Origin of the sequence: Streptomyces sp. NPDC087215, from assembly GCF_044744885.1 — a bacterium.
In the GTDB taxonomy this organism is placed as follows: Bacteria; Actinomycetota; Actinomycetes; order Streptomycetales; family Streptomycetaceae; genus Streptomyces.
On the sequence record NZ_JBIUZD010000001.1, the window covers coordinates 227766 to 458451 of the forward strand.

A 230686-nucleotide genomic window follows, 5' to 3' on the forward strand; every position below is an offset into this window, starting at 1 on the left:
AACGAGCCCTGGTGCACGGCTTTCCTGGGGTACGGCTCCGGGGTGCACGCCCCGGGCCGCACCGACCCGGTGGCCTCGCTGCGGGCCGCGCACCACCTCAACCTGGGGCACGGGCTGGCCGTCCAGGCCCTGCGGTCGGCGCTGCCCGCCGACCGGCAGCTCGCCGTCTCGCTCAATCTGCACGAGGTGCGTCCGCTGACCGGTTCCGCCGGTGACCTGGACGCGGCCCGCCGGATCGACGCGGTCGGCAACCGCGTCTGGCTGGGGCCGATGCTGGCGGGCGCCTATCCGGAGGACCTGCTGGCCGACACGGCCCGGGTGACCGACTGGTCCTTCGTCCGCGACGGCGACACCGCTGTCGTACGGCAGCCGCTGGATCTCCTCGCGGTCAACTACTACACGCCGACGGTGGTTTCGGAGGTCCCCGAGGGGGCCGAGAAGCCCCGGGACGACGGGCACGGCGACAGCGCTCACTCGCCGTGGCCGGGCGCGGACCGGGTCGCCTTCCACCGGGCGCCGGGCGGGCGGACCGCGATGGGCTGGCCGGTCGACGCGAGCGGGCTGTACGACCTGCTGGTGCGGCTCTCGGTCGCGTACCCCGGACTTCCGCTGGTGGTCAGCGAGAACGGGGCGGCCTACGAGGACGTGGTGGCCCCCGACGGTTCGGTGCACGATCCGGAGCGGGCCGCCTACGTCCACGCGCATCTGACGGCGGTGCACCGGGCGATCGAGGACGGGGCCGATGTGCGCGGCTACTTCCTCTGGTCGCTCCTGGACAACTTCGAGTGGGCGTACGGCTACGCGAAGCGGTTCGGCGCGGTGCGGGTGGACTACGACACGCTGGAGCGGACGCCGAAGTCCAGTGCCCGCTGGTACGGGCGGGTGGCGCGGTCGGGCGAGCTGGTCGCCCCCGGCGCGGACTGACCGGGAGCGGGCGGAGGGGCCGTGCCGGTCGCCCGGCACGGCCCCCTTCCCTCCCCCGTCCGCCGGGCGCCCCCGGCGGCTCCGGCCGGATGCCTCAGATGTCGATGACGCGGTAGCCGATCACGTAGACGCCCCCGGAGCCCTCGACGGTGCGCCACTGGGTCTCGGCGCCGACTTCGGTGCCGGTGACGAGGGTGGCGCCGAGCTTGTCGTCGCCGCCGAAGGAGTCGTAGTCCCAGAGGGTCAGGGTGCGGGCCTGCTGCTTGCCGAGGATGAGCGCCGCGCCGCTGTTGCCGTCGGCCATGGAGCGGACGTAACCGGTGCCCATGGTCTGGTACTTGACGCCGTTGCCGGGCCAGACCTTGACGGCGTTGCCGTTGGCGTCGGTGATCTTCAGATAGGCCTCGTCGTGGTCGCCCTCGCTGTTCTGCTGGCAGTGCAGTTCGACGAGTTCGATCCGCACGTAGTCGATCGGCTCGGCCTGGGCGGTCCCCGCGAAGGCGGCGACGCTGCCGAGCCCGAGAAGGGCGGTGGCGGCGGCTCGGGCGAATCGGTTCTCGCGCATGTGGTCCCCCCACATTTCGGGTCACTGGTGTGACCGTGGTTCCGGAACCGCCCGTCCGGGCGGTTCCGGTGTGCCGTTTCCCCCGGCACGACCACCACTGTGCCCGTCGCCCGCGTCGTGTTCTACGCGCGTTCCACTGGGCGGAACAAGGCCGCTCGCCCGCTCCCGCGCACGTCCCTCAGAGCACGGGCGCGCCGGCCGGGACGGTGCGCAGGGGGCCGCCCCGGCCGAGCGCGCGGGTGATCGCGGCGCCCGCCTCGGCGACGGCCCGGCCGAGCGCGTCGAGCGGCCGTCCCGCCGGGACCATGGCGGCGAGCGCGGCGACCGTGCGCCCGTCGGGGGTGCGGACCGGGAGCGCGGCGCAGCACACTCCGGCCAGCACGTCCTCGCGGTCGAGGACGGGTCCGCCGCGCAGGGGTCCCGTGAGTGCCTTCCCGGCGGCGGTGTCCAGGCGGAACGCGAGGCCGTCCCGGACGGGCAGGACCGGTTCGAGGTCGCCCGGCACCGAACCGACCGTGATCGCCATCTCCTCGCGCAGCACGGCGAGGACCAGGCTGGCTCCGGTGGCGGCGCGGAGCCGCTGGAGCGGGAGCCGGGCGGCGGGCCGCAGTCCGGGGTGCGGCTCCCACGCCTGGCCCAGGCGGTAGAGCTGCGGGCCGACCCGGTAGCGGTTGCCCCGGCGTTCGACTGCGCCGAGTTCGACGAGCTGGTCGAGCAGCCGGTGGACGCTTCCCTTGGGAACTCCGCAGCTCAGCGCGAGTTCGGTCACTCCGGCCTCGTCGCCGCTCCGCCGCAGGGCGTCGAGCAGCGCGAACGCGCCTTCGAGGACGCCTCGGCCGCGCGTCCGGACGACCGGCCCGCCGGGCTCCGGCGCGGTACCCGCGGTCCTTCCGGGCGTCCGCCGGGCATCCGTACGGCCGGGGGCCGGGCCGGTGCCGCTCCCGGGGCCGCCGTCTCCGACAGGTCCGTTTCCCGCCACTGTGTCCATGGGTCCCCCTGACTCCCCGCACCCGGCCGAGGTCCCCCGATGGCACGGCTCCGGGCACGTCCTCACCATGCCGCAGGGGGGACGATTCCGGCGAAGGGCTCGTGCCGCCCGCCGTGTCGCGGCCAGGACCCCTCTAGGCTGTCCGGACATGAGAGACCCTCAGCCGCCCGCCGCCCGGTCCCGTCGACGCGCGGCGGTCACCCTCGCCGTCCTGGCCGCCGTCGTGGGGATCGCGACCGCCGTCGAGGCCACCGCCCCGCTGCCGCCCCCGGCGGCCCTGCCCGTGGCGGGTGCCGCCGCCAGAGTGCTCCTCGTCGGTCCGCCCGGACCGGGGAGCGGGGTCGGGGTCCTGGCGCCCCGGCCGCAGGGCGGCGGCGGGAGGCACGAGACGCCGAGGGACGACGCCAAGGCCGGGGGTCTGACCGCGGGCTCGCAGCAGCCCGCCCGGTCGGCCGGTCGTCTCCCGCCGCGTGCCGCCGGGGCGTCTCCGACGGTGATCGCCCACCGGGGCGCTTCCTCCGCCGCGCCCGAGAACACCCTGGTGTCGGACGAGGTGGCCCGCAGGGGCAGGGCCGGGTGGATCGAGAACGACGTCCAGCCGAGCAAGGACGGGGTGCCGTACGTGCTCCACGACACGACCGTGGACCGGACCACCGACGGCACGGGCCCGATCCGTTCGCTGACGGCCGCCCAGATCGACGCCCTGGACGCCGGTTCCTGGTTCGCCCCCGTCTACGCGGGCACCCGGGTGCCGACCCTGGCCGCCCAGCTCAAGGACCTCAGGGAGCGCGGTGGAAAGATGCTCCTGGAGATCAAGGGGCCGCACAGCCGCGACGAGGTGGCCCGGATCGTCCGGGAGGTGCGGGACCAGGAGATGACCGGCCGGGTCTTCGTCCAGAGCTTCGACCCGGCGTCCCTGCGGTACGCCCGCGAGCTGGCGCCGGAGCTGCCGCTGGGGCTGCTGCGCGACACCCTCGACGCCGATCCGGTGGCGGTGGCCGGGGAGCTGGGGCTGGCCGCGTACAACGTCTCGGACGGTGCGCTCCGCACCCGCCCCGAACTGGTCGGACAACTGCACGCGGCGGGCGTGGCGGTCAATGTGTGGACCGTGGACACCCCGGCGCGCTGGAAGGCCCTGGACGCGCTCGGGGTGGACGGGATCATCACCAACCGCCCTGCGGAGCTGGGTGGCTGGGCCTCGGGCCGGACCGACTGAGCCTGCTGCGGGCGCCGTCGGTCCGGCCGTACGGTCAGGGCGACCGCTACGGAGTGACCTTCATGTCGCCGACGAAGGTGCGGACCATGACCGCGTTGGTGTGGGTGACGGTGCCGGGCTTGATCAGCGCGTCCACGCCGGTCCCGGGGTTCACCTGCACGCTCCGCGCGCCGAGGAAGGTGAGGGTCTTCCGGTCGAAGATCCACTCGGCGCGCTGGCCGCCGACGGTGTCGAGCCCGGCGACCGCGATGCCCTGGCGTCCCGCCGCGTCGGTGGCGCTGTCGACGGTGACGACACCGGGGATCTTCGCCGCGGCCTTGTAGAGCGCGGAGGTGAGCCTCGGCGAGGGCCAGCTCTCGCCGAGCAGGTCGCCGATGGTGGAGAACGCCTGCTGGTCCTTGCCGTTGCCCTGCCCCTCGGTCTCCTTGTAGATCTTCCGCAGCAGGGCGTCGGGCTGGGTGGGCAGGGTGGCGAGGTAGCCGTGCGAGGGTGCGCCGAGGTGGGGCTTGGGCACGTTGCCCCGCTCGTCGCGCCCTTCGAGGGTCATGCCTTCGGGTCCGGTGTGGCCGGGCTCGATCAGCCAGCCCTTGAGGCCGTCCGGGGACTTCCAGGTGCGGCGGGTGTGGAGGGGGTCGCTGACCACGCTGCTGACGCCGTCGACGGTCTTGACGTGGGTGCCCGCGACCCGGGACTCGATGTAGAGGTACTGGCCGGTGCGGCTCTCGGGGGCCTCGGCGCCCGCGGCGGCGAGCGAGATGCGGTCGAGGAGCCGGGGTGCCCCCCGGCTGTCGACGGTCCCGATCGAGGTGGTGAGGACGGGACCCGTGGCGCGGTCGTCCGGGCCCTGCGGGTCTCCGGTGAGGAGGAGGACGCCGACGCCGACGGCGAGGGCTCCGGCGAGGGCGGTCGCCGTCGGAAGGAGGATCGCCTTCCGCAGGAACGGGTTGCGCGGGGCGGGTCGTGCGGCGGCGGTGAGGCGGTCGTCGTGGATCTGGTTCATCAGGCGCTCCTTGTGGAACAGGTTGCGGCCCGGGGGGAGTTCACGCTCCTCGATGGCGGGGAGTTCTCCGGCGGTGTTCCGGTGTGCCGTGGTCGGCTTGTTCGGTTCGGGGTTCATCGGATTCCTTCCTGCGCGGGCCGGACCGCGATCCGGCGCCGGTCGTCGAGGCGTCCGGCGACCTCGGCGGCGTGGTCGGGCACGGACGCCTCCGGCGGGCCCGCCGTGGCGTACGCGAGGGCGGCGGCCCGGAAGCGGCGGTTGCTCCGGCAGTGGTTGCGGGCGACGTTGGTGGCGACGCCCAGGAGCCAGGGGCGGACCGAACCCCCCTCGGGGTCCACCTTCTTCCGCGGCCGCCAGGCTTCGAGGAAGGTCGCCGCCATGACGTCCTCGGCGACCGACCAGTCTCCGGTCAGCCGGAAGGCGTGGTTGTAGACGCTCCGGGCGTAGGCGTCGAAGAGTTCGGCGAAGGCCGAAGGGTCCCCGTCCCTGATGCGTGCGCGCAGGTCGATGTTCACGTCCCTTGTCTGTCCGGCCCCCGGGCGGGGTTCCGGTGACCCGCGTCACAGCGGGAGGTGAACTCGGCCAGGAGCTCGGGGTTGACGACGCGCAGGATCGTCTCGACGTCCCGGGGGTCGGCCGCCGCCCACAGCGGCTCGCGGGCGGCCCGGTACTTGGCGGCGAGCCGTTCGCGCCGGACGGGGTCGAGGGCGGCGGCCCGGTCGGAGCGGCTGTTGTGCGCGTTGTCGGCGATCTTCAGGAGGGTGGCCCCGGGGTTCTCCGCGATGCGGCGGATCTTCTCCTCGTAGGGCGTGCCGGGCCGGTGGGTGACGGCTTCGACGAGGGCGACGACGTCGTCGGGGACGCCCTCGGCGCGCAGCAGCTCCGGTGTCCAGGGGGTGTCCTCGACGATGTCGTGGAGGAGTCCGGCCATGGCCAGGTGCGGCCCGAGCGGGGCGAGTCCGGCGGCGACCGCGCGGACGTGGTCGATGTAGGGGCGCCCGCCTTGTCGGTCTGCCCGGCATGTGCCCGTGCGGCGAGCGCGTCCACCTCGGAGAGGGTCGTCATCGCCCCATCATCGCGGGGTGTCCTCGTCGTCGCGCCGGGGCCCGTCGGTTCCCCCTGACCGCCTTGCGTCCGGCGCGCAACACAGTGTTCACACCTGGCGGGAATTCCCTTCCCCGACAGTCGGGTTGGCCCGTTCATGACTCTGGGAGTGACACTCGCATCGACCTCCGTCCAGCACACGATCGACGACACGGTGGCGCTCGCGCGCGAGGCCCGCGACGCGGGGCTGCGTTCGGCGTGGTTCGGCCAGGCCTTCGGGTACGACTCGCCGTCGCTCGCGGCGATCGTCGGACGGGAGGTGCCGGGCCTGCACGTGGGGACCTCCGCGATCCCGGTCTTCGGCAGGCATCCGCTGATCGTCTCCAGCCAGGCGCAGACGGCCCAGGCGGCGACCGGAGGCCGCTACCACCTGGGGCTCGCGCTCGGCACCAGGCATTTGACCGAGGACGGTTTCGGCATCCCGTACCGGCGGCCCGTCGGTCTGCTCAGGGAGTTCCTGACGGCTCTGCGTCCGCTGCTCGAAACGGGCGAGGCGGATTTCCACGGGGAGCTGCTGACCGCGACGACGCCGTACTCGGCGGCGGTGCCGGGCGCCCGCCCGGCCGTGCCGGTGCTGGTGGCCGCGATGGGGCCGCAGGCGCTGCGGGTCTCCGGTGAACTGGCCGACGGCATCCTGCCGTTCCTCGCGGGGCCTCGGGCGCTCGCCGAGCACATCGTCCCGGCGGTGACGGCGGCGGCGAGCGCGGCGGGCCGTCCCGCGCCCCGGATCGTGGCGCTCGTCCCGGGCGTCGTCACCTCGGACGTCGAGGCGGTACGGCGGGCCGCCGCCGGGGCGCTGGCGCTGTACGAGTCGATCCCCTCGTACCGGCGCGTCCTCGACCTGTCCGGGGTCTCGGGGGCGGCGGAGCTGGCGGCGATCGGCGACGAGGAGACCGTGGCGGCGGAGGTGCGGCGCTACCGCGAAGCGGGTGCGACGGAGGTGGTGTTCACGGCGACGGACCTGGGCGGCGAGGAGGACCGCCGCCGCACCTGGAAACTGCTCGGGGAACTGGCCCGGGACTGAGGCCGGACGCCCCGACCGGGAGGGGCGGTGCCTCGCGGGGAGGGGAGGGGCGGGGCTGTCCGGGGGCGGCGGGCACGGGACGGGGCCGATCCGACGAACACGTGCCGCCTCGGTTTCGGCGGCGGTCCACGTGACGGCTCCGACGACCAGGCCCGCCCCTCCCGGTCCTCCCGGTCCTCCTGCCCCTCCCGCTCCCGTGCTCCCGCCCCGTTCGTCCGGCGTTCCGCTCAGGCGGCGGCGCGGTCCGTCGCGAGGGACCAGGCCGTCCAGCCGCCGAGGAGGTCGGAGACGTCCTCGAAGCCGTGGTGGCGCAGCAGGCTGGCGGCGACGGAGGAGCGGTGTCCGCCCGCGCAGTGCACGACGAGGGGCCGGTCGGCGGGGAGTCCGGCCGCGCGGGCGGACAGCTCGCTCAGCGGGATGTGCAGGGCGCCGTCGATGAAGCCCTCGGCCTCGCGCTCGTCGCGGGTGCGCACGTCGACGACGAGCGGCGGCCGGTCCCCGGCGAGGGCGGTCCGCAGCCGGGCGGCGGTGAGGCGGCCGGCCGGGGCGACCTCGTCGGCCAGTTCGCGCAGGGCGTCCCCGGGGTTTCGGAGGTAGCCCGCGACCCGGTCGAAGCCGATGCGGGCGAGCCGGGTGACGACCTCGTCCGTACGGTTCTCCGGGGCGATCACCAGGAGGTCCGTGTCGGGGGTGAGGACGGTTCCGGCCTGTTCGGCGAAGCGTCCGTCCGCGGGTACGTTGACCGCGCCGCGCAGGTGTCCGGCGGCGAACTCCTGCGGGTCCCGGGTGTCGACGACGACCGCGCCCGCCCGGCGGAGCCCGGTGAAGTCCTCGGGGGACAGCGGGCGGGGGGCCGTGGCGCCGTCGTGGAGGGGGCGTTCCCTGCGGTTGAGGTCGGCGTCGTAGGCGAAGTAGCCGGGGGCGGCGGGCTGGCCCTCGGTGACGAGGGCGACGAACTTCTCCCGGTCCATGGGCGCGCAGGCGTAGTTGGTGGCGCGCTGCTCGCCGATGGTGGACGACTTCTCGGCGGACAGGTTCTTGCCGCAGGCCGATCCGGCGCCGTGGGCGGGAAAGACCCGGACCTCGTCGGGCAGGGCCATCAGCTTGCGCTGCACGCTGTCGTGGAGCATCGCGCCGAGTTCCTCGGCGGTGACGCCGACGGAGGCGAGCAGGTCGGGGCGCCCGACGTCGCCGATGAAGAGGGCGTCGCCGGTCAGCACCCCGTACGGGACGGTGTCGTCGGCGTGTTCGTACACCAGGACGCTGATCGACTCGGGCGTGTGGCCGGGGGTCTCCATGATGCCGAGGGTGACGTCGCCGAGGGAGATCCGCTCGCCCTCGGCGAGGTGGCGGACGGGGTACTCGGTCTCGGCGCGCGAGCCGTAGCCGATCCAGGCTCCGGTGCGGTCGGCCATCTCCAGGTGTCCGGCGACGAAGTCGGCGTGGAAGTGGGTGTTGACGACCCCGACGACGGTGAGGCCCCGGGCCTCGGCGTCGGCGAGGTACTCCGAGACGTCCCGTCGCGGGTCGACGACCACCGCCCGGCCGGTCCCCTCGTCGGCGATCATGTACGAGGCCTGGGAGAGGCAGTCGAGGTAGTACTGCGCGAAGAACACGGCGGACCCTCCGTCCGGAACGGGTGCACCCGGGAGTGTCCGGCCCGCCCGGATACCCCCATGGGTATGAATGCACTCGACCGTAAGCAGCCCGACGGTCGAAGTCAAATACCCCCCTAGGTATCCAGAAGGCTCCGGGCGCCGACGGCGGGGGTCACCGCCGGGGCGGGGCGGCCGGGGGCGGGGCGGGCCGCTCCGGTTCCCCCTCGCCCTCGGTGTCCAGGTGGGGCAGGACGCGGTCCAGCACACGGGGGGTCCACCAGGCGTGCCCACCCAGCAGGGTCATCGCCGCGGGCACCAGGAGCAGCCGGACCACGGTGGCGTCGATGAGGACGCTGGCCGCGAGGCCGAGGCCGAGCATCTTCACCACGATGTCGTCCGAGACGATGAAGGCGGCGAAGACGCTCACCATGATCAGCGCCGCGCAGGTGATCACCCGGGCGGTGATCTCCAGGGCGTGGGCCACGGCGGCCTTGGCGTCGCCGGTGCGCAGCCAGGCCTCGCGGACCCGGGACAGCAGGAAGATCTCGTAGTCCATGCTGAGCCCGAAGACGATGGCGAACATCATCATCGGCACATAGCTCTCGACGGGCACCTTGCCGGAGACGCCGAGCGCGGGTCCGCCCCAGCCCCACTGGAAGACGGCCACGACGACTCCGTACGAGGCCGCGATGGAGAGCACGTTGAGCACGGCGGCCTTCACCGCGACGAGCAGGCCCCGGAAGACGACGAGGATGACGAGGAAGGCGAGGGCGACGACGACGGAGATGATGAGCGGGAGCCTGCTGGAGACGATGTCGAGGAAGTCGACCTGGGCGGCGGTGGTGCCGGTGACGTACGTCTTCGCGTCGGTGCCCGCCACCGCCTGCGGCAGGACGTCGTCGACGAGGTGGCGGGTGAGGTGGGTGGTCCGCTCGTCCTGGGGGGAGGCGACGGAATAGGCGGTGCCGAGGAGGACGTCGCCGTCGGGGGTGGCCTTGAGCGGGGTGACGGCGGCGGCGTCCGGCACTCCGGTGAGCGCCTGCTGGAGCTTTCCGGCGAGGGCGGCGCGGTCGGCGGCGGGTACGGCCGTCTGGTCGACGACGAGGGTGAGGGGGCCGTTCGCGCCGGGTCCGAAGGCGGTGGAGACGAGGTCGTACGCCCTCCGGTCGGTGAACGACCTCGGGTCGGCGCCGTCGCCGATGTGGCCGAGCTGGATGAAGAACAGGGGGATCGCCAGGACGACGAGGGCGACGACTCCGCCGGTCAGGAACCACCAGGGGCGTCGCTCGACCCGGCGGGCGTACCGGTGCCAGGTGCCGTGGGCGGTCGCTCCGGGCCCGGCGTCGGTCTCGGCGACGGGTGGGCGTACGTGGTAGCGGTCGATCCGGCGGCCGACGAGGCCCAGCACGGCGGGGACGAGGGTGAGCGCGGCGAGGACGGCGGTGACGACCGTGAAGGCGGCGGCCAGGCCCAGTTTTCCGATGAAGGTGACGCCGGAGACCCAGAGGCCCGAGAGGGCGATGACGACCGTGCAGCCGGAGACGAGGACGGCCCGGCCGCTGGTGGTGGTCGCCAGGGCGGCGGCTTCGGCGGGATCGTGCCCGTTCATGAGGTTCTGGCGATGGCGGGTGACGAGGAACAGGGCGTAGTCGATGCCGACGCCGAGGCCGATCATGGTGGCCAGGGTGGGCGAGACGGTGCCGAAGGTGAACGCGGCGGCGGCCAGGCCCAGGAGCGCGAGGCCGCAGACCGCCCCGAGGAGTGCCGTGATCAGGGGGAGGACGGCGGCGACGGCGCTGCCGAAGCCGATGAGCAGGACGAGGACGGCGACGGCGAAGCCGATGGCCTCGCTGGTGCGGTCGTCGGCCCCCGGCCGGGCGAGTTCACCGAGCGGTCCGCCGTACTCGACGGTGACTCCGGCGTCGCGCAGCGGCTGGACGGCGGCGTCGACGCCGGGCAGGTAGCCGGTGCCGAGGGTGGAGGGCGGGACGCCGAAGCGGACGGTGATGTAGCCGGTCCTGCCGTCGGTGGAGAGCGGACCGGTGTCGGGGGTGCCGGTGGGCGGCGGGGGCGGAGTGGCGCCCTGGGGCGGCAGTGGGTTCTGCGCGCTGAGGACGTCGGGCAGTTTCTGCAGGGAGGCGACGGCCGAGGCGACGGCGGCGGACTCGTCGGCGAGCGGCCCCGAGGGGCGGTCGAGGACGATCTGGGTGCCGTAGCCCCCGGCTGCGGGGTCATGCGCCGTGAGGACGTCGAGGCCCTGTGCGGACTGCACTCCGGGGAGGGAGAAGTCGTCGGAGAACTGTCCGCCGACGGTCCGGTCGACGATCTGGAGTCCGGCGACCGCCGCCAGCCACAGGGCGATGACGACGAGGAAGTGGCGGGCGCACCAGTGGCCGAGCCGGTGGAGCGCGCCCTTGGGCGGTGACGGTCGGCCTGCGGCCGGGCTTCCAGCGTTCATGGCGGTGGCGTGTCCGGTTGGGGTCCCCGAGCGGTCCCGGCGCCGACTGCGCGCGCCTACCCGGTCCATTGTTCGCCCGCCGGGACGCTCCGGCATCCCGGCGGGTGCCGGGGGTCCGCCGGGTCAGGTCAGGAGGCGGTTGGGGTGGGAGGCGCGGCGGGCGGCGGCGAACAGGGCGTGGATGCGGGCCCCGGCCTGGTCGACGTCGGTGACGGGGGTGGGGAAGGGCAGCCGGACGTCCTGGTCGCCGGTGGGGTGTTCGAGGCGGAGGGTGATGCCGTAGCGGTCGAGGGCGAGGGGGAGGGCGCGGACCATGTCGCGCTCGGGGCGCGGCCGGACGAGTCGCAGGAGGAGGGGGACGAGTTCGGCGTGGCGGTCGACGAGGTGGGTGAGCATGGACGCCTCGCAGGTGGCGAGGGGGTCGATGTCGGTGTCGTGGAGCTCTTCGAGGGTGATGAAGCTGCGGCCGGTGGCGTCCTCGACGAGTGCCTGCCCGAACTCCATGCAGATGCTGGTGTCCGCGTCGGTGCTGTACGGGGTGGCGAGGAGGCCGGTCAGGGTGACGCGGGCCCGCAGCCGGTCGCGTACGGGGGTGGGGGCGATGTCCGTGAACTCCAGGCGGACGGGGATACGGGCGGCGGAGGCCGCGTGGGTCTCCTCGGTGGGGTCGTGGAGGTGGATGTGGCCCATGGGGCCGCCGCCGTCGAGCCGGTGGACCTCCTGCTGGTGCCCGTCGGACACGACCGTCATCGAGTGGGCGGCGGCGAGTACGGACCGGACGCGTTCGGCGGGGGTGGGGCGTGGGGCGCGGGGGCTGAAGGGGTGCATCCGAGTTCTCCCGGGCAGGTGACGGAGCCAGCGTTACTTAGGTAAGCCTAAGCTAACTCAGGGTGTGGGTGTCAAGGAACCCCGCGACACGCCCGGACGCTCCGTCAGGGCGCGTCACCCGACCAGTCGAAGCGGGCCGCGTCACCCGGGCGCGGATCGTAGAAGGACCGGCCCGCCGTCCCGTGTCTGCCCAGCTCCGTCTCCAGGGCCACACCCGAGCCCCGCTCGTCCGCCGTCCGGTCCGTGACGTCGAGCAGCAACCCGTCCAGCGGACCCCCCACCAGCTCCGCGTAGACCCGGCCGGGTCTCGGGCCCGGCCGGGGGTCGTCGTGCTCCTGGCCGTACACCCGGCCCCGCAACAGCTCCTCGTCCCTGTCCATGGATCCCAGCGTCCCAGCCGCCACTGACAACCGCCCCACGGGAACGGGCCGCTCACGGCCCGTCGGCCCCGCGCGCCTCGCCCCGCACCCCCTCCCCGGAGCCGGGCCCCGAAGAGAAGAAGGTCACAGTCGTACGCCCTCCTGCTCCTTTGACGATCTCCCCTAGCATCCGAGCATGACGGTCCTGCCTGACGACGGGCTCTCCCTGGCGTCCGAATTCCCTGACGCGCCACACGAACAGTGGCAACACCTCGTGGCAGGCGTGCTGCGCAAGTCCGGCAAGGACGTGTCCGGCGACGCCGCCGAGGACGCCCTCTCCACCCTCGTCGAGGAGGGCATCGGCACCCGCCCGCTCTACACCGCGCGCGACTCCGCCCCCGAATCCGGTCTCCCCGGCTTCGCCCCCTTCGTCCGCGGCGGACGCGCCGAGGGGAACGCCCTCGGGGGCTGGGACGTGCGCCAGCAGCACCTCACGGCCGACCGTGACGCCGTCCTCACCGACCTGGAGAACGGCGTCACCTCCCTCTGGCTCGGCGTCGGCGCCACCGGCATCCCCGTCCCCGCCCTCGCCGACGTCCTCGACGGCGTCTACCTCGACCTCGCCCCGGTCGTCCTCGACGCGGGCGAGGAGACGGCCGCCGCCGCCGACGCACTCCTGCGGCTGTACGAGGAGCGCGGCGTCGCCGCCGACACCGCCCGGGGCAACCTGGGCGCCGACCCCCTCGGACACGAGGCCCGCACCGGCCGCCCCGCCCACGACCCTGACTCCGCCGCCGCCCTCGCCCGCCGCTGCGCCGACCGGTACCCGGGCCTGCGCGCCCTGACCGTGGACGCGCTGCCGTACCACGAGGCGGGCGGCTCGGCCGCCCAGGAACTGGGCTGCTCGCTCGCCACCGGCGTCGCCTACCTGCGCGCCCTGACCGACGCGGGACTGGACGTCGCCCCGGCGCTCGGACAACTGGAGTTCCGCTACGCGGCCACCGCCGACCAGTTCCTCACCGTCGCCAAGCTCCGCGCGGCCCGCAGGCTCTGGGCCAGGGTCGCCGAGGCCTGCGGCGCCCCGGGGGCCGGTGCGCAGCGCCAGCACGCGGTGACCTCCTCGGTGATGATGACCCGCCGCGACCCGTGGGTGAACATGCTGCGGACCACCGTGGCCGCGCTCGCCGCCGGAGTCGGCGGCGCCGACAGCGTCACCGTGCTCCCCTTCGACGAGGCCCTCGGCCTGCCCGACGCGTTCGCCCGGCGCATCGCCCGCAACACCTCCACCGTCCTCATCGAGGAGTCCCATCTGTCCCGGGTCACCGACCCGGCGGGCGGCTCCTGGTACGTGGAACGGCTCACCGACGAACTGGCCCACGCGGCCTGGGCGTTCTTCCAGGACATCGAGCGGTCCGGCGGACAGGCCGCCGCGCTGCGGTCCGGCGCCGTCGGCGAGCGGATCGCGGAGACCTGGGCCGTTCGCGGCGCCCGGCTCGCCACCCGCCGCGAACCCGTCACCGGGGTCAGCGAGTTCCCGCACCTCGCGGAACAGCCCGTGCGGCGGAAGCCCGCGCCCGAGCGGCCCTCCGGCGGGCTCCCCCGCGTCCGGCGCGACGAGGGCTACGAAGCCCTGCGGGCCCGCTCGGACGCGCACCTCGCGGCCACCGGCTCCCGCCCCCGGGTCTATCTGGCGGCGCTCGGCCCCGCCGCCGCCCACTCGGCCCGTCTCGCCTTCGCCGCCAACCTCTTCCAGGCGGGTGGCATCGAGCCCGTCACCGAGGGCACCTTCGAGGAGAGCGGGGCCCGCGAGGCCTGCCTCTGCTCCAGCGACGCGGTGTACGAGGAGTCGGCCGCGACCGCCGCCGCCGGGCTGCGGGCGGCGGGCGCCGGACACGTCCTGCTCGCCGGACGCCCGGCCGCCCACCCGGGCGTCGACACCTATCTCTTCGCGGGCTGTGACGCCGTCGCCCTGCTCTCCACCGCCCTCGACCGCATGGGAGTGTCCCGATGACCGTCCCCGACTTCACCGGGATCGACCTCGGGACCCCCGCCCCCGGCGGCACGCCCGACGCGTGGCAGACGGCCCTCAAGAAGGCCACCGGCGGTGACGACCTGCTCTGGGAGACCCCGGAGGGCATCGGCGTCAAGCCGCTCTACACCGGACGGGACCTGGAGGGCCTGGACTTCCTGGGCACCTACCCCGGCATCGCCCCGTACCTGCGGGGCCCGTACCCCACCATGTACGTCAACCAGCCGTGGACGATCCGGCAGTACGCGGGCTTCTCCACCGCCGAGGAGTCCAACGCCTTCTACCGGCGCAACCTCGCCGCGGGCCAGAAGGGCCTGTCCGTCGCCTTCGACCTGCCGACCCACCGCGGCTACGACAGCGACCACCCGCGCGTCACCGGCGACGTCGGCATGGCGGGCGTCGCCATCGACTCGATCCTGGACATGCGGCAGCTGTTCGACGGCATCCCGCTGGACCGGATGACCGTGTCGATGACGATGAACGGCGCCGTCCTGCCGGTCCTCGCGCTCTACATCGTGGCCGCCGAGGAACAGGGCGTACCGGCCGAGAAGCTGGCCGGGACCATCCAGAACGACATCCTCAAGGAGTTCATGGTCCGCAACACGTACATCTATCCGCCGGGGCCCTCGATGCGGATCATCTCCGACATCTTCGCCTACACCTCGCGGCGGATGCCGCGCTACAACTCCATCTCCATCTCCGGCTACCACATCCAGGAGGCGGGTGCGACCGCCGACCTGGAGCTGGCGTACACGCTCGCCGACGGCGTCGAGTACCTGCGCGCGGGCCGCGCCGCCGGACTCGACGTGGACGCCTTCGCCCCCCGGCTGTCGTTCTTCTGGGCGATCGGCATGAACTTCTTCATGGAGATCGCCAAACTGCGGGCCGCCCGGCTCCTCTGGGCCAAGCTCGTCAAGCAGTTCGACCCGAAGAACGCCAAGTCCCTCTCGCTCCGCACCCATTCGCAGACCTCCGGCTGGTCCCTCACCGCGCAGGACGTCTTCAACAACGTCACGCGCACCTGCGTCGAGGCGATGGCCGCCACCCAGGGCCACACCCAGTCGCTGCACACCAACGCCCTCGACGAGGCGCTCGCCCTGCCCACCGACTTCTCCGCCCGCATCGCCCGCAACACCCAGCTGCTCATCCAGCAGGAGTCCGGCACCTGCCGCGTCATCGACCCCTGGGGCGGCAGCGCGTACGTCGAGCGGCTCACCCACGACCTGGCCCGGCGCGCCTGGCAGCACATCCAGGAGGTCGAGCGGGCCGGCGGCATGGCCCAGGCCATCGACGCGGGCATCCCCAAACTGCGCGTCGAGGAGGCCGCGGCCCGCACCCAGGCCCGGATCGACTCCGGACGGCAGCCGGTCGTCGGCGTCAACAAGTACCGGGTGGCCGCCGACGAACAGATCGAGGTCCTCAAGGTCGACAACTCCTCCGTGCGCGCCCGGCAGATCGCCAAGCTGCGGCGACTGCGCGAGGAACGCGACGAGACCGCCTGCCGGGACGCCCTCGACGCCCTCACCCGGGCGGCCGGCGGCGACGGCAACCTCCTCGAACTCGCGGTGCGCGCGGCCCGCGCCATGGCCACCGTCGGCGAGATCTCCGACGCCCTGGAGAAGGTCTACGGGCGGCACGCGGGCCAGATCCGTACGATCTCCGGCGTGTACCGCAACGAAGCAGGCGAGTCCCCGTCCGTGGCGCGCACCCGCGCCCTGGTCGACACCTTCGCCGAGGCCGAGGGCCGCAGGCCCCGCATCCTGGTCGCCAAGATGGGCCAGGACGGCCACGACCGGGGCCAGAAGGTGATCGCCACCGCCTTCGCCGACCTGGGCTTCGACGTCGACGTCGGCCCGCTGTTCCAGACCCCCGCCGAGGTGGCGCGGCAGGCCGTCGAGGCCGATGTGCACATCGTCGGGGTCTCCTCGCTGGCCGCCGGGCACCTCACCCTCGTACCGGCGCTGCGGGAGGAGCTGGCGGCCGAGGGGCGCGAGGACATCATGGTCGTGGTCGGCGGGGTGATCCCGCCGCAGGACGTGGCGATCCTCCTGGAGATGGGCGCGGCGGCCGTGTTCCCGCCGGGGACGGTGATCCCCGACGCGGCCCACGACCTGGTCACACGGCTGGCGGCCGACCTCGGGCACGAGCGGTGATCGACCTCGACACGTACGTACGGGGGGTGCTCGAGGGGAGACGGGCGCTCGTGGCCCGCGCGATCACCCTGGTCGAGTCGACCCGCCCCCAGCACCGGGCGCTCGCCCAGGAGCTCCTCACCGCGCTGCTGCCGCACAGCGGGAACGCCGTGCGGATCGGCATCAGCGGAGTGCCCGGGGTCGGCAAGTCGACCTTCATCGACGCGTTCGGATCGATGCTGACCGGCCTCGGGCACCGGGTCGCGGTGCTCGCCGTCGACCCCTCGTCGAGCCGCACCGGCGGCTCCATCCTCGGCGACAAGACCCGGATGGAGCGGCTCGCCGTCGATCCGGCGGCCTTCGTCCGCCCCTCCCCCACCGCCGGGACGCTCGGCGGGGTCGCCAAGGCGACCCGCGAGTCGATCGTCGTGATGGAGGCCGCGGGACACGACGTGGTCCTCGTCGAGACCGTCGGCGTCGGCCAGTCCGAGACCGCCGTCGCCGACATGGTCGACTCCTTCCTGCTGCTCACCCTGGCCCGCACCGGCGACCAGCTCCAGGGCATCAAGAAGGGCGTCCTGGAACTCGCGGACGTCGTCGCCGTCAACAAGGCGGACGGCCCCCACGAGCGGGACGCGCGCGTCGCCGCCCGCGAACTCGCGGGCGCACTGCGCCTGATGCACGGCGCCGACGCCTTCTGGACGCCGCCGGTGCTGAGTTGCAGCGCCCGCGAGTCCACCGGGCTCGACGAGGTGTGGGAGCGCCTCACCCACCACCGGGCCCTGCTCGACGGCACCGGCCGTCTCACGGCCAAACGGCAGGAGCAGCAGGTCGACTGGACCTGGTCGATGGTCCGCGAGGAACTGCTGCGCCGTCTGCGCACGGACCCTGCGGTCAAGGACCTCGCGCCCGTCCTGGAGAAGCGGGTCAGGGCCGGTGAGCTGACGGCGACGCTGGCCGCCGAACGCCTCCTGGAGGTCTTCGGGGAGCGGCTCGACCGGCGCCCCTGAGCGGCCGGAAGAAGCGGGAAGGAGAAGGGGGCCTCCCGGACGGGAGGTCCCCTTCTCCCCGTCCCCGAGCACCCACTTTTTTGTGGGTACTTGTCGGGGAGGCGTCCTCCGGGCGAAGCTGGAAGCGGCCCGGAGGAAGGAGCGCAAGGGCCTCAGGCCCCGGCCGGAACGGCCGTCAGACGGTCGATCCGACGGTGTCCCCAGTCTGCCAACGGGCCTAACGCCACGGAGAGTTCGAGCCCGAATCCGGTCAGCGAGTAGACGGTCTTCGGCGGCAGGACGTCGTACACCTCACGGTGCACGAGACCGTCCTCCTCCATCTCCCGCAGGGCCTGGGTCAGCACCTTCTCGCTGATCTCGGGCAGCTTCCGGCGCAGTTCGCCGGGGCGGTGCGGGCCGGATTCGAGCAGCCACAGCAGATGGGTCTTCCATTTTCCCTCGATGACGACGATCGCGGCACTCACTCCGCACATGTTCGTCTCCTGGGCTCGGGCGCGTGACATCCGCGTCCTTCTCCTTCCTCCGGGATCTTCTTTTCTCTTCGTCCGTATACAAGGGAGTTCACCCATGTCTTCTTCCCCCTCCCCCGCTTCCGCCTCCTCCGGGAGGGACGGCACCGCCGTCACCGTCCTCGGGCTCGGTCCGATGGGCCGGGCGCTGGCCGGGGCCTTCCTGGACGCCGGGGTACGGACCACGGTGTGGAACCGTACGCCCGGCCGGGACGGGGAACTGGTCGCTCGGGGCGCGCTCACCGCCCCGAGCGCCGAGGAGGCGGTCGCGGCGAGCCCGCTGACCGTGGTCTGCCTGGTCAACTACGACGCCACCGACTCCGTCCTGCGTGCCGCCGCGGTGGCCGGGGCCCTCAAGGGGCGGGCGCTGGTGAACCTGAGCGCCGACACCCCCGCGCGGGCCAGGGACACCGGGCGCTGGGCCGAGGAGCACGGCATCGACTACCTCGACGGCGCGATCATGACCCCGACCCCGACCATCGGCACGCCCTCGGGGGTGTTCCTCTACAGCGGGCCCGTACCGCTGCACACCGCGCACGCGCCGGTCCTCGGCGCGCTGGGCGGCAGCCACACCCATCTCGGGGAGGAGATCGGCCGGGCGGCGGCGTACGACATCGCGCTGCTCGACATCTTCTGGACGTCGATGACCGGCTATGTGCACGCGCTGGCGCTGGCGCGGGCCGAGGGCGTCTCGCCGACCGAACTGGCGCCGTTCGCCGAGGGCATCGGGGCGATCCTGCCGCCGCTGTTCCGCGAGTGGGCCGAGGACGTGGAGAGCGGTGGATTCTCCGGCGAGGGCAACCCGGTGACCTCGGGCCTTTCGACGATGGAACACATCGTGCGCGCCTCGGAGGCGCACGGCATCGAGGCGGGCGCGATGCGCGCCGCCGAGTCCCTGGCCCGGCGCGCGGTGGCCCTCGGGCACGGGACGGACGGTTTCAGCCGTGTCGTCGAGATCCTGGGGCGCGGCTGAGGCAGGCGGGGGTACGGGCCCGGCGGGGGCGGACCTCGCCACCGCCGGGCCCGTACCGCCCCCGTTCAGCCCCGGGCCAGGAAGGCGGGGCGGAGGGAGGGGTCCACCGGGTCGTAGTAGCGGTGGAAGACCGGGGTGGCCGAGCCGGAGACCGGGGGGACGATCCAGCTCCAGTCGGCGGGGGTCCGTCTGCCGTGCCTGCTCTCCTGGTCGATGTGCCGGAGGAAGCGCCGTGACTCGGTGTGGTGGTCGGCCATCGTCACGCCCGCCCGCTGGAAGGAGTGGAGCACGGCCACGTTGAGCTCCACGAGGGCCCGGTCGCGCCAGAGGGTCCGCTCGGCGGAGCGGTCCAGACCGAGCCGGTCGGCGACCACCGGGAGCAGGTCGTAGCGCTCCGGGTCGGCGAGGTTCCTGGCGCCTATCTCCGTGCCCATGTACCAGCCGTTGAAGGGCGCCGCCGGATAGCGCACCCCGCCGATCTCCAGGGTCATGTCACTGATCGCGGGCACCGCGTACCAGCGCAGCCCGAGGGAGGCGAACCACGGGTGGTCGGGGTGGACGAGCGGCACTTCGAGGACGGTGTCGTCGGGCAGCTCGTACCACTCGGGGCGGGCGTCGGGCCGTTCCCGCACCATCAGCGGCAGGACCTGGAAGGGTTCGCGGTCCCGTTTCCAGCCGAGGGCGACGGCGCGCTCGGTGAGGGGGCCGCCGCGCGGGTCGCCGTTCCAGCCCCCTTCGGGGGTGCGGTGTCCGGCGTAGCGCACCAGTTGGTCGTTGACGATCCGGGGTCCGGGGCGGCCGGGCCGGTCGGGGGCGAAGACGGAGATCACGGGTCTGATCCGGCCGCCGTTGCCCGCGAGCCGCAGATGCTCGAAGCAGTGGGCGGCGAGGTCGTCGGCTCCGGTGACGTGCCGCAGGTCGCGGACGACGAGGCTGCGCCAGTAGAGCCGTCCGATGCACCGGGCGGAGTTGCGCCAGGCGACCCGGGCGCCGAAGGCCAGCTCCTCCGGGGTGTGGGTGTAGGTGCCGGTGCGCCCGATCTCGGCGAGGACTTCGCGGACCCGGCCCCCGGGGCTTCCCGCGGTGGGCTGCTCGCTGTGGTACTGGCGGATGAATCGTTCCGCCTCGGCCCGGTCCACCAGGTCCGCGCGCGGGGCGCGGGCACCGGGGGCGGGCGCGGTGGGTGTCGGGTGCCCGTGCGCGTAGGGGCAGGTGCCCGTGGCTGCGGGGGCGGAGTTCCGGCGGCTGCGACTGAAGATCAAAGTGTTCCCTCCCGTCGCCATGATTACCGTACGAACATGCGCGGGCGCGGAGGGTACGTGAATCCCCGGTCATGACGGGTTCCCACTGATATCCTGCGCGGCTCCGTCCGGGCAGGACCCCCGCACGCCGCCGGTCCCGCGCGGCTCCGTCCGGGCAGAACCCCGCACGCCGCCGCGCTGTTCCCTCTCACCCCACCCGCCACTCCACAGCACACGAGTCGACGCACGCCTCATGTCGCGGGCTCACATCTACGACTCCTGAACATATGGCCGACTCCTTCAGCTGGCGGGAACCAGCCAGGACACGCGTCGCCGCACACTCGCGCGGCCATGGGCTCCACGCTCTCCACCTGGGACTCCCCTCTCCGGAGACGTACGGCCCGGTCGGAGATGACATGAGATTCAGTCAACTGTCCGTCCATATGCCTCTAGTCGTCGAGTCGCCCCCATCTCACCTGTTGGAGTGAACGCCCGATGCGAGCCGGGTCGAAATGGATCTCCTTCCCTAGGCTCACGTCGCCAGCCATCGATCCGGGTCGATCATCGCCACGGACAGCTGCGCGGTTCATCGCTCAAAGGACACACACATGACCATCGCCCCGCAGAACGATCTTCTCGACCACAAGTTCGACATGTGCTTCGGACACGCCGACCAGAACAAGGACGGCGTGGTGGACGCCGCCGACATCCTCACCTTCGCCGCCCGGGTCATCGCGGCCGTGGGTGAGCCCTTCGACTCCCCGAAGTCCGTCGAGATGCTGCGCGTCAGTGAGAACTGGTGGAAGGGGATGCTGGCGGAGCTCGACACCGACAAGGACGGCAAGATCGACCCGGAGGAGTACCGGGTCGGGATGCGCCGGCTCGTCGGTTCCGCGTCCTCCTTCGAGGCGGCCAGCCGCCCCGTGGCCACGGCCATCTGGGCGCTCTGCGACCGCGACGACGACGGCGAGGTGACGGCGGCCGAGTTCAGCGCCGTCCAGCTCGCCTTCGGCACCACCCCGGAGAACGCCCGCCTCGGCTTCGAGAAGCTCGACCTGGACAGCGACGGCTCGCTGTCGGTGGACGAACTCACCAGCGCCTTCCGCGACTTCTACACCAGCACCGACGTCGAGACCAACGGCAACTGGCTCTTCGGCGCGGACTTCCAGACCGCCTGATCAGCCCGATCGACAAGCGACGGGCGGCAGCACATGGCCGTGCCCGCCCGTCGGCCCAGCCACCGTCCCGCCACGGCGTGGTGGGGTCACCTCCCACCACGCCGTGGCGGGCCAGGGGAGAGCCCGAATGAACTTGGCGGCACTCGACGTCGACGGCACCCTCTACGAGGGGACCCTCGGCTTCTCCCTCCTCGACGAACTGAGCGTGTCCGGACTGGTGGGCGCCCATGCCGTCCAGCACGTCCGCGACGCCATGCGCGAACACCGCGACGCGGGCGACCGGTTCCGCGACACCACGGACCTGACGAGCGACGCGTACGCCCACGCCGTGCGGGGCGTACGGCACGAGGACGCCGTGCGGGCCTCCCACACGGCCTGGCGGCGGGTCCGTCACCGGTTGCTGGCGAGCAGCGCCCCCCTGGTCGAGAACCTGCGGCGGAACGGCTTCACACCGGTCCTGCTGTCCGGCAGTCCCCAGGAGATGATCGACCGGATCGCCGACGAACTGGGCGTCGCCCACCGCATCGGGATGCGTCTCGCGACCGGGGCGGACAGCGCCTACACCCACCGGTTCCTGGCCCTTCCGGCCGTCCCCGAGGTCAAGGCCGCCCTGTTCCGGGCGCTGGCGGCCCGGCTCGGCGCCGATGTGCGGGCCGCCCTGGCCGTCGGCAACAGCGCCTCGGACCACGCCCTGCTCGACGCGGTCGGGCACCCGGTGGCCTTCGAGCCGGACGACACCCTGCGGGCCCTGGCCCGGGACGGCGGCTGGGCCATCGCGGACCGGCACAGCCTCCTGCCCCTGGTGGACGCGCTCACCGGCCCCCGCCGCCTGCCGCCCGTCCCCCGGCAGGACGTCCGCCTCCCCTCCTCCTCATCAGAACCCTCTGAAAGAAACCTTCATGCGCACTCCTCATGACATCGGCTCCCGTTTGATCGAGCGCAAGGTCGACGTGTGCTTCGCACACGCCGACCGGGACCAGGACGCCCTGATCGAACTCGCCGACGTGTCGGTCCTGTTCACCCGCATCCTGGCCTATGTCGGCGAACCGCTCGGCAGTCCCAGAGCCCTCGCCGTACACACCGCCTCGCAGGGATTCTGCGACCACATGGCGTCCGTCACCGGCTGGGCGCCCGACCGCCGGATCACCCCGGAGGAATGGCGCGAGGCCATGGCGAAGGCCCTGGCCGGGGGGACGGCCGACTACGACGCGTACTTCCGGCCCGTCGGCGAATCCGTCTGGGCGGCCGTGGACCGGGACGGCGACGGCATCGTACGGCTCCCCGAGTTCGTCGCGTTCCAGCGGGGCATGGGCACGCCCGACGCGAACATCCGGCTCGCGGCCGACCGCATGGGCCTGCCCGACGCCGACGCGGGCCTGCCGATGGCGGACGTCCTCCGGGCCCACCGCGAGTTCTACACCAGCGCCGACGCCGGTTCCCCGGGGAACTGGCTGTACGGGGACGTGTGGGCGGACGCCTTCTGGGACGGCACGAGGGCGAAGCTGTGACGGCCGACGGCGGCCCGGTGAAGGCCAGGGCGGCGGTGCTCCGCTCCCGTACCCTCCCCTTCCGGGTCGAGGACGTGACCCTGGAAGGACCGGGCCCGGGAGAGGCCCTCGTCCGGGTGGCGGGCACCGGCTTCTGCCACACCGATCTCCTGCCGCGCACCGACCGGCTCGGCGTCGCCCTGCCCCTCGTCGGAGGGCACGAAGGGGCCGGGACGGTGCTCGCGACCGGGACGGGGGTCCATGAGGTGTCCGTGGGCGACCACGTCGTCATGTCCTTCGACTCCTGCGGCGGCTGCCGCTCCTGTCTGGCCGGCCGCCCCGCCACCTGCGCGGCCTTCTTCACCCGCAACCTGACCGGCCGCCACCCCGGAGGGACGGGCGGCGTGGCCCGGGACGCGGAAGGCCGCGAGGTGGCCGCGTACTGGTTCGGGCAGTCCTCCTTCGCCACGCACTGCGTGGTCCCGGTCCGCTCCCTCGTCCCGGTTCCCCGGTCGCTGCCGCTCGAACTGCTCGGGCCGCTCGGCTGCGGGTTCCAGACGGGGGCGGGCGCGGTCCTCAACTCCCTCGGCGTGCGCACCGGTTCCAGCGTGGTGGTGGCGGGGACCGGCGCGGTCGGTCTGGCGGCGGTGATGGCCGCGCGGGCCGCGGGCGCGACCGTCGTCGTCGCCGTCGACGTCCTGCCCGTCCGGCGCGAACTGGCGGCGGAACTGGGCGCGACCCATACGCTCGACGGGAGCTCCGACGCGCTCGCCGAGGAGATCCTGCGGATCACCGGAGGAGCCGACCACGCGGTGGACACCACGGGACTGCCCCCCGTCATCACCGCGCTCGTCCGCTCCCTCCACAGCGCCGGGAGCTGCGGTCTGGTCGGGGTGCAGCACGGCGACCTGATCGTGGACCCGCTGCTCATCGCGGCCGGGCGCACGATCAAGGGGATCATCGAGGGCGACGCGGAGCCCCGGCTGTTCATACCCCGGCTCATCGACCTCTGGCAGCGGGGCCTGTTCCCCTTCGACCGGCTGATCCGCCGGTATCCGCTCGCCGAGATCGACCGGGCCGAGCGGGACGTGGCGAGCGGTGCGGTGGTCAAGGCCGTACTGATCCCGTGACGGGTCCTCGTCCGCCGGGCCGGGCCCGCGTTCCCGGCGTCGCCCCGGTCCCGGACCACCCGTTCCCGGCCTCGTCCCCTTCCCCGTAGGCCCTCGTCCTCGCCCCAGGAGGTACCCGTCGTGCGCCCCGTCGAGTCGGACCGCGTCACCCTCGATCCCCACCAGGACCTCCAGGAACAGGCGCGTCTCCTGCGCGCCCACGGCGGTGTCGTCCCGGCCCGCTGGCCGGGAGGCGTGGACTGCTGGGCGGTCGTCGGGTACGCCGAACTGGAGGCGGTCCTCACCCAGCCGCTGTTCGCCCGCTCGCCCGCGCACTGGCGGGCGCTCCGGGAGGGCGAGATCCCCGCCGACTGGCCGATGACCGACCACCTCAGCCGCCAGTGGATGCTGACCTCGGACGGCGCGGACCACACCCGGCTGCGGCGGGTGGCGGCCGGTGCGTTCGCGCCGCGCCGGGTGAGGGCGCTGGCCCCGGCCGTCACCGATGCCGTCGAGCGGCTGCTCGACGGCATGGACCCGGCCGCACGACCGGTCGACATCCGCACCGAGTTCGCGCTGCCGCTCGCCCTCGACGTGCTGTGCTCACTGCTCGCCGTACCCGCCGAAGAACGGGACCGGGCCACCTCCCTCGTCTTCCGCGCCTTGTCCCGGGCCGCCCTCACCCCACGGGAGTCCAAGCTGCTCAGCGCGGAGATCCGGGCCTACCTCGACCACCTGCTGGCCCGAGCGCCCGCCCCCGGTGAGGAGGAGGGCCTGGTCGCGGCCCTCAGGGAGTCGGCCGCCCCCGGCGGCGTACTCAGCCACCAGGAGGCCCGGGACACCCTCTGGCTCTTCCTCGCGGCCGGTTTCGACACGACGGTGGCCGCCCTCGTCAACGCGGTCCGCGCGCTCCTCGCTCACCCGCGCGAGCTGGAGCGCGTCCTCGGCGGGGCCGTCGCCTGGGACGACGTGGTCGAGGAGTCCCTGCGCTACGACGCGAGCGTCTTCGCGCTGCCCTTCGCCTTCCCCCGTGAGGACGTCACCCTGGGAGGGCGGCGGATCAGCGCGGGTGACGCCCTGCTGCTGTGCTACGCGGCGGCCAACCGCGACCCCTCCCAGGAGGGCGGCGGCGACGTCTTCACGTCCACGGAACCGGGCACCCGGCACCTGGCCTTCGGCCGGGGGCCGCACTTCTGCCTGGGCGCGCCCCTGGCCCGCCTCCAGCTCCGCACGGCCCTGTCGGCGCTCTTCACCCGCTTCCCGGCCCTCCGCCCGGCCGCCGCCCCGGGCGCGCCCGTGTCGTCGCTGACGATCAACACGGTCGCCTCGCTCCTGGTCTCCGCCTGACCGCGTGCCCGGCTGCCCGCTCGACCGCCCGACCGCGCGGCTGCGCGGCCGCCCCGGCTAGATGACGCCCTGGGCCGCCATCGCCCGTGCCACCCGCAGGAAGCCGGACACGTTGGCGCCCGTCACGTAGTCGTCGGCCTTGCCGCCGTACTCCTCGGCGGTGTTCCGGCACTGGCTGTGGACGTCGCGCATGACCTCGGCGAGCCGGGCCTCGGTCTGTTCGAAGGACCAGCTGTCGCGGGAGGCGTTCTGCTGCATCTCCAGGGCTGAGGTGGCCACGCCTCCGGCGTTGGCCGCCTTGCCGGGACCGAAGAGGATCCCGGCCTCCTGGAAGACCCGGACCGCCTCGGGCGTGCAGGGCATGTTGGCGCCCTCGGCGACGGCCCTGACCCCGTGCTTGACCAGGGCGACGGCGTCGTCACGGCTCAGCTCGTTCTGGGTCGCGCAGGGCAGGGCGATGTCACAGGGCACGTCGTAGACCGTGCCACGGGCCGAGAAGCGGGCGGTCGGCTTCGCGTCCGCGTAGGCGGAGATCCGCTCGCGGCGCACCTCCTTGACGTCCTTGAGCAGGTCGAGGTCGATGCCGTCCTCGTCGACGAGGTATCCGGAGGAGTCGCTGCACGCGACGACCCGGCCGCCGAGGGCGTGGACCTTCTCCACCGCGTACACGGCCACGTTCCCGGAGCCCGAGACCACCACGCGGCGCCCGTCGAAGCCCTCGCCGCGCGTGGCGAGCATCTCCTCGGCGAAGAACACGGCACCGTAGCCGGTGGCCTCGGTGCGGACCTGGGAGCCGCCCCAGCCAATGGCCTTGCCGGTGAGGACACCGGACTCGTACCGGTTGGTGATCCGCTTGTACTGGCCGAAGAGGTAGCCGATCTCCCGGGCGCCGACGCCGATGTCACCGGCGGGCACGTCGGTGTGCTCGCCGAGGTGGCGGTAGAGCTCGGTCATGAAGGACTGGCAGAAGCGCATGACCTCGGCGTCCGAGCGGCCCTTGGGGTCGAAGTCGGAACCGCCCTTGCCGCCGCCGATCGCCATTCCCGTCAGCGCGTTCTTGAAGATCTGCTCGAAGCCGAGGAACTTCACGATGCCGAGGTTGACGCTCGGGTGGAACCGCAGTCCGCCCTTGTACGGGCCGAGGGCGCTGTTGAACTCCACCCGGAATCCCCGGTTCACCCGCACGGCGCCCTGGTCGTCGACCCACGGGACGCGGAATATCAGCTGCCGCTCGGGTTCGCACAGCCGCTCCACGATGCCCGCCGCGAGATAGTCGGGGTGGCGCTCCAGGGCCGGGGCGAGCGAGTCGAGGACCTCGGCGGCGGCCTGGTGGAACTCCGCTTCACCGGGGTTGCGCCGACGGACCTCCGCGTAGACGGCTTCCATGTGTGCGCTGACGTTCATGCGTGTCTCTCGCCTTCTCGTCTTCCGAAAGTTCCGCCGCGTGCGGGCGACGTTCCCCGCCATTCTCTCCGGTGGCCGGGACCGGACCGCCCCCGAGGGTCATGGACGCCTCGACCAGGCACCGCCCCGGATCACGACGAGGCTCGCGCCCGGCGCCCTGAACGGGGCCGCGGTGCTCGTCCTCGGCAGCGGGCCGTGGCCGGCCCATGGGCACCGGGCGGGACGGGGGGCTGTTTCGGTCGGTGACCGCGCTGTCCCCGTGGGACGCGGCCCGGGAGGGCGTCGACGCGCGGTCCGCCCTCGGGCTCCAGCTCCCGGACGTGCGATACACACGGCACGAGGACCCCGGCGTGGAAGACGTGGCGACCCGGCTCCGGGTCGACACGACCGGCGCCACGTCACGGGCCGGCGTGGACTTCGACGGGAAGCCCGAGGACCGGTTCGCGGTCCGGCGGCACGGACCCCGCCGGAGCACGCCCACGGGTACGCGGGTGCCGGACGCCGGAGCCACCGGTGTCCGGCGTCAGGCGTCAGGCGGCGGCCGGGGTGAGGGTCACGAAGTCCGCGTTCGACGGGTCGAGGCAGACCGCGAGCCGTCCCACGCCCGGCATGTCCTGCGGTCCCATCTGGATGTTGCCGCCGTTCGCGGTGACCCGGGCGACCGTCTCGTCGCAGTCGGCGACGGCGAAGACCGGATGCCAGTAGGGCCGCCCGTGCGCGAGGGCGAGATCCGCCTCGGCGAGGGTCATGAGGCCGCCGTGCATCCGCTCGTCGGGGAGCCCCGCCGGGGTGATGAGGGTGTACGTGCCCGAGTCGCCCGGCAGTTCCATGTCACCGAACCGCCAGCCGAGGACCCCGCCGTAGAACTCCTTCGCGGCGGTCGCGTCGGTGGTGTACAGCTCGGTCCAGCACAGCGAGCCGGGCTGGTCGGTCAGCTCGACGCCCTGGTGGGCGCCCGGCTGCCAGACGGCGAACTGTCCGCCCAGCGGATCGCTGTACTGGGCGATCCTGCCCCACTCGCCGGGCTCCGTGGGGGCGCGCCGGACGGTGCCGCCCCGGTCCTCGACCGCCCGGGTGGTGGCCTCCGCGTCGGGGACGCTGTAGTAGATCATCCAGGCGGACCGGGCGCCCTCCTCGGTGAGCCTGCCGAGTCCCGCGACGACCTTCCCGTCCTTGCGGAACACGCCGCCCTCATGGCCCTCGCCCATGGGCGCGTACTCCCAGCCGAGGACGGCGCCGTAGAAGGCGGCGGCCGCCGGGACGTCGGGGGCGCCCAGGTCGAGCCAGCAGGGGGAGCCGGGTGCGAAGTCGGTGGTGATCATGGCGAGGGCCTCCACGTCTCCGGACGGACCGGTCCGGGTACGTCCTCAGCCTCGCACCACGGGCGGCCCCCCGCCCGTCGGGGCGCCCCCGCCGGTCGCCCGGAGGATCGCCGTCTCGACGTCCGCGACGCGGTCGGCGAGCAGCGTGAGGGCGGCGACCGCGCGGGTCGACGGGTCGTCGGCGGAGCCGCCCAGGAGCCGCTCGCGGGTGTGCGCCGCCACGATCTCGGCCCAGCGCGCGGCCCGGTCCCCGTCGAGGGTGCCGCGGAGCTGGTCGAGCTTGAGCAGATTGGTCTCGGTCTCGGCGGTGAGGGTGCCCGCCTCGGCCGTGTAGTGGTCGTCCACGACGGCGGCCAGTTCGGCGGCGTTCATCGCGGGGGTGATCCGGGCCACGATCCTGTTCATGTTCCGGTACGAGCCCTGGAGCCGGAACGGCGGTTCGGTGCGGGTCGCGTCCGTGCGGGCGGCGGAGGCGATGTAGGCGGTGTTGACCGCGAGGACGGTCTCGCGGGCGGTCAGCAGATGGCGCAGGACGGCGAGGAGCGGGTCCAGCTCGGCCGGGGTGTAGGGGTGGACGAGCCGGTCGGCCCGTGCGGTGGGGTCACCGGCGGCGAGCCGGGCCAGCAGGCTCAGGTCGGCGCGGTCGCGTCCGGCCAGCGGGGCGAGCACCGGGTGGGAGGTGAGGGCGTTCTCGACGAAGCTGAGGGCGAAGGCGTCCTCCTTGCCGGTGAGGACGTCGCCGAGGTTCCAGACGTCGGCGCGGTTGGCGAGCATGTCGGGGACCTGGAAGCGCTGCCCGGACTCGGTGTAGGGGTTGCCCGCCATGCAGAGGGCGAAGCGCTTGCCGCGCAGGTCGTGTCCGCCGAGGGTGCGGGTGGCGTCGCAGAGCGGGATGAACTTCTGGAGCAGTTCCGGTGAGCAGTGCTGGATGTCGTCCAGGTAGAGGAGGACGTTGTTCGCCGCGGCCAGCGCGAAAGCGATCTTCTCCAGTTCCCGGCGGGCCGCCGCGTCGGGTGCCTCGGCCGGGTCGAGCGAGGTGGTGGTCCGGCCGAGGGCCGGTCCGTCGATCTTGACGAGGAGCAGGCCGAGGCGGTCGGCGACGTACTCGATCAGGGTGGTCTTGCCGTAGCCGGGCGGGGAGAGGAGAAGGAGCAGTCCGTGGGAGTCGGTGCGCTTGGCGTCCCCGGCGGCGCCGAGCTGTTTGGCGAGGTTGTCGCCGATCAGGGGGAGGTAGACCTCGTCCACGAGCCGGTTGCGGACGAAGGAGGACATGACGCGGGGCCGGTACTCGTCCAGGCGGAGCCGGGCGCGTTCGGCGGTGACGAGCGCGGTGCGGGCGCGCTGGTAGGCGCGGAAGGCGGGGACGGCCTCGGCGGCGAACCGCGCGGTCCTGTGGAGGAATTCGTCGAGGCGCAGGTCGAGGCTGCCGCCCCGGACGCGGGGGTGGCTGCCCAGGAGGCCGGTGACCGTGGTCGTGGTGGGGGCGTCGATCGCGTACCGGAGGAGACCGGGGGCGAGCTCGACGGCGGCGGCTTCGGCGAGGACGCTCTCGTCGGGCCGTTCGCCGCAGGCGTGCGCGTAGGCGCCGAGCCAGCTCTCGACCAGGTGGCCCCGGGCGGCCGGGTCGGTGAGCGCGGCGAGGTCGTCGTCGTATCCGGAGCGTCCGGCGGCCTTGTGGAAGGCCTCCAGGAAGGTGCGGGCTGCGGCGGAGAGGGCGAAGCCGGCGGGTTCGGCGGCGAGTTCCTCCACGAGGTACGCGGCGGCGGCCGGGTCGCCGGTCGCCGTCGTCAGTTCGGCGTGGAGCCCGTCGAGGCAGGAGCCGCTGCCGAAGAGGTCACGGGCCCGGCTGAGGGAGACGGCCCGGCGGGTCCACTGCTCCCGTGCGTCGGGGGTGGCGGCGGTCGCCCAGAAGAGCTGGGCGGCGGCGCGGGCGCGGGCCGGGTGGGCGAGGGGGCCGGCGTGTTCGCGCAGGCGGAGCACGGCCGCGAGGAGGAGGGCCGCGTCGTGGTCGTGGACGCCGCGCTCGTAGCCCTCGTCGTAGGCGTCGGCCGCCGCCTTCCGTACGAGTGCGGGGAGGTCGGGGTCGTCGGGGTCGTGGGGGTCCCCTGGCCCTCGGGCGGCGAGGAGGCGGGCCGCGAGGTGTTCGGCGCGGTACACCTCGGGCGATTCGGAGGGCAGGACGCGGGTCCAGCAGGCCCGGGTGGCGGCGAACTCCGGGTCGGTGACGGGGGCGCGGTAGTCGGTGCCGGTGACCGCGAGGGCGAGGGTGTCGCCGTGCGGGACGAGGGTGAGTTCGGTGGAGCGCCGGTTGACGGCGAAGCGGTGTCCGCCGAGCCGTACGGTGTCGCCGCCGTCGGAGAACAGGTCGGTGCGGTCGCGCAGGGCGCGGCCCGCTTCCTGGCGGGCGGCGGCGAGGCGGCCCTCCAGCTCCTCGGCCCTGACCCGGTCGTCGAGTTCGCGCAGTTCGGCGGCGGTGCGGCGGACCCGGGCGACCATGGGGTCGGAGGCGAAGTAGGTGTGGATCGCGTCGAGGTCGGCGAGGGCGGCGGCGCGGCGGGTGATCGCCTCCAGGACCCGTCCGGTGGAGTCGGCGAGGCGTTCGGCGCGGCGGGCGCGGGCGTCCTGGAGTGCTTGTCCCCGGGCGGCGAAGGCCTCGTGGACCTCGGTGCGGCGCTCGTCGATGTCCGCGAGGTGTCCGTCGTGCCCGGAGAACCGGGATTCCAGGTTCTCCAGCTGGAGCAGGAGGCGGGCGAGGTGTTCGTCGCAGAGTTCGGGGGTGTCGGCGGCGCCGAGGGCGCCGGTGACGGCCTGGGCGAACAGGGCGGTCTCGGCGGCGAACTCGGCGCGGCTCTCGGTGTCGAGGAGGGCGGCGTGGCGGGCGGTGAGGACGGCGCGGGCGCGGTTGACGGCGCCGAGGACCCCGGCGATCCGCTCCAGGACGGAGGTGCGGACGGTGGTGTCGCCGATGTCGAGGCCCGCGACGACCTCGCTGAGGGTGCGCAGTCCGGCGGTGTGTTCGTCGAGGCGGGCGCGGAGGGGTCCGGTCTCGGCGACGGTGGTGAGGGCGGCGGCCTCGGCCTCGGTCCTGGCGGCCTCCGCGTGGTGGGGGGTGAAGGCGTCGTCGCCGCGGAGGAAGGCGACGGCCCTGCGGCCCGCCGCCGCGATGTCGTCCTCGACCTCGTGGGCCAGGGCGTCGACGCGTGCGGTGTCCGCGTACCGCATCTCCTTGACGGTGATCAGCCGTCCCTGGGCGCGGCGGAGTTCGGTGATGCGGCCGATCCAGTCGGCGGCGGTGGCGGGGGATTCGCTGCGGACGAGGCGGACGAGCCGGGCGACCTCCCGGGCGGCTTCCTCGGTGGCGTCGGTGGCCTGCCGGGTCAGGGCGGTGACGGTGGCGAACTCGCGCAGGACCTGTTCGGCGGTGGCGCGCAGTTCGTCGAGGGCGGTGCGGAGGTCGCCGGTCCCGGGGTCGCCGAGCCAGTGGTGGGTGTCGGCGGCGCGGACGCAGTCGGCGACGAGCGCCTCGTACACCTCGCCGGTCGGTTCGGGGCTCTCCGCCCGCCGGGCGACGGCGAGGCAGTCGGAGACGCCCCGGACGAGGTCGGGGTTCCCGATGCGGGCGAGCGGGCCTTCGGCGGTGGCGGTGGGGTGGGTGTCGGCGCGGTAGGGGGTGTGCCAGCGCTGTACGGGGTGGACGCGGCCGGGTTCTCCCTCGGCCGCGCGCAGGACGAGGAGGGTGCCGTCGTCGAAGAGGGCGTGGCCCGCGCCGGTGACGGGGGGCGCGATCTCCTTGCGGATGAGGTTGTACGGCAGGAGATGGCAGCGGCCCTCGTGGCGGTCGTGGAAGACGTAGAGGAGGTCCTCTCCGTTGGGTGAGCGGACGACTCTTTCGAAGTCGGGGCCTCCGGGTCCGTCCGGTCCTTCCCGTGGGGTGTCGGTGCCGAAGGTCCGTACGGCGCCGGAGCCGAGGACGTAGCCGCCGGGGAAGACGATGCCCTCGTCGCCCGGGAGGCGGAGGCAGGCCTGGCCGATGCCGTCGAGGCGGACCACCGTGCCGGTGAGGGTGTGCAGGACGAGGTGGCGGTGGGTCCGTTCCTTGTAGGGGCGGACGCGGATCAGCAGGAGGTGGCCGACGACGGCGTGGGCGACGTCGGCGTCGGCGAGGGCCTGGAGGGGTTCGTCGACGGGCTCGGAGTGGACGCCGTCGCCGGTGGTGGTGTCGTCGGTGGTCTTGACGGTGAGGGTGCCGCCGGCGGTGGAGAGGAAGGCGTGGCCGCCGAGCGAGAGGTGGGGGTGGCGGCCGGGCACGTGGTCGTCGCGGGTCGCCGGAATCCAGGTGACGTCGTGCGAGGGGGGCAGGACGTGGTCGCGTTCGCCCCGGGCGTCGAGGAAGGAGGTCTCGCCGGTGGGGCCGCACGACCAGCGCAGGACCCGCAGGTCGTCGGCCTTGTCCCCGGTCCGGAAGACGGCGAGGAGGCGGCCCTCGACGCGGCGCAGGCGTTCCAGGCGGGCGCCCCGGAAGTAGCGGTGCAGGGCGGTGAACTCGCGGACGAAGTCCGGGTCGTCGAGCAGTCCGGGCAGGGCGTCCGGGGGCAGGGGGTTCAGGTCCTGGTCGTACAGCGTGAAGACGTCGGCGACGGACCGTTCGGCGTCGCCGCCGGTGGCGGTGTGGACGCCGAGGAGCAGGAGGCCGTCGCCGACGGCGACGACGTCCCGCGCGACCGCGTGGTGTCCGGTGCGCAGGTGTCCGGTTCCGGCGAGGTCCAGCTCGCCGGAGCCGAAGGCGGCGGTGCGGGCCCGGTTCAGCTCTCCGGCGCGCCGGGCCAGTTCGGTGCCCTGCGCGGCCAGCCGGTCCCGCAGCACGGCGTACGTGTCCTGGTCGATTGAGGCGCTCATCCCGTTCGGCTCCCCTGTGGTGTGGTGAAGGGGCCCGGTGCCGTGCTCCCCCGCGCACGGCACCGGGCCGGTGGTGACCGCTGCCCGTGGCGGTCAGTTCGTGGCGGTGCCGCGCGGTGCGGTGCCGCGGGGCTTGCTGCCGTTGGCGCCTGCCGGGGCGGGCTTCGCGGTCGCGGGCTTCGCGGTCGCGGTCGGCGCGGTGGTGGTCGGCGCGGCTGCTTCGAGGGCCGCGGTGAGGGCCGGGGCGGCCCCGTCGAGGACGCCCGAGCCCATGATCTTCGCGAGGAGCGCGGAGACGCTGAGGTTCTGGACGTCGGAGGTGCTCAGCGAGCCCAGGACCTTGGTGAGGTCCTGGGTGAAGGAGCCCTCTCCGTCCAGCCAGGGTCCGGCGAGGGCCTGGGCGGTCTTCGAGTGGTCCACGAAGCCGTCGAAGGACCTGCCGAGGGAGACCGACTGGACGATCCGGTCGAGGAAGACGGAGTCGCCGCCGACGATGTTGATGTCGGCCCGCTCCAGTCCGGTGGCCAGGACGGTGGCCTGGGCCTCGGCGACCTGTCGCTGCACGTCGAGCCCCGCGAGCCGGACCTCCTTCTCCGCCGCCAGGCGCAGGCGGTACTCCTCGTGGGTCCGCGACGCCTCGTCGAGCGCTGCCATGGCGGCGGCCTTCTCGGTCAGTCCCTCGGCCTCGGCCTTCAGCTTCTCGCCGATCGCGGTGGCCTCGGCGAGGGCCCTGGCCCGCAGGCCCTCGGCCTCGGCCCGCAGCCGGGCCCCGGTGGCCTCGGCCTCGGCGCGGCCCGCCTTCTCGATGACGTCGGCCTCCTTGTCGCGGACCTCGACGGCGGCCAGGCCCTCCGCGGCGGCCTGCGCCTTGACGCCCTCGGCGAGGCGGATCTTGGAGCGGGCCTCCATGTCGGCGGCCTTGTTGCGGGCCTCGGCGAGGGTGAGTTCCTCGGCGGCGCGGTGCACGGCGGCCTGTTCGGCGGCCTCCGCCGCCTTGATGTCCTTGACGAGCCGCTCCTGGGCCTCCGCCTCGGCGGCGATGACGAGCACCTGCCGGTCCCGCTCGGCCTCCTCGACGGAACGGAGCCTCTTGATGGACTCCTCCTGCTCGGCGACCGTGCGGTCGACCGCGATCCGCTCCCGGATGACCTCGGCGATGTCCCGGCGCTCGGACTCGACCTCCTTCTCGGCGGCGATGCGGGTGAGCTGCGTCTCCCGGTCCCGTGCGATGACCTCCAGGAGGCGGTCCTTCTCGATCCGCTCGTTCTCGACGGCGATCACCCGCTCGCGGTTCTTCTGGGCGACGGCCACCTCGCGGGCCTGGTTCTCGCGCTGGACGCCGAGCTGCTCCTCGGTCCTGAGGAAGGCGCTCTGTGCCCGCAGCCGCTCCTCCTCGACCACCCGGGCGGTCTCCGCCTCCTCGCGGGCCCGTACGGTGTCGATCTCGCGCTTCTGCTTGATCTCGGCGTCCGCCTGGCGGCGTTCGAGTTCGAGGATGGCCTCGCGGGCGTCGACGTTCTGCCGGGTGATCTCCTTCTGCTCGTTCTGCCGGAACTCGTTGGTGCGGACGTTCTCGAGGGCGGTCAGTTCGGTGATCTTGCGGATGCCCTGGGCGTCGAGGATGTTGCCGGGGTCGAGCTGGCCGAGCGGGGTCTGCTCCAGGTAGTCGATCGCCGCGTCCTCCAGGCTGTAGCCGTTGAGGTCGATGCCGATGATCTCGATGATGCGGAAGCGGAGTTCCTCGCGCTTGGTGTAGAGGTCGGTGAAGTCGAGCTGCTTGCCGACGGTCTTCAGCGCCTCGGAGAACTTGGCGTTGAAGAGTTCCTGGAGGGTGGCCTTGTCGCTGGCCCGTTCGGTGCCGATCGCCTGGGCGACCTTGATGACGTCCTCGACGGTCTTGTTGACCCGGACGAAGAACGAGATGCGTATGTCGGCGCGGATGTTGTCCTGGCAGATCAGCCCGTCGCGGCCGGTGCGGGAGATCTCGAAGCTCTTCACCGAGATGTCCATGACCTCGGCCTTGTGCAGGACCGGCAGCACGATCTGTCCGGTGAAGCTCACGTCGACGGTACGGGTCTTGGAGACGATCAGTGCCTTGCCCTGCTCCACCTTGCGGAACAGCCGGCTCACCAGGAGGAGCATGACGACGGCGACGAGCAGGACGACGGCGATGGCGACGCCGACACCCACGGTCAGGAAATCCATGGAGAACCCCGTATCGATGGAGGACGAGCACAGGCAGGGGGAAGGACGCGCGGTGGGGGCGCGCGGTTCGGGCGGAACGGAGACGGACGGACGGCCGCGGGGGCCCACGGCGGGACGGGCGGGCGCCGTCCAGGAGGCCGACCGCTCCGGAAGCGCCGGGTCCTTTTCCGTGTCCCGGCATCGGGGCCCCGCCCTCGTCCTGCCGCAGGGGCATTCTGACGCTCCTCCCGCTCCGGCGTCACTGCCGTGATCAGGCAGTCTTCGGCGTCTTCCCGGTGCCGGTCACGAGCACGTGGAGGGCACATGACACCCTGGGCCTCCGCGTCAAGAACGCGTCAAGAACGAACGGGGAGGGGTCGTGACGGACCAGGACACGGCGGTGGACCAGTTGGCGGGGTACGCGGCGATCCTGACGGCGGTCTGCGCGACGGGCCGGGGGCTCACCCGCGAGGAGCGGGAGTCGCTGCGGTCGCACGGGGAGCGGGCGGCCGAGTCGGGGACGGGGCTGCGGACCCTCGTACGGGCGCTGCTGTCCTGCGCGCGCGAGGAGGTCGGGCCGGAGCTGCCGCCCGCCTCGGCCGAGCATCTGCTGGGCGCGGTCGAGCAGGCCGTGGACGCCTTCGCCGAGGGCCACGAACGGGCCCAGCGGCTCGCGGTGCGCCAGGAGGAGGCGGCGCGGCGCGAGTTCATCGACGATCTGCTGCACGGCGGCAGCGACCTCGGGCGGATAGCCGAGCGCGCGGGGCACTTCGGGCTGCTGCTCTCGCACGCGCACGCGGTGGCGGTCGCGCAGGGGCGGGAGTCGTACGGCGACGGCTACGAGGTCGCGCGGAGCGTCGAGTCGTCCCTGCTGGCACGGTTCGGCACCCGGCGCATCCTGCTGACGACGAAGGACGGGCGGCTGATCTGTGTGGCGCCCGCCGACGAGCCGGAGGTGCTCGCGCACTTCGCCAAGCAGGCGTACGCGGCGACGGACGGCGGCCAGGTGGGGGTGGGCCGTCCGCATCCGGGTCCCGGAGGTGTCGTCCACTCGTACCAGGAGGCCCTGAACGCGCTGGACCTGGCCGTCCGCATGGACCTGGACGATCCCGTCCTGTACGCGGCCGATCTCCTCGTCTATCCGGTCCTGACCCGGGACCGGCAGGCCATGGCGGATCTGGTGCGGACGGTGCTCGGCCCCCTCCAGGGGGCGCGCGGCGGCGCTCGGCCGCTCCTGGAGACGCTCACCGCCTATTTCGACACGGGGTGCGTCAGCGCCCAGGCCGCGCGGCGACTCAGTCTGAGCGTACGGGCCATGACGTACCGTCTCGACCGCATCCACCGGCTGACCGGGGCGGACCCGACCGATCCGGTGCAGCGGTACACCCTGCAGACGGCCGCCATCGGGGCCCGTCTGCTGAACTGGCCCGACCGGCCCCTGTGAGCGGGGCGCGGTTCAGCGGGCGGCGAGTTCGGCGTTCGCCCGCGCGGTGACATGGGCGAGGGCGCGGGCGGTGACCTCGCGGTCGGCGTCCGGGAGGTCGCCGTAGAGACGCTCGGCCAGGGCGGTCACGGCGTCCGTGAAGCTCCGCTGGAGGGTGGCGCCCCGCTCGGTGACGGCGCCGTCGAACAGTCCGGCGGAGGTGATCTCGTCGAGGAGGGCGTTCGCCTCGGGCTCCTCGATCTTGAGCGTGGCGGTCAGCCGCTCGGCCGCTCCGGCCCGGTCGAGGCCCTCGGCGACGGCCTTGAGCGCTACGGACCGGTGGAAGGTCAGACCGGAGTCGGCGAGCATCCGGTCCCGGACGGCGGCGACGGCGTGGTAGGTGATGCCGATGAGCTGCCCGTCGAGCAGGGGGGCGGTGGCGGCGGGAGCGGTCATGGCGTTCTCTCCTCGGGCGGGCTGCGGAAGCGTCGGACCGCCAAGCGGAAACCTCTCCGCTTGACGTGCCCTCACAGCAAACGGAGACTGCTCCGCTTCTCAAGGGCTAAACGGAGAGTTCTCCGTTCCGTCCGCTACGCTGCCGTCCATGAACGCCCCCGCCGAGCGTGCCGACGCCGCCCGCAACCGCCTCCGCATCCTCGGCGCCGCCCGGCGCCGACTCGCCGCGGACGGCTTCGCCGCCCTCTCCCTGGACGCCGTGGCCAAGGAGGCGGGGGTCGGCGTCGGCACGGTCTACCGCCGCTTCCAGAACCGGGCCGGACTCGTCTACGCCCTCGTCGAGGAGAACGAGAGCCGCTTCCAGCGCGAGTTCGCCCGCCACTGCGCGGACGGCTCCCCCGCCGCGCCCGACCGGCTGCGCGCCTTCCTGCACGGCATGGCGGACCTCGTCGAGGAGAACCGCGAACTGCTGCTCCTGGCGGAGTCGAGCGCCCCGGCGGGGCGCTACCGCAGCGGCCCGTTCCGCCGCCACCACGAGCAGATCACCGACATGGTCGCGGAGCTGGCCCCGGCGGCGGACCCCGCCTACCTCGCCGATCTGCTCCTGATGGCGTTCACCCCGGGCCTCTTCGACTTCCAGCGCGCCGAACGCGGCTGGGACGTGGACCGCATCAAACGCGGCCTCGACGCGCTGGTCGGCGGGATCGGGGCCGCCGGGTCTCAACCACCCAGGTAGTAGGGCCGGTTGTGGGCGGCGACGGGCGGCGACTGATACGTCCAGGCACCCACGGCCGGAGCCCCGCCGAGCAGCAGTTCCAGGTCCCGCCCGACGTCGGACGTCCGGTCGAGGACCGTGAGTCCCGCCCGCGCGGAAGCCCCGTCCGGCGCGCCGTCCAGAGGGCGCCAGACACAGGGGGCGTAGATGTCCATCGGTCCCGCGAGGGCCCGGCCCTCCTCGTCCGTCCCGTACCCCGTGACGGGCGTGTTGTTCGCCGGTCGCCCCGGGAGCGAGGTGAGATCGGCGGCCAGGGAGAACAACGCCCTCTCCCCGCGCCGCAGTTCACCCTCCGGCCCCAGTTCCGCGCTCCGGCAGGTCACCTCCCAGTCCTCGGCCTCCGGGCCGTTCGGGGACGGCATCGTCGCCTCGAACCAGGCCGGGTACTTGGGTTCCGCGTAGAGCCTGCGGCCCGCGTCGATGGCGAGCGGGTTGTCGCACAGCACGTGGATGCGGCCGATGCCGAGCAGCTTGGTCTGGTCGTGGCCCCGCGCGTACTCCCCGTAGGACACCTCGGGCAGCCGCTCCTGCGCTCCTGCGGGGAAGGCGACGATGTTGACCTCGATCTCCTGGGTGACGCCCGCGCCGGAACGGTACTGGGCGAAGTACAGCTGGAAGTTGACCGAGAGCAGCGCCCGGCCGCCGAAGTCGGCGGGGAGCAGCGCCGGATGGTGCCGGGCGAGGACCTCACGGGCGGGTCCCGGGTCCACCAGGAAGTCCAGGCCCAGCTGGTGCAGGGCCCCGTAGTGGAAGGGCAGTCGGTACGGGGCCGCCACCGGCGGCAGGGGAAGCGGGCTCACGATACGGCTCCAGAGGGGTCGGCGGGCCGGGCCTCGCGGCCGACGGCTGCCCGCCGGTCGCGCGCGGTCAGGTCGGACTCGACGCGCTCGGCACTGCGCAGCGCCAGGGCGGCCATGGTCAGGGTCGGGTTGGAGGTGGCGAGCGAGGGCATACTGCCGCAGCCGACCGCGTAGAGCCCCGGGTGGTCCCAGCAGCGCTGCCAGTGGTCCACCACGGAGGTGGCCGGGTCGTCGCCCATGATGTGGGTGCCGCCCCCGTGGCCCGCGCCCCGGAACGCGTACGTACGGCCCCGGTGGGTGAAGGTCCCCGGCCGTCCCGGATCCGGGTCGTGGTCGCTGTGGTCCTCCGCGCCGAGCAGCCCGAAGAGCCGGTCGGAGACCGCCCGCGCCGCCGCGAAACCCTCCCGGACGTGCTCGGAGAGGTCGTACGAGACGACCGGGCGCGGCAGCCCCAGGGCGTCGCGGCGCTCCGGGTCGAGCGTGACGCGGTTCGCCGGGTCCGCCTCCTGCTCGATCTCGAACTGCAGGGCGAACTGGCGGCCGACGCGGTCGCGCAGCGCGGTGCGGAGCGCGGGCCCGAAGAGCCTGCGGCCGTCCGGTCCTCCCCCACCGACCAGGGCCGCCACGTCCGCCCCGGTGCCACCGGTCGCCCACGTCCAGCCCCAGTTGCCGATCTCGACGCGGAAGGGGGCGTGGCGGGCGCGGGCCGGGCCGAAGCGGAAGCCTTCGAGACCCGAGGTGGAGCCGGGCCCCCGGTAGGGGCCGACCTGTTCGGGCAGGAGTCCCCAGGTCAGCAGGACGGGATGGTCCATCAGGTTGCGGCCGACCTGGTCGCTGCGGTTGGCGAGGCCGGAGAGCAGCAGCAGCCGGGCGTTCTCGACGGCGTGGGCGGCGAGGACCACGACGTCCGCGCGGACCCGGTGCCGGGTGACGGCTCCGTCCGCGCGCCCGTCCCCGTACGAGAGGTACTCGACGCCCGTGGCGCGTCCGGCGCCGTCGACCAGCACCCGGCCGACGACGGCCCGGTCGACCAGGGTGACCGAGGGGGCCCAGCGGGCCTGGGTGCGCAGCGGGGTGTACTTGGCCCGGGAGGGGCAGACGGGGATGCAGCTGGCGTGCCCCTCACAGCGGCGCCCGCCGGGGCTCGGGGCCGGTCCGCCGGGGCCCGAGGCGTGGCCGTCGGGGCCCGGGGGCCGCAGGTCGGGGGCCGAGGTCCGGCCGCCGGGCGCCGGGGCCGGTGAGCCGGAGCCCGAGGCGTGACCGTCGGGCCCCGGGGGCCGCAGGTCGAGGGCCGGAGCCGGTACGGCGGGCGCGGCGGCCCGCGCTTCGGGGCCCGGGGCCCGTACGTCGGGGGCGTCCTCGCCGTACGCGATGCCGTACGCGGGGTTCGGGACGCCGTCGCGGCCGTGGGGCGTGCCCACGACCCGGAGCGGGACCGGCTCGCCGGTCGCCGGGTGGGGGACCGAGCGGCCGTCCAGCCGCCCGGCCACGACGGTGTCGAGGTGGCTGGGCGGCAGGGCGTGCGCGGGGAAGACGTAGTCGTCGGGGAACGGCAGCCCCACGTGGGCGCGTTGCTCGGTGACGTCGGCCGCCACGCCGATCTCCCGTTCGGCGGCCCGGTAGTACGGTTCCAGATCGGCGTAGCCGAGCGGCCAGGCGCGGCCGTAGCCGAAGAGGTCGGTGCGGAAGTCCTCGGGGTGCATCCGGGGAGTGAGCCCCGTCCAGACGTTGCCGGTGCCGCCGTTCACCCTGACGTACGTGCTGGAGTACGGCAGCGGTCCGCGCTGGACCAGGTGCCCGTCCGCTCCGGGCGCGAGGTCGGTGACCTCCGGCCAGGGGGCGGCGGGGTGCGGCACGTAGGGCGAGCCCGGCACCTTCACCGTCGCCGCGAGGAAGGTGTCCACGGCCTCGCGGTGGCCGCGTTCGGCGTCCCCCGCGCGCGCCCCCGCCTCCAGGACCAGGACGCGCCGCCCGGCCGCGCCGAGGCGGTGGGCCATCAGCGTTCCGGCGAAGCCGCCGCCGACGACGACCACGTCGTACACGGGTCCCGCCGCCTCGGCGCGCGGTCCGTGGGGTCCGGCGGGGCTCATCGGGGCGTCCCCGGTCCCGCCGGGCCCGCCTGCGCGGCCGGTCGCGCCGCCCAGCTGCCGAAGCCCTGCGGGGAGGTGCCGGGTGCCCGGCCGCCGAAGGTCCGCCAGACCAGGCCCTCGGCGTAGGCGCGCGCCGAGACGAGGAAGGGCCCGGTCCCGTCGAGACCCGGCCAGACGCCCGTGTACCAGAGCCGGGTGACGGCCTCGGCGAGCCCGGCCACGTCCTCAGGGGCTTCGAAGCCGGTCGCGGTGGGCGGGGCCTCGTCCGCCGCCGTGACGAGCCGCGCGTAGTGGTCGGGCTTGGTGTGCGCCTGTACGACGTCCCGGTAGGCGTCCGTCATGCCGGTGGCGGCGAGTTCGTCGGCGTCGAAGCCGGTCAGCCGGACGGACAGGGCGACGAACGCGTCCCCCATCTCACCGGTTCGGGTTATCTCAGGCACCTCGGTCTCCCCCCATCGGCCTCTGAACGGGCATCGAAGCAGGCGACGGCCGAAGCGCACGGGGATGCCCGGCGAGATCACCCGGACGGGTGGCGACCCGTACGGCAAACCTTCCCGGCGTGGTTTGGCCACTTTCCGACTGCCCGGCGGGGCGGGACGTTTCGGGCCGGAAAACGCTTGGACCGCGCGGAGGGCGTCGGGGGACACCCGGCTGCTCCGCGACCGGCCCGACACCTCGGGGTCAGGTAGGGAACATCCAGAATCATCCGCGTCACCGGAATCATCCGCGCAACGAAAACCCTCCCCCTCGCACGAGGGGCTGCCCGGCGAGGGCTCGTGCCGCTCGCCCTCCGCTGCTACGGGCGGGAACCGCTCCGGCTGCGCCTGCTCACCGCACCCGCGACGCTGCTGCCCGCGCCGGGAAACATCGGCATCGGCTACATCGCGCCGCTGATCGTCGCCGAACTCGTCGGCCGGGGCCGGATCGTCGAACAGGGCGCCCACCAGGAACTCCTGACGGCCTGGGGTTCGTACGCCGAGCTCTGGCGGCACCGGTCGGGCGGCTTCCTCGACGACAGCGCGGGCCCGCTGGCCCCGCCGCGCGCCCGGCTCGGCCGACCCCGGCGGCGCCCGCCGAGGTCGTGAACGGCTCCGGCGGGCCGCCGTCGAGAGCGCGGGGAAACGGCTCCGGCGGGCGTCCGCCCGGGACGGTGGGGACCGTACCGGGGCGGACGCCCGCCGGGAGTGGGACGCGGTTGTCGTGAGGCGGACGTCCGCCCCGGGAACGGCCGGACCGTCCTGGGGCGGGCGTCCGCCGGAGAACCGGCCGGGTCGGCCCGGCCGGGCCTTTCGCGGGCTCCCTACCGGACGGCGGTCAGGCCCGTCCGGTGGGGGCCGCCCGGCCGGGGGCGCCGGTCAGGCCGCCGGGCAGTCGCCGTAGCCCTGATCGCCGTACCCCTCGTCGCCGTAGCCGGTGGGCTCGCACGGCTTCTCGCCGCGCTTGTTGGAGACCCGGGCGACCACGACCTCGTGCGCGGCGGAGACCACGTACGGACCCGTGACCGGGTCGGCGGGCAGGACGTAGCCGTCGGGAACGGCGGTCTCCCGCAGGTAGTACGTGCCGTGTTCGAGGTCACCGAAGGAGCACTGGCCCGCCGAGCTGGTCGTGCACGGGGTGCCGATCTTCGTGTCGGGGGTCGCGCCGCCGGTCTGGAGACCGGTCACGCCGTTGGTCTCCTCCCACAGCTCGAACGTCGCGCCCGGCAGCGGCGCGTGGCTGTCGGCGTCGGTCTTCACGAGCTTGACCTTGCCCTTGCCCGGCGGGACGGGGGTGCGGCTGTTGGAGGCGGTCACGGAGACGCCGTCCGAGGCGTTGGCCTCGGTCAGCACCAGGGGACCGAACACGGCGGGCGACGGCAGGTCGTAACCCGTCGGCGCGGCCGTCTCCTGCCAGTAGTACGTACCCGTCTCCACGGTCCGCGAGCAGACACCGCTGAGGCCGGTCACGCACGGCGCGCCGATCGTGGTGTCCGGGTCGGCGCCGCCGGTCTGGAGGCCGGGCACATCATTGGTCTCCTCCCACAGCTGGAAGGTCGCGCCCGACAGCGGCGCGCCCGTGAGCGCGTCCGTCTTGACCACCTTGACGGCGCCGGTCGTCGGGAGGGAGGTCGCGGTGTTCACGGCGGTCACCGACACACCGCTCGAAGCGTTCTCCGCGGTCAGCACCAGAGGACCGAACACGGCGGGCGACGGCAGGTCATAACCTGCCGGAGCCGCCGTCTCCTGCCAGTAGTACGTACCCGTCTCCAGAGTCCGCGAGCAGACACCGTCAGAACCGGTCACACACGACGCACCCACCGTCGTGTCGGGATTCGCGCCGCTCGTCTGAAGGCCGCTCACCCCGTTGGTCTCCTCCCACAACTGGAAGGTGGCGCCCGCCAGCGGGTCACCACTCTCCGAATCCGTCTTCACGACCTTGACGGCGCCGGTCGTCGGGAGGGAGGTCGCGGTGTTCACGGCGGTCACCGACACACCGCTCGAAGCGTTCGCCGCGGTCAGCACCAGAGGACCGAACACAGCGGGCGACGGCAGGTCATAACCCGCCGGAGCCGCCGTCTCCTGCCAGTAGTACGTACCCGTCTCCAGAGTCCGCGAGCAGACACCGTCAGAACCGGTCACACACGACGCACCCACCGTCGTGTCGGGATTCGCGCCGCTCGTCTGAAGGCCGCTCACCCCGTTGGTCTCCTCCCACAGCTGGAAGGTGGCGCCCGCCAGCGGGTCACCGGTCGCGGAGTCCGTCTTCACGACCTTGACGGCGCCGGTCGTCGGGAGGGGGGTCGCGGTGTTCGCCGCGGTCACGGAGACGCCGTCCGAGGCGTTCGCCGCGGTCAGCACCAGAGGACCGAACACGGCGGGCGACGGCAGGTCGTAACCCGTCGGCGCGGCCGTCTCCTGCCAGTAGTAGGTGCCCGTCTCCACGATCCGTCCGCAGACGCCGTCGGCACCCGTCACACAGGGCGTACCGACCTTGGTGTCCGGGGTCGCGCCGGTGGTCTGCAGACCGCTGACGCCGTTGGTCTCGTGCCACAGCTGGAAGGTGGCGCCCGCCAGCGGGTCACCGGTCGCGGAGTCCGTCTTCACGACCTTCACGTCACCGGACTTCGGGACGGGGGTGCCGCAGTCGGGCAGGTCGCCGTTGAAGGGGTAGGCGTGGAACTCCTGGCCGCCGCCGCCCGTGGCGGAGCTGGTGTGGGTGAGCGAACCGGTCGTGAAGAAGCGCCCGTTGAGGCCGGGCAGCGTGACCGTCGCCATCGACGACTGGTCACCGACGAGGACGCTGCCCTGGAACTGTCCGGTGCCCTCAAGGCGTACGGAGGTGGCGTCGGGGAAGTTCCACAGCAGGCGCTCGCGGTAGGCGTTCAGCGGGTCGGAGGCGTCGTCGATGCCTCCGCTGTACGTGCTGACCGTACGGTTGGCACCGAGCACGTTGACGAGGATCGTCGCCCCGGCGGGAATGCCCGCGAAGACCAGGCCCTGCTGGCCGCCGGTCGGTCCGGTGAGGTTGAAGTCGGCGTTGAAGACCTGGAGCGGCGAGGTCCCGTCGCCCGTGAACAGCGTCTGGCCGCCCTGGTTCACGGCGGTGCCCGTGGGGGTCCTGGGCGCGCCGTCGACGCGGGCGTAGCAGCTGCTGGCCGCGGTGAGGCTGTCGCGCAGTCCGGCGTACGGGGCGGTGGCGTCCCCGTCCTGGACGAGGGTGCCGACCACGGTGCCGGTGACGGTGCCCTCGTGGCGTACGGTCCCCTTCTCGCCGGGGACGCCGCCGGTGGTCTCCAGGCGCTGGCCCGCGGCGATGGTGACGTTGCCACCGGTGGTGAGGAAGTCCGCGTCCGTGGGCGGCGGGACCCGGGAGCCGACACCGACGATGCCGAGGTTGTAGAGGGCGGAGGCTCCGGCGTCCTTGCTCTGGTCGAAGGAGTCGAGGACGACGACCCGGCCCTCGGCCTCGGCCGCCCGGCCCCGGACGAGGAAGTCGTTCCCCACGAAGATGTTGACGGCGTTGTCACGGCCGGCGATGGGGCCGTTGTTGATGCCGGGGAAGTCCGCTGGGCAGGACCCGGGGACGCAGGGCCCGAGCCCGCCGGGCAGCGGGGCCGCGCTCGCGGCCGTGGCGCCGGGGCCGAGGAGGAGCGCGGGGAGGGCGGCGAGGACGACGGCACAGGAGAGCCCGGCCGAACCGATCCTTCGACGGCGGCGCCCGGGGCGCCCTGGGGAGTGCTGAGTCATGGCGCGAGTCTCGGTTCCCCCCGTACGGGGGGCCACGCACGGTGACGAGTATTGATCCGCCCGTGGCGCGGTGTCACCGCCAGGTATGACGGGAGACGGCCGGATGGCGGAGGCGGGACCGGTCATCCGCCGTAGGGCCCCGCCTCACCGGTGCTTCCGCCGCACGGGCCCACCCGCACCCCGCCTTCTGGCGTACGGGCCCGCCGCGCGGCCCCTTCCGCCGTACGGGTCTCACCGCGCCACGCCCTCTGCCCTCCCGGGCCCGTCAGTGGTGCGACGGGGCTGGACAAGCGGTGGGGCAGGCCCGGTGTTCCGCAGCGCCGCCTCCGCCCGCACCGGCCACGGGTGCTCGGGACCAGTGCCCTCCGCCGCACGGAGCCGCCGCGCCCCGCGGCTCCTGCCGGACCGGGCGCGGCGGCGCACCGGGCCGGGCTTGGAGCGGGGCCGGGTGCCCCGGCTCAGAGACGGACGCGGCGGACGGGGGCCACCGTCCTGGCCAGAAGGTCCACGGAGAGGGTCCGGCGATCGTCGACGCCGGAGACGGGAGGCCGGAGCCCCCCACGGGCCCGGCACCGGCAGCGCGCGCCCTGTTTACGCCCGGCCCTCGGTGTGTGCCCGCTCACTGCTGTCCCAGGTGGAGGTCGCGGCCCGCCTGGTAGACGCGGGCCCGGTCGGAGGCGGTCGCTTGCTGGGTGACGGTCGGGGGGTGTGGTGCGGCGGGCTCCAATCGGGCCAGGAGGCCGCGTAGTTCCTCGGCGACTTCGGGGTGTTCGGCCAGCAGTCGCCGGACCCTGCCCCGCCACTCGCCCCGGAGGTCGGCCTCGGTCTCCTGGTCGCCTTCGGTGCGCGCCCTGATCAACTCCTCGCGCGTGGAGTCGAGTTCTGCGGAGATGTCGGCGGCGCGCTCGGGCCGGGCCCGGCGCCACATGTCCACCACACCGTCCCGCACCGTGTTCCAGGCGTCGGTCGCGAGCAGGGTCACGAAGGCCGTCCCGGCCGTCCCCGCCAGGGCCATGATCTCTGCTTCCAACGAAGCTTCCCTCCTCGTACTCGTCCGGGGGCTCACCCTAGGCGAGCCCCCGGACGGACGACAGCGGCCGACCGGCCGCCCCGGGAGGGGGCATCCGGGCGGCCACCGGGCCCACGAGGCGGGCTCCGGTGACCCGCCGGGTGGGTCAGGCCCAGCCCGTGCACTTCTTCCACGGGTCGTTGGTGTTGTCGTGGTAGAGGCAGGCGCGGACCTTGCGGTCGGACGGGTCGTAGTACATCGGGGTGCGCGTCTGGCTGTAGTTGGTGCCGCCGGACGCCGTCCAGCCGCTGGCGCCGAGCGTCTTGCCCGGGAGGATCTCGCAGATCGTGCCGTCGAGACGGCAGCGCTCGACGTACGTGCCGTACTCGAATCCGTTGCTGCCGTTGGGGTAGCGGGCGCGGCCCCAGGCGAACACGTCGCCGTCCGTGGTGCCCTTGCGCAGCTCGACGGTGAAGCCGCTGCCGTAGTCGTGGGGGCCGGACGCCGTGGCGGGGCCGCTCTGCCAGGTCTGGACGTTGGGGTCGTGCCCGTCGCACCCGTAGTTGTAACAGGCGGTGGCGCGGGCGGAGGCCGGGGCGGGGGCGGCCAGGACGGCCGCGAGAGCGGAGAGCAGGGCGGCGGCGGAGACACCGGCCCGGGAGACGGTCCGGCGGAGAGGAGTCGTACGTGACATCGGTGGTGCGGGTCCTTTCGTACGGTGCGATCGTGTCCGCCCGGCGGAACGGGTGGGGCCGGCGCGGCCCCACCGGCTCCGCCGGGCGGCGGACGGGGTGCGCCCCCGGTCCGTCGGCAGAAGCGTCGCGCGACGGTCCAACCCTTTTCCAACCATCGGCCAACCACCCCTCAGCCGAAGCCGGTTCCGGCAGATCGGCGGGCGCCCGGCGGGCCGTACGGACCGACGGACCGCCCTCGCTCCCGGTCCGCCCTCACACGTCTCCCCCACCGCACACCGCACACCGCACACCGCACACCGTCCGGAGGGTCCGCGCGTTCTCCGCGGTCCGGAAGGCCGAGACCGGCCTCAGCCCTTCTCCCGCGCGGGAGACGGTTCCCCCGGGCGCTCCCCTGGGTCCAGCGGTGTGCCCTTTCCGCCGGGGTGGCGCAGGGCGGCCAGGAAGCCCAGGCCGAGGGCGATGGCCATGCCGTAGAACACCCACTGGTTGGCCTGCGCGAAGTCCACGCGGATCGCCGACACCGCGTCCCGCGTCGCCGTGGCGACCGGGCCCGTCCCGGTGGGCGGCGCCGAACCGCCGTGCCCGGACACGGAGTCGCTGACACCGCGCGCCACCCGTTCCGCCAGATCCGAGGGGACGCCCCGCGCCCGCAACGTGTCCGTGACGTTCTCCGTCGTCGCCCGGCTCAGGAGCGTGCCGAAGACCGCCAGGCCCACGCTGGCCGCGTAGTTGCGGACCGTCTGGGTGATGCCGGTGACCTCGCCGTACGAGGCGCCGATGGCCCGGTTGACCGCGTCCGTGGAGGCCGGGGCGAGGACGAAGCCGATGCCCGCGCCCGCGAGGACGACGTACGGCCACTGGTCGTGCATGGACAGACGGGTCAGCCGGTGCGCCCACAGGGCGAAGCCGACCGCGCCGAGGACCGTCCCCACCAGGAGCGAGGGGCGCGGACCGCGCTTGTCGAGGATCCGGCCGCCCCACTGGGACGCGAGGGCGAAGCCGACGAAGAAGTACAGCAGGAACAGGGCCGCCTGGTTCGGCGAGGCGCCGAGGGAGACCTGCGCGTACACCGAGGAGAAGAAGAACACCGGGACGAAGGCGAGCATCGCGAAGAACAGCACGACCGTGTCGACCGTGAACGCCTTGTCGCGGAAGACCCGGAGGTCGATCAGGGGATGCCGGACCCCGCGCTCGTACCGGACGAAGACGTACAGGACGGCGAGGCCGCCGACGACGCACAGCCAGGTCGCCCAGCTGCCCCAGCCCCACGACCACGCCTGCTGGAAGCCCAGCACGCTCAGGCCCATGCCCACGGCGACGAGGACCGCGCCGGGGACGTCGAGGGTGCCGGTGCGCGGCCGGTCCTGGATGTGCGCGCGGGCGGTGAGGACCAGGGCCACCAGGGCCACCGGGACGTTCACCCAGAAGACGGCCCGCCAGGTCCAGGAGGCGGTGAGCCAGCCGCCGAGCAGCGGTCCGAGGGCGGTCAGCGCGCCGGAGATCCCGAAGAACAGGGCGAGGGCCCGGCCGCGCCGCTCCACCGGGAAGACCGCCACCACGACCGCGAGCGCGGCGGGGAAGAGCAGGGCCGCGCCGAGTCCCTGGACGGCCCGGAAGACGATGAGCCAGGTCTGCGCGTGGGCGCCGGAGGGCACGCAGCCGCACAGGACCGAGGCGATCACGAAGACGAGCGTTCCCGCGACGACGACCCGCCGGGGGCCGTACAGGTCGGCGAGACGGCCGCCCAGGGCGAAGAACGCGGCCAGGGCGAGCAGGTAAGCGTTGACGACCCACTGCATCCCGGAGCTGGTGAGGCCCAGTTCGCGCACGATCTCGGGGGCGGCGATGGAGACGATCGTCTGGTCGATGAACGTCATCGCCACCGCGAACATCATCGCCGCGAGGGCCACGGTCCTGCGGGGGCTCCGCGCCTCCGCCCCGTGCGCGGCGCGCGTTCCCGGTCCCGTCCCCGGCCCGTTGCTCACCCTGCCCAGTGTGGCCCCGTCCGGGGGCTTCCGCACCAGCTGGGCCCGGCGGCGCCCACGGGCCGACGGGCCGGTACGGTGGCGCCACGCCGCCGGAGGGGAAGCAGATGTCCGAGCACGTGATCGAAGACCTGGTGGCGGACTCGGTCCGCCTCCTCGACCGGTACGCGGCGGCCGAGGATCCGCGCCCCCGCGACTGGTTCCGCGCGCTGTACCGCTTCCAGGACGGCCACGACTGCTCGTTCACCCACTTCCGCGTGATGGACGCGCTGCTGCGCCGCCGCCACACGTACCGCTTCCCCCTCGACCGTCACCCCGACCACGCGGAGCGCTCGGGGTGGTTCACCTCGCTCGACGGCTTCACCGCGCTGCGCGAGCACGACGAGCACGACGCCCGCGACGAGGACGGTCCGGGGTTCGAGGGGTACGGAGACTGGCTGGAGGACGGCTACGCCGATCCGCCGTTCCTGTACTGCGACGCCGGGAGCGCCCTGTGGGGGCGGCTGGTGGACGCCGGTGAGCTGCGGGGCGCGGACGCGGTTCCGCCCGGCCGGGTCCCGCTGATCGAGGTGGTCCGGGAGATCGCGGTCGCCGCCGAGCGGGACGGCGACCGGGAACTCGTCGGCTGGTGGTACGGGTTCGGGTGCGAGGTCCTGCTGGGCGGTCCCGGGGGCTGCCCGTTCGGCGTCGAGGAGCTCGCCGTGATGCCCGCGGTGCGCGAGCTGCGGGCGGTGGTGGAGCGCACCGGCGTTCTGGCCTTCGCCCGCGAGTCGCCCTACGCGGTTCCGGCGGAGTTCGCGGACGCCCATGAGCTCGAACGGTGGTGGTGGCGCCCGTAGCGCCCCGGATCACGCCCCGGAGGAGCGGGCCGGAGGGGTGACCACCGGGGCGTCCGGTGGGGCGAGGTGCATCCGTGTCCGCCGTCGGGCGGGAAGCACCGGTGTCCGGGAGTCGTCCGGCGCCCGGACGCGATGAAGGAGGACCGTGTGGTGATCCGTGTGGAGCGTACGTTCGTGGTGCGTCGCCCCCTGCCCGAACTGGTCGCGTATCTGGAGGACTTCGCCCACGCGGAGGAGTGGGACCCCGGCACCGTCCGCTGTGCGCGGCTGGACGAGGGGCCGGTGGCGCCCGGCGCCCGGTGGCACAACACCTCGCGCTTCCGGGACCGTACGACCGAGCTGGAGTACCGGCTCGCCGTCCGCGAGCCCGCGCGGCTCGTGTTCGTCGGGGAGAACCGGACGGTGACCGCCGTCGACGACCTCCGGTTCCTGGACGAGGGGACGGACACCCGGCTGACGTACCGGGCGTCCCTCGGGTTCAAGGGTCTCGCCCGGTTCGCCGCCCCCTTCCTGCGGGCGGAGTTCGAGCGGCTGGCCGACGGGGTGTCCGCGCGTCTTCCGGCCGCCGCCGAGGCTCGGTCGTCCTGAGGACGGCCGAGCCCGGGGCCGCTCCGGGGCCCGCGATCCGCATCGTTCGCGCATCGTTCCGTGCGGTCGGCCGGGTCCGTACCGTCCGCCGGGGCCCTGCGGTCAGCCGTCGCGGGCGGGCGGCCGGGGGAAGAAGCCGCTGGTACGGGCCCGGTAGTCGGCGTACCCGGGGCGGTCGGCCATGTGCGCCTCCAGGAGCCGCTTGCCGCTGCCCCAGATGAGCAGACCGCTCATCACTAGCGGCGAGACCAGGGCGAGGAGGGCGGTCTGCCAGGTGGCGCAGGCCGTCAGGTAGAGGCCCCACCAGACGAGGAAGTCCCCGAAGTAGTTGGGGTGCCGGGTCCAGCTCCACAGTCCCCGGTCCATCACCCGGCCCCGGTGCGCCGGATCGGCCTTGAAGCGGGCGAGCTGGTGGTCCCCCACCGCCTCGAAGGCGAGACCCACCGCCCAGACGCCGAGGCCCAGCATCCCCGTGGCTCCCAGGGGGCCGGGGAGCAGGACCGCGACCTGGACGGGCAGGGAGACGAGCCAGACGAGGGCGCCCTGGAGCAGATAGACCGTGCGCAGGGCGTGGAGCGTGGGGTTGCCCCGGGCACGGGCGAGCATCCGCGCGTACCGGGGGTCCTCCCCGTGGCCGCGCCCGCGCCGGGCGATGTGGAGGGCGAGCCGCAGTCCCCAGACGACGGTGGCCAGGGCGACGGCGGTGCGGCGCGCGTCGTCGCCGTGACCGGCCGCGAGGGCCCAGGACACGGCGGCGACGGCGGCGAAGGCGAGGCCCCAGGCGACGTCCACGTACCGGTGCAGGCCCCGCGCGGTCCCGAAGGCGAAGGCCACCAGCATGACGGCGAGGGCCGTGACCGCCGAGGCGGCCAGTACGGTGCCGAGGGCCCCGGCGTCGACGGCGGTCATGACGCGTCCCCGGCCGGGCTTCGCGTGTCCCGGGCAGGGCTTCGCCTGTCCCGGGCAGGGCTTCGCGTGTCCCCGGGCGGGCGGGGGTCCGGCGTGCGCCGGGCGGTGGCCGGGCTCATCGGGTGTCCTCCGGGGTGTCGGCGGTGAGCAGGAGCTGGCGGACGTCGAGGTAGTGGGACCGGAACCCGGCCTCGGAGTAGGCGAGGTAGAACTCCCAGAGGCGCCGGAAGACCCGGTCGAAGCCGAGGGCGTCGACGGCGTCCGCCTCGCGGAGGAAGCGGGCCCGCCACTGCCGGAGGGTCTCGGCGTAGTGGTCGCCGTAGCCGGTGTCGTGGGTGACGCGCAGTCCGGCGGCGGCGCTCTCGCGGGCGAGGGCCTCCGGCGAGGGGATGAGGCCGCCGGGGAACACGTACTTGCTGATCCAGGTGTGGGTACGGGCGGTGGCGAGCATCCGCTCGTGCGGCATGGTGATGGCCTGGAGCCCGATCCGGCCGCCGGGGGCGAGGAGGCGCCGGAGGGCGGTGAAGTAGTCGGGCCAGTACTCGGCGCCGACGGCTTCGATCATCTCGACGCTGACGACGGCGTCGTACCGGCCCCGGACGTCGCGGTAGTCGAGGAGTTCGACGGTGACGCGGTCGGCGACCCCGGCGCGCACCGCGCGCTGCCGGGCGAGGGCGAGCTGTTCCGCGGAGAGGGTGACGGTACGGACCCGGGCGCCGCGCAGCGCGGCGCGGACGGCGAGTTCGCCCCAGCCGGTGCCGATCTCCAGGAGCCGGGTGCCGGGGCCGGTGCCGGTCAGGTCGAGGAGCCGGTCGATCTTGCGGTGCTGGGCGGCGGTGAACTCCGCGTCGGGGAGGATCCCGGGCGTGTCGGGGAGGGGGTCGAAGACGGCGGAGGAGTAGCTGAGGCCTGGGTCGAGGAAGAGGGCGAAGAGGTCGTTGGACAGGTCGTAGTGGCGGTGGATGTTCTCGCGGGCCCCGTCGGGGGTGTTGCGGTCGGCGGTGGGCCTGCGGCTGACCCAGGCTCCGCGCAGTCGGCGCAGGGGGGCGGGCACGAGGTCGTCGACGTGCCGGGCGAGCACGGTGAGGACACCGACGAGGTCGTCGGCGTCCCATTCCCCGGCCATGTACGACTCCCCGAAGCCGATGAGACCGTCGGCGCCGATGCGGCGGTGGAACGCGTCGGGGTCGTGGAGCACGAGGCTCGGTACGGCGGGCGCGCGCCGCCCGGGGACGGGGCTCGGCGCGGCGTCCCCGGGCGCGCGCCGCCCGGGGACGAGGGGCGCGGGGCCGTGGGCCCCCCGGGCCGGAACGGTGCCCGGGGTTTCGCGCCGCCCGGGGACGGGGGGCGTGTCGGTGGCGGTCCGGATCCGCAGCGGCAGCCGGGCGAAGGCCCGGCCGACGAGGTGGCGGGCGACGGCGGTCCGCGCGGCGGACACCCGGGGCGGCCGGGCGACGTCGGGCCAGCGGTCGGGGTCGACCCGGACGGGGCCCGTGGGCGCGACGGGCGTGGCCGGGGGGAGCGACAGGGTCACGGGGTGCCCTCCTCGGGCGAGTGGGTGGGACGGGGGCGGACGGGGAGCCCCTTGAGGTACAGGCGGATGCCGTGGCGGCGGATGCCGGCCGAGACCCCGAGGGTCGGCCAGGGGTGCCGCAGGGCGGCGGCGAGCAGGTTCCGGGTCCCGGCGGGCCGGTGGACGCCCCGGACGGTGGCGGTCAGGGGGCGGGTGCCGTCCGGGTGGCGGAGCTGGACGGTGAGGTCGAGGCGGTCGCCGGGGAGCGGGAGCCGCATCCGGTAGACGCCCTCGACGTCGAGGAACGGCGAGACGTAGAACTGTTTGGCGGTCTCGGCTCGGCCCCGCGCGTCGGGGCGCAGGAGGTAGCAGTGGCGTCCGCCGTACGTGTTGTGGACCTCCGCGACGACGCAGACGGGACGTCCGGCGCGGTCGTGGCACCAGTACAGGGTGAGCGGGTTGAAGACGTGCCCGAGCACGCGCGCGTGGGTGAGCATCAGGACGTGTCCGTCGGCGTCGTGGACCCCGTGGGCGGCGAGCTCCGCGTCGAGACCGGCGCGCAGGGTGGGGGCGTCGCCGTCGAAGTGGTCGCGCGGGTCGAAGCGGGCGAGGGGCCGCAGCGGGACGGGGAGCACGGGCAGGTCGTCGAGGTCGACCAGCCACATGTAGGTGCGGTGGCGCAGGGCGTACCGGAAGGGGGTGACGCGGGTGTGGGCGATCTCGGTCTCGTACAGGGCGGGGACGGACGGCGCGGCGGCGACGGCGTCCGGGGCGCGGGGCGCGGGCGTGGCGGTGGTCACCAGTCCACCCCCAGGCGCCGGGCTGCCGTGACGCCCGAGCGGCAGCCGTCCTCGTGGAAGCCCCAGCCGTGGTAGGCGCCCGCGTAGGCGGTGACGGGGCTGTCGAGGGTGGGCAGGAGCCGCTGGGCGGCGACGGACTCGGGGGTGTAGACGGGGTGTTCGTAGGTCATGCGGGCGAGGACCGTGGACTCGTCGACGCGGTCGCCGGGGTTGAGCGTGACGATGTGGGGTTCGTGGGTGGGCAGCCGCTGGAGCCGGTTCATGTCGTAGCTGACCTGTACGGCGTCGGGGCGGGCGGTGCACGAGGGGAGCCAGTAGTTCCAGGAGGCGCGGGCGTGGGGCGAGCGCGGCAGCAGTGAGGTGTCGCGGTGCAGGACGGTCGGGTTGCGGGAGTACGTGAAGGCGCCGAGGACGCGCCGCTCCTGTTCGGTGGGGTCGGCGAGGAGGCGCAGGGCCTGGTCGGGGTGGACGGCGAGGACGACGGCCGTGTGTTCGGCGGACTCCCCGTCGGCGGTGACGACGGTCGCCCGGTCGGCGCCGCGCACCACGGCGTGCACCGGGGTCGCGGTGCGGACCGAGGCGAGGGACTTGGCGACGCGTTCGACGTACGCGGCGGAACCGCCGGTGACGGTTCTCCACCGTGGCGAGCCGGTGACCGAGAGGAGTCCGTGGTGGTCGAGGAAGCGGAACAGGTACACGGCCGGGTAGCGGAGCGCCGTGTCGGGGGCGCAGGACCAGACGGCGGCGACGAGCGGGACCGCGAAGTGGCTGACGAAGTGCGGGGAGAACCGGTGGTCGCGGAGGAAGTCGCCGAGGGTGCGGGTGGTGTCGTCGGCGGCGAGCAGCCGACGCGCGGCGCGGTGGAAGCGCGGGACGTCGGCGAGCGTCAGGAGGTGACGGCCCCGGAGGGCGTTGCCGCCGCCGAGGAGACCGCGGAGCCCGCGCGCGCCCGCGTACTCCAGTCCGCATCCGTCGCAGCGGACGGACATGCTCATCTCGGAGTCCTGGGTGGTGACGTCCAGCTCGCGGAAGAGGCGCAGGAGGTGCGGGTAGGTGCGGTCGTTGTGGACGATGAAGCCGGTGTCCACATGGAGGGTGCCGCCCTCGGGGGCGGGCAGTTCATGGGTGTGCGCGTGTCCGCCGAGCCGGTTCTCCGACTCGTAGAGGACCACGTCGTACGCGCGGGACAGGACGTGGGCGGCGGTGAGTCCCGCCACCCCCGACCCCACCACGGCGACGCTTCGTCGGTTCATCGTCTCCACCCCTCGTGTGACGGCTGCCGTCCGTTCCCGGCGGCGGCCCGTGCTTCTGCTGATGGTTCGGAGCCCGCGCGCCGCCGGACGGGCCGCACGGGGCGGGCGGGGCGGGCGGCCCCTCGCTCGTGCGCGGGGCGGCGGGCGCGGCGGGCCGGTCGGCCGTCCGCGCGGGGGCTCACCCGGCGGTGGCGGCGGGGGCCAGGCTGTGGCGCAGGCGCAGGAGGCCCCGGCGGGCGTGGCTCTTGACCGTGCCGAGCGGCAGGCCGGTGCGGTCGGCGATCTGGATCTGGGTCAGATCGGCGAAGTAGGCCAGGGCCAGTACGTCGCGCTGGACGCGGGGCAGCCGGGCCAGTTCCTCGGTGACGAGCATCCGGTCGAGGACCCGCTCGGGTTCCCCGGTGGTCCCGGTCTCGTGCCGGAGGGCGGAGCCGAGGACCGAGGCGAGTTCGGTGCGGCGGGTGCGGGCGGTCAGGGCGTCGGCGGTCTTGCGGCGGGTGATGCCGACGAGCCAGGCGGGGAGACTGCCCAGGTCGGGGCGGAAGTTGGCCCGGCCGCGCCAGGCGGCGACGAACACCTGCTGGGTGACGTCCTCCGCCTCGCGCGCATCGCCGAGGGCCCGTGCGGCAAGGGTGTGCACGAGGCCGCCCCAGCGGTGGTAGGCGGCGTCCAGACAGCGTTCGTCGCCCCGGACCAGGCCCCGCGCGATCGTGTCGGCGGCTTCGCCCTCGCCCGGGGTGCGGAGGGGGAGGGGCTCCGTCGCGGTACCGGGGCCGCCGGTCGTCCGGTGTGCGGTCATGACGGTTCCTCCTCCGGGCGGTGGCGCGGACGTCCACCGGGGCGGTCGGCGGGACCTGACCGGCCCCGTGTCCTCTCACCGTCCGGCCCACGGGTCACCCGACTCAAATCGCACCGTTTCCGCATCGATATCGAGGGCGGCGGTACGGGGTGGGGTGACGGGCGCCGCACGTCCGGTGCGGCCGGGCACGGTCCACGACCGGGCGGACGGTCCAGGGGCGGAGCAGACGGTTCAGGGCGGAGCAGACGGACCACGTACGGGGTCGGCGGTCCAGGGGTGGAGCAGACGGACCACGTGCGGGGTCGGCGGTCCGGGGACGGAGCGGACGACCGTCCACGGGGCGGGGTGGTCCACCCGCGGAGCTGACGGTCCACCCGAAAGAGGCATCCGAAAGCGCCGTCCCGCCGACGGAGGTACGCCGAACCCGCCGCCATCCGCAGGCGCGTCGGCTACGAAGAGTCCACGGAGACCGAACCCGAGACGCCGCCGGGCCGCCCGTACGGCGGTCCCGGACCGCCCCACCCACCGAGGACCACCATGCGATGGACACACCGCCTCCTAACGGCCGCCCCGGACGGCCGCCCTCCGCACCGTCACCGCCCGCACCGCACCGGACGCCCGGAGTGCGGCCGGTGACGCGTGCCCTGCCCTCCGGCTCCCGCGGCACGGGCGCGCGGAGCGACCTGTCCGACGTCGTGCGGCAGGTGGCCCAGGGCGACAAGGCCGCCTTCGCCACCCTCTACGACGCCGTCGCCCCGCTCGTCTTCGGCATCGTGCTCAAGGTCGTGCGCGACCGGGCCCAGTCCGAGGAGGTCACCCAGGAGGTCATGATCGAGCTGTGGCGGCAGGCCGCGCGGTACCGGCCCGAGGCGGGCCGCGTCACCACTTGGGCGGCGACGATCGCCCACCGGCGGGCCGTGGACCGGGTCCGCTCCGCGCAGGCCGCGACCGACCGGGAGCACGCCCGCGCCGCGCGCGAGCACACCACCGCCTTCGACGAGGTCGCCGAGCAGGTCGAGACCCGGCTGGAGAGCGAACAGGTCCGCCGCTGCCTGCGCGGACTCACCGAGCTCCAGCGCCAGGCCGTGACCCTCGCCTACTACGGGGGCCTCACCTACCGTGAGGTCGCCCAGACCCTGAGCACACCGCTTCCCACCATCAAGACACGTATGCGCGACGGTCTGATCCGCCTCCGCGACTGCATGGGGGTGACCACGTGAAACAGCAGCGCTCCGACGTCCACGCCTTCGCCGCCGCCTACGCCCTCCACGCCCTCGAACCGACCGAGCACCACGACTTCGGCATCCATCTGCCGCACTGCGAGGACTGCCGCAGGGACCTGGCCGAGTTCGAGGCGACCGCGGCCCGGCTCGCCGCCGCCGTGGGCCGGACGCCGCCGGACGGCCTCAAGCAGCGGACCCTGGCCGCCGTGGACGGCGTACGGCAGCTGCCGCCGCCGGTGGACGTGACCCGCCCGACGGTCGGCCTCGCACGGCGGCTGCGCGGGAAGGCCGTGCCGCTCGCCCTCGCCGCCGGTGTCGCCGCCGCCGTCTCCTTCGCGGGCGTCGCCGCCTGGCAGCACCAGCGGGGCGAGCAGGCCCGGGAGCGGGCCCAGCGGGCGGAACAGCGGCTCGACACGGCGGGTTCCGTCCTCGCCGCGCCCGACGCGCGTACCGTGCGCGGGCGGACCGCCGGGGGAGCCCTCACCACCGTCGTGTCCTCGGACAGCCGACGGGGAGCGGTCTTCACCGTCACCGGCCTCCCCGCCCCGGCGGCGGGCCGCACCTACCAGTTGTGGCTCGCCCGGGGAGGCACCATGCACCCGGCCGGGCTCGTGCACGGCGACGGCACCGTCGTCCTCGACGGCGACCCCTCGGGAGTCACGGCGGTCGGCCTCACGGTCGAACCCGCCGGAGGGTCCGCACGGCCCACCACACAGCCGCTGCTCCTCCTCGCGCTCCCCTCCTGACACCCCGTGTACGCGAACGGCCGGGCACCCCGCACGAAGGTGCCCGGCCCCGATGCGGACCGGACGGGCCCGGCCCCCGACCCGGTCCCGTCAGCCCCGGCCACCGGTCCCGGCCCCGGCCCCCGCGCCCCGGGGGCGTGTCATCGGTCTCGCGGTCGGCTCGCCACCCGATCCGGTCCCACCCGCGCGACGGCGCGGACGGCGTCTGTCGGCCAGCGTCGCCGGAGCCCGGACGGCCGTGCCGCACAGGCTCCTGACCTGACCGCCGCCCGCTCCCCTCCGATCCCCGAGGAGCCGCGACGCCGAGACACCGTGGCTCCGGCGCCGCTGAGCCGTAGCGCCGTCGAACCATGGGGCCGTCGAGCCATGGGGCCGTCGAACCGTGCGCGACGGACCGTGCGCGACGGACCGGAAAAGGCGGGGCTCCGGGAGCACCGGATGAACCGACCGCACCGGAGAAACCCCTGGTCAGACGCGTCCGGTGACCGTCACGGTGACGTGGGCACGGGCCGCTCCGCCCGGCAGCAGCGATTCCAGACGGTCCTCGACGGCCCGTCGCGCCGCGCGGGCGACTTCGAGGGTGCGGTCGTTGCTGAGGGCCACCAGGCGCACCCCGACGTCCCAGGACCCGCCGCCCTCGGCCTCGCGCACCGAGATGCCCGCGCTCGTTCCCGGGCTGGCCCCGTCGGTCCCGGGAGCGCCCGCCGAGGGCCTCAGCAGCCCGGAGAGCCGGGGCCTGAGGAAGGCGACGCCCGGCACCTCCAGTACGGCGCGGGCGATCTCCTCGGAGAGCGTGACGCGGGTGGTGTCGGTCATCGGAACGTCCCTTCGGGTTCGGCGGACTTGCTCGCGGTGCCGGAGATCACGACCTCGGGCACCACTGCCTCGCGGGCCGTGGTGCCGGAGATCACGACTTCCGGCACCACCGCCCCGGAAGCCACAGTGGCGGAGATCGTGGCCTCGGGCACCGTGGCCCCGGAAGCCACAGTGGCGGAAATCGTGTTGCCGGGGCTCACCCCGTCCCGGGGGCCGCGATGTCGGAGATCACGATGTCCACGGCCCCGACCGGCATCCCCAGCGCACGGTCGGCCGCCCTTCGTACGGCGAGGCGGATGGTTTCGGCGACGGTGGGGAGGTGCCGGTCGGCGGGGGCGTGCACCTCCATGCGGACGGTCGGCGCCGCGTCCGCCGCCGCGCCGTGGAAGCGACACGATCCGGCCCTGACGCCCGGGACGGTCTCCGCCGCCGCCCGCAGCGCCCGCGCGGCCACCGCTTCCATGATCCACAGGTCTTCGGCGGCCCGCCCCAGCGGAAGCGGCCTTCCCGGACGCAGTTCGAGCCGTACGACCTCCATGATCCGGCGCGTCAGCGACGCGGTGCCCCCCACGGGGAGGTCCGGCTCGTCCCGCAGTCCCCGTACGGCCGATCCGAGCCGTTCGAGGTCTTCGGCGGCCCGGCGGCAGGCGTCGCAGGCGGACGGGTGCGGATCGGGCTCGCGGGGATCGGGCAGGCGAGGATCGGACACCCGGGGTCCGGACGCGTGGGGTTCGGATGCGCGGTGCTCGGACGCGCGGTGCTCGGCGAGGGCCCAGACGTCGGCGAGCCGCCGCCCGCAGGCCAGGCGTTCGTCCTCACCGTCGAACCCGTCCCCGTGGTCGGGCGGCGTGGTGTGCGTGGTCATCGCCAGTCCCCCATCACTCGTGTCAGACAGCGTCGTGCGCGGAAGACCCGGGCGCGCACCGCCTCCTGGCTGATCCCGACCGCTTCCGCGATGAACTCGTACGAACATCCGTCGAGTTCGCGCAGGACCCAGCAGGCCCGCTGCTCGGCGGAGAGGAGGCCGAGCGCCTCGCGCAGTTCGCGGACCGCGTCGCGCGCCTCGGCGATGCGCGGCGGGGACACCGCGTGCTCGGGCGCCTGGACGTCACCGGCGGCCTCCAGGGGAGCCGTGGTGCCGCTGCGGCGGAGCACGTTCAGACAGCGGTTGGTGACGATCCGGTACATCCAGGTGGCGAAGGAGGAACGGCCCTGGAACTGGGGAAGTCTGCGCCAGGCGCTGATGAACGCGTCCTGGACGGCGTCCTCCGCCTCGGTACGGGCCCCGAGGAGCCGGGTGGCGAGCCGGATCAGCGTCGGCGCGTGCCGCTGCACGAGCACGGCGAACGCCTCCTCGTCGCCCTCGGCCGAACGGGCCACCAGCAGGGGCTCGTCGCTCCTGTCGTCCGGGGCGTCGGAGGCATCCGGGTCGGGCGGGACGGACGGGTCGTCGGCCCAGGACGGCCGCCGGGGCTCCGGCGAGCCGTCGAGGGTGTCCGGCGGGACGTGGTCGGTACGGGCACCCGCCATCGGGCGGCTCCTCTCCCCGGCCTCCTGTCCGTGGGACACGCCGGAGGCCGCGCTGTCACGCGCCCTTCGGAGCCGAGGGGGTGTCCGGATGCCCCACAGGGGTGCCCGACAGATGTTCGTACGGTCACTGGCGTCGTCCTTATGGGGCACGGGCACGGCTCTTCCCTGGTGCGCGGCCCCTGACGTGCCGCCGTCTTCCCGACACCCGGCCCCTCCTCATCCCCCTGGGGCCCTGCCCCGGCATCCGGCTCCTTCTCGATTTCCGGCCTTTCTCAACGCCCGCACTTTTCTCGGCTTCCGGCGTCACAGCGACGGACGGCCGGTGTCTGTAGGGGTGCGGGCAGCTCACCACCCCACCGAAACGGGTGCGGGCAGCTCATCGCCCCACCGAGAACGAATGCGGGCAGCTCACCACCCACCCAGAACAGGTGCGGGCGGTCCACCGCCCCACCGAGGAGGAAAGCCATGACCCCCCAGACCGCTTCCGCCACCCAGCACGTACCGGCGCCGTCCGTACCGGCTCCGGCGGCTCCGGCCGACGGGGCGGACCGTCCCGTGCACGAGCGGGGGAGGACGTCGATCGCCGAGGTGGTCGTCGTGAAGGTGGCCGGCATGGCGGCGCGCGAGATCCACGGCGTCCACGACATGGGCGGCGGGATCGCCCGGACGATCGGCGTCGTCCGCGACCGGGTCCCGGGCGGGCGCCCCCATGTGGGCCGGGGCGTGAAGGTCGAGGTCGGCGAGCGCCAGGCGGCCGTCGACCTCGATCTGATCGTCACGTACGGCGTCCCGATCACCGAGGTCGCGCGGGACGTCCGGGAGAACGTCGTCGAGGCCGTGGAACGCATCACCGGTCTGGAGGTCGTCGAGGTCAACATCGCCGTCAACGACGTGCACCTGCCGGACGACGACCGGGAGTCCCCGGCCGACACCCGCGTGGAGTGAACCCGTCACGGCGGCCGTGTCCGGAAGACGGCACCTGGCCGCCCGTCCAGTCGGTCCTGCCGCCACCACGGCGGCCCGGAGAAGGGAAGAAACGGATGACGGCGTCGTTCACGGGCACGGTGGCCGGGATGACAGTGGGTTTCGCGGGGTGGTCCGGAGGGCTTCCGCCCTTCCTCCTCGCGGCCGCCCCGGGCACGGCGGGACGGGCCGCCGGACACCGGCTGGAGGGCGGCGGCCGGGTCGAGGACCTGTACGACGCGGTCGGACGGGGCCGCCGATGACCCGCGCGACCACGTCCACGACCGCGCCGGTGCCGGTGCCGGTGCCGGTGCCCGGCGCCGTCGCTCCGGCCGCCCGTACCTCGCCCTCCGGCACCCTCAGAGTCTCGGAGAAGGCCGTCCGCAGGATCGTCGAACGCACCGCGAGCGAGGCCCTGCCACCGGGAAGCACGGTGACCCGCGCGACCGCCCGCGTCCGGGGAGGCCGGGCGCGTACGGGGGTACGGATCGCGTTGACCGTCACGCCGGGCCCCACCAAGCTGACGACGGTCGGCGAGCCGGACCCGACGCCCCCTCCTGGCCACGCCCCGGCGACCGGCCCCGTACGGGCGACCGGCTCCGTCACCGCCGCCGTCCGAGCCGTACAGGACCGCGTCTCCTCCCGTACGGAACTCCTGACCGGCCTGCGCGTACCCCGCCCCGGCGTCGAGGTCACGGCCCTGCGGCTGCCGGGGCGGACGCCACCGACGGTCCGGGCCCCCGCGCCGACCGTGCCCGCGCCCCGCCCGGCCCTGAGCGAACGGCCGACCCCGGCGGGCCGGCGAGGGCCGCGCGTCCCCCGCCGCTGGTGGTCCCCCCGCCGGGTCCCGTCGGCCGTGCTCGCCCTCGCGGTGGCGCTGGCCTCGGGAGCCACGGCCGCCGACGAGCTGGGGGTACGGATGGCCGGAGGGCGCCCGGCGGCCTGGCGCACGGGCCTCCTGGACCGGTTCGCCGGATACGGTCCAGGCGACCCCGAACTCGTCCTTCCGGCCTTGCTGACCGCCGGGACCGGTCTCCTCCTGATCGCCCTGGCGGTCCTCCCCGGCCGACGTCGGCTGTGGCCCGTCTCCGCCGCGCCGGGTCTGGTGTCGGCGGTCGACCGGAACCTCGTCGCGGCACTCGTACGGGAGGCGGTGGCGGCGACGCCCGGCGTCACCCGGGTACGGGTCCGCGCCCGGCGGCGGCGCGTCACCGTCCGCGCCCGTCTGCTCCACGGCGACCCGTCCGCGACGACGCTCGCGGCGGAAGCGGCGGCGGCCACCGCGATCACCGCCTGCTGCCCGCACCGCCCGCCACGCTCGCGCGTCCGGCTGCGCCCCGACGACCTGTGGGTACCGGACGGCCCGTACGGCCCGGAGCATACGAACCGCCCGAACCGCCCTGTCCCTACGGTCCGTACGGACACCGGGGAGACCGCCCGGCCCCGGGGAGCAGTCCGATGAGCGACGGAACCTCGACGGCCGCGCGTCGCCTCGCGCTCGGCCTCTCGGGCCTCGGACTGCTGGCCCTGAGCGGATCCACGGCGCTGGCGGCGGGCCCCTGGCCCGTACGGCTCCCGTCGTGGTGGCCGCTCGCCGGGCGGGGCGCGCCCCTCCCCGGCGCGCACGGCCCGGTGGTGCTCACCGCCCCCGGATGGTGGCCGTACGCGCTGGCCGCCGTCTGCGGGGTGGCCGCCGCCCTGCTCGCCGGGACACGGCCGCGCGGCCCGTCCCGGCTGCCGCTCGCCGCCCCGGACACGGCACTGCGGACCCGGGCCCTGCGGGACGCGGTCAAGGCCAGGACGCGGGCCGTCCCCGGGGTGGCGCGCTGCCGCACCCGGGTGACCGGACGGCGCCTGCGGCTCCTCGTCCACCTGGACGTGGCTCTGCACCCCGGCGCGACCCCGGAGGAAGTGTTGCCTGAACTCTCCGCTCTCCAAAGCAACTTGGAGAAGGCACTGGCTCCCCGGACCGTCCTCCTGCAGGTCCGGTTCCGCCGGGCACGCCTCCCCCTCCCGCGCGGCGGGCGCACATGACGGACTCTGGCCGGAAGACGACACCCCGCCGGATGCCCCGGCCCTTCTGGCGGAGAATGAGGACATGCACAGTTGGAGTCCGCCGCAGAGCGGGCCGTTCGTGGGGCGCAAGCAGGACATCGACGAGTTGGTCTCCCTGGTGCGGGACCGGCGGCTGGTCACCCTCGTGGGGATGGGCGGGATCGGCAAGTCCCGTCTCGCCGCGCGGGTCGCGGTGGAGGTCGAGGGCGACCCGTTCACCGCCGGACACTGGGCGCCCCTCTGGTCACTCACCAACGCCAGCCTGCTGACCCCGCTGGTCGCGGACGCCTGCGGTCTGTCGGACCACTCCCCCAACGATCCGGTCGACGCCCTCGCCGCCCGGATCGGCCCGCGCCGCGTCCTGCTGGTCCTGGACTCCTGCGAACACCTCGTCGGCGCATGTGCCGCGCTGGTCGAGGCACTTCTCGCGCGGTGCCCCGCGCTCGTGGTCCTGGCGACCAGCCGGGAACCGCTGGGGACGGACGGCGAGACGGTCTTCCACGTCGGCCCGCTCCCCCTCGACACCGAAGCCCTGGAACTCTTCTCGGCACGCGCCGCCGCCACGGGCGTACGGTTGACCAGCCCCGAGGAACGCGTCGCCGCCGCCGAGGTGTGCCACTGGCTGGAGGGCGTCCCGCTGGCCCTCGAACTGGCCGCCGCCCAGCTCCCGGAGCGCCCCGCACCGGCGATGGCCCGACTGCTGCGCGGCAGAATGGCGCTCGCCGAAGGCCCGGACAGCCAGGTCCTGCCCTTACGGCACCGGGCACTGCGGACCAGCATCGGCTGGAGCCACGAACTGTGCGAGCCGCATGAACGGCTGCTCTGGGCGCGGCTGTCGGTGTTCCGTTCGGGTGCCACCGTGAGCGACGTGAAGTGGGTTTGCCGGGGCGGGCCGTTGACCGATGCCCGGCTGGAAGCGGCGGTTGAGGGCCTGGTCCGCAAGAGCGTGCTGACCCGCTCCGGCAACCGGCTGCACATCTTCGACGCGGTGCGCGAGTACGGGGCGTTGTGGCTGGCGGAGCTCGGCGAGACGCGGGCGACGGCCGACCGTCACGCGCGCCACTTCCAACGGCTCGCCCTGGCAGCCGAACACGCGTGGTGGGGGCCGCAGCAGTCGTCCTCGTACGCCACGCTGGCCGCCTGCTACGGCGATCTGTGCGACGCGCTCGAACACCTCCTCGCGACGAACCCCGCCGGAGCCTCCGAACTGGCCGGTGCCATCGGCTTCTTCTGGGCCTGTTCGGGCCATCTGCACGAGGCCGCGCACTACTTGGAGGAGTGCATTCAGACACCCGTCACGGACCCGGGCGTCCTGGCCCGGATCTGCTGGGCGCTCGGCGTGGTGCGGTGCCTCCGGGGCGAGTACGAGGCGGCGGAGCGGCTGGCCGACAGGACGCAGGAGGAGGCGGTGCGGGAGGCGGACGGCACGCTGCTCGCGGACGCCGCCTATCTGCGGGGCCTCGTGATGCTGATGCGCGGCGAGCCGCTGAGCGCGCTCGCCGTCTCGGACCTGGCGCTCGCGGGCCCTGGCATCGGCGCCCCGGCGACGGCACGGTGCCGCCTGGTACGGGTCTTCGCCCTGACGGCGTCGGGCGACCTCGGAAAGGCCCGCGCCGAAGCCGAGGCCCTGCGCGCGGACGCGGTCTCGGTGGGCGAGCACTGGACGCGTTCCTACACGGAGTACCAGTTGGCGGTGATGGCTCTCCTGGAGCAGAGATCCGCCGACGCCGCCGTGCACGCCAGAGCCATGCTGCGGGACAAGCGGCTCATCGGCGACGCCTTCGGCCTGGGCCTGGGCCTGGACCTGCTGGCAGCGGCGCTGACGGCACTGGACCGCGCGGAGGAGTCAGCCGCGGCCTCGGGCACCGGCCAGGTCTTCTGGGAACTGGTGGGCCACCCCCAACGGGGCACCCCCGAACTGGAACCGATGCGTCGGCACGCGGAGCGGACAGCCCGCCAGAAAATCGGAGACACGGCCTACGACAACACCTACTTCCTGGCCACCCTGTCGGACCCGTACGCAACACTGGAAACAATCCTCACCACCAACTGACACCCAACTCCCCTCTGCCAGAATGAAGCCATGCCAAACACCCCCCACAAAAGCAAAGAAAAGACAAAGCCCACCTGAAACCCCAGGTCAGAAAGGGTGGTCCCCGCGAAGGCGGGGGTGTTCCGACGATTGCCCGCTACGGACGGGTCGATCTTCTGTGGTCCCCGCGAAGGCGGGGGTGTTCCCGGGAAATGTTCGTTGCAGGTGGCTGGACCATCGTGGTCCCCGCGAAGGCGGGGGTGTTCCGGCGAGCGCCTCCGGGTTGGTGGCCGCGCGACGGTGGTCCCCGCGAAGGCGGGGGTGTTCCGGGGTCGGTGCGGGCGGCGATCGAGGTCGGGCCGTGGTCCCCGCGAAGGCGGGGGTGTTCCGAGAAGCATGTTCCGCAGCGCCGCGCGGACCAGGTGGTCCCCGCGAAGGCGGGGGTGTTCCGACCAGGAGAGCGGACATCTTGGCGGTGTCCTGGTGGTCCCCGCGAAGGCGGGGGTGTTCCGACAGGCCATGGTGCCGAGGGTGGTCAGGGACCGTGGTCCCCGCGAAGGCGGGGGTGTTCCGGAACCACACTCGCACCGCCTCGGCTTCCGATCGTGGTCCCCGCGAAGGCGGGGGTGTTCCGGGCCGGTTGTCTGGGCGCACGGGAACCGAATCGTGGTCCCCGCGAAGGCGGGGGTGTTCCTGGGCCAGGCGCAGGAAAGGCTGGGCCAAGATCGTGGTCCCCGCGAAGGCGGGGGTGTTCCATGGGCGTGCTGCGGCTGGGCGTGGTGATGAGCGTGGTCCCCGCGAAGGCGGGGGTGTTCCGGAGTCGATGGAACCGGGGCGGTTTGTTGGTGCGTGGTCCCCGCGCAGGCGGGGGTGTTCCGGGGCCGGGCGGGTTCCCGAAGTACGCCTCGGGGTGGTCCCCGCGCAGGCGGGGGTGTTCCGTCCGTGAGGGCCTTCGCCGCGGTGCCCATGTCGTGGTCCCCGCGCAGGCGGGGGTGTTCCGGCGCTCGGGATCGCCTCGCCGTCGAAGGTCACGTGGTCCCCGCGCAGGCGGGGGTGTTCCGAACGATGTCCCGGTCGGCGAAGCCGACGAGCAGTGGTCCCCGCGCAGGCGGGGGTGTTCCGCTCCGACGCCGTAGTCCGGGAAAACCTGTCGGGTGGTCCCCGCGCAGGCGGGGGTGTTCCGTAGCCGTCCGGGGCGGGCCGGGCGCCGAACATGTGGTCCCCGCGCAGGCGGGGGTGTTCCAGTTGGGGGGTGGGTTGGCAAGGGGACAGCTGTGGTGGTCCCCGCGCAGGCGGGGGTGTTCCGGGGCCGACGACCCACCGGTGCCGCCACCACGCGTGGTCCCCGCGCAGGCGGGGGTGTTCCCCCAGCGCGCCGCCGACACCAGCGCCCTGATGCGTGGTCCCCGCGCAGGCGGGGGTGTTCCGGTGGACTTGCCCGCGCCCGCGACGCCGATGACGTGGTCCCCGCGCAGGCGGGGGTGTTCCGAGGGTCCGGCGCACCCCGAACCGCCCCTGACCGTGGTCCCCGCGCAGGCGGGGGTGTTCCGGTCTGCTGCCGAGTGTAAAGCAGGGGCCCGGAGTGGTCCCCGCGCAGGCGGGGGTGTTCCGGTCACCTTCTGCGGACCGCCGCCCTCGGGCTGGTGGTCCCCGCGCAGGCGGGGGTGTTCCGGAGCGCCACGGCGCTTCGGCCACGGCCATGGGGTGGTCCCCGCGCAGGCGGGGGTGTTCCGTCGCCGGAGGATTCCGCGAGCGCCACGGCCACGTGGTCCCCGCGCAGGCGGGGGTGTTACGCAGCGGCCTCCCGGGCGGCGGTGAGCGCGGTCGTGGTCCCCGCGCAGGCGGGGGTGTTCCCGGAACGCGCGCGCCGTCGGCGCGGGCTGGGTCGTGGTCCCCGCGCAGGCGGGGGTGTTCCGGTCGCGCGGGTAGGGCTGGGTGGTGCTGATGGGTGGTCCCCGCGCAGGCGGGGGTGTTCCGCCGGGGATGGGCGTCTGGGCCAGCTCCTCCATGTGGTCCCCGCGCAGGCGGGGGTGTTCCGCGCCTATCGAAGTCGAAGCAGTGGTTCAGCCAGTGGTCCCCGCGCAGGCGGGGGTGTTCCGCCACCAGCAGGTACTTCATGGCCGTCCGCAAGGTGGTCCCCGCGCAGGCGGGGGTGTTCCGCATCAAGGTCATGACGGGCTCGCCCGTATCACGTGGTCCCCGCGCAGGCGGGGGTGTTCCGTCGCCATGCTCGGTGGGCAGCGGGACGTCGAGGTGGTCCCCGCGAAGGCGGGGGTGTTCCGCGCTTGCGTCTGGGACGGGGCCGGGATGCTCTGTGGTCCCCGCGCAGGCGGGGATGTTCCGCAACTGGGTCTGGATGCCGCACAGTTGGAGGGGTGGCCCCCGCGCAGGCGGGGGTGTTCCGGACGTGCATCCGGCGCTGCTGCTGATGCTCGGGGGGGCCCGCGCAGGCGGGGGTGTTCCGATGGCCGGGTCCGGGGTGCGGATGCAGTCGGCGTGGTCCCCGCGCAAGCGGGGGTCCGGGCTCAGGGTTGTCGGAGGGCGGTGCGGTGCGTGGCGCTGGGCGAGCACAGGGGCCGTACCGCCTTGGGTGGTTACCCCCAGCCCTCCTCTGCCGTGTCGTCGGGCAGTAGTTCCTCCGGGCGGAGGGCGATGAGGGTGAGGCCGTCGAAGTCGACTGGGATTCGGCGTCGTTCGCCTGCTGTCAGGAGGGTGTAGCCCTGTTCGTTCGCGTCGGGGTAGGCCAGGACCGCCGCCCCCGTGCCGATGGATGCGCTGACCGTGGTCCAGAGTTCGTCGCGGACCCGGGCGGACAGCGTGCCGATGTAGAGGCCCGGCGCGGGTTCCATCATCCAGCGGGTGAGGGCGCCCCGGACGTGGTCGGGAACGGCCGTCGTGTTGAGGACGGTCATGGAAGGCACGGCTCACCCCCGCCCACCTCGTCGTCGGCCTTTCCCGTCTCCTCGGCCACGGCGAAGTCCGCTGCCGCCCCGGCGTAGTTGACCCCTGCGGGCACCGATCCCTGCTTCGGGTCCCAGAGGTTGACCAGTTCGACGGCGTGACCGTCAGGGAGGGGCGTGGTGTCGTCCGGGGAGAGCAGGGTCTGGATGTCGTTGACGATGCGCGGCAGGAGCTTGTACAGGCGCAGCCCCTCCCGGAAGCCGCGCCGTGCCATGGCTTCGGGCTGGGGCGCGTCATGGAGTGAGAAGGCGAGCGGGATCGTGAGTTCCGCTTTGTACAGGTCGGCGATGTCGTAGACGAGGGCGTGCTGTTTCCCCTGGTGGACGAAGCCGAGGGCGGGTGAGCAGCCGAGGGCGACGATGGCCGCGTGGGTGATGCCGTACAGACAGGTGTTGGCGGAGGAGAGGGCCAGGTTGACGGGGTCCTGCTGGTCCCAGGCGGCGGGGTCGTAGGAGCGGCGGAAGCGGCCGATGCGGTGTTGCTGGGCGAGGAGCTTGTAGAGGGCTTTGACCCGCTGGCCTTCGAGTCCCCGGAGGGCGTTGAGGGGTGTGGTGGGTGGGACGGCGATGTCGAAGCGCTTGTGGTACATGCGCTGGGCGACGGCGAGCCGCCGGTCGGGGTCGCTCCACTGGTGGACCTGCGCTTCGAGCCAGCGGGTGGTGAGGGCGTCGGACGTGGTGGCGGAGTAGCAGCGGACTCCCCCGGAGCCCGCGCAGACGACGGTGGTGCCGTGGCGCGCGAAGGTGGCGAGGGCGGGCTGGGTGATGGAGGTACCGGGGCCGAGGAGGACGCAGCCGAGGGCCGCGGTGGGGAGGTACACGCGGGTGGTGCGGCCGTCCTCGGTGGTGGTCTCGGCGCTGACGCCGGTGTCGTCCTGGACGATGCGGACGACGTCGGCGTACAGGAAGGAGAGGGAGTCGCCGATGCGCGGCAGCATCGCGAGGGTGGGCGCGGCGATGCGGCGGCGGGCGGTGGTCTCGCGGCGCGGGGCGGGAGAACTGGTCATGGTCCTGGTCAGTGGTGGGGCTTGGCGGGGGCGAGGCTGAGGAGTCCGCAGCCGTAGGACTTGGCCCGGCCGATGCCGTGGAGGAGGGCGTGGCGCAGTACTTCGGGGTCCTGGATGGTGGCGGTGCCGTCGAAGCGGGTGCCCTTGTGGTGGACGGCGGTCCTCTCGGCGCGGAGGGTCCGTGCGGGGCCGTGCCAGGCGGTGAGCGAGTCGGGGGTGTCGGCCTGGAGGGTGTGCAGGGCGAGGCCCGCTCTGGTGGCCTGGTTGGCCCACCACTGTTCGGCATCGGGTCCGTGCAGGGCGATGGCCTGCTTCCAGCGGCCTTCGGTGCTGCGGGGGCCGCAGCGTTTGACGGCGTTGCCGAGCAGTCGGTAGTGGACGGTGAGGCCGGGGCGGAGGGCGTCGAGGAGCGGTGTGAGGTCGCGGCTCTGCGCCTGCGCGTATCCGGTGGGGAGGCGCCTGAGGTCGGGGGCGGTGCGGCTCTGGACGAGGAGGGTGGGTGCTCCGGGTGCGTCGTGGTCGAGGCGGAAGAGGAGGCCGCTGCGGGCTCGGGGGCTGTCGCCGAGACCGTCGGGTACGAGGGTCATGACCCGCCGGTGCAGGGCGGCTGCGTCCTTGAGGTCGTGCTGGACGGCTCGCGCGGCGGGGTTGAGGCGGAGCCGGGTCAGCCAGGCGGTGGTGGTCCCCGGAGCCGGGGAGGCTTCTTCCGCCGCCGGGGCGGCTGCGGTACGGGTCCTGGCGTCGGGGATGCTCGCGGTCGCGCTGTGGATCATGCGGGTTCGTCCTGGGGTGTGGATGGCCGGAGGTAGGCGAGGAGTGCGTCGAGGTAGGCGGGGCCGTACCCCGCGCACAGGCCGGCGGGGAGGCTGTGACTGGTGGTGTACGAGGGGCGGGTGCGGTAAGCCCGGTTCTGGGGGGTGAACCGCACGGGGTCGTCGTTCAGCGAGGTGACCGCGTCTCGCGCGGAGGGGACGGCTCCGGCGGTGTCACCGGAGAGCGTTTCCCCGGAGGTCGTTTCGCCGGAGAGCGTTTCCCCAGAGGTCGTTTCGTCGAAGGGGGTGTCGGAGGTGAACCGCACCCGGACGGCGTGTCCGGTGGGGCGCGGCCGGGCGAGGGGGAGATTCGTCCGCAGGTCCGCGGCGGGGTCGTCCCGTCGGGCCGCCAGCAGGAAGACCGTGCCGGGCGGGCAGGAGCGCCGCCCCAGGTAGGGGGGCCAGTGGGGTGCGGCGAGGGCGGACGCGCACTGGTGGAGGAGGTGGTCGGGGTCGGGCGCGGAGGGGGCTGTGACCGCGACGGAGAACACGGCGTCGGCCAGATAGTGGCGGTCGGAGACGATCGTGGCCTGCCCCGTACCGCGTCGGCCGCCCTTGGCGGTGGGTACGGTGCGGTGGGTGGGCAGCCCGCCGCCGACGGTGTGGAAGTCCCTCAGTCGGGTGCCGGGCCGGTCGTGCCGGACGGTGAAACGCAGATGACCGAGGCTTTCGAAGAGGGTCGGCGGGCCGTCGCCGGAGGTGGCCTCGTGCCGGGGAATGCCGAGGGCGGAGGCGATCAGGCCGATGAGTCCGGAGCGGGTGGGGTGTGCGACGGTGTCGCGGTCGTTGAAGGAGCTGTGCTCGCCCCAGGACTGGAGCGGTCCGCCGACCTGGAGGAGGAACCCGGTCACGCCTGGGCACTTCCCTCGCCGGAGAACGCGGCGGCGAGGGCGTCGGTGACCAGCTCGGGGTAGGAGGTGGCCCGGGTGCCGAGCGCTTCACGGGCGGTGTCGTCGACACCGGCGTAGGCGCTGTGGACGCGGCCCTGGTCGCCGAGGAGGAGGGCCGCCTTGGCGGCGTAGGTGTTCAGTGCGGTGCGGGAGGGCTCGGCCCAGCCGTTACGGGTGGCCTGCACGGGCTGTTCGAACGCCGCGGCAAGGGAGACGGGACGGTCGGACCGGACGACGACATGGACGAGGTCGGGGATGCTGTGCGGCGCGGTGGAGTTCTTCTTCGCCGACGGCACGCTCTGGATGAACTCGGTGAGGAACGCTCCCGCCAATTCCCCGGCGGTGTCCCGGTCCCCGGTGTTGCGGGTCAGATCGTGCAGGTCGAGGGTGGCGTAGCGGTAGAAGACGCCGGAGCTGTACTCGGCGGTGTTCATATGGGCGCTGCCCGCGTCGGAGGCCCACTGGTCGATGTCGTCGACGGCGGTGAAGAAGTCCGCCTGGACGGAGGTGGCATGGGTGGTGAAGGCGTGGGCGACCTGCACCGAGCCGTCCACTCCGGCGCCGGGGATCTCGGCGAGCATCCGTCCGAAGAGGGCGATCGATCCGTTGCGGGAGCGCAGTACCTCGTGGATCTCGTCCTTGGGCAGCTGGGGCTTGGCCGCCGCTTTGGTCCCGAGGACCTTCTCCAGCGCGTCACGGTTCCTCTCGGCGATGTCGGCGAGCAGACCTGCCGCCTCGTCGGGGAGGAACAGGAGGGACGCGGTGGTGGCGTTGTCGTCGAGGTCGAGCTTGGACTCGGTGGACTTGACGATCTGGACACCGGCGAGTTCGGCGAGGTCCTCGGGCCACTTGCGTTCCTCGGCAAGGATCTTGGCGACCTGGAGGGGGATACGGCGGGTGCGGCGGGCCTTCTGCCCGATCCTGGTCTCGACGGCATGGCGGGTGGGGCGCTTCCACGCCTGGCTGGAGACACGCGTGCGGGTGGTGCCGCCGTAGGTCACGGTCTTGGGCGAGCCGAGATCGTCCCGGTTGACGTTGCTGTAGGGCAGGGTCTGCAGGATGTGCAGGTCGATGTAGCGCGCGGGGCGGGACGGGGTGCTGACGGTGGTGCGCGGTGTCGTCATGGCGCGGTTCCTGGTTCCTCGGTCTGGTCGTCGGGAGGTGGCGGGGAGGGCGTGCCGTGTGGGCGGCGGTGGTTCAGGAGGGGCGTTCGGATCGGCGGAGCGTGCGGTAGTAGTCCTCCAGCCAGCGCGTGGTCACCTCGCCGTGCCGGTGGGGCCAGCGCAGGAGGTCTCTCAGGAGGCGTCCGTAGTCCACGGCGATGCCCGCGGATCCGAGCTGCCGGACGAGCGGGGGCAACATGCGGTGGACGCCGTCGATGTCCTGGCGGACGAGGAGATGGAGCCGCTGCTCCACTCCGCCGACCTTGTCCGGCTGGGTGGCCGGGGACGTCCCCGCGCCGTCGGAGGAACGGGCCCGCCGGGTGGTGAGACCCGCCAGACTCGCGCCGAGGCTGGTCCCCCAGGTGGGCGTGGGTGGCTCGGCGTCGACCACCGTGCCGGATGCGGGCGGGGAGGAGGCTTCGGCGCCGGCCGACCGACCGGCGGCACCCGGGTGCGTTGCGGTGTCCGGGTCTGCTGCGGTGTCTGGGGGTGCTGCGGTGTCCGCCGGGGCCGCGATGTCCGCCGGGTCGGTGGTGTCCGGCTGCGCGGCGGCATCGAGGCGGTCCCTGTCGTCCCTGTCGTCCGTGCGTCGTTCCGCGCGGGGGCGGGCGGCGATCAGTGCGGCGACGGCGTAGTAGGCGCGTTTCCTGTCCGAGCCACCGGGTCCGTCGGGGACGAGCCCGTTCCGCAGCAGGGCCGCGTGCGTACGGCCCGGCATGTCGTCCATGGACCTGCCGAGGCCCGCCCGCAGGGCCTGCTGCGCTCCGGGTCGTACGCACAGTTCGCGCACGCGGTCGGCGAAGGTGTCGTAGGGGGCGAGGTTCTCGTGGCGGGGCGGTGTCGGTGCGGTGTCGCCGGTGGGCAGGGTCATCGGTCCTTCTCGACGGGGAGGGTATCGGGGCATGGGGGAGGCGGGGCTGCGGGCGTGCGCCGGGACGTCCGCCTCATGGATCGGCGTGACGGTTCAGGTGCGGTCGGCGTCGAGCAGGCTGCGGACCAGGCCGCGTGCGCCTTCTCTGGCCTTCGCGCCTCGCGGTTGCGCGGCGATGGCGGCGGTCAGGCCGTCGAAGACGTCCAGGGCGATCGCTCCGAACGCGGGCAGGGCTCCGGAGAAGTCCTCCTGGTCGAGCAACTGCCAGAACCGCTCCTCCGCGGCGGGCCAGTAGGCGGCCAGCGCGGCCTCGGGCCACGGGCCTCCGTTCCTCTCCTTCTTCGTCCGTCCGGCGGGCTTGCCCTCCTCGAAGGGCAGGGTGTACGCACGCCACACGTCACGCAGTGCTTTCTCCAGCCTCCAGGCCGCGTGCTCGGCGGCTTCCCTGCCGTCCTTGAGATGGCGCGCGAGTTCTCTGTCCTCCTTGTCGTCGGATGAGGACAGGAGCGTGCACAGTACGGGGGTCACGGCGGTGAAGTGACTGCGGTCCCGGGTCTGCCCGTCCTGGTCGAATCCATGGGCGACGACGCGCAGATGCCGGAACACGTCTTCGGGTACGTTCCCGCCGGTCAGGCCGTCGAAGATGCGCGGCCTGCGGTTCTGTCCGCCGCGGTGCTGCAGGATCAGTCCGTCCAGGTCACGCCACATGGCGCGGTTCGCGTCGGCACGGCGGGGGTAGGGGGTGCCGTCCTTGCTCTCGTCCCAGATGAGGTACGGGTCGGGGAACGGCGGCCGGTTCGCGCGCAGGGCCCAGGTGATCGTGGCGTCGACCGCGTGCGTGCCGTCCGGGGACGGGTGGAGCAGCACGGCATGCTGGTGACGGCTGGTCAGCAGGTGCATCGGGCCCGCCGACTGGCCGGGCGGTTCGAGTGCGGGGAGGGGCCGGGGGTCCTCCCAGGGGCACAGGTCGTCGTGGCCGGGTTTCGTGTCGGGCCAGGTTTCCGGTTGGGGAATGCCCAGGAGCAGGCTTTCACGGAGGTCGCGTCCGAGCGGGTGGCAGGACAGGACCCGTCGCAGTGGTCCGGCCATGGTGTTGCCGTATTTCTGTCCGTCCGCCGTGCGCGGGGTGCACTGACCGGAAGGCCCGTAGGCGAGTTGGGCGAGGAGGTGCGGGACCGCCTCCGCGGAGGGCAGGGATACGGGTTCGTCGTCCCTGAAGTGCCCGAAGAACACCTGGTTGTTGCCTGAGGGGCGGCCCAGCACCAGCTTGTTGATGCCCGATGTCGAGGTGCACTCGTCGGCGAGCCGGGCGTCCTGCATGAACGGCCGGTCCGGGTCGTAGAGCCGAAGCCCGTCGGCATGGGTGTCGAAGTACTGGTGCACCGCGTCCGGGTCGAAGGGGTCGCCCGCCGCGAGCAGTCCATAGCGCGTGTCCAGCCAGGCACCGGGATCGCCGTCACAGCGGTCGAGACGGGTCAGCCGGGCCGCGATCGCGCTCAGGATCCGCAGCAGCGCGGACGCGGCAGGCGGAGAGGCGACGGCGAGTCCGGTGAACTCACCCGCCCGGATGAAGAGTTGCCGCAGCCCCAGGTGCTGGGTGGTGCCGTCCTTCGCGAGGACGGGCACCCACGGCATCGAGTCGAGCGGGTAGCGACTGTCGGCGGAGGCGGGTTCAGGCATGAACGGTGGAACCTCGAGTTCGAGAGGGGCGGTACCGGGCAGCGGAAACACGGGAGGGAAAGCACGGGAACGGAGGCCGTACGCCGAGACGGGTCTCGGACCGGATGCCTTCGTGTGAGGGTGAAGGCGGGTCGGCGAGCGCCCGTGACGACGAGCGGCTTTCGACCACGCCCTCCCCTCGAAGGCAGGAGGCTTCCAGGGAAGTCGGCTCGACCGGCTACGAGCCAACTCCGTTGATTCACAAACCTGTTGGCGTTTCCAACGTAGCGCGTGTCACGCGGGGCGACACACCAGTTCTCCAAGATGGAACTTTTCGGCTTATATTCGCCCTATTCGATTCGCTCGGTTATCAGCCCCAGCACTCGGTCGGAGGTGATGCGGACCTCTCCGACGACAGGGCCTTCCACGTTCCCGTCGCCGTCTCTGCGGTGCGGCAACAGGACCAGGCGGGCCAGACGCGACTCTTTGCGCCATGCCTCGGGCGGTTGGTGCGCGGGGCCACACGCCGTCCGCCAGGGTCCGTAGGCCAGTGGGGCCACATGGGCGAGCAGTTCGCGGACCTCGCGGCGGGTGAAACGTCCTTTCCACCCACTGCCGACTACAGGGAGCGGACGTGTGCACTCCTCGTCAAGCCAGCGACCCCGGTCGTCCTCGTGGACGGGCAGCACTTGGACGGACTCGACGCCGAGGCGGGTGCGCACCAGGTCCTCGTCCGCGTCACTGCTGGTGAGACGGTGCAGCGAGGTCACCGTACGGGGTGAGGGAATCGCCACCATCCCGGCCATGCCCACACCTGCCATGTCATGGGCGAGCCGCTCGAAGTCGCGTTCCATGAGCTTCTCCGGTGCGACCGAGGAGAACTCGGGGGCGTAGACCTGGTCGACCAGACGCTGGACGTCCCCGGGTACGGCGATGGGGGCGTCCCGCAGCCCGACGAGGAGTTCGAGCGTCCGGTGCAGGAGGGAGTGCGGGTAGACCTCGCCCCACGACTGTGGGGGTTCCGCGACGGTACTGCTGGTGTCCTTGCCCACGGGCGCGAGGACGACGAGACGTGGGCCGGTGGACCAGGCGGGACGTGGCGGTGCGGGGGTGAGATGGCGCCAGACCCGGCCGGCGCGCTGGAGCAGCATGGCGAGCGGGGCCAGGTCGGTCACGACGAGGTCGAAGTCGAGGTCGAGCGACTGCTCGATGACTTGGGTGGCGACGATGACCGCGCCCCGCCCGGCAGCCGGTCGCGCGGAACCCGGCTTGTCGGTCCGTCCGAACCAGGACTCCGCCTCCGCGGTGAGTTCCGCTCGCCTGCGAGCGGGAAACCGCGCGTGCAGCAGCCTCAGGCGCGGACCGGCTCCGAGGTCCTGGCGCTCCAGGTCGTCCGTCGCCCGGTCGTCCCATCCGCGATAGCCGTCGCCGAACCTGTCGCGGTAGTGGGCGCGTAGGGCCTCATGGGTTTTCTGGGCCTCGCCGACCGTGGTGCAGACGACGGCGGCGCATCCGCCGTGGGCGGCGATGTCGTCCAGGGCCCCCAGCAGGACCGCCAACCGGCCCTCGCGGTCGGTGGGATCGTAGGTGTGGACGACCCGGCGGACCTCGACGCGCAGGTCGCGCTCCTGCTCGCTGGCGAGCGGTTCGACGGGCTCGATCACCCGACCGCCGTCCGCCGGGGCGTAGAGCCAGCCGGGATAGGCGGGCGTCGGCACCTCGGGCAGGAGGCCGGAAGGGGACGCTCCGGACAGATAGGCGCGGACCATACCCCGGGCGATGTCACCGGTCAGGGTCGCCGACAGCAGCACCACCGGGATGCGCAGGGCCCCCAGCCACTCCAGCAGCCGCAGCATCAGGGCGTGGGTGTAGGCGTCGTAGGCATGGGCCTCATCGATGATCACGGTCTTGCCGGAGAGTCCGAAGTGGCGCAGGGCGTTCCTCTTGAGCGGCAGGACTCCCATCAGTGCCTGGTCGATCGTGCCGACGGCGAGGGGGGCGAGGATGCCTCGTCCGTGGTCGCGGAGCCAGCTCCCCGCCACGACCGACACCCGCTCGTCGTCTCCGGCGCACTCGTGGTCGGACAGGACCCGGGGCTCCGCCTCGTCCGCGTCCGGCTCGGCGCGATCCGTGTCGGCGTAGGGGGCGTAGAGGTCGGCGGCTCCGTGGAGCAGTGTCAGCTGGGACGTGGCCAGCAGGTTGGTCCGTGCGAAGTCGACCAGCCTGCCATACATCTGATTGGCCGTGGCCTGGGTGGGGAGCGCGAAGAAGAGCCCTTCCGCACCGCACGCTCTCCCCATCCGCGCGGCCGCGTACAGGGCGGTCTCCGTCTTCCCCTCACCGGTCGGCGCGGTGACGAGGAGGATCCCGGGCCCGTCGAGCCGGGCCTGCTCCAGGCCCGCTTCCACGCTCAGTTGCAGCGGTCGTGGCCGCTCTATGCCGGGGAACAGATCGCGGAATCCGCCGTCCTTGAACTCCGCACGTCCCACACCGGCGTCCTCCAACAGGCCTGGAGCCAGACGCTCCATCCGCCGGGCGTGCGCTTCCAGTCCGGCTCGGGTGCGCAGTCCCGGGCCTGAACGCCCCGCGTCCTGCTGACCCGCGACCACGTGCTGCTGGCTGGCGATCCAGTCGGAGACGATCACCATCCCTGCGAGCACGACCGCGAGCGGGACCGGAAGCGCCGGAGCCTGCGGAACCGGCGGGCTCCCCAGTAACTCGTAGAGCGCTCGTACGTGTTCCTCGCGCTGGCGCGCCCACTCCCCCGCGCCGAGTTCGGGAAGGTCCTCCAGGGGGTCGTGGAGGTGGGCGGGGTCGTTGTCCTGGGGATAGCGACCGTGATGTCCGCCGAGTACCTGGGCGATCTGTGTCAGCAGCAGTCCCGCGGGGCGGCCCTCGCGGGGATACCCGAGAGTGATCAGCAAGGACGGCAGAGCCGCGTGCGTGGCGTACTCGTGACGGACGCGCGCGACTTTCTTGTCGCGCCCACGGTCGTGCGCGTACCCCGACTCCGCGAGGAAGGACCTGTGTTGGGGGCGTTCCTTGAGGAGCATGTCCTGGAACTGCGGAATGATCTTGCCGAGGTCATGCAGTCCGGCCCAGAACATCACCGTCCTCCGTGCCTCCGCCACCCCCGACCCCAGCGCCGAGGCCATGCGCCCACGCTGCGCCGGGCTCAAACAGTGGTCCCATACGGCCCCGCACACCACGGCGGTGTCCACGAGATGCCCGATCACCGCGTACGGCTCGTCGAGCCCCTCGGACTTCCCACCCATCCGGGCATCGACCATGACGCCACCTCCTCGTGACCGTGATCCTGCAAGCAGTCCACCACACACCACTGACAACGCCCCTCGGACCGCCACCGCTTGAGGCGATCAGCAGCCAAAAACGCCCTCAAGGGCCATGAGATCTGCCAGGATGACCTGGTGCGCGCCGAGCCCCAGCAGAGCAAAGAAAAAGCAAAGGGCTCCTGACAACGCAGGTCAGGAAGGGTGGTCCCCGCGCGAGCGGGGGTGTTCCGGAACGGTGGGCCGCCGGGCGGACGATCAAGAGGTGGTCCCCGCGCGAGCGGGGGTGTTCCGGCCATCACGGCGGCCAAGACGCCCCGCCAACGGTGGTCCCCGCGCGAGCGGGGGTGTTCCGGTGTGGGGCGACGTGGTCGCCCAGGAGCAGGGGTGGTCCCCGCGCGAGCGGGGGTGTTCCGGGGTGGCCGGGCCCGGCCGGTGCCGGGCCCCGGTGGTCCCCGCGCGAGCGGGGGTGTTCCGTCGGCGGGCAGCGCGCCGTTCAGCACCGCGAGGTGGTCCCCGCGCGAGCGGGGGTGTTCCGGCCCGGGGCGACGTCCTGGCGCGGGAGGGCCTGTGGTCCCCGCGCGAGCGGGGGTGTTCCGCAGATCAGGAAGGCCGCCTGATGCGCACCCCGGTGGTCCCCGCGCGAGCGGGGGTGTTCCAGGACGGAGCAGGGCCCCCCGAGAGGGGGGCCCGTGGTCCCCGCGCGAGCGGGGGTGTTCCTTCTGAGCCGGGCTGGCCTCGGTCGCCGCAGGCGTGGTCCCCGCGCGAGCGGGGGTGTTCCGACGCTCGTCCTCGGCCTGGCCCTCTTCGGCCTGTGGTCCCCGCGCGAGCGGGGGTGTTCCGTCCGCGTCCAGCAGCCCGAGTCGCGGGTCGACGTGGTCCCCGCGCGAGCGGGGGTGTTCCGTGGAAGACCATGCTCTGGCCCTCGGTGCTCGGGTGGTCCCCGCGCGAGCGGGGGTGTTCCGGTGGCGGCCCCCCCGAAGCGGAGCACGCCGAAGTGGTCCCCGCGCGAGCGGGGGTGTTCCGTAGACCTGCATCGGGTCGGGCCAGTCGAGGTCGTGGTCCCCGCGCGAGCGGGGGTGTTCCGCAGCTCGACGGCGGCACCGTCACCCTCCTCGAGTGGTCCCCGCGCGAGCGGGGGTGTTCCGCTCGACGCTCCTCTCGAACGTCTCACCGCACGGTGGTCCCCGCGCGAGCGGGGGTGTTCCGTTCTCGCGCATCTCCGGGCCGCCGACGGCGCGGTGGTCCCCGCGCGAGCGGGGGTGTTCCGGTCCAGCGGGGCGTCTATCAGCTCAACCCGGCGTGGTCCCCGCGCGAGCGGGGGTGTTCCGAAGCGGGCCGAGGAACGCGCTGCACGCCGACTGTGGTCCCCGCGCGAGCGGGGGTGTTCCTGAAGTCGATCGCCTACCCCGACTGCCGCACCTGTGGTCCCCGCGCGAGCGGGGGTGTTCCGACTCCGGGTGGTCTTCCGAACGGCGGGCTGCAGTGGTCCCGCGCGAGCGGGGGTGTTCCGTTCGTCGGTGAGGCCGGGGATGCCGGTGGCCCGTGGTCCCCGCGCGAGCGGGGGTGTTCCGTTCGTCGGTGAGGCCGGGGATGCCGGTGGCCCGTGGTCCCCGCGCGAGCGGGGGTGTTCCGGAGCCCATGAGTTCGAGGCGGGTGGACTGGACGTGGTCCCCGCGCGAGCGGGGGTGTTCCGCTGACGTCCCTGTACTGCTTCGTTCGCCCGCCGTGGTCCCCGCGCGAGCGGGGGTGTTCCGCAGTCCCTCGTTCTGAAGAAGACCACGGCTCAGTGGTCCCCGCGCGAGCGGGGGTGTTCCGTGCTGCGGAGAGCTCCCGCGCCGGCCCATCGTGTGGTCCCCGCGCGAGCGGGGGTGTTCCGATCCACACGATCGTCTACGCCGGGTCGGCGCAGTGGTCCCCGCGCGAGCAGGGGTGTTCCGGATCCAGTAGTAGGCGCGGTGGCCGGTGGCCGTGGTCCCCGCGCGAGCGGGGGTGTTCCGTCTCCAAGGTGCTCGGTGCGGCCGACCTGGCGGTGGTCCCCGCGCGAGCGGGGGTGTTCCCATGCCTCCGAGCAGTAGATCCTGGGGCGACCCGTGGTCCCCGCGCGAGCGGGGGTGTTCCGCTGCTGGTCGAGTCGGCGCCCAGTGTCGTCGCGTGGTCCCCGCGCGAGCGGAGGTGTTCCGTTCTTCAGTTCCAGGCGGGCAGCTTCTTCGATCGATGGGGCGGCTCCCACGCGCGGGTGCGGCGGGCGATGTCGGGGGCGAGACGGTGATGCTCGCCGCCCTGGTGCACGTATCGCACCTGCCCGACGTCCATCCCGCCTGTGGGTGTTCGCCGTGTGCGAGCGCATCGCCTCGCCCGTCCGGCCTGTGGTCCGGGGCCGTCGTGGTGGTCCCGGCGTACGCCCCTGGTGGCGACCTCCGTGAGTTCGGCGCCCTGGCAGCGCCGTGACCAGGGGCCAGGCCTGGCGGGGTATCGGGTTGATGCCACGGCGATACTCCGCCACGCGCCCGAACCGGGCCGCGGGCCGTTCCGGTACGGCCGCCTGCCCCCGTCTGCCTGGCCGCTCGGGCATGACCGTCGGCGAGGTCGCGGAGGCCGGGCTGCGGTCCAGGTGGTGGTCTGGCCAGGAGCAGCACCTGGGCCAGGTCAAGGCCATCGGCGGGGCCACAGCCAGGACCAGAGGCAGCGTCCGGACCGAGCGGCAGGGCCCGGCGCAGGTGAGCACCCGGCGCGGGAGGTCGGTCGGTGTTCTGTCCGTACGAAGGGTGCCGTCGGGTCACGGGATCCCGTGGCCCGGCCGTCCGTCGCGGCGGTCAGCGGGGGCAGAGCGGCTCGGTGCGTACGTAGCCGCCCTGGTTCTCGTCGTCCGTGCCGAGCACCCCGGCGCCGGGGTCCTGCGGGCATCCCAGGGCCTCGATCTTGTGTCCGGGGTAGCGGGCGAGTTCCCTCGGAGCCGTACGCAGTTCGAGGACGGATCCCGCACCGGGCCACCACGGCGGTGCCGGTCGTACCGTGCCCGCGTCGTAGACGGCGGAGTCGAACGGCCCGTCGTCCCCCGCGTCCGACGCGGAGGTCACCGTGATCCGCCCGGTGCCGGAGACGGCGAGGTCGCTGACGTGCCGCACCCCCTCCACCGGATAGGGGACCCGCAAGGGTGCGGTGTCGGCGGGGCCGAAGGCGAGCGTGGGCCAGTCGAGCCGGGCCGCGCGGACGACCGCCGGGTCCTGGTCCTGACCGCGATGCGCCCACACCGCCGTCAGCCCGCCCCGGAGAGCGACCAGCGCGAAGCCTTCGTAGTTGTCCCCGGACACGACGCCCGGAACGGTGAACTCGCGCAGTACGCGTGCCGTGCCGCCGGACACCGCGAAGTGGTAGCCGTGGCCGGAACTCTCCAGCGCCGCGTACTCCCCTGCCCTGCCGGGGACCGCGCTGAGGGACTCCAGGTCCACCGGCAGCGGGCCCTCCCAGGTCAGGACGTCGGCCCGGGGTCCCTCCCCGGTCCACCGCACGGCCGAGACGCGCTTCTCGCCGCCACGCTTGTTGTCGTGCACGACGAGCAGATCGCCACCGGGCAGGAAGGACGCGCCACTGATCCCCGAGACGATGCCCTCGCCGACCCGCGCCCACTCCTCGGCGGCGCCAGCACTCACCGGAGTCCGGCCCAGCACAGCCGCCACCACCGCACCCGCCACCGCGTACCGCCGCCATGTCACCATGGGCCCCACTGTGCTGCGCGGCCCCGGCCCCGGCCCACGGCGACACACGTGCTCTCACCCGATGGCCCCAACGAGCCGCCCCGGCCGGTCGGGGGTTCCCCCGAGTACGGGCCGACGCGGCGGGGCCCCGGCCTCCGCAGGGAGGTCGGGGCCCGGTGGGGACCAGCCGGAGGGCCGCTCTACCAGAGCGTCCACTCGAAGTCGTCGCCGCCGTGGCACGGCTGGATGTCCAGGGGGGCGTCCACGGGCTGGATGCCCGCGCCGCTCACCACCTCGAGGCACTGGTTGTCGCTGGCGTAGTTGCGGATCCAGAACGTCTTGCCGCCGCGCGAGTCCAGCCACCACAGCTGATTGTCGTCGGTGGTGCCGTTGCAGTAGAACTCCGCGATCCGCGTGCCGGGAGGGCGGCCGTCGAACTCCCCCAGGTCCATGCAGAGCCCGTCCTTGCGGTTCCTGATCTGGAAGAGGTCCGTGGAACCGGGGCCCTTGCCCTTGTACCTCACCTCGAAGTCCCAGAGCTGGTTGTCCTGGTCCGTGCCGTTGCAGTACCACTGGTTGACGGGACCCTTGGCCTGGCCCTTGCCGTTGTACGGCACGTCCGCGCACATCTTCGTCGAAAGGTTCCTGAGCAGCACGCGCTTCATGTTGGAGTAGTTGGGCGGAGGCGGGGGCTTCGGCTTGTCTCCCTTCACGGGCGCCTTGGGCTCCGTCTTCTTCTCCTCCTCCTGAGAGGGCTGTTCCTTCCGCTTCTCGCCCTTCGCCGGGGCCGGCGACGACGGGGGCGCGGTCGGGCCCGGCGCTTCCTTCGTCCGCGTGGGCTCCGCCGTCTTCGGGCTCGGGACCACGGTCTCCGGCGACTTGGGGGCGTAGTTCCCCGGCCGTACCGTCTCCGTGTCCTTCTGCAGGGTCTGCGCCGACGCCTGCCCGGCCATCCCCGCGGGCTCGGTCTTGTCGTCGTCGTAGTCGCCGCCCATGACGAGGAACGGCACCGCTATCAGCAGGGCGCCCCCGATGCCCGCGGCGGCCAGCAGGGCCTTGGTGGGGCGCCCCGAGGGGGGTTCGTCCTCGGCGGAGCCGGTGTCCCCCTCCGATACCCCGGGCGGGCTCCCGTCCTCGGCGGTCGCCGCCGCGAGCGCCCCCGCGCCGCCGTCCGTCCTTCCCTCCGCAGAGGACGACTCCCCGGAGGACGACTCCCCGGAGGAGGTCTCCTCGGCCGAGGGCGGCTCCGCGCCGGAGGCGGTGGAACCGCCCTCGACGGAGGACGGTTCCGATATGTCCCTGGATGGCTCCACCCCGGTGGGTGGCTGGGCGCCGCCCTTCGCACCGCCGTCCGGGGAGGAGTCCGGCTCCTCCCCGGGTACGGCGGTCACGGCGTCGGCCGAGCGGGGCCGCAGCGCCTGGGCATCCGGCTCGGTGTTCGTCCCGCGCATGGTGACGGCACGGCGTACGACGGGCCCGGTCAGCCCGTTCTCTTCCTGTGCTGGCATCGAGTCTCCGCTTTCTGTTCGGCCAGGTCGGTCAGTCGGTCAGTCGGTCAGTCGGTCGATCAGTCGGTCAGTCGGACGGTGTACGGGCCGTGGCCCGTCGCAGCGGGCCCGCGCACGGCCAGGGCCATGCGGGCGGGCCGGGCGTCACGGGACGGTCGCGCAGCGCCTCGTCCAGGCGGGCGAGCGCCGCGAGGTCCTCCGCGTCGAGTTCCGCACCGCCGTGAGGGGCCGGGAGGTCCGGGCGGGTGAGGGGCACCTCGCGCAGCAGGGTGAGCGGCGAACCGCCCTCGTCCCGGACGTCGAGCACCCGCAGGAGAGTGCCCGGCGGCAGCACCACCTCGTGCCGGGCCGGGCCGGACCCGGGCCGGTCGGCGAGCTGACGCACCCGGCGCGCCGTCACCGACCACACCGCGTACCGCGCTCCTCCCGGCATCGGTACGTCCGCCCCGGCGGGCAGCGCGCACACGGGTGCGGGGTCGCGGAGCAGCGCACCGGGCTCCAGGACATCGCCGTCCGGCTCGTCGGCATCGCCTGCGCCTCGGAACGCGAGACCCCGGTACGAGGGCATCCGACGCAGTCCGGAGGTCACGCAGGCGGCGTACGGCAGCAGCCGCCGATCGCCGTCGCGCAGTCCCCGGGCCAGCGCCTCGGGGCTCAACGGGCCCTCGGGGGTGTGCAGATAGAGGTGGAGGGCGATCAGGTCGGCGCGGACCGCTTCCTGCTCCTGGCCGCGCAGTGCGGGCAGGCGGGTCAGCGTACGGCTCACGGCGGTGCCGTGCCGGTCCCATTCGGCCCCCGCCGACGCCCGGAAGGCCACCCGTTCGGCCTGGGTACTGACATGGCCGGGCATGAACGGCACCGGAAGCAGCGGGCCGAGCACAACAGGCCTATTTGTCGGTGGTGTTGGGGGTTTCGGAGTTGTTGGCGTTGCTGGAGTTGTTGCATCCGCTGGGTGGATCGAGGCTGTGGGGCTGAACGGGGCAGCCTGGCCGGTCGGAACGGTCGGGGTGGTCAGTACCACCGGATCGGCAGGGTCAGTCGGGGCCGTTGAGGTGGTGGGGACTGTCGGGGCCACCGGGGCAGCAGGGGGCGCGGAGACGGCAGGCATTCCAGGGTTCACGGAGGCCGCCGGGAAGCCCGGCTCGGCCGGAATGCCACCTCCACGGGGAACGTCAGGGGCTGCCCGGACTCCCGCGACAGCCGGAACCGTCGACGTAGGCGGGGTGGCCGGGACCGTTGGGATGGACGGGGTCTCCGGGACCGCCGACACGGAAGGGACCGACGGATCGTTCGGGAGCACGGCGGCGGGTGGTTCGGCCGTGGTCGTCTCCGTCAGGGCGACCGTGGACCCGGTGGGCATCCCCGTGGCGGTGGGTACGGCGCGCGGCGGTGGCACCGGGTCACCGCGATCTGCCACGTCCGGGGCGGGGCCGCCCTCAGTCACGTCCCGCCGTCCGGCCGGCCGCTTCCCCGTCTCGTCCGGGGCCGCACCGGTCCGGGGTGGTTCCGGGGCCGCCGTCTCCGGCGGGTTCCCGGGTCCCTCGCCGATGTCCGGCACCGGGCCTCGCCCCCGCTCCGGTACGGAGACCGGGGGCCTCGCGCGGTCGGCGGTCGTGGTCGGCGCGCTGTCCGAAGCCTGGGCGGGGCCCACCGGTGTTCCGCCACCCGCACCCGGCGGGGTGTCCCGGCAGGTGTCGCCATCGGGCCCCGCCGGAACAGCGCGTACGCCGGTCTTGGGCGCCGGTGTGTCACGCCCCGCGGCCCGCTCGGGCCCTGACGTCCCTCGCCCTGCGGACGGTACGGTCCCGTGGGCGCCCGGCTCCGGGGCGAGGCCCGTCATCGGCGGGCGGACGGGAGAGGTACCCACGGGCGCCCCGGCCGATGCCGGGGCCGGTGACAGGGGCGGGGCCAGCGACGGGGCCTGTGACGATGACGGGGCCTGTGACGGTGTCAGGGCATCCGGCTTCGCCCCTGACCCGCCCGTCACGGCGGACCCGCCCGAAGGCACGGGCCGTCCCGAAGACGTCGGTCGCCCCGCCGAGGGAGCCGACGACGCCGGGCCCGCGACCGCATCGGGGGTCACGTGGTGCGTGCCGGACGTCGGGGCTGTCCGCGTCCCGGGGGCGGGAGCCGGTCGGCCCGGCTGTACCGCCCCGCCCGCTACGACGCCTCCGGGCTGCGGCGGGCGGGCCTCGGCGCCGGTCGGCGGGGGGATGACGGGGCCGTCCGTGCCCTCCACCGCCGGGCGTCCGGGACCATGACCGCGCGGGCCGGTCTCCGGGGACGTCGGCCGCGCGCCCGGTGCCGGGAGCGTGCCGACGGACGGCAGAGGGGCCGGGGCGGAGCCGGGGGCGCGCGCGGGGCGGGGGGTGAAGCGCAGGGTGCGGACACCGTGCCGGGCCGCCAGGGTCCGCAGTGCCTGTCCGCCGTCCGTGGCCGTGCCGTGGACGTACAGCCGGGCCCGGCGCGACAGATCGGCGCCGAGACCGGAGAGCAGCCGGGCCAGTTCGGGCCAGAGGGAGGCGTCGAGTTCCTCGGCGGGGCGTCCCACTTCGATGGCGGGTCCCTCGGGGTCCACCTCACGGGTCACGGGGGCGGGGGCCTCGGCGTCCGGTCCGGCCTCCCCGGTGATCCAGAGTCCGGCGCGGGTCACCGTGACCTGCCACCGGTCGGAGAGCCGCACCGTGCCCTGTTCGGCGTTGCCGCGCCCGGGGACGGGCGATCTCCACCGGAGCAGGCGGGGGGCGGGCGCGGGCGCGCCGTCGACGGCGGGCGCGCACACCACCGCGTCCACGAACGGCCGCCACCGGGCGGCCCCGTCGGCACCGATGACCACGGACTGCGCGAGGGCGCCTCCGCCCGGGGTTTCGGGGCCGAGCAGCGGCATCCCGGTGCTCACCACCAGTTCCGTCCCGAGCAGTTCGGCCGTCTTCTGGCCGGTGCGGAGGATGTCCCGGGGGCTGCCGGGGGCGAGCCGCACCCGGGGGCGGAGGTCGGCGGGCAGGGCGGTGAGCACCTGACCGAGGTCGGACGCCGAGACGTCCGCGCCCTCCGGGACGCCGACGAGGACGGTCGGCCCCCGGGGGTCCACCGGCACCGAGTAGCACAGGTCCCCGCGCTCCGGCTCGGCCGCGTACGGCGAGCGCGCCAGCAGTCCTGCCGGGATCTGGTGGATCACACATCCGCTGTCCGTGCGCCCGGGGACCCGTTCGACCCCTTCCTGCCAGGCGGGGGGCGGCTGGCGGGTGCCCAGGGCCATCGGCCGCACCCCGGGCGAGAAGCTCCACCAGCCCCGGACGTGGGGCGGGTCGGGGCGGACGAAGAGGGAGCCGCCGGGGACGATCTGGACCTCGCCGTCGGGGGCGATGACCTCGATCTCCCAGGCGTCGGCCACGCGCCTTGCCACGGAGGGCCGTTGGGGCCGTTCGTCCCCGGCGCCGGACATGACGAGCCGGACGGTTCGTGTTCCCGTCTCACGGAGGGTGTCGAGCAGTGTGCTGAGGGTTCGCCAGAATTCCTGCTCCGATGCACCGTTCGGGCCCATCGTGCCGGTGACGACGGTGGTGACGCCCGGCTCCGCGCCGAGCAGGTCGGCCAGTTCGCGCGTGGCGGTCCCGCCGATGGTGGTGTCGTGCGCGGTGCGGAGCAGCACCAGCGTGCCGTACTCCTCGACGAGCGGGGCCCGGCCGTCGTCCGGGGCGGCGGGGCCGGTCTCCTCCGGCGGGGAGGCGGACGCGCGGGCTCGTCCGGACTCCCGTCCCGCTCGGGCCCGGCCACCGAACCACCACGACCGGTCACCGCCGGAACGGCTCACGTCGCCTCTCCTTCCCGCTCGGCTCGACCCGGCTGATGCGGCGCATCCGCTCGGGTTCCCTGTTCGTCACGCGGCCACCCTTCCGGCTTCCTTCTGGGCATCGAGTGACCTCGCACGACGCATGACCTGGATCTCATGGGGCACTGTGCGCGGTCGTGTCGCGGAGCCTTGCCGACTGCGACGGGACCGGGGCGTCGACGACCGTCCGTTCCCCGCCCTCGTCCGTGCCTCCGGTGCCGCCCCCGGGGAGTTCGGCCGTGGCCGCCATGACGTCGGCCAGCCCGTCGGTGGTCAGCACCATGCTGACCGGGGCGGAGCTGTTGATGCTCAGGCTGTGGCCCTCGGGCAGCCGTTCCAGCAGGTCGGGTACCCGTATCCGCTCGAATCCCAGGCGTCCGGCCGCGTGCAGGTACGCGGGCGAGGTGTAGACCGGGACGACCGCGGTGCCGTCGGGCGCCGAGGCGCTGACCGGTTCGCCGTTCGCCGTGACCAGCACCGCCACCTCGGCCCGCGCCAGGGCGGCGGCGACGTCCTCGGCCGGGCCGTAGCCGGTGGTGGCGAGCTGGATCGCGGCGTCCACGTCGTCCTCGGGCTCGGGCCAGCCGAGGGCTTCCGGGGAGGGCCGGTAGGTCGCGTTGTCCTGCCATTCGACGATCGCTCCGTCGCCGTCGGAGCGCCACTGGCCCACGACGGCCCAGTCCGGCGGCACGCCCTCGCCCTGCCAGGCGGGGTCGGTCAGATAGAGCCAGTGGTCCGGCGAGAGCCTGGCAGCCCTGATGAACTCCTCCGGCGGCTGCGGGATGCCGTCGCCCACGGACGGGGCGGTGTCCGTCCCGTCCGTGGTGGCGGGAGCGGACCCGGCGGAGAGGTGCGCTCCGGTGTCCGGCGCCCCGGCCGACCGCTCGGCCGTACCGGCGGGGGAGGGCACGGCGGGGGATCCGTGGTCGTTCATCATGTCCTCGCTCACTGGGCCGACTGGTGTCACTGCGGTGCGGGTTCGGCACGGCCGGTGCGGCGCCCTCGGGGGTCCGGCGCTCCCCCACGGGCCGGTGCTTCCCGACCGTGGCGGTCCGGGCCACCCGGGTCCGTACGAATACGCGGACCAGGTCGGCTCCCGCGTCGACTCCCTTGACGCGGGGAGCCGATGGCGCAGATCGTGTGGATCAGGGAGACCGCTTGGAACTCGGAGCTCTCGGAGCCCGACCAGATCTCGGAGATCAGGAAGATCGGGAAGCTCCATCATCACATGTGGGGATGGCGCAACGCCCGTCACCTGAGGTGTTCTTGAGGTAGCGCCGACGGGGCGGACCAGTGACCTCCGTGCGGACCGACGCGTTCTCGGCGCGTCCACGCGGGCAGACGCCACGCCACGGAGAGAGCCCTCCCTACGGAGGGAGTGCTCAGCGTGGAGGGAGTGCTCGGCGTCGAGGCTCGGGCCCACGCCCGCAGGGGGTGTCATTCCTGGACCATCGTTCTGCGCAGCGCGGCGATCCTTCGCGCCTCCGCCGCCCTGTCCGCGACCGCGATCGTGCCCATGTGTTCCGCCAGCCCCTCCGGTGTCTGGATGCTCAGGAGGAACTCGGCCAGCTCCTCCCGTCTGACGACGTCACGGAACTGCTCGTCGGTGAGCACGGTCGCCCCTCCCGGTCCCGTCGTGTCGATCTCCTCGACCGCGACGATCTCGTAGGGCGCGTTCTGGTGGGCGATCCAGCCCTTCTCCGACCCGGAAGCGCCCTTGCGGAGGTACTTCCTCCTGATCCGGACGGTGACCACGTAGCCGAACCGGGCCTCCGAGGCGAAGGTGCGGGCCGTGACGGAGTCCGTGGAGAACTCGACCAGTTGTGCCGTGTCCGCGTTGCGCTGCTGGCCGATGTACTCCTGGACGGAGCGGGCATCGGGCCTGGCGGTGCTCTCGTCGGCCTCGCGCAGCATCCGGGGGAAGCCGACGAAGGAGTTCCGTCTGATCTCCCTCTCCAGATACGCGCTCTGCGTGGGGGTCACACCGCGTTTCAGATGTACTTCCATGTCGCTGTCCTCGGGCAGTCCGGCGACCAGTTCTTCGGTGCTCGGCGGCGGTGGCAGGTCCCTCAGCGCGAGTCGGCCTCCGGGTGGATCCGCGACGGTGGGCCGCCCGGTGGGGACCACGGCCCCTGCCAGGTACCGGCCGCCGTCCCGTACCAGCAGGACGGGCGGTCCGGCCTCGACGCCGTACTCCGTCACCCCGCCCTCCGCTCCGACGAGAGCGAAGGTGACGCCCAACTCCCTTGCCACGACAGCGAGAACGACCGGTTCGACCGCACGTGCCACGGCTTCCGGAACGGGTGCGCGTCCCAGGGAGGCGGCCAGCAGGGTGAACCGCTGGAGCGGGGTGAGGGCGCGGTGGGGCAGGGTGCCGCCCCGCATCACGGCCTCCGCCTCCTGGCCGCCCTCCAGCGTGACCCCGGCCGCGTGCAGCGCGGCCACCTCGATCGCGCCGCCGTCGTCCGGGCGCCACGACTCGACGGAGTCCGGAAGGTCCTCCGGGGCCGTCCGCCGGGCCGCCCAGCCGAGCAACTCGGCTGCGGGGACGGGCGGTTCCACCCGGGCGGCCCGCAGGGCATGGGCCAGTACCCCGGCGAGGCCGCCGGAGGAGGTCTCACCGGCGCTCAGCGCGTAGGAGGTTCCCCTCAGCCGGGCGGTGGCCGGTCCGGTGCGCTCATAGGGACGGTGGACGTCACGGGCCGCCTCGCCGCCCACGCTCCCGGCACGGACCGTCCCGTCCGTCACGGCGCCCGGCTCGTTCCCGGCGAACGTGGGCGCGGCGGGCAGCGGGACGGGGGCGCTGCCCACGGGGGCGGCCGGGACGCCCGTGCCGGGCACGAACAGGGCGGCCGACAGCGGCGCGTATCCGGCGGGTGCCGGGCGGACGTCCTCCACCTTCACGAGACCGAAGTCGGCCGCGCTCAGCGGGTTTCCGTCCGCGTCCGGTTCCAGGGCGACCGTGGTCCGTCCCGTCCCCGGGTCGGTGTGGAGCGTCGGTGTGCCGTACGCGGCCCACATCGGACGACCCGTCAGCAGGGCGCCTCGGCCCGGCAGACTGTCCACGGCCGGGGTTCCGGGACGGGGCCGGGAGCCGGGGACCAGGAGGACGCCGGGGTCGGTCAGCGGCAGGTTGCCCGTGCCCCCGTCGCGGTAGAGGAGTTCGGCGATCTCGTCGTGCGGCGCCGCGAGCCCGCGCACGTCGACGTTGCCGGGGTCACGGCGGGCCGCCCGGTACAGCCAGGGCTGTGCGGAGGCGGATCCGGTGGTGCCACCGGCGTGCCAGGGCGCGGGCACGGTGGAGTCGGCCACGAGCGTCCCGTCGGGCGCCCGCCGCAGCAGGGTCAGCCGCGTCGGGTCGAAGTCGACGGTCCCGGCCGGACGTCCGGTGTGGTCCCGGCCGATGACCGTGCCGTCCGGGCGGCGGATCAGCGTGGTGTCCGCGAACGCGCCGCTCGCTTCGAGGAACGCCTCGCCGAGTTCCCTCGGCTGGAGGGGGTCGCGTCCGGCGGCGGTGGTCATGCGGACGAACTGGAGGAAGGCGTTGCGGTATTGGGGATCGGGGGCGTTCACATGGAGGACCCGGGCCGCGACCCGGTCGACCTCGTCGTCCCCGCCCCTGGCCCGGAGGGTGCGCAGGGTCTCCCCCGTCCTGATGTCGGCCCACAGCAGCCGGGACCGTTCGGCGGGGCCCACCGGGGCGGTCGGCGGCAGCCGCAGGACCTGGGCGGCGAGGGCGTCGGTCTCGGGGCGGCCCATGAGCCGGCGTACGGCGTCGGTGACGGTCGGGACGGGGACGTGGGCGGAGAGCGGGGTGCGGGGGTTCCGCGCGAGCCGGTCGGCGGCCCGGCCCAGCACCGCCGCCCTGGCCTCCCGGTCGAGCGGGGTGCCGGGGGCGTGGCGCTCGTGGTCGGCCGCCGCGACACGGTCGAAGAGGTCAAGGGTGAACAGCGGGAGCCGTTCGAGCGCGGGGTCGTCGCGCGCCATCAGCTCCAGCGCCCCGGCGCCCCGCAGCAGGTCCGCGTGGACGTCCGCCCGCCACTCGATCTCGGCACCGAACAGCAGACGCACCAGCCGGACCAGCCGGAGCGTCCGTTCGCGGACGTCGTCCGGGGCGGGGCCGGGGCCGTCGTGCAGTCCGGCCGTACGGGCGCGCTCGTCGAGTGCGGCTCCCTTCGGCTCGGGCAGGACCCGCTCCAGACCGTACTCGCCGCCCCGTACGTCGTTGTCGACGGCGATGTACTCGCCCCGGGGGCCGAAGGTTCCGGCGAGCAGCTGGCGCCGGGCCGCGTACACCACGACGCCCTCGTCGTCGGCGTACCGCTGGGCCTCGTGGTCGACGGCCAAGGGGTCGGGGACGTAGGGGGCGGGGCCGTAGGGGCCGGTGAACGCGCTCCCCTCGGCCTGGCCGCCGAAGCAGACGATCTTCACCAGGCGCTTCTTTCCCCGGGTGCTCGGGCGCCGTGAAAGGGCGCCGGAGGAGCGCGCTCCGCTGGTGGAGACGCTCTTCCCGCCGGTCAGGGTCCATCCGGACCGGCCCGGCAGCCCGTGCTTGGCCTCGAAGTACACGTCGGTGCCCGGCCCGTCCTCCCGCCAGGCGAGTTCGACCGGCGCGCTGAAGGTCCCGGTCGCGTGGTCGTAGTGCACGAGGTGGGTCGCCCTCGCCAGGGTCACCGCCATCACGGCCCTGCGGCGCAGTGTCGCGGGGGTCTCGGTCAGCGGTACGGAGATGTGCCCGGTGGAGCGGTGGTCGCGGCCGATGACGGGCAGCGAGACCACCTGGTGCTCCCAGTCCTCGGCGCCCGGCGCGGGCGCGGGCGGCAGCGTGGGATCGCTCAGCAGCCAGCCGCCGACGATGCCGAGTCCGGGGGACACGTCGAGACCGGCTCCCGTCCAGCCGGGCCTGCCCGGCAGGGGGCCGAGGGCGACGCCTCCGCTGGGGGACCAGACGTCCCGGCCGAGCGTGACGGCGGTGCCGCGCGGCAGCAGGGTGCTGCCGACCGCCGCGTACGAGGTCAGCATCAGGAGCGGTACGTCGGCGGGGAGGCCGTTCAACACCTGGTCGAGGCTGAGGAGTTCGACCACGATCTCCTTCGCCACCCGGCGCTCGAATCCGCCCGCGCCCCGGACGACGACGGTGCTGTCGTCCCCGTCCGCCACCAGCGCGTAGGGGGTGGTCCCGCCCTTCCAGGGGGCGGGCGCGGGCGCCCCGAGGACGAACGTGCCGTCCGGCTGCCGGACGCCGTCGTGGACGGTGTCCAGGTCGAGGGGCGTGGTCAGCGGCTGAGCCGTCCAGTTGAGGCCGCTCACCCCGTTCGGGGTGGTGAAGCGGACAGCGGGGCCCAGCGTGCCCCGCTGCTGGAGGAGGAGCGCGGCAAGTCGGGTGAGACGGGTGACGCCCGCCATGTTCGGGTCCGCCACCGCCCGGACCAGTTCGATGTGCTCGCGGGCGGCGACGGGCGCCTCCCGGCCCAGGCCGAACACGTACCGCGCGAGCACGTCCAGGTCCAGCGGACCACCGCGCAGGGCGGGCACACCGGCGCGCATCGCGTTGAGACGCCGCAGCGCGTCCCGCGCGCCGGGCACCTCCCGCCGCCCGAACAGCGAGGCCATGATCGTGTCGTAGTGCGTCTCCGGGTCGTACGGGGAGGGGGGTCGGGCGGGGCCGCCGGGAGCGGCGTGAGCGGCGTCGGCGAAGGTCGCCGGGGTGTCGCTCGCGGTGGTGGGTGGGGGCGCGTCGGTGGCCGTGTCCGCGCCCGCACCCACCTCCGCCCCTGTGCGCGCGGGCGTGTTCGCGCCCGTGTTCGTGTTCGTGTTCGTCACGGGGACGGTGAACACCCCTGCGGTGCGTGGGGTACGGGGTGTGTCCGCGCCCGCAGGGGGGACGGGGGGCGCGTCCTGACCGACCGGTGGGGCGGGCGGGGGCGGGGAGTCGGAGGTATCCGTTTCCAGCGGCGCGGCGGCGGCCCCGCCCGGTCCCGCCAGTGGGGCGGGAACCTCGCCCGTGTCCGCGCGCGGGGCCGGAGTCCCGTCCCCGTCCGCCAGTGGGGCGGAAGCCTCGTCCCCGCCCGTCGGCAGGACGGACTCCTCGGCCCCGTTCGTCGGCGCGGCGGAAGGCTCCTCGGCGTCCATCCGTGCGGCGGCGGTCTCGTCCGTGTCCTCCGGCCGGGACGCGGGAGTCATGCCCGTGTCCACGGGCGGGAGCAGGGCCGTGTCCCTGTCCGCGTCCGCCTGCTGCCGGGCGGTCCGCCGCTCGGTGGCCGGGGGGAGCGCGGCCGGTGTCCTCGCGGTCGGGGTGGTGGGCGCGGACGGGTCCGCCCCGGTCCACCGGGGGTGCAGTCCCCGCTCCTGCCGCAGGGCGTCGGCCAGTCGCACGGCCGCGTGGGTGTCGTGGGTGTCGTGGCCGCCGGAGAGCAGCAGTGCGGCGACCTCGCGGACCGCCGTAAGGAACTCCTCGGTGACGTACCGGTGGTCACCACGGGCGGTGTCAGGTCCGGTCGGCAGTACGAGGAAGGCTGCGAGGTCCCAGGCCCGTTCGGCCTCCGCCCCGCCGACCCGGCGGATCGGCCGGGTGCCGTCCCGAGGAGCCGTGGCGTCCTGGAGGGCCGTACCGCTCCGGGGGCTCGTACCGTGGCGCGGAACCTCCCCGTCCCGTCCGGCCGTACCGCCCCGCGGTGCCGCCGCTTCCTGTCCGGCCGTACGGTCCTGCGGCGCCTGGTCGCCGCGCGGGGCCGCAACGCCCTGCCGTGGGGCGTCGCCTTCGTGGGGCGTGCCGTCGCCCCGTGTGAAGTCCGCCGCGAACGTCTCGAACGCGGACCGCCACAGCCGTCGGGCCACCGTGACCGCGACCGCCTCGATCCCGTCCGGCCCTGGGCCGGACCGGGACAGCAGCAGCCGTACCCGCGCCGACGGGGTCAGACGGCGCACCGGGAGGACATCGCCGCCCAGCACGGCCTCCATCTCCTGCCCCTGGTCCAGTCCGATGCGCGCGTCGCGCAACTCGGCCGTTCCGACGGTCGCGCCGGGGGCGAACCACGGCACGTCCGGGGGCAGATCGGCGTCCGTCACCGACTGCGCGAGCCACGACCGCCGGTCGCCGTCCAGGGCCGGTACCGGGGACCCGGTGACCGCACGGGGTACGCGCGCGGCCAGCTCGGCGAGCGGAACGCCCGAGGCGTACAGCAGGGCCGTGGCCTCCTCCAGCCGCCGTACGGCAGCGTGCGTGTCCGGCGCGGCGTCCGTGCCGGGCTCCTCGGCCCGAGCGGCCCCGCTGACCTGCTCCACGGCCCGGGTGTGCGCCTCCCAGGCGCGCGCGAGCGCCTCGGCGTCCCGGTCCCGTACGACCGCCGGGTCCTCGTCGGGGCGGGGCACCACGACGACCGTCGATCCGGCGGGCGCGAGAAGGGGCGGCCGGACGGGACCCCGCCGGAACACGGACGCCGGAAGCCCCGGCCCGGCGGGCGCCGGTTCCAGGGCGCCCGGAGCGCCGTACCGCGGGCTGAAGGCCGAACCTCCGTCCGTCCAGGGCTGGTTCCGCTGTTCACCGGAGCCGCCGGGGCGCGTTCCGGGGAAGGAGGAGACGTACGAGATCGCCCCCGCGCGCGGCCCGGAACCGGCCGCCCGGCGGCTCCCCTCGCCCTCCCGGTCGATGTCCGGATCGACCGATGCGGAGCCGGTCACCCCGCCGTCCTTCCTCGTGACGAGGTGGAGGTCGGCGTCCCGCTCCCACTCCCCCGGCGCGGTGGGCGGCACGGCGGCGACCCTGCCCGGGGCGGGAGAAGCCGTGGCACGGGCGGTCCGGGAGGCTGCGGCAGCGGGAGAAGCGGCGGCATTCCCGGCTCGACCGACCGAAGGTTCCGCCCGGACGGGCTGAGGCTCCGCCCGTACCGCCCGGGGCGCGGCGACGGCCGGGGACGGCGCGACCGCGACGAACCGGGGGCGGGCGTCACCACCCTCGTAGTGCTCCGTGCCTCCCGCTCCCGCTCCCGGCACCATCGCGCTGCGGAACAGTTCGATCTCCCAGGCGGCGCCCTGCGGGCCGATCCCCCGGAGCAGCCCCCGCTGTTGCGTCCGGCCGTCCGGGCGGTACCGGGACCAGGCGATGTCCGTCCGGACGCCGAGGGCGTGGGCCAGCAGGTGCGGGAAGACATCGCCGACGTCGGAGTTCCACCGGTTGCTCCAGTCCAGGACCGCGGACCGCAGGACGCCCAGTTCCGAACGGGTCAGCGGGGTGTGCCTGAGGACCAGGTCCCGCAGCTCACCGAGGAACTCCGCCCGTCCACCGAACCCTTCGGGGTCCGGCACGGGCACTCCGAGGCCGGTCAGCCGGGTCGCCAGTTCCGCCGTGCCCATGGTGGCGACGGTCGCGGCCGTTCCTCCGGGCACGGAGGCGCGGTACTGGACGACGATCTCCACGGGCAGCCGTCCCCCGCTGGACTCCAGGTACTCCGCGACGAAGTGCCGCAGGGCGCCCAGGACATGGAGATCGTCCGGTCCCGGCGCACCGGCGGCCAGGTCCGTACGGACTCCGTCGGTGTCGGAGAGCCAGGCGTGCGCGGACCGGTCGGCGGCGGAGCGGTTCCGCCCGGCGGGACCGAACAGGCGGTCCCGTACCAGCCTCGGAGCGCTCGCCACGAACGCGTGCGGGAGGCAGTCGCCGTCCCGCGCGACCGGCAGCGCCCGCCCCCGGGCCCAGCCCGGGGTGGTGCCCACCGGGGCCGTGACGACCGGCGCTCCGGACGGCACCTCCGCAGGCGCCGTCGTCGGCTCGACGGACCGGGCGGTACGGTCGCCGGGCTCCGTGCGGAGGGGCGATCGCCCGCCCGTCGTGCCCCGGGTCGGTGCGGTGCTCGCGGCCCGGGGCGTTCCGGCCGCGGCCACCGTCCCGACCCGGGGCACGACGGGCGCCGTCGTTGCCGCCGCCGTCGTCTCGGCGGGAGTCGCCCCGGGCGTAGAACCGGGCGCCGTCCCGGCCGGAGCAGCCCCGCTCGCCGTCGTACCGCTCGGGGTCGTACCGGTCATCGCCGTACCGGTCCCTGCCGTACGGGTCCCGCTCGGCACACCCGGGGACTTGAGGGCCCCGGACACCTCGGGCGTCCCGGACAGCCCGGCCCCCTCGGGCATCGCGCCCGGCCCCACCCGCCGCAGTCTCTTCACGATCCGGTCCGCGCCGGTCGGACGGGCCGGGCGCTTGGCACCCGTACGGACGCGGGCGCGCGGGCCGTCCGTGAACGGGCGGGAGGAACGGTCGGTGCCCGGTCGTACGGTGAGGAAGTCCGCGACGGTACGGCGGCGGCCGTGGGCGTCCGGGGCGAGGGCCACGGTGGTCCGGCCGTCCGTGTCGGTGAAGAACTCCGCCCTGCCGTACGCGGTGTGCGCCGCGACCCCGGTGGCGCGGACCACCGCGCCCAGGATTGCCTCGACGGCCGGTGCGGCCGTGGCCCGGTCGGTGTCCGGAAGCAGCAGGACGACGTCGCTGTCGGGCGGGCGCTCCGGGTCGTCGCGCAGCAGCAGCGCGATGTCCTCCGCCGGGATCCGGCCGGACAGCAGCCCCTCGCCCAGCGGTCCGGCGAGCCTGGCCATCCAGGCGGGAGGACCCTCGGGGCGGTGCCAGGGCGCCGCGTGGACGGCGTCGAAGTCGAACGTCCCGCCGGGTCCGGGCCCGATCAGTGTGACCTCGCCCGGGTCGAGGTCGAGAACGCCGGGGGGCTGGTCGAGGTCGCGCCCGACCCGTGTGCCGTCGCCGCGCCGGACGACCCGGTCCGGGGCGAGCGGGCCCCCGGTCGCCAGGTGGAAGGCGCCGAGCGCCGCGCCCCGGTCCAGCTCCACTCCGACGGTCGCCGCCAGTTCCACCAGGCGCGCGAGGTCCGGGCGCCGGGCCGGGTCGGCGGCGGGCAGGTGCAGGACGCGGGCGGCGAAGGCGTCCACGTCGTGGCCGACCTCCCGCACGGCCGTCACCCCGCGCCGGTCGAGGACGAACCCGGCGAGGGCCGCCAGGCTGGGCACGGTGGCCGCCTCCGGGGCCCGCGCGGCGCCCAGCAGTTCGGCGCGGTGGGCCCCGGTGACGATCGTGTCGGGCGCGAGGAGCAGGACGTGACGGGCGAGCCGGTCGAGGTCCAGGGGACCGTCCGCGAGTGCGGGTACGGCCTTCCGGAGGGCGTCGAGGCGTGCCAGGGCGTCCGGCAGGTCCGTCCGCCCCGGGGCCGTGTCCTCCGCCGGGCGGGACGGGGGCCGGGCGTGCCGCTTCGGCGGCAGGAGCCGGTTGACGGGCGCGGTGCGGCCCTCCGGCGGCAGGGGCTTGGGCGCGCCCTTGCCGCCGGGGGGTCCGGCCGGTTCGACCACGGTCGCGGGCGGCAGCGGGGGCGGGGACGGCGGGGTGGTGCGCGCGGTCCAGGGGCCGCGCGGGTTGCGGGGGGCGCGGGGCACGGCCGCGAGGAAGTCGCCGCCGCGCTCGTACAGGACGATGTCCCGGCCGCCGTCGGCGGACGCGGTGCCGAAGGTGTCCACGGTGCCGTTCTCGTGCACGAACGTCATGTGCAGGTCCATGCCGTCCGCGACCAGGGCGGCGGCGAGCAGCGCCGTCTCCTTGTTCCAGCGGCGCCCGGCCCGCAGGTGGGCGCGGATCAGCCCCTCGCGCACGGGCCCGGTCAGCGGTGGGAGGGACGCGGGCAGTCGGCCGCCCCCGCGCTCGAAGTCCCGGCGCGGCCCGTCCGCCAGGGGGCGCGTCAGCCCGGCGGCGTACAGCTCCTCCTCGGTGAAGACCGCCCGTGGGTCGAGCCGGGCCCCTGTCGGCAGTTGTGCGGTGTCCAGTACGCGGGCCAGTTCGGCGGCCACGCCGGATCCGGTCCGTACTGCCGGGCGCGAATCCACGTCCGGGACCGTGCCCGTGCCTGTGCCCGTGCCCCTATCTGTACCTGTGTCCGTGTCCGGGACCGTGCCCGTGCCCCGGAGCGCGTCCGGGCTCAGCGCGAGGGCGACGGCGGCGTGGAATCCGTTGCCGCCGCCGGTCCCGGGCTCCCTCAGGTCGAGGACGAAGCCGTCGGGGTCGGTCAGCGTGCGCGGATCGGACGCGGCGTCGAACCGGGTCCCGTCCGTGCCGTCCAGACCGTCCCAGGTCCAGGGGCGGGTGAGGTGGGCGGTCAGGAGCGAGCCGTCCACGGGGACCGGGGGCTTCGACGGGGGCGGGGGGCCCTCGGCCACGGCGTCCGCCCCGACGGCCCGGAAGCGCCGCTCGGCCAGGCGGAGGACGACCCGCGCGGCGGTGTCGGACAGGGAGGTGCCCGGGTCGGGAGCGAAGTCCTGGTGGGTGCCGTCCTCTTGGACGATCCGTACGCCGATCCCGTACCGCCGGGCCGCGAGCGCGGGCAGCACGTCGGCGGCGGCGTGGTCCCAGCCGGTGTCGTCCGCCGCGTCGGCGGAGCGCCTCAGCTGCGCGGCGGCGAGCCCCCGGCGCTGGGCGGGGCTCAGGGGCCGGTGGCGGCGGTCGGGCATCGGGGCGCCCGTCGAGTGCGGGACGACTCCGAGGGCGTCGAACTCCCGGCGCTGCGGGGTGCCGACGCCCAGATCGAGGGCGGCGGCGGCCAGCTCGGCGGAGGTGAAGGTGTCCGCCTCGTCGGGAGTGAAGTGGTCCAACAGTGCTGAATCGAGGGGAAGTTCCTCCACCACGTCGGCGAACTCGGCTCGCAGGACAGCGGGGTCCAGGTCCGTGCCGTCGGCGGCGGTGCGGGCGGCGGGCAGTGCCTCCTGGAGCGCCCGGAAGAAGGAGTTCTCGGCGGCGACGGCACCCAGCCGATGGGTGGTCCCCGCCGGGGACCGCAGCGCGGGCGCGCCGTCGTCGAGGGCGGTGACGAGGGTGTAGCGGGGCGGATCGGCGGGGCTCTCGGGAGCCCGGGACGTGCTGCCCACCGCGTCGTCCTGGGGCGACGCGTCAATGCCCCCGGTGTCTGCGGTGTCCCCGGTGTCTGCGGTGTCCGCAGCGACGGCGGCGACAACGGCGGCAGCGTCCTCCTCGCCCTCCTCCCTGATCACGGTCAGCGCGCGCGGCGGTGCCGGTTCCGGGTCGGTCAGGGTGGGCTCGGGGAGTCCGCCCCGGGTCGGGGCGGCGCCCTCGGCACCGTTCGGCGGGTCCTCGGGAAGCCGGTGCCAGTGGGTCAGCCGGTCGGTGCGGGCCCGGAGGTCGTGGAGGGTGTCCGCCGCGCCCTCGGCCTTCCGCTGCTGGGCCGCCACCTTCTCCAGCAGTCCTTCCAGGGCGAGTCGTTCCTTCCGGTGCGCCTGGGCGGCGGCCTCCGCCGCCTCGCGCGCGACCGCCACGGCCTCCAGGGCCGCCTCCGTCCGGCGGTCGAAGGCGGCCAGTGCCGCCGCCTCCGCCCGGTCCCGCTCCCGGCGGCGGACGGCGCCGACCTGGGCCTCCGCCTCGGCCACCGCGCGCCGGGCGGACTCGACCCGTGCCTCGTGGGCGTCCCGGTGCGGCGCCGGGGCGTCCTGCGCCAGGGGTTCGGCCTGGGCGTCCCGCAGGTCCCGCCGGGTCCGCGCGGCGAGGTCGACGGCGGAGCCGAGCGTGCCGCTCAGGGGTTCCGGAAGGTCGGCGGGATCCTGGACGAGTACGGCGCGGGCGGCGGCGGACGCCGTGTCGAACTCCGCGCGGGCGGAAGCCCGTTCGGCCCCTGCGGTCCTCTCCGCGTCCTGGAGTGCCCGGTCGGCGACGGCCGAGGCCACCCGGGCGGCTTCGGCCGTCGCGTGCAGATCGGGCAGGTCGCGGCGGAGCTCCCAGTAGGCGGCGTCCTCGTCGGCCCAGGTCGTGGCCGCGTCCTTGACCCCGTCCCAGGCTCCGGCGACCTTCGGGGGGAAGGACTCGTCGGTGACGAGGCCGAGTCCACGGGCCACGTCCTCACGGACCCAGGCCAGTACGAAGGTGCGCGTCCGGACGGCCCGCGGGCCCGGATCGGCGCCGCCGAAGGGGCCGAGGACGTGCTCGCGGACCCATCGGCTCGACGACAGGTCCTTGAACTGCCGGTGGACCTCGGCGACGCTCAGCCAGTCCGTGGGGACGGCGAACGCGAAGACCCGGCCGGTGCTGGGCTTGACGTAGACCTGGCGGGCCACGTCGTCGGCGATCACGCGCCCGTCGCTGTCGGCGGTGTCGGCTCCGGTGCCGGTGGCCCCCGGGTTCGCCGCGCCGACGCTGTCGGACTTGAGGGCGGGGGCCGCGCCGATCGCGGTGTTGTGGTCGCCTCCCTGGACGGCGGTCGCGTTGTCGCTCTCGGTGATCCTGGTGGAGGACTCCATCCGGGCGCCGTCGGCCACCGCGAGGAGCACCGCACCCGTCAGGTCGGGCCGGGCGAAGAGGCGGAGGGCGCCCTCGGAGTGGTCCGAGAGGGCGTTCTCGACGAGGCCGCTGGTCTCGTACCCCGTACTGCCCACGGCCTGTTCGAAGAAGACGGTGAGCGCCCCCGGTCCGTGGGCGTCTTCGAGGACCTGGGCGGAGCCGGTGCCCTCGGCGGTCAGCGGGGTGATCCGGGCGGTGCGCAGTGCCCGGATCAGTGCCTCGCCTGCCAGCGGGCCCGAGACTCCGGCCAGCCGGTTGTCGTAGGCCCTGCCGAGCGCGAGGGTGCTCGCCGCCAGGACGTTCTCCGCGCCGATGATGTTGCGGACGTGGAATCCGCTGTCGGGCGGGGTGAACGGGCCGCGCGTCCCGTCGGGCAGGGTGACGGAGCGCCAGGCGTCGAGTCCGCCCGTGGGGCCGCCGGGGTGCAGCGGGCTGTCGGTCCCGGTGAGGACGTCGACGGCGAGCGGCGGGGTGTCGAGCTCCGGCGGGGCCGTGGGAGCGGGGTGGTCCGGCGCGGTGTCCGGGTGCGTCAGGCTGAGCGGGACGATCTCTCGCTGGCTTCCGACGTGGCCGCTCTCCTCGATGCGGCGGGCACCCCGGCCCCAGCCCTCGTCGCCGCGCGTACGGCCCAGTTCCATGGTGATGCGGAGCCGGTAGCGGGTGGTGTACTCGGCGTGCGGCTCGCTGGTGTACGTGGTCCACACCCGGCCCCGGGACCAGGTGTCGGTGGCGGAGATGGTCTGCCGGTTGGAGCCGGTCTCGGCCAGGGACGGGCCCGCCATGGGCACATGGGGGTCGCCGGTGTGGACGCCCTCGGTGATCGTCGTACCTGCGTCGCTGCCCCGGCCGGTGAGGAAGGCGTCGCTGAAGGTCTCGGTCGCCCAGCGGTGGTCCTCCAGTTCGGTGCGCGGCCAGAGCCGTACGAACTCGGGCTCGCCCACCGGTTCGAGCTGGACGCGCACGCGGACGTCCCGTCCGCCGATCCGGACGCGTTTCCAGGCGAAGGAGCTGATCCGGGCCGTCACCGACGATCCCGCGCCGGACATCTCGCGGCGCAGCGCGCGGGTGACGCGGGCCGAGGTCAGGCGGCGGATCGCCTCCCGGCTGTCCTCGTCGAGGCCGAGCGCGTCGAGGTGCCGCTCGAAGTCCTCCACGACCGGTCCTGTGTCGAGGGAGTTCACCGGGTACGTGGCGAACGGGGCCGTACGGAACCAGTGGGGCTGGCGCCAGCGGCGGCGGTCGTAGAGGGGGCCGCCGCCCAGGCCGTCGCCCTTGATGAGGCGGAGCTGGTGGGCGATGCGTTCGGGGAGGTGTCCCAGCCAGCCGCCCCGGACGACCTGGCGTTCGCCTGCCCAGTCGTGCAGCCTGCGGACCACCTTGCCGAGCGGGGAGAGCAGGCCGGAGGAGCGGGTCTCGGCGGCCACCTCGTGCTCGGCGTCGCCGACGGCCAGCACCTGGTGGCCCTGGTCGACCCGGTTGATGTCGGAGGTGACGGTACGGACGACGGTGCCGCCGGTGCCCCGGCTGCGCCACCACGGCTGCCAGGTCGCCCCGTAGCCGCCGGTGGCTCCGGGGCCGACCGGGTGGGAGTGGCCGTAGACGACGGTGAGTCCGGCGTGCTGGACGAAGGTCCTGCTCTGTCCTCCGGAGGCCTTGGTGGAGCCGCCGAGGGTCAGTTCGGTCTCCATCGGCTGGGGCCGGGTCAGGGCCCTCAGCTCGGTGACCCTCATCCGGTGGACGACGGTGGCCAGCCAGTCGAGGTAGGGCCCCTTGCCGAAGAGTCCGGTGGTGCGCGATCCGGTGGCGGACGCGTTCTGGTCGGCGTTGGCGGTGAGGAACTGCGGCTGCTCCGGGCGGACGGCCGCGTCGTGCGCGGGGGCGCCCTCGCGGGTCAGCTGCCACCTTCCGTGGGAGGCGCGTTCCAGGGCCCGGTCCACGATGCCCCGTTCGTCGCGGGGCTGTTTCGGGGCGAGCACGGACAGCGTCTGGTGGGGCAGTCCGTCGAGCGGTCCGGGGTCGCGGCCGTCCTCGGGGGACGCGTCGAGCAGCCGCCGGGCGTCGTGACGGCTCATCGGGGTGCGGCGGACGGGGTCCGGGTCCAGATAGGGGTTGTCGGCGCCGGGGGCGTGCGGGTCGGTGTCCGGGCAGTGGTCGGCGGGGACGCTGAGCAGCACCCGGCCCCGGACGGCCGGGACGTCGGCGTCGCCGCCGATGATGTCGCCACGGCCCTTGGGGCCCCGGACGAAGAAGTGGGTGCCGAGGAAGCCGAAGCTGACGAGACCGCGCAGGAGGCTGCGCGGTCGCCAGTAGCCGCCGGTGCTCACGGTGAGGGACAGGTCGTACGTGTAGAGGTGGCCGGGCCGGGTGCTGATCGCCATCGGGTCGAAGGTGGCGACGGAGCCGTAGCCGGATTCGTCGCGGGTCTGCCATCCGGCGGTGTATCCGGCCTGGCCGGTGAGGGCGTGGGCGGCGAAGCCGATGTCGTCGGTGGCGGTGTCCCGCAGCGCGGCGACGCCGACGATCCCCGCCTCGGCGCCCTGGACGGCGTGCCGGGTCTCGTCGAGGTGGGTGGCGCCGGGGGCGCTGTGGCGCAGGATGGTGTCGGTGGGCGACACATGGGCGCGGCCGGTGAGTTCGGCGTCGAGCCAGATGTAGTAGTGGCCCCGGGTGAAGCGGCCGGGGTCGATCAGGCCGATGCGCAGGCCGGTGCGGCTCATCGCCTCCAGGTTCCCGGCCATGCTGTGGTGCGAGAGCGCGTGGACGACGGTCAGGGTGTTGTGCAGGACCATCTGGTAGTGGCCGTGGTTGCGCCACCGCTTGTCGTCGGGGTCGCCGAGCTCGTCCAGGCGGGCGACCATGGTGGGGTAGCGGGTGGCGACGGCCGTCAGGACCTGGCGGGTGAAGGAGTCGAGCCGGTTGCGTTCGGCGAAGGTGACCCGCGGGCTGTCCTCGGCGGACGCTGTGGTCCGCTCCGGCGTGGGCAGGTCCTCGCGGTCGGTGCTCTCGGCGAACCTGTGGGTGTAGCGGCCGTCGGCGTGGAGGAACTGCACGGGCCGGGACATGCCGAGGGTCGGCGGGTGGTCGGCGAGGAGGTAGGCCGGGGCGAAGGGTTCGGTGCTCCCGGGGAGGTCGTCGTCCGCCATCCCGGCCAGGCGGCGCGCCTCGGTGCGCGTCATCCGGTCCAGGCTCCAGGTGGTGAAGGGCGTCGGCCGGGCGTCGCCGGTCTTGCGGACCCAGACGGTCTTCTCGACCCGGTACAGGTCGGTGGTGACGTTCTTGGCCCTGCCGACGGAGCGGACCGCTCCCGAGCCGCCGGTGACCGCCGAGCGGCCCCGGACGTGCCCGACGCGCCCGCTGAGGCCGAACTGGATCCGGGGCCTGACCTGCGCCATCCAGCCGGAGATGAATCCGAAGGACGGCAGGGTGAAGGTGGGGCCGACGAAGAGGGCGAAGTCCTTGGAGTGCGCCCTGGTCTGCTTGCGGGTGTTCTGGAGCGTCAGGAAGGCGGACTCCCGCAGTTCCGCCTTGTCGGTCTCCGAGGCCAGTACGGCCCGGCCGGGGACGATCCGTTCGACGACGAAGGCGCCGAGCGGGGTGTTCTTCCGGTCGTCCGCGAACAGCGGTCTGCCGGGCACGGAGGACTTGGCGAGCCGCCCGGAGATCTGGTGGAAGTTCCGCGAGGAGAAGAAGCGGTCCAGTTCGCGGTGGGCGGAGGAGCCGGGTACGGCTCCGATCCGGGCGACCGCCCAGTCCCGGACGGCGGCGACCGGGCCGAAGTCCTCGGTGACGACGAGCCGGTAGTCGGAGCCGGGGCCGAGGTCGAGGGTCCGGGGGGTGCGGCCGGGGGCGGCCCGCCGGGTCACGGCCTCCGGCAGCCGGGCCAGCAGCCCGTGGCGCACGCCGAAGGCGAACTCCACGTCCGGGACGGCCTCACGGGCCGGCCGGGCGCGCCACCGGGTGCCGAGGGTCCCGGACACGGCGGGGCGCGGCGGCTCGACGTCGGTGACGCGGATCTCGACGTGGGCGTCGTCGAGGTGCGGGTGGGAGGTGTCGTGGCCCCGGGTCTCCCCCACGTTGAGGACGCGGTCCTGGGTGGAGTAGGTGACCTCGCGGACCCGGCCGATGCGCAGCCCCGCCCGGCCCCAGACGGAGACGGGCCCCGGCTGCGGGCCCAGGGGCGCGGTGGGGGCGAACAGGCGGGTCTGGCCGATCGTCTTGGACGCGCCGACGGTGGCCTGGGACCGGTAGTTGTTGTCGACCTTGGTCGGTGCGGCGCCGTCGGTGAACCTGGTCCACTCGCCGTGGTTGCGGACGGTGACGCGTATCTTGCGCGGTCGCCCGGACGCGGTGCGGTAGACGAACTCGCGGCCGTCCCCCGCGAAGGTCCGGGGGTGCTCCCGCATGGCCCGCCCGATGCGGCGGAGGACGGGTTCGGCCGGGGCGCCGCGTGCCCGTCGGCGCCGGGCGGGCGTGTCGGCCGGGGCGGTCCCGGGGCCGTGGGCGGTCAGTCCGGCGCCGATGTGCTCCATGATCTGCTCGATGCCGCGCAGCCGTACGTCGCTCTGTCCGAAGGCCATGGGCAGGGGGTCGCCGGAGGTGTCGCCGGGGAACGCGAGGAAGCCGTCGACGTAGCCGGGCAGTCGGCTGTCGTCGGTGAACACGCTGGCCCGGTGGACTCGTGGCGGTGGCGGCATCCCGGTGTCCACGCGGGCGGGACGCCGTACGTCGAGTTCCTCGTCGATCCGTACTCCGGCGGGGCGCGGCCGGGGCGTCCGGCCGGGGGCCGGGGTGTCGCCGGACGAGACGGGCGGCGCGGACGGCGGCGGGCCGGTGACGGGCGTGGTCTGCGGGGCGGGCGGGGGTACGTCGGGGAGCGGCGGGCGTCCACGGGGGGCCGGGGGCGCGGTCTCGGGGGGCGCGGTGGTGGTCCGTAAGGCGGGGGCTTCGGCGTCGCTCGCCAGGGGCGCGGGGGGAGTGAGCCCCGGTGCGGGTGCGTCGGCCTCCGCAGGCGCGGTGGTGGTCCGTACGGCGGGGGCTTCGGCATCGGTGCCGGTCTTCGGGGGTGCCGGGGCCGTGGCCCGTGGCGCGGGTGCGTCGGCGTCGATCGGCGGGGGCGGTGCGGACGCGGGCGTGCCGCTGTCGTCCAGCGCGCGGGCGGTGGACAGGCGCAGGGCGGAGGCCGTGGGGACCTCTCCGGTGACGGGCGAGGGGTGCAGGGCGAACACCGCGCGCCCCGTCGTCCCTTCGGTGTGCTCCCCGAGGGGGAACTCGGTGGAGTACACGCCCCGGCCGAGGCGCTGGGCCAGGTCCTGGGCCAGGCCGGGGGCGAAGCGGTCGAGTTCGGAGACGGCGAGGAGGACGGGCACCCGCTCGTCGTGGGCCAGGAGTTCCGGGTCGGCGGCGAGGAGTTCGACGAACTCGGCGACCGGTGTCCGCCGGGTCGTCCCGCCGTACGTGACGAGGATCCGGCCCGGGTCGGTGCGGTCGGGCGCGGCGCGCACCACGTAGGGCGGTGGCCGGTCCCGTCCCTCGGCGGTGCGGCCGTGCCAGGGCGCGTCCACGGTACCGCCGGGGGTGCGGATCTTCGACGGGTCGGGGGCGGTGCCGCCCGTGGGGCCCAGCAGGTCGCGTCCGCCCGCCGGGCGGTCGTCCGTGGCGGGCGGCACGGCCGTGGCGTCGGAGACGGCCCCGTCGTTCTCCAGGTGGCGGGCGGCCACCGCGTCGGCGGCGGCCCCGTCGCGTCCGACGGCGTAGGCGTGGGCGGTGAGGGTCCGTGCCTCCTCCCGGCGGGCGTCGTCCACGGCGGACGGGTCCAGGTGCAGCACGCGCGCGGTGTACGCGTCGAGCCCGGTGCCGACGCCCTCCAGCGTCTCGTACGCCTTGACCCGTGCCCAGAACATCCATGAGCGTTCGTCCTCGCCGACCCGGTCCGGCGCGGGGAGCTGGAGGACGTCCGCGATCTCCTCGGCGACGTCCGCGCCGTCCAGCCAGGCGGCGGCCCGGTCCAGGGCGGGCGGAAGCGCCGCGAACGCGCGCAGCGCCGTCCCTCCGGGGGCGTCGGCCGCCGCCAGCAGCACGGCACGGTGGTCGGCCGGGCCCGGCTCGGCGGGTCCGGTGCCGAGCCGGGCGGTGACGACCCGCCGGAAGAAGTCCAGGGTGAACGGGCCCGCCGTCCCGAACCGGGGGTCCTCCCGCCACATCCGTTCCAGCGCTCCGGCCCCGCGCAGGAGTTTCGCGTAGCCGGGGTCCCGCGCGACGCGGACGCCGTCGTCGGTCTCGTTGCCGAGGGTCCGTTTCAGCGCGCGCACCAGGTCCAGGGTCCGGGGCAGCCGGTCGGGGCCGTGCAGCCCGAGGAGGTCGGCCCGCCGACCGAGCTCCTCGGCCTCGGGCTCGGGGAAGAACTCGGCGTACGTGCCCCGGAGTCCCTGGGGGGTCGTCACCAGGGCGCGGACGTAGGTCCCGTCCCGCTTGGCCACTCCGGAGCGGACCGTGGCGGCGCTCACCTTGTGGCGCATCACGTTGGCGTAGTGCTGGCCCTGGGGGACGTCCCGGAGTGCGTTGGGCACGAAGGAGTTCCGCCCGTGGGCGGGCCGGGGCGGCAGGGCCCGGTCGCGTGCCGAGCCCGACAGGCAGGTCACGAGGCCGAGCCAGTCGTCCTCGGTGCGCAGGAGTGCGCCGAAGCTCCTGCGCCTCCTGAGCCACTTGGCGCCCTCGTCGCCGCGTGCCGTGCGGGATCCTCCGTCGAGGGTGGCGAAGGTCGTGGAGTCCAGCCCGCCGTGGGCCGCGAAGAAGGCCTTGAGCTGCCCCCGGACGGCCGGTCCCAGCGGGAACGCCCGGGAGTAGGTACCGGCGGCGAAGTCGTGGTGCAGATAGGCCGTCGCCTGGTCGAGGTGGCGGTACGCGGTCTCCCGTACGGCCATCTCGTGGGGCTGGAAGGAGGCGCGGCCGATCTGCCGGGCCGTCCTCTCGCTGCCCAGCGGGAAGGACAGCACCTGGTCGTACCAGTCCTCCGCCGTGTCGGCGGAGGAGTCGGAGTCCGCGTCGGAGCCGGTGTCGGGGAGCAGTCCCGGCGGTACGGGGAACCAGTCGCCGACCGGACGGCCGGACCGCCGGAACACGGCGAGGGCCAGTCGGTCGCCGTCTAAGCCGACGACGAGGCGCAGGTCACCGCTGTGCGCCCAGACGGTGCGGCCGGTCCGCTCGGCCAGCAGCCGCGCCAGGTACTGGTCGTCGGCGCCCGCGTAGGGGACGGCCAGCACGATCGGCGCGTCCGGCGGGAGCGCGGCGAACTCCGGGTCGTCCAGGACGCGCCGGACGAACCGCTCCGCGTCGACCTCCCGTGTCGTGCCGTCCGCCCAGGGGACGGCCGTCAGGCCGCCCCGCGTCCCGGCGGCGAGCAGGTACGGTGCCGGGCCCCCGGCCCAGCCGGGCGTCCGGGAGTCATGGATCACCGGCGGTCGGCCGGGCCGCTCCTCCAGGACGCCGAAGGTGTCCGTGTAGAGGGGCCCGGGGGTGAGCCCCGTCCAGTTGAGTCCGGGGGCCGGGGTTCCGTCGGCCGTGGTGAAGCGGTGGTCGCCGTAGACGGCCGCCTGCTTCTCCCGGTAGTACGCGGCCAGCTCCGCGAGGGTGCCCGCCCGGCCGTCCCGGATCGCCAGGCCGGTCATCGTGTACAGGTCCGTGGCCCGGGACGCCGTCAGCCGTCTGGCGCCGAGCGGGCCCATCACCCGCCGGGCCACCCGCTCCGGGCGGAACGGGCCGGGCTTCGCGCCGGACTCGGCCCGTGCCAGTTCCTCCAGGCGGAGCACCGCCGCCGCGTGGGCGGGGGTGGTGATCCGGACGGTCACCGCCGTGGCGGCCGGGTCTCCCGCCGTACCGGCGCGTGTGCCGAGGCCGAAGCCGTCGGCGGTCAGGTCGGCGCCGTCCGGGCCGGACGCGGCCAGCGCCTGGTCGAGACGGCGCCGGAACACCTCCGCCACGGCGTCGGCCCGTTGCCCGTCCGGTCCGCCGCCGGTCAGCACGACCTCGGGCAGCGGCAGTCCGGCGCGGCGGTGCCGCAGGCCGGTCCCGGCCGTACGGACCGCCAGCCGTTCGACGGCCGCCACGGCGTCCGGGGACATGGTCGTGGAGTCGCCTTCGAACGGCACCTCGGTGGACCGGGGCAGCACCGGGGGCGCGGACGACGGGGTGGCGGGGGACGCCGTGACGGCCGGGGCGGGGCCGGGCGCGGCGGCCCGGTCGCCGACCGGCACGGCACGCACCTGGTCCGCGTCGAGCCGGGCGGCGAGTTCCGCGATGTCGTCCGGGGACAACGGTGTGGAGCGCGGGCCGGGCGGGGCCGGGAGGGGGGCTCCGGGGGTGCTCCGGACGGCGACGGGGCCGAGCATCCCCCGGGTACGGGCGGCGGCGTCCGGACTCGGGGCGGAGCCGGGAGCGCCCGCGTCGGGAGCGGGGCCGGAGCCGGAGCCGGGCACACCCTGCGCGACCTCCGTGGCGGCGCTCGTGGCCTCCAGCGGGGCCGGGGCGCTCGTGCCCCGTGCGGGAGGCGTCGGGGTCGGGACCGGAACGGGGCCGACGGCGCCCGTACCCGGAGCGAGGCCGGATCCGGGCGTGCTCCGCACGGCAGCCGCAGCGCCCTCGGCCTCCAGCGGAGCCGAAGGGGCGGGGGCTGCCGTGCCCCGCATCAGGGGCGTCGGAGCGGCGTCCGTCGTACTCGTGACGTCGGCGCCCGTCGTCCTCGTGACGTCGGTGGAGGTCGAGCCGGGGGCGCCCCCGGCTCGGGCGTCGGCGCGGGCCTCCGGCATCGCCGGGACCCGGGCGGCGGCGGTGGCGTCCGCCGGGTCCGGCTCTCCCGCGCGGATCTCCGTCGGCGGGCGTACGGCCGGGGCCGAGGGCACGCGGAGGGTGGCCGTCGCGCCCGGCGCGGTGGCCGGCCGGTCGTTGCCGACCCGGCCCCGGACGGCCGACGAGACGCCGTCGGCGGCTGTCCGGTCTTGCGGGGCCATGTCCCTTTGCAGGATGGCCAGTTCCTCCTCCAGGCGTGCCAGGAACCAGTCGCGCGCCGCCTCGGCGCGGACGTGGCCGGTCCGCCGGGCCCGTACCGCGGGCCCGTCCCCGTACCCGGTGAACACGACCTCCGGCAGGGGCCGTCCCGCGTGCCGGGCGTCCAGCGCGGCCAGGGCCGTCCGGGACGCCAGCGCGCCGAGGTCCGCCTTGGCGGCCTCGGTCAGGTCGCCGGTCCCCGGCCCGAAGCGGAGGCCGGTCGTCCGGGGTGCGGGGCTGCTCGTGTCCCCTTGCCCCTGGGCGGGAGCGGCGTGCGCCACGCCCCGGCCCGTACCGCTCCGGCTCCCCCGCCACGAGCGGAGCATCCGCGTCAGGGTGGCCTCGGTGACGGCCGGGTCGAGGCCGCGCGGCCTGGCGTACGCCGTGAGGGTCCGTTCGAGGTCGCCCTGGGTCAGGGCGGAGCCCCGGGCCCGTTCCCAGGCGCCGAAGCCCTCGACGAGCTCCTGGAACTCCGCGGCCCGGGTCGGGTCGGTGTCGACGCCGGGGCCGTGGGTCTCGCGCAGCACCCACACCCACCGCCGGACCCGCTCGGACCGGTCGTCCAGGTCCCCCGGCAGTCCCGCCGCGTCGGCCCAGGAGTTCAGGCGCTCCCACTCCGGGTCGGGGCGGAACTCGACGACGCGGTGGACCGGGCGGTCCGGGTCGTCGAACTTCACCAGGCGCGGCGGCATTCCCTCGTCCGCCGGGTGCACCGAGACCTCCGCGTCGAGGCCGAACACGGTCCGGCCGGTGCGGTTCGCGAGCGCCTGCCCCGCGACGGGCCGCTCCAGCCGGTCCCGGCCCGGCTGGGGCATCGCGATCTCGCACCACACCACCCACACCGGGACGTCCGGGGGCAGCGACCTCAGATAGGGGTCCCGGGCGAGGAGGCGGCCGATCTCGTCCGGGGGCACGACCTCGTTCGTCCCCAGGCTCCGTACCGGCAGGACGGCCCGCCCGTGGCTGCCGTGCCCGACCGCGACGTAGGCGCCGGAGAGGGACCTGGGCAGGGGAAGCAGCCCGCTCTCCCGTGCGGGACGTACGCCTTCGACCCCGTCGTCGCGGTCCGTGTAGTGCGCGGCCTCCGACAGCTCCAGGAGGCCGTCCTCCAGGAGCGCCGCGTGTTCGGGCTGGAGGAAGACCCGGACGGACAGCGACTGCCCGTCGGCCGCGGGGATCATGTACGACTGGATGTCGTCGTCCGTGAACTCCCGCCCGTCCACGGTCCTGACCCGGCCCGGAGGGCCCTGGTCGGAGCGGCCCGGGTCGTTGGGGAGCCAGGCGCCGACCGGTATCTGACCGGGTGCGTCGTTCGCCAGGACGAGCATCCAGCGCTCGCCGTCCGCGTCGACCGGCTGGAGCCGTACGTCCCCGCCGGTGGACCAGACGCGTACCCCCAGCCGGTCCGCGACCAGCCGCTCGAACGCGGTGGTGCCGACGCCGGTGGCGCCCCGCACTTCCAGGAGCAGCGGAGCACCGGGCGGCCGGGCGGGGTCGTGCGCCAGGAGCTCCGCGAACTCCTCTCCGTCGACCCGGGCCACGTTCCCCCGGCCGTCCCGTACGAGGAACAGGCCGTCCGGGCCCGCCTCCGCGAGGACCACGTGGACCGGGCCGCCGCTCCACGGGGCGGGAGCGATGTCCCAGCCGCCGTCCGCCGTCCGCCTGGCGGTGGTGTCGACGCGCAGCCCCCCGACGGGGTGCTCCAGCCAGTTCCGTCCGATGGCCGAACCGTCGGGGCCGGTCAGCACCGTCGTCGTGCCGAGCGTGTCCCTGCGCTCCAGCCCGTAGGCGCCGATCGCCGCCAGGCTCCCGGCCCGTCGGCGGCGGGCCGCGCTCGCCGCCAGCGACAGGAACTGGAACACCGTCCGGCCGTCGGCCGGGACGTCGTCGGGCAGGTGGAGCACCCGCCGGGTGATCCCCACCAGGTCCGGGGCGCCGGTGCCGAACCGCGCGTCCGTGGCGCGGGCCGCGTCCACCAGGGCCAGCGAGTCGACCATCTGGGGGAAGCTCGGATCCGAGGCCGCGCCCGGCCCGAAGACGGCCTGGAGGACGCTCCCCAGGTACTCCCGGTGGTCGTGCGGACCGGCGGGCGGAGGAGGCAGGGCGAAGGCACCCCCAGATGTCGTACCGGGCTCCGGGGCGGCGGGCGGCGGGACCGGCACCGGGGTGACGGCGGGTGCCGGGCCGCCCTCGGGCACCGGGACCGGGTCGTGGGCGCGGGTCCGGTGGGTTCCCTCGGCCCGGTCCCAGAAGGCCCGGACCCCGTCGAAGACCCAGTTCTCCTTGCGGGGCCCGGCGAGCTGGTTCACCGGCCGGGCCTTCTTGTCCGGTTCGGGCCCGTAGAGCCGCTCCAGGAGGGGCAGCAGCGTCTTCTCGTGCTGCTTCACCCAGGCGGAGCCGTTGTTGCGGCGCTGCCCGGTGTACCAGTCCCGGCCGCCGTTGGTGCCCAGGTAGGTGTTGGTGAGCTGGGCGAAGTACTCGTACTCGTCGAGGGAGGAGTAGTTGGGCAGCGTGCGCCTGCCCGAGGGGTCGTACAGCGGGCCGTCCGGCCAGGCCGCCTTCCCGCCCTGGCGCGCCTTGGCCTGGTACGCGGTGAGGACGAGCCCTTTCTCCTCGGCGCTCAGCCCGTACTCGTGCAGGGTGTGGGCGAACTCGTGGGTCGTCGTGGAGTAGCCCTGCGCGTAGGCGCGGCGGGCGGTGCGTACGGACGTGACCTCGCCGAGCAGGTTCTCCTCGGTCACTCCCGCCGTGAGCCTCCCGGAGCCGCGCACCTCCTCCCACCGGCGTCCGTCGCGCGTCCGGGTTCCCGCCAGGTCGTCGAAGCCGTCCAGGGTGGTGATCGCCTCGCCCTTCGGGACGACGGCCACGCGGGCGCCCGCCCGCAGGAGCTTCACGGCCGTGCCGGGGTCGCGCAGCATCCGTCCGACGAGCGGCACGACCTCGCGCCGCGCCGCCATGGGCCGGTCCACTCCGCGCGGGACCTCCAGCATCAGCTGGACCACCGTCTCGGCGAATTCCTCCGGGTCGAGCTCCCGCCGGAGCACGGCCACCAGTTCGTCGTCGGACGCCAGGGCCTCGCGGTCCCCGGACGGCAGGAGCGACAGCTCCCAGGCCCGCTCGTCGGGGGTCAGGTACGGCAGCCGGGCCGCCAGCTCCACGACCCCCGGGGAGGCGGGTGCGGCCCCGGTGCCCGTCCGGGCCTCCGGGGTGTCCTCGGTGTCCGGGACGGCGGCCCCGGTGACGGCGGCGGTACCGGGCCCGGACCGGACCGGGTCCACCGGGAGGGCGTCGGAGGTGGTGACCGACGGCGCCGGAACGGCGGGTACGGGGACGGGGACGGCCGGGGACGGGGGCTCGCCGGACGTCGTGACGGCGGTGACCGGGGTGACGGCGGAGACGGCGGAGACGGTGGGGGCCGGGGGACCGGAGACCGCGTACGTCAGGGCCGTCGCGTCCGTCGCATCCGTCGCATCCATCACGTCCGTCGCATCCGTCACGTCCGGAAGCTCGCCCGACGTCGTCACGGCCGGGACCGGGGCGATCGGCGTTCCGGTGGCCGGGGCGACCCGGACCGGGGCCGCCGGGGTGGCGGGCGCGAGCCCCGGGGAAGCACGGAGTCCGTCGGCGAGCGTGACGCCCGAGGGCGCGTCCGGACCGTGTGCCAGGAGGTGCTCGGCGAGCTGCCGGACGGCGTCCCGGTGGGCGGTCCCGGCGTACCGGGAGTCCGCGAGGGCGGGGCCCGGGGACGGCGGTACGACCAGGGCGACGGCCTTCTCCCAGGCCCGGTCCGCGTCGGCGGGGGTGGGCCGCGCCCCGGTGGACGGGGGCGCCTCGCCCAGAGGTGCGGCGCCGGTCGCCGGGGACTGTGGTGCGGCACCGGTCACCACGGACCGGGCCCCGGCACCCGGCGCCGGGGACTGCTGCGGGGCCGCCACCTGACCCGCGCCCCCGGCCGCCACCGCGTCCCTGAAGTCCGTACGGGCCGCGTCCCACATCCGCAGCGAGGCATGGGCCGCCACGGTGTCGAGCACGGCGGGCCAGGGCTCCGGCTGCCGTGCCATCAGCAGGCGCGCCTGGTCGACCGGGTCCAGGGCGGACAGCGGCACGGGGCCGCCCGCCGGGTGGCGCTGCGGGTCCCGCGCGATGCCCGCGTCACGCAGGGCGTCCTCGCTGACGACGGCGTCCGGGCCGTACAGCCCGGTGAGGTCCTCCAGCAGGGTGCCCGGCAGGTCCTCGGGGGTGATCTGCCGGGCGATCCACTCGCGCTGGGCCTCGTCGCGCTGGAGCTGGGCCGGGGCGTTCGGGGCGGAGGCGTTCGGGGCCGTGCCGTTCAGGGGCGAGGAGTCGGGGAGGACGGACGCGAGCGGCCTGGGGATGCCGGAGGAGACGGACCCGGCGTCCGGAAGCGCCCCCGTCGTGTCCCGTACGGACGTGCTTCCCCCGCCCGAGCCGATGTCCGGGACCGGTCCCGTGACCCCGACCGGCCCGGAGTCTCCGGTCGGCCCGAAGTCCGAGACCGAGCCCGTGTCCCCCACCGACCCGATGTCCGGGACCGAATCCGTGTCCGAGGCGTCGAAGACGCCCGGCGGTCGGCTGGAGTCGTCCGGTCCGTCGTACGGGTCCGTGGTCGTGCCGCTGGTCGGTCCGGGGCCGCCCCGGGTGACGGGCGTAGGCGACACGGGAGCGGGAGCCGGGGCCGGTGCCGCGCCCGGCATCGGCGGTGCGGCGGGGACGGGCGGCGGCGGTACCGGGCCGTGGCCCGTCGTAGGGACCGGCCGGAGGGGCGCCGGGAGCGGCGCGGAGTCCGTCGGCCCGAGGCCCCGGCTGCCTCCGTCCGGATCACCGGACCCTCCGCCGAGGCGTTCGTCCAGGAGGCGGGCGGAGTTCCGCTGGTACCTGGTGAAGAGGTTCCCGTCCGGGTAGAGCTTGAGGTGGGCGCCCTTGTACAGCTGCTCCAGCGGTTGGCCCATGAAGATCTGGGACACCCCGCTGAGACCGGCGCCCACGAGGGAGGTCCAGTCCCATTTGCCGAGGACGATCGCCGTGGCGATGGTCTCGCCGAAGCCCTCGGTGAGGAACGCGGCGGGCAGGTCGTACGCGGCGTTGTTCGCGTTGTGCCGGGTGAAGGGGCTGTTGAACCGGATCTCGAACTTCCCGAACACGTCCTTCTTGAGGTTGTTCTTGAAGGTGTTCGACAGAATGTTCTTGATCTTGTACGCCACGGCGCCGAAGTGGCCGATGAAGAACCCGGCCAGGCCGCCGACCGCCGCCGAGACCCCGACGTCCTTCCAGTTGATGCCGCCGGGCCTGAGCTCCGCCGGGTTGACGGTCATGGTGAGGAGCTGGGCGGCCAGGTTCTGGAGGGCCTCCTCGAACGCCTCGGACAGCGAGGGCAGGCTCTGGGTGTACCGCATGAGGCGGTCGACCACCATCAGGATCGCCAGCCTCGACCGCATCCGGGCGAGGATCATCTCCGAGACCGAGGCGCCGCCGGTGAACACGGCGAGCGCTTCGAGGAGGGCCAGCTCGATGATCAGCCAGACGACTTCCAGGATGATCTCGAAGTGGGCCTGCTGGATCTGGACGGCCGTCCTGCCCCGGTCCTCGGTGAAGCGGTCGAGCTGGGTGATGAAGCGCTGGAGCACGTCACCGCCGTTGACGTGCACCAGCTGGGACAGGGACTGCTCGTACGCCTCGGCCACGTTCGGCGGGAGGTACTGCTTGCCCATCTGGATGGACTCCAGGATGGACTGACGGAGTTCCCGGAGCCCGGCGGCCAGGTCGGTGAAGGTGGAACGGCTCTCCGCCGCCATGCCCGCCTTCGCCTGCACCGGCTTGGCGCCGAGCAGGACGAAGAGCATGTCGCTCACCGGCTCCGGATACTCGATGTCGAACATTCAGCGCTTCCCGTGGCCGCCGGTGTCGCCGCCGTCGCCGTTCGAGCCGCCGTCGTGGATCCGCTCCTGGACGTCCCGCTGGACGTTCTGGATGCTGGTCAGGCTCTCCAGGACCGCCGACTGCAGTCCGGCCAGGACTCCCCCGACGCCTCCGAGCACACCTCTGATGGTCTCGTTCTGCTGGTTCTCCTGGAGCTTCAGCTGGTCGTGGAGATCGTCGTCCTCGCCCTTCCACGGTTCGTAGTTCCGCACCGCGCCGTCGAAGCGCGCGAGCAGCTTCTTCGGCGTCTCCGCCGTGTCCCCGACGGCGAGGATCGTCTGCTGCAGCCCGACGGTGTCCGCCTGGTAGTTGCCGGTTCCGCTCATCGTCCGTCCTCCGCCGCTCAGTCGGTGTCTTCGTCGATCTCGTCGCGCAGCCGGTCACGCCCCGGGCGGCCCCGGGCGCCCGGACTCCCGCCGTCCAGCGCCGGTCCGAACACCTGGTTCCAGTCGAGGTCGAGGCCCCGCCGCACCGATCCCTCGGGGCCCGGACCGGTGAGGGGCGCGAAGGTGTCGATCACCCGGCGTGCCATCAGCGCCCGCCCCTGCTGGACCGCCTCCATGATCGAGGCGGCCAGTTGCGGGCCCGTCATGTTCTGGTGCCTGTTGTCGGAGAACCGCAGCCCCGCCAGCTCGCCCTGCGCTCCGATGGTGACCTCCACCGCGCGGTCCGAGGAACGGACGGTCGCGGACGCCTCGCTGAGATCGGCGCGCGCACGGGCGACGGCCGCCTGGGTGGCCTCCAGTTCGGCCATGGCCCGGACGATGCGCTCCTGCAACGGCTCGGACATCGGGCACTCCCGTCAGAGATGGATGAAGATCGTTACGTAGACGCGGTCTCCGGCGGGCCGGTTCCCGAACGGTCCCGGGATCCGGGGCCCCGGCACCTCGACCCGGCCCGGAGAAGGGAGGATCCGTCCCCCCGGCGCTAACGGCCGATCACGGCGGGTGCGCCTCCCTCGTCGGTGCCCCAGACGTCGTCGTCCTCCGGCTCCCAGACCTCGCGGTCACGGTCGCCGCTCTCGGTCTCGGTCCGCCCCGGCCCACCGGCACCTCCCGTCGGCGACGGGAACGGGTGGGCGCCGCTGGTGGCGACGGGCCGCCGTTCCCCGTAGGCTCCCCCGCCCTGCGGGGACGCCCCGGTGCGCCGGTTGCTCACCACATCGCCGTCGATGACGTTACGGACCCGCTCGGACGGTCCGTCGCCGCCCTGCCCACCCATGCCGCCCATGCCTCCCATGGGCATTCCGCCCATCGGCATCCCGCCCGTACCCGGGCCGCCGCCCATGCCCGGCATCGGCCCGCTGTTGAGCGGGGTTCCCCGGTTCCCGCCCGTCCCGCCGCCGGTTCCGTCGGAGGCACCGGACAGGGAGGGCTCGCGGTAGGGCGAGTCGTCGTACAGCTCCTCCTCGTAGCCGGAGCCGTAGTCGTAGGTGGGGATGTGCGAAGAGCCGCCGTTCACTTGGTGACCGCCGCCGGAACGGTACTCCGCCGGGGTGGTGTCGGGGTCGTTGAGATAGCCCGTGGTCGTGGTGCCGTCCGGGCCGCTGATCGACGTGGCCCCGGTGTCGGCGTCCACCCGCGCGGAACTGCCGTCGGGATACTCGGTGACGACCTGGCCCTGCGCGTCCAGATGGGTCCTGCTGCCGTCCGGATTGGTCAGCGAGTCGCCCGCGTTGAGCGGACCGGAGTACGAGGTGCCGTCGGGCCTGATGACGGTGGACATCTGGGTGTGCGGGTCGACCACGGTCCTGCTGCCGTCCGGGAAGTCCGTCACCACCCGGCCCTGGGAGTCCAGATGGGAGACGCTGCCGCCGGGGTTGGTCAGCGAGTCGTCGCCGTTGACCGGACCGGAGACGCCGTCGTGGCGAAGCTGGTCCCCCGGACCGCCGATGTCGTGGGACGGCCGGTCCTGATCGCCGTTCAGCCCACGGCTGAGCTGCTCCTGCCGGTGCTGGTACTCCTCCTGCTTCCGCTCCTGCTCGGCGCGGATCCGGTCCTGCCGGTCCTGCGCGTCGTCCTGCTTCTTCTCCTGCTCGGCACGGATCTGGTCCTGCCTGGCCTCCTGCTCCTTGCGGACCTGGTCCTGCCGGTCCTGCGCCTCGTCCTGCTTCTTCTCCTGCTCGGCACGGATCTGGTCCTGCCTGGCCTCCTGCTCCTTGCGGAGCTGCTCCTGCTTGGCCTCGGCCTTCTCCTGCTTCTCCTCCTGGCGCTGCTCCCTCTCCTCCTGTTTCCGTTCCTGCTCGGCGCGGATCTGCTCCTGCTTCTGCCGCGCCTCGTCCTGCTCGGCCTTCTGTTCCTTGCGGATCTCGTCCTGCTTGGCCTCCTGCTCCTTGCGGAGCTGCTCCTGCCGCTCCCGCGCCTCTTCCTCCTTCCGTTCCTGCTCGGCACGGAGCCGGTCCTGCTCGGCCTCCTGCTCCTCACGGAGCCGGTCCTGCTTGGCCTCCTGTTCGGCCTGTTTGCGCTCCTGCTCCTTCTCCCGCCTCTGCTGTTCCTCCTTCTGCTGTCTGACCTGCTGGATCTGGATCGCCTGCGCCTCGGCCTGCTTCTCCTCGGCCCGGTGCTGGGCGTCCGCCTGCTTCCGTTCCTGCTCCTCACGGAGCCGGTCCTGCTTGGCCTCCTGCTCGGCGCGGATCTGGTCCTGCTTGGCTTCCTGCTCCTTGCGGAGCTGTTCCTGTCTGGCCTCCCGTTCAGCCTGCTTCCGCTCCTGCTCCTCTTCCTTGGCCTCCTGCTTCGCCTCCCGCTCCGCCTGTTCGGCCTCCTGTTCCCGCTCCTTCTCCTCCCTCTTCCGCTCCAGTTCGGCCTGCTTGGCCTCCTGCTCCTTGCGGATCTGCTCCTGCTTGGCCTCGGCCTCGGCCTGCTTCGCCTCCGCCTCGGCCTTCGCCCTGGCTTCCCGGTCGAGCGCTTCCTTCTTGTCCTTCTCGTACCGCGCGTCCGCGTCCGCCTTGTCCTTCGCGGCCTTGTCGTCGGCGTCCTTCTTCAGCTTCTCCAGCTTGGCGTCCGCGTCCGCCTTGTCCTTGGCGGCCTTGTCGTCGGCGTCCTTCTTCAGCTTGAAGGCCTTGTCCTCCTTGAAGGAATCGCCGATCCCCTTGTCCCCCTTGGTGTTGAGGGAGCCGAGGTTGAACTGCGACGAGCTCCACGCCAGGCTCAGATTGCGCAGGGCCTCCTCCGCCGGGTCCCAGAGCCCCGTCTTGACGCCCGTCTCCCAGCGGCGGATCGCCTCCTCGCCGACCTTCTTCCAGGTGTCGAGCTCCGACATGTCGCCGTAGGTCTTGCCGTTCTCGTCCGTGGCCTCCGAGGTGAAACCGCCCCTCGGCGTGTACTCCCAGGCTCCGGTATCGCCGTAGATCTCGTACTCGGAGTCGACCTGCGTCAGGTTCTTGTCCCAGGACGCCTTGGCGATCTCGGTGAGGAGGTCGGAGAGGGACTTCAGCGGGTTGCCCTGTGTGTCCGCCCATCTCTCCCAGGCGTTGAACAGGTTCTGCGTCTGGGTCCGGAGCGCTTCGCCCGCCTGCCGGACCATACGGCCCTGCTTGGACGTGCCGACCACGTACTCCATGTCCTCGGAGTAGTTGTCGTACCTCCGCCTCAGCTCGTGGACGAGGTCCCAGAAGACGCCGGCCGCCTGCCCCCGCCAGGCGTCGTTCGGGGAGGAGCTGACGCTGTCCTGCCACTGGTCCGTGAGGATCCGGCCCATCCAGAAGAATCCGGCGACCCGGTCGAAGGAGTCCGCCACCAGGTCGAAGGAGTCCAGTCGCACGCCCTTGTCGGCGGAGACCCCGACCTTCTCCCCGCCCCAGGTGAAGCCGATGGTGCCTTCCTTGTCGTGCAGCAGGGCGCCCAGCGCGCGGCCCGTGCCGAAGGAGTACTTGGTCACCTTGAAGGTGTTCCAGACCGTTCCGTTGCTGCTCGGCTTGAAATGGCCGTCGTCGAGTTCCTTGCCGTACTTGCTGGTGCTCTCCGAGCCGACGACCTCGCCCTGCTTCGGCGCGCCGTCGGCGGTCCTGGAGCCGAGCAGCGTGAAGCGGGCCTTGTAGTAGGTGACCCCCTCGGTGCCGCCCCTGACGTAGAACGGGATGACGAAGTCCGTGTTCTCGATGTTCCACCCGGCGTTCTGGCCCATCCAGTCGAACTCGTTGCCCGTGATCGAGTCGACCTTCTTCTGTTCGGTGATCTCCACCTTCATCTGCTTGATGCCGTGGTTGCCGGTGATCTCGTCGAAGAGCGTGTGCCGGGCGTCCGCCGTGTACCCCGTGAAGAGCTTGACGGCCTTCAGCCAGTAGTCCTCGGGCCCGGTGTTCTTCTCGTCGGCCATGGTCGGGCTCCATCGGTTCTCTGCGGCGGGGTGCGGGGCGGGCGGCTGATGACGTGGCGGGGCGGGGACGGGAACGGCGCCAGGGCGGGAAGCCGGTGCGGCGGGGCGGGTGCGGGACGGAGTCGGAGGGGCGGCGGGGTGCGGGCGCGGGACGGCGTCGGGACGGGCGGGCGGCTACTTCTTGTCCGTACCGCCCGAGCCGCCGCCCTTCACGTCCGGCGGCGAGGTGAGGTCGGTCTCCACGTCCTCGTCGTCGAAGATGTCGTACAGCTTCTGGCCCTCGATGACGTCCAGGGTCTTCCCCTGCGTCTCGAACAGGGACTCGATCGTCTCCTTGAGGGCCGAGTCGATGTCCTTGAACAGCTCCACGTGCTTGAGGAGGATCGCGTCGAGCGTGGCCACCATGGTCTTCACCGAGTCGTTCACGTGCTGCCCGTTGGTCACCGCGTCCGTGGCGAGCGCGCCGATCGCGAGCGGGAGCAGCTCTCCCACCCGGTGTCCTTCGAGGACGCCCTTCCCTCCGTTCAGGGTGCTCGTCGAAAGGACGACGGGGTCGGTGCTGTCCGTGGTGACCGCCGTGAGCAGCTTCCGGAAGGTCCCGATGTCATCGTCCTTGAAACGCTGGATCCACGCCTTGTCGAGCTGAGTGGGGGGCTTGCCGTCCGTCATGTCCTCGTACCTCTCTCCGGCTCTCCTTCACGGGCGAAGCGTGACGGGCGGCCGTCCCACGCACCCGCTCCGTGGGACGGCGCCGTACGGCATCGCGGGTCAGCGGCCGACCCTGAGGTCCTGCCAGCCCTGTGTCTGCTGGCGTTCGTTGCTCGTGTAGAGCGCGCGCACCTGGTCCAGGGTCGCCGCGTTCTCCTGGAGCCAGGAGGCCATCTTGGCGACCGCGTTGTTCCACGCCGCCTGCTTCTCGTCGTAGACCTCGCGGTCCTCGCCCTCCCAGGAGTTCTTCAGCGCCTGGAGCTCGTCGTTCAGGCTGCTGATGATCTTCTGGATCTCGGTGGTCTGCAGACGCATGTCGTCGACAGCGTTGTCGACGTGGGCGTAACTGACGTAGATGCGCCCGTCGGTGAAGTTCTCCGACATCGGTGTCCTCTTCTCGCTGCGGGGAGCGGATCGTGGGGTGGCGTGTCCGGCTGGAGGCCGACGGGAGGGCGGCCCGGCCGGGTCACTTGTTCTCCGTGCTGCCCATCAGGTTGTCGAAGACGCTCTGCGACTGGGAGTACGCCTGGTTGATGGCCTCGTTCGAGGAGCCCTGGGCCATGCCCTGGGACCTGAGCGTCTCGTTGAGCTGGTCGATCATGTCCTTGAGGTTCTTCGAGATGACCTCGGCGTGCTCGTCCCAGCTGTCGAGCAGGCGCTGGAAGGAGAGGCCGTCGCTGCCCTGGAGCGCGGCGGTCATGCCGTGCTTGGTGTTCTCGACGTCCTGTCTGCGGCTCTGGACGCCCGAGTAGGCCATCTCCAGGGCCTGGATGCCGTTCCGCGTCGCCTGTTCTTCTGCCCTCTGTATGCCCGCCATGGGCTTGCCCCTTTCGATGGTTCCTCACCGCCAGGCCCGAAGCGCTGGCGCGGCCCGCGCGACCGGACGCCGAAGTGCCGTCATCCGACCGGCCGGTGCAGACGAAGATGGTAGGAGAGTCATGGCCGCGTGAGCAACGCTTACCAGGAAGAAAGACCGTTATACAGACCCTCCGTCAATTCATCTGATTCACAGGCCACTTGATCTGCGTGGACTCTTCCTCAGATGTTCCTCAAATGTCGATACACCGTTGGTGGGGACGAGTTGGGCCTGTCAACGGTTGCGTGCTTTCCCTCCGAATGCCTCACACTGCGGAGTTGTGGCTGTGGCACGGCCGGAAATCGCCGCCGACGCGGTCAGGTCGGGGCCGGTGGGCAGCATCGACAGCAGTGACGAGGGAAGCCGTTGTGCCTGCCCGGTGGTGTATCCCAGGGCCTTCAGCGCGTCCGCCGACGGCACCCGGTACTTCACCCCGCTGTCCGTCACCAGGTAGAGGGTGCTGCCGAGGTCGGAGCCGTCCGCGCCGAGCGCGTGGACCAGAGCGCCGCCGCCGGGCGGCACCACGATCCGGTTGACGGTGACACAGGCCGGGGTCAGCCCCTCGGTGGGGGCCTGCGCGGGTCTGCCGAGGCCGTCGGCGTCCGTCAGGGACACGCTCACCCGCGTCCCGTCGGCGCCGGACCGGATGCCCACGCAGGGCGCATCGCCGACGCCGGGCTCGACCGCCGTCGGCGGGCTGTCGGGCAGGCCCCCGGGCGCGCCGCCCCCGGTGCCGGGCGCCAGGCGTCCGACCACCTCGGAGGCCGCGAGGGTGACGGCGCTCACCGCGCCGCCCGCGTACGCCTGCTTCCTGGTCGCCGGATCGCCGAGCAGCAGCGCGGCCACGGTGGCGCTGACGGGAGTCAGCCCCTCCTGGCGCAGGACGTGGTAGCGGTGGGCTCCGCCGGGCGCGGACACCTGGAAGACCTGGCCGACACGGGTGTCCCGGCCGCCCAGGGGCGGGCCGGGGCGGCCCCGCCCGGGTACGGCCGGGGCCGTCAGGTCGGGGCCGGAGGGCAGTGCGTTGAGGAAGGCCGCGGAGACCGGCAGGGAGGCGCGCGCACCGTAGCCGAGGGCCTCGCGGGCGCCGCCCGCCATGTCCAGGCGCAGCTTGCCGCCCCGCCACACGAGGTAGGGGGTCCGGTCGGGGGCGGTGACGAGCAGGCCCTGGGAGGTGGTGAGGCCCGCGCCCCCCGGGTCCTTCCCCACGGCCAGCGCGGTGGCCGTCGTCCCGGCGCCGTCCGTGGCCGAGCACACCTGCCAGGGGCCGTCGGTGAGGGAGCCGGGCAGTTCGTCCGGTGCGCCGGGGATGCCCACGGGCGCGCCGTGGGCGGTGCCGCCGAGCGACCGGCTCCCGACGGAGGCGGTCTTCATCCCCGGGCCGAGGAGCAGCCTGGCCGAGGTGTGGTTGCGCACCGGGCGGAGCCGTCCGTCGAGGTAGAGGTAGCGGCCGCCGGTGTCCTTGTTGACCACCAGCGTGCCGTCGGCGCGCCACGAGTCCTTCGTACCGGGTCTGAGCAGCCCGAAGACGAAGGATCCTGCGCAGATCAGCAGGGCGATGATCACGCTGATGGCGATGCCCCGGTTGGTTCTTCCCTGGGGGCTCTCGGGGGCGTCGGGATCGGCCCTCAGCAGGCCCGAGGTCAGGCGTCCCATGACGAACATGTGCGCCTGGACCTGGTCGCGCTTGGACTGCACTGTGCGTTCCTCCGGTTCGGGCCGTCAGCCGTTCAGTCCGCGCAGGGCGCCGTACACGCCGAGCACCCAGAGGGCCAGTGGCAGGAGGGCGAGCGCGGCCGCGGTGTGCAGGATCTCCGCCGCCCGGCCCCAGTACGGGACGAGTCGTCGGCCGGGCACCGTCCAGGAGGCGATGGCGAGTCCGGCGGCGGCGGCCAGCAGGCCCGCGGCGAGCAGGATCCGTCCGTCGGCCGTGCGGGACGGGGCGCCGAGGAGGACCAGCAGCAGCAGTCCCCCGGCTCCGGGGAGGATGAGGGACAGTCGCTGCCAGACGTTCCCCGGGCCTCGTCCGTGCAGCAACAGCAGCAGGGCGAGGACGACCGCCATGACGGCTTCGGCGAGGCCGCCGTCGTGGGCGAGGACGGCCAGGCACACCGCGCACACGACGCCCACGGCCCCGTACAGCGAGGTCATCCAGCCGTCGGCGATCACCGCGCGGGCGGCGACCACCGAGGCCCGGTGGGGTTCGATGCCCTCCTGGAGCTGTTCGGCGTTGGCCGGCAGCGGCGGCATCCGCAGTCCGGACATCCGGAAGGCGAGGCTGGGGACGAACGCCCCGAGGAGTACGGCCGCCAGGGCGGCGATCCCGGCGAACTCGGGGAGTCCGAGATCGGTGACGAGCATCAGGGCGCCGACGAGGGCGCCGAAGGCCATGACGACGGCGAGGCCGAGGAAGAGGGCGGCGAAGGAGCCGACGGCGGCCAGGGCGACGACGGCGCCGCCCGCGCCCGCCGCGCAGGCGGCGAGGAGCCGGGCGCCCAGCACTTCGTGGCCGTGCGGTCCGCCCAGGTCGCCGCCGGGCAGGAGCCAGCCGGCGAGGGCGAGGTAGGGGCCGGTCATGAAGCCGAGTGCCGCTCCCGCGGCGGCGTCGCCGACCGCGCGGCTCGCCGCTCCGGCACCGGCGATCAGCAGCAGTCCGGCCAGGGCGGCGCCGGTCGCGCGGGCCACCGGTGAGCCGTCGGGCAGGGCGAGGACGATCGCCCCGGCGAGCAGGGCGGTGACGGCGAAGCCGCGGAGCAGCCGGGTACCGGCCGCCGGGGACCAGCCGTGCGGGCGGTCCCGCATGGTGCTGGAGATGCCGTCCACGAGGTCGTCGACCTGTACTTCGGGGAGGGCGTCGACGCGTGGTCTGAGGTAGAGGGTCTCGCCGTCGCGCAGGTCGTAGGAGTCGAGGGTGCGTTCCTCGTCCATCGGTTCGCCGCCGAGGCGCTGCAGCACCCAGCCGCCGTGGTCGAGGCCGGTCTCCGCGAGGTCGTCGCCGCCGTAGCCGAGGACGGCGGGCAGCAGGTCGGCCACGGGGACGTCGGAGGGGACCGCGAGGTCCATGGTCCTGTTCGGGGCGCGTACGGTCAGGCGGCACAGTCCTGCCACCTGGTTGTCAGTCATCGGCCTTGCTCACGCTTCTTCCGGGGGTCTGCGAGTGGGGTTCCCGGGTTTCCGTCGCACCCGGCGGTGTGGCGAAGGACGGCTCGGTGGACACGTCATCGTATGCGCGTGATCGTATGCGGGTGTGGAATGCGCCGTCGGGCGGGTGCGCATTACTGGCCGGGTCGATCAACTGATATACCGGATGGGCGGAGTTAGCTGACCGGTCGCCGGTGCCGATGTGACGGAGTTCTCACCCGCCGCTGTTTTCAACGGTGTTGTCACACCGCCGCGCCGACGTTGTCCCGCTACCGAGGAGATCTTTCGTTGAGTGTGGTCCTGTTCCGCCGTCCGGCGCGACGACGTGGCCCTGAAATGCCGGACGGCGAAATGAAGTTGCAGGAGCCGCCGACGCTGCCCGAAGTGGTGCCGGACAGCTCCGCGGTGTGGACTTATCTGCCGATGGCGCTGATGTCGGTCTCCATGATGCTCATGTTCATGAGACCGGGTATGGGCGGCGGGAGCGGCAGCCACTTCATGTATCTGGCCATGGGACTGATGGTGCTGTCGTCGGCGGCCATGATGCTGGGCCAGATGATCCGGAAGGCCAGTGAGCGCAAGCAGCGCCTGAAGGGGGAGCGCCGCGACTACCTGCGCTACCTGACACAGATCAGGCGGAAGGTCCGCACGGCCGTGTCCGACCAGCAGAAGGCGCTGGCCTGGCGTCATCCCCCGCCTTCGGCGCTGTGGCAGTTGGCGGGAACGACCCGGCTGTGGGAACGCAGGCCGCAGGACGAGGACTTCGGCGAGATCCGGGTGGCCGTCGGGGAGCAGCGGCTGGGGCTGCGGCTGACGCCGACGTCGACCACTCCGGTCGAGGATCTGGAGCCGTTGTCGGCGCACGCCCTGCGCAGTTTCATCCGGGCGTACTCGACGGTGCCCGAGCAGCCGATCGCGATCTATCTGCGGGCCTGGGCACGGGTGTCGTTCCGTGGGGACGAGGACCGGATACGGGCGGTGGCCCGCGCGATCGTCGCGCAACTGGCCACGTTCCACGCCCCGGACGACGTGTGGGTGGCGCTGTGCGTGTCGGACGAGCGGCGGGCGGACTGGGAGTGGGTGAAGTGGCTTCCGCACCATCTGCATCCGCAGGAGACCGACGGCGCGGGTCCGGCGAGGATGTCCGTGTCCACCTTCAACGAGCTGGAGGACCTGCTCGGTGCCGAGTTCCTGGAGCGTCCGCCGTTCGACCCGGACGCCCCGCCCAGCCGTGACGAGCCGTTCACCGTCATCGTGGTGGACGGGGGTTCCGTGCCCGCCCAGCACCGGGCGGACGGGTCGGGCTTCCGCAACGCCGTCGTCCTGGACCTGTCCGGTGCGCTGAGCTGGCGGCCGGGGCGGGTCGCGCTGCGGTTCGACGTGGGCCGGGACTCCTTCGGGCTGGTCCGCACCGACCGGGAGCGCAAGGAGCAGACCACCCGGCTCGGCCGGCCGGACGGTCTGGGGACGGTCGGCGCGACGGCGCTGGCCAAGCGGCTGGCCCCGTACCGGATGGGGCTGGGCGGTGGTGACGCCACGGAACCGCTCTCCTCGGACGTGGAGCTGACCCGGCTCCTCGGCATCACCGATCTGTACCAGCACGATCCCCGGTCCCTGTGGGAGCGGGGCACCGGCTCCCAGCGGCTCAAGGTGCCGATCGCGGTCGGCCCGGACGGTACGCCGGTGGAGCTGGACATCAAGGAGTCGGCGCAGGGCGGCACCGGTCCGCACGGGATGCTCATCGGTGCGACCGGTTCCGGCAAGAGCGAGCTGCTGCGGACCCTGGTCCTGGCGATGGCGCTGTCGAACTCCTCGGAGACGCTCAACTTCGTCCTGGTGGACTTCAAGGGCGGCGCCACGTTCCTGGGTCTGGACGAACTCCCGCACGTCTCGGCGGTGATCACCAATCTCGCCGGGGAGGCCGCTCTGGTCGGCCGGATGCAGGACGCGCTGCACGGCGAGCTGATCCGGCGCCAGGAGCTGCTGCGCTCGGCGGGCAACTACACCTCGGCGCTGGAGTACGAGAAGGCGCGGGCGGCCGGGACGCCGCTGGATCCGCTGCCGAGCCTGTTCGTCATCGTCGACGAGTTCAGCGAACTCCTTTCCTCGCACCGCGAGTTCATGGAGCTGTTCGTCATGATCGGGCGTCTCGGGCGGAGCCTGGGGGTCCATCTGCTGCTGGCTTCGCAGCGGCTGGACGAGGGGCGGATGCACCAGCTGGAGAGCCACCTCTCGTACCGCATCGGGCTGCGCACCTTCTCCGCGATGGAGAGCCGTGGTGTCCTGGGGGTGCCGGACGCCTACCAGTTGCCGCCGCAGCCCGGCGGCGGTTTCCTGAAGTCCGGTGTGGAGGCGCTGACCCGGTTCCGGGCCGCGTACGTCTCCGGGCCGTACGAGCAGCGGCGCGGCCGGGCGAACCAGGCCAGGGTGGCGCACCAGACGATGCCGTGGACGGCGTCGTACGTGGTGCCCCGTCAGCCCGCCGAGGCCCCGGAGCCGGAACCGGAGCCCGCGGAGGAGACCTCCGAGACCCTGTTGTCCGTCGCCGTGCGGCGGATGATCGGCGCGGGGCCGCCCGCCCATCAGGTGTGGCTGCCGCCGCTCGACCTGCCCGTCACCCTGGACCAGGTGCTGCCGCCGCTGACGCCCGATCCGGAGCTGGGCCTCACCGCGGTGGGCTGGCCGCTGCGCGGGGCGCTGACGGTCCCGGTCGGCATCGTGGACCGGCCCTTCGACCAGTCGCGGGACCTGCTGACCGTCGATCTGTCGGGTGTCGGCGGCCATGTGGCCGTCGCGGGTGGCCCGCAGAGCGGCAAGAGCACCATGGTGCGGACCGTCCTGACCGCGCTGGCCCTCACCCACACGCCGCGCGAGGTGCAGTTCTACTGTCTGGACTTCGGCGGTGGGACCCTGGCGTCGCTGGCCGGGCTGCCGCACATGGCGGGGGTCGCCGCGCGCCTGGACACCGAGCGGGTGGGCCGGGTGATCTCCGAGGTCACCACGCTGCTCGCGGACCGTGAGCGGTTCTTCCTGGAGCAGGGCATCGACTCGATGGCGACCTACCGCCGCCGCCGGGCGGCGGGCGAGTTCGCGGACCAGCCGCACGGGGACGTGTTCCTCGTCGTCGACGGCTGGTCCACGGTCCGCCAGGACTTCGACCGCAACATCCAGACGTTCTCCGCCATCGCCGCCCGGGGCCTCAACTACGGCATCCACCTCATCGTGACCACCGCCCGCTGGGTGGAGCTCACCGCGGCCATCCGCGACCAGGCGGGCACGCATCTGGAGCTGCGGATGGGTGACGCGATGGACTCCGAGATCGACACCCGGCGGGCCTCCACCGTGCCCCGCGTCCCGGGCCGGGGCCTCACCCGCGAGGGCAAGCTGCACTATCTGACCGCGCTCCCCCGCATCGACGGCACGGAGTCCGCCGACGACCTCTCCGACGGGCTCGCGGGCCTGGTGGCGGCGGTGCGGGAGAGCTGGCACGGACCGGCGGCCCCGAAGCTGCGGATGCTGCCGACGAAACTCCCCGCGCGTGAACTTCCTCCTGCCGGTGGTGACTTCCGGATGCCCCTCGGTCTTGAGCAGGAGCGTCTCTCGGTCGTCTGGCACGATTTCAGCGAGAGCCCGCACATGGTGGTCGTGGGGGACACCGAGAGCGGCAAGACCAATCTGCTGCGGCTCGTGGCGAAGGCCGTCATGGACCGGTACACACCGGCCGAGGCCCGCATCATGCTCGTGGACTACCGCCGCGACCTGGTGGAGGCGGTGCCGGAGGAGTACCGGCTCGGCCACGCCGTGTCGACGGACGCGCTCAGGGACCTCATCGACGGCGCGGCCCGTGCGGTGCGGACCCGTGTCCCCGGCCCGGACATCGCCCCGGGGCGGATGAAGCGGGCCGACTGGTGGTCCGGGCCCCGGCTGTTCATCCTGGTCGACGACTACGACATGGTGGGCGCCGGGATCGGCAACGCGCCGTTCGAGCCGCTGCTCAACCAGCTGGCCCTGGGCTGGGAGGTCGGTCTGCACATCGTGGTGGCCCGGGGCGCCTCGGGCGCGGGGCGCGGGATCAACGAGATGCTGCTGCGACGGCTCCTCGAGGTCAACACCCCCGCCCTGCTGCTGTCCTGTCCGCCCTCGGAGGGCTATCTGCTGGGCAACATCAAGGGCAGGACCATGAATCCGGGCCGGGCCGTCCGGGTCGCCCGCCGCAAGACGACGACGATCCAGACGGCGCTGGTGGACGAGCCGGAGGAGTGAGCGGGCCGCCGCCCGGCGGCGGGCGCGGCGCCCTCCCGGGGGTTCCGGCCCCCACCGCCGGGCGGAGGTCCGTCCCACCGTGGCCCGGGTTCCGCACCGGCGGGCGGCCCCCGGTCCTGATCGGGGCGGATGAGCGCCGTGCGAAGTGCCGCGGCACAGGGCGGGAGCCGGGCACGGCACGAGGCGCGTGGGGCGGCGCGCACGGTCCCGTCCATGGGCATCCCAGCCGGTACGGGCCGCCACGCGCTCCCGTAGGCGCTCCGCGCGGGAGGCCCCGGGTGCCCCCGGCTCCCCCGGACGTGCCGGACACGTCCGTACGCGGCTCCGGCTCACCTCGGCAACGATCCGCTGCCCGGCCGCGCCGCGCACACCGTCCGGCCCGTGGGTCACCCGGTGGTGCCGCGCTCCGGGTCGTGGCCCGCCGGGCGCCAGCCCCGGGCCCGGCCGCGCGGAATCACCACGGCGGCTCCGGCCACCAGCAGCGCCAGCGCTCCACCCGCTCCCGCGATCCACAGGGCACGGCGGCGCGGCTCGGAGGAGGCCTCCGGGGGGATCGTCACGGGCGGCGCGCCGGGCGGGGCGGCCCGCTCGCCGGGGAGGACGGCGGTCAGTGCCGCGTACGGGTCGACCCGTGGCGGGACCGCCGGATAGGCCGCCGCGACGAGTTGGCGTGCCACCTGGGCCGCCGTCATCCTCGGATGCCGTGAGCGGACGAGGGCCGCCGCCCCGGCCACGTTGGCCGCCGCGAACGAGGAGCCGGAGCCGATGAAGTGGCCGGCGCCGGCGGGGCCGACGCTGACCACGGCGTCCCCCGGCGCCGCCAGGTCGGCGCCCGCCGGTGGCGGGGCGTTCTTCGGGCGGGTGCCGTCGGGGCCGTGGTCCATGACCGTGAGGACGCCGGGCACGGCCGAGGGCCAGTACCAGGGCGCCGGGCGGACCGTACGGCCGGTGGCGCGGTCCCGGGGCAGCGCGTCCGGCGCGTAGGGGGCGACGACCAGTGCGTCCCGCTGCCGCGCGTACTCCACCGCCGCCGTCAGGACCTCCTTGCCGTCGGGGACCACGCGCCCCACGTACACGACCTTCGCCCCGCCGTCGACCGCGGCCCGGATGCCGTCGGCGAGCAGTCTCGCCGTCGGGGCGCCGCGCTCGTCGGTGCCGCGCACTGCCAGGACGCGGGCGGCGGGCGCGACCCCGGCCATGCCGACGCCCTCGACGGGGGCGGCGGCGATCAGACCCGCGGCGAAACTGCCGTGCCCCGCACAGTCCTCGCCCGCCGCGCCGACCGCCGTGACCCGGTCACCGAGGGCCGGGACGGTGGTCGTGACCCCGGTGTCCACCACGCCGACCGTGACACCGCCGCCGTCCGCGAGCGTCCATGCCCGCTTGAGCCCCAGGGCCTGCCGGGTCCACGGTTCTTGACGAGCCGTCACTTTCGATGCGGGGGTGCAGGGTTCACCGGGAGCGACGACCGAGGGGATCGAGGGCAGTTCGACGGAGTCCGCCGCCGGGTCCGCCGCGGCGGGCGCCGCCCGAGTGGCGAGGGGCACCACGGCCAGCAGGGTCACGGCCACCGCGTGACGTACCGGGCGGCGGGAGGAACGAGCACGTCGCATGGCCCGCACGATACGCTCGAAGCGTCACCGCGCGGCACGCGGCCCCACTCGTACCGGCCCGTGGGGGAACCTCGGCGGGTATCGTTCCCGAAGGGCGAACCTCCTTTCCCTGTACGGGGTATGACCCCATCCCACCTGCGCGAAGAGGGCCGCCGCACGGCACCCGACGGCCTGGCGACCGGTACCACCGTTCCCGTAGCCTTCCTCGCGTGCCCGTTCTCCTCCGGCCTCCCGGCAGCACGGTTCGGGGCCGCCGAGGGGCCCGGCGGCAGCAGCGTCACAACGAGGAGGCTCCAGCGTGTCACGGCAGTTGCTCACGGTCGGCCCGGACGAGCCGCAGGGCTTCCGGACGATCGGCGAGGCCCTGGAGAAGGCGCGGGCGGGAGCGGTGATACGCGTCCGGCCCGGCCGCTACCGCGAGAACCTGACCGTGCGCACCCGCATCACCATCGCCGGTGAGGGGGAACGCGGGGACGTCGAGATCTGCCCGCCGAGGGGCACCGCCGTGGTGCTCGTCGCGGACGCCGTGATGCTCACCGGTCTGACGCTGCGCGGCGGCAGCGAGGACCTGCCCGTGGTCGACGCGCCCCGGGGCCAGGTCGCCATGGACGGGTGCGCGGTGGTGGGTTCGGGCTGGACGGCGGTCCTGGCGCGTGAGCAGGGCTCGCTGGCCATCCGCAACTGCCGTGTCTCCAACCCCACCGGCGCCGGAGTGGTGGACACCGCGCCCACGGGGAGCGTCGTCGCCGACTCGGTCTTCGAGCATCTGGGCACCTCGGCGATCGTCCTCGGCGAGCAGGCCCGTACCACCGTGCGCGGCTGCCGGGTCCGGGACGCCGAGGGCAACGGCGTCCTCGCCAACGGCGAGGCCCAGGGCCGGGTGGAGGACTGTGACATCAGCGCCACGGGCAAGCCCGCCGTCGCGCTCGAAGGCACCTGTTCCACCCATGTGCTGCGCACCCGGGTGCACGACACCTCCGTCGGCGTGTACGTGACCAGCGGCGCGCGGCCCACCCTCGAAGAGGTCACCGTCACCGACACCACGGGCCCCGGCATCGTGCTGGCCTCCGGCGCCGACCCGGAGGTGCTGCGCTGTGTCACCTCCCGGACCAAGGGCAGCGGGCTCACCGTCACCGAGCGTTCCCGTGGCACCTTCCAGGACTGCGCCTTCGACTCCGCGACCGCTCCCGCCGTCCGGGTGCTCGGCAACAGCGCGCCGCTGCTGACCGGCACCACCGTGCGCGACTGCGCCGACAGGACCGCCGCCGTACTGCTGACGGAGAGCTCCTCGGCGGAGTTCGACCGGCTGGACGTCCTCGACGCCGCCGGGGTCGGCGTCTCCGTCCGCTCGCACGCGAACCCGCTGCTGAGCCGGGTGCGGATCACCGGCGCGCGCGGCCACGGTCTGGAGGTGACCGAGGACGGGCGGGGGCGGATGGAGGCGTGCGCGGTGGAGGGCGCCGAGGGCTCCGGCATCCGGATCGCCGACGGCGGCGCGCCGGACGTCCGCGACACCACCGTACGGCGGACCGCGCTGGCCGGGGTGTCGGTCGGCGCCGGGGGCCGGGGCACGCTCCGCGACTGCGAGATCCGGGCGAGCGCCACCGCCGGTCTGCAGGTGGAGAGCGGCGGCGAGGTCACCGGTCACCGTCTGCACGTCGCCGAGTCCGGCGCCCACGGCGTCCTGGTCGCCGAGGGGGGACGGGCCGCCCTGGAGGCGTGCCACGTCACGGGCAGCACCGGCGACGGCATCCGGGTCGACAGCACCGAGAAGGTCGCCCTCACCCAGTGCACCGTGCGCGACAACCGGGGCGCGGGCCTCCGGCAGTCCCGGGGAAGCGACCGCCTCACCGTGTCGGGTCTCGACAGCAGCGGCAACGCCGTCCCCGACGCCTGGGGCGAGGACCTCGGTCCGGGCGGCACGACGGCCGGTGCCCCGAGCGGCGGTGCCCGGACGCCCGAGGGCCCGCTGGAGGAACTGGAGGCGCTGGTCGGCCTCGCCGACGTCAAGCACCAGGTCCATACCCTGGTCACCCTCAACCAGCTCGCGCAGCGGCGTGCGAGCCTCGGGATGCCCGCCCCGCCGATGAGCCGCCACCTGGTGTTCTCCGGTCCGCCCGGCACCGGCAAGACCACCGTCGCCCGGCTCTACGGCGGGATCCTCGCCGAGCTGGGGGTGCTGCGCTCCGGCCATCTGGTCGAGGTGTCCCGCGCCGATCTGGTCGCGCAGATCATCGGCGGAACGGCCATCAAGACCACCGAGGCGTTCAACGAGGCCCTCGGCGGTGTGCTGTTCGTCGACGAGGCGTACACCCTGCTGTCGGACGGCAGGGGGTCGGGGGCCGACTTCGGCCGGGAGGCCATCGACACGCTCCTGAAGCTGATGGAGGACCACCGCGACGACGTGGTGGTCATCGCCGCGGGCTACACCGGTCAGATGGACGAGTTCCTCGGCTCCAACCCCGGTCTCGCCTCCCGGTTCACCCGGACCGTCGAGTTCGCCAACTACTCGGTGGAGGAACTGGTCACCATCACCGAGTCCATGTGCGCCGCCCACCGCTACGAACTCGCCCCGAGCACCCTGGACGCCCTCGCCCTGCACTACGAGCGGATGCCCCGCGACGCCACGTTCGGCAACGGCCGCGCGGCCCGCCGCGTCTTCGAGGAGATGGTGGACCGGCAGGCCTTCCGGCTCGGTTCGATGGCCGATCCCGCCGAGGCGGACCTGTCGTTGCTGCTGCCGGACGACGTCGCCCCCGAGGCGACGCCCGGCGGCGCGGACACCGCCCGCGACGCCCGGGACCTGCTGGCCGAACTGGACTCCATGGTGGGCCTGTCGGCCGTCAAGCACGAGGTCACGGACCTCACCCATCTCCTGGAGGCCACCCGCCAGCGCCGGGCGGCGGGCCTGCCCACCCCGAAGATCAGCCACCACCTGGTCTTCTCCGGCCCGCCCGGCACCGGCAAGACCACCGTCGCCCGGCTCTACGCGGATCTGCTGCACTCCCTGGGCGTCCTGAGGACCGGACAGCTCGTGGAGGTGGCCCGCGCGGATCTGGTGGGCCGGTACGTGGGTCACACCGCGCAGCTCACCAAGGAGGTCTTCGAACGGGCCTTCGGCGGCGTGCTGTTCATCGACGAGGCGTACACCCTCACCCCCGGCGGTTCGGGCTCCGACTTCGGGCAGGAGGCCGTGGACACCCTGCTGAAGCTGATGGAGGACCACCGCGACGAGGTCGTGGTCATCGCCGCGGGCTACACCGACGAGATGCGGCGCTTCCTGGCCTCCAACCCGGGGCTCGCGTCCCGGTTCAGCCGGACCGTGGAGTTCGAGCACTACTCCTCGGACGAACTGGTCACCATCATGGACACCTATGCCTCCCAGTCCGGCTACGACTGCGCCGAGGAGACCCTGGACGCGCTGCGCGACCATGTCGCACGCATCCCGAGGGACCGCTCCTTCGGCAACGCCCGTACCGCCCGCCAGATCCTGGAGTCGATGATGACGCGACAGGCCCGGCGCATCGGCGCACTGGCCTCGCCCGGCCTGGAGGACCTGCGGCTGCTGCTCCCGGCGGACGTGCCGGCGTCCTCCCCCGGGCCCACGGGCTGACGGGGCCGCGCCTCGCCGTGTACGCCCCTGGTGCCGGGGCGCGCGCGTCAGGCGGAGGCCGCGCCCATGCTCCCGGCCGGGCCCTCGGCGGCACCTGACGGGTCCGACGGGTCCGACGGGTCCGACGGGTCCGACGGGTCCGACGGGTCCGACGGGTCCGACGGGTCCGACGACAGGATGAACGCGTACAGGTCGTCGTGGGTGCGGGAGTGGTGGCTGGCGTCGACCAGGGCGTTCCAGCGGTCCGCCGTCCGCAGGTGCTCGGACCAGGCCGCCCGGTTGCGCAGGATGTCCGATCGCAGCCCGGGGAGGTCCATGAGGGTGAGGTTCCAGGCGTTCGAGTCGCCGCACAGCGTGTCGTCGCGTATCGACACCGTGTTCCGCGTCAGGGCGGCGGGGAAGGTGGCGCACACCATCGGCCGGTGGACGTAGGCGCCGCAGCGCGCGTGACCCGGGGCGATCTCCATCAGGAACACGCACCCCTCGGTGTCCGGCCGGTGGCGGAGCCTGAGGTCGTACATCGGGCCCTCGCGCCGGAACCGGAAGTCGCCGTCGTCCTTCTCCCTGAGGTTCACGAACTCCCTTGGGTGGAGGGCCATTCCGGCGGCGAGCCTGCGCACGTCCGCCATGGTCACGTTGACGGTGTACTCCCGGCAGCAGCGTCCCCCGCACGACGCGCAGCCTCCCAGGCTGCGTCCCGAGGCGCTCACGCGACCACCTCCTCGGGCCAGGGCGCGCCCGTCTCGCGGGCCGCGTGCGCCTCCAGGAGGTAGTGCTGGAAGTCCTCGATCCCCGGCGGGTCCTCGACGTCCTTGGACAGGGCGTTCCAGCGGGCGACGGTCTCGAACCAGTGGTCGCGGTCGGCGGCCCACCGCCGTTCCGCCCGCGCCAGGCCCGCCGCGTCCAGCGGGCGCCCCGGTGTGCCTGGTCCGTCCTGCTCCGCGTCCCCGTCCGGGGTCCCTTCGGCGTCCGGCGGGCTCGCCCCGCTCTCCGGGCCGGGAACGGCGGGATGCATCCGGCAGACGACAGGGGCGAGTTCGCCGAGTCCGCACCGTCCGGTTCCCTCCAGGGTGCGGACGTGGAAGACACAGCCGTGCGCCGCGTTGGCGATCCTGAGGTTGACCCGACGACGGGCGTTGTCCAGGACCACACCGGTCGGGTCGTTGGCCGCCGCCGGGGCGGTCTGGGTGAAATGAGCCGGTTCCAGGGCGAGCGTCCGCGCGATGCGGACGATGTCCGCGCCGGTGACCATGCGCGGCCCCCGGTAGCAGAGGCCCTTCGCACGGGCGGACTGCCAGGCGCCGTCGGCCCCGGCCACGGTGTCCACTGTCAAACCGTCTTCCCCCTAGCTCTGTCGGCGGCCACGCTCAGGCACCGGGCGGTTGGTCGCGAGCGAGCGTAGTCGATCGGTTGTCCGAGCCGTGGCGCGGAGGGGACGTACGCATGAGCCGGAAGGAGAGGCGTACGTGAGCCGGACGGGGACGTACGCATGGGCCGGACGGAAGCCGTACGTCCCCGGCCCTGGGCCGTACGTCCCCGGCCTTCGGGCCGTACGTCCCTGGGCCTCATGACCTGTTCACCGGTGCGGGGACCCCATGGCACGGCATAGCCTTCGATCAGTTGTCCGGAGATGCTCTCGAATATGTCCGCGATCCGTAACGGAGGCATCCGATCGCTCCGGCGCCTCGTCCTGCCGAGTGGTCGCAGGTGACCGGGGGACGACGTGGAACAGGGCGAGAGGGACGACATGACGCGGCACGGCAGCGGGCGTGGTTGGTACGGCAAGGTGCTCGGGGCGGCAGTCGGGGTGGTGGTGCTCGCCACCGGCGCCTCGCTGTGGACCGCCCAGGCCGGGCCGGTGGACGCCCCCGCGCCGAAGACCTCCGCACCGGCCGTGCCGGCCGCACCGACCACGTCGGACAAGGCCCCGAAGCCGGTCTCGGTGACCATCGCGCACGCCTCGGAGGCGGGGGCGCGCGGAGTCAACATCACCATCGACGACGGCCCCGACCCCGTGTGGACCCCGCGCGTCCTCGACCTGCTGCGCACGTACCGGGTGAAGGCCACCTTCTGCATGGTCGGGACGCAGGCGAAGGCCCATCCGGAACTCGTGAAGAAGGTGGTCGCGGACGGGCACCGGCTGTGCGACCACTCGGTGTCGCACAACACGGCGATGGACAAGGACTCCCAGGCGTACCAGAAGCAGCAGATACTCGACGCCGAGCGCATGATCACCGAAGCGTCGGGGGGCGTACGGCCGATGTACTACCGGGCTCCCGGCGGGGCCTTCACCCCGTACAGCCGCCAGGTCGCCGCTTCCCGGGGGATGCGCCCGCTGGGCTGGAACGTGGACACCAAGGACTTCGAGCGTCCCGGTGCGGACGCCATCGTCGCCACCGTGAGGAGGGAGTTGCGCAACGGGCCGACGATCCTGTTCCACGACGCCGGCGGCGACCGCACCCAGACCGTCGAGGCCCTGCGCCGTCTCCTCCCCTGGCTCAGGGAGCAGGGCTACTCGTTCGGCTTCCCGGTGCGCTGAGGCCGTCCGCAGGTCCGCTCCCCCGCCCTCAGGACAGGCGGGCCAGGAGGCCGGTCTCCGGGTCGAGGACGCCGGGCTGGCCGAGCGCGCGGAAGTCCGCCTCGACCGCGCTCAGGCCGAGGGCGCCCGCCCGGACGGCGTGGTAGCGGACCATCGTCCACACGAACACGTCGACGCTGTCGAACTGCGTTCCCTCCTCGATGACTTCCTCCTCGTGGAACCAGACCGCGACCCTGCCGTTCGTGAGCACCACGAAGTAGTTGCCGCCGCCGTCGGCACCGACGGACCACACGTCGTCGTCGGAGAGTTCCGTGTCGTAGTCGGAGTCGAGGATGCGGCAGTCGTTGGCCTTGAAGTCGAAGGCGTACGACCAGTCCGCGATGTCCAGGACGCCGGGCAGGGCCCCCGCGCGGACCCTGCGGTCGAATCCGGCCAGCGCCGTCGCGGCGTCGTGCGGGAGCCTGGCCAGGAAGGGGACGACCGGACGGATCCCGGTGGACACGACGGCGCGCGGGGTCTCGGCGAACCAGCGCGCCACGTCGGCGTCCAGGTCCCGTTCCACGTACCCGGTCAGCTGATCAACGGTGAGTGACATGCGGTGAGGCTAGCGGAGCGCACTGACAACGGGCCGCCGTCCGTGGGCGCGGTCCGGCAGCCACGGACCGAGCCTCCCGGAAGAGGTCGGAAAACAGTTCGACCCGCCGCCGTCCATGGCTCTAGGGTCGGCGACGTGGCAACGAAACTCAAGCGCAACGTTCAAGCATCGCGTGATCGGAGCCAACAAGGAGGGCTGGCTTGATCGCCCCCTCGATCTCCAGGAGCGGCACCTGTGAAGGCTCCGCGTGTGCGGCGTCCCCCTCGGCCGAAAGGACCGTCATGACGGCCTCCCAGCGGCCGTTCGTCCGCCAGCGGTCCCAGTAGGTCTTCACCGACCGGGACTCGAACCGGGCGAAGATCTCGGGCCAGCTGGAACCGGAGCGCGCCTTATGGAGGATGCCATCAAGCATCCGTCTCGGATCCACACCCCAGTGCCCCGTCATCAGCGGGGCCACCCGCTCCCATGCCTCGTCGGTCAGTTCGGGAACGAGTCTGTTGCGGTCGGTGAACCACTGGCCGACCGAGCACTTGCGCCCAGACTTCCGCGTGATCGGCTCGCCGACGACCTTCGCCCTGATGTCCAGCATCTCGATATATCGGGCCTGACCCTCGACGTCGGCCTGAGCCATGTGGGTATGTGCCAATTCGGCCAGGGCCTCGATGTCATTGGCCCGGCCTTCCGTTGCCGCGACCTCCGCCTGCCACTGCCGGGTCTCGGCGAGCAGCTTCTCCGTCTCCGCAAGCTCCGCTTCAAGCCGCCGTACGGCGCGCTCCACATGCGCCTCGGCCTCGGTTCTGCCGAGACCCTTGCGGGCCGCCTGGCGGGCGGCCACGGTCATGGTCAGATCCATCGACTCCTGCTGCTCCTCGATCTGCCGCTCGAAGTCAGTGATCCGCTTCTCGTAGTCCACCTTGCTGCCGGCGTGCCTCGCCGCCTGGAGGGAGGCGAGATGGCGCAGTCGCTTGGAGTCGCCCAGCATGGCGCGGATCTGGTCCCAGACGTACGCCTCAACCGCCTCGGCATCCATGCTGGGGCAGGAGCAGCGCGGAGCGCCTGCGTACTCCGGCTTCTTGCCGGAGCAGCGGTATTCCCGCTCGGCTCCGCCTCCGCCGGTGTAGTGCTTCCCGCAGGGGCTCTCAAGGCGCCGGGACAGCGTGTACGTGCGCCCCTTGGTCACCGGAGGGCGGGTGACCGTGACCCACTTCAGCTCCATGACCTCCTCGAAGGAAAAGATCGCCGGCAGGGGGATCTCGATGGTCTCGCCGAAGGCGGAGCTCCCATCGACGCCCAGCGTCACGCCGCGATGCCTGCTGCGCTTGGCGTTGGCGGGGTTGCGCCAGATCACCTTGGGCTCCAGGAGTTCCTGCCATCTCAGCTTGGCCCGGAGGTTGTCGCCAGACCACGGTTTGCCCGAGCGGGTCATCAGGCCTTCGGCGTTGAGCGTGAGCGCCGCCCTGTCCCAGCTGCCCACGTAATAGACGACGAGCCGCCGCCCCTGACGCAACACCTCGGCCTCATGGAGGGTTGCACAGCTGCCAGAGCAGGTGCAGTCGTCCACGACCTGAGCGGAGTCGCCCTTCTGGCCCTTGTTCTCGATGCGATACCCGTAGCGGGGGCGTCCACCGGCGTACCCGCCGTCCAGGGCTTTCTCCTGGATGCCGCTCTGGGTGCGGGTCCGGATGCGCTCGTACTCCTTGAAGGCATAGTTCGCCTCGTCGCGCATCTTGTCGCGGCCGTCGGGGGTGGTGTTGTCGATGTCGTGCTTGGCGTCGGCCACCGCCACCCCGAGGTCTTCCAGCTCCCAGACCCAGAGCCAGTAGGCCCGCTCAGTCCGACCGATCACCCGGCCCTCCGGGACGACGACCACTTCGAAGGGGCGAGGCGTCTGCCTTGCCATCTTCATGAGGCGGTTCAGGTCGTCTCGGTGTTCGGCCATGAGGGAACCGGACACGCCCGGATCTTTGAAAGTCTCGACGTGATCCCAGCCCTTCTTGTCGATGTACCGCTTCGTGCGCTTGCCGCCGACCTCGATGCCGTACCCTTTGGCCTGCTCCTCCGTAGACACTCTCAGGTAGTCGACGGCTCGGAGCCGCGGCCTCAGTGCCCGGTCGACAGCATCAGTGGCGAGCTTGAGCGTCTTGGTCATTTCAGTCCTTACGCGACTGGTCGGACCCCGAGGTGTAGTCACGTCTGCGGGGTCGCTCGTCAGACGGCAACGTAAGCCAAACGGTCGACACGAAAGCCGCCTTGAGCTCATGGGGCACCGAACAGCAGATCCAGTAGCGGGTGGACGGCGGCAGGATCCTCCTCGGAGGAGTCAACCCTCCAGGTGATCCGCACCTCAGGCGCCGGGTCGCCGACGAAGTGCTCCTTGAGCCAGGCGCTCGCAGCGTCGCCGCTTGTCAGTCTGTCCTGCATACGTTCCTCCGTCCCGCACCCCACCGGTGCGGTCAGGCTGCTGTCGAGCAGCGATGTACGGGCGCCTCCGGCTCATGCAAGGGGCGATGGGGGCCCAGTTCCTGTAGGCAGTACCGGCAAGGGCGGGATGTGCTCGAGCCCGCACAGGCAGACAGGCGAGATGCTGCGCGGCAGAGCCGCGACTGCCTGCACGACTCCCCGTGTGTGCGACCTCTTGCCAAACCAGCTCCTCCAGGGGCCCAGCGAGGATCTCCTGGCAGTCGCAGGTCCGATCGGAACGGCGTCCCGCGCATCAGTATGCGGTCGCCCTCTCACCTCACGGTGGGCGAATGCCTTACGGACGATGCCTCCGGGCGATCGAGGTAAGCAGGGATACCCCCGTCAACTCCTCGCGAGTCTTGGGGACGATCACCAGCTCGCCTCTCTCCCTCTCATTCATGCCAGACCGCCTCCAGGGAGCAAGGCCGTCCCCGCACACCCACTTGCTGGGCAGGCAAGCGTCGGCGAAGGGAGGCGGCCGCGCGGCCACGACTTCCGATGCGAGGCAGGGGATATCACAACAAGACGCATTGGGGATTCCTTATTCGTGACGTCGCGTGCCTCCGTGGAGGCGGACTGTGAATATTTCTCTCACCGTGCTCGAACAAACACCGCCCCCCTCAAGGAGAGGGCGGGAGCGCATACAGGCACGAGGACAGCAGTATCCGCTTCCGGCCCACCGCCAAGCAGCTGGTGCGAACGAGGTCTATGATCCGCCGAATCCCCGGTTAGGCTAACCGGGGATCACGGTGTATGTTTCGCGCGCCACAGGGCAGCACCGGAGGCTGATAAAAGCGATAACACGCCGATTCATCCAGTTTCCGAGCGCCACCCAGCCGCTCTCCATCGGAGCCGCTTCGACGATCATCATACGAAGCGCGAACAGTGAGGAAGATACATCTCGGAGAGATCGAAAAATGCCGAGACAGTGGACCCCCAGGGGGCTTGAACGCACATCGAGCGTCGACAAGTGTGTAGGTTGGCATGCATCTGCACGGTTCTCCAGTCCTCACCGAGGAATCCCTGTTCTGCCGTGAGCGATCTCAGCTCCGCGTTCTCTGCTCTCCACGAGCAGATCGGAGGTTCCCGAGCAACGCACCGGCGTCCTCTTACTTGAGCGTAGCCACCAGCTGTCTCGACCATCGCCTAATCATCAGCTGCAGCAAAGAAGGCCTGTTCCCTGGTCAAGGACTGGCTACCCGGAGAAAAGACGACCGCGGCCACTGCCAGTCGGTCGCCTCGTCGAAGGCAACATGGTCCGAACTGGCTGTGTGGCATCCACCGTCCAGCGGTTCGGGCCCGGCCATATTGGCCTGAGAGTCCACTCGAAATGCTCGACGCGGGCACGCTCAGCGGTCAGCAGCCTGCGGCGAAGCCGGGTGAGGTTGCCGAGGGCCACTCGAGCGGCGATGGGTGAGCCCGCGCGAGTCCTCGTCTCCGACCTCGACGCTGCGTGCCGCCAGGTCTCGGGAGTGCCAGCGGTCTTTCCGCCAGCCCGGCCTACAGGTCACGTTCGTCCGCCGGGGACGGCTTCCTGTGCCGTCCCCGGCCCTTGCCGAGCGGCGGCGCGGTCCCACTCGACAGGCTTCTCGGGCTGAGGGGGAGGCGGCCAGAACAGGGCTTTGACGGCGTCCAGGTTCTCAACGACTCCGACCACGGACCATTCGCTGCCCGTCCACTCCTCGATCGCCCTCGGCGCGCCGGGGTCGATGTGGGCGCCGCGGTGGGGGCTGTCGCCGAACGGGACGAAGCGGCGCCTGCCCGTGGCCGCCTTCCGGCGGATCTCGCGGCGGCGTGCCCATTCCTCCAGGGTTTCTTCGTCGTTCATCGCGGCATCGTGGCGTGGCGGCGCCGCGCATCGCCACCCCTTGACGGGAACGGGCCGGGGGCGTCGGAAACGGCCTGGGGCCGGTCCGTTCCTGTCCGGTCGCCCTCCAGGTGCGGGCTACTTGGCGGGCTAGTGTCACCCGTTCGGCGGAATCCGCGTGAACGGTCAAGGGGTGGGCGGGCTGCACCCGTCTTCGTAGGCTGCCCCGCCAGGAGGCGTCCAGGCGCGCCTCCCCGTGAGCGCATGGAGGAGGGCCACGATGACGGTCAGCTGGCACGGCAAGCTGGTGAGAGACAAGATTCTGAAGATCATGATCGCTAACGGGGTCGAACCGGTCTTCTACATCGCAACTCCCAAGGAGCGCCGCAAAAGGCTGCGGAGAAAATTCGTCGAGGAAGTCCGCGAATACCTCTTGGCAGACGAGGAATCGGGGCCCGAAGAGCTTGCCGACGCTATGCAGGTTATCCATGCGCTCGCCAAGGATCATGGAATGAGCGTGGACCAGTTGGAGGAGATCCGTAAGAGAAAGGAGGAGGAGCGGGGCGCGTTCGACGACTGGATCATCTTGACGGGTACCCGTTGAGCGGGCGCCGGGTGAACGCAGTGTCTCCCCGAGCTGATCGCGCGCAGACTCACTTCCTTGTCCTACATTCCCACGACGTATCCGGCTCCTTGGCCTGTGGGCAGAAGTGGTGATCCGTTGGCGGCCTGCGTCCGGTCCTGCTGCCGAGCCGGCGCAGGTATCCACCGGTTGGACTGGGAGCGTAGGGTCCGGGACTACTGGTCTGCGCCACTACTCTGGCATCTGAGGAGAGGAATCCGCCTCAGCCCAGGGTTTAACTTGGCCGTCTTATTGATCAGAAACTCATGAGGTTCTCGTTCATGATGTAGCGGACGTGCAGGCCGCCGAAGTAGCTGCGGACAATGTGCGGCTGGCGCTAACGTCGCCGGAGGAAGCGGCGGTTCTCTGCAGCGAGTTCGGCCTGGTTCCGGGCCCGGTGCTGCTTGGGCAGGCTGTGCTTGAGGTCCGCGTTGACCAGCTCGTCGGGGTTCAGCTCGGGTGAGTACGGCGGCAGGAAGTGCAGTTCGACGTCATCGGGGTGGGGGGCGAGCCAGTCACGGACCTTCTTGGAGCGATGGGCGGAGTGCCCGTCGACCACGAGGTGGACCTTGTGGTCGACGTGGCCGGCGAGCCGGTCCAGGAAGCGGCACATCACCTCGGCGGTGAAGCTCTCGGTGAAGACCATGAAGTGCATCCGGCCCTTGGTGCTGATCGCTGACATCGCGTTCACCGAGAACCGGTTCCCGCTCCGCCGCGCCACAGGGTTCTTCCCCTTCTCGCCCCAGGTCCGGCCGGTGACCTGGTCCGAGCGGATCCCGACCTGGTCGGCGAAGAGGATCTCCCCGCCGTCTTTCCTCGCCTTCGCGCGGATCTCCGGCCAGGTCTCCTGATGCCAGAGCCTGACCGCATCCGGGTCCTGCTCGACGGCCCGCTTGTCCGGGCGCTGGAAGGACAGCCCCCACCGCTTCAGGTACTTGCCCACCCCCACCTCGGTCAGCCGCACCCGGTACAGCTTCGCGATCAGCTCGCCCACCAGCCGCCGCGTCCACAGCTGCCCGGAAAGCCCCACGTCACAGGGCCGGTGGTCCAGGACCGCCTGCCGCACCGCTGCCTGCTCGGACTCCCCGAGCACCTGGTGCACACCGACCGGCTTGCCACGCGGACGCATGACCAGCGCCTCCCGCCCGCCGGCCTGCCACTTCACCCACCACCCGTCGACAGCCTTCAGCGACACCCCGAACACCGCCGCCACGTCCTCACGGTCCCGCCCCGCCACCAACGCGGCCACCGCCCGCAACCGCAAGGCCTCCTGCGCCGACGGCGACAGATGCCGCGCGTCCCCCACCAGATCACTCACACACCACCAACGACCCAGAACCCAAACCGTTTCGGATCAATAAGCGTGGTGCCCCTGCTGTGAGCGTCAGGCAGCTTCGGCGCGCGGGCGACTGTTCCACGCAAACTGAGCTGCAAGGCACTGCGACGTGGTGCACGGATTCAGATGCCTCACTTCACCTTCAAGGCGGGGGATGAACTTCTTCGGGGTTCCCCGTTGCACGTGCCCGCACTTCTTCGAGAAGTGGTAAATCTGGGCATAGTCCCGCTTGGTGGGCCTGACCCAAACCAAAGCATCTTTCATCAGTGCAAGCAGTTTGGCTTCACCCTCCTTCAATTTCTCTTCACCCTCTCTATGCGCAGTCAGCACCTTTTCCCAATCCTCAATTGCTGAGTCACATTCTCCAGTCGCGCTAGCTGTCCGGGCCTTTCGTAGCAAGGTTTCGCGAATGCCCGCAAAGATCCATTCATGGGTTCTGCGTTTTCCGACGTGGGTCTCCACTAGTTCCTGGATTCGCGCTGTACGTAGATCCATATCGAATTCCCCCCTTCTGGTGGCAGATAAGCAGGTTAGCCGAGGGCGGACCGCACGCGAGGGAACTTCTCGGGAACTGGGCAAGTTCGAAAGGGAGTGGTCAGCCCATGCACTACACACAGATGGCCGTGATCATCCGGGCCCCGCACGTCATCGACCGGTACGGCAACGCCACGCCGGAACACGACTGGATCCGCGCGACCAAGAAGACCGTCCGCCGGGTGTCGGTCCAGCCCGACGCGTCCACCGAGGACCCCGCGCCCGCATCGCCTCCTTCGGCTCGATCTGGGTGAAGCTGTTCGTCCGGTGCAGCGGCTTCGGTGCCGTGAGCTGAGAGGCGGTCGCCTTGTCGACATGGAGCTGCAGCCGCCCGTGCTCCGAGGGCGGGTCGGGCTGGAGTAGCGACCTGGTCGTCAGCCGCATCTCGTCCCTCTTGATCCATGGCTGCATGACTGCCTCCGGGTCTTCTGCCTCGGGGATTCCGACACCATCACCCCGACGATCTGCGCTCGTGCACGCCGGTCTTGGCCCACCGCTTCAGCGACCCAGGCGCCTGCGCGGACGGTGTACTGCGCGGTCTCGCCGTCCAGCAGAGCCGCCGCTCGGACGGCGAGACGGGGAGTAGCATCGGTGAAGGGGAATCCTTGTGTCGAGCGCCGCCGGTGCCGGACGCATCAGGAGTCTCAGGCCGCTTTCCACACATGGGCCTGGCCGCCGCGCCACTCGACCCACGACGGGCCGTCGAAGTCGTGATCGGAGTGGGCCAGCCCCAGGATCTCGTCGGGGCCGGCCCGGTGCACGGTTACCTGCCGTCCCCCGGAGGGCGAGGGGCGGTGGACCGTGATGGGCGCGTTCACCCCTCCAGGGCCACCCCAAAAGGCTGTGGTGGCTAACCGGGCGATGACGGAGTAAATCCGGAGGTGTCACCCAGTGAGCGCATCTCCATCTTGTACGAAGACCATCTCGTCCTCCTTGACGAGCGTTCCTCACCAGTGGATCCCACGCCGCGCCGGAGAACCAGAAGTGAGGGCAGTGAGCCCCGCAGTCACAGCCCGGCTTCGTCAGTTCGGAGCGGCAGGCCGTCGGCCGTCATCGGACCGGCGTCGTTTCGCCTGGGATCCCTCCTCGGTGGGATACGGCGTGTGGCTGCACGGTCCTGCCCGGGTGCCTGACGGGTGCGCCCGGTGGCCGGGGTGTGTGGGTGTTCGCCTGCCGGGGTCGTGCCGGCGGTTCTACGGTATGGGTGTTGACGGTTCGTGGGATGGGGGCGGGGTCGGTGGATATTCCTCTGGTGGATGCGGTGGCGGCGGTGCGCGATGAGCTTGTCGCGGCGGCGGCGCGAGGCGGGGCGAATCCGGAGGTGGTGTTCGCGGTGGGGCCGGTGGAGATGGAGTTCACGGTCGAGTGGCGGGCCGATGTGAAGGCGAAGGCCGGGTTCAAGTTGTGGGCGGTGGGCGCGGAGACGGAGGCCGGGGCCTCGCGTGGCCGGACGCACCGGGTGTCGTTCACGCTCACGCCGAGGAACGCGCACGGCGGTGACCTGCTGGTGAGCGGGTCCCCGGACCGCCTTGCCGGCCCGGGGGACGTGTCGGGCCGTATCCCGGACTGACCGGTACCGGGGGGGGACCGCGTCGGCGGTCCCCCCAGTGGCCGGTGATCGGAGCACGGGGCAGAGCGCAAGCACGGCAGGCGGGGAACGGGGTAGGGGTGGAGCGGGATCGTGTGCTGGGCGTGGCCGGTCCGGACGGTCCGGGGTCAGGGTATGCGGTGGGTGGGCGTCTGGTGCTGACGTCCGCGCACGTCGCGGCCCGGTCCGGTGGGCGGGTCGAGGTGTTCCAACCCGGCCGTGACCGTACCTGGGGCGGACTGGTGGTGTGGTGCGGCATGCCCGGCGGGCGGGACGACGCCGCGCTGGTCCTGCTCGACGACGACCCCGCATGGCCCTCGCCGGGGGCGGTGCGCTGGGGGCGGATGGTCACAGACGAGCCCGGCGCCGCGTGCCGGACGTGGGGCGTTCCCGACGTGGCCCAGCGGCCCGGGCAGCCAGTGGAGGCCGCCCAGATGGAGGGGCGGATCAACCCGGGCAGCGGATTCGTGGGCAACCAGTACGTGGTGGACCTGCTCCAGAACCCCCCGCAGTGGTGGTCGCAGCAGGGCACTTCGCCGTGGGGCGGCCTGTCCGGGGCGACCGTGTTCTGCGACGGACTGCTGGCGGGTGTGGTGGCCTCCGACCGGGCGCATTCCGGACACGGCCAGCTGAACGCCGTCCCCGCCTACGTCCTGCACCACGACCCGCCGTTCCGCACGGCGTTGGCCGAACACGGCGGCCCCGCCACCGGCCTGGAAGCGGTGGAGTTCCAGCACCTGGCCGACATGCCGGCCGGGGACCGGGCGGGGATGGCTTCGCCTGCGGCGTTGCTGCAGGCGGGCCGGCAGACGGTGCCCTTCCACGGCCGCGACAACCTGCTTGCCGACCTGCTCGCCTGGTGCGGCCGGGGCGGGTGGGGAGCGTGGCTGCTGCACGGGCCGGGCGGTCAGGGAAAAACCCGCCTCGCCCACCACCTGGCCGGACGACTGGCCGCCGACAACTGGGCAGTGCTGTGGCCGCGCTCCGACGCCGACGCGCCGGAACTGCGCGCACTACGGCATGCGGTCAAACCGCTGCTGGTCGTCCTCGACTACGCCGAGGCCCGCACCGAGCAGCTGACCGCGCTCGTCGAGGCTGCCACCGGCCACGGCGGCGGCACCCCGTTCAAGGTGCTGCTGCTGGCCCGCACCGACGGCGACTGGTGGACCCAGGCCAAAAGCGCCACCCGCCTCACCGAGGACCACCTCGACGAGGCACCCTCCACCCTGCTGGCACCCCTGGAGCAGGCCCCGGGCCCGCGCACGCAGGCATACCGCACCGCCGCCCGCGCCTTGGCCGACGCCCTCCCCCGGGTACACGGCCTAGCCGGCCACGAGTGGCCTGCCGCCGCCGGCGCCCTGCCCACCCCGCGACTCGACCACGACGGCTACGCCAACGCACTGACCCTGCAGATGACCGCCCTCGCCGACCTCCTCGACACCGCCACCCCCGGCAGCAAAGACACGACAGAGGTATCAGCGGGCCAGCGGGCACAGGAGGTAGAGGACCGGCTGCTGGGACACGAGCGCCGCTACTGGCAGCACAGTGCTGCTACGCACGGCCTCTCCCCGGCCCTGAGCCGCGGCACCCTGGAGAAGGCGTTGGCCGCCGCCCACCTCGTGGGCGCGGCCGATCGCGAACAGGCCGACCGCACGTGGTCCACGCTCCCGGCCCTGGCCGACCAGGCCCGCGACCGGCGCGACCAGGTCACCGCCTGGATTGCTGCCCTCTACCCCCCGGCCGTGCCGGGCCGGCCGTGGGGCGCGCTCCAGCCCGACCGGCTCGCCGAACGCCACATCGGACGCATCCTGGACACCGACCCCTCCATCGCCGAACACCTGATCAACGGTGCCGACGACGCGCAGACCGCCCAGCTCCTGACCGTCTACAGCCGCGCCGCCGCCCACCCCGTCTTCGACGGCCGCCTCGACGACCACCTCACCGGCCTGTGCACACGCCTGCCGCACCGGCTCACCCCCCACGTCATCGCCACCGCCGTCCAGACCAACCACCCCCAACCCCTCATCACCGCCCTCGACACCCTCACCACCGACCCCAACACCGCCCTCGACGACCTCGCCACCCTGTACGACCTGTTCCCGCACTCCAGCCGACGCCTCGCCCGCACCGCCGTCCACCTTGCCCAGACCATCACCAGCCACTGCCGCGCGCTGGCGGTGGCGAACCCGGACGCCTACCTGCCCGACCTCGCCGGGTCCCTGAACAACCTGTCCGTCCGTCTGGGGGATGTGGGGCGGCGGGCGGAGGGACTGGCCGCGGTCGAGGAAGCCGTACGCCACTACCGCGCGCTCGCCGAAGTGAACCCGGACGCCTACCTGCCCGACCTCGCCGGGTCCCTGAACAACCTGGCCAACCGTTTGGGGGATGTGGGGCGGCGGGCGGAGGGACTGACCGCGATCGAGGAAGCCGTACGCATCCGCCGCGCGCTCGCCGAAGTGAACCCGGACGCCTACCTGCCCGCCCTCGCCAGGTCCCTGAACAACCTGTCCGCCCGTCTGGGGGATGTGGGGCGGCGGGCGGAGGGACTGGCCGCGATCGAGGAAGCCGTACGCCACTACCGCGCGCTCGCCGAAGCGAACCCGGACGCCTACCTGCCTGACCTCGCCACGTCCCTGAACAACCTGGCCAACCGTTTGGGGGATGTGGGGCGGCGGGCGGAGGCCCTGGCCGCGAGCGAGGAAGCCGTACGCATCCGCCGCGCGCTCGCCGAGGTGAACCCGGACGCCTACCTGCCCGACCTCGCCGGGTCCCTGAACAACCTGTCCGCCCGTCTGGGGGATGTGGGGCGGCGGGCGGAGGGACTGGCCGCGATCGAGGAAGCCGTACGCATCCGCCGCGCGCTCGCCGAGGTGAACCCGGACGCCTACCTGCCCGACCTCGCCGGGTCCCTGAACAACCTGTCCGTCCGTTTGGGGGATGTGGGGCGGCGGGCGGAGGGACTGGCCGCGATCGAGGAAGCCGTACGCCACTACCGCGCGCTGGCGGAGGTGAACCCGGACGCCTACCTGCCCGACCTCGCCAGGTCCCTGAACAACCTGTCCGTCCGTCTGGGGGATGTGGGGCGGCGGAGGGAGGCCCTGGCCGCGAGCGAGGAAGCCGTACGCCACTACCGCGCGCTGGCGGAGGTGAACCCGGACGCCTACCTGCCCGACCTCGCCGGGTCCCTGAACAACCTGGCCGCCCGTCTGGGGGATGTGGGGCGGCGGGCGGAGGCCCTGGCCGCGAGCGAGGAAGCCGTACGCATCCGCCGCGCGCTGACGGAGGCGAACCCGGAACGGTTCGACGCAGACCTCCGACGTTCGTTGGACGTCGCTGCTTGGCTTAGATCCCTTCCACAGTAGAAGGCATATCCAACCGCTTCTTGACCGCTCACGAAGTCGCACTGGAGTATTAAGCGCCTGCGGTACTGGCCGAGTAGGCACCGATCCGCAGGCGCGAGGGACGCCCCGATGGTCTCGGCGGAGTAGGTCACCGAGGCCGAGCCGACGCTTTCCTGTCGCAGGTCTCCTGGGTTCGTAAGAACCCGGCTGGCGAGGGTGAGCACAACCGCAAGCACGTCACCAGGCACGGCCGCATATCCGTGGGCATAGGTGACGGCCACCGGCCGGTCGTCGGACAGCCGAACCTGGTCCCGGACCAACTGCCACCGGTCGGCGGGAATGGTCTGCCCGCCTACCTGGACCGACTGCACGGCAATCACGGGTCGTTGCGGCACTATCGCCCACCCGTCTCGCGGGTAACAGGAGGGCTGTCGTCGTCCCCCGCGTGAAGCGCTGTCGTGCCTCGCTGCGGACGATCGCGGACGCGGTGTCGAGCACTAAAGGGTGTTGCAGAAGGTCCGGCTTGGGCAGGCCGAAGCGGCGTCTGATCTGCCGTTTCACCGTGTCATGGCGAGGTTGTGCATGGCGGCAACGGCCTGGACGGCATGGTGAAGTCCGTCGCCTCGCTGTCGGCAGTCGCACAGGATCTTCCAGTTCTTCATCCGGGCGAAGGTGTGCTCGACACGGGCTCGCACCCTTCGGTGCTCGGTGTTGTCCTCCTCCTGCCCACGCAGGGACGGCCGGCTCTCTTGCGGTGCGGGACGATCAGACCGGTGCCGAGGTAGGCGCCGTCCGCGATGACCGTCGTGCCCACCGCCAGGGCGGGCAGGCCCGACTCCCGCCAGACGTGCGCGTCGGCCTTCTTGCCCAGCGCCGACCTTGCGGTCGCGGACCGGAGTGAGGGTGCCGTCCACGATCCACAGCCGTTCGGTGTCCGCTGGCGGCCGCGGAGCCCGGAGCGCAGGTGGGCGATGTCCTACTCCGATGGGAGGCGGAGCGCGAGGTCGTGCGCGAGGGCCCCGGCGGCGCGCCCTTCCTCGGTGGTCTCGTCCTGGAAGTGCAGGAGGAGGCTGACCACCTGGCGGGCCTCGTCGAGGGTGAGCAGGGGCAGCCGCAGGTCATCGGTGTAGTTGTCCACGGCCGGACAACCACCGCATCAGCTAGATGGTCACGAAGACGCCTCTTCGTCCCCGTTGGCTCCGCTACGGTGACGCTCAGTCCAGCTCATGGTCCATGGGCTGGTCAGGGCGGTTCAGCCCAGGGACAAGGAGGCTGCGATGCACGTCGAGTTGGTCTACGACGAGGACGGTACGGTGACTACGAGTGTGGAACCCGGCTATCCGGAGGGCGACATGGAGCCGCCCTGGAACAGCAAGGACGGTCGAGGGCTGGTCGACGAGTCCGCCAACGCCTACTCCAAGGAGCCGCCGTTCGACCCCGGCAGGATCACGGACTTCGATCTCCCGGAACACTTCCTGCGCGCTCTGTGATCTTGCCGTACGCTCCCTGGCATGTCTCCGGACCCGTTCCTCGCAGCTCTCGAACATGCCAGTCGCACCGTCGTTGCGCGCGTGCTGGGGCAGCTCCCTGCCGCCACCGTTGCCCATGTCTCGATCGCTCACACGTCCTGCTGTGACTCGGCACGGGCGCGGTGCGGTTCCGGCATGACGGGGCTCGTGCCGACGAGTGACGGCGGGCAGGCGTGTGTGGTCTGCGCGGATCTCGAAACCGTCGGATGCTCAAAGTGCCCTGAGGGCGGGCGCTCACATTGAGCACCCGCCCCGGAAGCTGCTCACCCTAGGCGCAGGTCCCGGCCTCCGCGATGATCGCGACCGCCTTCTCCTGGCACTCCCGGCACCCGGAGCTGGTGGGACCGCAGATGGCTGCGGCGAGCGTGCCGGGTGACCCCGTCGTGGCGATGTCGAGGAGGGTTCGGGCCTTGCGTGCGCAGGAACGGCATGAGCGGGTCTTGCCCTCGCGTTGCCCGCACGCGATCAGGGCGATCGTGCCCAGCAGGGGTGCCGACGGCTCGGCCGTGGTGTTCATGCGGGCTTTCCCTTCTGGTGCTTGGTGTGGGCGAGTGGTTCGAGGTCGGTGGGGCTGGTCTGTTCGTACACGCTTGTCTCGTGGCAGTGGAGGCAGCGGTGGGCGAGGAACCGGCGGAGGCTATCAGGGGTGAGGGGGTTGCCCTGGCGACCCCCGGCCATGAGGCCGGGGCCGGGGCCCTGGCATGAGGGACACGGGGCGGAGAGTCCCGTCCTGGCCGGTGCCTCGATCCAGGTAGACCAGAGGATCGGGCGTCCGTCGTGGTCGGCGGGGAGTTCCAGGGTGCCGCGCGGAGCCGGGCCGGGGGCTGTGGTGCGGCAAGGTTCGGCGGACGGTGCCCTCTCCGTGCGCGGTGGCGCGCGGGGGGTGTCGGGTCCGTTGCGGAGAGCGCGGGCGCAGGCGGGGCACATGTGCTTCTCGTCGAGGGGGCCGTGCCAGGGCCGGACGCCGGGGGCGGTGTCGCGGTCGGGGTGGCACTCCAGCGGCACGGTGAACATGGCGCCCGCAGGTTTCACCGTGGTGGCGGCGACGTGGAGTTCACGGCGTCCGGCGGCCCTGACGATGTGCCGTCCGGCCCCGGCGTGTGCCGGGGCCGGGTTGGTGAGCGTGTTCACGGGGTGAGCCGGGCGGCTGGCATGACGACGGCGTGGCGGGCCGGGGCCTGGAGCCGGATGCAGACCTGGGTGGTATCGGCGACGGTGTTCGTCATCGGTCCATCCGCTGGGCGGGGACGGTGATGTGCGGGCGGGCTCCGGCGGGCGGCGGCGGGTCGTCGGTGCGGAGCCGGAAGAGCCATATGCCGTCGCGGGCGGGTTCCTCCCGGTGGTAGCGGACGGTGCCGTGCCCGGGGTTCGTGGTGTCGCCCCACGCGATCGGGAAGACGACGGAGGCGGGCGGGCCTTCGATCCACCGGCTGGTGGCCAGGTGCCCGAGCGGGTCGGTGGGATCGGGGTAGGCGGCGGTCGGGCCGTCGAGAGCCATCTCGACACCACGGTAGGGGCCGTTGACGAAGCGGACGGCGTACGGCCTCTTCGGAGCCCGGAGCGCGGCCGTGTGAAGGGTCCGCTGCCGGTCCTGCCACTCCATGACCTCGCGGGCGGTGGGCGACGGCGAGAAGCCCAGGACGCTGCGGAGCGCGGCTACCGCGGACAGCAGCTCGTGGTAGGCGACGTGCGGGAATCCGGCCCGGAACCGGTGGCGGAGCAGGGAGCACGCCGCGTTCTCGGCGACGTCGGACAGGTGCAGGTCCAGGACGTCGGGGGTGACCTGCTCGCCGCCCCGCGCGTACGCGGAGACGGCGGCGAGGGACGCGGGCGGGAGGCTCGCGAGGATGGCGGTCACGGGAGGGGCATCTCCTTGGTGGGTCGGGCTACTTGGGGGTGGGGACCGGGTTGCCGGGGCGCAGGACGAGGCGGGAGAGGTTGCGGCCGTCGCGGTAGGCGTTCCACGTGACGATCAGGTAGGCGAGGTGGCGGGCCCAGTCGATGCGGCCTTCCTTCGCGCGTTCGGAGGTGACGCGGGTGCGCAGCGCGAGGATGGGGTGGCCGGTGGGCAGTTCGGCGCCGTCGCCGAGGCGCTGGAAGAACCAGGCGGTGGCGGCCGGGTCGATCGCGGTCAGGAGGTGGTGGGCGGTGCCGAGGGCCGACGGCGGGATGTGGGGGAAGGCGGTGTGGGTGCGCTGGGCGACTTCTGCGGAGCGGCGGATCTGGGGGTGCGCCGCCAGGAGGTTCTGGGACTCGGCGGTGGTGGGGCGGGTGCGGCGGGTGAACTTCCGGTCGCCCTGCTCCCAGGCCCACAGGCGGCCCAGGATGGCGGCGACGGTGGTGGCGTTGGTCTCGGCGGCCAGGGACAGTGCGTCGGCCGTGGTGCGGCGGCGGCCGGAGTCCATCGTGGTCTGCGTCTCGGCGGGCAGGCCGGTGATGATGAAGGTCTGGACGGGCTTCTTCGCCTTCACAACCGCGTGGAGGCGGTGCTGGCCGTCCAGGACGTTGCCGTGGGTGTCGAACTTGATCGCCTCGCCGTTCAGGGGCCAGGTCCCGGCCTCGATGTCGCGGGCGTAGTCGTCGACGGCGGTGGAGCGCAGCGCCCGGTTGTGGGTGTTGCGGCGCAGCAGTCGGCTGGCGAGCTGGGGGTGGAGTTCGATCACGTGTGCGCCGGGGCCGTGCGTGCTCGCGGTCAGGGCGTCGAAGGCGGCCAGCGTCATCGGCGCGGCGGGCATGGCGGTAGCAAGAGCCGACATAAGAGGGGCATCTCCTCGTGCGGGGCACGGGGGCGGGCTCCGGTGTGGAGTTCTGCCCTGTAGTACGCCGCCCGCCGGATTCTGTTACACCTGCCCGGAAAACGCATGTCAAAGCTGTGGTGGTTCGAGTTCGACGATGACGAGGGACATGCGGGCGCCGCCGCTCGGAACGGGAGGCCCGAGTTCGGGGTACGGACCGGCGAGGTGGTCGGAGTTGTCGTCGGGGAGGAGTCCGGCGTCCACCAGGCCATCGACGTACGCCTTCGCGCTCGGCGCCCAGTTGCCCGGGTCCCGCTTCCGTCTGACCGGACGAGGGTGCAGGACGTAGTACACGGCGGCCCGCTCCAGCGCGGGCAGCCCACAGGCTCGGATGGCCGCCGCGGCGTCCTGCCGCAGGCGCCGCTTCATCCGGTGCTCCGCCATGAAGTGGAGGCGCTGGTTGCTGGTCAGCAGCTCTCCGTACGGCATCAGCACCGTCCACACCCGGCCGGCACCCGGGAGGCGCGCCACAGCCTCCCGAAGGTCAGGCGGCGGTGGGACAGCCCCCAGCGCGAGAGGCTTCCGCTTCCCGGCGGTGCGCGGCGGCGGCGCCTTTGTCGACAGCCGGTCTCGCAGTCCGGGAAACTCCCCGGTGTGCCAGTCCGGCATGCCACCCCTCCACGGTCTCCTTCTGGAAGAACAGCGAGGAGTAGCACGAAGGGCGGCCTACCTTCCCCCCGATGTGGATCGGGAAGGCGGGCCGCCTCCGGTGTCACGGGTCAGATCTGGGCGGGTGTGCTGTCGCCGACGGAGTCCACGAAGGTGCTGAAGGCTCCGGGGGTGAACCGCAGGCGGGCGCCGCTCGGGATCTTCGAGTCGCGGATGTGGACGACCGCGTGGGTGTCCACGGTGTCGGCGACCTCGACGCAGTTGTTGCCCGTCCCGTCGCTGTAGGAGGACTTGTACCAGGCGAAGTCGTTGCTCTCAGGGTTCGGCGTGATGGCCGGAAGGTTGGAGTTGATGGCCGTTCATCCTTTTGCTAGTTCGTTCAGGAACTCGGTGGTGCGGTCGAAGTCCTTCGACAGGCCGACCATCGCCTCGAAGCGGCGTGTGAATCGAGCGACCTCTCGGGGCTTGTCCGACGTCGAGACCGCACCCTCAAGCATCTGCCTCGGGAGAAGCTGTGCCGTTCGCAGGATGGCGCTACGCGACGAAGGCGCCTGCCGCAACGCTACTGACGAAGGTGGACCAGGCGCTGGGAGAACTGACGAAAGCCGGCCCGTCGGCGAACTTGGAATCGGTCACGCCCACCGTCTGGACAAGGTTGGCGACCTTGATGCAGGCGCCGCCGTTGCTGTCGCTGTACGAAGACTTGGACCAAGCGGTCGTGGGGGCAACCTCGGAGGCCCGCAGGTTAGTAGCGATGGCTTATCCATCCTTGCGTGAGTTGGTACAGGAATTCGGGCGTCGCCACCGGCGCCAGCGCGCTCTCACGCATGACGTCGAAGCCTCGTACGGAGTTGGCGACCGCCCGGGGTTCGTCCGTGACGGAGATGGTGTTCGGAAGGTCGATCTGAACTACCGGATCCACGTCGTCAGGGAAGTCGAGGATGATGAAGTTGGACCTGGCTCGGTACGTGACCGTGCTGGTCGGCAGGATCTGAACGGTCACATTCTCCAGCTTGCTGAGTTCGATGACCTCGTCGTACTGGGCCCGCATTATCTCGGGTGCTCCGACCATCCGTGACAGGGCTGCTTCGTCCATCACGACTCGAAGCTCCAAGGGGCTGTCCGTCCGGGTGATCAGCTCCTTGCGTTCAAGCCTCAGCTTCGTGTTCGTCTCGATGAACTCGCTGGTGGTCTCATCGACGGGCTTGGCCAGTTGGAACAGCGCGCGGGTGTACGCCTCCGTCTGGAGGATGCCGAACACGACGTCCGGCTGGAAGGCGCGCATCGCGCTCGCCGCCTCTTCCAGGCCCCGGTAGGTGGGCATCTTTGAGGGCATGACGCCCTTGTACGGCGTCCAGGGATCCTTGCTCAGGGACTCACGGTGGAGCTGGAGCAGCGTCTCCCGGTCACCCTTGTCGATCACGTCGTAGAGCGTCATCAGGTCTTCTAGGTCGGTCGTGCGAGGGAGATCGATCTCACCCAGTTCGGCCCGCGCCAGCTTGGTGGCGGAGAACCCGAGCCTCTGGGACACCTCCTCCTGCGTCAGCCCTTTCGCTTCCCGTAGTCGGCGAAGCTCCCTTCCGAGTTCACGTCGCCTGAATGTCGCTCCTCGTCGCGCTGCCACCCTGTGGGGTCCTCTCCTGCTTCCTGTTGGTGCTCATCAAGGTCTCTGTTCGCCGCCGACGTGTCCTCTGCCCCTGAGTGTGCCACCCCCTGTCCCCCCTGAAAATGGCCCCTGCTAGCGCTCCGGCATTTGCCATTATTCGTTACTGCGCAAGTGCGCTTGCACTTTAACTCTCACATGCGCAACGGTAGTTGAGCCAGAGGATACGCGCCGCTGGCGCATCCGCCTGACCCCTCCTGAACAGCTCGCGGCTGCCTCCAGTGCAGCCGAAGCAGGCCACGCAGCCGTCGCAGGAGATCCCATTTCCCCTCCTTCAACGAGCCGAGGCCCATCGTGACGACGAGCCAGAGCACCACCCGCACCACACCGTGGCCCCCGTCCCCTGCGGAGCAGGCCACGGAGATCCCCGCGACCGTGCCCCTCAGGCACGATCAGCACCCCCACGACCCCGTGACAGCGGCGCTCCTGGTGTTCGCCGGTCGTAACGGCGAGGGCATCCCGAGGAGGAGGTCCTGATGCCGCTCTCGCTCGCCACGCTGGTGACGGAGGCCTTGGACCGGTCCGCCTTCCTCACCCAGACCCCATTGCACCCGCCCGCCCGCGCGCTGCCGGTGCGGCGTCTGCCGGGCCGGGGCCGCCGGACCCCGGGATGGATGGAGGCCGAGCGGCAGTTCCGCCTCTACCCGGTGTGCGAGTTCACGCTGCCGGATCCCCTCGCCCGGCTGGCCGCTGTCCGGCGTGACCTGCTCGCGCACCGCCTCGGGGCCCTCGACTCCCGGCAGCGGACGCCCCGGATCGTCCTCTACACCCACGCGACGACCGCGCCGGTCACCTCCGAGGGCTTCGCCGCGACACGGTCGTACGCGGACGCGCAGCAGTGGCGTACGGGGTGGGACAGCATCGTCGACTGCGTCGATGTGCCGCCGAGGCGGCGGCCCGGCTGGCGTCTGGCCCTGCGGCTGGTCAGGTCCGGGGACCTCGACGGGATCGTCGTGCCCGCCTACGACGCGGTCAGTCACCATCTGGACGAGTACGAGGGCGAACTCGGGCTCGTCGAGCACGTCGGCGGCTTCCTCGCCATGGCGGCCCCCGAGACGGGAGGGCCCCGGTGACCACCGTCCTGCCTCCCCCCGACCTCGGAGGGATCGGTTTCGAGGCCGTCATGCCGCCCGAGCGGGAACGAGTCGCGGAGACCCGCCGCTCCACCGCCGCCTGGCTGACGCGGTGGAACATCCCGGTAGAGACCGACGCTGTGGTCCTGATCGTCTCCGAACTCGTGACCAACGCGATCGTCCACGGCAAGGGCACCGTCCGGCTGCGGGTCCTGTACAAGCGCAGCACCCTGTGGATCGGGGTCACCGACGAGAGCACCGTGCCCCCGCAGCTCAAGAACGCGGGCGACAACGACGTGGGCGGCCGGGGCCTGTTCCTGGTGGACGCCCTCGCCAAGGAGTGGGGCACGACCGGCCGTATGACCTGGGCCATCCTCGCGGGCCGTGCGGGAGACACCCGATGATGACCCGCACCGACGCCGCCACCGTGGCACGGCTGAAGGACCACCTCGAACTCTTCGTGGCGCCGAACCCGGTCGACGAGAGCGTCCTCGCCGTCCTGCACGAGATCCTCGACGACACCCTCACCCCGACAAGGGTGGAGCTGCCGGGCAGGTTCTCCTCGACGCGGGAGCGCCGGTCGGCTTCCGCTCGCCGTCACCCCGCCGCGCCGTCCCCCGCCCGGCGCAAGGCCCTGCCGTCCTCCGAGGACGTCTGGCGCTCCCTCCGTCAGCTCCGGCGGGCCACCTACCCCATCGTCGACCGCGTCCGGGAACGGATCTCCCCCGCCCCGGAGGACACCATCCAGCGGGCGCTCGCCCTGTGCCGGGCCAAGCCGGAAGGCGACGACGTCCTCGGCTACCTGCGGCGCTTCGCGAGCGTCCTGCTCGACCTCGCCGACCTGGTGCACCAGGAGGAATGAGGCACCCCCGATCGTCGGACCGATCCCCCCGGTCCGACAACGCGTCCGGCGCCGGGAGAACACGGCGCCTCCGCCCCACCGGAAGCACCGAAGTGCCCCGGCGCCGGACGTCCCCATCCACTCCCCGACCGAAGGAACGCCCCGTGAGCACGACCGTCACCTCCCTCCAGCCCGTCATACTGGCCCCGAAGGAACGGCAGGTCCTCGAAGGGCTGGCGGACGGCACGGGGATCGACCAGGTCGCGTTCACCCTGTCGATCGCCTCCGGGACGGCCTCCGGCTACGTCAAGAGCGCGCGAGCCCGACTGGGGCGCTGGGCGCCCGACGTCCCGTCGGCCCTCGCGGTGGCCTACGCGATCGAAGCGATCACCGCGCCCGTGCTCCGGCGCCGCGACGAGGTGTACGTCTCGGGCGAGCGCCAGGTTCTGATCCCGCTGATCGCCCGGGGCCTGGCCTCGCCCCAGATGGCCCTCGCCCTGGGCAGGCCCATCGAGGAGGTGCGCGCGGACTGCCGCGGCCTCCTGATCGACGTCGACGCCAGGAACACCGCCCACCTGATGACCCGGGCCTTCCAGTTCCAGCTCCTCACCGCCGCCGACGTAGCCGGGTGGATGCTCCCCGCCGAGCAGGAACTGACGCCGCTCGAACTGCGGGCCCGCATAGCAACGGTCAGGGGGTGGGAGTCCCGCACCAGCGCGCCGCCGTCGGCCGACGACGCCACGGCAATCACCAGGGAACTCGCCGCAGGCGGGAAGTCGCTCGTCGCAGAGCTGAACCGCAGGGTCGCGGCCATGGCGCCGACGTCGACCCTCGCGCAGGACGTGAGGGCCACCATCGCCGACGCCAACCGCCGCCTGGACCTCCCCGAGTACTTCTCCACACGGGACTCGGCCGTGGACTGGGCCATCAGGACCGCCCGGCTCCTGAGCACCCTGCTCTACGCCTGCCACAAGGTCCACCGGCAGCAGGGCCTGCTCTGACCCCCTGAACCCGAGGTCTCCCCAGGCCGTGAGGACCAGCACAACCCGCTGGGCCCGAGGCCCGCCAGGAGACGGCGCCTGACCGCGCCCTGGCCGCAACTCCGTACGGGGGCCCGCGGCCGGCTCCCCCCACCTCCCCACCCCCTACCTCTCGTTCCCTGCTGCGGCACGACGCCGTCGCCTCCGGGGCCGCGCAGTATCCGCCCGAAACCCGTACCGAAAGGACGCCCATCCGTGCACCGCCCTGAAAACCTCCCTCCTCGTGGAAGGGACCGCACGACCACCGCTCCGCTGCACCGCCACCTCGCCCGCGAACTGATCGCCTCGGCGACGAGGAGCGACGAGCACTGGGCGCGTCTGTCCCGGACACATCCGGCCGACCAGCAGGTGGGAGCGAGCCGCCACATCGACCACTCCAACTCCGAACTCCTCGGCCGCCGGATCGCGGACTACGGATGGCCGGACGTACCCCTCGTAGGGGAAGGCGGGGCAACGGCCGCCTGGCGGATAGCCCTTCGCGCCGACACCCGCCCCGACTTCCAACGGCTCGCCTCCCGGCTGATGCAGCAGGCGGTGGAGCGGGGTACCGCGTCCCAGACCCTGTGGGCCCACCTGTACGACAGGTCCCTCCTGAACTCCGGTCACCCGCAGTACTACGGCACCCAGTACCGCCTCGGCCCCGACGGACCGACCATGCAGCCGGTGGCCGACCCCGACACCGAACTCGACGCCCGCCGGGCCGCAGTGAACCTCCCGCCCGCCGCCCTCGCGCTCCAGCGCCTGCGCGAACGCCTGGCATCCGACCCGGCGACCGGCTCCGAACCGTACGCGGACAGCCCCGCCGCCGAACTCGCAGACGCGGCATGACCACCACCGAAGGCCAGTACCTGCCCACGAGCCGGCAGACCTGCGCGGAGCCGTACCCCGAACAGCACCCCGGCACCGCCGTCCGGCTCCGGGAGCACGGGCTGCTTCCCCTCCCCCCTTTGACTTCCGACCTCGTGAGGATGAGCAGTGCCCGGACCGAACCCCCCGTACGTCGTGCCGTGGAAGGGGGAGACCGTCCTGTCTCCGACGGTCGAGATCAGCCGGTTCGGCGTCGAGTACGCCCGCCCCGCCCTCGACAGCGCCTACCGCGACCACGACCACATTCTGTGGGCGGTGTGCGGGGGCGAACCGGACGGCGGTCCCGCGTACGCCCGTGAGCTCCACCCGGAGCGGCAGCAGGAGGCGATGGACGGTCTGCTGTGTGCCGGATGTGTCGGGGAGCCGACCCGCGACAGCAGCGGGATGCTCTGGGTCCTGCCTCTCCTCGACTTCGCCGAGAACACCGTCTGGGAGGGCGTGCGCACCGTGATCCCTCCCCTGTGCCAGGGGTGCGCGGACCATGCCAAGGGATTCTGTCCCCGGCTGCGCGAGGGGTACGTCGAGCTGCGGGTCGGGGAGGCAGAGCCGGTCGGCGTCATGGGGACGCTCCACCCCCGGCCGGGCCAGCAGGGCAGACCCGACCACGACGCCCTCGTCCTCTACGACTCCCCCGACATCGCGTTCACCATCGCCCGCCAGTCCGTCCGTGAACTGCGCCGTACGACCGTCGTCGCGGTCGTCCCGGCGCCCTCCTAGCCCCCTGTCCGGCGGCCCGGATGTCCTCGGGCCGGTCCGCCGGACAGGTCCAGCCCCCGGCGCGGGGCCCCTCCCCCTCCCATGGCCGTGCCGCAGTCTCCCCGCTCACGGTCCAGGGCCCCGCGCCGGGCTCCCCTCTTCCGATCCAGGTCCCATCACAAGGAGCATGATGTCCGATCACACCGAGCCGACACCGATCGCCGTGGCGCCCGGTCCGGAGGGCATGACGGGCGACGGCCCCTCAGCGCCCCGGGTCTGCGACTACCTCCTCCTCGGCGACGCCTGGTACCGGGCGGAGGACCGCGAACTCGGCGACAGGCTCCGCCTGGCCGCGCCGTGGCTGCTGGACAGCATGAGGATCAACTCGGACTTCACGGGGCGTGCCACGCTCGTCCTCGCCTCCCTCGGCATCACGCAGATCGTCAACCTCGGCTGTGGCTACCCGCCACGGATCACCAAACGGCACCGGTACCGTCCGGCCCCCGCCTTCGATGTGCTCCGCACCGTCCACGCGGCCGGGCGCGTCGTCTACGCCGACGCCGACCCCTCCGTCCACGCCCACGCGAACATGAGCCTCGCGGAGGACCTGGCGACACGCGCGATCGACGCCGACGTCCGGGACATCCCCGGCCTGCTCGACCAGGTCGCCGAGTTCCTCGACCTCACCCAGCCGGTCGGTGTCCTGCTCCACGACGTGCTGCCCTGGCTCGACGACGCCGACGCCGACGGAGTTCTGCGGTCCCTGCACGACCTGCTGCCGCCCGGCAGCGCCGTCTCCCTCACTCACGCCACCCCTGAACAGGATCCCGCGCGCTCACGCGCCCTCGTCGAGACGTGGGCCGCCGCCGGCATCGGCTACCACCCCCGCAGCAGGGAGGCCCTGACCGCCCTGCTGGAGCCGTGGGCACTACTGGCCCCGGGCATCGCCCCGACAGGGCAGTGGGGGCACGACCGATCCCCCCGGCTCCCCGTCCGCCTCGCCAGCGGGCTCACGTACGACCGGACGCAGTCCCACGCCGTCGCCGCGATCACCGCGCCGAAGACCTCCGGGCCGATCCCCCATCTGGAAGAGATGCTGGCGGCGGAGCCCGCGCCGGATGCCGGACACGTCCTGATCGGCACCCGGCTGCGCGTGTTCCGGGAGGACCAAGACCTCACCCCCGAGCAGATCGCTCTGTCCGGGTACACCACGCCTCTCGCCGTGCTCGCCGGGGAGACCGGCGCCGCCCGCTACCTGGAGAGCCTGACGCCCCCGGGGCCCGGGAAGCTCAGCCGGTGGAAGGCTCCGATCTCCCTGGTGGAACTCCTGACCTACCTGGGCGAGCACTGGACGCCCGCGGACTGCGTGGTCGACTCGCTGCCCGGGAACCTCGGCCGGGCGCGGGCCGCCGTCACCGCTGCCCACCGCGTCCGCGCCTTCGCGATCGACTGCATCCCCGACCCCTTCCAGACCCCGAAGTACGCGACCCGGTTCGGCCTCGGCACGACTCTTACGGCCAACGGCACCGACCTCCCGCTCGCCGAGACCCGGGCCACTCTCCAGGACGACCCCCGGACCTGGGACCTCACCCTGGACGAAGCCGTACTTCTGCGGGCCACCGGCGACGACCAGATGATGGCCGACCAGATCGAGCACCTCCTCGCGCTGTCCCACTGCCCGCACGTCACCATCCGCGTGCTGCGGCTCGCCACCTCATCCGCCCTGCCGGCCACCCACCTCGTCGAGCACCACCTCGGCCACCACCTCCTGTACCGCCAGGACAACTTCCACTACACCACCGGCAACCGAGGCCGCGCCCGAGCCCTCATCCTCGACCACCACGCCGACCAGGCCCTGCCACCGGACGACACCAGGGCCTTCCTCACCGACATCCACCACGGCCTGACCACCGGACGCACCCCCACCACCCCGTGACTTCCCCCGCTCCTCCGCCCCCACCCGCCCGCCCGGGTGCCACCTGCCCGGCAGCACGACGGGAAAGTGAGGTGACCCGCCACCGGGGCGCTTCACGACGAGCGGGACCAGCCCCCTCGATCGAGCGGCAGCCGCTCCGGGCAGTACGTGCGATCCACTGCCCGCCGAAGAACGGCTGAATCTCGGCCGAAACCGGAGGGCCGCGTAGCGCGGCACCCCGACATCATCACGGGTTCTCGTACACGCACCACAAGGAGAACAACCCCCATGACCGACCAGCCCGACGAAGTCCGCGCAGCCGAGCTGAGGAACAAGTTCGTCGACGAACTCAAGGTCGAAGGAACCATCACCTCGCCCCGCATCGAGGCCGCGATGCGAAAGGTGCCCCGCCACCTGGCCGTGCCCGATTCATCGCTCGACGACGCCTACAGCACGTACAACGCCGTGGTCACCCAGACCGACGAGCACGGCAACCACGTCAGCTCGGTGTCCGCCCCGCAGATCCAGGCGATGCAGCTCGAACAGGGCGGCATCCGCGAAGGCGACCGCGTCCTGGAGATCGGCACCAACGGTCCGAACGCCGCCTACGCCGCCGAACTGACCGGTCCGGCCGGACAGGTCACCACCGTCGACATCGACCCCGCCCCGGCCGCTCGCGCTCGCGCGTTCCTGGCCGCGACCGGCTACCACGACGTGCGGGTGCTCGTCGCCGACGCCGAGAGCGGTGCCCCCGATCACGCTCCCTACGACGTGATCCTGGTGACCGTCGGCGCCTGGGACATCCCTCCGGCCTGGACCGAACTCCTCGCCGAGAACGGCCGCCTCGTCGTGCCGCTGCGCGTCAACGGCCTGACCCGCACCTACGGATTCATCCGCGAGGGCGATCACCTGGTGGCCACCAGCGCCTTCCCGTGCGGGTTCGTGCCCATGCAGGGGGCCGGTGCCCACGCCCAGCAGTCCATGCAGCTGCCCGGCGACCCCGGCGTCACGCTGTACTTCGACGAGGCGCCTCCCGCCGACCCGTCGCTGCTGGACGGAGTCCTGGACACTCCCCGTGCCGAGGTCTGGACCGGCGTCAGCGTCGCCAGCCAGGAGCCCATCGGCACCTTCCAGATGTACCTGGCGACCCACGTGCCGACGTACTGCACCATGACGATCAACCCGGAAACGGCCACCGGCAAGATCGGGCCCACCGGCCTTCCGTTCTCCATGGTCGCCGTAGACGGGCCGAACTTCGGCTACGTCGTGGTGCGCCGCGACACGGAGAAGAAGACCGCCGAGTTCGGGTTCCACGCCTTCGGCCCCGACGGCGCCGGTTTCGCCGAGCACCTGGCCGGCATCGTCCGCTCCTGGGACGAGAAGCAGCGCGGCGGCTCCGGCCCGCGCGTCGCCGTCCATCCGGCGGGCACCCCCGACGACCAGCTCACCGGCCGGGTCGTCGACAAGGCCCACAGCCGGATCTCGATCTCCTGGCCGGACGCGTAGAACCCGCTGCCCGGCCAGGTCTTCCCGCACCATCCCATCGAGTGAGAAGAGTGATCGCATGGCCACCGCCCTGCTTGAGGCCATAGCTCCCCCCGTCCGGGTACCTGTTCGACGACGACTTCGCTCTGAACGTCCGCGTCGTCGTGGGCGACGGGAGCAACCAGCGAACGGGGGCTGGTGGTTACGCGGCGGTGCCGTCGGAGCGGATCGGCGCCGGGAGGGCGCGCAGGCGGGCGGTCAGGTCGGCGCCCGGTCCGGTGGCGCTGGTTCCGAGGGCGTGTTCGAGGCGGGTGAGGCGGGTGCGGGCGGTGGCGCGAAGCCGCGAGGGCGGGATGAGGTCGAGGATGTCCAGTGCCCGCCCGGCGGCCTGGTCTGGGGCGTCGCGGGCTTCGGCCAGGGCCAGGACGAGGGTTGCGGCCACCCATCCCGGGGTGTGCTCGGGGGCCGCCGTGATGGAGGTTCGGGCGACATCGGCGGCCCGGTCGTAGCGCTCCAGGGTCAGGTGGGCCTCGGCGACGTGCAGGCGGTGCTCAGCGGCGTCGTATCCGAACCGCCCCGGCAGCTCGACGGCGGCCCTCATGATCTCGTCGCTCTCGCTGACGACGTCGTCGGCCCGTTCGGCGTGGCCGAGTGCGGCGAGGGTGGGCAGGAGGGCCCAGCCCAGGAGCTGGGCGCGGCGAAGGCCGGCGGGGGCGTGCTGGAGGCCGTACTCCGCGTGGTTCCGGGCGTGCTGCCAGTCGTGGCGGGCTGTGGCGACCATGGCCAGGGCGCCGCTGGACCAGGCGGTGAGGGCGGCTTCGCGGGTGGATTCGCCGATGGCTCCCGCCAGGGTGAGGTGGGCCCTGGCGCCGGAGCGGTCGTCGAGGTGGTAGGCGAGGTTTCCCAGGAGCGCGGAGAGCCATCCGACGTGTTGCCGCAGGCCGCGGGCTGTGACAGGGGCCGCTTCGGGAACGACCGTGGACAGGAGGTTGCGGGTCGCCCGGACTTCGTCGAGCAGGACGGAGGGCGGGTGCTTGCTGTAGTTGAGTGCGTAGTGCTCCACTGCTGCTTCGGCCAGGTCGACGAGCGCGGAGGAGCCCCCGGGGGCGTCCAGGACGGCCCACTGCACGGATTCACGGATGGCGGGCAGCCCACTCGCGGTCGTCATCTTCACCTCTCGTACGGTGCTCGGTTCCTTGTGCTGCCGACCGTAGTGGAGTTGAGGCGGTGCTGCGCACGTACTGCACCACAAGCAGCGTGTCTCCAGCCCGAGCTGGTCCGGCCTCGCCCCGTATGCCCGGGAGATCATGATCCGGTATTCCTCGCCAGGCGCTGCCTGCCCGTGCTCGTACCGGCACAGCAGGGCCTGCGAGAGGTTCGGCGGGAGCAGGCCGTCGGCCTGGTAGACCGAGCCTACTTCGCGGATCGCCTGCGCCCTCGACCACCCCAGAGCCAGACGCCATGCCTCCAGCGCGGTCAGTTCGGGCAGCTCGGCCCGCAGGACGCCGGCGGTCTGTTCGTGGCCGTTTCCCTCACGCTGGCATCGGGCCCGAAGGCGGGTCGCCTCGCGCTGGATCTCCGTACGTCGTGCCCGCGTCACCGCCCCCACAGTCCGCCCCTCCGCCGTTCCCCCGAGCAGACCTGCCTCGTAGGGCACCGTCCCGACATTGACCGACACCGTCAATGTTCCTACAGAACAACGTCAATGACGTGACGTCAGAGCAACTGTCATCGTGGAGGCCGCCTGGAGCGCTCCGGCCGACCCGGGTCTCTGCACCCGCGCCCCGGCCTGCTCACGGCGCTCGGTCCTCCGCTCCGCGCACCGCGTCCACCGCATCTCGCCACGTCCGTACACCGCCGGGGGCGGCCGACGCCGCCCTCCTGCCGACTTCAGGGACAGCCATGACTCTCAGTTCCGTATCTGTGCCCCCCGGCACCTTCACCATCGGCAAGACGTTCGGCTTCGAGGCCGGTCACCGGCTCGCCGGGCTGCCCGCCGGGCACAAGTGCTCCCGGCAGCACGGCCACAGCTACCAGATCGACGTCATCCTCACCGCCGCGTCACTGACCGGGCCCGGCTTCGTGACGGACTTCGGGGCGCTCGCCCCGTTCAAGGAGTTCCTCGACAACGAGCTGGACCACCGCAACCTGCACGAGGTCCTCCCCTTCGAGCCGACCTCAGAGCACCTGGCCCAGTACCTGGCCGGATGGATCGTCCAGAACCTGCAGCCGCACCTGCCCGGACGCCTCCTCGCCGTCCAGGTCCGGGAGACCGGCCGCAGCTGGGCCCGATTCGACGTGGGGGACAAGTGAACTCCGGAACAGCAGCCTACGGAGTCGCGGCCGGAGAGCGCGAACACAGGCTGATCATCGCGGAACGCTTCGGGGTGAAGGTGCCCACGTTCCAGGGCGAAGGGCCCAGCTGCGGGCATCCGGCCCTGTTCATCCGGCTCTCCCGCTGCAACCTGACGTGCGCGAAGTGTGACACCCCGTACACGTGGGACTGGTCCCGGTTCGATCCACGTACGGAGTCGACGAAGCGGACGGCGTCGGAGCTGGTGGCGTGGGCGGTGTCCTCGCCGGTGGAGCTGGTGGTGATAACCGGCGGGGAACCGCTGCTCCAGCAGGAGCATCTGGTCCCGCTGACCCGCCAACTGCTCCTTGCGGGCAAGCGGGTGGAGATCGAGACGAACGGGACGTTCTCACCCCTGCCCGGACTGGTGCGGGACGGAATCCGGTTCAACGTGTCACCGAAGATCGCCAGTTTCGGAATGGCCGAGGCCAGGAGCGTGGTGCCCTCCGTGCTCAGGGCGTTCGCGGATTCACGACGGGCGGTGTTCAAGTTCGTCGCGACCACGGTGGCCGACCTTGACCGGATCGCCGAACTCGTCGAAGAGCACCGGCTGACGCCGGTATGGGTGATGCCCGAGGGCACAACCGCGGAAGCGGTCACGGCAACGACCCGGGTGCTCGCTGACGAGGTCGCGGCCCGGCACTGGCACTTCACCACCCGTCTGCACGTGCTCGCGTTCGCGGACGCGCGCGGCCGTTGACGTCCGTCCGGTCCACCCCGAATCCCCAGACCTGGAAGGAATCGCACATGACGACATCCCTGTCCCGCCCCGGGACCGGCCTGAACGGACCCAGCCTCCCGCAGGTCCACGACGGAGCTTCCATCGACACCGGGCGGGTCAAAGCGCTGGTGTCCCAGCTCCTCGTCGAACTGGGCGAGGACCCGGGCCGCGAAGGACTGACCGGCACCCCCGAACGCGTCGCGGCCTGGTGGAGCACTTTCCTGTCTGCCGACTCCAGTGCCACGACAACCTGTTTCACCGAGTCCCAGCTGGGTGACCAACTGGTCGTCGTGGGCGGGATGAGCGTGTGGTCTCTCTGCGAGCATCACCTCTTGCCCATGAACCTGCAGGTCACCGCCGGATACGTGCCCGACGGCACGGTGGTGGGCCTCTCCAAGTTCGGGCGGATCGCCCAGCTCCACGCCGCTCGGCTCCAGGTACAGGAGCGCTTCACCCGCCAGGTCGCCGAACACCTCGCCGACGCGATCGGCCACGACGACATCGCCGTGGCCGTACGCGGCACACACTTGTGCATGAGCATGCGGGGCGTGCGGATGGAAGCCGCCCGTACCACCACGATGCGCAGCGGCGGGCGTCTGGCCGCCGACCCGGTTCTCGCCCAGCAGTTCCTCGCCCTCGCCGCCCAGCAGGGGGCACCGTGACGAGCGTCCGCGACCGGGGCATCGACTTCTCCGTCATCGCCCCGCCTGCCTACCTGAACGCCTTCGTCGCGCAGGAGCCCGCGCGTGTCCACCACGTCGGCGCCCAACACATCCTGTCCGACGACGCCTACCGGGCCTTCTTCGCCCGCGAAGCCGAACGCGGCGCCGAGATCGTCGTGGACAACGGACTGTTCGACCTCGGCTACGCCCTTCCTGTGGAGCTTCTGGTCGAGGCGGCACGCGCGGTGTCCGCGAAGGAGATCGTCCTTCCGGACGTCATGGGCGACGGGGCGGCGACCCTCTCGGCCAGCGAGCGGGCCGCACGGGAGATCAAGGAGTTGTCGGGTGACGCGTTCCGCCTCTGTGCCGTCCTGCACGCGGGGGACGACGAGGAGTGGCGGTGGGTCTACGACGCCTTCGTGACTGGCGGGTGGGCCGGGTCGATCGCCCTTCCCGCGTCGCGGCGTCCAGACCCCGCCGGGCGACTGTGCCGGACGCGCTGGCTGGCGACCGCTTTCCTGGAGGACCGTGGGCTGGTCGACGACCGGATCGTGTACCGGCTGCTCGGTCTGGGACGGACCGGGCACCTGGAGCTGATCGAGCAGCGCGAGCACTCCTGGATCTCCTCCGTGGACGGCGCCGCCCCGGTGATCCTCGGTGCGATGGGCATCGAGCTGCTGCCCGACGGACCGTACGAGAAGCCGTCCACCCCACGGATCGAGGCGCTCGGCCCGATCCCCGAGGACCGGTTCGACCTGATCCGGCAGAACATCACGATCGTCCGCGCCGCGGCTGGAAGCAGCGTCGCCATCTTCGAGGAGAACCGATGACCTCTGTGCTGGCGGCTGTGGGCCCGGGGCTGCTGCGGGCAGCACCGGTCGACCCCATCAGGCACACCATGAAGCAGGACCGGCTGCTGCGCTACCTGGAGATCAAGGTCCACCACCTCATCCAGGACCAGGGCTGGGACTCCATCCGGGTCGTCGGCGGATACGACCGGACCGAGGGGATCTCGCGCTACGAGAAGACCGGGAAGCTCTTCAACACCGATCGGCCCACCGCGACCGTCCAGGGACGGGAGCTGACGCTGAAGGCGTTTCCCGGCGCCGACTACATCCACCACTACGCGCTGATCGTCACCACGTACCTGGCGATGACCGGCCGACGCACCGACATCGTCACCTACCAGCCGCCTGGGCAGGACGAGCTCCAGCGGTCCCTCGGTGATCTCGACCTCGAACTCGACGGCGACCTCGTCGTCGTCGGCTGGGGCCTGCAGCACCTCGCTCCGGACAACGGAGTGTGGACGTGCGGGCCCGGCTACGCCTGGCAGCGCGCCGAGATCGCCGGGCGGCGTGTGCTCTACCTCGGGTTCCGCCACAGCATCTGGGGCGACGTGGCGGGCAGGGTCGTGACACGGCTGGCCCGCCTCGGGGCCGGTGACGTCGTCTACGTCGGCAAGGTCGGCTCACTGGCCCCCGGCATCCAGCCGAACACCTGGCTGGCGACCGGCAACACCAGCCTGGTCCACGGCGAACTCGTCAACTGGGAAGACTTCTTCGGCGGCTACGCCAAAGCCCAGGGGGGCGTGCAGAGCGGCCTGCATGTCTCCTCTCCCTCAGTCCTTCTGGAGGACCGTGACTGGCTCGCCCGGCACACCGCCCCGTTCGCGTTCGTCGACCCGGAGATCGGGCCCATGGGGGCAGCCGCGCGTCAGGCCGGGATCAGGTTCGGCTATCTCCACGTCATCTCCAACAACCTGACCGGACGCTATCCGGCCGACCTGTCCAACGAGCGCCACCGTGACGTCCTGCGGCGGCGCGCTGTTCTTCTTGACCGGATCCGCAGCATCATCACCGGCCGTCTGGCCTCCCGCCCGCCCGCCGCCCCGGCCCCGGTCCTGGAAGGACCTCGGTGACAGCGAACACCCCGCCTCCCACGCCCGGGAGGCTGATCACCTTCGTCGGCGGCGACGGCGCCGGCAAGTCCACCCTCGCCGCGCGCCTGCACCAGGCCCTCGCCGGTGCCGGGCACCGCACGGTCCTCGTCAGTAAGCACACCACGGACGTCCCTGCGGATCCGGAGCTGTCCGCCTACCTCAGCCGCCTGAACGAACTGGTGTACCGGCGCGACGCCCGCGTGGCCAGGGAGTGCGGTGAGCACTACTGGCTCCTGGCCCTGGCCGCCTGGTACTCCCTGCAGGACCGGCACGTGATCCGTCCGGCGCTGGCCTCCGGCACGCACGTGGTCCTCGACAACGCCCACCACAAGATCGTCGCTCGGTACGCGGTCAGCCCTACCGTCCCCGCCGGTCTCGCCGAACAGGTCTTCTCCCACCTGGCCGAGCCCGACCTCCTGCTCTTCCTCGACGTCAGCGCCCGCGAGGCCCTCTCCCGCAAGGTCACCTTCACCTCGCTGGAGAGCGGCCACCGCGGCGGCGGCGACGAGGACTTCATCTGCTACCAGGACACCGTCCTGGAGCAGATGCGGAAGCAGTCGTCGGGCAGCGCCTGTGTGCGGCTCAGTGTCGGCGGGCTGGACCGGAACGAGGTCTTCAGCGCCGCTGCCGCCGAACTGGCCGACAGGCTGAACCTCCACGTCTGACGTACATGCCCGAACCGACCCACGAGGAACGACGATGGACCAGAGCCTTCCCACGGCCGGCACCTACGTGTGCCACGGCATCACCTGGGCGACCACGCGGCCCTGTCTGCTGCTCGCCCCGGTGCCCGGCGGCTCCCTCCGCTACGCCGCGGTCATGAGCGGGCGTCTGAGCTACCAGGTGACTGGTACCGGCCGGTGGTGCACCGGCCGGTACCGGTTCGCCGGGCACTTCCGTGTCGAAGCTGTCGCCTGCCCCGACCGGAGCCCCACGGAGCGAGGCGGCCAGTGCGTCTCCTGCACCGCTCAGGACGACTTCCGCTTCGCGCACCAGTTCCACTCGGGCGGTCACGTCCCCGAGTCGCTGGCCACCTACATGACGCAGCCGCACCGGCTGTACCTGGCGACCTTCGGCGACGGAACCACCAAGGTCGGTACGGCCGCCGTGCCCCGAGGCCGTTCCCGCCTCGACGAGCAGGGTGCCCTGGTGGCCACGTATCTCGCCGAGTTCCCCGACGGGCGGACGGTCCGCTTCGCCGAGGACGCCCTCACCCGCCGCCTGGGCCTGACACAGACGGTGCGGGGCACGGTCAAGCTCAGGGCTCTGGCGGAACTTCGCGGCCTCGCTCAGGTTCGGGCGGCTCACGAGCATCATCTCGACCAGGCCGCCCGGACCTTGGCCGACATGGGGATCCCGGTCCATCCGGAGCCGTGGTCGCCACCCGCCGAAGGGGACCTGCTCCGCTCCACGGGCGGCGCAAAAGCCCTGTATCCGCACGACCCGCGTCAGGGGGAGCACGGATTCTCGGTTCTCTCCTGCATCGGTTCCCAGGCCCTGATCACTCTCGGCCGGGACGACCTGCCCTACCTGATCGACCTCGGCGTCCTCAAGGGACACCGCATCACCCTCAGCCCTGGCTTCGCCTCCCCCGTCACCACAGTGCAGAGCACCCTCTTCTGAACTCCCGCCGCCCTGGGCTCCGGCCCGGGGCCCGTCCGCGAAATGAGGCCACTTCACCATGACCCCCCAGGACGCTCTCAACGGCTGGGACGATGACGCCAACGCCCAGGCTTACGCGGACTTCTCTCTCGCTCATCCCCTGTACGACGCCACGAGCCGCGACCTCGCCCGGAGGGTCGGCGTCGCTGGTACCGAGCGGGTGGTCGACCTGTGCGGAGGCGCGGGCGCGACAGCCCGCGCCCTGCTCGACCTGCTCCCTCCCCAGACCCGGGTCGTCTCCGTAGACAGTGCCGCGGCCATGCAGCGCGCCGGACGCCGTACGCTGTCCGATCCGCGTCTCTCCTGGATCACCGCACCGGCCGAACGGCTCGCCGCTCACATCCCCTCCGCCGGCGCGGACGCGGTGGTGTGCAACTCGGCCATCTGGAAGACCGATGTCCCCGCAGTGTTCAACGCCGTCGCGCGGGTCCTGCGGCCAGGCGGCCGGTTCGCCTTCAACATCGGCGGCGGCTTCGCCGGGATCCGTCACCCGGACGAGCTGGCCGTGCGAACCACGCCGACGCTGAGTTCCCTCATCCGTGAGATCGCCCTCCGCGACCACGGCCACGCCCCTCCTCGCAAGATCACCCGCACCCTGCCGAAGCTGCCTCTGGAGACGGTCGCCAGGCACCTGGCCAGCGCGGGGCTGTCCCTCGTTGAGACGGAGGTGACCGCCCAGCACGGCACCATGGCGGAGAAGAAGGCGTGGCTGTCCATCCCCCTCTTCGCCCGTCCCGCGGACGGCGGCTTCACCCATGCCCAGCAGGCGGAGATCCTGGACGCGGCCTACGCCCTGACCACCCCGGACTCGCCGACGGTAACCAGCTGGCTCGTGGTGGTCGCCGAACGCCCCGACGCAAAACCTTGACCGGCCATGCCGCACCAGTACCAGACCTGCCCGGCCGCCGCCGTCCTCCCCGCCATGAGGCCGGACCGCTACCGAGCAGGCCGGCAGCGGATGAAGCGTCACTGGCCCCCGGAAGCCAGACGCTGGGCGTGCGCCCGGATACGTCCCTGGTCCTCGGGAAACACGCTCTGCCACCCATCGTCCAGGCGGTGCCAGAGCGCTGGCTGCCCGTCTTCGCCACCGACCTCGACCCCGCGGCCGACGATCGCCGCATAGGACAGGCCCAGCGTCGGCGACCAGTCGGACCGATAGGACCGAACGGTCACCGCAGCAGGCTCGGCAAGAAGCGGGGCCAGCAAACCAGTCTCCTCCCGCAGTTCACGTACGGCTGCCGCACGCGGCGTCTCACCGGGTTCCGCAGCGCCACCAGGCGGTACCCACCCTCGCACCCGGTGCTTCACCAGCAGCACGTACTCGAACGAGGGATCGAGCACCCAGACCTCCGCCGACAGCGGCGCCATCGGATACCGGCGGGCTCGCTCCAGCCACTCCCGGGCACCGTCGAACTCCGAAACGGCCGAACACGCCTCTGCGAGAGCTTCGTCCACAACCACCTGCGCGGCATCACCAAGGTTCATCCAGCTCACCCTAGGCCGACACCAGTCCGCAGGAGACCGACCCGCGCTGCTCTCAGCCATCCGGGTCGCGGCCCGTGCAACACGGTGCCGGCCCCACGAAAGGCAGTACGTCCATGCACTCCAGTACGACGACGGCAGGCTCCTGGGTGGTGCTCGGCGGGATCCACCTCATCAACCGCACCGCACCGCGCCGGTCCGACGAGCCGCTCGTCCTCGTCCGTGTCGCCTCGCAGGAGGTGAGCCAGCCGAGCACCACCGTAGTCGTCCGCTGGAAGACACTCGGATCCTGCCCGGCCGAGGCACTCACCATCGCCGGCACCCCGCTCGGCTCGACCCGGATCGAAGGCTCCCGCCTGTTTCCCGACGCCATCGCCGGACCCGCCCTGCGCGGCCTCGTCGGGGACAAGGCCGCGCTCGGCCTCGTGCCGCTGTGCTACCTGGCCGAGCACCCAGACGGCGGCTATCACGCCTACGCCCAGGTCAGGTTCCACCCCGATGACGGATGCTTCCTGCGTACCACCCCTGAACCAGTCGGTCACGGACCGGTCCAGGACCTGAACTGGCTCAACCCTGCCCTGGCCGCGCACGACGCCTCCAGCCGCGCGCTGAACAACCACCAGCGCTCCTTCCGGAAGCACTTCGCCGGAATCGAGCTGGAGTACAAGTACACCCTCGACCCGGCGCCCGACATCTGGCCCCTAGCCATGCACCTGCTCAAAGCCCTACGGAACGGCGAACTGGACGGCTGCCGACCGGAGTACCGGGAAGAGTTCCAGGCCCACCACACCGAGAACCACCTCTTCGACGTCACAGGCCCGGAATCCGAGATCGGCTATGCCTCCTTCATCCCCACTGTCACCGCAGGACACGTACTCAAGCGGAAGTGGTTCACCGAAGACACCTTCGCCCGCCGCGAGGAACTAGTGCACGGCATCGACATCGCCCCCGACGGCTTCGCGACATATCTGCGTGATGAACTGGGCCTGCAGGCGAAGGCCCTGCCCCCCTTCCAGCGTGTCCGCTACGACATCCAGTGCGAGTCGATGCGCACCGGGCACGTCTACGGCATCTTCCTCGACCGGTGCTCCCTGCTCGAAGAGCCCGAGACGGTCCTCTCCCAGTGCGAGCTTGAGTACCTACGGTCACGAAGCATCCTTCCTCGCCACGAAGCCGAAGTGCTCACGGAGATGGACCGTGTCGGCACCTGGCTCCATGCCCGGCTGGCCGCCGGAGGCTGGGGAGCCGACCGCACCTTCTACTCCAAGCGGAGCTTCCTGCGGGATGCCGTCACGGACCGGCTCAACTCGGATGCGCCACGCGCCAGGAACACCGGCCCCTCACCGGACAAAAGCAGCCCGCTCTCGAGTAAACGCCCCAACCCGTGACCGCCCTTCAGAAGGTTCACGCGAACAAGCAGAAAGAGGACAAGCCAATGAGCGACTTCGTCACGATCGGAACGGCGCAGCGGCCCGGGACCAGCCCGCCGTGCGCGGACGGGTACGACGTGCAGCGGACCGCCACCCGCGTGTGCGCGGCGGTCGTGGACGGCGCCGGGCACCACCCGGACACGGTTCGGTACGCGGGCATCGCGCCCGCCGTCATCACCCACATCGGCACGACCCTGGGCGGTCTGGCCGGGCTCATCACCGCGGGGCAGATGGCTCACGCCTACGACCCGCTGCCGCATCTCTCCGCGATCTACGCGCGCGTGGAGGCCGGGCTGCCCACTGCCCTTCACTGGCTGGGAGACTGCCGGGCCTACGGCTGGGACGGCAAGGAATTGAGGTGCTGGAGCACCGACCAGACCATGGGTGAGTTCCTGCGCGTTCACGGGGATGTCCCGGCAGAGGTCGTCGAGCACCACGATGCCTGGGCCCGGCTCGGCCTGTCCCAGGCGTCCGCGGCCACGTGCTGGCAAGCCGAGATCCCGCCGAGCGTCCGGCTGGTCTTCCTGTGCTCCGACGGTCTCTCCGACCAGGTGGCACCATCCGTCTGGCGAGACCTGTGCATCACGCACGGCGAAGACCCGCAATCTCTCGCCGACGCGCTGGTCGGCGCTGCCGTCGCTGACGAGAGCGGCTACCGCGACGACACCACCGTCGTCGTGCTTCGCCGCGCCGCCGCAGACAGCGGGGCGTGACCTGTGTCCTCTTTCTCCTGCGGCGCCTTCGCCTTCCGGATCGTCGTGGTCGGTCAGGAGCGGGCGTAACGTGCCAGGAAGGTGAGTTCGTCCTCGGTCATCCGCCGGAGCGCTTGGGCTTCGAGGTCGTAGGCGGCCAGTTTCGTGGTGGCTTCGGCGTAGGTGACGGTCTCGTCGCGGACGGCGTAGCCGAGTTCGAGACGCGCGCCCCGGGAGGCGGTCACCCAGACGTCCACGCTGATCGGGTCTTCGCGGTAGGTCAGGGACGCCTTGTAGTCGACGAGGGACTGCTTGACCACGAAGGCGTGGCGTCGGCGCTCGGTCTCGTCGGCGGGCAGCATGTCGCGGACCATCCGGGTGCGGGCTTCCTCGACGTAGGTGAGGAAGGCGGCGTTGTTGACGTGTCCGTACGCGTCCAGGTCGGACCAGCGCAGCGGCAGACGGCAGGTGTAGGTCACGGCAGAGGCGCTTTCTGGTCGCGGGCGGAGCGGGGTGTGGGTGGTCGCGGGGAAGCCTGGCGTTCAGTTGATCAGGGCCGGTGGCGGCTGCGGCAGAGGTGGTGGCCGGCCCCCGGCAGGGAGGGGTCGGCCACCGTGGTGTCGCCGTCCGGTCAGATCTCGTCGACCGGGTGCCAGACGTGGGGGAGGGAGGAGTCCTCTTCGCAGAGGTCCCGTGCTATCTGCTCTAGGCAGCGGATCTGCTGCGTTAGCTGCGGGATTCTCTCCTGGATCTTGTTCCACGCATCCGTGGTTCCGGGCGGGAGGACCGCGCGCACGATCTGCTTCATCTCCGTGTGCGCTTCGGGCTCGGTCGCCGCCTGGGGCAGCTGGACCACGGCGGTGTACGCCTGTACCTCGGAGGCGGTCCACGTGCCGTCCGGCTGCCTGACGGCCCAGATGACCGACCGGGCCGAGGGCGAGAGCGTCAGCTGGCAGTCCTCCCCCATCATCGCGCTCAGGACGGGAAGGGCGATGCCGTCCGGGCCCGCCAGGGCGGCGGCGGCCTCCGCCGTGGGGACGGAGATGTGGCCCGTCATGGCGCGGGCGGCAGCCCGGCGGCCCGAGGCCGACAGCGGCTGCGCCTTCGCGGTCGACTCCACAGTGGTGTCGCCGAGGGCGGTGTCGACGTGCCGGGCGTCGTCGGAGTCGTCGTGGGCCCACCAGGTGATGATCACCATGCGGCAGTCGGGCAGGGCCGCAGGGTAGAGGACGTGGCTGACGACGTCGATGGGCTCCCAGTTCAGGGCCGGGAGGGACATCCGGAAGATGTGCCCGTCGCGGACCTCGGTCAGCTCGCTGGTGGTCTCCCACAGACGGCGGACGTCGGGGTCCTTGCAGACATCGCCGATCAGCTCCATGAGTTCGGCGGAGTCCCCGCGGCGCGCGAGCGCGAACTTGATCAGCTTGACGTACTCGCTGGCGTGATGCTCCCAGTCGTGGTACTGGACCCGCGCTTCGCGGTCCGTGAGGGCCCACTTGATCAGGTTGGCGCCGGGCTTGAGAACCCACGGGTACCACTGCGCCATCGCCGGGTTGAATCCGAGAATGTTCCAGTTGGCGTCGCAGAGGTAGGTGGGGGCGGGCATCTGCTGGTCGATCAGGAGGCGAAGCCCGCTGCGCACGCGGGGGTCCACCATGCCGTCCGCGACTGTCGTGTCGAGACGGTTGTAGAGGAGGAGCGCCGTACGCTCGTCCCGGTCCAGCTGGAGCAGGGCCGCCAGGTCCTCGCACTGCTGGAGGTCGAGGCGGTTACGGCCGTCCCCTCGCTCCAGATGCCGCCACCACCGGACCGACCTGCCGACCGCGTTCGCGCACTCCTCCTGGGTGACACGGCCCCGCTTGCGCCAGGACTTGAGCTGACCCGCCAGCCCCATGACCTGGCCAGCCCAAGGAAGGGCGTCGCCGGGTGACACATCATCGGATCCGCCCCGGGACCCCTCGCCCGCGTTTCCCCCGTTGCTCGGGAGGGGCTCTGTTGCGCCCATCCGATTCTCCTAGATCGTTTTCAACCCTGGTGAGGGTCTGCCAGTCCCCGAGAAAGGCAACAAAAAGGGGAGGGTCATCTCGCGATGGCCCTCCCCTGCCTCCACACCACCCTAACAAGATCATTGACGGATGCCCGCTCGCCTGATCTTCCATACCGCCCCGTCTCATTTAAAGTGACGCAGACCACTCGACCCTACGGAGCCGTAGGTTCGGGTGTCCGCGCATTACAGAAAAGCCCTCCCGAATCGGACATGAAACCGGCAAGTTTTTGCCGGTTTTCAAAACCGGCAAAAACTTGCCGGTTTTTTCTTTCACACCCCCCGGCACCCTTCACCTGTGTCTGCCGGTAAGACATTCGGGCCACAAGTACAGCACCACCCGCCTTTCCAGTAAGGCGAGTTGCCACCCCGCCTCATGGCTCCGCAGGTGCCTTCACGTTACGATCTACGCGCGTAAAGAGGGGTTGCGGTGCCGTTGACTCCGATTCGGAGGCGGGCTTAAATCCTGGAAACAACACCAGGTCGGCAGGCTGATCGCGTGAAGGGACGGGCAGTGTCAGCAGCACAGAGACGCCGCCACGCCGCGTCCCCCTCACGTCGAACGCCGAGGCAGGCTCAGCGCACGCCAGGCGACAGACCGGCGTCAACACCCTGCGAGTTGTAACGGAATTCAGAGCTATGTATGGACTAGCCGCCGGGGACTGCGTATGTTCGTCGTCCCCTCGGGTGATCACGCCCGAACCGAGCAGGCAGTGTCCAGGGGAGTCCGAAGCCGCGAAGAATCCGAGAAAAAGCGACGGCGCCTGAGAGCGGGAACTCTCAGACGCCGGACGCCTTACAGGTAGGTCGCCACTCAGGGCCGAGGCCCGAGCCGGAGACCACATTCACCCGCACCGTCCTTCTCACGGGACCAACCGGTGCGACTTCACTGACAGGAGAGTGTCGTATGACCGCCACTCCGCGCAAGTGGCTGAGCGTTTCAGCACGCGCAACAGGTTTCCTCGACGGCAGCTTCCGAGGGCGGGCTGCCTGATGGCCCGGATTCGAACGATCAAACCCGAGGCATTCGAGAGCGAAGACCTTGCCGCCGTCGGCGTGACCGCGATGGTCACCTTCTTCGGGCTGCTCACCCAGGCCGACGACTCCGGGCGCTTCCGTGACCACCCCGCGATCATCGCGGGGCGGCTCTGGGCCCTCCGTGCCGACCACACCCCCGCGAACGTCGCCGTCGACCTGGAGCAGCTCGCCGACGCCGGCCTGATCTGCCGCTACACCGGGTGTGACGGGAACTCTTACCTCCATGTGGTGACCTGGGAGAAGCACCAGAAGATCGACCGTCCCTCCGCAAGCCGCCGCCCGCGGTGCCCCGCCCACCAGGGCCACCAGAACTGCGGCACCTGCGCCAAAGGGGCCTGCCCCGGGGCCGAGCGCAGCCACAGGGCTCTGCCGGGCGTCCCGCACGGTACGCAGGCCGCTTCGCCGCATCCTCGTGGAACCCTCGACGCGCCGGAATCTCCGGGTGCCGGGCAGCCGTCGCCCGGCTCGGGTGAGGTGCTGAGCGGTGGGGTGGTGCGGGTGAGCAGCGACGGTCGGTCTGCCCGAGCCGCATCCGGGGGATTCAGTGAATCCGCAGGTCAAGAGGGGGTCGGGGAGGGTTCGGGGAAGGCTCGCGAGGGTGTGGCGTCTGGATCTAGGATCTTGGATCCTGGATCTTTCCCTAAGGGGGGCGATGCCCCTGCCGTGCAGACCGGCCCGACTGCTGCTTCGGCGAAGGCGCTGGTGGCGGAGTACGTGCGGGAGTCCGCGCACCGGCCTCCGAAGGATGTCGTGGGGCTGGTCGGGCGCCAGGTGAAGGGGCTGCTGGGGGAGGGCTTCGATCCGGAGGTGATCCGCGGGGCTCTGGGGCAGCTGCGGCTGAAGGGTCTGCACGGGAGTGTGCTGCCGAGCCTGGTCAACGAGGTGCTGAACGCCTCGCCGTCTCCGTCCGCCGTCGGCGCCTCCGGCGCGGGGCCATGGGCCAGCTCCAGGTACGTGCCCTACCTCGACCCCGCTGCCGAGCCGAGTGGGTTCGGAGGCCGACTGTGACCCGCTACCGGCTCGACGATCCGCAGCCTGCGGTTCCTGAGCGGCTGCGAGCGCGACTGGAGGCCAGGCTCGCCGAGCGCGGGATCGACCCGGCTGCCGCGCTCCCGAACACCCCGGAGCCGATCCCGGCTCTGGAGGCCGCGCAGCTGCGGATCCCATTCGACTACCGCGAGGCCCTGGTCGAGCACCCCGATGTCGCCGCCTGGGTGCGGAAGGTCGCCGACGGCGCCGTCGCCGCGAACGTCGGCGGGCTGAACCCGCAGTACGGCGTCTCCGGGCGGCGGCGGATCATGCACGGCCCGTCGCTGCTGCTGTGGGGGAACCTCGGAACCGGCAAAACCCACGAGGCGTACGGCGCCATCCGGGCCCTGACCGCCTCCGGGTGCGGGGTGGGCTGGCACGCGACCACCGCCGCCGACCTGTTCGGCGACACCCGCCCTCAGGCCGGAGTGGACCTGGAGCACCAGCTCCGCCGGATCGTCCGGGTGCCGCTGCTGCTCGTGGACGACCTCGGGGCGGCGAAGACCTCGGCATGGAACGAGGAGGTCCTCTTCCGACTGGTGAACTGGCGCTGCCAGAACCGGATGCCGACGCTCTTCACCACGAACCTGCCGCCGGTCCGCGAGCTCGCCGACTCCCCTCGCCAGCCGGTCCTGCGCGACCTGGTCGGCGACCGGGTACTGAGCCGCCTGTCCGGCATGTGCACCCCGGTCCGCTTCACCGGCCCCGACCGCCGTTTCCAGCGCTGACCCGCACCTTCCTCTCCTTAAGCCCGCCGCCGCAGCCGGGCCCATCCCTCCGCCTCACTCCTGCCCTCTGCCGCCCCTCGGCGTCAAGGAAGGCAGAGGCGTACCCGAAAGACACATCGATGCGCTACATCACCACCAACAACGGTCCGAAGTCGGCCATCCGCTCGATCGCGGACCACAGCTGGCACTCCCGCGCCGCCTGCTACGGCATCACTCCGAAGGAAGCCGACCGGCTGTTCTTCCACGGCCCCCGCAACTTCCGGGACCGCCAGCAGGCCAGGCAGGTGTGCACGGCCTGCCCGGTGCAGCGGGACTGCCTGAACTTCGCCCTGGAGAACAAGGCCGAGCACGGCATGTGGGGCGGTCTGACCCTCAAGGAGCGCGCCAAGTGGCGTGACAAGCTCGACGACCGCCTCGACTACGCCCGGGTCCGATCGGCGATCAACGGGCGGGACGTCCACCTCAGCAGCATGGAGCGCAAGGCCGTCGTCCGGTACGCCTGCGCCAGGGGCTGGAGCACGACCCGCCTGGCCCATGTCCTGGGCATCACGGCCCAGTGGGCTCGCGACGTGATGAGCGAGGAAGGCCGCGCGATCGAGGACCGCGACCGGCACAACGTGCACGCCGATCCCGCCCCGGCCGCAGCCGCTCAGAAGGCCGGACCCGGCGGTGAGAAGCCGGAAGCAACCGCCGCCTACGACGCGGACAGTCCGGATGCCGCGCGCACCGACGAGGACATCGTCCCGGTGGACCGGCACGTCCACACCCCTGTACTGCTCGGCAATCTCCGAAAGGCAGCATGACCCACCCTCACAACCCGCACGGTCACCCGTCCAAGGGCGCGGCCGAACGGTACGTCCTGATAGCCGCCGGCGCCGTCATCGTCGCTCTGACCATCGCGTCCTTCTGGCTGTCCTACGCGCACCTGGCCGAAGTCGCCGGCCAGCACGGGCTGGGCGGTGCGCGCGCCCGGCGGTGGGCATGGCCCGGAACGGTGGACGCCTTCATCGTGACCGGCGAGCTGCTCATGCTGCGGGCAGGGCTGAAACGGGTCACTGACTGGTGGGCGATCGGCCTGACGGTCACCGGGTCGATGGGCTCCATCGTGCTGAACGTGGCAGGCGTCCGCGGCAGCAGCGATGGACCGGTCCCGCTGCTCGACTACATCGTCGCCGCCGTCCCCCCAACCGCCGCACTTTTGGCTTTCGGCGTCCTCATGCGGCAGATACACCAACTCGTCGCCCCCCAGACCCACCCCCACGACGAGACAACCCCGAGGACGGAAACCGACACCCCGAAGGGGACAGCCACCGGGACCGAGACAGCGACCGAGACCGGCACCGGCACCGGCACGGGGACCGGCACCGGGACGGGGACCGGCACCGGCACCGGGACCGGCACCGGCACCGGGACGGGGACCGGCACCGGCACCGGGACCGGCACCGGCACCGGGACCGGCACCGGCACCGGCACGGGGACGGGGACCGGCACGGGGACGGGGACCGGCACGGGGACCGGCACCGGGACGGGGACCGGCACCGGCACCGGCACGGGGACGGGGACCGGCACGGGGACCGGCACCGGGACGGGGACCGGCACCGGGACCGGCACCGGCACGGGGACGGGGACCGGCACGGGGACGGGGACCGGCACGGGGACCGGCACCGGGACGGGGACCGGCACCGGCACCGGGACCGGCACCGGCACGGGGACCGGCCAGGAAGAGTCCTCGGGACCGGGGGGTCGACGTCCCCGGCTGACCGTGGACGAGATCGTCGACCTGGTCCGCCCCCATGTGCCTGGTGTCCTGGACCGGGACGGGAACGAGTCGGTCACCCGCGTACAGCTCCGCAGGATCATGCGCGAGCACAAGATCCCGATCCGAAACGACAGGTTGACCCCTGTCCTGGCCCGCCTGCGTGCCCCGCAGCTCACTACCGCGAGGAGTAACTGATGAAGACCTGCGTGAAGTTCACCCGTATCCGGGCCAAGTACGAGCAGGAGAGGGCCTACCTGCTCAACCACGCCGCACGCTCGGCCGCGAACGGCAGCGCGGGGCTGGCCAGGGGCGTCAAGCACCGCATGGCCCGGGACCTGTCCGGGCACCTCGCCCGGTGCCTCGAATGCGGATAGCACCGCACGGGCAGGACCTCCGCTGATCCCGACCGCTCCGGATACCGTCCGGAGCGGTCCCGCATTCTTCCCGACTCAAGAACGCAGAGAACCATGCCGATGACGCAGAACTCCCCTCAACCCCCGACCGGCGAGCAGGGGAACAACCTCGTTACCGAAGGAGCAAGTTATCGGCCAGGACACTCTTCCCCGTCGGGGAAGAGTGTCCTGGCCGGTCCCGCCCCGGGGGTGGCGGGAGTGGTCCAGCACCAGGGGGCGCTGGACGACGGGGCGACGCCTGAAGGCCGATCGCCGGACAAACCCGTACCCCGCCGCAAGCACCGTGCCACGAAGAGCGCCTCGCGCAAGCGCTCGCCGAAGACCGATCCCGACAAGCGCTCCTACGTGTGCAGCGTCCGACTCAACGACACCGAGAAGCAGATGCTCGCCAACAGCGCCGCTGCCGCCCGTACGAGCCTTCCCGCCTTTCTCGCCCGTGCCGCACTCGCCGCGGCCCGCGACCCCGAATCCGCCGCCGGATCCATCGCCGGCGAACGCGAGCTGATCTCCGAGATCTTCGCCGCCCGCCGGCACCTCGGGCACATCGGCAACAACCTCAACCAGATCGCGCGGGCCGTCAACTCGGGCAACCGGCCTGCGGACGTCCAGCTCGACGCCGTTCTCGACGCCGTCCGCCGGGCGACCGAGCGCGTCCAGGCCGCCACCGACAAGCTCCTCGAAAGCCGCTAGAAGCCATGGTCCCGAAGATCCACAAACGCGGGCGGCGCACCATCGGCCTGCTCTACTACCTGTACGGACCGGGCAAAGCCGAAGAGCACGTCGACCCGCACCTCGTGGCCTCCTGGGACCACTGCGCCCCCGACCCCGGCCGCGACCCCGAGGCCACGCACAAGCAGCTCCAGCAGCTCCAGCAGCTCCTCGACCAGCCCCTCGCCCTCCTCACCGATACCCAGCGGGCGAGGCCGCACGTGTGGCACCTGTCCGTGCGCAACAGCCCCACCGACCGGATCCTGTCCGACGCGGAGTGGGGCGACATCGCCCGGCGGATGGTCGCCGCCGCGGGCATCGACGACCCCGACCAGGGTGCAGGCTGCCGCTGGGTCGCCGTCCGGCACGCCGACGACCACATCCACATCCTCGCCACTCTTGCCCGCGAGGACGGCTACCGGCCCGACCTCAACCGCGACGCCACCCGCGTCCAGGCCGAGGCCCGGCTCCTGGAGCAGGAGCTCGGACTGCGCCGGCTCAAGCCCGGCGACGGCACCGCCGCCCAGCGCCCCACCAGCGCCGAACGGCACAAGGCCCAGCGCCAGGGCCGCGAGCGCACCGCCCGCGAGGAACTACGCGAGACCGTACGACGCGCCGTGGCCGGAGCTCAGAGCGAGCAGGAGTTCTTCGACCGCCTGGCCGCGGCCGGCCTTCTGGTCCAGACTCGCGTCGCCCCTTCCGGAGACCTCCTGGGGTACAAGGTCGCGCTTCCCGACGACCGCAACAAGGACGGCGAACCCGTGTACTACCCCGGCGCCCGCCTCGCCCCCGACCTGAGCCTGCCCCGTGTCCGCGAGCGCTGGTCCGCGGACATCCCCACCCCAGACGGCCATACTCTCCAGCGCCTGCGCTCGGACCGCCCCGCGCCGGCCACCGCGCGGCGCAGCGCGGCGGCTGCCGCCTGGCAGGCCGTCCTGGTCATCGAGGACGGCGAGGACGGTCTCGCCGCCGCGTACATCGCCGCCGCCGGAGAGATCCTCGACGCGCTCGCGGCAACGTCCGCCGCCCATACCCGGAGCGAACTGCGAGAAGCAGCACGGTTGTTCGAGCGGGCTTCCCGCTCCCACGTCCGTGCTGTACGCGGGCACGACCAGGCTCTGCAGCAGGCCGCCCGGGACCTCGTACGCGGCGGGCAGGCCCTTGGGCGTGGTGAGGACGGTGCGAGCACGGCCATGGTGATCGACATGCTGTTCTTCCTGATCACCGCCGCCGCGCACTGGCATACGAGGAAGGGCCACGCCCAGCAGGCCGAGGCCGCCCGACAGGCTTCCGAGCACCTTCGGACCGCCTACCGTGCTGCCGCCGGACACCCGCTCGCCGCGCTCCTCCAGCGCGGTCGGCGCCTGGCCCACCCCCTGCTGCAGCGGCAGGCCGCCGTCCTGCGAGAAGGGGTACCCCTTCTCACAGGCAAGGTCCTCGCCGAGGAGGGCTGGTATGCACTGGCGGCCACGCTCGCCGACGTCGAGGCGGCGGGCTACGACCCGACGGTCCTGCTCGCAGACGCTGCGGGGCGCAGGGAGCTGGACACAGCCGAATCGGTCAGCGATGTTCTCGTCTGGAGACTCCGGCGCTCTGCCGGGCTGCCCGCCCACACCGACAGCCCGGCCTTCAACGCAGGCACGGCCGCGGCGCCGTCGACCAGCGAGCCCCGATATGAACGGCACAGGCAGTCGCGCCGGTAAGTGTCCCCGCCTGCCCCTGATCGCACGTTCGGTCGGGGACAGCAGTGCATGCGGCTCCGGCCGTTGGACTGTCTGGTCAGCCTCGGCTCGTGTCCCGGTTCGTGGCGGACCGGGTGATGGTGACCTCCGGGTCGCGGGCCTTCATGGTCAGAGGCAGCCCCGCAGCCCGGCGTGCTCGGCGGTATGTCAGCGCCCAGCCCATGTCCTTGCGTACCGTGTCGTCAGCGGAAAGGTCTGCTCGCCACCACAGCCACCCGATCGGGTACTCGCGGCCGTCGGCGGCCGGTGCGGCGAACGCGACCGCGGCCTCGCCGCTTCTCCTGGCCAGCGTCTCGGTCAACGCCCGGGTCTCGCTCATGGCGATCAGGTCGCACCGGACCTGCTCTCTCGCCGTCTGGACAGCGCCTCTGACGACGCCGCGGGCGAGGAACGCCGCGACCAGAGCTGCGAGGGTGCCGCCGAGCACCCACACAACCGTCATCGGCCAGCCCCTCCCAAGTGGATCTCGGCCACCGGCTCCCATGACATGCGCCACCCGTCGATGTCGTCAGCCTTCGCCCACGTCACATTGAGGAGGTGAACACGGTCGATCCGCAACGGGGCCCGCCGCGGGGTGATCTCGTTCCGGAGCTGGCTGTTGAGCTGGTCGGAGGAGCCTGTGCCGTAGGCGTACCCGAGGGAGATGTGTGGGCGACCTCCCGGGTACTGGAGAGCGCTCTCGCCACGCGCCTTCCGAATCGCGCTACGGACTCGTTCTGTCAGCGCCAGGACCTCCGTCTCGGGCCACACGTCGAGAACGGCCCCCGCGATGTTGCCGATCGGGGGTCCGGCCTCGGTCGTGAACGGGGCTACGTCGGCGAGCGCCTCCTCCAGAGCCCGGACCAACACGTGCCGTGCGGCCTGGTCGTACTCGGCGGACGGCATGTCGGCCAGCATCTCCACCGTCAGATGCAGCAGGCCGGCGTCGTCGCCCTCGCCCGAGAGCTGGGGGTCGATCGGATGGTTCTCCATCAGCGGCACGCAGGCCCGCGCGAGCGACAGCAGAGCGTCGTCGGCGTCCGGGCAGGGCAGGACGTAGACGTGCAGGACGCCCATTCCGTCTCGCCACTCCCGGCCCTGGAATCGCGGCACGAACTTCTCCACCGGGCGCTCCTCTCGCTGTGGTGTCTGGCGCGGTCGTCCGACCGCCCTGGACGACCCATCCTGGCCTGCGGCGATCCTGCCACGTAGCCGAACTGGTCACGCGGTCCGTACACCTCGATGTACCCGGGTACCTGGTCCGGGCCGTGGCCCTCTCCCTCAGAACCGCCATGGTCGATGACGGTATCGGGGTCCGCGAGCTGGCGCGGCGTGCCGGCATCGCCCACCCCACTGCGATCAGCGCGAACTGTGGCTTTGTGGCCTCTCCCGCCAGTGGGACGACCAGCCCCTCCCGGGACAGGCGGACAAGGCCCCGCGACCTGGATGCGTCCGCGTCGCCCGGCATCCGGCGACATGGCATTGGCATATCCCGGAGTTGAAGCCGCCCGGCCGCTCGCGGCACGATCCCCTCCCGCAGGAAGTGCCGCAAGAGGGGGAGACGTGTTCGGACGCAGGCGAGTGGCCCGTCAGCAGCGAGGGACGTGGAAGTGGGCGGAGGAAGTGAGCGCCACTCATGTCGAGCCCCCGCTCGACTCTCCCGCCCGGGTACGCCAGGACGTGGAGGGGCTGATGATGGCGCACCCTCATCCACTCGTTCTCGACGCGGACGTCCGGGTGTGCGGGACGTGCGGGGCCTACCGCGGGTGGGTCGTGATCAGCCTGCGCGGTGAGGTGTGGCTGCGCTGCCCCGCCAGCCACGAACAGCACGAACCCCGCCTCGACACCACGTGGTACGACCGGCACAGCGGCCCCGTCACCCACCGGTACGACTCCTACAGCGACGGCCTGCGGGACCTCGGCCACTGACCCAGCCCCACGCACGATTCCACCGAGACCGCCGGAGGAGACCCGTTTCGGACCCGGCGCCGTCAGTCCGCCCGACCACAGAAGGATCCCCGTGCACCGTCGCGCCTCCGCCGCCCTGTCCCTCGCCGTCCTGGCCGTCCTCGCCGCTTCCGGCTGCGCCAAGGACGGCTCCGCCCCCGCTCCCTCTGCCTCCGTCCCCGCCTCCGGGAAGACGGCCCCGGCTGCGAAGCCCGCCCGCACCGCGCTCACCTCGGCGTCCTTGTCCACGCGCCTGCTGGACGAGTCCGACCTCGGCCAGGGATACACCCGTCAGACGAAGACCGACAGCGGGGACCGTGACGACGTAACCGTGATCGGCTGCCCGGCCCTGGAGAAGCTCGGCGGTGACGGCGCCGCCGGCGGAAGCCTGGACTTCCCCAACAGCGCGAAGGCCACCTTCTCCTACACCCGCGGCACCGGCTCCGAGGTGGGCGAGGAGCTCTACAGCGATTCCGTCGACAAGCTCGGCCCGAACACGTCGAGCGTCTTCGAGGCCATGACCGGCTGCCCGCTCTACCAGGTCGTGGTGGGCGACACCCCGATCGCCGTCGCCACGCAGAAGCTCCCGGCGCCCGCCCTGGGCGACGAGGCGTGGAGCCAGATACTCACCTTCACCGCAGGCGGGCGGGACACCGTGATGAAGCAGACCGCGGTCCGTACCGGTTCCGTCCTCGTCGTCCTCTCCGGCTCCCCCTCGCTGGTCGACACCCACCTGTCCCGCGCGGTCGACAAGGCACAGGGCTGACCCCGCCCACATGAAGACGGCCCCTGGTCTCCGCATTCGGAGCCCAGGGGCCGTCTTCGTGTTCGCGGCCAACAGCATCGCGCAGGTGTTGGACGTCCAGCCGCAGTCACAGCGCGCCAGGCCACGGGCAGCCACCTCCGCAGTGGCCGAGCGGAGCAAAACACAGGGCAGGCCGCCACCCACTGGTCCCGTCCGCCGCCGGACCCAGATCTACTGGACTCGCCACCGGTCGAGGCCAGGGTGGCCGATCACGACGCCGGTGTGACGGAGATGCGTCCGGCCGCGTTCTCGGGCGGATTGCGGCGCAGAACCGGGGTGGGTGAGGCGAGGGATGCGGCGAAAACGGCGACGAGGTCGTGGGGGATGCTGGCGCTGAAGGCGGCGGTCCACTGGTAGGGATCGCCGATCATCGGCTCGGCCCACGCGTGCCATCCAGACAGGCCGGGGCGGGGGTCGCCGTCGCGGATCATCTCCGGCAGTTCCCCCCAGGAGAAGCCGGAGGACATTCCAGGGTCCCACGCACGGCTGTCGGGAGCGTCGATGTCGCGGGCCCAGCCCTGCCCGCACAGGGCGTCGAGGACACACTCGCGGCCGTCGTAGTTGACCGCCGGATCGGTGCGCGTTTCCACCGCGAGGAGGAAGTCGGCGATGGCCTCGGGGGGTGTGCCGGTGGTAAAGCAGGCGGTCCACTCCATTACGGCGCTGTCCAGGTGCAGGCGAGCCGAGGCGTACCAGGCGACCTGGAGATCACCGAGGAGGAAGTCGTGGGAGCCGCGTACCCACTCGGCTCCGGCGAGCCCTCGGGGGCTCACGTGCAGCAGCGTGGAGCGGGCGGTCGTCCAGGTCGACCAGCCGGTCTCCGTCAGGATGTCGGCCACGCGGTCGGCGAGTTCGTCGTCGTCACCGGCCAGGTGGCGGGGGTGTACCCAGTAGGCGGGGCGGGAGGGATAGAGGGGGTGGTAGGGGTTCAGGGGCGTCTCCAGGCGGTGGGTGCGGTGCTACTGCGCGGCGACGGCCGGGCGGGGGCGTCGCGGCGCTTCGGTCGGCTCGTGCCAGCCGGCGGCGACGCTCACGGCCGGGGGGACAGGGCCGAGCTGCTCGCCGCTCTCCATCACGTAGACGCGGGTGCGGCCGAGCGCGTCCGTCGTCGCGATGACGTCGGCGATGGTGTGCTCCATGGGGAAAAGCGGATTTACGGCAAGGCGCACGGGAGTGTCGGGGTCAACCGCGGAGAGCCGGTCGATGAGGTCACGTGCGGTGAGGACGAAGGACAACGGGACTCCTGGGAGATCGGGCCGGACAGGGGGCGGGCTCCCGTCAGCCGGCGGCTGCGGGGCTGGATGTGGCCAACACGCAGCTGACAGCCGCAGCGACCACGGTGGCCGGGGTCTCTCTGTGGAAGGAGACGCAGTAACCGGGCTTGTCCGTGGTACCGGTGACAGCGAGTTTCCAGCCCTCCCCGTCGGTGCCGGGCCGGCCGTCGGGGAACCAGCCGACGTACAGGCGGCCGTCCCGGGAGTTGATGTGGACATCGGCCCGGTCGTCGACGACGACCTTGAAGTCGGTGTCGGTGAACAGGTCGACGACGTCCATCGGCTGACCCGGACCGAGCAGCCACGTACGCAGCCGCAGTGCGGCGACAGTGGTGGCGAAGCCCAGCCTCGCAGCATCGACGGTCACAGGTATTCACCTCTCTGACCTGGTGCATTTCGGGAAGGGGTCCACGTTGACATCCCTTGCCCCGTTCCACCAGTCCTTCCGTGATCCTTCCTGTCTGCCTCCGGCGAACCGCGGCAGGCCGGTGTGCCTGTCGCAGGCACTGGCCGCTGTGGAGTCTCCGCCCGACATGTCGAAGGCCCCGGGAACCATGTGGTTCCCGGGGCCTTTGGGCTGGGGCGGGCTCAGATCAGGCAACAGCAGTACGTCAGCACCGGTCTGTCCCGAGGGAAGGAAAGGGCCGGCCAGCGTGCTGTCCGAGGGCCGTTCGACGCTGATCAGTCCGAGCCGCCCTTGCCGGTTAGCTGGTGGTCTGGCTCTCCTCCTCGTCTTCCGACTTCTTCCTCCGTGCTACAAGGACGGCACCGCCTCCGGCTGCGGTCAGGACGCCGCCGGCGGCGAGGAGCCAGGTGTTGGAGTCGGCCCCGGTCTGAGCGAGGGAGCCCTCGGAGGGCGGGGTGCTCGGCGTGTCCATCGAGGGTACCGGTGCGGTGGAGGCGGATCGGGTCGGTGTCGGGGGGACCGGCGGGGTCGTCGGAGGCGTCGGGGTGACCGGAGGCATCGTCGGAGGGGTGGTGGGCGGGATCGTCGGCAGGGTGGTCGGCGGCATCGTCGGCGGGGTGGTCGGCGGGGTGGTGGGCTTGTCCTTCTTGGTGTTGGTGAAGGTGGCGGTGGTCTTCGCGGCGGGCTTGGCGGTGATCTTGGCCGGGGTGGTGTCGAGTTCGTAGCCGGTGGGGGCCTTGGTCTCGGTGCCGGTGTAGGCGGTGCCGGTGCGGGAGGAGACGGGGAGCTTGGTGGTGGCGGTGCCGTCCTTGCCGGTGGTCAGGGTGATGGTCTTGCCGGTGCCGGTGGAGGGGGTGATGTTGATGACGGCGCCGGCCAGGGGGATGCCGGTCTTCTTGTCGGTCTTCTTCACCAGCAGTTCGGCGGGCTTGAAGGTGTCGATGATGGTGAGCTTCGCGGTGTGCTCGGGGGTGACGATGACGTCCTGGTCGGGGGCCAGGTCGTGGAGGGGGCTGCCGGTGTCGGTCTCCTTGAGGCGGTAGGTGCCGGGGTGGACGTTGTCGAAGCGCAGGATGCCGTCGGCGTTGGTCTTGCCGGTCAGGGCCTTGGTGCCGTTGAGGGTGTCGAGGAGGGAGAAGGCGGCGCCGGCGAGGAGGGCGCCGTCGGGGTCCTTCTTGGTGATCTCGACGGCGCCAGGGGGGATCTCAGGTGCGCTGGCGAGGGCGGTCGGGGCCCAGATCAGGGAGCTGGTCGCCAGGGTGGTCGCGGCGATGGCTGCGGTACGGCAGGTGGCACGCATGAAGAAGGAGTTCTCCTTGGTGGGAGTGGTGGGACTGCCACAGAGAGGGACAGTCAGTAGGTGTGGCCTGCCGTCTGGCCCGGGGTTGGGGCGGGGTGGGCGGGAGCTGGGCTCGTACGCGGGGAAGGTGTTGTGGCGGCGTGGCGGCGGGAGGCCGCCTGGATCACGGCGCGCTGCCTGTCCATCGGCATCGTGGCGATGCGCTCGAGGGCGATGGCGGTCTCGGGGCCGAGTCGGCGGCCGGTGAGCTGGGTGACGGCCGCGGCTTCGGCGAGCATCCCCTGGTCCAGGCACAGTCCGAGGATGTCCATCACGTAGAAGCGTGCGTTGAAGAGTGAGGCCGTGACAGGTCGGTCGGCGTAGGTGCCGCTTTCGGCGAGGTCGAGCACAGCCTGGGTCGCTTCGTGGAGACGGGTGAGCGTGGCGGTGTCGGTCGCCCAGAGCGTCTGGTGCCGGCGGTCGGCCCACGGGCCGTGAACAGTGTGCGGGGGCATGAGGCTCCTTGGTTCAGCGGCGCCCCGCGCGGGTGGCGGCAGCTGTGGCGGTCGCCGGTGGCCGGGTGGTGGTGCTCCAGCGCGGGACGCTGCGTGTGGTGATCGCCGGGGGCCGGCGCTGGGCGCGCTGGATGTCGAGCGGCGTCGGGGCGGGCGGCGTCGGTGGGGTGAGCGGGGTGAGTTGCGCCATGGAGGCGAGTTCGGGGCGCTGGTCGGGTGAGGTGACCAGCATCTGGCAGGGCCCTTTCTCCAGGTGGACGGTCGGCCAGTGGGACACCGGGACGAAGGCGGCGTCGCCGCACCAGTCGGATCCTGCGAGGTAGCGCGGAAAGACGTAGACGTCACCTTCCGGGGTGTACGTCACGCGGCGTCGTGCGTGCGCGTGGCGGGCTGGACGGTGAGGGTGATGTGCCGTGCGGTCGTGGCGAGGCGCTCTTCGACCTTGTCGGTGTCGTATCCGGTGACGACGTAGAGGCCGGCGCGGGCGACGTCAAGGTCGCCCTCCGGGGGCAGGGTGATCTGCTTGCCAACGGTGGCGGTCCACTGGAGGAGGTCGAGCCATCGGGTGCGGTCGGCGAAGTCCTGGTCGACGGAGCGGTGGGTGAGGGTGCCAGAGGTCTCCGGGTAGAGCAGGGTGACGCCGGCGGCGCGCAGCCGGGTGTACTTCAGGCGAGGGGCGGTGCCGCAGGCGAGGTCGGCGGCGATGCGGGGCAGGTCGAGGCCGGTGGCGAGGCGGACGAGATGGCCGATGAGGTCGCCGCCGATCCTTCCGTTGACCTCGATGATCCTCGGCCCGGACGCGGTGAGGCGCATCTCGACGTGCTGGATGCCGTGGTCGATCCCCAGTGCGCGGATCGCGGCGGCGGCGATTGGGGCGACCTCGTCGAGCAGCGGGTCGCAGGCGTCGACGGTGTGGCCGGTCTCCTCGAAGTACGGCTCGAAGCCGAGCTTCTTGCGGGTGACGGCGACCGCGTGGGTGTGTCCGTTCTGGGTGACGCACTCGACGCTGATCTCCGGGCCGTCGAGGTACTCCTCGACCAGGATGCCGGTGTTCTGGCCTCCGGCCATCGCGGCGCCTGCGGCAGTGAAGTCAAAGCCACGGGCGAGGTCTTCGCTGTTGTCGACGCGGATGACACCGATGCTTCCGGCCTGGCCCGCGGGCTTGAGGACGACCGGGTATCCGATGCTCTCGGCCAGGATCGTGGCCTCCAGCAGGCTGCCGACGCGGCCTGAGCGCGCCGAGGGGACCTGGTGGGCGGCCAGGAGCTGGCGGGTGGCGTGCTTGTCGCGGCAGTTCTCCGTCACGGCCGTGGAGTTCGTACGCAGGCCGAGGTGTTCGGCGAGCTGGGCGGTGTGGACGAGGAGGTTCTCGTCCCAGGTGAAGACGCCCGCGATGGTGCGCCGGGCGGTGATCGCCTCCCCTGCCGCGTGGAGCTGGCCGGCCTGGTAGGGGTCGGCGACTTCGTGGTCGACAACATGGCCAGCTTCCCAGGTGAGTAGCTTCGGGGTGATGACGGCGACGTCGTAGGCGGCGGCGACCTGCTTGAGGCAGTAGCCGCGGTACACCTCGTCGCCGGGGGCGACGATGAGGACCGTGGGGCGGCCGGTGGTCTGCGGCAGGGAGGTCGGGGCGGCGGTCACGGGGAGGTCCTTGTCTTCACGGGTGGTCGGGTGGCGGCGGGTGGCGGCGTCGAGGAGACGGTGCATGTCGGTGGCGAGGCCGCCGGGGGCGAGCAGGTGGCCAGCGATCCGGTTCGCCTCGGCGGTGGTCAGGGCGTTGAGGCGGCCGGTGAGGCCGCAGACGAGGGAGGCGGCACACAGGGCTTGGTCGGCGCTGAACTTCGACGGGGGCGCGGTGGTCATGGTGATGGGGCTGCTCCGGGCGGGGTGGTGGGGCTGGTGGTTCGGGTGTGCATGGCGGGCTCGCGGCGCAGCCGCCAGAACGCGCAGGTGAGACCGGCGGCCTGGAGGGCGGCGCAGACGGTCAGCACGTGGCCGAGGGCGGTGGCGGGGGTGAGGGCGACGACGAGACCCGCGAGAGGGAAGGGCAGGAGCATCACGAGGATCGTGACGGCGAGGGTGGCGCCGAAGACGGACTCGGGGATGAGACGGGAGCGCAGGGTGCGCAGGACGACGGTCATGCCGCCTTCGGCGGCCATGAGAACAGCGGTCAGGACGAGGAAGGTGCTGTAGTGGCCAGCCTGGGAGACGGCGAGCCCGGCCAGGGCGGCGACGGCGGCGCTGGCCGCGCCCGCGGGCCACAGGCCGAAGCGGTCGATCGCGACGCGGCACAGGGCCACTGCGAGCAGGGACGTGGCGGCTGCGGCAGACCAGATCACGCCGACGGCGGCGCTGGACTGACCCAGGGTCTGCACCACGATGACCGGGGCAGCGGCCTGCAGGACGCCGGTCGCCAGGTTGGAGACGGTCAGGCCGGTGACGAGCCAGGCGAGCGCCGGGATGGCGAAGAGGGTCTTCCAGCCGGTGCGGATCCCGGCGAGCGCCGAGGCCGCGGGCGGGACGAGGCGTGACTCGCGGTGCCAGGGTGCGAGGAGAGCGCCGAGCAGGGAGCAGGCGGCCATCGTCAGCAGGGTCGCGGTGACACCGGCCCAGTGCAGGAGGAATCCGGCGAGTGCGGGTCCGGCGAGGGTGGCGGTCTGGTCGATGCCCAAGAGGACGGACTGCACCCGGTGGGCGTGGTCTCCGGCATCCTTGCTCACCGTCGCGCCTGCGGTCTCGGCGGCGATGTAGGAGAACTCGCTGACGACTCCGGTGACCGCGGCGAGCGCCATCACCGTGATGGTCGCCCCCGCGCCGCCGGCCTGTGTCGGCAGGACGAACGCGGCGGCCACCACCAGCAGGGCGCGCAGGACCGAGGCGATACGGAAGACCCGTTTGGTGCCCTGCCGGTCCACGATCTGTCCTGCGAGCGAGAACGCGGCCAGGCGGGGCACCCACTCCAGGGCGAAGGCGATGCCGGTGAGGGTGGCGGACTGGGTGGTGGCCAGCACGATCAGCGGAATGCCGTAGGTGGACATCGCGTACGCGGCGCCGTCGGCCGTGCGGGGAAGGTAGATCCGCCGCAGCAGGGACAGCTGCGGCGGCAGGGCGTGCCGGGGTCCGGCGATCACGAAGTCGGTCATGTGCTCTCGTCGGAGAATCGGGAACGGCCAACCGCCACGGGCGACGGGAAGGGGCGGGCTACCGGCCGCCGCGACGGGGCACGGGCGGGCGGGACGGCCCCGGGGACCGGGGCGGTGTGGGTTCGCCGCTGAGATCGGCGTAGCTGGTGGTGAGCAGCCGCAGGAGCTGAATACCGTCGCCTCGGCGGGCGACAAGTGTGTCGATCTCGGTGCCGAGGGCCTGCAGCAGTGCGTCGTTGGAGCTGTGCAGGTACCGGTCACGGCCCAGCGTCACGGACTGGAGCTGTCTGCCCGCTGCAGGAGCCTTTGCTGCACCTCGTCCATGTTCGCGGAGGTTTCGCGGATCAAGTCGACGAGCGTGGCGAGCGCGGTGCCGGGCGGGTGGGTGCCGAGGGCGAGGCCGCGGGCGGACAGCGCGTCCCGTGCGGTCTGCGTGCCGAGCGCCTCCACCGGTTGCGGTCCGGTGGTCTCGTTCACCGGCGGATGCCTCCCGGCGGGGCTGCCGCCGGGACCGGCCGGGCGACGGGCGTGTGGGAGAACAGGTCACCGGACCTCCACGTGGTCGGGGACGTCACCAGCACGGCGCCCGTGCTCCTGGCACGTGAAACGCCCTGCGTGGTCGCCGGGACCGGTCGTGCCGGAGCGGTCCTGTGCGTGGGGCGGCCTGTGGCCCAGGCGGTGAGTGCCTGGTAGGCCGGGGCCAGGGAGCGACCAGCGGCGGTGAGCGTGAACTTCCCTTCGTCGTCCCGGCTCACCAGGCCCTTGTTCGCCAGGTGGTTGAGCGGGCGGTAGACGGCCGTGGGGTGAATGTCGGACAGAGCGGAAGAGGCGAGCGCGGCGCCGGTGGAGGCGCCGCGGTCCCGCAGCGCCCACAGGACCGCGGTGGCGTTGCGGGCGGAGATCAGGGCGAGGGCGTCCTCGATCTCCTCGGCCTTGGCCGCCGGACGGGTCGTCTGCTCCTTGGTGACGGGGTCCTCCACGGTGGGCCGCTCCAGGTGCTTGCTCCCCCACTGGGCGAAGGCGTCGAGTACGGGCAGCAGCCGCGCGCCCTGGCCGGTGAGCGCGTAGACCACGTGGCGGCGGCCGTGCTCGGTACGCCGGACCAGGCCGGCGGCATGCAGGTCACGGACCTTCGGGTGGAGCTGGCCGTCAGCCATCCACGGCATCCGGGCCTTGAGGTCCGCGTAGCGGGCGGGGGTGGTCAGGCTCATCAGGATCCAGGCGTTCCACCTCGGCGATATCGCCTCCAGGGCCCGGACCACCAGGTCGAGGTCACGGGGTGCGGGGTCGGGCAGGCCGGATGCGGGCATGACGGTGCTCCTGAGGTGTGGGTGGGGGTGTTCAGCGGGTGCGTACGGTGGCCGCGGTCGGCGCCGGAGTCTGGGCGACAGGCGTGACGGCAGGTGCCGGGGCGCGGTGAAGGCTCTGGATGACGGCGGTGGCGAAGCGGGCCTGGGTGTCGCGGGTGGCGGCCGATTCGGCGATCCGGCGGCTGCAGTCGAGGAGATGACCGGCTGCGGCAGGGTCGATGTCCCGGCCTGGGGCGGCGAGCTGAAGAAGCCGCTCGCGCTGGAACTCGATGTTCCGCTCAGCCTGTTCGATGGTGGCGAGGCCGTCGAGGAGGGCGCCCAGCATGGTCGACCGGTCGGTGGTGGCGGCATGGGCGTCGAGGTCGGCCCGGAGCCGACCGTAGAGGGTCTCGATCCGCTCGGCGAGCGGTCCGGATACGGGGTGGGGCAATCAGCGCCCTCTCGCGGGGCGTGCCGGTGTCTCGCCCGCAGGTACGGCCCGTGCGCTGATCACGGGCTGGGTGAACGTGACCGGAGGCTGGGGATCGGAGCGCAGGACCTTGTCGAGGGCGGTGAGGTAGCCGCGTCGGGCCTGCAGCGCGGCCTCCATCCACATTGCGTCGATCTCCAGCTCGTCCTCCGGCAGTTCGTCCATGGGGCGGTCGGGGGCGCTGCGGTCGTGGACGCGGTCGCGGACCCAGGCCACCTGCCGTTCGGTCGTGGCAAGGAACGCGCGCAGCTCCAGGGCACTGCGCAGGCGCGGGTCAGCGTCGGGGGCGGCAAGCAGCTGGTCGAGCGGGGCTCCGAAGACCTCGGCGAAGCGCTCGTCCAGGCTGCTGGGACTGATGGGGGTGCTCATCGGCGGGTCCTTGTGGGTACGGGTACGGGCGCGGCCTGCAGGACGGGGGTGGCCGTCAGGACCGGCCCCGTGCGGCGGGTGGCCGGGGGCTCGGGCAGGGGGTAGTCCACCAGGAGGTGGCGCACCGTGAGCGCCCGGCCGTCGCGGATGGTCAGGGCGGTGTCGACTCGCCGAGCGAGTGTCATGACCTGTTCGTCCAGTTCACCGGCCGGGGCGGACTGCAGAACGTCGACCAGCTCGTCCTCGGCTGCGGTGAGCAGGTGCTGGGCTTCTTCGAGGTCCTCGTACCAGCGGACGACGGCGGTGGGCAGGAACGAGGCGCCACGGGCGCCGGCCACGCTCTCGCGCAGTTCGCCCAGGGGGACACCGAAGCGTTCCTCGATCTGGCGGGCAACGGCGCGCAGGACGTCGTCAGGTTCATCGGACACGGGCGGGCTCCTCTCCGTGAAGCCGGCAGGGAAGAAACCGGAACGGATCGCTCCGGGTGGGTAATCTCTAGGATCCGAGGAATCCCCGGTTCACCTAACCGGCGATTTGCTGGTACCTTTCGCCGCCCCGCCGGTCACCGCCTCCGCCCCGGACGTGCCGTCGGACCGGCGGGCTTCGCAGGAGGCAGATGGGGCATCGCGACCGTGGCTATGGCCGTGGCCGTGGCCGTCGGCAGCGGTGTGCTGCGGTCGTCCATCCACGCGAGGGCAGCTTCCTCGGTGTCGAAGACCCCCTCACGCAGCTGGTGGGTGAAGGTGCGCAGGTCGGTGCTCTCCAGCAGGATCCGGAAGGGCTGCGGGACCGTGCGGTCCGAGGCTTCCAGCAGGACCACGGTCTCCTGCGTCGGATAGCCCTCGCCCGAGTAACTCGACAGGATCGAATACTGGTTGCCGTGGTCGCGGAAGCGCTCCTCCAGCGCGACGGTCATCTCGTCGGCGGGGGCGGTCCCGGTGTCCCTGGGCAGGCTGACAGCGGATGCGGGGCAGTGGTGCTGGAGGAGCCAGGACTGCGCGAGCGCGTACAGCGGAAGCTGTTCGCTGTCGAAGGTGAAGGTCTGGGAGGCGGCGTCGCGGGTGATGTGCAGGGCAACGAGCAGCTCTTCGCCTGGCACTCCGTAGATGACGGACGTGTCGTTCAGGATGAAGAAGCTCTGCCGGCCGTCGGACGTGTGGTGCTGGGCCAGGACGCTCATCTCGGTCTCGTGGGCGGCGATGCGGTCGTGGAACATCTCCATGACCAGCGCGCTGGCGGGCCGGTAGCCGTCGAGCCGGAAGGCAGGCTCATGGAAGAAGTCAGACAAAGGGTTCCTGGGGCTCGGAGGTCAGCGGGTACGGGTGGTAGTGGTGTCCGGCCAGGCGCCGGGACGGGGTGCTGGGCTGCCGGACGGGGCGCTGGAGGGGCGGGCGGTGAGCGCGGCGCGGCCGGCGTCGGTGAGGGTGACCGGCTGCCCGGCGTGCAGCGGGCGGGTGGTGTCGCGCTGGACGAGCCCGGCCGTCTCCAGCCGTACGAAGTCCTGCTGGCCGACCCTGGTGCCGGAGGCGGTCACGACGGAGAGCCGCTGCGTCAGCAGGTGTTCGTGGAGCCTGGCTCCCTGGCTCATCGCCAGGAGCATGGCGATGTCCCGGGCCTTCAGATCGGCATGGGCGTCCGGGATCCGAGACGTGCTCGCCTCGACGAGCTCGAGGATGCCAGCCAGGTCCGTCTCGCGGGCCCCCCGGACCCGAACGGCCTCCTTGAGCTGCTCGACCGTACGGTCGATACGCGGGAAGAGCACGGGCTCCATCGGGTAGTCGCCGCTCGCAAGGCGCTGGAGGAGAACGCGGTAATAGGTCACGGACCGTTCAGCGTCGCGCAGCGAGCGGTGGGCGGCGGCAAGGCACGCGGTCTTCTCGCCGAGGAGGCCGCGGTCGTGGTCACGCCAGAGCCGGTCGACGGTGCGGCCGACGGCGAGTTCGACGCGGTGGTCGAAGGAGGTCAGGGCCTTGCGGACAGGAGGCGTCGTGGACCGGGGCACGCCGGGATTCAGCCGGCCTCGCTCACTTCCGCCGGCAGCCATGCCACCCTGCGGCCTCCTCATCGTCCGTCTCCGGGTCCGCGCAACAGGGCGGGGAGCAGGTCTCCGCGCGGGACGTGTCGTCTCCCGGGCTCTGGCCGCAGTCGGCGGCCAGCAGGGCGGCGAGTTCCTGCCCGACGGCAAGGCGGTCGATGAGGATCTCGGTGCAGGTGTGGTCGGTGTCCGGGCCGTTGTCCGGGTGCGGAGCGATCACGGCGTCCAGCAGACGGCGCTCCAGGTGCTGGACCTCGAAGTAGGTCTCCAGCACAGCACGGTGGTGGGGGTTCTCCGTCTGGGCGGGGAGTTCAAGGAGGTTCTCGGCGAAGTGGTCGAGGAAGTTCGGGAAGGCGGTCAACGTACGGCTTTCGTGGTGAGGACGGCGGGCTGGGCGGGACGAGGAAGACCGGGCGGCGGGCCGGGCTTCGGGACGGTGCGGTAGGTGTCGAGCTGGGTGGACCGGGTGCGCGCAGCGTGGGCGCGGGCGCCGATCGGGCGGCGGGCGATGCCCAGGCGCTGGGCCGCGGTGTCGTACACGTCGTGGTTGGCCCGGGGACGGACGGCCACGACGTGCACCTCCGTCGGATGGGCGGAGGCCGCCGGGGCGGGCCGGAGGGCGTAGACCATCCGCCAGGCGGCCCGGTGGTCGATGTAGAGCTTGCGCAGACCGGACAGTTCGGCGGTGAGCTTGCTGCCCTGGCGGTCGGCGTTGACGACGTCCTGCAGGAGGGCGAGGGACAGGTCCCGGATGTCGCCGGGGGCCTGGAGCAGGTCGGTCAGGGCGCGCGGGTCGAAGGTGAGGCCGAACACGGGCCGACCCTCGGCGGTCATCCTGCCGCCTGCCCCGCCTCGGCGGCGCGGGCCGCGGCGCGTACGGAGCGGCCGGGACCGCGAAGGAGGCGGTGCGAGGGACGCTCCGGGTCGGTCTGGCAGGCCGACAGCGGACCGCCGGGAGCACGGACGGCCGCCATGGCGTGGGTGAGGAAGTCGCGGTGCCACACGAACAGCCCGGCCGGCCCCGCTTCGGGGTCCTTGTGCTGCAGGTACGCCATCCACAGGGCGTGCAGCCAGCCGACCACGTCGAAGTGTTCCTGCCACTCGTCGCACCACGGCGCGGCTGTGGTGACTTCCGCGCCGTAGGTGGGCATGAGGAAGTCCTCCACCCAGTCGGTGAGCAGGTCGAGCTCGCTCTCGTACTCCTCGCCGTCCAGTTCCAGGACCGGCCGGGGGTCCGTCGGCATCATCGCCGCAGCGGGCATGGACATTGGCGGCAGCCCGAATCCGGACAGCGACGCCGGTCCCGGTGCGGCGGCGAGGTGATCGAGTTGACGGGCCTGCTCGGCGGAACGGTCGAGCAGTTTCCGGACGGTGGCCTGGATACTGTCCAGGCCACCGTCCGGAAGGCGCACCGGGTCGAATTCCCCGGGGACACCGAATTCCTCCAGCGGGTCAGGTACCAAGGAAATCTCCTCCTCCGGCACACCACGGCGGCCGGAAATTCAAGAACGAGCGATGGGGCAGGTATCGAGCTTGCCGGGTGTCAGGCGGTCAGGGTGAGATCGTCCTGGCCGAGGGTCTGGTGGATCGTTTCGGTCAGGCGGCCGGAGGCGATCTCGGCGTAGTGGCGGGTCTTCTCGACGCCGATGAAGCTGCGGCCCTCCAGGAGAGCGGCGACGCCCGTGGACCCGGAGCCGCAGGTGAAGTCCAGGACAGTGCCGTTCGGCGGGCAGATCTTCACCAGCTCGCGCATCACCTCGACCGGCTTCTGCGTGATGTGCTGCCGGTTCTTGCCCGAGGGCTGCGAGGCCGAGTAGAGCCCGGGGAGGTAGACCGGGTTGCGGGAGCCGTCGATCGCCCCGTTCGACGCCCACACGATGAACTCGCAGTTCTGCGTGAACCGGCCCTTCTGCGGGCGGGCCTGCGGCTTGTGCCAGGCCAGGACGCCGCGCCACAGCCAGCCGGCCGCCTGGATCGCGTCGGTGGTGATCGGCAGCTGCCGCCAGTCGGTGAACAGCAGCGCCGTGCCGCCCGGCTTCGTCAGCCGGTGCGCCTCGGTCATGACCTGGGTGAGCCAGAAGCCGTAGGAGCGCTGGTCCATGTTCTCGCCGGGGAAGTCCGCCAGCTCATGGCCAGCGTCGGCGGAGGTGTACTTCTGACGGGCGGTACGGGATGTGCGTTCCTTCGCGGTCCGCCCGCCGGAGTTGTACGGCGGGTCGGTGACGACCGCGTCCACACAGTCGTCCGGAAGGCCGGCCAGCACGCCGAGCGCGTCGCCGTGGTGGAGGGAAAAAGGCAAAGAGGTACCCCGATTCGGGTCACGGAAATGAAGAGAGGAAATCCCGGCTCGTGGAAATATCGGCGCCGCGGCGTATGCGGGAGGGAAAATCCGGCATGCCGAATGGGCGCGGCAGGCGAGCGGGGGAAGCCACACTGTAGGCCACGATTCCCGGTTGGCCCCCGCGAGACGGGAAATTAGGTCAACCGGGAATCGGGACCTACAGTCTGACCACCGCCCGGCCCGAGCCGCCTGGCGCTCTTCCCTCCCCCCTTGCCGTCATGGAGGCACAGCCTTGTCCTGACTCAGCCGCCCGATACCGGACGGCGCCCGGACCGGCGAGAGGCAACTCGCCCTCCGGCTCCGCCTCCCAGGCTTTCCGATCACCTCACCCCGGCCCTCGCGCCCTTCTCACCTCGTACCAGCGCGGCCGGACTTCACACCTCAAGGACTTCTCGTGACACAGCTCTGTCCTGCCCTGCCTCGAACACCGCGCAGCGCCGCCGTTTCCTGGGGAGGCACACCGGATTGAACGGCATAGCCGCCGCCGTCGCCCTTGTGTGCCTCTCCCCTCTCCTGCTTGCCGGCGCCGCCGTCACGGCGGCTGCCGCCAGCAGTTCGGCGTACCGTGCCTCGCAGTGCGCCGTCGGCGGCGCGGTCGACGCTGATGCGGTCGCCGGACAGGTCGCCGGCATCCTCGGCGGCAGCGGCAGCGTCCCGGAAATCCGTATCGAGGGCCTGGAGCTGCCCGCCGAGCAGATCCCGCATGCCAGGACGATCGTCGCCACCGGGATCGCGATGAAGGTCCCCGAACGCGGCCAGGTCATCGCCGTCGCGACCGCGATCCAGGAGTCCCGCCTGCGCAACCTGCGCTACGGGGACCGCGATTCGCTGGGCCTGTTCCAGCAGCGCCCCAGTCAGGGCTGGGGCACTGCGGAGGAGATCCTCAACCCCGTCCACGCCTCCACCCGCTTCTACAAGGGTCTCCTCACGGTCGCGGGCTGGCGGCAGATGACGCTCACCCAGGCCGCCCAAGCCGTGCAGCGCTCCGGGTTCCCCGACGCGTACGCGCAGTGGGAGCCGCTCGCCCGCGCCCTGCAGCAGGCGATCGTCCAGACCCTCCCCGACAACGGCGGCGGGACCGGCGGCACCGGAGCCGGTACTTCCGACGGCGGCTGCCGGCCAGCAGAGGACGGAGTCTCCTGGGGCGAGATCCCCGAGGGCACCGTCCCGGCCGGATACAAGATCCCGGCCGACGCCTCACCGAAGGCCCGCACCGCGATCACCTGGGCGATGCACCAGCTCGGCACCCTCTACCAGTGGGGCGGCAGCTGCAAGGACGCCCACGGGCTGGATCCGATGGGCCGCTGCGACTGCAGTTCCCTGATGCAGCAGGCGTACGCCAAGGCCAGCGTCACCCTCACCCGGACCACGTACACCCAGGTCAAGGAGGGTGCTGCGGTCCCGGCGTCCGCGCTGCGCCCCGGTGATCTGCTCTTCGCCCGCGGGACCGCGGCCGTCCCCGAGCACGTCGGCATGTACATGGGGGAAGGTCTCGTGATCAACGCCCCTCGTACGGGGCGTCCGGTGCGGATCGAGAAGGTCACCGACTGGCAGATCCTCGCCGTCCGCCGTATCCCCGCCCTCAACGCCTAGCGCTCCACGCCCGCTTCCCCGGCCGCCGCGCGACTTCCCCCTCGCCCCATCCCTTCTGGGTCATCTGGCCTGCGTACACATGGAGTTCGACCATCACCCCCTTGTCTGCCCTCATCCATCTCGCGGACCGCGTCCAGTACCTGGCCTACGACCCCGGTGTCTCCCCGAAGGTCGGCGGCCTGCCGGGCCTGGACGTGCTCCGCAACGTGGTCAACAGCATCAACCTCTTCGGCATCATCGCCGTCGTCGGCGCGCTCGCCGTGTCCCTCGGCGTGTGGGCCTGGGGCCACCACAGCGGCGGTCACCAGGCCGAGGCCAACGGGAAGAAGGGCGCCGTCGTGAGCGCAGGCGCCGCACTCGGCCTCGGCGCCGCCAACGGAATCGTCGCCTTCTTCTCCACGCTCGGCACGCAGGTCCGCTGATGGGCAAGCGCTCCCGCCCCCGCGCCTCCACCGCGCACTGGTCCACCGGCCGCCGCATCGTCTTCCTGACCGCCGTCCTGGCGGTGCTGCTGACGGGCGCCGGTATTGCCGCCTACGTCACCACACGCAGCTCCGGCCCCGCCGCCGCTCCATCGGGGAGGCCGCCCGCCACCGCAGCCGCCCCGGCGGCCCAGCCCGGCATGCAGGCACCCGCTGCGGGAAAGGCGACGGGGTCGGTGTCGCCGCCGCCTCGGCTGTCCGATCCTCTCGCCTACGGGCGTGCCGCGGCGGTGATGCTCTGGTCCTACGACACCCGCAGCACCACCCGCGACCAGCAGCTCGCGGGCATGCACGCCTGGATGACGACGGAGACGAAGTACACCGACTGGACCTCGATCCGATCGCAGGTGCCCGATCCGCTGCTGTGGTCACGGATGCGTGACCAGGCCCAGTACGCCACCGCGACGGTCACCCAGGCGCGTTTCCCCTCGGTGTTCAAGCAGGTCCTGGCCGAGGATCCCGCCGCCCTGACCGAGGCATATATCTACGCCGTCACCGTCACCGGCAAGCAGTCCATCGCGTGGAAGGACGGCGGGGGCGGCGCGGAGGACCGCTCGGTCACCCTCGCCGTCCAGTGCCGCCCCAGCGCCGACTGCGCTCTCGTCGCCATCGCGCCGACCACCGCCCCCTGAACCCGCTGAACAGATAGGAGGAGTCCACCGTGGACTTCTGCGCTCTTCCCGTCGCGGGCAAACTGTGCAACGCGGCCGACGCGATTGACTTCGTCGCCGACCCGGGCAAGGCGATCACCGAGGGCATCGGCAGCTGGATCGCCAAGTCCTGCGGCGAGCTCGCCGCCACCGCGGCCGACCTGGCAGCGACGGCCGTCAACACCACCACCGACATCGACCTGCGGGCCGGGTGGTTCCGCGACAACTACGAGCTGCTGCTGCCGATCGGGCTGACGGTCCTGGTCGCCACCTTCTGCGCCCAGCTCATCCGGGCCGCGACGAAACGCGACGGGCAGGCCCTGGCGCAGGCGTTCACCGGCACGGCCGGCGGTGTGATCTTCAGCTTCGCGGCCATCGCCCTGACCACCGTGGCGGTCGAGGTCGTCGACGCCGTGTCGGACGGTTTGTTCGCAGTGGCCGGGACCTCGATCGAGGACGCCGTCCGGCGCATGGTGAAGGTCTCGCAGATCGCCGCGATATCCCCGCTCGGCTGGCTGGTGGCCTCCCTCGCGGCCCTCGGCGCCTCCGTCGGAGCGACCCTCTACTGGTGCGTGATGATGGTCCGTAAGGTCGGCATCCTCGTCCTGGTGACGCTGGCCGTCTTCGCTGGCGCGGGCGGCGGATGGGAAGCCGCCCGACGCTGGCGGCGCGGCTGGATCGAGGCGACGGCCACACTGATCGTCTCCAAGCTGCTGATGACGGTGATCTTCCTCCTCGGTATCTCCGCCATGGGCAAGACCGATGCCGAAGGCGGGATCGCCGCGCTCGCCGACGTCATGGCCGGCATCGTCATCATGCTGCTGGTGATGTTGTGCCCGTACGCGACGTTCAAGTTCGTGCACTGGGCGGCGGAGTCGGCGGACGGTGAGACGCTGCACCGTTCCGGCGGGGCGGGAGCTCAGCTCGCCAAGCAGCACGCCGAGAACGCCACCCGCAAGGCGGCAGCTGCTGTAGCGACCGCGGGAACCGGCGGAGCCGCCGCCGGAGCCGGGGCGGCATCGCCCCAGGGCCCGGCCTCGGTCCCCGGACAGTTCCCCGGCGACATCGCCGCCAGCCCTTCCAGCGGCAGCGGTGGAATGTCGCCGCTCATGGACAAGATGCAGAGCGGCCTGGACCAGTCGGTGCAGTCCATGCCGACCAGCCCGGGTCAGAACTCGGGCAGTTCCTCCGGCGCCGCCGACGGCCCGAGCTCGGGTGCGGCACCGCGCAGCACGCAGGACTCCACGCCCCAGGGTGCTGGTGCTGGCGCCGCGATCGGTTCAGGGTCCGGTCCGGGTGGAGCTGCGTTCACGACGCCGCCTCCCGTCGGTTCCTGACACCTCGCACTCACCCCTGGAACCCAGGCGGGACGCCCCTACCGGTGTCTCGCCCGGGTCCCCCGCCGCCCTCGCTGCCGAAAGCCTTCTGCCTTGTCTGAGCTCACGATCACCCCTCCGATGACGGTCACGTTCCCGTCCCGGTCCCGGCGCGGGATCCTGCTGGGCCTGTCCCCCGCCCAGCTCCTCCTGGCCTCCGCCGCGCTCGCCCTGCTCCTGGTCACGGTGGTCACCACCGGCCTGAGCGGCGCCCTCGTCCTCACCCCGCTGTGGGCGGCGTTCGCCGCGCTCGTCGTCATCCGCCGCGGGGGCCGTTCCCTGATCGACTGGGCACCGATCGTCGCCCGCTACGCCCAGCGCCGCCGCACCGGCCAGGCCCTGTGGCTCGCCCGTCCGGCGACCCGGCCGCGCGCCGAGGGCACCCTGCACCTGCCCGGGAGCGCCGCTTCCATCAGGGTGGTCACCCCGGCCGACGGGCGGGCCTCGGCTCTGCACGACCCGCACCAGCAGACTCTAACCGCCGTCGCCCGCGTCACCAGCCGGGCGTTCGCCCTGCTGGATCCCGCCACCCAGAACACCCACGTCAGCTCGTGGGGCCGGGCGCTGGCCGGGATCGCCCGCACCGGGCACGTCGCCACCGTGCAGGTCCTGGAGCGGACCGTCCCCGACTCCGGTGACACCCTGACCCGGCACTGGAACACCCACGGCCGTCCCGGCGCGCAGCTCGCCGGACAGATCTACAGCGATCTCGTCGCCACCGCCGGACCGGCCGCCGCCCCACACGAGACGTATCTGGTGATCTCGCTCGATCTGAAAGCCTCCAGGCGTCTGATCAGTCAGGCCGGCGGCGGACTGCCCGGGGCGTTCACCGTGCTAGGCCAGGCCACCGCCTCCCTCACCCAGGCCGCCCGCAACGCCGGGCTCACCGTGAACGACTGGCTGACCGCACGGGAGATCGCCGCCGTGATCCGCACCGCCTACGACCCCAACGCCCTGGCCGGACTGCAGCAGTGGTCGGACACCGGCCGCGCGGAGGCCGACCCGGCCGCCGCCGGGCCCGTCGTCCAGGTCGAGGAACACGACCGGCTCATCACCGACACCGCCCGCCACGCGACCTACTGGGTCGAGAACTGGCCGCGCACCGAAACCTTCTCGGGCTTCCTCCACCAGCTGCTGTTCACCGCCGGGGTCCGTCGCACCTTCTCCCTCCTCTACGTCCCCCAGGGCTTCGAGTCCGCACTGCGCGACATCCAGCGCACCAAGGCGACGATCATCGCCGACGCCAGCGAGCGCGCCCGCCGCGGACAGGTCGACTCCGAGGCCGACGCCGTCGAGTACGGCGACGTGAAGGAACGCGAGCGGCAGCTGATCGCCGGACACGCCGATGTCGCCATGACCGGCCTGCTCACCGTCTCCGCCGACACCGACCAGGCCCTCGACTCCGCCTGCGCCCAGATCGAGACCGCCGCCGTCGCCGCCCAGGTCGACCTTCGCCGCCTCCTCTACCAGCAGCCCCAGGCATTCGCCCTGGCCGCTCTCCCCCTCGCCCGCACCGCCCAGGAGAAGTAGGGCCCCACCGCCTGACCCGATCCAGGCTCCCGCAGAAAGACCCTTCCGCTCTTGGCCACCACCACCGCGACCGACCCGACCGACGCACACCCCTACCTGCGGGCTGCGACCGCCGGCATCCGCCACCACGCCCGCGCCCTCGCACCCGGAGCACACACCGACCGGCGGCATCTGGACACCCTTCACCACCACGTCACCCGCCTGCAGCTGCTCCTCGACCAGCTCACCGAGGCCGTGCGCCCCCAGCACCCGGCAGCCGGACGGCACCTGGCCACCGCGCACCTGCGGCTGTGGCAGACCGCCAACAGCCTCCACGGCGCCTTCCACGCCCTGCCGACCGCACCCGCCTGCACTCCCGACCGGCTCCCCGGCGGCCCGCTCGTCCTCACCATCTGCCAGCGCCACCTCACCTCCGCCCATGCCGTCCGCCGCAAGACCACCCCGGCCGACCACGGCACCGGCTGAGCCGCCCCCGCAGAAACGGTCCCCCACCCATGTCCCGACACCGCCCCGGCCGCCGGGCCCACCGCGCCTCCGCCAGCCCCCTGTTCACCCCGCACGGCACCGACCGCACCAGCCGCCGCGCCGCCCGCAAGCAGCTCTCCGAAGCCCGCGCAAAAGCCCAGGCCGCAGCCGTGGGAACCACCGGCACCGCCCCGGCCGAGGCCGAGATGCCCGCGCCGCTCTACCCGCCCGCCGGACGCCCCGGCCCCGCGTCCGCCCGCAGCAGCCGCCTGCGGCTGCCCGCCCACCGCATGACCACCGCCACCGCGTCCGGCGCCTACCCCTTCCTCGCCGAAGGCGGCCTCGGCGCCGAAGGCATCTACATCGGACGCGATGTCCACGCCGAAGGCTCCTTCGTCTTCGACCCTTTCTCCCTGTACGGGAAGGTCGAAGGGTTCACCAACCCCAACATCCTGCTCGCCGGGGTCATCGGGCAGGGCAAGAGCGCGCTCGCGAAGTCCTTCGCGCTGCGCTCGGTCGCCTTCGGCTACCGCGTCTACGTCCCCTGTGACCCGAAGGGCGAATGGACCGCGGTCGCAACCGCGCTCGGCGGCACGTCGATCGCGCTGGGCCCGGGTCTGCCCGGCCGCCTCAACCCGCTCGACGCCGCCCCCCGGCCCCCGTCCGTCCCTGAAGCGGACTGGGCGGGCGAGATACGCAAACGCCGCCTGCTCCTACTCGGCTCCCTCGCCCGCACCGTCCTCGGCCGGGACCTGCTCCCCATGGAGCACACCGCCCTCGACATCGCCCTCGACGGCGTCGTCCGGGCCGCGACCGCCGCCGGAAGAGCACCCCTGCTGGGCGACATCGCGCACACCCTCGCCCAGCCCCACCTCCTCGACGCCGCCGCCGGCACCGTCTCCGGCCACCTCGGCGACGCCGCCCGCGACCTCTCCCACGCCCTGCGCCGCCTCGTCCACGGCGACCTCGCCGGCATGTTCGACGCCCCCTCCACCGTCGCCTTCGACCCGGCCAGCCCGATGCTCTCCATCGACCTGTCCCGGCTCGGCGGCTCCGGCGACGACACCGCCCTCGTCCTCGCCATGACCTGCGCCTCCGCCTGGATGGAAGCCGCCCTCACCGACCCCGACGGCGGACGGCGCTGGATCGTCTACGACGAAGCCTGGCGCCTCATGCGCCACCCCGGCCTCCTCCAGCGCATGCAGGCCCAGTGGAAACTCTCCCGCGGCCTGGGCATCGCCAACCTCATGGTCATCCACCGGCTGTCCGACCTGCTCACCGCAGGCGACGCCGGATCCCAGGGCCGGGCGCTGGCCGAAGGACTCCTCGCCGACTGCTCCACCCGCATCATCTACCGCCAGGAAACCGACCAGATCCACGCCGCCGCGACCCTCCTCGGCCTCACCAACGTCGAGACCGAGGCCATCTCCCACCTCACCCGAGGACGCGGCCTGTGGCGCGTCGCAGGCAGAAGCTTCGTCGTCCAGCACCTCCTCCACCCCACCGAGCAGAACCTGTTCGACACCGACGCCCGCATGCACTGAAAGGCCCACGAGTTGCCGAATACCGCCCCCATCATTCCGATGAACCCAAGGATGGGGTCCCGATGACGGGCCGATCCGTCACTGCGGTTCCGCGAACCCTGGACGGGATCAGTGCCGACTCATGAGCCTTCACCTGGTCCCGGTTCGATCCCGTGAGGCTGCGGCCTTCGTCCGCGCATGGCACCGACACCACGCACCGCCCGCAGGACAGATATTCGCCGTAGGTGCCGCCGATGAGGGCGGCATCCTGCGGGCCGTTGCGATCGTCGGGCGGCCCGTCGCCCGTCACCTGGACGACCAAGCCACTCTCGAAGTCACCCGTACCTGCAGCGACGGCGCCCGCAACGCGAACTCTCTGCTGTACGGGGCCGCATGGCGAGCGGCGAAGGCCCTGGGCTACACACGCTTGATCACCTACACGCAGGACGGGGAAAGCGGCGCGAGCCTTCGTGGCGCCCACTGGCGGATCGTTGCTCAGCGGCGACCCCGCCCCGGGTGGCACACTCCCTCCCGTCCCCGGGTATCCCACGGCTCCGACTACGTCGCCCGCACGCTGTGGGAAGCAGTGTGAAGCCCGGCTCCGACCGCAACCTGATACCGCGCAACAAGGCGCTCAGACTCATCGGCGCACTGGACACGATCCAGGACAAGGCACGCAACGCCGCCCAGCGGTGGGAGCTGCTGGACGAGAACGGACACGTGCCAGCCTCGCTCTCCTACACCGCGCTGCTCCAGCACGGCATCGGCGCACAGGGCTTCTCCCGCGACATCCTCCGCCTGACCGCCGGTTTCTCCCGGAGCCCGCACCACACCACTCCTGCCGGGCGTACCGTCCTGCGGCACCTCACTGTGGCCGCCACCATGTCGAGCCGGGCGGTATCGCACTTCGCCCAGGCCGCGGAGTCCGCCCTGGCCACCGGACGTGCCACCAGCACGGACGACCGGTACCTCACGAACAGCATGTCGTGAACCACGCCGCGGCCCGTGCCTGCCTCCGGCGCCCTTCGGAATCCCTGCGCGGCGCCGCCAGGGAAGTCGACAACCACCTCGGCTCCCGGCACTCCCTCACGGCGCTCACCCGTAAGGAAAGCCCGCCGGTGCCTCCCCGGCCCGGCGGTCGCCGCCGCTGACCGAGCGTGCCCCGTCCACACCCCCGATCCGCCTCACGGAGTACACCATCGAGATCGAGCTACACCCGACCACCGCGCTCTTCCCCCTGCTCGACGAGGAAGAGCTCCAGGCCCTCGCGGACGACATCCGTGAACACGGCCTCGACGACCCCGTCGTCCTCGACACCGCGGGCCGAGTCCTGGACGGCAAGAACCGCTTGCGGGCCTGCGAGATCGCCGGCATCGAGCCGGTCTTCACCACCTACGAAGGCGACGACACCGGCCGGTACGTGCTGTCGGCGAACAGACAGCGCCGGAACCTGACCAAGGGCCAGCTCGCCATGATCACGGCCAAGGCGCGTTCATTCAGTGAACACGAGCAGCGTTCACCGAGTGAACAGTCCGTCCGTTCACTCAGTGAACAGGCCGGCGTCTCAGTCGGGCGCATCGGACAGGCCAGCATGGTCCTACGTCACGCGCCGGATCTGGCCCAGGCCGTCATCAGCGGCACGATGGGGCTGAACGAGGCGTACTCGGTCGCCCAGAAGACCAAGGCCCAGGCCGAGTCCTCGGAGGCTCAGCTCGCCCGCCTGCGCGCCGAGGACCCTCAGCTCGCCGACCGGGTCGTCGAGGGCGACCTCACCCTCCAGGGTGCGTGGGCGGAGCGGAAGGCCCGGCTGGAAGAGGAGCTGCGGCAGCGCCGCGTCGCCACCAGCCTGCTCTGCGAGGTCCTGCCCGCCCTCGCCCAGATACGCGGCAGCCGCACCTTCGCCCAGTACGACCCCGAACTCGCCCCGCCCGGCCGGGCCGTCACCCGCGAGGTAATCGAGCACGCCACCATCGCCCTCGCCGAAATAGCCACCGTCTGGAAGGACCGCGACCTCCCGTGAAGCACCCCACCAACTCCGAGCTGCGCCAGCTCACCCTCGAAGCCGCCCAGTACGTCACCACCGACACCGGCCGTATGCACAAGGACGACGTCCTCGACGACCTGTGCGCCCGGATCCGCGAACGAGACGACCTGGACGACGCGGTCCTCAGGAAGGCCGCCCAGGGCCTCATGAGGGACCTCGGCGAGCGCCGCAGTCCCCGCCGCAACCGTCGGACCGGCGGGCTGTACCACCCCGACAGCATCATCAAGCTCGGCAACGGGATCTGGGTGTGGATGAAGCACACCACCCCCACCGACATGACGCAGTGGGGTCTGGTCTCGTCCCGGAACACCGTACGCACCATCACCGCCGCCGGGGACACCCAGCAGTACATCCACGAGCGCACCGACGCGTTCCGCTCCCACTCCTCCATCTCCAGCCTCCACTCGCTGGAAGAGGCCGTCTTCGAATACCGGCAGGACACCCTCGACGACAGCGACTGGGACCTCGCCCACGAGGACCTGTAGGCGCAACCGCCGTCCTGCACTAGCAGACCGCGCTCGTCTCCCGGACGGATACGCCCTGCCACCCCGTCCTCCCCCGCCCTTCTGGAGCTTTCTTGGGATCTCCCGCCTTCATCGCCCGCCCCACCCTCACCGGATATACCGGTGTTCACCTCCAGTTCGACAGCAGCCCCCGGAACATGCTTCCGCTGCTGCTGGCCGCCTACCAATTCCGTTTCGGCCGGGACATCGAAGCCCTCAGCCGGTACTTGGTCGACGACGTCGTCTTCGCCTGGGACGAGATAGGAACGGACCTTCTCGACGGATCCCCGCCCGGACTGCTCCAGCAGCTGACCGGCGGCGCGCAGTGGCCCAGCCGCGAGATGACCGGCGTCATCAACCTCGACGGCACACCTGCGGAGCGGGAAGTCATCACCCAGAACAACTCCGACAACAGCCACTGGGGTTACATCCTCCATCCGGGCGGCGTCGAGGTCATCAGCCGTCAGGCCGACCACCGTGGACCGGTCATCTCCTGGGACACCGACCCCCGCTGCCACTTCAGCGATGCGTTCGCGCTCTGGATGCCCGGCAGCCCGCCGCCGATGTCCCTGCCCCACGACCTGCCGAAGCTCTCCCCCACACCCGCTCCCGCACGTCCCGCGGCGTCCGCCCCTGCCACCCAGGCCCCCACCCGTCCGCCGCGCCGTTGACCGTCTCTCTGAAGGAACACTCCTGAAGCAGCACTTCAACTTCGGGCGGCACCCCGAGCACGGGTTCGTCGCCGCCCCCACCACGAACACCCCTTCGCACCTGGCCCACTGGTACCTCACCGCCGAGCAGTTCGAGCCCGTCCCCGGCGTCCAGGGGCTGTACCGGCTGGCCCACCCCGAGTACGACGGCGTCCGCCGCACCCGGCAGGCCGTCCAAGACCTCCGTCGGCACGGCTTCGACGTCCACGCCGACTACACCCTCGACCCCGCCCAGAGCGCCGGCCCGCCCCACATCCCGCACAGGACCGGGCTCGCGGAGCGTCGCTCCCGGATCGCGCGAGCCTCCGGTATCGGCTCCTCGCAGTACCGTCCGGCGGTCACCACCCAGGCCGGACCCACGCCCGTACGGGCGACGGGCCCGCTCGTCTCCCCCGGGATCGGGCGTGGCCGGTGACCGAGGGGCTGATCACGATCGTCCGCGGCCGGGGAGGCGAGGTGGAAGCAGAGGGGCCGATCGACGCCCTGGCCTCCGAGCTTCTCACTCGTGCCGGGTTCATCCGGCAGTACACGCTGCGCGGCACCTGGCACCGTCTACCCTTCGACCTCGGCACGGAGTGGGAGAACGAGCACGCCTGCCATGCCGCCGAGATGCTCCGCGCCGCCCGCTACCCCGTCCGTCTCGACCCCGACCTGGCCCCGGCGACGGCCCAGGCAGCCGGCCTGGGGGATGTTCCCCCGTCCGTGGCGGCAGCCGCCCGGACCCTGAGGGCCTGGGCCGAGAACGGCGCGGACCTGCGGCAGCCGCAGGAGGCGGGGCGCGTACTCGCCGCCATGGCCCAGGGCGAGGACAGTGTCCTGCGTCCCTCGGCCGACCTGCTGGTCGCCGCGGCATCCGCCGTCTCCAGCCTCCCCGGACCGGCGCACGACTCCGACGCACGGCGCCTGGCCGAGCTCGGCGGCGTCCTGAAGGTCGTGGAGATCGAGGTCGACCGCATCGCCCTTCGCCTGCTCACCACACCCGACCCCGGCCCCTCCGCGGGCCGCGGGCAGCAGGTCACCGTCGAGGTGCCCGAGAGACTGCAGGGCCTCGTCCACCGCCTCAACCACGCACGGACACGGGAGTACGAAGCCCACCTCCCCACGCGAACCGCAACACCGAACAGCCTAGGACGAAGCCGGTGACCGGCGACTCCAGCCGGTCCCGTCCGGCGCCGTCCGGGCCGAGAAGCCAGCGCCGGACTCACCGCGCTACGTGAACCGAACGCCTTCCCTGAGAGGAATCGGCGCCTGAACTCCCGCAAGATGGAACGCTCCGCCACTGGCCGACCTCATCGACAATGTCGCCGGAGCCTTCCAGAGCCAGGTGGTGGCCGAGGCCCTCGGCCAGGTGCCCGGCACCGGACCGTCTCACCTGTCTCAGCTCTCCGGCCGTCTCGGTGAGTGCGCCGACTTCGCCCTCGCCACCGAGACGGCTGTCGGGCGGGACCTGTCCGTGCGGCTGCGGAACCTCATCGAGAGACCGGTGTCCTCGGCCACCAGTTCCGGCAGGCGCTCGACGCCGTCGAGGACGCCATCCCCGTTCTGCCCCCGCGCCGGACCCTGCAGCCCCGGCACATCAAGCCTCCGCCCACCCTGCGGAACACCCCACCGCTCGGGCCCGCCTCGCCTTCGCCCAACACCCCACCGCTTCCCGCCACCACCGATAGGAGATCCGCCTTGCCCGAAGCACCAGCAGAGCCGTTCATGACGATCCGGCACACCATCACCGGCGAGATCACCACCACCGGCTACAACGCCGCCGCCCGGCGGATCCTGCTCCAGGACGGCTTCGAAGAGACGCCAGGCTGCGCCTGCCGGGCGACGGAACCCGGTACGGAGCGGACGCACGGGCCTGCTCGGCAGCCAGCGAGCTGCTCGTCGCCGGGCGTCCCGTGCCCCTGTGCCGAGCCCTCGGCCGACCGGTGAGCGCCCGAGGTACGCCCCGGTTGGCCCGGTCGCCGATGTCGGCACAGTCCGTGATCCGCTCCGAGAGCGGCCAGCCTCTCCAACGCATCGTCAACCCCGCCCGCACCCGTACCTGTTGAAGGGGCCTCGTTTTGACCACACCCGGAACGCATGCCAGTTCAGCGCGCACCAGGGGCGGGGAACTACGGGCCAAGGTGGCCCGACTGCTGGCGGACCGGCCGGCGGACACGCTCACCATCGGAGAGATGGCCAGGCAGCTGGGCCACTCGCACGGCGCCGTCCGCAACGCCGCTCTCACCCTGGTGCGACGCGGCGAGGCCGACCAAGGCGGCACCGGGCAACCGGAGTTCCGCGCCAACACGAAGACCGCCGCAGCCGCGCAGACCGCTGTGATCAGCCCACCGGGCACCCACTCGCCCCGCGCCCAAACGGCCCCGGCCCGCACGGCCAACCCCGCAGCCGCCACGCCCAGGCAGACCGGCCCGATCCGCCGCGCGGGGGGCCAGCTCTACCACCCCCGGGAGCTGGCCGACCTGCCCGACGTCGAGGCCCTGAACCGGCTGCGTGACGCCGACGTGCCGGTGCTGCTCTACGGCCCTCCGGGCACCGGCAAGACGTCGTTGGTGGAGGCGGCGTTCCCGGACCTTCTCACCGTCGCTGGTGACGGCGACACCACGGTCGGCGACTTGATCGGCGAGTACACACAGGCCGACGCGGGAGGCTACGTCTTCCAGTACGGTCCGCTGGTCACCGCGATGACCGAGGGCCGCGCCCTGCTGATCGACGATGCGACCCTGATTTCACCGAAGGTCCTGGCGGCGCTGTATCCGGCGATGGACGGGCGCAGGCAGATCCAGGTCAAGGCCCACAAGGGCGAGACCATCAAGGCCGAGCCGGGTTTCTACGTGGTGGCGGGCCACAATCCCGGCGTCCACGGAGCGGTTCTGACGGAGGCGCTCGCGAGCCGGTTCAGCGTGCAGATCCAGATCGGCACGGACTATGACCTCGCCCTGGCGCTGAAGATCGACGCCCGGGTGGTCCGGGTCGCCCGACACCTCTCCCGCCAAGTCGAACTCGGCGAGCTGGGCTGGGCCCCCCAACTGCGGGAACTGCTCAGCTACCAGAAGACCGAGGCCGTCCTCGGCACCAAAGCCGCGCTCGCGAACCTGGTCGGCATCGCTCCCCTGGAGGATCGCGACGCCGTCGCCGACGCCGTCATCAAGGCTGTCGGCGTCAAGAAGATCGCCCCCCTCACCCTCGGCAAGCAGCTCTCCGCCTCGGCCGTCCGACAGCCCCCGGGCAGCACCGGCTCCGCGCACCGGGGCCGCTCGCGATGAGCGCCCACCACCACGTCCAGTCCCCCACCACCACGCCGGACAACGACGCAGACCTCGCTCGATGGGACGACGACGGCGCCCCGCCCGCGCGACCCCGTTCCTCCCCAGCCGCGTGGCTGCGGGTGGGAGCCGAACTCGGCGACCGGCTGGTCGCCCTCTCCGGCCGCCAGGACCTCCTCGTCACCTGCCGCCCCGGCACGCGCAGTGGCGCACCGGCCGCGTTCTTCCCCGCTCTGGGCGAGGTCGAGTTCGACGCCAGCCTGTTCGCCCCGCTGAAGCCCCACGAGATCCATCCCCGGATCGTGGGCGACGAGGAGCGGTATCCCGCCGCCTGGGGAGTGTTCGTCCACGAGGCCGCGCACGCGGCCCACTCCGTCTGGACGGCGCCTGCCGGAGCGAACCTCCGTGTCGTCGAGGCCGCGCTCCTGCTGGAGGAGAGCCGTGCCGAAGGCGCACACCTGACCAGGCGGCCCACGGACCGCACGTACCTGCGCACCAGTGCCCGAACCCTGGTCATGCCCGACATCGCTCACCCCGCCCTCCAGGGCATCGAGCACGCCGCCGCCGTGGCGGCTCTGATCCTCGGCCGCCGTGACGTCGGCATCCTGGACGCCGACGAGACCCGGGCCGTCGCCGATCTGTGCGAGAAGGTGCTGGGCGAGAAGGTGCTGGGCACGCTCACCCGGATCTGGACCGCAGCCCACCAGTGCGCCGACCACGACGCCACGACCATGCTCGCGCACGCTCAGGACTGGTGCGACGCTCTGGACATCGCGACTCCTGCACGGCCCGTGCCGGAGAACCTCACCGATCTGCTGTCCGGCGCCGTGGGGGTCGTCATGGACAGCACGGCAGCCACCGACGCCGCCGACCTCGCGGCACAGGCCGCAGCGGCCAACGCCATGGCGGCGCAGTCCAAGGCGCAGGCCCAGGACCGCGCCCAACGGGCCGGCCAGCGACGCAAAGCCGCCGCCACCGCCAAGAGCGTCTTCAACGCCCGCGGCACCGTCACCCCCGACGGCACACCGGCGCCCCGCAGCAACCCGGTCACCGGCACCCGCAGGCCCACCGCCGCCGAGCAGAGCGCCGCCGCCCGTCTGAGCCGCGCCCTACGAGCCGCCGCCTACCGCGAGCGGACCGAGGAACGGACCACCAGCCCCACCCCGCCCGGCCGCCTCAACATGCGCGCGGCCCTCGCCCGCGACGCCCAGCGCGCAGCCGGGTCCGTCCCCACCGCGGAACCGTTCACCCACACCCGCCGCCGGAACTCCCCCACCCCACCGCTGCGCGTGGGTATCGCCGTCGACGTCTCCGGCTCCATGCGTGCCGCCTGCGCACCCGTCGCGTCCGCCGCCTGGATCGTGGCACGCGCAGCAGCCCTCACCGACCCCGACTCCCGTACCGCCACCATCGCCTATGACCAGCACCTGACTGCCTTGACCCGACCCACCCACCGAGCACCAGAGCGCGTGACGACGTTCGATGCCACCGGCGGCCAACACAACCTCGGCGACGCCATCGACGCACTCGACCACGCCCTCGAACTCAGCCGCCCCGGCGCCGGCCGCCTCCTCGTGATCGTCACCGACGCCCAGTACCGCAGCGACGAAACCGCTCAAGCCGTCACCCGCGTCAAGCAGCTCACGACCGCCGGCTGCGCCGTACTCCAACTCACCCTCACCCCGAAGTCCCGCCACTTGCCGGGAACCACCTTGCTGCACCTGCCCCAACCCTCCAGCGCTCCCGCCGCCATCGCCACGGCGGCCACAGACGCCATCCGCAGGACACGCTGAGACAACGCAGAAGACAGAAAGCAGGAACAACCACGTGGCAATCAAGACCGTCTGGACCCTCACCCACGCCTGTGGACACGAGGTCACCCACAATCTCGCCGACCGGGCAGCCGACCTCAGAGCGGGTTTCGCCCGCTGGCTCACCGGCCGCGAATGCACCGACTGCTGGAAGGCGAGCCGCGACGGCAACAGCGCCGCCAAGGCGCAGTGGCTCGCCGCCCGGCGGGCAGAGGAACAGGCTGCGGCCACCGGGTGGGCCGAGCAGTTCGACATGCCGCCGCTGGAGGGACCGGAGCGGGCCCTGGCCTGGGGAGAGCGCTCCCGGTTCCAGCTGGTCACCGCCGCCTACACGGCTCTGGTCAGCGAGGGCACCTGGGACGAGGGCGACTGGACGGTGCTGGAGGAGAAGATCCGCACGATCAGCCGCGCCGGGTGGTGGATCGACCAGCGCGACACGGAAGGCACCGACCTGCCGGAGCTGCTCGACGCCGCCACGAGCAGCGACATCGGAACGGAGAACCCTCACCGCTGACATACGCCCGAACAGCCCGGCACGAATGCGAACGCCGGACACATATAGCGCAGGTTCGCCGGTTAGCCTAACCGGCCGATTTCCAGACCATGGAGACCTGACCTCAAGCACCACCAGCGGCTTTCTGCGGAAGGACTTGCCGTGCCCGAACCCACTCGCCCCGCCTTCGCACCCGCCGACACGATCACCGCCGACCGGGACATCACCCACACCCACTTCGCCCCCGGCGACCAGGTCGTGGTGATCAAGGGCGTCGCCGACGGTGAACTGTGGGGCGACGCGATGCGCGTCGTGGCCCCTTCCTGGCACACCCCGACCGACGAGGACGGATGGCGGCTGCGCAACCCTCTCGGCGGAGCCCAGTCGTTCGTCACCGGCCACCCCCGCTACCTCGTCCACCTCTCCAAGCGGTGCCCCGACTGCCTGATCTACCTGCGCGCCCTGGAGGACCACCTGCTCCCGAAGATGCTCGGCGAACAGCAGGTCGACCTCGGCTGGTACCGGGTGACCGGCCTCGGCCAGCTCCTCCACGCCGCCGACGCCGAGGCGGCCGACCGGTGATCATCCACATCCACAGGCGGGCCGCCGACGCCGGACCGGTCCTGGCCGACGCCCTCGGCGAACCGCTCACCTTCGACAATGCGCTCGCCACGGGCACCATCGTCGCCCACGTGCCGGGGCTGGGCGCGTTCCCGGACGACCACGACCCGGCATCGTGGACGGCAGCGGACTGGGCGGAGCACGTCAACGGTCCGCTCATCGAGCATCCCTTCGCCGTGAGCCCTGACCAGGAGCGGCGGGCGGTGGTTCACCTGACCGTCCGCCTGGCGCCCGAGGACCGGGAGCTGAATGGGCCGGATTGGTCTGAGGTCGCCTTCCGTATCGCCCGCGCCGCCGGCATCGAGATCCCCGGCGACGTCCAGGGCTGCCGGTTGATCGCCCTCCGGGCCCAGCCCGGCCGCCTCGACCTGATCGCCAACCTCATCCGGCACGACGGCACCTGGCAGCGTCAGCCCTCCGACCTTCCTCGCCGCCTCGCGTTCGAAGCGCGTCGGCTGGAAATCGACCTCGGCCTCATGACGCCCGGCGCCCACGCCGCCACACCGCCTCTCCCGGACACGGCGAGGGGGACGGTCGCGCAGCTCGCACCGCTCACGGACGTGACAGGTCCGCTCGCCAGCGCCCGCCGCGTCATCGAGCTCCAGGCCCAGCTCCTCGTCGGGCATCCGCACGCGCACCTCCGCTCGGCCGGACACCGCCTCGAGTGGACGGCCAGGCGCCTGCTTGACCTCGACCGGGATCTCGCCGCCACCGTCACCGAACTCAGTCACCCGCCCACCGCATCCGCACCAGATCCCTCATCCCGGCTTCCCGCCCACCGCACGGCAGCCAGAGCCGGATCACGGCCATGACATAGAGGAAGACCCGGTCGGCGCTCAGCGACTGCCACATGAATCGACGCGATCCGCACTCCGGTGAAGCCCTGGCGCACGGAGGCGACGCGGAAGCCAACGGCGCCCTGCAGCGCCCCGGCTTCATCCACATGCTCGCGCCAGCACGAGCAGTACCACCATGCTCTCCCAACGCCCCTGGCCAAGCCGCCGAGGAAGCCCTCACCGACACGCTGCGCAAGCCCACGGCCACCCAGGGCGCAGCTGCGGTCGCGGCCGAACTGACCGCCGCCGACGTCGGATTCCTCGCCGACCTCGGCCACATTCTCGACGCGGCAGCCGGGTTCTTCGAGTCCCTCAGCCAGACGGCCGGCATGCCGCCGTCGTCCGTGCTCTGACCGGTCACCATCCCGCAGTCGCCGCTCCCGAGTTCCACGGGCTGCGTGACGTACTCGCTGACCGGTATGAGGACGACCCGCTCGCCGTCTCTGCCCGGCGGAGTCACGGAACACGGACGCGAAGCGTCCGTCCACTGCCCTGCCCGATCTCCGCCCCTGCCGCCCCGGCCGCTCTGTTGTCGGGTCCGGCGCCTGTGACCCACGCACCAAGGACTCTCTTGTACGACACCGATCCCAGTGACCTCGAATCCTTCGCCACCATCCTCGCGGGCGAGCTGCCCGGCCGGTGGACCAGCCAGTACCACCCCGACCACGGCGGCACCGACTACGACCACCTCGCCACAGCCGTGTGGGACATGGACCAGACCGTCCACGCCATCGCCACGTACGGCATCTCCCACTGCGCGGTACTCACCCGTACCGAGGACGACACCCGCCTGCTCGTCATCGAACACCTCGCTCAGGGTGAAGGCTTCTTCGTCGCGGCCCTGGCCCCCGCCGGTCTTCCGGACGCCGCGTACGCGGGAGTGCGCGAGCCCGACGGTCTGGCCGTCCCCGCCGACCCGTTCCACGCAGCCGAGGCCACCACCCTGCATCTGCTGCCCCGGTACGCGGACTCCGTGGCACACGCCCGCCGCAACGCCGCCGCCCTCACCTCCCCGCTGCCCGAACAGGTCGACCTCACCTGGTCGGACGGCGTCCTGACCACCCCGGTTCCCGGCTCCGTGCCGCTGGCCCGGCTGCTGGCCGAGCACGGCTTCGTCCACGACCTCCGCCAGAACCTGCTCGTCCTTCCCGGCGACGACACCGCCGTGCAGGCCCAGGCCGTCAGGGCCGTCGGCGCCCGCCTGGCCGAACTCGGGGTCGGTGTGGGGATGCGCCACCCCGACCCGTCGGCGCCCGCCGCGAGCCGTCCGCTGCCCGCCCGGTTCGCGCCGTCCACCGCACGTACCCGGTGAACTCCTTGAACCTCGCGGACGAGAACGCAACCGACGTCGAGATCTACCGCAAGGCCGGCCACCCCGACCGGCTCCACATCGTCACCAGGACCGGCGCCCCCGAGGAACTCCTCGCCCGGCTCGACGAGTCCGGGCTGGAGCGGCGGCAGGAGGTGACCGCCGGGCCCGTCTACATCTGGCACGAGACCCCCGACGGCCTGAGCCAGAACGCCCAGCGACAGCTCACTACGCGTGCCCTCCTCCCGCTCCTGGTCGCCGGGTACGACGTCAACATCGACCCCGACGAACTCGACGTCACGGCCTGGGCGCAGAGCATGCTCGCCCACCGCGCCGCGCAGAAGCCGACGGCCCCCTCCTTGTCTCCGCCGCCACCGTCCTCCGGCCTACCGGGCCCCCGGCGCTGACCGCGCTCCGGCGCACCGAGCACCCTCGTCCTCTTGGAGCCTCCCCCTGAACAAATACCCCGCCCCCCGTACGTACGGCACCTACCAGGCCCGAAGCATCGCGACCCGGCTCGGCCACCTCAACGAGTACCTGACGCAGCCCGGTATCACGCCGCCGGACACCGTGGCGGTCCTGGCGGACGCCTTCGACCCCGAGCACGGCGCACTCGCCGGGTTCGCCACCCTGGCCGCCACCGCCAGCCACTTCGCCCAGCAGCAGGCCACACAGGGACTGCTGCCGCCGGAGGTGTGGCTCGCCCTGGGCCGCGCCGCCAACGAACTGCACGACATCGGCCTCAACCTCGAAGAACACCTCGACACCCTCGCCGCGGCCCGTATCCCTTCGGCGAGCACGGCGGCCAAGCCCCCGGCGCCTGTGCCGCTCGTCGTGCGGAGGCACCGGTGAGCCGCGGGCAGCAGCCGGCCTGGGCCGCGGCCGACCAGGCTGAGCAGCACTACCTCATCGAGCCCCGGCACCTGGCCGGAGGCGGCGACATCCGCCACGTGACCGAGTTCCTGCGCGCCTCCGGCTGGACGGACCGCTCCGTCACGGGCGGACCGCTCGTCTTCGACCGGTCCGACCTCCAGGTGCGCGTCGTCTACGACCCAGGCGGACCTGAAGGGGGCTGGCAGATCCAGGGCCAGGCCACCTCGACCGAGCCCGGATGGCGGGCCACCTTCACCCGGCAGACGCCGGTGGAGATCGTCTCCGGCTTCACCGACGCCCTCACCCGCGAGCGGTCCGCCCACGCTCCCAACCCGTGGGCGCCGCTCCAGGAACAACACTGGCAAACCGAGCGCGTCCAGCACTTCACCGCTGTCAGCCCCGACAGGAACGCCTGGCTGCAGTTCCACCAGACCGGCCCCGGACAGGCGCACTGGTGGGCCGGCGCCCGTACGGAGCACGGCCGGACCTGGGACGCCGTGTTCTCGTCTACGACCCCGATGCAGCTGATCGAGCGTTTCTCCGCCGCTCTGGCCGATCCTCAGCCGGTCATGCGGCCCCGCGGAAACGTCCCGCCCTCGAAGTGGATCCAGATCACCTCCGTGTCGGTGCGGCCCTCCGAGGTCGGCGCCTGGCAGCAGGCCCGGATCACCGCCGCCCGCGCCGCCACCTGGGGCCGCAACTCCTGGTCCGCCGCCCGACCCCGAACCCGCAGGCCGGCCGCCGCCCGCCCGTACGCGACGGCCGGTGAACCCCGGACCCGCCGATGACCCCGGCCAAAGGAATGTCTCCGTGATCAACTCGCGTCACTACAATGCGTTCGCCGACCACTACCGGGGCAGGCTCGGCTCGCCGGTCTCCCCGGCCTACCTCGCCGGACCGGGCGACCCCCGGCACATCACCCACGCCCTGCGCGCCGCGGGCTGGAACACGGACTCCGACCCGCTGCACCCCGACATCCGCATGACGAGCCCCGGCCTGGAGCACAGTCTCGTCATCTCGCCTTCCCCGGACAGCTTCTACGGCTGGTGGAAGGTAAACAGCGTGATCCCCGGGACCGGCTCGTGGTACGCCTCGTTCAGCGGCGGCACCCCGGTGGAGATCATCTCCTCGGTCACCGACGCCCTAGTGTCCCCCGCACCCGACAGCCCTCCCGGTGACGTGACGGGCATCCTCACCGGGCGCGGCTGGACCCATACGACCGACGAGCTCGGCAGCCACAGGATCGTATCGCCCGACAGCACCACCCTGGCCCGGCAGCGCTTCTCACCCTCCATGGGCCTGTGCGGATGGGACGTCGAAGCCTCACCTCTCCCTGAGCCCTACCGGACCGGATCAACCCTGTGGCGGGCCGTGCTGCACGCCGACACTCCCGGACATGTGCTGGCCTCGGTCGCCGCCGCCCTGTCCGACCCGACGCCCGTGCCACGTCCCCGCTTCGACACCCAGCAGAGCTCCCTCCTGCAGGTGGGCCCGGAAGTCGATATCGGCACCCGCATCGTCACCGCGCACCGAGAACGCCTCGCCCAAGCACGCCGGCACCGCCCCGTGCCCCGTCCGCTCACCGCCTCCGCGGCCCCGGCCCCCGCTTCCGCTTCCGCCGGTCGCCCTTCCCTCCGCCGCTGACCCGCACCGAAGGAATCTCCCTGAGTACACCGTCCGGCACCTATACCCGCATGCTCATGCGGCTGAAGACGTTCCTGGTGGAGAGTGAGTTGATCCTCGCCGCCTGGGACGCCTACTCCGGCGAGCACTCCGACGCTGACGGCTGGCCGTTCGACGAAGCGGCCTACGGGTGGCGCATGGTCCAGCGGGACGCGGAGACCCGGCGCGCGTTCCTGCCCCTCCAGCCGTGTGCCCGCCAGCTCCTCGCCCTGGCCGCCGTCCAGATCCAGCGCCTCGGCAAACACGGTGTCGCCCCGCACTGGGCCTGCCACCTGCGCGAACTGGGCCAGGCTCTGGAACACCTCGAAGGACTGCGCCGCGAGCACACCGCAGTCCGAGAAACCCGGCGCGTCTCCGGCCCCGTCCCGCGGGAGACGTTCGTCGACTCCGTGGCCGAGTTCAACGAGGAGGCGTGGAGTCACCTGCGCACCTGGGCCGACAAGGGGCACGTGCTCTTCGACATCCGCGCCGTGTCCGTCACGGCACACGTTCGGTGGGTTCCCGTGCCGGACGCGGCGGCCGTCCGGCACACGGCGAGGCGCTGGTGAGCACGAAGGTCAGGCAGGCGCTCGTCTCGCCGGGCTATCTCGCCGGTCCGGGCGATCCGGGCTGGGTGACCGCCGCTCTGCACACCAGTGCCGGATGGAGCCACGGTCAGGACCCGCTCGTGCCCCGGGTGATCCTCACCAGCCCGGACCAGAAGTCGCTGCTCCGTCTGGAGCCGGTGATCGGTGAACCGTGGTGGCGCCTCTCTCACCGAAACGGCCGCACTGGTTCGGCGTGGGAGGCGTCGTTCGACGGGGCCACGCCGGTCGAGCTGATCGCGGCGGTCACCGATGCACTCAGCCACCCGGACTACGACGAGCGGGAGACAGCCGACTCCCACACGGTGCTGGTGCGGGCCGGGTGGTATGTCAGCGGCGATGACTTCCGCTCGCCGGACCGCTGTGTGCGGGGCGCGCGTCACCTCTTCCCCGGCAGTACCGACTGGCGTGTCACAGCCAGCTTGTACGAGGACCTCCCGGTGTGGAATGCGCGCTTCTCCAGCTCCACACCCCGGGTGCTCGTCGCCGCGTTCCTGCAGGCGCTCGCCGATCCGGCGCCGGTCCTCCGCCGCTACGAACAGCCCGTGAACCTCGTCCGCAGCCAGGTCACCCTGCGGTGGCTGGAGCAGCCGCCCGAGGACGTGGCCCGCAGGCTGCCCGAGCGGATCGAGCGCCTCGCCGCCCCCCGTCCCAACCCTCCGGCGCCTCCCGCGCCTTCGGCTGTGCCTCCTCCAGCACCCTCGACGCGCCGTCGTCCCCACTGACGCTCTCCGCCCGTACCGTCCAAGGACCCTCCGCTTGCGATCCGCCCCCTCCTCCAGCTCCGACGGCTATGACATAGCCCTGAAGGTGCTCCTCGCCGCCTTCGCCGTCGGTCTTCCTCTCGCCTCCATCGCCTGGCTCGGCGGCAACATCGCCGCCTGGGCGGCAGACACCGGCCCATGGGCGCCCTACCGGCCCACGGACGCTCTCCTGCGCCCCGAGCAGCTTTGGCCAAAGGCCGGAGAAACGTCACTGCTGCTGACCACCCGCGTCATCCCCGTTCTGGTGACCCTGCTTCTCGGCGTCGCCGCCGGAGCCCTGTGGCTGCGGTACAAGAACCGGGCGGGCGGTGGCAGGAAGAAGGTCGACGGGATGGCCACGGCCCGCGACATCGAGCCGCTGCTCGCCAGGGCCGTCGAGGCCAAGGCCCGCTCGCTGCGGCCGAGCCTGAAGAACGCCCAGCACATCGAACCCCGCGACGCCGGCATCCTGCTCGGCAACCTCGCCGGTACCCGCCGGGAGGTGCGGATGGGGTTCGAGGACGTCGCCGTCGCGATCATGGCACCGCGGTCCGGGAAGACGACCTCCCTCGCCATCCCCTCGATCCTCTCCGCGCCTGGCCCGGTGCTGCTCACCTCCAACAAGGCGGCTGGCGACGCTTTCACCGCGTGCCTCGACGCGCGCGGGCGGGTCGGGCGGGTCTGGACGATGGACCCGCAGCAGATCGCGCACGCCCCGCGGACCCTGTGGTGGAACCCGCTGGCCAGCGCCAAGACGTTGGACGGCGCGGGGCGGCTGGCCGGGCACTTCCTAGCCGCCTCCGTCGACGCCTCCCAGCAGGGCGACTTCTGGTCCAAGGCCGGCAGCAACATCCTCGCTCAGCTGTTCCTCGCCGCGGCGCTCGACGAACGGCCCATCACCGACGTGATGCAGTGGTTGGCTTTCCCCGCCGACCGGCGTCCGCTCGACATCCTGCGCGACCACAAGTTCACCGCCGTCGCCTCCCAGCTCAAGGGCACGGTGGAAGGGCCCCCGGAGACACGGGACGGAATCTACGAGACCGCCCGCCAGTACGCCTCCGCCCTCCTCAACACGGAGATCGCGGCCTGGGTGACGCCCCAGGAAGGCGTCACCGAGTTCCGCCCGGCCGACTTCGTCACCTCCACCGACAGCCTGTTCCTGCTGTCGAAGGACGGAGGCGGCGGCGCCTCCGCGCTCATCGCCGCCTGCGCGGACTCCGTGATGCGGGCCGCGACCGCCCAGGCAGAACGCGCCGGCGGACGGCTCGACCCGCCGATGCTCGCGATCCTCGACGAGGCCGCCAACGTCTGCAAGATCAGTGACCTGCCCGACCTTTACAGCCACTTGGGCTCCCGAGGGATCATCCCCATCACCATCCTGCAGAGCTACCGGCAGGGCCAGAAGGTCTGGGGGGATGCGGGCATGGATGCCATGTGGTCGGCCGCCACCGTGAAGGTCATCGGGTCCGGCATCGACGACCCGGACTTCGCCGACAAGCTGAGCCGGATGGTCGGCGACCACGACGTCGCAACCACCTCCACCTCCACCTCCGAGTCCGGCAAGTCGACCTCGGTGTCGATGCGGCAGGAGCGGATCCTTCCCCCCGACGCGATCCGCGCCCTGCCCAAGGGATCCGCCCTGTGCCTGGCCACCGGCATGCGGGTCGCGATGCTCACCCTGCGCCCCTGGTACGCCGAGCCCGGCGCCGGAGAGCTCAGCACCGCGTCGGCAAACGCCTCGAAGGCCATCACCGCCCGCGCCGTCGCCAAACAGAGCCCGCACAGGGACGACTTCGGCCAGGCCGCATAACCCCCGCCCTCACCACACCCCTGCCTCCGGAGACACCACTGAAGATCATCGATCTCGTCGAGCAGACCCGGCTCCTCGGGCTCCTTCCCGGCGAACTGCGCGACCTGCGGAGCGAGATCGAAGGCGTACGGGCCGGGGAGATCTCCCGGCCCGTACGGGAGATCGCGCCGGTAGCGGTCCGTACTCATCACCTGGCGGCCAGATGTCTGCAGCAGCTCGACACCCTCTCGACCAGCCAGTACGCCGCCATGAAGAACGGCCATGAGAACCTCGCGCACCTCGCGGAGGCCAGCCTGAGGGTCTCCCTCGCCGCCGTCCACTGCGTCACCGGCATCACCGGCCGCACCGACGCCCTGCTCTACGAGGACAGCGACGAGACGGCCCAGACCAGCCGCGACTATCTCGCCAACGCGGTCGTGGAGCTTGACCAGGCCGCCCGCAAGTACGGCGGCCTCGCCCAGCACCTCTCCCGCCGCTTGGCCTCCGCCGTCGCCCAGGCCGAGGACCGGCCCCGGATCGAGCGGGCTCTCGCGGAGGGCCGGGTGACCGCCACACCGGTGCCCGGCGCGCCGACCGCTCCCGCCGGGCAGACCCGGCACCGGTAGCCCCTGGCCGATCGCCGCGGCACGCCTTCCCGACAGCCTCCTCCCGCACACCGAAGGACCGCTTTTGACATCCCCTCCCGCTTCTGCCCCGAACAACGACGACCTCGGCTCCCTCACCCGCCGCCTGTTGACCGGCATGACGGAACTCGGCTCACTGCAGCGCCTTCGCGGCTCCGCAGCCGATCGGCTCCCCGGCGCGGTGCGGGCCGCAGGCATCGTGCACCAGACCTCGCTCCTCGCCGGCGGACTGCTGGCCCAAGCCGCCCTGAGCAACGCCTCCACCACCGCGGACGGACGCCAGGCCGTCGCCCTTCTCCGCCACCTCACGGAGATGACGACCAAGGCCGCCGCCCTCACGGCCGGGACCATCGCCGCCCTCTCCGTCGGAGACACCGAAGCGTCGCTGCGCCTGCTGGAACAGACCCGCACCACCCTGGCCAGGACTCCGGTAACCATTCAGGACGCCGCCGGTGCCCTCCTGCGCCACGACGGCTACCTCCACGCCCAGGACCGCGCCGTACAGGACCGGGCCGTGAGCGCCAGCACGGCGGTCAAGGTCACCGAGACCCAGCGCAAGGGGCTCGCCTCCCTCGCCCAGAGCGACGCCGTCGTCCGGCAGTCGGGCCTCGGACGCCGGGAGGTCCTCACTCCCCTGGGCGCCCGTATGCGGACCTCCACCATCGACGCGCTCGTCGACAAGGACCTGGTCGACCTCACCCCGCTGCCGGGCCAAACGGACCGGTACGGCGTACGTCTCACCTCCGCCGGGGTCCGGACTCTGCTGGCGGCCAGGCCCGCGACCACCCTGGCGACCGCCGTCCCCGTACCGGCCAGCCCTCCGAGCCAGCCCTCGCGGGCAGGCGCCTTGCGGTAGCCGACCAGCCTCCGCTCGTACCCCCTCAGGAAGGAACATCCCCATTTCCAAAGATATCGGACCCACCAAGCGCTTCCTCTTATCACCCCGGCACCTGGCCGGAGCCGGCGACCGATTCGCAGACGTCCTGGGTCCTCTGATTCACCTGTTCGACTGGAAGCACACCCCCGATCCCACGTCCGAGCGCATCAGCGTGGACAGCCCAGGCGGTGACCTGATGCTCGACTTCGTGCCGGGCAGTCCTGACGGGACCTGGTGGACGATCGCGCATCACGATCCGTTCTGGACCATCACGGCGACCCGCAACACCCCGCTGGAGGCCCTGGCCGCTGTCACACAAGTCCTTCCCCAGCTCCTGGGCGACACACGGCACGCCGACCGCATCCCGCTCACCGCCCACTCCGTCCCCGAGATCGCCGAACTCAACGGCTGGTCCAGGAAGGGGACATCGTTCACATCCCCTGACGGGCACTGCACCATGCACCACGAACCGGACCTCCCCTGGCGGGTGGAACACTCCGTGTACGGCGGGGTCGGCACCGAATGGTCCGTCCGGACCGCAGGCGAACTCCCCAAGGCTCTCGCCGCGCAGTTCCTCTCCTTCCTCTCCATGCCCGACCCTGTCGAGCGCTCCCTCGACGACATCCCGCAGCTGGCCCGCAGCCGGGCGCGGATGACGTCACTCACCGGTGGCGGGGGGCTCGGCCCCCAGCTTCTGCACGCCCTCGGCGGCCTGCTCGACCCCCCGGGAGGAGGACGCCGCCGATGACCGAACCCACGGACTCGGATACGCCGCTCGCCGCCCATCTCCTCAGCCTCGCCGCGCATTTCACCCGCCAGCAGGACGCTCTCAGTCAGGCACCCCTCTACAGCACACTGTTCGCGAATCTGGGCCCGCACCTGCACCGGCATCTCGCGGGAACGACCGAGCTGGCGGAACACGCCCACCATGTCCGCACGGTCGTCGACACCCACCGCAAGGCAGATCTGGCCCACGATGTCTACGCGGCCAGCCGCGTCACCCAGCTCGCCTTCCTCGCGTCGAACGCGGACAGCCTGCTCACCACGGCGATCGGCCGGTACGAATCGGCAGGCCCCGGCAGCCGTGACGAGGAGGAGGAACTGCTGCGGCAGGTGGCCGAACCAGTCCGCCAGGCCCGGGAGCTGATCCGCCACGCGGCCGGTGACGCTGTCGACGCCGCGGCCGACTTCGCCCGCAGCGCCTCACGGCGCCGCCGCTCAGCAACGGCCTCGCCGCACGGCCCGCCGGTCCGAGGCGCCCGGCTGAGCAACGCCCAGCACACCGCCCTCCGGGCTGTCGCCCGCGGACTGGTCACCGTCCGAGAAGACGTCGCCGTGGTCTTCAGCGGCACACACGGCCTGTCCGTCACCACCCTGCGCTCCCTCCGCACGCGCGACTTGACCGAGCACCACCCCTTCGCCCCGGCTACCGCCGCCCACCGCGTGGCACTCTCACCACGGGGGCGCCTGGTCCTCGCCGCCACGCTCGCCTCCCCCTCCGGCACCGCCCTGGACCCACGTCCGGCCACGGCTTCCCCGAAGGCCGTCGCCCATGCCCGGTGACACCCTCCCCACCGCCCGGCACCCGGGCCCAGCATCCGATCCGCCCTCCCCTGCCTCTCCTGCGGGCGACACCGCCGCACCGCAGGGCACCGCCTGGCCGAAGGACCGCCGAGCCGACCGCTACGACTGGGAACTGGCCCGCGGACCGATCGCCGCGTTCGGCGAGAGCAGGAACCTGACCGGCTGGGCCGACGACCCGCGGTGTGCGGTCACCCGCGAAGCCCTGCGGACGCGGCTCGCTCTGGGATGGCTGCCCGAGGACGCCATCACCCGCCAGCGCCACGACAAACCGGTACTGGAACACACCTACCAGGGAAGGACCTTGACCCTGCGCGGCTGGGCGGACCAGTCCGGGATCAAGTACCACACGCTCTACAGCCGGATCACGAAGTTCGGGATGTCCTTCGAAGAGGCACTGCTCAAGGGATCCGACGGCCCCGACTTCACCCTGCACATCACGGCCTTCGGCGAGACCAAGCCGCTCTGCCACTGGGCCGTCGACCCCCGGGCCAACTGCGCCACCGCCACCATCCGGCGGCGCCTCATCCAGGGGTGGGACCCCGAACAGGCCATCACCGAGGAGCCGGAGAGCCGTTCGACGCTGGGCACCGGCACTCCCCACCGGGCCTACGGTCTCAGCATGGGCCTGGAGGACTGGGCCCGGCACACTCAGATCCCCGTCGGAACCCTGCGGCACGCCATCACCCGGCACGACCAGCCGCTGGAATCCGCACTCCGAGCACTGGGGTGGACCCCGCACGCCGAGCCCGCCGCGGTGCACGACCTGATCACGATCACTGCCGGCCAGCTCCGCCCAGGCGACCGCGTCCTCGGCATCACGACCAACAACTCCCCCGCACCCCTCCTCACGGTGCGAAGGCCCCTCGCACCACAGGACCCGCAGCCAGACCCGCCCGGCACCCCAACCCCGGCACACGGACTCCCCCGCCCGGCACACCCCTCCTCCGCGGCCCTTCGCCGCCACTGACCCCACCGGCCCCGCCCAGTCCCGTGACGGCCAGCCCCCGCACCCGAAAGGGTTCCGGGGGCCGCCGGCCTCAGCCCCGCCCCCCGCTTCCTCCACCCACGCAGCTTCCGCCATCGCCGTCTGTCCGTCGAGGCGCACACCTCAGGAGTTCCCCCCTCTGACCAGCACCGATCACGCAATCGCTCTCTACGACATGGCCAGCCGGATCGACCGCGTCCGGTTCCAGCTCCGGGCGCTGCCCGCCGCACCCGCGATCCCGGGCATGGCCGGCGTCTCCGCGCGCATCGACGATCTGGCCGGCATCACCATCACCGCGACAGCCCAGATCAGTGACTGCGCGGCCACCCTGTCCCAGGACCGGACGAAGACGGCGCTCAAGGCGTACAGCCTCGTCCTGGCCCCGCTGGGTGAGGCTCTGACGGAACTCGGCCGCATGCATGCCGAGATCGCGCACTTCAACTTCACCACCCACCCCGCGCACCGCGACAGCCCCTCGGCCCTGGATCTCCCGCGCCAGCACGTCCACGAGGCCGTCACCGGCTGCTGCCAGGCAGCCGACGAGATCCTCGAAGCGGCGTCCGTCGAACTCATCGACACGGCATACCGGCTGGCGTCCCCGCACCTTCGCCCTGCCGCTCCCGCCGTGGCCTCCGCGCTGGCCTCGCTTCCTCCTGCGGCTCCCTCCGCCGCAGCCCGCGCGGCGAAGAACCGCTGACGCATCCGCCCCCACGAGCAGGACGTTCCTGAACGGAGGTCTTCCGACGTCTACCAACATCCCGGCCGCACACGAAGCAGAGCGCGAGATGACAGCAACCGTCTCTTCCGCCTACCTCCTCACGCTCGCCGAACACACGACACGGTTCCGCGACCACCTCGCCACCCTGCAGTTCAGTGAGCCGAACGCCCCGGCCAGAGCCCAGGGCCTCGCAGAACATGCCAGCAGCCTCCGTGCAGCCACGGAAGCGATGTCGGCCTAGCTCGCCAAGGCCTCGGGCTACATGAGCCCGACTCTCCGGGACGCCTTCAGCCGCCTGAGTCTCCTGGCCGCCCAAGCCCAGATGGCCGACGAACATCTCACGTGGGCCAGCGTCTACCTCGCCGAGGTGACACCCGAAGAACGCGCACAGCGGCCCCACCCGCCCGGCCGTATTCTCGACGCCCTCCTCAACGCCGGCCGTCACCTGCGGCAGGCGCGCATGCTGACCGAGTTGGCAGCACCCGACGTCCTGCGCGCCGCCACGGACCTCGCAGTCGCCCTGCGCCCCCGTCATACCAGCATCCAGGGGCAGCCGATGTCGCCCTCGCAGTACGCCGCGCTGCACGCGACGGCGTCCGGATACGTCACGGTCGACACCCCCGGAACCGAGGAAACCGCCTGGACCGATTCTCGATGGCCACCGTCCGGTCCCTGGAATCGCGGAACTGGGTCCTGCGCGAAGCACGCCACCCCGTACCCGGAGCACAGACAGTCCGCCTCCACCTCACCGAGGCCGGACGCCTCGCGCTCGCCTCACGCCTCGGCCGCGCCCCCGCCGGCACCCGCCCGCGCGCCACAGCCGCCCAGCCCACCCGGACACACACCCGCTGACCGTCGAAGCGCCTCCCCGGCGTCTTCCTTCCAGCCCCTTCCCGCGCTGCACGCTCTTCACCAGCTCACCCCTGGACAACGCTGCGGCACCACGCCGTGCCCACGCCTCCAGAACCAGGTGCCCCACCGCCCGTTGGAAAAGGCCACCCAGCCGAGAGCCGCCCCCGCGCGCCAGACGCCGCACCACCTCTCCCTCACCTCGCCCAAGGACATTCCATTTCCACCTCCATCTCAACAGAATCGATACCCCTCAGGGCCGACCGCGCGATCGTCGCCGACTCAGGAGGAGGTTCTGTCTCCAGGCATCCCGACTGCCCTGAACACGAGACAGCCGCCCCTGCCGGGATACCGGTCCTCCGCCACGCCTCCGCGGCGAAGCGCGCCGTCCTCGGTGAGGACGTCGTCTCCGGGCTGCGGGCCCGCGTCGCCAACGGCTGCTCACCCTGGCCGTGCCGCGGCAAAGCCGTCACGGTCCAGGACGGCTTCGGGCCGGCGGCGTGATCACGGGCCGCGACCTCGTGATCGACCTGTTCGCGGGTCCGGGCGGGTGGAGCGTCCCCCTGCACCGCTTCGGTATCCGGGACGTCGGACTGGAGTGGGACCAGTGGGCATGCAGGACGCGCGCCGCCGCCGGGCTGCTGACCATCCGCACGGATGTGGCGATGTACCCGGCCTGGATCTTCGCCGGACGGACCCGTGGGTTCATCGCGTCCCCGCCCTGTCAGGCGTGGTCCATGGCGGGCAAGCGCCTCGGCCTGGTCGACCGGCCGCTCGTCCACCAAGCCGTCGCCGACCTCGCCGCCGGCCGCGACACCCGCGAGAAGCTCCTGCCCGCCTGCCGTGACGAACGCTCCCTCCTCGCGGCGGAGCCGATGCGCTACCTCCACGCCCTGAACACGGCCGGCGAGCCGGAGTGGGTGGCGATGGAAGAAGTCCCTGACGTCCTCCCGCTGTGGAAGCAATACGGAGAGGTCCTGCGGTCCTGGGGCTTCTCCGTCTGGACCGGGATCCTCAACGCGGCCGACTACGGCGTCCCGCAGACCCGGCGCCGGGCGATCCTCCTCGCCTCCCGCGTCCGCACAGCCGAGCCCCCGCCGCCGACGCACGCCCGCACCGCCGAGCCCGAATCTCTGTTCGGGCCGGGCCGCGACCGGTGGGTGTCCATGGCCAAGGCACTCGGCTGGGGCGCCACCGACCGCCCCGTACCCACCGTCTGCGCCGGCGGCGGACCCGGAGGTGGACCCGAACCCTTTCCCTCCGGCGCCCGCAAGGCTCTCACCGACGCCCGCACCCGAGGCACCTGGACCCCCTCGACCACCGCAGACAGCGCTGTCAAACCGCAGCTCCTCGGGGCAGGTTGGACCGCACCGCACGGCACACGCGACGCCACCCCGGTGGACAGGCCGGCACCGACATTCACCAGCCACGCCCGGCAGTGGACCTGGGCGCTGCGCAGCAACAACCAGGCCAACGCGACGGTGCGGGCTGTGACGGAGCCGGCCGGAACGCTGTTCTTCGGGCATCGGGCCAACGAGTGCACGTGGGTCGCCGAACCGCCCTCCACCGGGCGAGAGGTTGCGTCCGAGGACTCGCCGGTGGTGCCGGAGCCAATCCGGATCACGGCCGTC

General features: G+C 72.6%; 192 protein-coding genes, 3 pseudogenes and 1 CRISPR repeat array (2 of these 196 only partly in view). Of the genes and pseudogenes, 95 read left to right on the top strand and 100 right to left on the bottom strand.

What is annotated here, in order from left to right:
• Nucleotides 1–924 carry the 3' portion of a GH1 family beta-glucosidase gene (locus ACIO92_RS00955; RefSeq protein ID WP_402280573.1) on the top strand. The gene continues 519 nt to the left of window position 1, outside the view, so 924 of the gene's 1443 nt are visible here — the last part of the coding sequence; its start codon lies off the left edge, out of view; its stop codon occupies nt 922–924.
• A gap of 94 nt (nt 925–1018) precedes the next feature.
• Here the strand turns inward: ACIO92_RS00955 and ACIO92_RS00960 are convergent, their stop codons facing one another.
• Nucleotides 1019–1489, bottom strand: coding sequence for a hypothetical protein (locus ACIO92_RS00960; RefSeq protein WP_366440770.1), 471 nt, complete (start codon nt 1487–1489; stop codon nt 1019–1021).
• Between the two features lie 178 nt (nt 1490–1667).
• Entirely contained in the window at nt 1668–2477 is an 810-nt protein-coding gene (locus ACIO92_RS00965) for a helix-turn-helix domain-containing protein (protein ID WP_366440769.1), read from the bottom strand.
• A gap of 148 nt (nt 2478–2625) precedes the next feature.
• Here ACIO92_RS00965 and ACIO92_RS00970 point away from each other — a divergent pair, with 148 nt between their 5' ends.
• A complete protein-coding gene (locus ACIO92_RS00970; RefSeq protein WP_401236150.1) occupies nt 2626–3693 on the top strand; it encodes a glycerophosphodiester phosphodiesterase in 1068 nt (355 codons plus the stop codon).
• Nucleotides 3694–3739: 46 nt separating this feature from the next.
• Here the strand turns inward: ACIO92_RS00970 and ACIO92_RS00975 are convergent, their stop codons facing one another.
• From ACIO92_RS00975 to ACIO92_RS00985, 3 genes and pseudogenes are all read right to left on the bottom strand, one after another.
• Nucleotides 3740–4810, bottom strand: coding sequence for a CU044_5270 family protein (locus ACIO92_RS00975; protein ID WP_402280570.1), 1071 nt, complete (start codon nt 4808–4810; stop codon nt 3740–3742).
• Nucleotides 4811–4836: 26 nt separating this feature from the next.
• Nucleotides 4837–5208: pseudogene (locus ACIO92_RS00980) on the bottom strand (RNA polymerase sigma factor); the annotation flags it as partial.
• A pseudogene (locus ACIO92_RS00985) lies at nt 5205–5758 on the bottom strand (HD domain-containing protein). The pseudogenes ACIO92_RS00980 and ACIO92_RS00985, both read right to left, overlap by 4 nt.
• A 136-nt stretch (nt 5759–5894) precedes the next feature.
• Here ACIO92_RS00985 and ACIO92_RS00990 point away from each other — a divergent pair.
• Nucleotides 5895–6821 carry an LLM class F420-dependent oxidoreductase gene (locus ACIO92_RS00990; RefSeq protein ID WP_366440766.1) on the top strand — a complete coding sequence of 309 codons (927 nt, stop codon included), beginning with the start codon at nt 5895–5897 and terminating at the stop codon, nt 6819–6821.
• Nucleotides 6822–7048: 227 nt separating this feature from the next.
• Here ACIO92_RS00990 and ACIO92_RS00995 read toward each other — a convergent pair whose 3' ends face one another.
• The 4 genes from ACIO92_RS00995 to ACIO92_RS01010 all read right to left on the bottom strand — a co-directional run bounded on the left by ACIO92_RS00995 (nt 7049) and on the right by ACIO92_RS01010 (nt 12085).
• Nucleotides 7049–8437 carry a rhodanese-like domain-containing protein gene (locus ACIO92_RS00995; RefSeq protein ID WP_401236151.1) on the bottom strand — a complete coding sequence of 463 codons (1389 nt, stop codon included), beginning with the start codon at nt 8435–8437 and terminating at the stop codon, nt 7049–7051.
• Between the two features lie 154 nt (nt 8438–8591).
• Nucleotides 8592–10877, bottom strand: a complete 2286-nt coding sequence (locus ACIO92_RS01000; protein ID WP_401236153.1) for an MMPL family transporter — start codon at nt 10875–10877, stop codon at nt 8592–8594.
• Between the two features lie 123 nt (nt 10878–11000).
• Nucleotides 11001–11705 (bottom strand): DUF2470 domain-containing protein, encoded by a 705-nt coding sequence (locus ACIO92_RS01005; RefSeq protein WP_401236155.1) that lies wholly within the window; start codon nt 11703–11705, stop codon nt 11001–11003.
• 104 nt (nt 11706–11809) lie between these two features.
• Nucleotides 11810–12085, bottom strand: a complete 276-nt coding sequence (locus ACIO92_RS01010; RefSeq protein WP_366440762.1) for a hypothetical protein — start codon at nt 12083–12085, stop codon at nt 11810–11812.
• A gap of 175 nt (nt 12086–12260) precedes the next feature.
• Between ACIO92_RS01010 and ACIO92_RS01015 the strand changes: the two genes are divergently transcribed.
• The 3 genes from ACIO92_RS01015 to meaB are packed head-to-tail and all read left to right on the top strand — an operon-like array spanning nt 12261 to nt 17235.
• Nucleotides 12261–14075, top strand: a complete 1815-nt coding sequence (locus ACIO92_RS01015; protein ID WP_366440761.1) for a methylmalonyl-CoA mutase subunit beta — start codon at nt 12261–12263, stop codon at nt 14073–14075.
• Nucleotides 14072–16246: a methylmalonyl-CoA mutase gene (gene scpA / locus ACIO92_RS01020; protein WP_366440760.1), complete on the top strand. Its 2175-nt coding sequence runs from the start codon at nt 14072–14074 to the stop codon at nt 16244–16246. Before ACIO92_RS01015 ends, scpA begins: the two co-directional genes overlap by 4 nt.
• Nucleotides 16243–17235 carry a methylmalonyl Co-A mutase-associated GTPase MeaB gene (gene meaB, locus ACIO92_RS01025; protein ID WP_402055985.1) on the top strand — a complete coding sequence of 331 codons (993 nt, stop codon included), beginning with the start codon at nt 16243–16245 and terminating at the stop codon, nt 17233–17235. Before scpA ends, meaB begins: the two co-directional genes overlap by 4 nt.
• A 152-nt stretch (nt 17236–17387) precedes the next feature.
• On the opposite strand, the gene ACIO92_RS01030 is transcribed toward meaB, so the two are convergent.
• Nucleotides 17388–17738: a helix-turn-helix domain-containing protein gene (locus tag ACIO92_RS01030; RefSeq protein ID WP_366440758.1), complete on the bottom strand. Its 351-nt coding sequence runs from the start codon at nt 17736–17738 to the stop codon at nt 17388–17390.
• Between the two features lie 64 nt (nt 17739–17802).
• On the opposite strand from ACIO92_RS01030, the gene ACIO92_RS01035 reads away from it, so the two are divergent.
• Nucleotides 17803–18717, top strand: a complete 915-nt coding sequence (locus ACIO92_RS01035) for an NAD(P)-dependent oxidoreductase (RefSeq protein ID WP_402280565.1) — start codon at nt 17803–17805, stop codon at nt 18715–18717.
• Between the two features lie 65 nt (nt 18718–18782).
• Here ACIO92_RS01035 and ACIO92_RS01040 read toward each other — a convergent pair whose 3' ends face one another.
• Entirely contained in the window at nt 18783–19979 is a 1197-nt protein-coding gene (locus ACIO92_RS01040; RefSeq protein WP_366440756.1) for a nitric oxide synthase oxygenase, read from the bottom strand.
• Between the two features lie 587 nt (nt 19980–20566).
• Between ACIO92_RS01040 and ACIO92_RS01045 the strand changes: the two genes are divergently transcribed.
• The 5 genes from ACIO92_RS01045 (at nt 20567) to ACIO92_RS01065 (ending at nt 25079) form a co-directional block, all read left to right on the top strand.
• Nucleotides 20567–21136, top strand: a complete 570-nt coding sequence (locus tag ACIO92_RS01045) for an EF-hand domain-containing protein (protein WP_366440755.1) — start codon at nt 20567–20569, stop codon at nt 21134–21136.
• Nucleotides 21137–21263: 127 nt separating this feature from the next.
• Complete coding sequence (locus tag ACIO92_RS01050) at nt 21264–22052, top strand: HAD family hydrolase (RefSeq protein ID WP_402280562.1); 789 nt, start codon at nt 21264–21266, stop codon at nt 22050–22052.
• Nucleotides 22036–22644 carry a hypothetical protein gene (locus ACIO92_RS01055; protein ID WP_402280560.1) on the top strand — a complete coding sequence of 203 codons (609 nt, stop codon included), beginning with the start codon at nt 22036–22038 and terminating at the stop codon, nt 22642–22644. Before ACIO92_RS01050 ends, ACIO92_RS01055 begins: the two co-directional genes overlap by 17 nt.
• A 17-nt stretch (nt 22645–22661) precedes the next feature.
• Entirely contained in the window at nt 22662–23753 is a 1092-nt protein-coding gene (locus ACIO92_RS01060) for an NAD(P)-dependent alcohol dehydrogenase (RefSeq protein WP_401236351.1), read from the top strand.
• A 120-nt stretch (nt 23754–23873) separates the two neighbouring features.
• Nucleotides 23874–25079, top strand: a complete 1206-nt coding sequence (locus tag ACIO92_RS01065) for a cytochrome P450 (protein WP_402280558.1) — start codon at nt 23874–23876, stop codon at nt 25077–25079.
• A 57-nt stretch (nt 25080–25136) separates the two neighbouring features.
• Here ACIO92_RS01065 and gdhA read toward each other — a convergent pair whose 3' ends face one another.
• The 4 genes from gdhA to ACIO92_RS01085 all read right to left on the bottom strand — a co-directional run bounded on the left by gdhA (nt 25137) and on the right by ACIO92_RS01085 (nt 34906).
• Entirely contained in the window at nt 25137–26483 is a 1347-nt protein-coding gene (gdhA, locus tag ACIO92_RS01070; RefSeq protein WP_366440751.1) for an NADP-specific glutamate dehydrogenase, read from the bottom strand.
• A 530-nt stretch (nt 26484–27013) separates the two neighbouring features.
• Entirely contained in the window at nt 27014–27805 is a 792-nt protein-coding gene (locus ACIO92_RS01075) for a VOC family protein (protein ID WP_402280556.1), read from the bottom strand.
• Nucleotides 27806–27850: 45 nt separating this feature from the next.
• On the bottom strand, nt 27851–32701 hold the full coding sequence (locus ACIO92_RS01080; RefSeq protein ID WP_402280554.1) for a DNA repair ATPase: 4851 nt from the start codon (nt 32699–32701) through the stop codon (nt 27851–27853).
• Nucleotides 32702–32794: 93 nt separating this feature from the next.
• Nucleotides 32795–34906, bottom strand: a complete 2112-nt coding sequence (locus ACIO92_RS01085) for a flotillin family protein (RefSeq protein WP_366440748.1) — start codon at nt 34904–34906, stop codon at nt 32795–32797.
• Nucleotides 34907–35264: 358 nt separating this feature from the next.
• Here ACIO92_RS01085 and ACIO92_RS01090 point away from each other — a divergent pair, with 358 nt between their 5' ends.
• Nucleotides 35265–36329 (top strand): PucR family transcriptional regulator, encoded by a 1065-nt coding sequence (locus tag ACIO92_RS01090; protein WP_401236171.1) that lies wholly within the window; start codon nt 35265–35267, stop codon nt 36327–36329.
• 12 nt (nt 36330–36341) lie between these two features.
• Here the strand turns inward: ACIO92_RS01090 and ACIO92_RS01095 are convergent, their stop codons facing one another.
• The gene (locus ACIO92_RS01095; protein WP_401236173.1) at nt 36342–36764 is read right to left on the bottom strand and encodes a hypothetical protein; all 423 of its coding nucleotides are present in this window, start codon (nt 36762–36764) and stop codon (nt 36342–36344) included.
• Nucleotides 36765–36912: 148 nt separating this feature from the next.
• Between ACIO92_RS01095 and ACIO92_RS01100 the strand changes: the two genes are divergently transcribed.
• The gene (locus tag ACIO92_RS01100) at nt 36913–37500 is read left to right on the top strand and encodes a TetR/AcrR family transcriptional regulator (protein WP_401236174.1); all 588 of its coding nucleotides are present in this window, start codon (nt 36913–36915) and stop codon (nt 37498–37500) included.
• Here the strand turns inward: ACIO92_RS01100 and ACIO92_RS01105 are convergent.
• Genes ACIO92_RS01105 through ACIO92_RS01115 form a run of 3 tightly spaced genes read right to left on the bottom strand, consistent with a single transcriptional unit; the run spans nt 37485 to nt 40869 of the window.
• A complete protein-coding gene (locus ACIO92_RS01105; protein WP_366440744.1) occupies nt 37485–38339 on the bottom strand; it encodes a hypothetical protein in 855 nt (284 codons plus the stop codon). The two genes, ACIO92_RS01100 and ACIO92_RS01105, sit on opposite strands and share 16 nt — an antisense overlap.
• Nucleotides 38336–40429 (bottom strand): GMC oxidoreductase, encoded by a 2094-nt coding sequence (locus tag ACIO92_RS01110; RefSeq protein ID WP_402280550.1) that lies wholly within the window; start codon nt 40427–40429, stop codon nt 38336–38338. Before ACIO92_RS01110 ends, ACIO92_RS01105 begins: the two co-directional genes overlap by 4 nt.
• Nucleotides 40426–40869, bottom strand: a complete 444-nt coding sequence (locus ACIO92_RS01115) for a hypothetical protein (RefSeq protein WP_366440742.1) — start codon at nt 40867–40869, stop codon at nt 40426–40428. The genes ACIO92_RS01110 and ACIO92_RS01115 overlap by 4 nt, the downstream gene beginning before the upstream one ends.
• Before the next feature lie 336 nt (nt 40870–41205).
• On the opposite strand from ACIO92_RS01115, the gene ACIO92_RS01120 reads away from it, so the two are divergent.
• Nucleotides 41206–41514 (top strand): hypothetical protein, encoded by a 309-nt coding sequence (locus ACIO92_RS01120; protein WP_402280548.1) that lies wholly within the window; start codon nt 41206–41208, stop codon nt 41512–41514.
• A 270-nt stretch (nt 41515–41784) separates the two neighbouring features.
• On the opposite strand, the gene ACIO92_RS01125 is transcribed toward ACIO92_RS01120, so the two are convergent.
• From ACIO92_RS01125 to ACIO92_RS01140, 4 genes are all read right to left on the bottom strand, one after another.
• Nucleotides 41785–44655 (bottom strand): SpaA isopeptide-forming pilin-related protein, encoded by a 2871-nt coding sequence (locus tag ACIO92_RS01125; protein ID WP_402280546.1) that lies wholly within the window; start codon nt 44653–44655, stop codon nt 41785–41787.
• 619 nt (nt 44656–45274) lie between these two features.
• Nucleotides 45275–45685, bottom strand: coding sequence for a hypothetical protein (locus ACIO92_RS01130; RefSeq protein WP_402280544.1), 411 nt, complete (start codon nt 45683–45685; stop codon nt 45275–45277).
• A 145-nt stretch (nt 45686–45830) separates the two neighbouring features.
• Nucleotides 45831–46358, bottom strand: coding sequence for a hypothetical protein (locus ACIO92_RS01135; RefSeq protein WP_366440739.1), 528 nt, complete (start codon nt 46356–46358; stop codon nt 45831–45833).
• Between the two features lie 348 nt (nt 46359–46706).
• A complete protein-coding gene (locus tag ACIO92_RS01140) occupies nt 46707–48254 on the bottom strand; it encodes an MFS transporter (RefSeq protein ID WP_402056395.1) in 1548 nt (515 codons plus the stop codon).
• Between the two features lie 197 nt (nt 48255–48451).
• Between ACIO92_RS01140 and ACIO92_RS01145 the strand changes: the two genes are divergently transcribed.
• Together ACIO92_RS01145 and ACIO92_RS01150 are read left to right on the top strand one after the other, a co-directional pair.
• A complete protein-coding gene (locus tag ACIO92_RS01145) occupies nt 48452–49183 on the top strand; it encodes a hypothetical protein (protein WP_366440738.1) in 732 nt (243 codons plus the stop codon).
• A gap of 147 nt (nt 49184–49330) precedes the next feature.
• On the top strand, nt 49331–49771 hold the full coding sequence (locus ACIO92_RS01150) for an SRPBCC family protein (protein WP_402056013.1): 441 nt from the start codon (nt 49331–49333) through the stop codon (nt 49769–49771).
• A 102-nt stretch (nt 49772–49873) separates the two neighbouring features.
• On the opposite strand, the gene ACIO92_RS01155 is transcribed toward ACIO92_RS01150, so the two are convergent.
• The 5 genes from ACIO92_RS01155 to ACIO92_RS01175 all read right to left on the bottom strand — a co-directional run bounded on the left by ACIO92_RS01155 (nt 49874) and on the right by ACIO92_RS01175 (nt 55045).
• Nucleotides 49874–50680 carry a DUF1295 domain-containing protein gene (locus tag ACIO92_RS01155; protein ID WP_402280541.1) on the bottom strand — a complete coding sequence of 269 codons (807 nt, stop codon included), beginning with the start codon at nt 50678–50680 and terminating at the stop codon, nt 49874–49876.
• A 115-nt stretch (nt 50681–50795) separates the two neighbouring features.
• Entirely contained in the window at nt 50796–52214 is a 1419-nt protein-coding gene (locus tag ACIO92_RS01160; protein WP_402280539.1) for a class I SAM-dependent methyltransferase, read from the bottom strand.
• Nucleotides 52211–52993: a DUF1365 domain-containing protein gene (locus tag ACIO92_RS01165; RefSeq protein ID WP_366440735.1), complete on the bottom strand. Its 783-nt coding sequence runs from the start codon at nt 52991–52993 to the stop codon at nt 52211–52213. The genes ACIO92_RS01160 and ACIO92_RS01165 overlap by 4 nt, the downstream gene beginning before the upstream one ends.
• Nucleotides 52990–54246: an NAD(P)/FAD-dependent oxidoreductase gene (locus ACIO92_RS01170; RefSeq protein WP_402280537.1), complete on the bottom strand. Its 1257-nt coding sequence runs from the start codon at nt 54244–54246 to the stop codon at nt 52990–52992. The genes ACIO92_RS01165 and ACIO92_RS01170 overlap by 4 nt, the downstream gene beginning before the upstream one ends.
• 178 nt (nt 54247–54424) lie before the next feature.
• Entirely contained in the window at nt 54425–55045 is a 621-nt protein-coding gene (locus ACIO92_RS01175; protein WP_366440733.1) for a sigma-70 family RNA polymerase sigma factor, read from the bottom strand.
• Between the two features lie 644 nt (nt 55046–55689).
• On the opposite strand from ACIO92_RS01175, the gene sigK reads away from it, so the two are divergent.
• Both sigK and ACIO92_RS01185 read left to right on the top strand, forming a co-directional pair.
• Nucleotides 55690–56265: an ECF RNA polymerase sigma factor SigK gene (gene sigK, locus ACIO92_RS01180; protein WP_401236354.1), complete on the top strand. Its 576-nt coding sequence runs from the start codon at nt 55690–55692 to the stop codon at nt 56263–56265.
• Nucleotides 56262–57014 carry an anti-sigma factor gene (locus tag ACIO92_RS01185; protein ID WP_402280535.1) on the top strand — a complete coding sequence of 251 codons (753 nt, stop codon included), beginning with the start codon at nt 56262–56264 and terminating at the stop codon, nt 57012–57014. The genes sigK and ACIO92_RS01185 overlap by 4 nt, the downstream gene beginning before the upstream one ends.
• 468 nt (nt 57015–57482) lie before the next feature.
• On the opposite strand, the gene ACIO92_RS01190 is transcribed toward ACIO92_RS01185, so the two are convergent.
• The 4 genes from ACIO92_RS01190 to ACIO92_RS01205 are packed head-to-tail and all read right to left on the bottom strand — an operon-like array spanning nt 57483 to nt 59360.
• Complete coding sequence (locus tag ACIO92_RS01190) at nt 57483–57830, bottom strand: hypothetical protein (protein ID WP_366440730.1); 348 nt, start codon at nt 57828–57830, stop codon at nt 57483–57485.
• Complete coding sequence (locus ACIO92_RS01195) at nt 57827–58030, bottom strand: hypothetical protein (RefSeq protein ID WP_366440729.1); 204 nt, start codon at nt 58028–58030, stop codon at nt 57827–57829. The genes ACIO92_RS01190 and ACIO92_RS01195 overlap by 4 nt, the downstream gene beginning before the upstream one ends.
• Nucleotides 58027–58695, bottom strand: a complete 669-nt coding sequence (locus ACIO92_RS01200) for an Asp23/Gls24 family envelope stress response protein (protein WP_402280533.1) — start codon at nt 58693–58695, stop codon at nt 58027–58029. The genes ACIO92_RS01195 and ACIO92_RS01200 overlap by 4 nt, the downstream gene beginning before the upstream one ends.
• A complete protein-coding gene (locus ACIO92_RS01205; RefSeq protein WP_402280531.1) occupies nt 58692–59360 on the bottom strand; it encodes an RNA polymerase sigma factor in 669 nt (222 codons plus the stop codon). The genes ACIO92_RS01200 and ACIO92_RS01205 overlap by 4 nt, the downstream gene beginning before the upstream one ends.
• Before the next feature lie 465 nt (nt 59361–59825).
• Between ACIO92_RS01205 and ACIO92_RS01210 the strand changes: the two genes are divergently transcribed.
• The 5 genes from ACIO92_RS01210 (at nt 59826) to ACIO92_RS01230 (ending at nt 64431) form a co-directional block, all read left to right on the top strand.
• Entirely contained in the window at nt 59826–60305 is a 480-nt protein-coding gene (locus ACIO92_RS01210) for an Asp23/Gls24 family envelope stress response protein (protein WP_366440726.1), read from the top strand.
• 95 nt (nt 60306–60400) lie between these two features.
• Nucleotides 60401–60586 carry a hypothetical protein gene (locus ACIO92_RS01215; RefSeq protein ID WP_366440725.1) on the top strand — a complete coding sequence of 62 codons (186 nt, stop codon included), beginning with the start codon at nt 60401–60403 and terminating at the stop codon, nt 60584–60586.
• On the top strand, nt 60583–61785 hold the full coding sequence (locus ACIO92_RS01220) for a DUF6286 domain-containing protein (protein WP_402280528.1): 1203 nt from the start codon (nt 60583–60585) through the stop codon (nt 61783–61785). The genes ACIO92_RS01215 and ACIO92_RS01220 overlap by 4 nt, the downstream gene beginning before the upstream one ends.
• Nucleotides 61782–62357 carry a hypothetical protein gene (locus ACIO92_RS01225; protein ID WP_402280526.1) on the top strand — a complete coding sequence of 192 codons (576 nt, stop codon included), beginning with the start codon at nt 61782–61784 and terminating at the stop codon, nt 62355–62357. The genes ACIO92_RS01220 and ACIO92_RS01225 overlap by 4 nt, the downstream gene beginning before the upstream one ends.
• A 64-nt stretch (nt 62358–62421) precedes the next feature.
• The gene (locus tag ACIO92_RS01230; RefSeq protein ID WP_366440722.1) at nt 62422–64431 is read left to right on the top strand and encodes a regulator; all 2010 of its coding nucleotides are present in this window, start codon (nt 62422–62424) and stop codon (nt 64429–64431) included.
• A gap of 2573 nt (nt 64432–67004) precedes the next feature.
• Here the strand turns inward: ACIO92_RS01230 and cas2e are convergent.
• The 22 genes from cas2e to eccD all read right to left on the bottom strand — a co-directional run bounded on the left by cas2e (nt 67005) and on the right by eccD (nt 123401).
• Complete coding sequence (cas2e, locus tag ACIO92_RS01235) at nt 67005–67331, bottom strand: type I-E CRISPR-associated endoribonuclease Cas2e (RefSeq protein WP_402056031.1); 327 nt, start codon at nt 67329–67331, stop codon at nt 67005–67007.
• Nucleotides 67319–68377 (bottom strand): type I-E CRISPR-associated endonuclease Cas1e, encoded by a 1059-nt coding sequence (gene cas1e / locus ACIO92_RS01240; protein ID WP_401236203.1) that lies wholly within the window; start codon nt 68375–68377, stop codon nt 67319–67321. The genes cas2e and cas1e overlap by 13 nt, the downstream gene beginning before the upstream one ends.
• Nucleotides 68378–68385: 8 nt before the next feature.
• On the bottom strand, nt 68386–69150 hold the full coding sequence (cas6e, locus tag ACIO92_RS01245; RefSeq protein WP_402280523.1) for a type I-E CRISPR-associated protein Cas6/Cse3/CasE: 765 nt from the start codon (nt 69148–69150) through the stop codon (nt 68386–68388).
• A complete protein-coding gene (cas5e, locus tag ACIO92_RS01250; protein ID WP_402280521.1) occupies nt 69147–70040 on the bottom strand; it encodes a type I-E CRISPR-associated protein Cas5/CasD in 894 nt (297 codons plus the stop codon). Before cas5e ends, cas6e begins: the two co-directional genes overlap by 4 nt.
• Nucleotides 70037–71203 (bottom strand): type I-E CRISPR-associated protein Cas7/Cse4/CasC, encoded by a 1167-nt coding sequence (gene cas7e / locus ACIO92_RS01255; RefSeq protein ID WP_366440717.1) that lies wholly within the window; start codon nt 71201–71203, stop codon nt 70037–70039. Before cas7e ends, cas5e begins: the two co-directional genes overlap by 4 nt.
• A 73-nt stretch (nt 71204–71276) precedes the next feature.
• Nucleotides 71277–72113, bottom strand: a complete 837-nt coding sequence (gene casB, locus ACIO92_RS01260) for a type I-E CRISPR-associated protein Cse2/CasB (protein WP_402280519.1) — start codon at nt 72111–72113, stop codon at nt 71277–71279.
• 93 nt (nt 72114–72206) lie between these two features.
• Nucleotides 72207–73793 (bottom strand): type I-E CRISPR-associated protein Cse1/CasA, encoded by a 1587-nt coding sequence (gene casA, locus ACIO92_RS01265; protein ID WP_366440715.1) that lies wholly within the window; start codon nt 73791–73793, stop codon nt 72207–72209.
• Nucleotides 73794–74122: 329 nt separating this feature from the next.
• Entirely contained in the window at nt 74123–77062 is a 2940-nt protein-coding gene (locus ACIO92_RS01270; protein ID WP_402280516.1) for a CRISPR-associated endonuclease Cas3'', read from the bottom strand.
• Between the two features lie 204 nt (nt 77063–77266).
• Nucleotides 77267–79245: direct repeats of the CRISPR family, unit length 28 nt; unit sequence GTGGTCCCCGCGCGAGCGGGGGTGTTCC.
• Between the two features lie 4 nt (nt 79246–79249).
• Nucleotides 79250–79378, bottom strand: a complete 129-nt coding sequence (locus ACIO92_RS01275) for a hypothetical protein (protein ID WP_402280514.1) — start codon at nt 79376–79378, stop codon at nt 79250–79252.
• Between the two features lie 500 nt (nt 79379–79878).
• Nucleotides 79879–80781, bottom strand: coding sequence for a hypothetical protein (locus ACIO92_RS01280; protein ID WP_402280513.1), 903 nt, complete (start codon nt 80779–80781; stop codon nt 79879–79881).
• 179 nt (nt 80782–80960) lie between these two features.
• Complete coding sequence (locus ACIO92_RS01285) at nt 80961–82268, bottom strand: RICIN domain-containing protein (RefSeq protein ID WP_402280511.1); 1308 nt, start codon at nt 82266–82268, stop codon at nt 80961–80963.
• Between the two features lie 67 nt (nt 82269–82335).
• Complete coding sequence (locus tag ACIO92_RS01290; RefSeq protein WP_402280509.1) at nt 82336–83118, bottom strand: hypothetical protein; 783 nt, start codon at nt 83116–83118, stop codon at nt 82336–82338.
• 3097 nt (nt 83119–86215) lie between these two features.
• Nucleotides 86216–86896, bottom strand: a complete 681-nt coding sequence (locus ACIO92_RS01295) for a type VII secretion system-associated protein (RefSeq protein ID WP_401236356.1) — start codon at nt 86894–86896, stop codon at nt 86216–86218.
• 641 nt (nt 86897–87537) lie between these two features.
• A complete protein-coding gene (locus tag ACIO92_RS01300; protein ID WP_402280507.1) occupies nt 87538–114360 on the bottom strand; it encodes a lonely Cys domain-containing protein in 26823 nt (8940 codons plus the stop codon).
• Nucleotides 114361–114726, bottom strand: coding sequence for a hypothetical protein (locus tag ACIO92_RS01305; RefSeq protein ID WP_366440708.1), 366 nt, complete (start codon nt 114724–114726; stop codon nt 114361–114363).
• 17 nt (nt 114727–114743) lie between these two features.
• The gene (locus ACIO92_RS01310) at nt 114744–115190 is read right to left on the bottom strand and encodes a YbaB/EbfC family nucleoid-associated protein (RefSeq protein WP_366440707.1); all 447 of its coding nucleotides are present in this window, start codon (nt 115188–115190) and stop codon (nt 114744–114746) included.
• A gap of 137 nt (nt 115191–115327) precedes the next feature.
• On the bottom strand, nt 115328–118714 hold the full coding sequence (locus tag ACIO92_RS01315; RefSeq protein WP_402056059.1) for an AAWKG family protein: 3387 nt from the start codon (nt 118712–118714) through the stop codon (nt 115328–115330).
• A 174-nt stretch (nt 118715–118888) separates the two neighbouring features.
• The gene (locus tag ACIO92_RS01320; protein WP_366440705.1) at nt 118889–119383 is read right to left on the bottom strand and encodes a type VII secretion system-associated protein; all 495 of its coding nucleotides are present in this window, start codon (nt 119381–119383) and stop codon (nt 118889–118891) included.
• A 99-nt stretch (nt 119384–119482) separates the two neighbouring features.
• A complete protein-coding gene (locus ACIO92_RS01325; RefSeq protein WP_366440704.1) occupies nt 119483–119806 on the bottom strand; it encodes a WXG100 family type VII secretion target in 324 nt (107 codons plus the stop codon).
• Nucleotides 119807–119888: 82 nt separating this feature from the next.
• Nucleotides 119889–120239 carry a hypothetical protein gene (locus ACIO92_RS01330; protein ID WP_366440703.1) on the bottom strand — a complete coding sequence of 117 codons (351 nt, stop codon included), beginning with the start codon at nt 120237–120239 and terminating at the stop codon, nt 119889–119891.
• A gap of 273 nt (nt 120240–120512) precedes the next feature.
• Nucleotides 120513–121976: a type VII secretion protein EccB gene (eccB, locus tag ACIO92_RS01335; RefSeq protein WP_402280503.1), complete on the bottom strand. Its 1464-nt coding sequence runs from the start codon at nt 121974–121976 to the stop codon at nt 120513–120515.
• Nucleotides 121977–122000: 24 nt separating this feature from the next.
• Nucleotides 122001–123401, bottom strand: a complete 1401-nt coding sequence (gene eccD, locus ACIO92_RS01340; RefSeq protein ID WP_366440701.1) for a type VII secretion integral membrane protein EccD — start codon at nt 123399–123401, stop codon at nt 122001–122003.
• 312 nt (nt 123402–123713) lie between these two features.
• On the opposite strand from eccD, the gene eccCa reads away from it, so the two are divergent.
• Nucleotides 123714–127682 (top strand): type VII secretion protein EccCa, encoded by a 3969-nt coding sequence (gene eccCa, locus ACIO92_RS01345; RefSeq protein ID WP_402280781.1) that lies wholly within the window; start codon nt 123714–123716, stop codon nt 127680–127682.
• A gap of 386 nt (nt 127683–128068) precedes the next feature.
• On the opposite strand, the gene ACIO92_RS01350 is transcribed toward eccCa, so the two are convergent.
• The gene (locus ACIO92_RS01350) at nt 128069–129295 is read right to left on the bottom strand and encodes a S8 family serine peptidase (protein WP_402280501.1); all 1227 of its coding nucleotides are present in this window, start codon (nt 129293–129295) and stop codon (nt 128069–128071) included.
• Between the two features lie 298 nt (nt 129296–129593).
• Here ACIO92_RS01350 and ACIO92_RS01355 point away from each other — a divergent pair, with 298 nt between their 5' ends.
• Nucleotides 129594–132908 (top strand): right-handed parallel beta-helix repeat-containing protein, encoded by a 3315-nt coding sequence (locus tag ACIO92_RS01355; protein WP_366440699.1) that lies wholly within the window; start codon nt 129594–129596, stop codon nt 132906–132908.
• A gap of 47 nt (nt 132909–132955) precedes the next feature.
• Here ACIO92_RS01355 and ACIO92_RS01360 read toward each other — a convergent pair whose 3' ends face one another.
• Together ACIO92_RS01360 and ACIO92_RS01365 are read right to left on the bottom strand one after the other, a co-directional pair.
• Nucleotides 132956–133618 carry a YkgJ family cysteine cluster protein gene (locus tag ACIO92_RS01360; protein WP_402280498.1) on the bottom strand — a complete coding sequence of 221 codons (663 nt, stop codon included), beginning with the start codon at nt 133616–133618 and terminating at the stop codon, nt 132956–132958.
• Nucleotides 133615–134235: a hypothetical protein gene (locus ACIO92_RS01365; RefSeq protein WP_402280779.1), complete on the bottom strand. Its 621-nt coding sequence runs from the start codon at nt 134233–134235 to the stop codon at nt 133615–133617. The genes ACIO92_RS01360 and ACIO92_RS01365 overlap by 4 nt, the downstream gene beginning before the upstream one ends.
• Nucleotides 134236–134655: 420 nt before the next feature.
• Here ACIO92_RS01365 and ACIO92_RS01370 point away from each other — a divergent pair, with 420 nt between their 5' ends.
• Nucleotides 134656–135447 carry a polysaccharide deacetylase family protein gene (locus ACIO92_RS01370; RefSeq protein WP_366440949.1) on the top strand — a complete coding sequence of 264 codons (792 nt, stop codon included), beginning with the start codon at nt 134656–134658 and terminating at the stop codon, nt 135445–135447.
• Between the two features lie 28 nt (nt 135448–135475).
• Here ACIO92_RS01370 and ACIO92_RS01375 read toward each other — a convergent pair whose 3' ends face one another.
• The 4 genes from ACIO92_RS01375 to ACIO92_RS01390 form a co-directional block, all read right to left on the bottom strand.
• Nucleotides 135476–136042, bottom strand: coding sequence for a hypothetical protein (locus ACIO92_RS01375; protein ID WP_402056073.1), 567 nt, complete (start codon nt 136040–136042; stop codon nt 135476–135478).
• A 148-nt stretch (nt 136043–136190) separates the two neighbouring features.
• On the bottom strand, nt 136191–138191 hold the full coding sequence (locus ACIO92_RS01380) for a recombinase family protein (protein WP_366440697.1): 2001 nt from the start codon (nt 138189–138191) through the stop codon (nt 136191–136193).
• Between the two features lie 107 nt (nt 138192–138298).
• Nucleotides 138299–138463, bottom strand: coding sequence for a hypothetical protein (locus ACIO92_RS01385; RefSeq protein WP_366440696.1), 165 nt, complete (start codon nt 138461–138463; stop codon nt 138299–138301).
• 1546 nt (nt 138464–140009) lie between these two features.
• Nucleotides 140010–140330 (bottom strand): DUF6087 family protein, encoded by a 321-nt coding sequence (locus tag ACIO92_RS01390; protein WP_402280495.1) that lies wholly within the window; start codon nt 140328–140330, stop codon nt 140010–140012.
• A gap of 259 nt (nt 140331–140589) precedes the next feature.
• Between ACIO92_RS01390 and ACIO92_RS01395 the strand changes: the two genes are divergently transcribed.
• On the top strand, nt 140590–140913 hold the full coding sequence (locus tag ACIO92_RS01395; RefSeq protein WP_366440694.1) for a nucleoside triphosphate pyrophosphohydrolase: 324 nt from the start codon (nt 140590–140592) through the stop codon (nt 140911–140913).
• 355 nt (nt 140914–141268) lie between these two features.
• Here the strand turns inward: ACIO92_RS01395 and ACIO92_RS01400 are convergent, their stop codons facing one another.
• Nucleotides 141269–142249, bottom strand: a complete 981-nt coding sequence (locus ACIO92_RS01400; RefSeq protein ID WP_401236229.1) for an IS630 family transposase — start codon at nt 142247–142249, stop codon at nt 141269–141271.
• A gap of 66 nt (nt 142250–142315) precedes the next feature.
• Complete coding sequence (locus ACIO92_RS01405) at nt 142316–142729, bottom strand: hypothetical protein (RefSeq protein WP_366440693.1); 414 nt, start codon at nt 142727–142729, stop codon at nt 142316–142318.
• Between the two features lie 140 nt (nt 142730–142869).
• On the opposite strand from ACIO92_RS01405, the gene ACIO92_RS01410 reads away from it, so the two are divergent.
• Nucleotides 142870–143055 (top strand): hypothetical protein, encoded by a 186-nt coding sequence (locus ACIO92_RS01410; protein WP_366440692.1) that lies wholly within the window; start codon nt 142870–142872, stop codon nt 143053–143055.
• Nucleotides 143056–143445: 390 nt separating this feature from the next.
• Here the strand turns inward: ACIO92_RS01410 and ACIO92_RS01415 are convergent, their stop codons facing one another.
• The gene (locus tag ACIO92_RS01415) at nt 143446–143619 is read right to left on the bottom strand and encodes a hypothetical protein (protein WP_366440691.1); all 174 of its coding nucleotides are present in this window, start codon (nt 143617–143619) and stop codon (nt 143446–143448) included.
• A gap of 389 nt (nt 143620–144008) precedes the next feature.
• Here ACIO92_RS01415 and ACIO92_RS01420 point away from each other — a divergent pair, with 389 nt between their 5' ends.
• Together ACIO92_RS01420 and ACIO92_RS01425 are read left to right on the top strand one after the other, a co-directional pair.
• Entirely contained in the window at nt 144009–144371 is a 363-nt protein-coding gene (locus tag ACIO92_RS01420) for a trypco2 family protein (RefSeq protein WP_401236231.1), read from the top strand.
• A gap of 275 nt (nt 144372–144646) precedes the next feature.
• Nucleotides 144647–147751 carry a tetratricopeptide repeat protein gene (locus ACIO92_RS01425; protein WP_402596675.1) on the top strand — a complete coding sequence of 1035 codons (3105 nt, stop codon included), beginning with the start codon at nt 144647–144649 and terminating at the stop codon, nt 147749–147751.
• Between the two features lie 536 nt (nt 147752–148287).
• On the opposite strand, the pseudogene ACIO92_RS01430 reads toward ACIO92_RS01425, so the two are convergent.
• Together ACIO92_RS01430 and ACIO92_RS01435 are read right to left on the bottom strand one after the other, a co-directional pair.
• Nucleotides 148288–148677: pseudogene (locus ACIO92_RS01430) on the bottom strand (transposase family protein); the annotation flags it as partial.
• 29 nt (nt 148678–148706) lie between these two features.
• The gene (locus ACIO92_RS01435) at nt 148707–148868 is read right to left on the bottom strand and encodes a hypothetical protein (protein WP_366440686.1); all 162 of its coding nucleotides are present in this window, start codon (nt 148866–148868) and stop codon (nt 148707–148709) included.
• Nucleotides 148869–149007: 139 nt separating this feature from the next.
• On the opposite strand from ACIO92_RS01435, the gene ACIO92_RS01440 reads away from it, so the two are divergent.
• Nucleotides 149008–149220: a hypothetical protein gene (locus ACIO92_RS01440; protein WP_366440685.1), complete on the top strand. Its 213-nt coding sequence runs from the start codon at nt 149008–149010 to the stop codon at nt 149218–149220.
• Between the two features lie 307 nt (nt 149221–149527).
• On the opposite strand, the gene ACIO92_RS01445 is transcribed toward ACIO92_RS01440, so the two are convergent.
• The 8 genes from ACIO92_RS01445 to ACIO92_RS01480 all read right to left on the bottom strand — a co-directional run bounded on the left by ACIO92_RS01445 (nt 149528) and on the right by ACIO92_RS01480 (nt 154287).
• Complete coding sequence (locus tag ACIO92_RS01445) at nt 149528–149776, bottom strand: hypothetical protein (RefSeq protein ID WP_366440684.1); 249 nt, start codon at nt 149774–149776, stop codon at nt 149528–149530.
• 705 nt (nt 149777–150481) lie between these two features.
• Entirely contained in the window at nt 150482–151117 is a 636-nt protein-coding gene (locus tag ACIO92_RS01450; RefSeq protein ID WP_401236234.1) for a hypothetical protein, read from the bottom strand.
• A 28-nt stretch (nt 151118–151145) separates the two neighbouring features.
• The gene (locus tag ACIO92_RS01455; RefSeq protein ID WP_402280488.1) at nt 151146–152015 is read right to left on the bottom strand and encodes a hypothetical protein; all 870 of its coding nucleotides are present in this window, start codon (nt 152013–152015) and stop codon (nt 151146–151148) included.
• A 108-nt stretch (nt 152016–152123) separates the two neighbouring features.
• Nucleotides 152124–152483 (bottom strand): hypothetical protein, encoded by a 360-nt coding sequence (locus ACIO92_RS01460; protein WP_366446471.1) that lies wholly within the window; start codon nt 152481–152483, stop codon nt 152124–152126.
• A 290-nt stretch (nt 152484–152773) separates the two neighbouring features.
• Nucleotides 152774–153016, bottom strand: coding sequence for a DUF397 domain-containing protein (locus ACIO92_RS01465; RefSeq protein ID WP_366446476.1), 243 nt, complete (start codon nt 153014–153016; stop codon nt 152774–152776).
• 6 nt (nt 153017–153022) lie between these two features.
• On the bottom strand, nt 153023–153160 hold the full coding sequence (locus ACIO92_RS01470; protein ID WP_366446472.1) for a hypothetical protein: 138 nt from the start codon (nt 153158–153160) through the stop codon (nt 153023–153025).
• Nucleotides 153161–153197: 37 nt separating this feature from the next.
• On the bottom strand, nt 153198–153419 hold the full coding sequence (locus ACIO92_RS01475) for a DUF397 domain-containing protein (RefSeq protein ID WP_366446478.1): 222 nt from the start codon (nt 153417–153419) through the stop codon (nt 153198–153200).
• Nucleotides 153409–154287: a helix-turn-helix transcriptional regulator gene (locus tag ACIO92_RS01480; protein WP_366446473.1), complete on the bottom strand. Its 879-nt coding sequence runs from the start codon at nt 154285–154287 to the stop codon at nt 153409–153411. The genes ACIO92_RS01475 and ACIO92_RS01480 overlap by 11 nt, the downstream gene beginning before the upstream one ends.
• A 515-nt stretch (nt 154288–154802) precedes the next feature.
• On the opposite strand from ACIO92_RS01480, the gene ACIO92_RS01485 reads away from it, so the two are divergent.
• The 8 genes from ACIO92_RS01485 (at nt 154803) to fxlM (ending at nt 162264) form a co-directional block, all read left to right on the top strand.
• Nucleotides 154803–155399, top strand: coding sequence for a hypothetical protein (locus tag ACIO92_RS01485; RefSeq protein WP_366446474.1), 597 nt, complete (start codon nt 154803–154805; stop codon nt 155397–155399).
• Nucleotides 155396–155803: an ATP-binding protein gene (locus tag ACIO92_RS01490; RefSeq protein WP_401236239.1), complete on the top strand. Its 408-nt coding sequence runs from the start codon at nt 155396–155398 to the stop codon at nt 155801–155803. Before ACIO92_RS01485 ends, ACIO92_RS01490 begins: the two co-directional genes overlap by 4 nt.
• Nucleotides 155800–156261, top strand: a complete 462-nt coding sequence (locus ACIO92_RS01495; protein ID WP_401236241.1) for a hypothetical protein — start codon at nt 155800–155802, stop codon at nt 156259–156261. The genes ACIO92_RS01490 and ACIO92_RS01495 overlap by 4 nt, the downstream gene beginning before the upstream one ends.
• A 143-nt stretch (nt 156262–156404) precedes the next feature.
• Nucleotides 156405–157241 (top strand): DUF6415 family natural product biosynthesis protein, encoded by an 837-nt coding sequence (locus ACIO92_RS01500; protein WP_401236243.1) that lies wholly within the window; start codon nt 156405–156407, stop codon nt 157239–157241.
• Nucleotides 157242–157475: 234 nt separating this feature from the next.
• The gene (locus ACIO92_RS01505; protein ID WP_366444425.1) at nt 157476–158108 is read left to right on the top strand and encodes a DUF6624 domain-containing protein; all 633 of its coding nucleotides are present in this window, start codon (nt 157476–157478) and stop codon (nt 158106–158108) included.
• 147 nt (nt 158109–158255) lie between these two features.
• The gene (locus ACIO92_RS01510) at nt 158256–158864 is read left to right on the top strand and encodes a hypothetical protein (protein WP_366444424.1); all 609 of its coding nucleotides are present in this window, start codon (nt 158256–158258) and stop codon (nt 158862–158864) included.
• 169 nt (nt 158865–159033) lie between these two features.
• The gene (locus ACIO92_RS01515; protein ID WP_366444422.1) at nt 159034–160779 is read left to right on the top strand and encodes a Scr1 family TA system antitoxin-like transcriptional regulator; all 1746 of its coding nucleotides are present in this window, start codon (nt 159034–159036) and stop codon (nt 160777–160779) included.
• Nucleotides 160780–161046: 267 nt separating this feature from the next.
• Nucleotides 161047–162264 carry a methyltransferase, FxLD system gene (gene fxlM, locus ACIO92_RS01520; RefSeq protein ID WP_402280483.1) on the top strand — a complete coding sequence of 406 codons (1218 nt, stop codon included), beginning with the start codon at nt 161047–161049 and terminating at the stop codon, nt 162262–162264.
• A gap of 181 nt (nt 162265–162445) precedes the next feature.
• Here the strand turns inward: fxlM and ACIO92_RS01525 are convergent, their stop codons facing one another.
• Entirely contained in the window at nt 162446–163411 is a 966-nt protein-coding gene (locus tag ACIO92_RS01525; RefSeq protein ID WP_402280481.1) for a Twin-arginine translocation pathway signal, read from the bottom strand.
• Between the two features lie 755 nt (nt 163412–164166).
• Here ACIO92_RS01525 and ACIO92_RS01530 point away from each other — a divergent pair.
• The 8 genes from ACIO92_RS01530 to ACIO92_RS01565 are packed head-to-tail and all read left to right on the top strand — an operon-like array spanning nt 164167 to nt 170448.
• Nucleotides 164167–164556, top strand: coding sequence for a 6-pyruvoyl trahydropterin synthase family protein (locus tag ACIO92_RS01530; protein ID WP_402280479.1), 390 nt, complete (start codon nt 164167–164169; stop codon nt 164554–164556).
• The gene (locus tag ACIO92_RS01535) at nt 164553–165296 is read left to right on the top strand and encodes a 7-carboxy-7-deazaguanine synthase QueE (RefSeq protein WP_366444416.1); all 744 of its coding nucleotides are present in this window, start codon (nt 164553–164555) and stop codon (nt 165294–165296) included. The genes ACIO92_RS01530 and ACIO92_RS01535 overlap by 4 nt, the downstream gene beginning before the upstream one ends.
• A gap of 47 nt (nt 165297–165343) precedes the next feature.
• On the top strand, nt 165344–165979 hold the full coding sequence (gene folE, locus ACIO92_RS01540) for a GTP cyclohydrolase I FolE (RefSeq protein WP_366444415.1): 636 nt from the start codon (nt 165344–165346) through the stop codon (nt 165977–165979).
• Nucleotides 165976–166809, top strand: coding sequence for a hypothetical protein (locus ACIO92_RS01545; protein ID WP_366444414.1), 834 nt, complete (start codon nt 165976–165978; stop codon nt 166807–166809). Before folE ends, ACIO92_RS01545 begins: the two co-directional genes overlap by 4 nt.
• Complete coding sequence (locus ACIO92_RS01550) at nt 166806–167897, top strand: hypothetical protein (RefSeq protein WP_366444413.1); 1092 nt, start codon at nt 166806–166808, stop codon at nt 167895–167897. The genes ACIO92_RS01545 and ACIO92_RS01550 overlap by 4 nt, the downstream gene beginning before the upstream one ends.
• Nucleotides 167894–168583: a dTMP kinase gene (locus ACIO92_RS01555; protein WP_402280476.1), complete on the top strand. Its 690-nt coding sequence runs from the start codon at nt 167894–167896 to the stop codon at nt 168581–168583. Before ACIO92_RS01550 ends, ACIO92_RS01555 begins: the two co-directional genes overlap by 4 nt.
• Nucleotides 168584–168617: 34 nt before the next feature.
• Nucleotides 168618–169541 carry a DUF2797 domain-containing protein gene (locus ACIO92_RS01560; RefSeq protein WP_366444410.1) on the top strand — a complete coding sequence of 308 codons (924 nt, stop codon included), beginning with the start codon at nt 168618–168620 and terminating at the stop codon, nt 169539–169541.
• 58 nt (nt 169542–169599) lie between these two features.
• Nucleotides 169600–170448: a class I SAM-dependent methyltransferase gene (locus ACIO92_RS01565; RefSeq protein ID WP_366444409.1), complete on the top strand. Its 849-nt coding sequence runs from the start codon at nt 169600–169602 to the stop codon at nt 170446–170448.
• Nucleotides 170449–170546: 98 nt separating this feature from the next.
• Here ACIO92_RS01565 and ACIO92_RS01570 read toward each other — a convergent pair whose 3' ends face one another.
• Nucleotides 170547–171065: an NUDIX domain-containing protein gene (locus tag ACIO92_RS01570; RefSeq protein WP_366444408.1), complete on the bottom strand. Its 519-nt coding sequence runs from the start codon at nt 171063–171065 to the stop codon at nt 170547–170549.
• A gap of 113 nt (nt 171066–171178) precedes the next feature.
• Here ACIO92_RS01570 and ACIO92_RS01575 point away from each other — a divergent pair, with 113 nt between their 5' ends.
• Both ACIO92_RS01575 and ACIO92_RS01580 read left to right on the top strand, forming a co-directional pair.
• Nucleotides 171179–172450: a hypothetical protein gene (locus ACIO92_RS01575; protein WP_366444407.1), complete on the top strand. Its 1272-nt coding sequence runs from the start codon at nt 171179–171181 to the stop codon at nt 172448–172450.
• Nucleotides 172447–173205, top strand: coding sequence for a PP2C family protein-serine/threonine phosphatase (locus tag ACIO92_RS01580; RefSeq protein WP_402280473.1), 759 nt, complete (start codon nt 172447–172449; stop codon nt 173203–173205). Before ACIO92_RS01575 ends, ACIO92_RS01580 begins: the two co-directional genes overlap by 4 nt.
• Before the next feature lie 53 nt (nt 173206–173258).
• On the opposite strand, the gene ACIO92_RS01585 is transcribed toward ACIO92_RS01580, so the two are convergent.
• The gene (locus ACIO92_RS01585) at nt 173259–173663 is read right to left on the bottom strand and encodes a thioesterase family protein (protein WP_366444404.1); all 405 of its coding nucleotides are present in this window, start codon (nt 173661–173663) and stop codon (nt 173259–173261) included.
• A gap of 152 nt (nt 173664–173815) precedes the next feature.
• On the bottom strand, nt 173816–175078 hold the full coding sequence (locus ACIO92_RS01590; protein ID WP_366444403.1) for a helix-turn-helix transcriptional regulator: 1263 nt from the start codon (nt 175076–175078) through the stop codon (nt 173816–173818).
• A gap of 1077 nt (nt 175079–176155) precedes the next feature.
• Between ACIO92_RS01590 and ACIO92_RS01595 the strand changes: the two genes are divergently transcribed.
• From ACIO92_RS01595 to ACIO92_RS01625, 7 genes are all read left to right on the top strand, one after another.
• On the top strand, nt 176156–177274 hold the full coding sequence (locus ACIO92_RS01595) for a hypothetical protein (RefSeq protein WP_401236251.1): 1119 nt from the start codon (nt 176156–176158) through the stop codon (nt 177272–177274).
• Nucleotides 177271–178023 (top strand): ATP-binding protein, encoded by a 753-nt coding sequence (locus ACIO92_RS01600; protein WP_366444401.1) that lies wholly within the window; start codon nt 177271–177273, stop codon nt 178021–178023. Before ACIO92_RS01595 ends, ACIO92_RS01600 begins: the two co-directional genes overlap by 4 nt.
• Before the next feature lie 119 nt (nt 178024–178142).
• A complete protein-coding gene (locus ACIO92_RS01605; RefSeq protein ID WP_366444400.1) occupies nt 178143–178826 on the top strand; it encodes a WhiB family transcriptional regulator in 684 nt (227 codons plus the stop codon).
• A complete protein-coding gene (locus tag ACIO92_RS01610; RefSeq protein ID WP_402280470.1) occupies nt 178823–179977 on the top strand; it encodes a DUF2637 domain-containing protein in 1155 nt (384 codons plus the stop codon). The genes ACIO92_RS01605 and ACIO92_RS01610 overlap by 4 nt, the downstream gene beginning before the upstream one ends.
• The gene (locus ACIO92_RS01615; protein WP_366444399.1) at nt 179977–180156 is read left to right on the top strand and encodes a hypothetical protein; all 180 of its coding nucleotides are present in this window, start codon (nt 179977–179979) and stop codon (nt 180154–180156) included. The genes ACIO92_RS01610 and ACIO92_RS01615 overlap by 1 nt, the downstream gene beginning before the upstream one ends.
• Before the next feature lie 237 nt (nt 180157–180393).
• A complete protein-coding gene (locus ACIO92_RS01620; protein WP_366444398.1) occupies nt 180394–180885 on the top strand; it encodes a MobC family plasmid mobilization relaxosome protein in 492 nt (163 codons plus the stop codon).
• A 5-nt stretch (nt 180886–180890) separates the two neighbouring features.
• Nucleotides 180891–182606, top strand: coding sequence for a mobilization protein (locus ACIO92_RS01625; protein ID WP_366444397.1), 1716 nt, complete (start codon nt 180891–180893; stop codon nt 182604–182606).
• 76 nt (nt 182607–182682) lie between these two features.
• Here ACIO92_RS01625 and ACIO92_RS01630 read toward each other — a convergent pair whose 3' ends face one another.
• Nucleotides 182683–183087 (bottom strand): hypothetical protein, encoded by a 405-nt coding sequence (locus ACIO92_RS01630; protein WP_366444396.1) that lies wholly within the window; start codon nt 183085–183087, stop codon nt 182683–182685.
• Nucleotides 183084–183749 (bottom strand): 2'-5' RNA ligase family protein, encoded by a 666-nt coding sequence (locus ACIO92_RS01635; RefSeq protein WP_366444395.1) that lies wholly within the window; start codon nt 183747–183749, stop codon nt 183084–183086. The genes ACIO92_RS01630 and ACIO92_RS01635 overlap by 4 nt, the downstream gene beginning before the upstream one ends.
• A gap of 498 nt (nt 183750–184247) precedes the next feature.
• Here ACIO92_RS01635 and ACIO92_RS01640 point away from each other — a divergent pair, with 498 nt between their 5' ends.
• Nucleotides 184248–184553 carry a hypothetical protein gene (locus ACIO92_RS01640; RefSeq protein ID WP_366444394.1) on the top strand — a complete coding sequence of 102 codons (306 nt, stop codon included), beginning with the start codon at nt 184248–184250 and terminating at the stop codon, nt 184551–184553.
• 91 nt (nt 184554–184644) lie between these two features.
• Nucleotides 184645–185337, top strand: coding sequence for a hypothetical protein (locus ACIO92_RS01645; RefSeq protein ID WP_366444393.1), 693 nt, complete (start codon nt 184645–184647; stop codon nt 185335–185337).
• A gap of 248 nt (nt 185338–185585) precedes the next feature.
• Here ACIO92_RS01645 and ACIO92_RS01650 read toward each other — a convergent pair whose 3' ends face one another.
• The 20 genes from ACIO92_RS01650 to ACIO92_RS01745 form a co-directional block, all read right to left on the bottom strand.
• A complete protein-coding gene (locus ACIO92_RS01650; RefSeq protein ID WP_366444391.1) occupies nt 185586–186215 on the bottom strand; it encodes a DUF317 domain-containing protein in 630 nt (209 codons plus the stop codon).
• Nucleotides 186216–186335: 120 nt separating this feature from the next.
• Nucleotides 186336–186515 (bottom strand): hypothetical protein, encoded by a 180-nt coding sequence (locus ACIO92_RS01655; RefSeq protein ID WP_366444389.1) that lies wholly within the window; start codon nt 186513–186515, stop codon nt 186336–186338.
• A gap of 139 nt (nt 186516–186654) precedes the next feature.
• Nucleotides 186655–187017, bottom strand: coding sequence for a DUF317 domain-containing protein (locus ACIO92_RS01660; RefSeq protein WP_366444388.1), 363 nt, complete (start codon nt 187015–187017; stop codon nt 186655–186657).
• Between the two features lie 337 nt (nt 187018–187354).
• Nucleotides 187355–188356, bottom strand: coding sequence for a SpaA isopeptide-forming pilin-related protein (locus ACIO92_RS01665; RefSeq protein WP_366444387.1), 1002 nt, complete (start codon nt 188354–188356; stop codon nt 187355–187357).
• Between the two features lie 53 nt (nt 188357–188409).
• The gene (locus ACIO92_RS01670; RefSeq protein ID WP_366444386.1) at nt 188410–188850 is read right to left on the bottom strand and encodes a hypothetical protein; all 441 of its coding nucleotides are present in this window, start codon (nt 188848–188850) and stop codon (nt 188410–188412) included.
• Between the two features lie 13 nt (nt 188851–188863).
• Nucleotides 188864–189214: a hypothetical protein gene (locus tag ACIO92_RS01675; RefSeq protein ID WP_401236257.1), complete on the bottom strand. Its 351-nt coding sequence runs from the start codon at nt 189212–189214 to the stop codon at nt 188864–188866.
• Nucleotides 189211–190713, bottom strand: a complete 1503-nt coding sequence (locus ACIO92_RS01680; protein ID WP_366444384.1) for an ATP-grasp domain-containing protein — start codon at nt 190711–190713, stop codon at nt 189211–189213. Before ACIO92_RS01680 ends, ACIO92_RS01675 begins: the two co-directional genes overlap by 4 nt.
• A complete protein-coding gene (locus tag ACIO92_RS01685; protein ID WP_366444383.1) occupies nt 190710–191993 on the bottom strand; it encodes an MFS transporter in 1284 nt (427 codons plus the stop codon). Before ACIO92_RS01685 ends, ACIO92_RS01680 begins: the two co-directional genes overlap by 4 nt.
• Before the next feature lie 58 nt (nt 191994–192051).
• On the bottom strand, nt 192052–192267 hold the full coding sequence (locus ACIO92_RS01690) for a hypothetical protein (RefSeq protein ID WP_366444382.1): 216 nt from the start codon (nt 192265–192267) through the stop codon (nt 192052–192054).
• The gene (locus ACIO92_RS01695) at nt 192264–192470 is read right to left on the bottom strand and encodes a hypothetical protein (protein WP_366444381.1); all 207 of its coding nucleotides are present in this window, start codon (nt 192468–192470) and stop codon (nt 192264–192266) included. The genes ACIO92_RS01690 and ACIO92_RS01695 overlap by 4 nt, the downstream gene beginning before the upstream one ends.
• Nucleotides 192467–193303, bottom strand: coding sequence for a winged helix-turn-helix transcriptional regulator (locus ACIO92_RS01700; RefSeq protein WP_366444380.1), 837 nt, complete (start codon nt 193301–193303; stop codon nt 192467–192469). The genes ACIO92_RS01695 and ACIO92_RS01700 overlap by 4 nt, the downstream gene beginning before the upstream one ends.
• Nucleotides 193304–193334: 31 nt before the next feature.
• A complete protein-coding gene (locus tag ACIO92_RS01705) occupies nt 193335–193733 on the bottom strand; it encodes a hypothetical protein (RefSeq protein ID WP_366444379.1) in 399 nt (132 codons plus the stop codon).
• Nucleotides 193734–194141, bottom strand: coding sequence for a hypothetical protein (locus tag ACIO92_RS01710; protein WP_366444378.1), 408 nt, complete (start codon nt 194139–194141; stop codon nt 193734–193736). It abuts the gene before it with no gap.
• A complete protein-coding gene (locus ACIO92_RS01715; protein WP_366444377.1) occupies nt 194138–194569 on the bottom strand; it encodes a hypothetical protein in 432 nt (143 codons plus the stop codon). Before ACIO92_RS01715 ends, ACIO92_RS01710 begins: the two co-directional genes overlap by 4 nt.
• 134 nt (nt 194570–194703) lie before the next feature.
• Nucleotides 194704–195429 (bottom strand): hypothetical protein, encoded by a 726-nt coding sequence (locus ACIO92_RS01720; RefSeq protein WP_402280461.1) that lies wholly within the window; start codon nt 195427–195429, stop codon nt 194704–194706.
• Nucleotides 195430–195450: 21 nt separating this feature from the next.
• The gene (locus ACIO92_RS01725; RefSeq protein ID WP_366444375.1) at nt 195451–196143 is read right to left on the bottom strand and encodes a hypothetical protein; all 693 of its coding nucleotides are present in this window, start codon (nt 196141–196143) and stop codon (nt 195451–195453) included.
• Nucleotides 196144–196165: 22 nt separating this feature from the next.
• A complete protein-coding gene (locus ACIO92_RS01730) occupies nt 196166–196537 on the bottom strand; it encodes a hypothetical protein (RefSeq protein WP_366444374.1) in 372 nt (123 codons plus the stop codon).
• Nucleotides 196534–197010 carry a hypothetical protein gene (locus ACIO92_RS01735; RefSeq protein ID WP_366444373.1) on the bottom strand — a complete coding sequence of 159 codons (477 nt, stop codon included), beginning with the start codon at nt 197008–197010 and terminating at the stop codon, nt 196534–196536. The genes ACIO92_RS01730 and ACIO92_RS01735 overlap by 4 nt, the downstream gene beginning before the upstream one ends.
• Entirely contained in the window at nt 197007–197639 is a 633-nt protein-coding gene (locus ACIO92_RS01740) for a DUF4913 domain-containing protein (RefSeq protein ID WP_366444372.1), read from the bottom strand. The genes ACIO92_RS01735 and ACIO92_RS01740 overlap by 4 nt, the downstream gene beginning before the upstream one ends.
• A gap of 80 nt (nt 197640–197719) precedes the next feature.
• Nucleotides 197720–198475, bottom strand: coding sequence for a site-specific DNA-methyltransferase (locus tag ACIO92_RS01745; protein ID WP_366444371.1), 756 nt, complete (start codon nt 198473–198475; stop codon nt 197720–197722).
• A 507-nt stretch (nt 198476–198982) separates the two neighbouring features.
• Between ACIO92_RS01745 and ACIO92_RS01750 the strand changes: the two genes are divergently transcribed.
• The 36 genes from ACIO92_RS01750 to ACIO92_RS01925 form a co-directional block, all read left to right on the top strand.
• On the top strand, nt 198983–200110 hold the full coding sequence (locus ACIO92_RS01750) for a C40 family peptidase (RefSeq protein WP_366444370.1): 1128 nt from the start codon (nt 198983–198985) through the stop codon (nt 200108–200110).
• Nucleotides 200111–200223: 113 nt separating this feature from the next.
• Nucleotides 200224–200532: a DUF6112 family protein gene (locus ACIO92_RS01755; protein ID WP_366444433.1), complete on the top strand. Its 309-nt coding sequence runs from the start codon at nt 200224–200226 to the stop codon at nt 200530–200532.
• A complete protein-coding gene (locus ACIO92_RS01760) occupies nt 200532–201224 on the top strand; it encodes a hypothetical protein (RefSeq protein ID WP_366444369.1) in 693 nt (230 codons plus the stop codon). The genes ACIO92_RS01755 and ACIO92_RS01760 overlap by 1 nt, the downstream gene beginning before the upstream one ends.
• A gap of 29 nt (nt 201225–201253) precedes the next feature.
• The gene (locus ACIO92_RS01765; protein ID WP_402280456.1) at nt 201254–202579 is read left to right on the top strand and encodes an ATP-binding protein; all 1326 of its coding nucleotides are present in this window, start codon (nt 201254–201256) and stop codon (nt 202577–202579) included.
• 120 nt (nt 202580–202699) lie between these two features.
• On the top strand, nt 202700–204148 hold the full coding sequence (locus tag ACIO92_RS01770) for an SCO6880 family protein (protein WP_401236364.1): 1449 nt from the start codon (nt 202700–202702) through the stop codon (nt 204146–204148).
• A 51-nt stretch (nt 204149–204199) separates the two neighbouring features.
• On the top strand, nt 204200–204613 hold the full coding sequence (locus tag ACIO92_RS01775; protein ID WP_366444366.1) for a DUF6238 family protein: 414 nt from the start codon (nt 204200–204202) through the stop codon (nt 204611–204613).
• A gap of 29 nt (nt 204614–204642) precedes the next feature.
• A complete protein-coding gene (locus ACIO92_RS01780; RefSeq protein WP_366444365.1) occupies nt 204643–206157 on the top strand; it encodes an ATP-binding protein in 1515 nt (504 codons plus the stop codon).
• A 121-nt stretch (nt 206158–206278) separates the two neighbouring features.
• Nucleotides 206279–206728, top strand: coding sequence for an XF1762 family protein (locus ACIO92_RS01785; protein ID WP_366444364.1), 450 nt, complete (start codon nt 206279–206281; stop codon nt 206726–206728).
• Nucleotides 206725–207126, top strand: a complete 402-nt coding sequence (locus tag ACIO92_RS01790; protein ID WP_366444363.1) for a hypothetical protein — start codon at nt 206725–206727, stop codon at nt 207124–207126. The genes ACIO92_RS01785 and ACIO92_RS01790 overlap by 4 nt, the downstream gene beginning before the upstream one ends.
• Before the next feature lie 247 nt (nt 207127–207373).
• Complete coding sequence (locus ACIO92_RS01795; protein ID WP_401236365.1) at nt 207374–208156, top strand: ParB N-terminal domain-containing protein; 783 nt, start codon at nt 207374–207376, stop codon at nt 208154–208156.
• Nucleotides 208153–208665, top strand: a complete 513-nt coding sequence (locus ACIO92_RS01800; protein ID WP_366444362.1) for a hypothetical protein — start codon at nt 208153–208155, stop codon at nt 208663–208665. Before ACIO92_RS01795 ends, ACIO92_RS01800 begins: the two co-directional genes overlap by 4 nt.
• Nucleotides 208666–208757: 92 nt before the next feature.
• The gene (locus ACIO92_RS01805) at nt 208758–209354 is read left to right on the top strand and encodes a hypothetical protein (RefSeq protein ID WP_402280453.1); all 597 of its coding nucleotides are present in this window, start codon (nt 208758–208760) and stop codon (nt 209352–209354) included.
• A 495-nt stretch (nt 209355–209849) separates the two neighbouring features.
• Complete coding sequence (locus ACIO92_RS01810; RefSeq protein ID WP_401236264.1) at nt 209850–210536, top strand: hypothetical protein; 687 nt, start codon at nt 209850–209852, stop codon at nt 210534–210536.
• A 561-nt stretch (nt 210537–211097) separates the two neighbouring features.
• A complete protein-coding gene (locus ACIO92_RS01815; protein ID WP_366444430.1) occupies nt 211098–211319 on the top strand; it encodes a hypothetical protein in 222 nt (73 codons plus the stop codon).
• A 194-nt stretch (nt 211320–211513) separates the two neighbouring features.
• Complete coding sequence (locus tag ACIO92_RS01820; RefSeq protein WP_366444359.1) at nt 211514–212656, top strand: AAA family ATPase; 1143 nt, start codon at nt 211514–211516, stop codon at nt 212654–212656.
• Nucleotides 212653–214449, top strand: a complete 1797-nt coding sequence (locus ACIO92_RS01825; RefSeq protein WP_366444358.1) for a hypothetical protein — start codon at nt 212653–212655, stop codon at nt 214447–214449. The genes ACIO92_RS01820 and ACIO92_RS01825 overlap by 4 nt, the downstream gene beginning before the upstream one ends.
• A gap of 34 nt (nt 214450–214483) precedes the next feature.
• Entirely contained in the window at nt 214484–214981 is a 498-nt protein-coding gene (locus ACIO92_RS01830; protein WP_366444357.1) for a hypothetical protein, read from the top strand.
• Nucleotides 214982–215122: 141 nt separating this feature from the next.
• Nucleotides 215123–215542, top strand: a complete 420-nt coding sequence (locus ACIO92_RS01835; RefSeq protein WP_366444356.1) for a hypothetical protein — start codon at nt 215123–215125, stop codon at nt 215540–215542.
• Nucleotides 215539–216393, top strand: a complete 855-nt coding sequence (locus tag ACIO92_RS01840; protein ID WP_402280450.1) for a relaxase/mobilization nuclease — start codon at nt 215539–215541, stop codon at nt 216391–216393. Before ACIO92_RS01835 ends, ACIO92_RS01840 begins: the two co-directional genes overlap by 4 nt.
• A gap of 38 nt (nt 216394–216431) precedes the next feature.
• Nucleotides 216432–216770 (top strand): hypothetical protein, encoded by a 339-nt coding sequence (locus tag ACIO92_RS01845; protein ID WP_366444354.1) that lies wholly within the window; start codon nt 216432–216434, stop codon nt 216768–216770.
• A gap of 218 nt (nt 216771–216988) precedes the next feature.
• Nucleotides 216989–217729 (top strand): hypothetical protein, encoded by a 741-nt coding sequence (locus ACIO92_RS01850; protein ID WP_366444353.1) that lies wholly within the window; start codon nt 216989–216991, stop codon nt 217727–217729.
• Nucleotides 217726–218133 carry a hypothetical protein gene (locus ACIO92_RS01855; protein WP_366444352.1) on the top strand — a complete coding sequence of 136 codons (408 nt, stop codon included), beginning with the start codon at nt 217726–217728 and terminating at the stop codon, nt 218131–218133. Before ACIO92_RS01850 ends, ACIO92_RS01855 begins: the two co-directional genes overlap by 4 nt.
• A 163-nt stretch (nt 218134–218296) precedes the next feature.
• Complete coding sequence (locus ACIO92_RS01860; RefSeq protein WP_366444351.1) at nt 218297–218578, top strand: hypothetical protein; 282 nt, start codon at nt 218297–218299, stop codon at nt 218576–218578.
• Entirely contained in the window at nt 218575–219387 is an 813-nt protein-coding gene (locus ACIO92_RS01865) for a DUF317 domain-containing protein (RefSeq protein WP_366444350.1), read from the top strand. The genes ACIO92_RS01860 and ACIO92_RS01865 overlap by 4 nt, the downstream gene beginning before the upstream one ends.
• A 22-nt stretch (nt 219388–219409) precedes the next feature.
• On the top strand, nt 219410–220243 hold the full coding sequence (locus ACIO92_RS01870; RefSeq protein ID WP_401236270.1) for a DUF317 domain-containing protein: 834 nt from the start codon (nt 219410–219412) through the stop codon (nt 220241–220243).
• A gap of 56 nt (nt 220244–220299) precedes the next feature.
• Nucleotides 220300–220830, top strand: a complete 531-nt coding sequence (locus tag ACIO92_RS01875; protein ID WP_366444348.1) for a hypothetical protein — start codon at nt 220300–220302, stop codon at nt 220828–220830.
• Nucleotides 220827–221591, top strand: a complete 765-nt coding sequence (locus ACIO92_RS01880; protein ID WP_366444347.1) for a DUF317 domain-containing protein — start codon at nt 220827–220829, stop codon at nt 221589–221591. Before ACIO92_RS01875 ends, ACIO92_RS01880 begins: the two co-directional genes overlap by 4 nt.
• A gap of 34 nt (nt 221592–221625) precedes the next feature.
• Nucleotides 221626–223419 carry a TraM recognition domain-containing protein gene (locus ACIO92_RS01885; protein ID WP_366444346.1) on the top strand — a complete coding sequence of 598 codons (1794 nt, stop codon included), beginning with the start codon at nt 221626–221628 and terminating at the stop codon, nt 223417–223419.
• A gap of 248 nt (nt 223420–223667) precedes the next feature.
• Entirely contained in the window at nt 223668–224024 is a 357-nt protein-coding gene (locus tag ACIO92_RS01890; protein ID WP_366444345.1) for a hypothetical protein, read from the top strand.
• A gap of 64 nt (nt 224025–224088) precedes the next feature.
• The gene (locus ACIO92_RS01895) at nt 224089–224898 is read left to right on the top strand and encodes a hypothetical protein (protein WP_366444344.1); all 810 of its coding nucleotides are present in this window, start codon (nt 224089–224091) and stop codon (nt 224896–224898) included.
• 193 nt (nt 224899–225091) lie between these two features.
• On the top strand, nt 225092–225667 hold the full coding sequence (locus ACIO92_RS01900; RefSeq protein WP_366444343.1) for a DUF317 domain-containing protein: 576 nt from the start codon (nt 225092–225094) through the stop codon (nt 225665–225667).
• The gene (locus ACIO92_RS01905) at nt 225664–226482 is read left to right on the top strand and encodes a hypothetical protein (protein ID WP_366444342.1); all 819 of its coding nucleotides are present in this window, start codon (nt 225664–225666) and stop codon (nt 226480–226482) included. Before ACIO92_RS01900 ends, ACIO92_RS01905 begins: the two co-directional genes overlap by 4 nt.
• Nucleotides 226472–227470, top strand: a complete 999-nt coding sequence (locus ACIO92_RS01910) for a hypothetical protein (protein WP_366444341.1) — start codon at nt 226472–226474, stop codon at nt 227468–227470. Before ACIO92_RS01905 ends, ACIO92_RS01910 begins: the two co-directional genes overlap by 11 nt.
• Before the next feature lie 193 nt (nt 227471–227663).
• Nucleotides 227664–228185 carry a hypothetical protein gene (locus ACIO92_RS01915; RefSeq protein WP_366444340.1) on the top strand — a complete coding sequence of 174 codons (522 nt, stop codon included), beginning with the start codon at nt 227664–227666 and terminating at the stop codon, nt 228183–228185.
• 675 nt (nt 228186–228860) lie between these two features.
• Nucleotides 228861–229058, top strand: coding sequence for a hypothetical protein (locus ACIO92_RS01920; protein WP_366444339.1), 198 nt, complete (start codon nt 228861–228863; stop codon nt 229056–229058).
• A 497-nt stretch (nt 229059–229555) separates the two neighbouring features.
• A protein-coding gene (locus ACIO92_RS01925; protein ID WP_366444338.1) for a DNA cytosine methyltransferase crosses the window boundary here: on the top strand, nt 229556–230686 show its 5' portion. 168 nt of this gene lie beyond the right edge of the window; only the first 1131 of its 1299 coding nucleotides appear in the window; the start codon lies at nt 229556–229558; its stop codon lies off the right edge, out of view.

Excerpts from the sequence above, each read along its gene's own strand:
- ACIO92_RS00960 (WP_366440770.1), bottom strand. The coding sequence starts at position 1,489 with ATGCGCGAGAACCGATTCGCCCGAGCCGCCGCCACCGCCCTTCTCGGG.
- ACIO92_RS00965 (WP_366440769.1), bottom strand. The coding sequence starts at position 2,477 with ATGGACACAGTGGCGGGAAACGGACCTGTCGGAGACGGCGGCCCCGGG.
- ACIO92_RS00970 (WP_401236150.1), top strand. The coding sequence starts at position 2,626 with ATGAGAGACCCTCAGCCGCCCGCCGCCCGGTCCCGTCGACGCGCGGCG.
- ACIO92_RS00975 (WP_402280570.1), bottom strand. The coding sequence starts at position 4,810 with ATGAACCCCGAACCGAACAAGCCGACCACGGCACACCGGAACACCGCC.
- ACIO92_RS00990 (WP_366440766.1), top strand. The coding sequence starts at position 5,895 with ATGACTCTGGGAGTGACACTCGCATCGACCTCCGTCCAGCACACGATC.
- ACIO92_RS01000 (WP_401236153.1), bottom strand. The coding sequence starts at position 10,877 with ATGAACGCTGGAAGCCCGGCCGCAGGCCGACCGTCACCGCCCAAGGGC.
- ACIO92_RS01005 (WP_401236155.1), bottom strand. The coding sequence starts at position 11,705 with ATGCACCCCTTCAGCCCCCGCGCCCCACGCCCCACCCCCGCCGAACGC.
- ACIO92_RS01010 (WP_366440762.1), bottom strand. The coding sequence starts at position 12,085 with ATGGACAGGGACGAGGAGCTGTTGCGGGGCCGGGTGTACGGCCAGGAG.
- ACIO92_RS01015 (WP_366440761.1), top strand. The coding sequence starts at position 12,261 with ATGACGGTCCTGCCTGACGACGGGCTCTCCCTGGCGTCCGAATTCCCT.
- scpA (WP_366440760.1), top strand. The coding sequence starts at position 14,072 with ATGACCGTCCCCGACTTCACCGGGATCGACCTCGGGACCCCCGCCCCC.
- ACIO92_RS01030 (WP_366440758.1), bottom strand. The coding sequence starts at position 17,738 with ATGTCACGCGCCCGAGCCCAGGAGACGAACATGTGCGGAGTGAGTGCC.
- ACIO92_RS01035 (WP_402280565.1), top strand. The coding sequence starts at position 17,803 with ATGTCTTCTTCCCCCTCCCCCGCTTCCGCCTCCTCCGGGAGGGACGGC.
- ACIO92_RS01045 (WP_366440755.1), top strand. The coding sequence starts at position 20,567 with ATGACCATCGCCCCGCAGAACGATCTTCTCGACCACAAGTTCGACATG.
- ACIO92_RS01050 (WP_402280562.1), top strand. The coding sequence starts at position 21,264 with ATGAACTTGGCGGCACTCGACGTCGACGGCACCCTCTACGAGGGGACC.
- ACIO92_RS01055 (WP_402280560.1), top strand. The coding sequence starts at position 22,036 with ATGCGCACTCCTCATGACATCGGCTCCCGTTTGATCGAGCGCAAGGTC.
- gdhA (WP_366440751.1), bottom strand. The coding sequence starts at position 26,483 with ATGAACGTCAGCGCACACATGGAAGCCGTCTACGCGGAGGTCCGTCGG.
- ACIO92_RS01075 (WP_402280556.1), bottom strand. The coding sequence starts at position 27,805 with ATGATCACCACCGACTTCGCACCCGGCTCCCCCTGCTGGCTCGACCTG.
- ACIO92_RS01080 (WP_402280554.1), bottom strand. The coding sequence starts at position 32,701 with ATGAGCGCCTCAATCGACCAGGACACGTACGCCGTGCTGCGGGACCGG.
- ACIO92_RS01085 (WP_366440748.1), bottom strand. The coding sequence starts at position 34,906 with ATGGATTTCCTGACCGTGGGTGTCGGCGTCGCCATCGCCGTCGTCCTG.
- ACIO92_RS01095 (WP_401236173.1), bottom strand. The coding sequence starts at position 36,764 with ATGACCGCTCCCGCCGCCACCGCCCCCCTGCTCGACGGGCAGCTCATC.
- ACIO92_RS01100 (WP_401236174.1), top strand. The coding sequence starts at position 36,913 with ATGAACGCCCCCGCCGAGCGTGCCGACGCCGCCCGCAACCGCCTCCGC.
- ACIO92_RS01110 (WP_402280550.1), bottom strand. The coding sequence starts at position 40,429 with ATGAGCCCCGCCGGACCCCACGGACCGCGCGCCGAGGCGGCGGGACCC.
- ACIO92_RS01125 (WP_402280546.1), bottom strand. The coding sequence starts at position 44,655 with ATGACTCAGCACTCCCCAGGGCGCCCCGGGCGCCGCCGTCGAAGGATC.
- ACIO92_RS01135 (WP_366440739.1), bottom strand. The coding sequence starts at position 46,358 with ATGTCACGTACGACTCCTCTCCGCCGGACCGTCTCCCGGGCCGGTGTC.
- ACIO92_RS01140 (WP_402056395.1), bottom strand. The coding sequence starts at position 48,254 with ATGATGTTCGCGGTGGCGATGACGTTCATCGACCAGACGATCGTCTCC.
- ACIO92_RS01145 (WP_366440738.1), top strand. The coding sequence starts at position 48,452 with ATGTCCGAGCACGTGATCGAAGACCTGGTGGCGGACTCGGTCCGCCTC.
- ACIO92_RS01155 (WP_402280541.1), bottom strand. The coding sequence starts at position 50,680 with ATGACCGCCGTCGACGCCGGGGCCCTCGGCACCGTACTGGCCGCCTCG.
- ACIO92_RS01170 (WP_402280537.1), bottom strand. The coding sequence starts at position 54,246 with ATGAACCGACGAAGCGTCGCCGTGGTGGGGTCGGGGGTGGCGGGACTC.
- ACIO92_RS01175 (WP_366440733.1), bottom strand. The coding sequence starts at position 55,045 with ATGACCGCACACCGGACGACCGGCGGCCCCGGTACCGCGACGGAGCCC.
- ACIO92_RS01190 (WP_366440730.1), bottom strand. The coding sequence starts at position 57,830 with ATGACCGACACCACCCGCGTCACGCTCTCCGAGGAGATCGCCCGCGCC.
- ACIO92_RS01200 (WP_402280533.1), bottom strand. The coding sequence starts at position 58,695 with ATGACCACGCACACCACGCCGCCCGACCACGGGGACGGGTTCGACGGT.
- ACIO92_RS01205 (WP_402280531.1), bottom strand. The coding sequence starts at position 59,360 with ATGGCGGGTGCCCGTACCGACCACGTCCCGCCGGACACCCTCGACGGC.
- ACIO92_RS01210 (WP_366440726.1), top strand. The coding sequence starts at position 59,826 with ATGACCCCCCAGACCGCTTCCGCCACCCAGCACGTACCGGCGCCGTCC.
- ACIO92_RS01215 (WP_366440725.1), top strand. The coding sequence starts at position 60,401 with ATGACGGCGTCGTTCACGGGCACGGTGGCCGGGATGACAGTGGGTTTC.
- ACIO92_RS01220 (WP_402280528.1), top strand. The coding sequence starts at position 60,583 with ATGACCCGCGCGACCACGTCCACGACCGCGCCGGTGCCGGTGCCGGTG.
- ACIO92_RS01225 (WP_402280526.1), top strand. The coding sequence starts at position 61,782 with ATGAGCGACGGAACCTCGACGGCCGCGCGTCGCCTCGCGCTCGGCCTC.
- ACIO92_RS01230 (WP_366440722.1), top strand. The coding sequence starts at position 62,422 with ATGCACAGTTGGAGTCCGCCGCAGAGCGGGCCGTTCGTGGGGCGCAAG.
- cas1e (WP_401236203.1), bottom strand. The coding sequence starts at position 68,377 with ATGACCAGTTCTCCCGCCCCGCGCCGCGAGACCACCGCCCGCCGCCGC.
- cas6e (WP_402280523.1), bottom strand. The coding sequence starts at position 69,150 with ATGATCCACAGCGCGACCGCGAGCATCCCCGACGCCAGGACCCGTACC.
- cas7e (WP_366440717.1), bottom strand. The coding sequence starts at position 71,203 with ATGACGACACCGCGCACCACCGTCAGCACCCCGTCCCGCCCCGCGCGC.
- casB (WP_402280519.1), bottom strand. The coding sequence starts at position 72,113 with ATGACCCTGCCCACCGGCGACACCGCACCGACACCGCCCCGCCACGAG.
- casA (WP_366440715.1), bottom strand. The coding sequence starts at position 73,793 with ATGCCTGAACCCGCCTCCGCCGACAGTCGCTACCCGCTCGACTCGATG.
- ACIO92_RS01270 (WP_402280516.1), bottom strand. The coding sequence starts at position 77,062 with ATGGTCGATGCCCGGATGGGTGGGAAGTCCGAGGGGCTCGACGAGCCG.
- ACIO92_RS01275 (WP_402280514.1), bottom strand. The coding sequence starts at position 79,378 with ATGGACGTCGGGCAGGTGCGATACGTGCACCAGGGCGGCGAGCATCAC.
- ACIO92_RS01280 (WP_402280513.1), bottom strand. The coding sequence starts at position 80,781 with ATGGTGACATGGCGGCGGTACGCGGTGGCGGGTGCGGTGGTGGCGGCT.
- ACIO92_RS01285 (WP_402280511.1), bottom strand. The coding sequence starts at position 82,268 with ATGCCAGCACAGGAAGAGAACGGGCTGACCGGGCCCGTCGTACGCCGT.
- ACIO92_RS01290 (WP_402280509.1), bottom strand. The coding sequence starts at position 83,118 with ATGCCCGGCCATGTCAGTACCCAGGCCGAACGGGTGGCCTTCCGGGCG.
- ACIO92_RS01300 (WP_402280507.1), bottom strand. The coding sequence starts at position 114,360 with ATGTTCGACATCGAGTATCCGGAGCCGGTGAGCGACATGCTCTTCGTC.
- ACIO92_RS01305 (WP_366440708.1), bottom strand. The coding sequence starts at position 114,726 with ATGAGCGGAACCGGCAACTACCAGGCGGACACCGTCGGGCTGCAGCAG.
- ACIO92_RS01310 (WP_366440707.1), bottom strand. The coding sequence starts at position 115,190 with ATGTCCGAGCCGTTGCAGGAGCGCATCGTCCGGGCCATGGCCGAACTG.
- ACIO92_RS01315 (WP_402056059.1), bottom strand. The coding sequence starts at position 118,714 with ATGGCCGACGAGAAGAACACCGGGCCCGAGGACTACTGGCTGAAGGCC.
- ACIO92_RS01320 (WP_366440705.1), bottom strand. The coding sequence starts at position 119,383 with ATGACGGACGGCAAGCCCCCCACTCAGCTCGACAAGGCGTGGATCCAG.
- ACIO92_RS01325 (WP_366440704.1), bottom strand. The coding sequence starts at position 119,806 with ATGTCGGAGAACTTCACCGACGGGCGCATCTACGTCAGTTACGCCCAC.
- ACIO92_RS01330 (WP_366440703.1), bottom strand. The coding sequence starts at position 120,239 with ATGGCGGGCATACAGAGGGCAGAAGAACAGGCGACGCGGAACGGCATC.
- eccD (WP_366440701.1), bottom strand. The coding sequence starts at position 123,401 with ATGACTGACAACCAGGTGGCAGGACTGTGCCGCCTGACCGTACGCGCC.
- ACIO92_RS01350 (WP_402280501.1), bottom strand. The coding sequence starts at position 129,295 with ATGCGACGTGCTCGTTCCTCCCGCCGCCCGGTACGTCACGCGGTGGCC.
- ACIO92_RS01370 (WP_366440949.1), top strand. The coding sequence starts at position 134,656 with ATGACGCGGCACGGCAGCGGGCGTGGTTGGTACGGCAAGGTGCTCGGG.
- ACIO92_RS01375 (WP_402056073.1), bottom strand. The coding sequence starts at position 136,042 with ATGTCACTCACCGTTGATCAGCTGACCGGGTACGTGGAACGGGACCTG.
- ACIO92_RS01380 (WP_366440697.1), bottom strand. The coding sequence starts at position 138,191 with ATGACCAAGACGCTCAAGCTCGCCACTGATGCTGTCGACCGGGCACTG.
- ACIO92_RS01385 (WP_366440696.1), bottom strand. The coding sequence starts at position 138,463 with ATGCAGGACAGACTGACAAGCGGCGACGCTGCGAGCGCCTGGCTCAAG.
- ACIO92_RS01390 (WP_402280495.1), bottom strand. The coding sequence starts at position 140,330 with ATGAACGACGAAGAAACCCTGGAGGAATGGGCACGCCGCCGCGAGATC.
- ACIO92_RS01395 (WP_366440694.1), top strand. The coding sequence starts at position 140,590 with ATGACGGTCAGCTGGCACGGCAAGCTGGTGAGAGACAAGATTCTGAAG.
- ACIO92_RS01410 (WP_366440692.1), top strand. The coding sequence starts at position 142,870 with ATGCACTACACACAGATGGCCGTGATCATCCGGGCCCCGCACGTCATC.
- ACIO92_RS01425 (WP_402596675.1), top strand. The coding sequence starts at position 144,647 with ATGCCCGGCGGGCGGGACGACGCCGCGCTGGTCCTGCTCGACGACGAC.
- ACIO92_RS01440 (WP_366440685.1), top strand. The coding sequence starts at position 149,008 with ATGCACGTCGAGTTGGTCTACGACGAGGACGGTACGGTGACTACGAGT.
- ACIO92_RS01445 (WP_366440684.1), bottom strand. The coding sequence starts at position 149,776 with ATGAACACCACGGCCGAGCCGTCGGCACCCCTGCTGGGCACGATCGCC.
- ACIO92_RS01455 (WP_402280488.1), bottom strand. The coding sequence starts at position 152,015 with ATGTCGGCTCTTGCTACCGCCATGCCCGCCGCGCCGATGACGCTGGCC.
- ACIO92_RS01460 (WP_366446471.1), bottom strand. The coding sequence starts at position 152,483 with ATGCCGTACGGAGAGCTGCTGACCAGCAACCAGCGCCTCCACTTCATG.
- ACIO92_RS01470 (WP_366446472.1), bottom strand. The coding sequence starts at position 153,160 with ATGCTTGAGGGTGCGGTCTCGACGTCGGACAAGCCCCGAGAGGTCGCT.
- ACIO92_RS01485 (WP_366446474.1), top strand. The coding sequence starts at position 154,803 with ATGCCGCTCTCGCTCGCCACGCTGGTGACGGAGGCCTTGGACCGGTCC.
- ACIO92_RS01495 (WP_401236241.1), top strand. The coding sequence starts at position 155,800 with ATGATGACCCGCACCGACGCCGCCACCGTGGCACGGCTGAAGGACCAC.
- ACIO92_RS01515 (WP_366444422.1), top strand. The coding sequence starts at position 159,034 with ATGTCCGATCACACCGAGCCGACACCGATCGCCGTGGCGCCCGGTCCG.
- fxlM (WP_402280483.1), top strand. The coding sequence starts at position 161,047 with ATGACCGACCAGCCCGACGAAGTCCGCGCAGCCGAGCTGAGGAACAAG.
- ACIO92_RS01525 (WP_402280481.1), bottom strand. The coding sequence starts at position 163,411 with ATGACGACCGCGAGTGGGCTGCCCGCCATCCGTGAATCCGTGCAGTGG.
- folE (WP_366444415.1), top strand. The coding sequence starts at position 165,344 with ATGACGACATCCCTGTCCCGCCCCGGGACCGGCCTGAACGGACCCAGC.
- ACIO92_RS01550 (WP_366444413.1), top strand. The coding sequence starts at position 166,806 with ATGACCTCTGTGCTGGCGGCTGTGGGCCCGGGGCTGCTGCGGGCAGCA.
- ACIO92_RS01560 (WP_366444410.1), top strand. The coding sequence starts at position 168,618 with ATGGACCAGAGCCTTCCCACGGCCGGCACCTACGTGTGCCACGGCATC.
- ACIO92_RS01565 (WP_366444409.1), top strand. The coding sequence starts at position 169,600 with ATGACCCCCCAGGACGCTCTCAACGGCTGGGACGATGACGCCAACGCC.
- ACIO92_RS01570 (WP_366444408.1), bottom strand. The coding sequence starts at position 171,065 with ATGAACCTTGGTGATGCCGCGCAGGTGGTTGTGGACGAAGCTCTCGCA.
- ACIO92_RS01575 (WP_366444407.1), top strand. The coding sequence starts at position 171,179 with ATGCACTCCAGTACGACGACGGCAGGCTCCTGGGTGGTGCTCGGCGGG.
- ACIO92_RS01590 (WP_366444403.1), bottom strand. The coding sequence starts at position 175,078 with ATGGGGCTGGCGGGTCAGCTCAAGTCCTGGCGCAAGCGGGGCCGTGTC.
- ACIO92_RS01605 (WP_366444400.1), top strand. The coding sequence starts at position 178,143 with ATGCGCTACATCACCACCAACAACGGTCCGAAGTCGGCCATCCGCTCG.
- ACIO92_RS01610 (WP_402280470.1), top strand. The coding sequence starts at position 178,823 with ATGACCCACCCTCACAACCCGCACGGTCACCCGTCCAAGGGCGCGGCC.
- ACIO92_RS01615 (WP_366444399.1), top strand. The coding sequence starts at position 179,977 with ATGAAGACCTGCGTGAAGTTCACCCGTATCCGGGCCAAGTACGAGCAG.
- ACIO92_RS01625 (WP_366444397.1), top strand. The coding sequence starts at position 180,891 with ATGGTCCCGAAGATCCACAAACGCGGGCGGCGCACCATCGGCCTGCTC.
- ACIO92_RS01630 (WP_366444396.1), bottom strand. The coding sequence starts at position 183,087 with ATGACGGTTGTGTGGGTGCTCGGCGGCACCCTCGCAGCTCTGGTCGCG.
- ACIO92_RS01655 (WP_366444389.1), bottom strand. The coding sequence starts at position 186,515 with ATGGAGCACACCATCGCCGACGTCATCGCGACGACGGACGCGCTCGGC.
- ACIO92_RS01665 (WP_366444387.1), bottom strand. The coding sequence starts at position 188,356 with ATGCGTGCCACCTGCCGTACCGCAGCCATCGCCGCGACCACCCTGGCG.
- ACIO92_RS01670 (WP_366444386.1), bottom strand. The coding sequence starts at position 188,850 with ATGCCCCCGCACACTGTTCACGGCCCGTGGGCCGACCGCCGGCACCAG.
- ACIO92_RS01680 (WP_366444384.1), bottom strand. The coding sequence starts at position 190,713 with ATGACCACCGCGCCCCCGTCGAAGTTCAGCGCCGACCAAGCCCTGTGT.
- ACIO92_RS01685 (WP_366444383.1), bottom strand. The coding sequence starts at position 191,993 with ATGACCGACTTCGTGATCGCCGGACCCCGGCACGCCCTGCCGCCGCAG.
- ACIO92_RS01700 (WP_366444380.1), bottom strand. The coding sequence starts at position 193,303 with ATGCCCGCATCCGGCCTGCCCGACCCCGCACCCCGTGACCTCGACCTG.
- ACIO92_RS01710 (WP_366444378.1), bottom strand. The coding sequence starts at position 194,141 with ATGAGCACCCCCATCAGTCCCAGCAGCCTGGACGAGCGCTTCGCCGAG.
- ACIO92_RS01735 (WP_366444373.1), bottom strand. The coding sequence starts at position 197,010 with ATGACCGCCGAGGGTCGGCCCGTGTTCGGCCTCACCTTCGACCCGCGC.
- ACIO92_RS01760 (WP_366444369.1), top strand. The coding sequence starts at position 200,532 with ATGGGCAAGCGCTCCCGCCCCCGCGCCTCCACCGCGCACTGGTCCACC.
- ACIO92_RS01770 (WP_401236364.1), top strand. The coding sequence starts at position 202,700 with ATGACGGTCACGTTCCCGTCCCGGTCCCGGCGCGGGATCCTGCTGGGC.
- ACIO92_RS01780 (WP_366444365.1), top strand. The coding sequence starts at position 204,643 with ATGTCCCGACACCGCCCCGGCCGCCGGGCCCACCGCGCCTCCGCCAGC.
- ACIO92_RS01785 (WP_366444364.1), top strand. The coding sequence starts at position 206,279 with ATGAGCCTTCACCTGGTCCCGGTTCGATCCCGTGAGGCTGCGGCCTTC.
- ACIO92_RS01815 (WP_366444430.1), top strand. The coding sequence starts at position 211,098 with ATGACGATCCGGCACACCATCACCGGCGAGATCACCACCACCGGCTAC.
- ACIO92_RS01825 (WP_366444358.1), top strand. The coding sequence starts at position 212,653 with ATGAGCGCCCACCACCACGTCCAGTCCCCCACCACCACGCCGGACAAC.
- ACIO92_RS01845 (WP_366444354.1), top strand. The coding sequence starts at position 216,432 with ATGAATCGACGCGATCCGCACTCCGGTGAAGCCCTGGCGCACGGAGGC.
- ACIO92_RS01875 (WP_366444348.1), top strand. The coding sequence starts at position 220,300 with ATGCGGCTGAAGACGTTCCTGGTGGAGAGTGAGTTGATCCTCGCCGCC.
- ACIO92_RS01890 (WP_366444345.1), top strand. The coding sequence starts at position 223,668 with ATGAAGAACGGCCATGAGAACCTCGCGCACCTCGCGGAGGCCAGCCTG.
- ACIO92_RS01905 (WP_366444342.1), top strand. The coding sequence starts at position 225,664 with ATGACCGAACCCACGGACTCGGATACGCCGCTCGCCGCCCATCTCCTC.
- ACIO92_RS01910 (WP_366444341.1), top strand. The coding sequence starts at position 226,472 with ATGCCCGGTGACACCCTCCCCACCGCCCGGCACCCGGGCCCAGCATCC.
- ACIO92_RS01915 (WP_366444340.1), top strand. The coding sequence starts at position 227,664 with ATGGCCAGCCGGATCGACCGCGTCCGGTTCCAGCTCCGGGCGCTGCCC.
- ACIO92_RS01920 (WP_366444339.1), top strand. The coding sequence starts at position 228,861 with ATGGCCACCGTCCGGTCCCTGGAATCGCGGAACTGGGTCCTGCGCGAA.